The following is a 226,954-nucleotide window of genomic DNA, read 5'->3' as shown; positions in this document are numbered from 1 at the left end:
CTGTCGGATGAGGCTTCCATGCTCACCGGTTCCATCGGCATGCTGCCTTCAGCGTCCCTGGATTCGAATAACAAGGGTATGTACGAGCCTTGTCATGGTTCGGCTCCGGACATCGCCGGGCAGGGCATCGCCAACCCGCTGGCGACCATCCTCTCGGTCTCGATGATGCTGCGCTACACCTTCAACCAGGGCGCCGCCGCCGACGCCATCGAGAAGGCCGTGAGCCTGGTGCTCGACCAGGGCCTGCGGACCGGCGACATCTGGTCCGAAGGCTGCACCAAGGTCGGAACCCGCGAAATGGGCGATGCGGTAGTCGCCGCGCTGCGGAATCTGTAATCTCTCCGGTTCGCTCGCTCCCGGCCCCTTGCAGGAAAGCGGGAGCGACGGCCCTCTAAATATATGAAGGTGTAGTAGCGATGAAGCGTGTAGGTCTGATCGGTTGGCGTGGCATGGTCGGTTCGGTGCTCATGCAGCGGATGCTGGAAGAGCGGGACTTCGACCTGATCGAGCCGGTGTTCTTCACCACCTCCAACGTGGGTGGCGAAGGTCCGTCCATTGGCAAGGACATTGCCCCCCTGAAGGACGCCTACAGCATCGAGGAACTGAAAACCCTCGACGTCATCCTGACCTGCCAGGGCGGCGACTACACTAACGAAGTCTTCCCCAAGCTGCGCGAAGCCGGCTGGCAGGGCTACTGGATCGACGCCGCCTCCAGCCTGCGCATGCAGGATGACGCGGTGATCGTCCTCGACCCGGTGAACCGCAAGGTCATCGATCAGTCGCTGGATGCCGGCGCGAAGAACTACATCGGCGGCAACTGCACCGTCAGCCTGATGCTGATGGCTCTGGGCGGCCTGTTCGAAGCCGGCCTAGTCGAGTGGATGAGCGCCATGACCTACCAGGCGGCCTCCGGTGCCGGCGCGCAGAACATGCGCGAACTGATCAAGCAGATGGGCGCCATCAACGCCTCCGTGGCCGATGACCTGGCCAACCCGTCCAGCGCCATCCTCGACATCGACCGCAAGGTCGCCGAGGCCATTCGCAGCGACGCCATGCCCACCGAGAACTTCGGCGCGCCGCTGGCCGGCAGCCTGATCCCGTGGATCGACAAGGAACTGCCCAACGGCCAGAGCCGCGAAGAGTGGAAGGGCCAGGCCGAGACCAACAAGATCCTCGGCCGCTTCAAGAACCCGATCCCGGTGGACGGCATCTGCGTGCGCATCGGCGCCATGCGCTGCCACAGCCAGGCGCTGACCATCAAGCTGAACAAGGACGTGCCGCTGACCGACATCGAAGGTCTGATCAGCCAGCACAACCCCTGGGTCAAGCTGGTCCCCAACCAGCGCGAGATCAGCATGCGCGAACTGACCCCGGCAGCCGTCACCGGCACCCTGAGCGTTCCGGTCGGCCGTCTGCGCAAGCTCAACATGGGCTCGCAGTACATCGGCGCCTTCACCGTCGGCGATCAGTTGCTGTGGGGCGCCGCCGAGCCGCTGCGGCGCATGCTGCGCATTCTGCTCGAGCGTTGATCGCTCCTTCAGCGATACCCACGACGCCGGCCCTGTGCCGGCGTCGTGCTGTCTGCGTCACGTGATATCCCGCACAAAAACGCTCGAAGTACGCGCTGTCGGTGGAACTCTCCCTTGATTTCGCGGTGTTCTGTGACGGACCCGTAAAAGCAGCTCGGAACCAGTCGCTATCCTCGCAGTCCAGGTTTCGGTGTGCCCTTTCGCGCCGGCCAATCGGATACTTGCTGCGGGGGAGAGGATGTCTCGGTTTCACGGATTCTTGTTGGCGGCGGCCATTGCCTCGGCCTTCCTGCCAGGCACCGCCGATGCGCTGGAGCTGGGTGAGATCTCGTCGCGCGCGGTCCTTGGGCAGACCTTGTCGGCGAGCATCGACCTGCGCGGCGTGGGCGATCTGAGTACGGACGAGGTGGTGGTCGGCCTCGCTTCCCAGCAGGACTTCGACCGCCTGGGAGTCGACCGCAGCCAGTTGGTGACCGGCCTGCGCTTCAGCTCGGACATCGGCAAGAACGGCCGTGGGACCATCCGCGTCAGTTCGCTGCGCCCGATTCAGGAACCTTACGTCAACTTCGTGCTGCAGGTGGTGTGGCCGCAGGGGCGCCTGGTGCGCGAGTTCACGTTGCTGCTCGATCCGCCGAGCTATGTCGCCACGCCGGTGGCTCCGCCGGCGACCGTCGCAACCCGTCCGCTTGCCGCACCGGCCCGCCAGGCCGCACCGTCGCCAGCGGTATCGGCGCCGTCGGAGAGTTATCGAATCCAGCGCAACGATGCCCTGTGGAACATCGCATCGCACAATCGCCCGTCTTCCAGCGTGTCGGTGATGCAGACCATGCTGGCGATCCAGCAACTGAACCCCGATGCGTTCGTCGATGGCAACGCCAATCGGTTGAAGGTGGGGCAGGTGCTGCGTCTGCCGAATGAGCAGCAGGCGCGGGCTCAGAGTCATGCCCAGGCCGTTGCGCGCATCCAGGCGCAGAACGGTGAGTGGCAGGCGCGCCGACAGGTCGCGTTGCCGCAGGGGCGGCAGATGGATGCGCGGAAAAAGACCGAGGCGGGAGCGGCGCCGGTCAGCGCCGAGGCGCGCGATAGCCTGCGTCTGGTGTCGGGGCGCGCGGCGAATCAGAAGGACAAGGCCGACGCTGAGCAACTGGCGGTACTTCAGGAGGGGCTCGATAGCGCCCGTCGCGAAGGCGATGAAATGCGCAGCCGGATTGCCGACCTGCAGAGCCAGATGGAGAAGCTGAACAAGCTGGTCGAGCTGAAGGATGCGCAGATCGCCAGCCTGATCGCCCGGCTGGCGGAGCAGGACAAGGCCGGCAAGCCCACCGAGGCTTCCACCGGCACCGGCACCGGCACCGGCACCGCGCAGCCCGCAGCATCGGCTCCGGCCGGGGCGGTCATTGCCGCCCAGGCGTCGGAGGGCGTCACGCACCCATAGCCCGTCGTGCGGCGATAGGTGGCGAGGCGCTCGATTGCCTCGCCGTTGGGGGGGAAGTAAAGTGCTGCGCAGTTTTCTTTCCTGATATCGCGAGACACTGGATGCCTGAAACCATCGACATCGCCGTAGTAGGCGCCACCGGACTTGTAGGCGAGGCACTGGTCGAGCTGCTGGAAGAGCGGGATTTTCCCGTGGGCACCCTGTATCTGCTGGCCACGGGCGAATCCGCCGGCAAGTCGGTGGCGTTCCGTGGGCGCAACCTGCGCGTCGGCAAACTGTCCGATTTCGACTTCGCCAAGGTCCGCATGGCCTTCCTCTCCACCACGGCCGATGCCGCTGTCGAGTGCTCCGGCCTGGCGCTGGCGGCGGGCTGCAGTGTGATCGACCTGAGTGGCGCGGCGCTGGCCGAACAGGCCGTGGTGGCGCTTCCGGCAGCCAATGCTGACGTGCTGGAGTCGCTCAGCCTGCCGGCACGGATCGCCGCGCCCTGTGCGCCGGCGGCGGAAGTCGCCGAAGTGCTCGCGGCGCTGCGGGATGTGCTGGACGTTCGCCAACTGAGCGTCACCGCTTGCCTTTCCGCCTCGGCGCTGGGGCGCGAGGGCGTCCAGGAGCTGGCGCGGCAAACCGCTGAACTGCTCAACGCCCGTCCGCTGGAGCCGAAGCTCGTCGATCGGCAATACGCCTTCAACATGCTGGCCCAGGTCGGTGTGGTGGATGAGCAGGGCCATTCGGCCCTGGAGCGGCGCATGGCGGCGGAACTGTCTTCGCTGTTCCCCGCGCTGGAGGGGGCGCTGGACGTTACCTGTGCCCTGGCGCCGGTGTTCTTCGGCGATGCGCTGATGCTGTCGATCACCGCCGGCGCACCGCTTTCGCTGGACGCGCTGCAGGCCGCCCTGGATGCCGCGCCCGGCATCGAGCGGGTTGACGATGATTATCCGACTGTCATCGGTGATGCGCAGGGGCAGGATAGTGTCTATGTCGGACGCCTGCGTCTTGGTCTGACAAATTCGTGCAAACTGAATTTGTGGATTGCGTCAGATAATGTGCGAAAAGGCGCCGCCCTAAATGCTGTGAACTTGGGCGAATTGTTGATAAAACACTATCTGTAAAAGATACTTACCGAATATTTGAAGAAGTATTCTAGCTTGGCAATACTGGCCGGGATTGGCGCTGACAGGGGGAGGCCCAGCTGTGAAAACGGCGGGCATCATGGGCAGCGACAACCCGATAGACATCGTTCTAATCCAGAAAAAGCTATTAAAACAAGGGATTAAATTATGATCCGGCTTCGTAAACTGGTGCAGGCAATCGCGGCTGCTTCGGCATTGACCACGGGCATGGCGCATGCACTGGGGTTGGGAGACATCCACCTGCGTTCGGCACTGAACCAGCCGCTGGATGCCGAGATCGACCTGGTCGAAGTTCGTGATCTTTCCTCGAGCGAGGTGATCCCCAAGCTGGCTTCCCCGGAAGACTTCAACAAGGCGGGCGTCGACCGCCAGTACTTCCTGACCGGGCTGAAGTTCACTCCCATCGTCAAGCCGAACGGCAAGAGCGTCATTCGCGTGACCTCGGACCGCCCGGTGCAGGAGCCCTACCTGAACTTCCTGGTCGAGGTGCTCTGGCCCAATGGGCGCTTGCTGCGCGAGTACACCGTGCTGCTCGATCCGCCGCTGTATTCCCCGCAAACCGCCGCGGCCGCGGCGCCTCGCGCGCCCAGTGCCGCTCCGGCGCCGATCGCTCGCCAGCCGGTTGCGTCGCGTCCGGCCGCTGTGTCGGCCCCTCGCCCCGCTGCGGCGGAGGCCCCGGCGCCCCGTCGCCTGGAGGGTAACGAGTACCGTACCGGCCGCAATGACACCCTGTGGGAAATCGCCGCACGCGCCCGCCCGAACAACAGCGTATCGGTCCAGCAGACCATGCTGGCGATCCAGGACCTCAACCCCGACGCCTTCCTCGGCGGCAACATCAACCGCCTGAAGAGCGGCCAGGTGCTGCGCCTGCCGGATGCGGAGCAGATCAAGTCGCGCTCGCAGCCCGAGGCCGTCGTCGAGGTCAACCAGCAACACACGGCCTGGCGCGAGGGACGCAGCCTGCCGGTCGGCGGCGCCCGCCAGTTGGACGCCACCCCGCGAGCCAACGCCGGCGCCGCTCCGTCGCAAGCCGAGAGCAAGGACAGCCTGCGTCTGGTCTCTGGCGAGGACGGCAAGGCCAAGGGTGGCGACAAGGGCGACAAGGACGGCAAGGCCATTGCCGACAAGCTGGCCGTTACCCAGGAAAGCCTGGATAGCACTCGCCGCGAGAACGACGAACTGCAAAGCCGCATGAGTGATCTGCAGAGCCAGATGGACAAGCTGCAGAAGCTCATCGAGCTGAAGGATGCCCAGTTGGCGAAGCTGCAGGGCGAGCTTGGCAAGGCGCCGCAAGACGCTGGCCAGGCTCCGGCGGCGGATGCGCCCGCTGCGGCTCCTCAGCCAGCAACCCCCGATCAGGCGGCTGCTCCGGTTCAATCCGCCGAGCCTGCTCCGCCCGCCGAACCGGCCGAGCCAGCCGAGCCGGTAGCTCCTGCCGCACCGGTCGCACCCGAGGCGAGTGCGCCGGTTGCTCCGGCTGCTCAGCCCGCTCCGGCGCCCGAGGCGCCCAAGCCGGCGGAAGCGCAGAAGGCCCCGACTCCCGCGCCGGTCGAACAGCCCGCGCCGAGCTTCATCGATGAGCTCCTGGCCAACCCCGTCTGGCTGGGCGCTATCGCCGGCAGTGCCCTGTTGGCGCTGCTGGTGCTGCTGATGGTGATTTCCCGTCGCAGGGCCGCCCAGGAGCGCGAGCAACTGGACGCCGAGTCCGAAGCGGACGAGCAGGGCCTGGGCGGCGATCTCGCCCTTGGCGACTCCGACCTGGACTCCCTCGATATTCAGTCGGCCACCGAAGTGGCCGCTCCGGTGGCATCGACTCCCGAGCAAGTCGCGGCGCAGACCAGCGATGCCCTGGGCGAGGCGGATATCTACATCGCCTACGGCCGCTTCAATCAGGCCGCCGAGTTGCTGCAGGGCGCCATCTACGATGAGCCGCAACGCACCGACCTGCGCCTCAAGTTGATGGAGGTGTATGCCGAGATCGGTGACCGCGAAGGTTTCGCCCGCCAGGAAAACGAATTGCGCGAGATGGGGGGCGCCGACAGCCAGGTCGAGCAGTTGAAGTCCCGTTATCCGGGGATGGTCGCACTGGCTGCGGTGGGTGCCGCAGGCGCTGCCGCGGTGGCGGCTGCCGACGAGTTCGACAGCTTCAGCCTCGACGACCTGACCCTGGATTCGCCGGCCCAGCCGGAACCCGTTGCCGAGCCGGCCTCCCTGCCCGGCGATCTCGACGACGCTTTCGATCTGGCGCTGGATGATCTCGAGCTGGAAGACGGCAAGCCCGTTGCGCCGGCCGAGGACAAGAGCGATGAGCTGTCGCTGAGTGGCTTCGACCTGGACGACGACCTGGCGTTCGATGCGCCGGTCGCCGAGCCGGCCAAGTCGGACGACGACTTCGCCTTCGATCTCGATCTGGGCGAGGAACCGGCTGCCAAGCCTGCGGACGTATCGCTGTCCGACGACCTGGCTGACTTTGCGCTCGATCTGGACAAGGACGCCCCGGCCTCCGCGGAAGAAAACTTCCTGTTGGGCCTGGAAGATGACGCGGCCTCGCTGTCCAGCGTCGGCGCGGAGGCGTTTTCCTTCGACAAGGACGCGGGTGTGACGCAGTCGCTGGCCGATCTGCCGGATGATTTCGACCTCTCCCTGCCGGGTGATGAGCCCGAGCCGGTCAGGGATGGCGACAGTTTCTCCGCTCAACTCGACGAGGTCAGCGCCGAGCTGGATCGTCTGGCGGGCGACGTTGACGAGTCCAAGGTCTCGTCGCCGGCGCTGGAGTCGGAGCCGGATGCGTCGTTTGCGACGAGTGAGCTCGAGATTCCCGCTGAAGGTGCGGACGAGGAGGACGAGTTCGACTTCCTCTCCGGTGCCGACGAAGCGGCCACCAAGCTGGATCTGGCGCGTGCCTACATCGACATGGGCGACACCGAAGGCGCCCGCGACATCCTCGACGAAGTACTCGCCGAGGGTAACGACAATCAGCAGCAGGAAGCGCGTGAACTGCTCGGGCGTATCGCCTGAGCCGGAAGGCTCCAGATAGATGAGTGAAGCAGTAACCCAAGCGGCAGCCGAAGTGGCTGCCGCTGGCGTTTCCAGGATTGCCCTGGGCGTCGAATACAAAGGTGCGCGGTATCGCGGCTGGCAACGCCAGGAAGGCGGCGTGCCGTCGGTGCAGGCGGCACTGGAGAAGGCCCTGTCGAAAGTGGCCGATGAACCCGTGTCGGTCATCTGCGCCGGGCGCACCGATGCCGCCGTGCATGCCAGCGGGCAGGTCGTGCACTTCGATACCCGCGTCGAGCGGCCGCTGAAGGCCTGGGTGATGGGCGGCAACGCCAACCTGCCGGCGGACATCAGCGTGACCTGGGCGAAGGTGATGCCGGCGCAGTTCCATGCGCGCTTCACCGCGATGGCGCGGCGCTACCGCTATGTAATCTACAACGACCTGATCCGGCCGGCGCATATGGCTGAAGAGGTCACCTGGAACCACCGTCCGCTGGACGTTGCGCGCATGCGTGAGGCGGCCAGGGCGCTGATCGGCACCCATGACTTCACCTCGTTCCGCGCGGTGCAGTGCCAGGCCAAGTCGCCGGTGAAGACTGTGCATCACCTCGAGGTGATCGAGCATGGCCGCTTCATCGTGCTGGATATTCGCGCCAATGCCTTCCTGCATCACATGGTGCGCAACTTCGCCGGGGTGCTGATGACCATCGGCGCCGGCGAGCGTCCGCCGGAGTGGGCGGCGGAGGTACTGGCGGCGCGCGATCGTCGCGCGGGTGGCGTTACGGCGCACCCGTACGGGCTGTATCTGGTGCGGGTGGAGTACCCGGAAGCGTTCGAGCTGCCGGAGCGCTACCTGGGGCCACATTTCCTTTCAAGTTTGCCCGATATCCTTGGCTGACGATGCCGGGGGCATTTGCTACCATCGATCGATCACTTGCCTGAAGGTTGCTGCATCTTGTCCGCCGTTCGCATCAAAATCTGCGGTATTACCCGTGTCGAGGATGCCCTGGCCGCCGCCGAGGCCGGCGCCGATGCGATCGGCCTGGTGTTCTATGCCAAGAGCCCGCGCGCGGTCAGCATCCAGCAGGCGCGGGCGATCGTCGCCGCGCTGCCACCCTTCGTCAGCACCGTCGGCCTGTTCGTCGATGCCAGCCGTTGCGAGCTGGGGGAAATCCTCGATGCGGTGTCGCTGGACATCCTCCAGTTCCACGGCGACGAAACGCCCGAAGCCTGCTCCGGCTGGCACAAGCGTTACCTCAAGGCCTTGCGTGTGAAGCCGGGCGACGACGTGGCGGCGCAGATCGCGAACTATCCACAGGCCAGTGGTTTCCTCCTCGATACCTTCGTGGAAGGCGTGCCCGGCGGTACCGGCCAGGCGTTCGACTGGTCGTTGGTGCCCAGGGATGTGCAGCGCCCGTTGATCCTGGCCGGCGGCCTGACGGTCGCCAATGTGGCCGGCGCCATCGCCCGGGTGCGCCCCTACGCCGTGGATGTCAGCGGCGGGGTGGAGGCGAGCAAGGGCATCAAGGACGCGCAGAAGATCCGCGACTTCATAGCCCAGTGCCGGTCCGTGGCGTGACGCGGAATCTTCATGTGACGACGAGCGGCCTGCCGCCGTCCACTACCCAATCGCTGCCCGGCAGCGCTGGGAGTCGTCGGGGCTGGCAGTCGTCAGAGCTTGCCCGCCGGCGACCCGCATCGAGTGGTGTATTCGTGGCGACGCCCCAGGCGGCGCCTTTGTTTGCGAGGGGTTCGGGTCTTGAGGCCGGAACCGCGACGATGAATTTGCTCAGGGGTACGCGCATGGCGTCAGGCCGTGCCCCTGCACTGGAGACGAGAGCATGAGCAACTGGCTGGTAGACAAGCTGATCCCTTCCATCATGCGTTCCGAAGCGAAGAAGAGCTCGGTTCCGGAAGGCCTGTGGCACAAGTGCCCGTCCTGCGAGGCGGTGCTGTACCGTCCCGAGCTGGAAAAGACCCTGGACGTCTGCCCGAAGTGCGATCACCACATGCGCATCGGCGCCCGTGCCCGCCTGGACATCTTCCTCGATGAAGAGGGTCGCGAAGAGCTTGGCGCCGAGCTGGAGCCGGTGGATCGCCTGAAGTTCCGCGACAGCAAGAAGTACAAGGACCGCCTGAGCGCCGCGCAGAAGGACACCGGCGAGAAGGATGCGCTGATCTCCATGAGCGGCAAGCTGATGGGCATGCCGGTGGTGGCCAGCGCCTTCGAGTTCTCCTTCATGGGCGGCTCGATGGGCTCCATCGTCGGCGAGCGTTTCGTGCGCGCCGCCAACTACGCCTTGGAAAACCGTTGCCCGATGATCTGCTTCTCCGCTTCGGGCGGTGCGCGCATGCAGGAAGCGCTGATTTCCCTGATGCAGATGGCCAAGACCTCCGCCGCGCTGGCGCGCCTGCGCGAAGAAGGCATTCCGTTCATCTCCGTGCTGACCGACCCGGTCTACGGCGGCGTTTCCGCCAGCCTGGCGATGCTCGGCGACGTGATCGTCGGCGAGCCGCGCGCCCTGATCGGCTTCGCCGGCCCGCGGGTGATCGAGCAGACCGTGCGCGAGAAGCTGCCCGAAGGCTTCCAGCGTAGCGAGTTCCTGCTGGAGCACGGTGCCATCGACATGATCGTCCACCGTTCGGAAATGCGTCAGCGGCTCGCCAGCCTGCTGGCCAAGTTCACCAACACTCCAAGTACCGCGCTCGCAGGATGACCCCACGTACCCTTGCCGACTGGCTCAGCTACCTCGAACAACTCCACCCCACGGCAATCGACATGGGGCTGGATCGCTCCCGCGAGGTGGCCGGCCGGCTTGGGCTGGGGCGTCCCGCGCCCCGCGTGGTGACCGTCACCGGCACCAACGGCAAGGGTTCCACCTGTGCCTTCCTCGCCGCCCTGCTCGGCGAGCAGGGCCTGCGCGTCGGCGTGTACAGCTCGCCGCACCTGCTGCGCTACAACGAGCGGGTGCTCATCGAGGGCGTCGAAGCCAGCGATGAGGCGCTCTGCGAAGCCTTCGCCGCCGTCGAGGCGGCCCGTGGCGAAACTTCCCTGACCTACTTCGAGATGGGCACCCTCGCGGCCTTCTGGCTGTTCGAGCGCGCCGGCCTGGACGCCGTGGTGCTGGAAGTCGGCCTGGGCGGCCGGCTGGACGCGGTGAATCTGCTGGATGCCGACATCGCGGTGGTCACCAGCATTGCTGTCGACCATGCCGACTGGCTGGGCGACACCCGTGAAAGCGTCGCCTTCGAGAAGGCCGGTATCTTCCGCGCTGGCAGGCCCGCCGTGTGTGGCGACCTGGAGCCGCCTGCGCCGATCATGGAGCAGGCCCGCAGCCTGGGCGCGCCGCTGGTGCTGCGCGGCCGCGATTTCGACCTGGCGCTGGGGGAGGGCGACTGGCATTGGCGCGGCCGCAATGCCGCCGGGGAAGCCTTGAGCCTGCATCACCTGCCGCAGCTCGACCTGCCGATGGAGAACGCGGCGCTGGCCTTGCAGGTCTATGCACTCATGGACCTGCCGTGGCTGCCGGAACAACTGATCGCCGCCCTGCAGCGTACCCGCGTCACCGGGCGCCTGGATCGTCGCGTCGTGCAATGGCGCGGTGAAGCGCGCCATCTGCTGCTGGATGTCGGGCACAATCCGCATGCCGCGCAGTACCTGGCCGGCCGCCTGCGTGCGGCGCCGCCCAAGGGTGTGCGGCGCGCCGTGTTCGGCCTGCTGGCGGACAAGGATCTGGACGGCGTACTGGAACCCGTGCTCGGCTTGGTGCAGGATTGGGCCGTCGCGCCGCTGCCCACTGGTCGCAGTCGGCCGGCCCAGGAGCTGGAAGCTGCGCTGCGTGCCCGTGGCGCGAGCGTCAGTCGTCACGCGAACATTGCCGCGGCGCTCGAAGCGCAGTGCAATGAAGCGTCGGCGGACGACGAGATTCTGGTATTCGGTTCGTTCTACAGCGTGGCGGATGCCCTGGAGTGGCTCGTCAGGGCTGCTCGATAACGGAAAAGGGGAGTGATTCATGGCCTTGCTCGATAAGGGGCTCAAGCAGAGGGTTGTCGGTGCGCTGGTGCTGCTGGCGCTGGCCATCATCTTCCTGCCGATGCTGTTTACCCGCGAGGACGAGATGCGTCAGGTCGTGGTCGAGGCGCCGGTGATGCCCAAGCCGCCGGCGATGCCGAGCGTCGAGGTGCAGCCCACCGAGGTGCCGGAGCCGCAGGCCGAGGAAGCCGATGCTGCCCCACAGCCGGAAGTCGCCCCCGTGCCGGCTGCGCCCATCGCCAGCCTTCCCGCTCAATCGGCTCCGGCCCAGCCGGCCGCTCCGGCACCCAAGCCGGCCGCTCCCGCGCCGCAGCCGGCGCCGGCTCAGGCCAGCACAGCGCCGGCTCAGCGCCTGGATGCCAGCAACCTGCCGGTCAGTTGGTCGGTGCAATTGGCCAGCCTGTCCAACCGCGCCCGCGCGGACGAACTGCAGAAGTCGCTGCGCAGCCAGGGGTATAACGCCTATGTGCGCAGTTTCGACGGCATGAACCGCGTATTCGTCGGTCCGGTGGTCGAGCGCGCCGAGGCGGACCGCCTGCGTGACCAGCTCGGCAAGCAGCAGAAGCTCAATGGCTTCGTCGTACGCTTCCAGCCCGAGCGCGGCTGAGCCGGTTCGTTAGCTTCACTCAATCCGCCTCGGGTCAAACTGGGGCTCCGCTAAATCGAAGGCCTCTGCTAAAATGCGGGGCCTTTCCGTTTCTGGGCCGCAACGTGGCATTTACCTGGGTCGATTGGACGATGATCGGCATCATCGTCATTTCCAGCCTGATCAGCTTGAGCCGTGGTTTCGTCAAGGAAGCCCTGTCGCTGGTTACCTGGATCGTAGCCGGTGCGGTCGCCTGGATGTTCGGCGGCGCGCTGGCCGAGCACCTCGCACCCTACATCCAGTTGCCCTCGGGGCGCGTCATTGCCGCTTGCGCCATTCTGTTCGTCGTCACGCTGCTGCTGGGCGCGCTCGTCAATTTCCTCATCAGCGAGCTAGTACGGGTGACCGGCATGTCCGGCACCGACCGCGTGCTCGGCATGGTGTTCGGCGGCGCCCGTGGCGTGCTGCTGGTGGTGTTGCTGGTCGGCCTGCTGAGCCTGGCTCCGGTGCAACAGGACCCGTGGTGGCAGCAGTCGGTGCTGCTGCCGCACTTCCTGATCGTCGCCGACTGGTCGAAGAACACCATTCTGGCGTTCGCCGGGCACTGGATGTCCGGCGTTACCATCGCTCCGCCGTCCGGAGCGGGGTCTTTGCTGCCGGCCCAGTGACGGGCGGGTGGAGGCGACGGGTAGCCGTCGCCGTAACGGCAGGTCCGGTGGATACTGCCGAATAACGGATTGTTTTAGCCTGAAACCAACTAGGGGTTGCGTCGCATGTGTGGCATCGTCGGTATCGTGGGCAAGTCGAACGTCAATCAGGCGCTCTATGACGCGCTCACCGTTCTCCAGCATCGTGGCCAGGACGCTGCGGGGATTGTCACCTGTCAGGACGACCGTCTGTACCTGCGCAAGGACAACGGCCTGGTCCGTGACGTCTTCCAGCAGCGCCACATGCAGCGCCTGGTCGGCAAGATCGGCATCGGCCACGTGCGCTACCCCACCGCGGGCAGCTCCAGCTCCGCCGAGGCGCAGCCGTTCTACGTCAACTCGCCCTACGGCATCACCCTGGCGCACAACGGCAACCTGACCAACGTCGAGCAGTTGGCCAAGGAAATCTACGAATCCGACCTGCGCCACGTGAACACCAACTCCGACTCGGAAGTGCTGCTCAACGTGTTCGCCCATGAGCTGGCGGTGCGCAACAAGTTGCAGCCCACCGAGGAAGACGTGTTCGCCGCGGTTGCCGGCGTGCATGCCCGCTGCGTTGGCGGTTACGCCGTGGTGGCGATGATCACCGGCTACGGCATCGTCGGCTTCCGCGATCCCCATGCGATCCGCCCGATCGTCTTCGGCCAGCGTCACACCGAGAACGGCGTGGAATACATGATCGCCTCGGAAAGCGTGGCCCTGGACGTCCTCGGCTTCACCCTGATCCGCGACCTGGCGCCGGGCGAAGCGGTGTACATCACCGAAGACGGCAAGCTCTACACCCGCCAGTGCGCGGCCAATCCGCAGTACGCGCCGTGCATCTTCGAACACGTCTACCTGGCCCGTCCGGACTCCATCATCGACGGCATCTCGGTCTACAAGGCGCGCCTGCGCATGGGCGAGAAGCTGGCCGACAAGATCCTCCGCGAGCGTCCGGACCACGACATCGACGTGGTCATCCCGATCCCGGACACCAGTCGCACCGCCGCGCTGGAGCTGGCCAACCGCCTGGGCGTGAAGTTCCGCGAAGGCTTCGTGAAGAACCGCTACATCGGCCGTACCTTCATCATGCCCGGCCAGGCCGCGCGCAAGAAATCGGTACGCCAGAAGCTCAACGCCATCGAGCTGGAATTCCGCGGCAAGAACGTGATGCTGGTGGACGACTCCATCGTTCGCGGCACCACCTGCAAGCAGATCATCCAGATGGCCCGCGAGGCCGGCGCGAAGAACGTCTACTTCTGCTCCGCTGCCCCGGCGGTACGCTACCCCAACGTCTACGGCATCGACATGCCGAGTGCCCACGAGCTGATCGCGCACAACCGCAGCACCGAGGAAGTCGGCGAACTGATCGGTGCCGACTGGCTGGTGTATCAGGACCTGCAGGACCTGATCGAATCCACCGAGGGCGGCAAGATCAAGATCGAACACTTCGACTGCGCCGTGTTCAACGGTGAATACGTCACCGGCGACGTCGACGAAGCCTACCTGGACAAGATCGAGCAGGCGCGCAACGACGCGACCAAGACCAAGGGTACCGCCGTCAGCGCCATCATCGATCTGTACAACGACTGATTCAGACACGAATAGGGAGAGCAGGGCATGGCTCAGGATTGGGAAGCCGGCCGGCTGGACAGCGATCTGGAGGGTGTCGGTTTCGATACCCTCGCGGTACGCGCCGGGCAACGCCGCACCCCGGAGGCTGAACACGGCGAAGGCCTGTTCACCACCTCCAGCTATGTGTTCCGCAGTGCCGCCGATGCGGCCGCGCGTTTTGCCGGTGAAGTGCCGGGCAACGTCTACTCGCGCTACACCAACCCTACGGTGCGTACCTTCGAGGAGCGCATCGCTGCGCTGGAGGGCGCCGAGCAGGCGGTGGCCACCTCCACCGGTATGTCGGCGATCCTCTCCCTGGTGATGAGCCTGTGCAGCGCCGGCGACCATGTGCTGGTCTCGCGCAGCGTGTTCGGCTCGACCATCAGCCTGTTCGAGAAGTACTTCAAGCGCTTCGGTATCGAGGTGGACTACCCGCCGCTGAGCGACCTGAAAGCCTGGGAAGCGGCCTGCAAGCCGAACACCAGGCTGTTCTTCGTCGAATCGCCGTCCAACCCGCTGGCCGAGCTGGTGGATATCGCTGCGCTGGCCGAGATCGCCCATGCCAAGGGCGCGCTGCTGGCGGTGGACAACTGCTTCTGCACCCCGGCGCTGCAGCAGCCGCTGAAACTGGGCGCGGACGTGGTGATCCACTCGGCAACCAAGTACATCGACGGCCAGGGCCGCACGATGGGCGGCGTGGTCGCCGGTCGCCGCGCGCAGATGGAGCCCGTCGTCGGCTTCCTGCGCACCGCCGGCCCGACCCTGAGCCCGTTCAATGCCTGGATCTTCCTCAAGGGCCTGGAAACCCTGCGTGTGCGCATGCAGGCCCACAGCGCCTCGGCGCAACAGGTCGCCGAATGGCTGGAACGGCAGCCCGGTATCGACCGCGTGCACTACGCGGGCCTGGCCAGCCACCCGCAGCACGAACTGGCCAAGCGTCAGCAGAAGGGCTTCGGTGCGGTGGTGAGCTTCGAGGTGAAGGGCGACAAGGCTGCGGCCTGGCGCTTCATCGACGCCACCCGGATGATCTCCATCACCACCAACCTGGGTGACACCAAGACCACCATCGCCCACCCGGCCACCACTTCCCACGGTCGTCTGTCGCCGGCCGAGCGCGAGAACGCCGGCATCCGTGACAACCTGATCCGCGTCGCCGTGGGCCTGGAGGATGTCGCTGACATCACGGCTGACCTGGCGCGGGGTCTGGCCGCCCTGTGAGCGCAACGGAGCTCTTCGGTAACGGTCGCGTCGCCCTGGTGACGGGCGCGGCGCGCGGCATCGGCCTGGGTGTCAGCGCCTGGCTGATCGCCGAGGGCTGGCAAGTGGTGCTGGCCGACATCGACCGCGAGCGCGGGCCGAAGGTCGCCAGGGCACTGGGCGAGCGCGCCGCTTTCGTGGCGCTGGACGTGGCCAACGAGGCGCAGGTGGCGACGGCGATTGCCGATGTCATCGGCCAGTACGGCCGTCTCGATGCGCTGGTGAGCAACGCCGCCATCGCCCGGCCGCACAACACGCCGCTGGAAGGCCTGGGCCTGAACGAGTGGAACCGCGCCCTGGCGGTGAATCTCACCGGTCCGATGCTGCTGGCCAAGCACTGCGCGCCGTACCTGCGCGCGCACAACGGCAGCATCGTCAACATTGCCTCGACCCGCGCGCACCAGTCCGAGCCGAACTCCGAAGCCTATGCGGCGAGCAAGGGCGGCCTGTTGTCGCTGACCCATGCCCTGGCCAGCAGCCTGGGGCCGGAGATTCGCGTCAACGCCATCTCCCCAGGCTGGATCGATGCTCGCGACCTGCGTGCGCGTGAAGCCGAGCCGCTGACCGAGCTGGACCATGACCAGCACCTGGTCGGCCGTGTCGGGACGGTGGAGGACGTCGCGGCGGCGGTGTCCTGGCTGGTCGGCGACGGTGCTGGATTCGTCACCGGGCAGGAACTGGTGATCGATGGCGGCATGACCTGCAAGATGATCTACCTCGACTGAGTGTCGAGTGTGGAAGAGGAGGGCGGCCCGAGGGTCGCCCTTTTTCTTGGCGGGAGAGTTCGGCGTTGGGCTGTTCGCGAGCAAGCTCGTTCCTACACCCGAGCTGCACCACCCTACCTGTAGGAGCGAGCTTGCTCGCGAACCGTGCCCAGAATCGCGGCCCCAACCGCGCGCCGAACTTTTTTTGCGGAAAATGAAAAAAAGTTCAATCAGGGCATTGACTTAGGTTCTGCCGACTGTAGAATGCGCCCCACTTCGAGACGAAGGGTGATTAGCTCAGCTGGGAGAGCATCTGCCTTACAAGCAGAGGGTCGGCGGTTCGATCCCGTCATCACCCACCACTCTCGCAAGTTACGCGCAGCGGTAGTTCAGTCGGTTAGAATACCGGCCTGTCACGCCGGGGGTCGCGGGTTCGAGTCCCGTCCGCTGCGCCATTTTCCCCCTCCTTGGTTCCTACCCCGAACCGGTTTGTCGAGTGACTCACTCCAGGCGCAAGGAGGTTGCTGTACCGGACGCAAGTCCAACCGACACGCAGCGGTAGTTCAGTCGGTTAGAATACCGGCCTGTCACGCCGGGGGTCGCGGGTTCGAGTCCCGTCCGCTGCGCCATATTCGAAAGCCCTCAGGTAGCAATACCTGAGGGCTTTTTCGTTTCCGTCCGAAAAATCCTGCGGTCTTCTGTAAGACGCTGTCACAGGTCGTTCACCTTTGCTGTCTAGCTTTTTCCTCATGGTCTTTGCTAAACCTGATCGACCGCTCAGGAGAATAGCCAATGGACGACTATCAGGAAGAATTGCTGGAGCTGCACGCCGTGGAGCAGGATCTGCCGGAGCCGGCCGACGACGCCACGGAGATGTGATCAGCCGCTGTGGCGCTGGGCGCGGCGGAACTCCCCCGGCGTTTGCCCGCTCCAGCGCTTGAAGGCGCGCTGGAAGGCTTCCGCCGAGGCGAAGCCGAGCAGGTAGGCGATCTCGCCGAAGGCCAGGTCGGTGTCGCGGATGTAGATCATCGCCAGGTCGCGGCGGGTGTCATTGAGGATGCTGCGGAACTGCGTGCCTTCCTCGGCCAGCTTGCGGCGCAGGGTCCAGGTCGGCAGCTTGAGGCGCGTGGCGACTTCCTCCAGGTCCGGCTCGCGGCCGTTGAGCATCGGCCCCAACAGTTGCGCTACGCGCTCGTGCAGGCTGCGCGTGCGGGTCATCTGGTCCAGTTCCTTCTCGCAGATCTCCTGCAGTTGCCCCCAGGTGCTCGGGCAGTGCTCCGGGTTTGCCCGCGCGAGGCTCGCCTGGTCCAGGCGCAGTTGGTTGTGCTCGGCGCCAAACTCCACCGGGCAGCCGAGCATTGCCTCGAAACGCGGCGCCCAGGCTGGCGCCGGGTACTCGATCTCGACCTTCTCCGGGCGCAGCGGCTGCGCGCCGATGCTGCCGAGCATGCTCACCCAGCCAGCCAGCACCGAATCCACCACGAAGCGGTTGTAAGCGTTGTACGGGCTGATGGAGTAGAAGCGCAGCCAGGCGCCGCTGGCATCCTCGATGAAGCTGCTCTGGCCACGGTAGTTCTGTGCATACAGTGGTTCGAAGCGGATCAGCGCGCGGGCGGCAGCACGCACATTGGGTGCCTGCGCGGCGGTGACGCCGATCAGGCCGAGCTGGCTCGGGCGGCTGAGCTGGCCCATGCGCAAGCCGAGGGCGGGGTCGCCGCTCTGCTGGATGGCCGCGTGGCCCAGGCGCATGTAGCGGGGGATCGACAGTCGCGCGCCGGGTTCGCCCAGGCGCGCGGCATCCAGTCCGTATTGCTGCAGCAGTGGCTGCGGGGCGATGCCGCTCTCCGCCAGGGCGTCGGCGAGGCTGTGGACGAAGCCTACCGAAAGATCGCCGAGGCGCATGGTCGGGCGGGTCATGGCGTCAGAGCCAGAGGTTGATCAAGCGCGCGCCGGGGCCGTCGGGCGCCAGGGTATGGCTGCTACCGCTGACCACCAGGCTGCGTCCATCGCTGCCCAGGTCCCAGAGATGGCCTCGCAGGAATACGGTGATGCCGGCGCGGGCGCCGCTTGCGCCGATGCGGCCGGCCAGGGCCAGGCGTTCCCAGGCTTCGCCTTCGGAGAGTTCGCCGGGCTTGAGGGTCACGTCGCTGGGTGTCGGTGCGCCGTTGTAGCCCTTCCACGGCTTGCTCCAGTTGCCGTTGCCAGTGAGGAAGGCAGGCACTGCAATGATGTCGGGCTTGTTCGCAGCCAGCGCGCTGTAGCTCGCCGGATACCAGCTGTCGGCACAGACCAGCACGCCCAGGCGCCCAGCCGGCGTCTGCAGGACCTGCAGGTCATCCGGGTGACCACCACGGGTGAAGCCTTTCTCGTCGTCGATGGGGAACAGCTTGCGCTGCGGCTTGCCCAGCGGCAGGCCGTCGCTGCCGAAGACCTGGCTGACGTTGTAGAGGCGACCGTTGCCGGTGCGGATCTGGCCTTCGACGATCTTCGGATTGGGCAGCACGATGGAGCCGGCGACGATGGTCACGCCGAACTCCCTGGCCAGTCCGCCGAACAGGGTCTGGTAGTCGTGGGCCATGTCCACCGCCTTCATGCGGAACAGGGCGTCGGCCATGCGGTCCTCGCCTTTGGCGCCGAGCCAGCCGCGCGCTACTTTCAGCGGGTTGCTGGCGACCATCCATTCCATCGCCTCGGCCAGGTGCTCGGTCTGGTAGACCTCGGGCTTCTCGCCGGCGGCCACCAGCCAGGTGCCGACGTGCTCGGGGAACACCACCACCGTGCGCGGGTTGATCAGCCCTTCGTCGCGGGCCTTGGCCAGGTAGGCGTGGAATTTCAGGCGCAGGCGCTCGACGCTCTGGTAGTCCTGGGTGAAGAGTTCCGGTTGCACGCCCAGCAGGTTGCCGCGTTCGGACGGCTCGCCCTGGTTGAGCACGACCTGGCTGCGCAGGTCGGAGAGGTAGTGGCCCACCGGGCGACGTTCCGCCCAGCCGGCATAGCCGGCGAAGAGGATCACCAGGATGAGGAAGATCAGCTTGCGCATGAGGAACATGTACTCAGTCGGTGCGGCACAGGGTAGGGGCTGGGCCGGGTGTTGCCAAGTCGTGGTGTCATCTTCGATCAGTAAGTTGTTACTTTTGATCATTGAGCGGGGCAGGGTGGCTCCTTAGAGTCTGCCCCATACCGACCGCACCCCGTGCCTTGCGTTCCATGAGCGAACGAGCCGAGGGGGCGGCGCCACCGTGAATGCTGGAGGACGTATGACCGCCCCTTATCCGCACCTGCTCGCCCCCCTGGACCTGGGTTTCACCACGCTGCGCAACCGCACCCTGATGGGGTCCATGCACACCGGCCTGGAAGAAAAGCCGCAGGGCTTCGAGCGCATGGCGGCCTACTTCGCCGAGCGCGCCCGTGGTGGCGTGGGCCTGATGGTCACCGGCGGCATCGGTCCGAACGAGGAAGGCGGCGTGTATTCCGGCGCGGCCAAGCTGAGCACTGCCGAAGAAGCCGAGAAGCACAAGATCGTCACCCAGGCGGTGCACGAGGCGGGCGGCAAGATCTGCATGCAGATCCTCCACGCCGGCCGCTACGCCTACAGCCCCAAGTCCGTCGCGCCCAGCGCCATCCAGGCGCCGATCAACCCGTTCAAGCCGCGCGAGCTGGATGAAGAGGGCATCGAGAAACAGATCGCCGACTTCGTCAATTGCTCGAGCCTGGCCCAGGTCGCCGGCTACGACGGCGTCGAGATCATGGGGTCGGAAGGCTACTTCATCAACCAGTTCCTGGTTGCCCACACCAACCAGCGCACCGACCGCTGGGGCGGCAGCTACGAGAACCGCATGCGCCTGCCGGTGGAGATCGTCCGCCGCGTGCGCGAGGCCGTGGGTCCGAACTTCATCATCATCTATCGCCTGTCGATGCTCGACCTGGTGGAAGGCGGCAGCACCTGGGACGAGATCGTCCTGCTGGCCAAGGCCATCGAGCAGGCCGGCGCCACCCTCATCAACACCGGCATCGGCTGGCACGAAGCGCGCATCCCGACCATCGCCACCAAGGTGCCGCGTGCGGCCTTCACCAAGGTCACTGCCAAGCTGCGCGGCGAGATCGGCATCCCGCTGATCACCACCAACCGCATCAACACCCCGGAAATCGCCGAACAGGTGCTGGCCGAGGGCGACGCCGACATGGTGTCGATGGCTCGTCCGTTCCTCGCCGACCCGGACTTCGTCAACAAGGCCGCCGAAGGCCGTAGCGACGAGATCAACACCTGCATCGGCTGCAACCAGGCCTGCCTGGACCACACCTTCGGCGGCAAGCTGACCAGTTGCCTGGTGAATCCGCGCGCCTGCCACGAAACCGAACTGAACTACATCCCGACCACCCACGTGAAGAAGATCGCCGTGGTCGGCGCCGGCCCCGCCGGCCTGTCCGCCGCCACCGTGGCCGCCGAGCGTGGCCACGAGGTGACCCTGTTCGACGCCGCCGGCGAGATCGGCGGGCAGTTCAACGTCGCCAAGCGCGTGCCGGGCAAGGAGGAGTTCTACGAAACCCTGCGCTACTTCAAGCGCAAGGTGGAAACCAGCGGCGTGCAACTGCGCCTGAACACCCGCGTCAGCGTCGACGACCTGGCCAGGGGCGGTTTCGACGAGATCATCCTGGCCACCGGCATCGTGCCGCGCACCCCGGCCATCCCTGGCATCGACAACGCCAAGGTGATCAGCTACCTGGACGCGATCCTCGAGCGCAAGCCGGTGGGTAGCCGCGTGGCGGTGATCGGCGCCGGCGGCATCGGCTTCGACGTCTCCGAGTACGTCACCCACAGCGGCGAATCCACCAGCCTGGACCGCCACGCCTTCTGGCGGGAGTGGGGCATCGACGAGAACCTGGAGGCCCGTGGCGGCGTCGCCGGCATCCAGGCCCATCCGCACGCCGCAGCGCGCCAGGTGTTCCTGCTGCAGCGCAAGAAGTCCAAGGTCGGCGACGGCCTGGGCAAGACCACCGGCTGGATCCATCGCACGGGCCTGAAGAACAAGCAGGTGCAGATGCTCAACAGCGTCGAATACCTCAAGGTAGACAACGACGGCCTGCACATCAGCGTCGCCGGCGGCGAGCCGCAGGTGCTGCCGGTGGACACCGTGGTCGTCTGCGCCGGCCAGGACCCGCTGCGCGAGCTGCACGACGGTCTGGTCGCCGCTGGCCAGAGCGTGCACCTGATCGGTGGCGCCGACGTGGCCGCCGAACTGGACGCCAAGCGCGCCATCAATCAGGGTTCGCGCCTCGCCGCTGAGCTCTGAGTCGCAAGCCACACGCCGCAGGCCCCGGAAAGTTCCTCCGGGGCCTGCGTTTTTTGTTGAATGACAAACTGCGTCACAGATTCATCTTGCCGCCGACTCGCCCAACATGACCGGCAGGTCGGGTGCCAACCCAGTCACATTGCCTGCGACATTATTTCCCCTAGACTGGTCCGGATGTCGGGGGTTTCCTGCCATCAAGGTGCCACTTTCCTACGGTACCATGTCCCAGACTTCCTCCCGCACAGGCCCAGAGGTCAATCGATGAGCATGCAGAAGAAGCCTCAGATGGTGGAAGCCGTGGTCTTCTTCAATGACCGTGGCGTTTGCAAGGAAATGCTCTACCCCGAGTTCGAGGCGCTGCTCGACAACGTAGTGCAGATGCCGGACCTTGCCGAGCAACAGGTGCGGTTGGCCTACGTGCTGATCAACCCGCGGCTGATGATCAAGGCGGCGGTGTTCTTCTATCTGGACTTCGACGAGAAGGGTGAGGCCGACCGTGGCTGGAACCTGCCCCTGCGCAACCTTTCCGACCGTGCCGGCCGTGGCCCCGACCTGGGCGCCGGCCCCATTCGGCTGGCCTGCCGCAGCCAGTGCCCGGTGTCCTGGCACCAGATGCACCTGTGGGACCCGATCCTTGACGGCGACAACAATCACCTGACGCTGCTGCGCGCCGCGGCGAAACGCAACAACCTCGGGGTGCTGGTGGAAGAGGAGCCGGCGGCCGTCGAGCCCCAGCGCCTGCAGATGGCCGCCGAGCACCAGTGGTATGCGCCCTCCGAGGAGGAGTCTCGCCAGACTGCCGAAAAGCTGGCCCGGGAGATGCTCCAGGAGCACCAGCAGAAGACCGCTGAACTGCTCGGCCAGCACGAAACCCGCCTGTCGCAGATCAGCCAGCAGCATGAGCAGGAGCTCAGCCGCCTGAAGCTCGGCGCGCAGGAGCAGGTCATGGTGCTGCAAGCCGAGCTTACGGCGCTGCGCGAAGGGCTCAAGCGCGAAGAAGAGATCAACGATGGCCTGCGCCGCGAACTGGAAGGCCAGGTCAATGGATTCCAGCGTGGCCGTGAAGAGCTGACCGCCCAGTTGCGGCAGATCGAGCAGAGCGGCCGTGACGAGATGGATCAGTTGCGCCAGCAGATCGAAGGCGAGGCCAAGGCGCGCATCGCCGCCGTGGAGGCCCGCTACCGGGAGCAGGTTTCCGTCCGCGACGCGGAGCTGGGTTACCGCAACGAGCTGGACCAGCAACTGCAGCGGGAAAACCAGCAGTTGCAGCAGGAGGTTCAACAGCTTCGGCAGGAAAACCAGACGCTGCACCAGGAGGCTGGGCAATTGCGTCAGGAGCTCGAGCAGGTGCGCCGGGAAGGCGTGCAGTGGCGCGAGCAGGCCGGTCAGGCCGTGCAGTTGCAACAGAGTACCGAGAGCCTGCGCCAGGAGCTGGCCATGCTGTCGGCCCGGCCGGCGGAGGGTTCGATCCTGGAGCGCCTGGCGGAGCAGGGCGTGATCTTCGTGGTTTACCACCCCGGCGCCGGTCATCTGACCTTGTCGCTGCAGGATGTCGCTCGCTATCAGGACAACCCGTTGGCCTTCGTCGCAGCCAAGTGCTTCGTCTCGGAGGACCAATACAGCCAGTGGCTGGTGCATTACCAGCAGCCCGCCTGCGAGGGGCGGCTGTCCAATGGCGACCGTTGCGCCCTGCCGATCGACCGTGTGGAGACGCCCGGACGTTTCGTCGATGGCGACAGCAACTGCTGTTCCCGCCACAAGACCGCCGGCCGCCTGCGCAGCGTGACCACGGCTTGAGCGGGCACCTTGCGTTACCCTGACTGGCGCCCCGTTGCAGCGCTGCAATCCGTTCACCTGGGGTGGCTCGAACGCGCGGGCGTCGAGCTGGCGCTGTTGCGCCTGGACCAGGTCGACGCGCTCGTTTCCGGCAACAAGTGGTTCAAGCTCGCGCCCTACCTGAAGCGCGCCGCCGATCTCGGTCTCGACGGCGTGATGAGCCTGGGCGGTGCCCATTCCAATCACCTCCATGCCCTGGCGGCGGCCGGTGCCCGGTTCGGTTTCCGTACCGTCGGACTGCTGCGTGGCGAGGCGCAGGACAACCCTACGGTCGCCGATCTGCACCAGTTCGGCATGCAGCTCCACTGGCTGGGCTACGGCGGTTATCGCCAACGGCATGAGCCGGACTTCTGGACGCCCTGGCGCGAGCGCTACCCCGATCTGCTGCCGGTGGACGAGGGCGGTGGCGGATTGCCCGGCGCGCGGGGCTGCGCAGTGCTGGTGAGGCAGGTTCGCGAACAGCTGGCGGGTATTGGCTGGAGCGACTATCAGCAGCTCTGGGTCGCCTGCGGCAGCGGCACCACCCTGGCCGGCCTGGTGCTGGGCGAGGAGCGCGCGCACCCGGTGGTGGGGGTGTTGGCGGTGCCGCCGGGGCACGGCGTCGAGGCGCAGGTGCCCGAGCTATTGACGGAGGCCGGTGTCGAGGCGTCCGGCTACCGGCTGATCGACGCCAGCCGGGAGGGCTTCGCGCGGATCGACCCGGCGCTGGCGTGCTTCATCCTGGACACCGAAGCCGAGTGCGGCGTGCCGCTGGAGCCGCTGTACACCGGCAAGCTGCTGCTCGCGCTGCACGAGGAGATTGCCGCGGGGCGGATCGACCGCGGCAGCCGCATCGTCGCGGTCCACACGGGGGGACTGCAGGGGCGACGGGCAATGCAGGAACGCCTCCTGGCGCTGGCCGCTCAGCGCGAATAGCCGCTGTGCACACGCGGCCAGCGGTCGCCTACCAGGAACAACCGTTCCTGCTCGCGCCAGCGTCCGTCCCGGAAGCCCAGACGGACCAGTAGCTGCGGAAAACCGTCCTCCGGCAACTGCGTCAACCAGTCGGCGAATTGCGCGACAGTCCAGCGTTCATCGGCGTCGCATGCGGCCGGTGCCAGCCAGCGCTTGCGCGACAGCACCTGCCAGCCCTCGGGATGCACCTCCTGGTAACGCAGCCACTCGCGGCGGTGCAGCCAGCGGCCGTGCAGGTGGTGGTCGCTGGCGCCGGTGGGCGGCGGGCATCGCGTCGGCCAGGGGTAGAACAGGCAGCCGCCGAGCCAGAGCCCCGCCGAGGGTGTGGCCTCGCTGAATGCACGAATCACGCTCAGCCCTTCGAGCGTGGCCGAAAGCGGCAACTGGTGCTGGTAGAAGTGTTCGATCTTGCGCAGCAGGTGATCTTCCGCGCCGGGGCCGAGCCAGGCGTTCGGTCCGTCTTCGGCGGGGCCGAGATAGAGCTTGATGGCCAGTTCGAGGTGATGCAGGCCGTCGTCGTCCTCCAGCAGCAGGTCCAGTTCGCCGAGGGTGTGGCCGTTGTCGCGCACTGGCAGGTTGGCGGCCAGCAGACGGAGGTCGGGGGCCTGTTCCAGGGCGTACTGCCACAGGCGTTCGTAGTAGCGGCCCAGGCGCTGGTGCGGTGTGCTTTCCAGTTGTTCCAGCAGGGCGGCGGGGGAGCGCTCCTGCGCCCGCAACCAATCGGCCAGGCGCGCCGGCTCGGCCAGCCAGCGGCTGGCTGCCAGCGGATGGCGCAGGGCCGGGCTGCCCGGACTCAGCAAGGGCGGTGAGAGCAGCGTCCAGGCCAGGTCGCGGACCTGCGGCTGGCGCAGTTCGGTCAACAGTTCATCCAGCAGGAGGGTGAGAGCGCTCATTCCTCTAGCCTAGTCGCTCGGGTCGCACTGTGGTTTGCCGCTGCTTCGGCGTTTCGCCCATAATTCCTGCATAGCCGTATCCCTGTATTCCCATATCCCCGCAGCGCAACGCCGTCCGGAGTCTCATGGAACCCTTTCGCAATATCGGCATCATCGGCCGCCTGGGCAGTCCCCAGGTCCTGGAAACCATCCGTCGGTTGAAGCGTTTCCTCATCGAGCGCCACCTGCATGTGATCCTCGAGGACACCATTTCCGAGGTGCTGCCCGGCCACGGCCTGCAGACCTGCTCACGGAAGATCATGGGCGAGATCTGCGACCTGGTGATCGTAGTCGGCGGCGACGGCAGCATGCTCGGCGCGGCGCGCGCCCTGGCGCGGCACAAGGTGCCGGTGCTGGGGATCAACCGTGGCAGCCTGGGCTTTCTCACCGATATTCGCCCGGACGAGCTGGAAACCAAGGTTGCCGAGGTGCTGGGCGGCCAGTACATCGTCGAGAGCCGCTTCCTGCTCGACGCCCAGGTGCGTCGCCACGGCGAGTCCATCGGCCAGGGCGATGCGCTCAACGACGTGGTGCTGCACCCCGGCAAGTCCACGCGAATGATCGAGTTCGAGCTGCACATCGACGGCCAGTTCGTCTGCAGCCAGAAGGCCGACGGCCTGATCGTCGCCACCCCGACCGGCTCCACCGCCTACGCGCTGTCCGCCGGCGGGCCGATCATGCATCCCAAGCTCGACGCCATCGTCATCGTGCCGATGTATCCGCATACCCTGTCGGGCCGGCCCATCGTGGTCGACGGCAACAGCGAGCTGAAGATCGTCGTTTCGCCGAACATGCAGATCTACCCGCAGGTTTCCTGTGACGGGCAGAACCACTTCACCTGCGCGCCGGGCGACACCGTCACGGTGAGCAAGAAGCCGCAGAAGCTGCGCCTGATCCACCCGATCGACCACAACTACTACGAGGTCTGCCGGACCAAGCTGGGCTGGGGCAGTCGCCTCGGGAGCAGCGAGTGATGGAACTCGACCCCGCACGCGGGTACGACCTGATCGGCGACGTCCACGGCTGCGCACATACCCTCGACCACCTGTTGGAGCGCCTCGGCTATCGGTTGCAGGGCGGCGTCTGGCGGCACGCCCGGCGGCAGGCGCTGTTCCTGGGCGACATCATCGACCGCGGGCCGCGCATCCGCGAGGCGCTGCACCGGGTACACGACATGGTCGCCGCCGGCGAGGCGCTGTGCATCATGGGCAACCACGAGTTCAACGCCCTCGGCTGGTCCACCCCGGCGGCGCCCGGCAGCGGTCGGCAGTACGTGCGCGAGCACACGCCGCGCCACGCACGGCTGATCAAGGAAACCCTGGAGCAGTTCGAAGGCCATCCGGCGGACTGGCGCGACTTCCTCGGCTGGTTCCAGGGCATGCCGCTGTTCCTCGACGCCGGGCGCTTCCGCATGGTCCACGCCTGCTGGGACCACGATGTGATCGACGCGCTGTGCCAGCAGTTCCACGACGGCCGCATCGACGAGGCCTTCCTCAAGGCCAGCGCCGAGCCGGGCAGCTTCGCCCAGCAGGCCTGCGACCGCCTGCTGCGCGGCACCGACATGCGCCTGCCCAACGGGATGACCCTGACCGGCAGCGACGGCTTCACCCGCTCGTTCTTCCGTACCAAGTTCTGGGAAGAGGACCGTGCGCCGGAAACCTATGGCGACATCGTGTTCCAGCCCGACGGGCTGCCCGACGAAGTCGCCAGTGAACGCCTGAGCGCAGAGCAGAAGTCCAGCCTGCTGACCTATGGCGCCGACGAGCCGCTGCTGTTCGTCGGTCACTACTGGCGGCGCGGCACGCCGTCGCCGATCCGGCCCAACCTGGCCTGCCTGGACTACAGCGCGGTGATGTACGGCAAGCTGGCGGCCTATCGACTGGATGACGAGCAGCGCCTGGAGCGCAGCAAGTTCGTGTGGGTGGATGTGAAGCGCCCGGAGGGTAATGAGTGAGCGTGGTTGAAGCGATACGGCTGCCGGCGGCGGTTGACCTGGGTGAGTTCGTCAACCTGCTGCGACGGCTGAACGTGCCGTTCCGGGTCAGCGAGGAGTCGGGCGAGCAGGTGCTCTGGGTGCCCAATGCGCAGTTGGCGGAGCAGGTCCGCACGCTGTACGAGCGTTACCCACAGGGCGATCCGCAGTTCAGCGTGCAGGCCGAGCCGCTGCGCCGGGGGCCGGGGTTCCTGGAGCAGTTGAAGCTGAGCCGGATGACCGCCACGGTGCTGCTGGTGACCTGCGTCGTCGCCGCCGTGACCCTGCTCGGCACCTACCCGGAGACATTGCGCTGGCTGACCTTCCAGGATTTCCGCATGGTCGGCGAGGATCGCCTGATGTTCCTGCCGCTCTCCGAGACGCTGGCGTCCGGGCAGTGGTGGCGGCTGCTCACGCCGATGCTGATCCACTTCGGCTGGCTGCATCTGGCGATGAACGCCATGTGGTACTGGGAGCTGGGCCGGCGCATCGAATACCGCCAGGGGGCCGGGATGCTGCTGGGGTTGAGCCTGGGCTTCGGGCTGGTGTCCAACCTGGTGCAGTACGCGGCCAGCGGGCCGAGCCTGTTCGGCGGCCTGTCCGGCGTGCTCTACGGGCTGCTCGGCCACTGCTGGATCTTCCAGCGCATGGCGCCGACGCCGGCCTACCAGTTACCCAGGGGCGTGGTGGCGATGATGCTGATCTGGCTGCTGGTGTGCCTGTCCGGGGTGATCGACCTGCTTGGCTTCGGCTCCATCGCCAACGGCGCCCATGTCGGCGGGCTGGTGGCAGGTTGCCTGAGCGGCCTGGTCGGCGGTTTGCTGGCGCGGCGATCTGCCCACTGAATTGGCAGAACCTGTAGGAGAGAGCTTGCTCGCGAACCGCTTAGCTCCGCAGCATCCCGGCGGGCCCGTTCGCGAGCAAGCTCGCTCCTACACAAGGGCAATCACCTACCGCCTGACCTCTGATCGTGCGTCAAAGCCTTCGGACCGGTAGAATGCCGGCTTCGTTTTCTCCAGCAGGAGCCGGCCCATGTCGTCCTTCGCCGAAATGATCCAGAACATCACCCCCGAAATCTACGAGAGCCTCAAGCTGGCCGTGGAAATCGGCAAGTGGCCCGACGGCCGCAAGCTGTCCCAGGAACAGAAGGAGCTGTCGCTGCAGGCCATGATCGCCTGGGAGATGGACAACCTGCCCGAGGACCAGCACACCGGCTACATGGGCCCGCAGGCCTGCGAATCCCACGCCGAGCCGATCCCGAACATCCTCTTCTCCTCCAACTCGCTGCACTGATGCAGGAGCTTGGACGCGGCGCCCTGGACAAGATGTCGGCGCGCCTGGAAAGCCCCGTGCAGTACGCCTTCCGCCTGGGCGAGGCGCAGGTCCCGGTAAACCCGCTGATCGGCAAGACGGTGCGCCTGGAGTACCTGGGCGAGATCAACTGCTGTCACTGCGGGCGCAAGACCAAAAAGAGCTTCGCCCAGGGCTACTGCTACCCGTGCTTCACCAAGCTGGCGCAATGCGACAGCTGCATCATGAGCCCGGAGAAGTGCCACTACGAGGACGGCTCCTGCCGCGAGCCGGAGTGGGGCGAGCGCTTCTGCATGACCGACCACGTGGTCTACCTGGCCAACTCCTCGGGGGCCAAGGTGGGCATCACCCGCGCCACCCAGGTGCCGACCCGCTGGATCGACCAGGGTGCGCGCCAGGCGCTGCCGATCATGCGCGTGGCGACCCGCCAGCAGTCCGGTTTCGTCGAGGACCTGCTGCGCAGCCAGGTCACCGACCGCACCAACTGGCGCGCGTTGCTCAAGGGCGAGGCCGAGCCGCTGGACCTGGTGGCTATCCGCGAGCAGATCTTCGACGCCTGCGCCGAGGGCATCGTCGCCCTGCAGCAGCGCTTCGGCCTGCAGGCGATCCAGCCGGTGATCGACATGGAGCCCATCGAGATCAGCTACCCGGTGGAGGCCTACCTGGCCAAGATCACCAGCTTCGATCTGGACAAGACGCCGGTGGTCGAGGGTACCCTGCAGGGTATCAAGGGCCAGTACCTGATCTTCGATACCGGCGTGATCAACGTGCGCAAGTTCACTGCGTACCAGTTGGCCATCAGCGCCTGATCGAACCTGCATTGAATTTCAGGTCCGGGGCTCGCATCTAGAGAAAGACGCATCCAGGAATAGATGCGTCTTGCGACTCGCCCGCGCCGTTCCCAATCGCTAGAGTCAGTATTCCTCCGGCCGGCCCATCCCGCCTGCCGCCTTCCAAGGGGCCAAAAGCCATGCGTACCGAGCAACCGAAAGTCATCTACCTCAAGGATTATCAGGCGCCCGAGTACCTGATCGACGAGACCAACCTGACCTTCGAGCTGTACGAGGATCACACCCTGGTCCACGCCCAACTGGTGATGCGCCGCAACCCGGAGCGCGGCGACGGCCTGCCGCCGCTGGTGCTCGACGGCCAGCAACTGGAGCTGCTGTCGCTGGCGCTGGACGACCAGACACTGGAAGCCGGCCAGTACCAGCTCGACGAGAACCACCTGACCCTGCAGCCGACGGCCAAGACCTTCACCGTCGACAGCAGCGTGCGCATCCACCCGGAAAGCAACACCGCGCTGGAAGGCCTGTACAAGTCCGGCAAGATGTTCTGCACCCAGTGCGAGGCCGAAGGCTTCCGCAAGATCACCTACTACCTCGACCGCCCGGACGTGATGAGCAGCTTCACCACCACGCTGTCGGCCGAGCAGCACCAGTACCCGGTGCTACTGTCCAACGGCAACCCGGTGGCCAGCGGCGCGGAAGAGGGCGGTCGCCACTGGGCGACCTGGCAGGACCCGTTCAAGAAGCCGGCCTACCTGTTCGCCCTGGTCGCCGGCGACCTCTGGTGCGTGGAAGACCAGTTCACCACCCTGAGCGAGCGCGAAGTCACCCTGCGCATCTACGTCGAGCCGGAAAACATCGACAAGGTCCAGCACGCCATGGACAGCCTGAAGAACTCGATGCGCTGGGACGAGAAGGTCTACGGCCGCGAGTACGACCTGGACATCTTCATGATCGTCGCGGTCAACGACTTCAACATGGGCGCGATGGAGAACAAGGGCCTCAACATCTTCAACTCCAGCTGCGTGCTGGCCAAGGCCGAGACCGCCACCGACGCCGCGCACCAGCGTGTCGAAGGCGTGGTGGCCCACGAATACTTCCACAACTGGTCGGGCAACCGCGTGACCTGCCGCGACTGGTTCCAGCTGTCGCTCAAGGAAGGCTTCACCGTGTTCCGCGACAGCGAGTTCTCCGCCGACATGAACTCGCGCACGGTCAAGCGCGTCGAGGACGTGGCCTTCCTGCGCACCAACCAGTTCGCCGAGGACGCCGGCCCCATGGCGCACCCGGTGCGCCCGGATTCCTTCATCGAGATTTCCAACTTCTACACCCTGACCGTCTATGAGAAGGGCGCGGAAGTGGTGCGCATGATCCACACCCTGCTGGGCGCCGATGGCTTCCGCAAGGGCACCGACCTGTACTTCCAGCGCCATGACGGCCAGGCCGTGACCTGCGACGACTTCGTCAAGGCCATGGAAGACGCCAACGGCGTCGACCTCACCCAGTTCAAGCGCTGGTACAGCCAGTCCGGCACCCCGCGCCTGGCGGTGGAGGAGCGCTTCGACGCCGCCGCGCAGAGCTACACCCTGACCTTCCGCCAGAGCTGCCCGGCCACGCCGGGACAGAGCGAGAAACAGCCCTTCGTCATCCCGGTGCAGATGGGCCTGATCGACAAGCTGGGCAACGCCCTGCCGCTGCGCCTGCAAGGTGAAGAGCACGCCCACGGCAGCGATCGCGTGCTGCAGGTCACCGAGGCCGAGCAGTCCTTCACCTTCGTCGGTCTCGCGGAGAAGCCGCTGCCGTCGCTGCTGCGTGGCTTCTCCGCGCCGGTGAAGCTGAGCTTCCCCTATGACCGCGACCAACTGATGTTCCTCATGCAGCACGACGAGGACGGCTTCAATCGCTGGGAAGCCGGCCAGCAGCTGTCCGTGCAAGTGTTGCAGGAGCTGATCGGCCAGCACCAGCGTGGCGAGACGCTGGTGCTCGACGAGCGCCTGATCACCGCCTTGCGCACCCTGTTGCTGGATACCGGGCTGGACCAGGCGATGGTTGCCGAGATGCTCTCGCTGCCCAGCGAGGCGTACCTCACCGAGATCAGCGAGGTGGCTGACGTCGAGGCCATCCACGCTGCCCGCGAGTTCGCCCGCCAGCAGATCGGCTCTGCGCTGCACGAGCCGCTGTGGGAGCGCTACCAGGCCAACCGCAAGCAGTCCCGCGAGACCGCCTACGTCGCCGAGGCTTCGCACATTGCCCGCCGCAGCCTGCAGAACATTTCCCTGTCCTACCTGATGCAGAGCGGCAAGGCCGACGTGCTCGCCGCCTGCCAGGAGCAGTACAAGGATTGCGACAACATGACCGAGCGCCTCACCTCGCTGGCCGTGCTGGTCAACTCGTCGTTCGAGAGCGAGAAGGCCGAGGCGCTGGCGATGTTCGCCGACTACTTCAAGGATGACCCGCTGGTGATGGACCAGTGGTTCAGCGTGCAGGCCGGCTGCACCCTGCCGGGCGGGCTGGAGCGCGTGCAGGCGCTGATGAATCATTCGGCCTTCACCCTGAAGAACCCGAACAAGATCCGCGCGCTGATCGGCGCCTTCGCCAACCAGAACGCGGTGAACTTCCACCGCGCCGACGGCGCCGGCTACCGCTTTCTGGCGGACCAGATCATCACGCTCAATGCGCTCAACCCGCAGATCGCCTCGCGCCTGCTGACCCCCCTGACCCGCTGGCGCAAGTACGCGCCCGAGCGCCAGGCGCTGATGAAGGCCGAGCTGGAACGCATCCTGGCGTCCGGCGAACTGTCCAGCGATGTATACGAAGTGGTCAGCAAGAGCCTGGCCTGATCCCCTCCGGCGCCCCGTTCGGGGCGCCTTCTGTCTCTTTGAAGGTGTTACTGGCGCTGTCTGGTAACACCTTTTTGTTACTTATCGAAATTAAACGATGGTTTCCTTATCGCTCGGCTGCATTGGCGCCAGGGTGCCGCGCTGTCTGCGTCGGGCCTTCCAGGGGCGGATCGCGCCATTCGGATAGGCGGATGGCGCAATCAGTCAGTGGATTTGATCAGTGGACGACCAGTCACAAAAGGTAGCGGGACTGATCTTTAAATTTTGTAAGGATATTCAGGGTATTTACAGCAATTGGCATCGGGGTTGCACCGGCCGACCCGCTTAGCCTTTGCCTGGCCATTGGGTCGGGGGCACGTCGAGCACCTTGAGGGAGTTTCCTTCAGATCGACAACAACAAGGCCGTGGAATAACGGCTGACAAGGCGAACCGCCCGCAGTGGTGGCGCCCTTACAGAATGATCAGTCCATGGAGTGAGTCCTAATGGAAATCCCGGTTCGCAAGAGCGTCTTGCGTTTGGCACCTGCTCGCGCGGGTTTTGCTCTGGCAGGCGTCCTGCCGCTGCTGATGCCGGCGCAGGCCGGCGCCGTCGAGTTCAGCTTCCTCGACAACGAGGTCAGCGGCTCGCTGGATACCACTGTCTCCTACGGCGCCTTGTGGCGCGTTCAGGGGCAGGACAAGACCAACAACGACATCAACGGCAACGACGGCAATCGTAACTTCGACACCGGTCTGGTTTCCGAGGTGTACAAGATCACTTCCGACCTGGAAGCGACCTACAAGAACTACGGCATGTTCGTGCGCGGTTCGGCGTTCTATGACACCCAGATCATGGACAAGCGCAACGACTACCTGGACCACAACCAGCCGCCGCAGCCGAGCCAGACCTACCCCTACAACGACCGCTTCACCGATGAAACCCGCGATGCCGCCGGCAACCGCGCGGAAATCCTCGACGCCTATGTCTATGGCAACTGGGATGTGGCCGACCACCCGCTGACCGCGCGCCTGGGTCGCCAGGTGTTCAACTGGGGGGAAGGCGTCTTCTACCGCGGCGGCGTGAACACCACCAACCCGGTGGACGCCGCCAAGTTCCGCCTGCCGGGCTCCGAGCTGAAGGAAGTGCTGATGCCGGTGGAAGCGGCGAGCTTCAACATCGGCCTGACCGACAACCTGTCGATGGACGCCTTCTACCAGTGGAACTGGAAAGAGACCCGTCTCGACCCGGTGGGGACCTACTTCTCCGAGACCGACCTGTTCGCCGATGGCGGCAATACCGCCTACACCACCGTTGACGCGCTGGCCAACCCGCTGTTCCAGAGCCTCTATCCGCAGCTCTCGGCAGCGCATCTCGGTGGCCTGCAGGGTACCGACTATCTGGACTCCAACGGCGTATTCAAGGTCGCCAGCGTCGGCAAGGACATCAACGCCAAGAACGACGGCCAGTTCGGCGTGGCCTTCCACTACATTGCCGAAGAACTGAACTCCACCGAGTTCGGCTTCTACTTCGTCAACTACCACGCCAAGGAACCGACCATCTACGCCGACCTCAACCAGGATTATGCCGGCCTGGATATCGACCAGCTGGCGGGCCTGGGCGGCTTCTCGTCCTATGACCAGTTGATGGCCGCCGCCGGCAGCGGCAACGCGATGGCCGGCCAGGTGCTGGGGCTGGTCAACGGCGCGGCGGCGGTGGACGTGGCCAACCAGGTCAACGCCCGTCGCGAGTACGTCGAGAACATCCGCATGTACGGCTTCAGCTTCAACACCACCGTGGGCGACGCCTCGGTGTTCGGCGAGCTGGCCTACCGCCCGAACCTGCCGATCGGTATCGCTACCACCAACGACCTGCTCGGCGACCTGCTCGGCCAGGCGCCGCAGCTGGGCAGCGGGCAGAGCGTGAACATCGGCGGCCGTCCGGTGGCGATGACCGACCAGATCCACAACTACGAGCGCGTCGAGGCCTTCAACACCTCGCTGGGCACCATCTACAACTTCGGCCCGTCGCTGTCCTTCGACTCGCTGATGGGGGTGGCGGAGCTGGCCTCCGAGCACCTGCGCGGCAGCAGCCTGCAGTACACCGCCTACGATGGCTCGACCCGCTACTACTCCGGCCGCGGCAACGGCGCCTACATCTCCGGCTACGACCGCGACGACCAGGTGAACAAGAACTCCTACGGCTACACCCTGTTGCTCTCGGGTACCTGGAACGACGTATTCGCCGGGGTCAACGTCTCGCCGTACGCGGTCTACAAGGATGACTTCGAAGGCAACTCCTACCAGACCGGCAACTTCATCGAAGGCCGCAAGGCGTACACCCTGGGCGTCAAGGCCTCCTACCTGAACGCTCTGGAAGCCGAGCTGCAATACACCGAGTTCTACGGAGCAGGGCAGAACAACGCCGGGCGTGACCGCGACAACGTCGGTTTCAACGTCAAGTACTCCTTCTAACGAAAAAATCGCACGCCGGGTGCCGACGCACCTGGCGCGTGAACTCACGGAGAATCACCATGCGCAACATGCGTACCCTGGTCGGCGCGGCAGTGGCCCTGGCCCTGTCCGCCGGCAGCGCCCTGGCGGCGGTTTCCGCGCAGGACGCGGCCAAGCTGCAATCGACCCTGACCCCGCTGGGCGCGGAAAAGGCCGGCAACGCCGCTGGCACCATCCCGGCCTGGACCGGTGGCATCACCCAGGCGCCGGCCGGCTACAAGCCGGGCCAGCACCACATCGATCCGTTCGCCTCGGACACGCCGCTGTTCACCATCACCAAGGCCAACCTGGACCAGTACAAGGCCAACCTGACGCCGGGCACCCTGGCGCTGTTCGCCACCTACCCGGACACCTTCCAGATGCCGGTTTATCCGAGCCGCCGCAGCGGTTCGGCGCCACAGTGGGTGTACGACAACACCTTCAGGAACGCCACCAGCGCCAAGCTGGCCGAGGGCGGCAACGGCTTCGTCGATGCCTTCGGCGGCATTCCGTTCCCGATTCCGGCGAATGGCGTGGAAGCGGTGTGGAACCACATCGCCCGTTATCGCGGCACCTACGTCGTGCGCCGCGCCTCGGAAGTGGCCGTGCAGCGCAACGGCGACTATTCGCTGGTGACCTCGCAGCAGGAAGCGCTGTTCAAGTACTACATCCAGGGCAAGAGCTTCGCCGACCTGAACAACCTGCTGTTCTACTACCTGTCCTTCACCAAGAGCCCGGCCCGCCTGGCAGGCGGCGCCGCGCTGGTACACGAGACCCTGGACCAGGTGAAGGAGCCGCGCCAGGCCTGGGGCTACAATGCCGGCCAGCGCCGCGTGCGCCGTGCGCCGAACCTGGCCTACGACACCCCGATCGCCGCCGCCGACGGCCTGCGTACCGCCGACGACACCGACATGTTCAACGGCTCCCCGGATCGCTACGACTGGAAACTGGTGGGCAAGAGGGAAGTCTACATCCCGTACAACAACTACAAGGTTTCCAGCCCTGAGGTTAAGTACAAGGACCTGCTGACCCCGAGCCACCTCAATCCCAAATACACCCGCTACGAGCTGCACCGCGTGTGGGTCGTCGAAGGCACCCTGAAGCCGGGCGCGCGCCACATCTATTCCAAGCGCGTGCTGTTCCTCGACGAGGACAGCTGGGGCGCCGCCGAGGTCGACCAGTACGACGGCCGTGGCGAGCTGTGGCGCGTGTCGCTGGCCTACCTGAAGAACTACTACGAGCTGCCCACCACCTGGACCGCCCTGGATACCTTCCACGACCTGCAGGCCCGCCGTTACCACGTGCAGAACCTGGACAACGAAGAGCCGAGCACCATCGACTTCGGCCAGGCCGTGCCGGACGATTCTTACTTCAGTCCGTCCGCACTGCGTCGTCGCGGTACCCGCTGAGTCCGTCGCCAGAGTGCAGACAGAGCCCCGCCTTGGCGGGGCTTTTTCATGCTCTCGCGAAGGTACCTGTTCGCAAAAGTGTTACCGCTCCAACCGCGAAAAGCCCCTAACCTCGGGCCTTTCGGGTGAGATGGCAAAGCGCGATCATCCTTTTGGGTGACGCTGCCGGCGCTTAACAAAAGATAACGTGCCGTCAATTGTCAGTCCCGGAAAAGGCTGGCTATATAGCCACCACACTCGATACCGCCTGTAATAAGAACAAAGAGGTAAAGGCATATGCGTGAGCCCCAGTGGCGCACTATGAGCGAGCAGTCCGTGTCGGAGACTTCGCGCTCCTTCCCGATGTCGCGCAAATCGATTTCCCTGCTCGGCGCACTTTCCTTCCTGATGCTGTCCGTTGCCCCCTTGCCCGCCTTCGCGGCGACCGAGGCGGCCAGCGACTCCAGCTCCATCCCGTCGGCCAAGGCTGCCAGCAGCCTGCTGCTGAGCGTCGCCCATGCCGGCCAGCGCCTGGTGGCGGTGGGGGATCACGGACACATCCTTTACTCCGACGATGCCGGCAAGAACTGGGTCCAGGCCAAGGTGCCGACCCGCCAGTTGCTGACGTCGGTGTTCTTCATCAATGACAAGAAGGGCTGGGCCGTCGGCCACGACGCGCAGATCCTCGCCTCCACCGACGGCGGCAGCACCTGGACCCGTCAGTTCGAAGACCTCAAGCGCGAAGCGCCGCTGCTGGACATCTGGTTCCAGGACGACAACCACGGCATGGCCGTGGGTGCCTACGGCGCGCTGCTGGAAACCACCGATGGCGGCCAGCACTGGGAAGACGTCAGCGACCGCCTGGACAACGAAGACCAGTACCACCTCAATTCCATCGCGGCTGTGAAGGACTCCGGCCTGCTGGTGGTCGGCGAGTCCGGCAGCATCTTCCGTTCCAGGGACTGGGGTCAGACCTGGGAGAAACTCGAAGGTCCGTACGAAGGTTCGCTGTTCGGCGCGGTCGGTACCCGCCAGGCGGGCACCGCGCTGATCTACGGCCTGCGCGGCCACCTGTTCCGCACCACCGACTTCGGTGATAACTGGCAGCAGATCGAACTGCCCACCGCCAACGGCGGCGAGCTGGAGTTCGGCCTTTCCGAAGGTTCGCTGCTGGCGGACGGCACCATCGTGGTCGTCGGGCATGGCGGCAGCGTCCTGGAAAGCCGGGACGACGGCCAGAGCTTCAAGGTCTACAACCGTCCCGACCGCCTGTCCCTGGCGGGCGTGAGCGGCGCCGGCAACGGCAACCTGGTGCTGGTCGGCCAGGGCGGTATCCACCTGGCTACGGCGACCGGCGCCGAGCTGACAGAACAACAATAAGCCGGGAGCCTTCATGAACGCTTTGAATACCCATCACCAGGACAAGGCGACTTTCCTGGAACGCATCATCTTCACCCACCGGCCATTGGTGATCCTCGCCTGCCTGCTGGTGACCATCTTCCTCGGCTACCAGGCCACCCAGGTGCGTCCGTCCACCAGCTTCGAGAAGATGATTCCGCTGCAGCACCCGTTCATCCAGAACATGCTGGAGCACCGCAACGACCTGGCCAACCTCGGCAACACCGTGCGTATCTCGGTGGAAGCGGTGAACGGCGACATCTTCACCAAGGAGTACATGGAGACGCTGCAGAAGATCCATGACGAGGTCTTCTACATTCCCGGCGTCGATCGCTCCGGCATGAAGTCGCTGTGGAGCCCCAGCGTGCGCTGGACCGAGGTGACCGAGGAAGGCTTCGCCGGTGGCGAAGTGATCCCGCAGACCTACGACGGCTCGCCCAAGGCGCTCGACCTGCTGCGCAACAACGTGCTGAAGTCCGGCCAGATCGGCCGCCTGGTGGCCAACAACTTCAAGTCGAGCATCATCGACGTGCCGCTGCTGGAGGTCTATCCGGACCCGAAGGACCAGGGCAAGCTGTTGAACCTGGACTACCGCCAGTTCTCCCATGAGCTGGAAGAGAAGATCCGCGACAAGTACCAGTTGCAGAACCCGAACGTGAAGATCCACATCGTCGGCTTCGCCAAGAAGGTCGGCGACCTGATCGACGGCCTGCTGATGGTGGTCGGCTTCTTCGGCATCTGCTTCGTGATCACCCTGGTGCTGCTGCTGTGGTTCACCAAGTGCGTGCGCTCCACCATCGCCGTGCTCTCCACCACCCTGGTGGCGGTGATCTGGCAACTGGGCCTGCTGCACTCCATCGGTTTCGGGCTGGACCCGTACTCGATGCTGGTGCCGTTCCTGATCTTCGCCATCGGTATTTCCCACGGCGTACAGAAGATCAACGGTATCGCCCTGCAGTCCAGCGACGCGGAAACCCCGCTGCTGGCCGCCCGCCGTACCTTCCGCCAACTGTTCCTGCCGGGCATGATCGCGATCCTGGCGGACGCCGTCGGCTTCATCACCCTGCTGGTGATCGACATCGGCGTGATCCGTGAACTGGCCATCGGCGCTTCCGTCGGTGTGGCGGTGATCGTGTTCACCAACCTGATCCTGCTGCCGGTCGCCATTTCCTACATCGGCATCAGCAAGAAGGCGGTGCAGCGCAGCAAGGAAGACGCCGTGCGCGATCATCCCTTCTGGCGCCTGCTGTCCAACTTCGCCAGCCCGAGCGTGGCGCCCATCTCCGTGGTCATCGCCCTGGCGATGTTCGCCTTCGGCATGTGGGAAGGCCATCACCTGAAGATCGGCGACCTCGACCAGGGCGCGCCGGAACTGCGTCCGGACTCGCGCTACAACCTGGACAACGACTTCATTATCCGCAACTACTCGACCAGCTCCGACGTGCTGGTGGTGATGGTGGAATCCGGGGCCGAAGGCTGCTCCACCCACAAGACCATGTCCGCCATCGACGATCTCGCCTGGCGACTGGAAAACACCGAGGGCGTGCAATCGGCCATCTCCCTGGTCACCGTCTCCAAGCAGATGATCAAGGGCATGAACGAGGGCAACCTGAAGTGGGAGTCGCTGTCGCGCAACCAGGACGTGCTGAACAACTCCATCAGCCGCGCCGAAGGCCTGTTCAACAGCAACTGCTCGCTGGCGCCCCTGCTGGTGTTCCTCAACGACCACAAGGCCGAGACCCTCGACCGTGCGGTTGGCGTGGTCCAGGAGTTCGCCAAGAGCAACGAGAAGGATGACCTGAAGTTCAAGCTCGCCGCGGGTAACGCCGGCATCGAGGCGGCCACCAACGAGGTGATCAAGCAGTCCGAGCTGACCATCCTGATCCTGGTGTACATCTGCGTGGCGGTGATGTGCCTGATCACCTTCCGCTCCTTCGCCGCGACCCTGTGCATCGTGCTGCCGCTGATCCTCACCTCGGTGCTGGGCAACGCGCTGATGGCCATGCTCGGCATCGGCGTGAAGGTGGCGACCCTGCCGGTGATCGCACTGGGCGTGGGCATCGGCGTGGACTACGGCATCTACATCTACACCCGCCTGGAGTCCTTCCTGCGCCAGGGCCTGTCCCTGCAGGAGGCCTACTACGAGACGCTGAAGTCCACCGGTAAAGCCGTACTGTTCACCGGCCTGTGCCTGGCCATCGGCGTCGCCACCTGGATCTTCTCGGCGATCAAGTTCCAGGCCGACATGGGTCTGATGCTGACCTTCATGCTCCTCTGGAACATGTTCGGTGCCCTGTGGCTGCTGCCGGCGCTGGCGCGCTTCCTGATCAATCCGGAGAAGGTGCGTGCGCGGAAGGCTTCGATCCTGGTGCACTGATCGACGACTGGAGCGTTGAACGAAAACCGCAGCCCAAGGGCTGCGGTTTTTTATTGCTCTCATGCAGGAGCGGGGACACCTGGTGCTTGCTCTCGAACAGCTTCGCAGTGGGGCTTTGTTCGCGAGCAAGCTCGCTCCTGCAGGTGAGCCCAGGTGTTCTTCCTGCAGGAGCGAGCTTGCTCGCGAATCCACGCCGCCGCCGACCTCTCAAGGCGCCGGCGTCGACAACCGCAGGATCGACTTCACCGGCGTTCCATCGTTCCAGCGTCCCATCGACAACTGCGCCGGCGTGCCGCCCAGCGCGTAGTCGCGGTCCTGGCCGTAGAAGGCGGCATCGCATAGCGCGTCGAACAGCTTCCAGGTGCCGTACCAGTCCAATGCGTCGGTGGCCAGTGCGTTATGGGCCGACGACTGGCCCTGCTTGAGGCGCTGGCGCACCCGTTCCTGCACGCGGTTGAGCAGCCAACTGGACGAGTCGCTGGGCGGATAGCGCGGGTCGAAGCGCGGCGCGGTCGGTGCGGCATGGTTGGCCAGCAGGGGCGGGCTGCCGTGGCGGTCGCTGCGCAACAGCAGCAGGTCCTTGTCCCGCGTGGCGACCTGGGTGCTTTCCTGGTAGATGCGCCGGGCGTCATCGCAACCCACGCGCTCGTCCTCATCGCCACAGACGGCCAGCAGCAAGGTGCCGACGGGGATGTTCAGCAACGGCTCCAATGGCACCTGCCACCAGCGCGGGCCGCTGCTTTTGCCCGGTTCCACCGCCATCAGCGCGTACGGCTTCGGTACGCCCAGGCGCTGCCAGGAGGCGGCAAGCCCGCTGGCAATCAGGCCTCCTGCGGAGTGCCCGACGTAGGCGACGTGCTCCAGCTCCGGCTTGACCCCCAGTTTGCCCGCCTGCAGATCGGCAATGGCGTGCCGCACGGAGTCGGCGGCGTTGGACAGGAACTCCGCCGCGGGCGTCTTCAGCGTCGCCTGGTAACGCGGGTAGATGAGGATCGCGCCGCGTCGGACGATGTGCTCGATCCACGCCCGGTACAGGTCCGGCTGCATGGCGCTCCAGCCGTGGGCGAACACCACCAGCGGCGCGCTTTCCGGTTCTGGGCGGGAGGGGGTGAAGACCCAGTATTCGTTGCCGTCGACGTTGAAATGCCATTGGCGCACGTCGGCGTAGCTGTAGCCCGAACCGCCGGGTCCCTGCAGCGGCGGGGTCGGCGGCAGGGCCGGCTCGGCGTGCAGGGCGCGGATGAGCAGCAGGCCGCTGATCAGTGCCGGAAGGTATCTGCGATGGTGAGAGCGGGGCATCGCGGCGCCTCTTGGCGGGGCTTGCCAGCAAGCATAGCCCCGCCTGTGCGTCAGCGCGGGTAGAGCGGCGGCAGGCTGCCCGGGTCGACTGCGGGGGCGGCTTCCGGGTCGGCGCCGGGCAGGCTGCGGACGGCGCGCCAGAGGTCATCGCCCTGCCAGTTGCGGCCACCTTCGCTGTCGCTGTACAGCGCGCCGTTGAGGCTGTCCAGGGCATCGGACAGCGGCACGAAGCGCGCCGCCATGTCGGCCAGGGTTTCCGGCTGCTGGCGCGCCCAGGCGTCCAGTGCCTGGCGGGTGGCATGCGAGTCGTTGGCCTGGCAGGCGCGGCGCAGCTCGTCGAGCAGGGTACGGGCACTGGGGCCGGCGACCGCGGCGCGGATCACCGCCGGCAAACGTCGCGCGCGCCACCACAGGCCGAAACCCAGCAGCGTGGTGAAGGCGAGAATGGCGCAGGCCAACTGCCAGGGCCACAGGCGGGCCTGTGTCTGGAGCAGGGCGCCGGTGGACGGCGTGACGGGCGTTTCGGCCGGGGTTTCCAACTGCGGATTGGCGGCGACGTCCAGGGTGCGCGCCGGCAGGCTGGTGTGTTCCACGCGATTTTCCCGCGTGTTCCACCAGACCACTTCGATGGGCGGCAACTGCACCTGGCCGGCATGGTCGGCAATCAGCGCCTCGCGCTCTTCGCGGCTGCCTATCACGCCTTGTTCGGTGCTCTGGTTGGCCAGTTGCGGCTGGTCCGGGTAATGGCGCAGGCTGCCAGGCAGCGTTTGCGGCAACGGCGGCAGCTGGGCACTGGAAAGCCCTTCCACACGCAGCATCACGTTGCGGGTCAGCGCTTCGCCGGCGCGGGCCTGCTCCGGCTGCGGGCTCCAGGTTTCGCTCAGGCTCAGCGAGCGGGCCGGCAACCAGGGGGTGTCCTTGGGATAGTCGGCGGGCTTGGCTTTGATGTGCAGCGGGATGGTCGGCGAGATCACCCGGATCTGCTTGCCTGGCGGCGGGCCGAAGGGGTTGTAGTCGGGATTGCGCTGCTGGGCGACCTGGGTGGCGTTGAAGGTCTGGCCGGGGATTTCCAGGGTGCCGCTCTTCTGCGGGAAGATGGCGTAGCGCACTTCGATGACGCCGTGTCGCACGCCGTTGATTTCCTTCTCATAGGTGCGTGCCTCGCCCAGCGGTTCGACGCGCGCGTCGGCGATCTGCAATGGGCTGAGGCTGCTGTCGTCGTACAGCGACACCGAGTGGTAGATGCGCAGGGTCAGGATCACCTGGGCCTGCACGTAGCTTTCCTCGTGGTCGACGTTGGCGTCGATGAACACCGGGGCGAGTTTCTGCACGCCGTCGTTTTCCTCGGCCTCGAGCACGTGCAGGCTGATCGACTCGGTTGCACTGTCGCCCAGGTGGATCGGCGGAATCACCACGGTGCCCTCGTTGCGCGGCTGCAGGGTGACGATCCAGCGGGTGGTGGCCTGGGCCTTGCCGTTCAGGGTGGTGAGGCGGTTGACCTGGCGGGTGCCGAGCACCACGAACTGTTCGTCCAGGGGCTTCAGGTCCGGCTTGCCGAACAGGGTCGGATCGTCGGACTCCAGCGTCAGGTCGATGCTTTCGCCTTCGGCCAGGCGCGTGCGATCGACACTGGCGGTGAAGCTGGCCTGGGCCTGGGCGGCGGCGAGGCAGAGCAGGGTCAGGCAGATCAGCCTTTTCATTGCGTGGGTTCCTGGCGCTGCTGCTGTTGCTGGTACCAGAACTTGCGGCGCAGCAGTTCGGATGGGTCGTCGGGGATCTGGCGCAACCATTGTTCCAGGGCCTGGCGGCGCTCGTCCGTCAGTGGACCGGTCGTCGCCGGGTTGGTTTCGCTTTCTTCGCGCTGGGTCGACTGTGGCGTGCCGCTCTGGCTGGCCGCCGGTTTGCCGGTGTCGCGTTGTTCCGGCGTCTGGGCCGACGGGGTCGGCTGCGAGTCACGCTCCTCGGACCGCTCGTCCTCGGGCCTGGCATCTTTCGGCTGCAGCGACTGGGGCTCGCTGCTTTCACCGTGGGACGGATTCTGCTGCGGGGAGGCCTGGCTTTCGTCGTTGCCGGAGGATTTCTGTCGCTGGCGCAGCAGTTCCTCCAGCAGCGCCTTGTTGCGCTGCGCGGCGGCCAGGTCGGGGGCGCGCTCCAGGGCCTGGTCGTAGGCGTCGATCGCGGCTTCCAGCTCATTCTGCCGGGCCAGGGCATTGCCGCGATTGTAATGGTCGGCGGCGCTGTCGCCCTGGGCGAAGGCCTGCGCGGCATCGGCGTAGTCGCCGGCCTCGAAGAGTGCCAGGCCACGCCAGCGGAAGTCCTCGAAGCGTTCGGCGGCTTCGGCCGGGCGTCGGGCGTCGAGCAGGCGCTGGCCCTGTTGGTCGGGGGTCAGCCAGAGGTCGGCGAGCTCGAAGGCGTTGGCGGTTTGCGGCGGCGACCACAGCAGCGGGAGCAGCAGCGGCAGGCTGAACAACCAGCCCCGGCGGCCGGCGCAGGCGGCAAGCAGCAGCAGGGGCAGCAGCAGCCAGTAGCCCTGGTCGGCCCAGCGTTGCAGGCGCAACAGGGTGTCTTCCTCGCGGGTCTGCAGGCCTTGGCTGGTGTTCAGCAGACCCAGGGCGCGGAGGTCGCCGCTGCCCGGGCGCAGACGTTGGAAGCGGCCGTCGAGGTCGGCGGCGAACTGGCGCAGGGCGCTTTCGTCCAGCCGTGGGACCAGGATGTTGCCCTGTTCGTCCTTGAGGAAGGTGCCGTCCTCCTGGGCGATCGGCGCGCCACCGGCGGTGCCGGCAGCGAGCAGCAGCAGGTCCTTGGCCTTGCCCCTGAGCGCCTTGCGGATGCCCTGGCGCTCCTGGGCATCCAGGGCGCCGGTGATCAACAGGATATGCCCGCTGCCCTCGGCGCCTTGGTTGAGCAGTTGGCGCGCCTGTTCGATGGCGAGGTCGGCGCGGCGGCCGGGCTCGGGCATGATCGACGGCTTGAGCGCATCCAGCAGGTTGCGCGCGGTGCCCAGGTCATTGGAGAGGGGCACCAGGGTATGTGCACTGCCGGCGTAGACGACGATGGCGGTTTGTGCGTCGCTGCGTGCCTGCAGTAGGTCGAGCACCTTGCGCCGCGCTTGCTCCAGGCGGCTGGGCGGCAGATCGGTGGCGAGCATTTCCGGGGTCAGTTCGAGGACCACCACCAGTGGGTCGCTGCGTTCCATTGCCGGCTGTTCCAGTTGCTGCCAGCTCGGCCCGAGCAGCGCGAGCAGCGCCAGCAGCCAGGCCAGGCCGAGGAAGATCCAGGGGCGCCGCTCATGGCGACCGTTGCCGCCGGACAGCAACCAGGGGTGAAAGGCCGGCGGCAGCAGCAACTGCCAGCGGCCGGCGCGGCGTTGGCGGTGCCAGAGCCTCCACAGCAACCAACCGAGCAGCGGCAGCAGAAGCAGCGACCAGGGGCGCAGCAGGTGGGGCCAGAGCGCGCTCATGGCTGCCGCTCCCGACGCCGGCGTGCCAGCCAGGCCGGGCGCGCCGGCCAGCGCCAGTCCTCCGGCGGCCAGAGTTCGCGGACCACCAGGATCACGCTGATCAGCAGCGCCAGCAGCAGCGGCCAGCTGTAGAGGGCGAGGGCGGGGCGCGCCTGGGTGGGGTTCTGTTCCACCGGTTCCAAGGTGTCGAGGCTGTCGGAGATGCGTTGCAGTTCCTCGCCATTGCGGGCGCGGAAATACTCGCCACCGGTGGTTTCGGCGATTGCCTTGAGCGTCGGCTCGTCCAGGTCCAGCCCGGGATTCAGCCCGAACAGCCCGGCGACGCCGCCCTGCTGCGGATCGGCGCCGATGCCGATGGTGTAGACCTTCACCTGCTCCTCGGCGGCGAGGCGGGCGGCGGTCAGCGGCTCGATCTCGCCGGCGGTGTTGGCGCCGTCGGTGATCAGCACCAGCACGCGGCTCTGCGCCGGGCGCTGGCGCAGGCGCTTGACCGCCAGGCCAATGGCGTCGCCCAGCGCGGTGTCCTTGCCGGCGATGCCGATCATTGCCTCGTCGAGCCAGATGCGCACGGTGTCGCGGTCGAAGGTCAGCGGCGCCTGCAGGTAGGCGTGGGTGCCGAAGAGGATCAGGCCGACGCGGTCGCCTCGGCGTGTCTCGACGAAGCCGCCGAACAGCTTTTTCACCAGTTCCAGACGACTGATCTCGTCGTCCTCCCAGCGCATGTCGGCATAGTCCATCGAGCCGGAGACATCCACGGCGAGCAGCAGGTCGCGGCCGCTCGCGGGGATCGGCAACGGCTCGCCGACCCACTGCGGGCGCGTCGCCGCCACCAGCAGGCAGAGCCAGAGCAGGGCGAAGGGCGCCTGTTGGCGCCAGGCCGGCAGGCGGGCGCGGGCGCGGCGGCCGGCGAGGCCTTCGAGGTCCTGGAGGAAGCTGACCTTGAGCGCGGCTTCGCCGCTGTCCGCCGGCGGCAGGATGAGGCGCATCACCCAGGGCAGCGGGGCGAGCAGGAAGAGCCAGGGCCAGGCGAACTCAAACATGCTTGCGCACCCAGGTTTCCACGGCGGCGGCGAGGCCGTTGATGGCCTTGTCGTCGAGCCGGCACTCGGCACGGTAGCCGCCTTCCACCAGGATCATCCAGCGGGTCAGGCCGGCGGCGGGGCAACGGTTGTCGAGGAAGGCCAGCCAGGCGCGGCCGCTCAGCGTATGGCTGTGGCTGTCGGGCCAGCGCGCCCGCGACACGCGCTTGAGCACGCCGTTGAGCGCCTGCAGCCAGGGGCCGGCGGGGGCGCGGTCGTAGGGGCGTGGCAGGCGGGCGAGCTCGTCCAGCGCAGCCTGGCGCACAGGATCGAGCGGAGCCTCGGCGGACTGCTTGGGTTTGCGCCTTGGCTGCCAGTGCTGGCGTGTCAGCCAGAGCCCCCACAGCGCGATTGGAATCAGTGCGGCGACTACCCACCAGCCGGGGGCCGGCGGCCACCAGGCGACCGGGGCGGGCGGGATCAGCGGTTCCAGCTGGTCGAGCGGGCTCACGGCGCGTACCCCGGCTGGTGCTGTTCCAGCAGGTTGCGCAATTGCTCGACCAGGTCTTCCTGGGTGGACAGCGGCAGCAGTGGCACGCCCAGGCGCTGGGCCAGACGCGTCCAGCGTTCGCGGCGTGCTTCACCCAGGGCGCGATAGGCCAGGCGTTGTTCGTCGATGTGGGTGTCCAGTTCCAGCTGCGCCGATCCTTCGGCGAACCGCAGCAGGCCGGCTGCCGGCAAGGCGTGGTCGAGCGGGTCGGAAACGGGCAGCAGCACCAGGTCGGTGTGCCGCGCCAGCAGCGCGAGTTGCTGCTCGGCGACCTCGCCCAGGGCGCGTTCGTCGCACACCACCATGATCAGGCTGCCCGGACGCAGCACTTCGCGGGCGCGGCGCAGGGCCATGCCGAAACCGTCACCGCTATGGCTGAGAGTGGAGCCGGCGAGCAGCCCGCGATTGGCGCGCACGATCAGGTTGAACAGCTGCAGCAGGCTCTGCTTGCTGCGGCGCGGCTTGATTTCATGGCATTCGCTGTCGGTGAACACCAGCCCGCCGATGCGGTCGTTGTGCGCCAGCGCGGCCCAGCCGATGAAGGCGGCCGCGCGGGCGGCGAGCACCGACTTGAGGCATAGCCCGGAGCCGAAGAACAGCCGGGCGCTCTGTTCGACGAGGACGAACACCGGACGTTCGCGTTCTTCGTGGAACAGCTTGGTGTGCGGCTCCTGGGTGCGCGCGGTGACGCGCCAGTCGATGGTGCGCACGTCGTCGCCGGCCTGGTAGACACGCACCTGGTCGAAGTCCACCCCGCGCCCGCGCAGGCGCGAATGGTGCAGGCCGATCAGCGGGCTGCGCCGCGACGGCGTGGAGAACAGCTGGACTTCGCGCAGGCAGTGGCGGATCTCGATCAGTTCGCCGAGAGTCACCGCCACGCCGGGCTGCGGGTCGCTGTGCATCAGGCCACGGCGACCACGTCGAGGATGCGCTGGACCACGCGGTCCTGGTCGATCCCGGCGGCTTCGGCCTCGAAGGACAGGATCAGGCGGTGGCGCAGCACGTCGAACAGCATCGCCTGGATGTCTTCGGGGCTGACGAAGTCGCGGCCCGCCAGCCAGGCATGGGCGCGCGCACATCGGTCGAGGGCGATGGAGCCGCGCGGGCTCGCACCGTAGGACAGCCACTCGCCCAGCTCGGGGTCGAACTTCGCCGGGTTGCGGGTGGCCATGATCAGTTGCACCAGGTATTCCTCCACGGCGTCGGCCATGTACAGGCCGAGGATTTCCTGGCGCGCGGCGAAGATGGATTCCTGGGTGACCTGGCGCTCGGGCTTGGTCTCGCCGTGCAGCGCTTCTCCACGGGCCTGCTGGAGGATGCGGCGTTCCACGGAGGCCTCGGGGTAGCCGATCTTCACGTGCATGAGGAAGCGGTCGAGCTGGGCCTCGGGCAGCGGATAGGTGCCTTCCTGCTCGATGGGGTTCTGCGTCGCCATCACCAGGAACAGCGGCGGCAGGTCGTAGGTGCTGCGGCCCACGCTGACCTGGCGCTCGGCCATCGCTTCGAGCAACGCCGACTGCACCTTGGCCGGGGCGCGGTTGATTTCGTCGGCCAGCACCAGATGGTGGAAGATCGGCCCTTGCTGGAACACGAAGGTGCCGTTCTCGGGTCGGTAGATCTCGGTGCCGGTGATGTCCGCCGGGAGCAGGTCGGGGGTGAACTGGATGCGGTGGAACTCCGCTTCCAGGCCTTCGGCCAGGTCCTTGATCGCCTTGGTCTTGGCCAGGCCCGGCGCACCTTCCACCAGCAGGTGGCCGTCGGCGATCAGGGCGATGAGCAGGCGCTCGATGAGCTTTTCCTGGCCGAGGATCTGGCTGGAGAGATACTGACGCAGCGCAAGCAGCGACTCACGATGTTCCATCGCGTGGGGTTCCTGGACGAGGGTGGGGCTGTCGGGGCCCATACTTTACTGCATCGGCAGTTTCTCGGGGAGCGCCGGGGTTCTCACCTGTGGCGGCGTCGGGTCGCCGGGCAGCGGTGTCAGGCAGCGCAACGTGCCGTTCGGGTTGCGTGCCTGGCGCAGGTCGCGGGCGCCGCCCAGGACCACGGCGCGGTAATAGACCCAGGCCAGCGGGCGCGGCATGCCGGCTTCCAGCAGCATGCGGTGGAACAGCTCGTCCGCCTCGGCCTTGGTCACCGGGGCGACGTTGAGGAACTGGTACAGCGCGTCGTGCACCAGGCTCGCGTGGTGGGCCACCGGCCAGAACATCAGGCGTTGCTTCTGCTGGCCGTGGCGCAGGCACTGCACCGGCTCCAGGTGGTCCCACCAGTCGGGTGTGCCGAAGGTGGCGATCCAGTAGAAGGGCACCTTGGGCGAGCAGCCGTCCCAGGCGTAGGTCCGCTGGCAGGCGAGGTCGTAGCTCACGGTACCGGCGATCAGGTCCACGTTGGCCGGGCCGGGGTTGATGATGATCCGGCCGTCGTGCACCACCAGCCATTCGCTATAGAAGAAGCGGCCGCCGAAGACGGCGTCCTCGCGTACCAGCGGGAAGTCGATGTAGTTGATCCAGGGGCCGCAGCGGTCGCGGCTGCAGAAACCCCATTGCTCGATCGAACGCTGGCGCGCCTCGGCGACCCGGCGCAGGCGCTCGCGGCGACCGATGCAGCGTGGCAGCAGCACGCCCAGGTAGACCGGTATCGCGCCCAGCAGCAGCGGGCGGATCGCCAGCGGCAGGAATACCCAGGCCAGGGCCACCAGCACGCAACCGAGTAGCGTGACCAGCAGGTTGTCCAGGTGGCGCAGCAGCGGGCGGCGCAGGGGCGGGCGAGGTTGCATGGCATCCGTTCCGGAGAGTCGTGTGCGGCAAAATAGCAGTTGGCTATCATGCTCGCATCTGGAACGAGTGGATGGGCAGGACTAAAAAGGCCGCCCGGGAGCGGCCGAAGGCAGGCGGGGCAGGGGTGCCCCGCACTGTGGAGAAGAACCCGCGCAGCGGCTTACTTTGCCGCCCAGGCGTTGAAGCGCTGTTCCAACTGCTCGCCGTGGTCGGCCCAGAAGCCGGCGTTCATGGCAACCTGGTTTTCCAGGTTGGCGGCGTCGGTGGGCATGTTCTTGCGCCGTTGCGGGTCGACCAGTTGCACCGCCTGGGTGTTCACCGGGCCGTAGGCGATCTGCTCGGCATAGGCCTTCTGCTGCTCGGTCTGGAGGACGAAGGAAATGAACTTCAGTCCTTCGTCGCGATGCTTCGCGCCCCTGGGAATGGCGAAGGCGTCCATGTCGTAGATACCGCCGTTCCAGACGATGCGCAGGTTGCTCTCATCCTGTACCGCGGCGATACGGCCGTTGTACACCGAGCTCATCACCACGTCGCCGGAAGCCAGGTACTGCGGCGGCTGGGCGCCGGCTTCCCACCACTGGATGTTCGGCTTGATCTGGTCGAGCTTCCTGAAGGCGCGGTCCTGGCCTTCCTGGGTCGCCAGTACCTTGTAGACGTCCTTGGGCGCGACGCCATCGGCCATCAGGGCGAATTCCAGGGTGTACATCGCGCCCTTGCGCAGGCCGCGCTTGCCGGGGAATTTCTTTACGTCCCAGAAGTCGGCCCAGCCGCTGGGGGCGGTCTGCAGCTTGTCGGCGTTGTAGGCGAGCACCGTGGACCAGACGAAGAAACCGACGCCGCAGGGCTGCACGGCGCCTTCAAGCAACCCGGTGGTGGACTGGGCGATGGCCGGGAGGTCGCCGATCTCCTCCAGCAGGCCTTCATCGCAGGCGCGGGTGAGCTCGGGCATTTCCATCTCGACGACGTCCCAGGACACGCTGCCGGTGTCGACCATCACCTTGACCTTGGCCATCTCGCCGTTGAACTCGCCGGCGACGATCTTCGAGCCGTGCTGCTGCGAATAGGGTTCGTAGAAGGCCTTGACCTGTGCCGCCTTGTTGGCGCCGCCGTGGGAGACCACGGTGAGGTTGGCGAGGGCCTGGCCGGAAGCGGCACAGCCCAGGGCGAGGGCAAGGGAAAGACTCAGCGACTTGTGCATTGTTGTATTTCTCCGTCGAGCGGTATTACAGCGGCTGAAGGACTCGGCGCCGGTGGCCAGGCAGAAGATGGCGCGGCGATCCCTGAAAAGTCTCGGCGGCGCGGCGAGGGGCGGGCAATCAGACGGAACCAAGAATCGCCAGCCACGGCTCGTACCTACGTACAAAGGTACCGCTCGCCGCGACAGATCATGCTGCGCAATGCCATGCTTGGCTTCTTCGCCGAACGCCTTCCGACCAGCCGGGACCGACGCCCCATGCCTCTCTGCATCCAGGACATCATCGACAGCGAACCCCTGCGGACCCGCCTGCTCTGCGGTGCCGCGGGAACGACCCGGCGGCTGCGCTGGGCGCATGTCTGCGAACTGGCCGATCCGACCGAATGGCTCGGCGAGGGCGACCTGCTGATGACCACCGGTATCGGCATTCCCGCCGACCCGCAGGCGCAGCGAAACTATCTGGAGCGTCTGGCGCGGGCCAATGTCGCCGGGCTGATGATCGGCGAGAACATGCAGGCGCCGGACGATCTGGAGGCGCTGCGGGCTACCGCCGAACAGCTCGGCTTCGCGGTACTGATGACCCATTATTCGGTGCCGTTCTCCGCCGTGACCCGCAGCATTCTCGATGCAGGGCGCCAGGAGGAATTCGAGCGCCGCACCGCCATCAGCCGTATCTACGAAAGTGCGCGCATGGGCTTGCGCGGCTTGGGCCTGGCCGATCTGGTCCAGCGCCTCGGACGCGATGTCCAGGCGCGACTGTTCCTCTTCGATCCGCTCAGCCTGGAGCCCTGGCAGGCTGAGTTGCCGGCGTTGCCCAGCGCGTGGCGCGAGGTGCTGCTGGTCCGCCGGCAGGAACTCAAGGGCGGCTCGCCTGCGGTACTGCGCTGTGCCGGAGCGGAGGGCGAGGCGTTGGTGATGGTGCTGCCTTCGCAGGTGGATTGCGCCATCCTCGCCTGCGGCGGCGAGCTGCTCGACTACGGTCTTCTGCATCACCTGGTTGCGGTGCTCGGGATCGAACTGGAGCGTCTGCAGGTGGAGCGCGAGCGCTGCTTGCGCCTGGGCTCCGAACTGCTCGACGACCTGCTCCAGCAGCGTCTGTCCGAGCGTGCGGCGGCGGAGCGCCTGGCGCAGCTGCTGGGCTCGTCGGAGAGCGTGGTGCTGGCCGTTACGCATGCCGATGCGACGGCGCCTGCCGAATGGCAGCGGCGCCTGCGCCGGCGGAACGTGCAGTTCCTGGTGCGCAACCAGGGGCAGGAGCTGGTGATGCTGCTGGCTGAGCGCAGCTCGGCGCCGGAAGTGCAGGCCGGGCTGGCGGGCATGCTGGGGGTGAGCGCGCCGCTGGGACATGCGGGGCGGGCAGCGGAGGCGCTGCGCGAAGCGCGCCTCGCCCTGGCGCACGCTTGTGCGGCACGGCCGCTGGTGGACTACGCCGAAGCGCGGACCGAGCAGCCCTGGCTGCCCGGAAGCCTCGACGAGGCGCTGCGCGTTCATCGCAATGTGCTCGGCCTGCTGGCCGACTACGACCAGCAGCAGGGGGCGCAACTGCAGCGCACCCTGCGGGTCTTCCTCGCGCACAACCGCTCCTGGCAGAAGGCGGCGCAGGAGCTCAACGTGCACAAGCAGACGCTGGTCTACCGGATTCGCCGCATCGAGGAAATCTGCGGCCGTTCGCTAGATTCCACCGAAGACGTCGCGGTGCTCTGGATCGCCCTGCGCGCGGCCGAGATCGCCGGCCTCAGGGAATGATCACGAAGCTCTTGCGTACCGTCTCGCGGATATCCCAGGTCCCGGCACAGTTCGCCGGGAACAGTACGGCATCACCCGCGCACAGTTCGATCGGCTCGCCATCGTCGGGAATGAAGAAGCAGTGCCCGGCGATGAAATGGCTGAACTCGCTGGCCAGCACCTGACGCCGCCAGCGTCCCGGCGAGCATTCCCAGACGCCGGTGAGCAGGCCGTTGGCGGCTTCCCGGGCATGGGTCGCGGCGGCGGCGACGGGCTCGCCGAGAGGCTCCTTCACCGGTGTGGCGGAAGGCAGGGCGAGGCTGGCGGTGGCCGCCAGCAGGATGGGTTGCGGCATGGTTGTCTCCTGAGGATTCACAGGCTCTTGTCTTCGAGGCCGGAGGGGGCGAGGCCGGCCAGCGTCTTGTCCAGCCAGGCCGGCTGGCGGCCTTCGGCCTCCGCGGCTTCCTTGCGCTGTACGGCGTTGCGCACCGACAGTCCGCCGACATAGCGCAGCGGTTCGGGAGGGAAACGCTTGGGCTGGCGGCCGACCAGGCCGCAGCGGCTCCATTCGTCGTCGAGGCCCAGCGCCAGGCTGGCGAGGATGCGTCCGCCAAGGCGACTGGGGCCGACGCCGTTGCCGCTCCAGCCGACGCCGTAGACGATGTGCGGTGCGCCGTCCAGATGGCCGAACACCGGCAGGCTGTCATAGGTGCGGTCGATCGGGCCACTCCAGGCATGGGTGATGGGCACGTCCGCCAACTGCGGGTAGCTGCGGCGGAAGTCCCGCTCGGTGTCCTCGTTCAATTGCGGGTTGTCGTCATAGCTGCCGTCGATCCGGCTGGCATAGCTGATCATGCCGGTGCCCTTGCCGAAGGCGATGCGCCCGTCGTGGGTGGTCCGGTAGTAGTCGACCATCAGTTGCGAGTCAGTGATCGCTTCGCCGCCGGTCCAGCCGATCTGCTCCAGGCGTTGCGGGATCGGCGCCGTGGCGACGATGGTGCTGGTGACCGGCAGGATGGTCCGGCGCAGTTCGGGGATCGCCGCCGCCCAGGCGTTGTGCGCGAGCACCACACGCCGGGCCCTGACGCAGCCCTCGGGGGTGCGCAGTTGCGCGGGCTGGCCGCGCTGGAAGTCCAGCAGGGGGGTGTTCTCGTAGATCCGTACGCCCTTTTCCAGCGCCACGCGGCGCAGGCCCCTGGCCAGGCGCGCCGGCTGCACAGTAGCGTTGCTGGCTTCGATCACTCCTTCGAGATGGCGCGGGGAGCCGCTGCGGCGAGCGACTTCAGCGTCGGGCAGCGACTGGAAGACCGGCTCGCCCAGGCGCTCGCAGGTACGCTGGACATCCTTCCAGGCGCCGCGCTGGGCATCGCTGGTGGCGGTCCACAGCCAGCCGTTGCGGCGGAAGTGCGCATCGATCCGGTGCTCGGCGCAGAACTCGCCGATCTCGCCGATCGCCGCCGCCGAGGCCCGCGCCAGGCGCAGCGCTTCCTCCTTGCCGCACTGTGCGGCCAGCGAACTGATCTTCGGCCACCAGGACATCACGAAGCCGCCGTTGCGCCCCGAGGCGCCGCCGCCGCAGATGTCGCGCTCGATGATCGCCACCCGGCAGCCAGGCTCCAGCTCCAGCAGGCGCAGGGCGGTCCAGAGGCCGACGAAGCCACCGCCGACGATCGCCACATCCACCTCCAGCTCGCCGTTCAGGGCGGGCGTCGGGTCCAGTTCGGCGGCAATTTCCTGCAGCCACAGAGAGCGTTTCATCAGTCTGATCCCATGCATGTCTCGATGCGGCACTCTGGTCCGGGCGGCGCCTGGCGGACAATCGTGCATTGCATGGAATTCCCCGGCGCAGCTCATACAAACGTACGAGCGTCATCCGCTCCGGGCTGCCGCAGGCTGAACGAATATGTCGCAGCCCCGTAAGCGGACAGTGGCCGAGTCCCGATAAGCTCGGCGGACCGATGACCGCCCGGTCGGGAGGGTCAATCGAGGGTCACACTGCCCGGTTGTACCTGTGATCCGCACCAAGACGCGCAAGCGAACTACGCTCAATCCAATAATTCGAGCCAAGCGGAGTAACACCATGGCGTTCTTCACCGCAGCCAGCAAAGCCGACTTCCAGCAACAACTGCAGGCGGCCCTGGCGCAGCACGTCGACGACAAGGGTCTGCCACAAGTGGCCCTGTTCGCCGAACAGTTCTTCGGCTTCATCTCCCTCGACGAATTGACCCAGCGCAGGCTGTCCGACCTGGTCGGCTGCACCCTGTCGTCCTGGCGCATGCTGGAGCGGTTCGACCCCGCCCAGCCCGAGGTGCAGGTGTACAACCCCGATTACGAGAAGCACGGCTGGCAATCCACGCACACCGCCGTGCAGGTGCTGCATCCGGACCAGCCGTTCCTGGTCGACTCGGTGCGCATGGAACTGAACCGCCGCGGCTACAGCATCCACACCCTGCAGACCAACGTGCTGAGTGTGCGCCGCAACGCCAAGGGCGAACTGCTGGAAGTCCTGCCCAAGGGCACCCACGGCAAGGACGTGCATCAGGAATCGCTGATGTACCTGGAGATCGACCGCGCCTCGCATATCGGCGAGCTGCGCACGCTGGAGAAGAGCCTGCTCGACGTGCTGGGCGAGGTGCGCCTGGCGGTGGCCGACTTCCCGGACATGCGCGCCAAGGCCGAAGACCTGCTGGCCTGGCTGGGCAAGTCCAAGTCCAAGGCCCGCGCGGAAGAGACCACCGAGGTGCGTGCCTTCCTCGAATGGCTGCTGGACAACCATTTCACCTTCCTCGGCTACGAGGAGTTCACCGTCGTCGACGAAACCGACGGCGGACGCATGATCTACGACGAGAAGTCCTTCCTCGGTGTGGCCAAGCTGCGGCGTACCGGCCTCAGCCAACAGGAGCTGCACATCGAGGACTACGCGGTGGCCTACCTGCGCGAACCGCTGCTGCTGTCCTTCGCCAAGGCCTCGCACCCCAGCCGCGTGCATCGCCCGGCCTACCCGGATTACGTGTCGATCCGCGAGATCGACGCCAAGGGCAAGGTGCTGCGCGAGTTCCGCTTCATGGGCCTGTTCACCTCCTCGGTCTACAACGACAGCGTGACCCAGATCCCGTCGATCCGCGGCAAGGTGCTGGAAGTCGAGCGCCGCTCCGGTTTCGACGCCAATGCCCACCTGGGCAAGGAACTGGCCCAGGTGCTGGAAGTGCTGCCGCGCGACGACCTGTTCCAGACCTCGGTGGACGAACTGTTCGCCACCGCCATGTCCATCGTGCAGATCCAGGAACGCAACAAGATCCGCCTGTTCCTGCGCAAGGACCCGTACGGCCGCTTCGCCTACTGCCTGGCGTACGTGCCGCGCGACATCTATTCCACCGAGACGCGCATCAAGATCGAGCAGGTCCTGCGTGAGCGCCTGAAGGCCAGCGACTGCGAGTTCTGGACCTTCTTCTCCGAATCCACCCTGGCGCGCGTGCAGTTCATCCTGCGCGTCGACCCGAAGAACCGCATCGACGTCGACGCCGCGCAACTGGAGCAGGAAGCCATCCAGGCCTGCCGCTCCTGGCAGGACGACTACGCCGCGCTGGTGCTGGAAAACTTCGGCGAAGGCCAGGGCAACAACCTGCTCGAAGACTTCCCCAAAGGCTTCCCGGCCGGCTACCGCGAGCGCTTCGCAGCGCACTTCGCGGTGGTGGACCTGCAGCACCTCTCCAGCCTGTCGGACAAGCGTCCGCTGGTGATGAGCTTCTACCAGCCGCTGGCCCAGGGTGAGCAGCAACTGCACTGCAAGCTTTACCACGCCGACACGCCGCTGGCGCTGTCGGACGTCCTGCCGATCCTGGAGAACCTCGGCCTGCGCGTGCTCGGCGAGTTCCCCTATCGCCTGCGCCACAGCAACGGCCGCGAATACTGGATCCACGACTTCGCCTTCACCTACGCCGAAGGCCTGGACGTCAACATCCAGGAACTCAACGAGACCCTGCAGGACGCCTTCGTCCACATCGTCAACGGCGATGCCGAGAACGACGCCTTCAACCGCCTGGTGCTGACCGCCGGCCTGGCGTGGCGCGACGTGGCGCTGCTGCGTGCCTACGCCCGCTACCTCAAGCAGATCCGCCTGGGCTTCGACCTGGGTTACATCGCCAGCGCGCTGAACGCCCATGTGGACATCGCCCGCGAACTGGTGCGCCTGTTCAAGACCCGCTTCTACCTGGCCCGCAAGCTCACCGCCGAGGACCTGGGCGACAAGCAGCAGAAGCTGGAACAGGCCATCCTCGCCGCTCTGGACAACGTCCAGGTGCTCAATGAAGACCGCATCCTGCGGCGCTATCTCGACCTGATCAAGGCGACCCTGCGCACCAACTTCTACCAGCCGGATGCCGCCGGGCAGAACAAGAGCTACTTCAGCTTCAAGTTCAACCCCAAGGCCATCCCGGAAATCCCGCGGCCGACGCCGAAGTTCGAAATCTTCGTCTACTGCCCGCGCGTGGAAGGCGTGCACCTGCGTTTCGGCGACGTGGCCCGTGGCGGCCTGCGCTGGTCCGACCGCGAGGAAGACTTCCGCACCGAAGTGCTGGGCCTGGTGAAGGCGCAGCAGGTGAAGAACGCGGTGATCGTGCCCACCGGCGCCAAGGGCGGCTTCATTCCGCGCCGGCTGCCGGTCGGCGGCAGCCGTGACGAGATCCAGGCCGAAGCCATCGCCTGCTACCGCATCTTCATCTCCGGCCTGCTGGATATCACCGACAACCTCAAGGAAGGCCAGGTCGTGCCGCCGGCCAACGTGGTCCGCCACGACGCCGACGACCCCTACCTGGTGGTGGCGGCCGACAAGGGCACCGCAACCTTCTCCGACATCGCCAACGGCATTTCCGCCGAATACGACTTCTGGCTCGGCGACGCCTTCGCCTCCGGGGGCTCCGCCGGCTATGACCACAAGGGCATGGGCATCACCGCCCGTGGCGGCTGGGTCTCGGTACAGCGTCACTTCCGCGAGCGCGGCATCGACGTGCAGAAGGACAGCGTCAGCGTCATCGGCATCGGCGACATGGCGGGCGACGTGTTCGGTAACGGCCTGCTGATGTCCGACAAGCTGCAGATGGTCGCGGCCTTCAACCATATGCACATCTTCCTCGACCCCAATCCGGACCCGGCGGCGAGCTTCGCCGAGCGCCAGCGCCTGTTCAATCTGCCGCGCTCCAGCTGGGCCGACTACGACGCCTCGCTGATCTCGGCCGGCGGCGGCATCTTCCTGCGCAGCGCGAAGAGCATCACGCTGACCCCGGAAGTCCGCGCGCGCTTCGACATCGACGCCGAACGCCTGACCCCGACCGAGCTGATCCACACGCTGCTCAAGGCGCCGGTGGACCTGCTGTGGAACGGCGGCATCGGCACCTACGTGAAGTCCAGCAAGGAATCCCACGCCGACGTCGGCGACAAGGCCAACGACGGCCTGCGCGTGGACGGCCGCGACCTGCGGGTGAAGGTGGTGGGCGAGGGCGGCAACCTCGGCATGACGCAGCTGGCGCGGGTCGAGTTCGGCCTCAGCGGCGGCGCCTGCAACACCGACTTCATCGACAACGCCGGTGGCGTGGACTGCTCCGACCACGAAGTGAACATCAAGATCCTGCTCAACGAGGTGGTGGCCGCCGGCGACATGACCGGCAAGCAGCGCAACAAGCTGCTGGCGGAGATGACCGACCAGGTCTCCGGGCTGGTGCTGGGCAACAACTACAAGCAGACCCAGGCGCTGTCCCTGGCCGAACGCCGTGCCCGCGAGCGCATCGCCGAGTACAAGCGGCTGATGACCGACCTGGAAGGCCGCGGCAAGCTGGACCGCGCGCTGGAATTCCTGCCCAGCGACGACGCCCTGGCCGAGCGCATCGCCGCCAACCAGGGGCTGACCCGTGCCGAGCTGTCCGTGTTGATCTCCTGGAGCAAGATCGACCTGAAGGAACAGCTGTTGGGTTCCCTGGTGCCGGACGACGACTACCTGACCCGCGACATGGAAACCGCCTTCCCGCAGACCCTGGTCGAAACCTTCGGCCCGGCCATGCGCAAGCATCGCCTGAAGCGCGAGATCGTCAGCACGCAGATCGCCAACGATCTGGTCAACCACATGGGCATCACCTTCGTGCAGCGCCTGAAGGAGTCCACCGGCATGACGCCGGCGAATGTGGCCGGCGCCTACGTGATCGTGCGCGATGTCTTCCACTTGCCGCACTGGTTCCGCCAGATCGAGGCGCTGGACTACCAGGTGCCGGCGGAAGTGCAGCTGACCCTGATGGACGAACTGATGCGCCTGGGTCGCCGTGCTACCCGCTGGTTCCTGCGCAGCCGCCGCAACGAGCAGGATGCCGCTCGCGACGTGGCGCACTTCGGACCGCGCATCGCCGCCCTCGGCCTCAAGCTCAACGAACTGCTCGAAGGCCCGACCCGCGAGCTGTGGCAGGCGCGCTACCAGGCGTATGTGGATGCCGGCGTGCCGGAGCTGCTGGCGCGCATGGTCGCCGGCACCAGCCACCTCTACACCCTGCTGCCGATCGTCGAGGCGGCGGATGTCACCGGCCGCGACCCGGCCGACGTGGCGCGCGCCTACTTCGCCCTGGGCAGCGAGCTGGAACTGACCTGGTACCTGCAGCAGATCAGCTCCCTGCCGGTGGAGAACAACTGGCAGGCGTTGGCCCGCGAGGCCTTCCGCGACGACCTGGACTGGCAGCAGCGGGCGATCACCGTCTCGGTGCTGCAGATGCAGGACGGCCCGGCGGAAATCGATCAGCGCGTGGCCCTCTGGCTGGCGCAGCATGCGCCGATGGTCGAGCGCTGGCGCACCATGCTCACCGAGCTGCGTGCCTCCAACAGCACCGACTATGCGATGTACGCCGTGGCCAACCGGGAACTGCTCGACCTGGCGCAAAGCAACCAGCACGGCGTGTGCATCCCCTGATGCGCACCGCCAACTGATCTTTCGATGCTCCAGCCCCGCCTTGTGCGGGGCTTTTTTTCAGACACGAGCCACCCGGCTCAGGGCAGAGCGAGACGCTATACAGGTAGGAGCGAGCTTGCTCGCGAACCGCACCCTGCCGTGGCTTGGGCATGTCCCCGGCCACGAGCGCCCATGAAACGCTTCGTATGGCGCGGAAAAAATCGAGATGAGGAAAGTTGCTACCGCAGCCTCACCGGCATGCGCCAGAACATTCAGCTTCCGCTGCGTCCATCCTCTCGCGGCTCGGTCAGCGCGCGGCGGTACTTGGCGTAGAGCTCGTCGGACATATTGCTGGAGCCGAGGATCTTCAGCGCGAAGGACTTCACTTCGTCGTTGCTGTAAGGCTCCGGCCGAGGCGCAGACTGGCTGCTGCAACCTGCCAGCCACAGCGGCGTGATCAGGGTCAGTAAGGCAAGGGCACGGTTCATCGGGTTTACCCGTAGAGGGAGCGGAATGGATGCGAGGCTATCAACTGCACGGATCGCGCAGAAATCATCCCGTTTGATAGTGAGTATCGTTATGGCGACTTCCGACAGGTCGGTCTGTAAGAAGGTTCCCTACTTACGGCGTTTTTTCGTGATTGCGGATATCCTTCGCGGCTGTTCATCTCTTCTCAGGACCTCCCCATGAAAGCGCAACTCGTCGAACTCCTCACACTGATCAGCTCGGGCTGCCTGGGCGAGGCGGAGATCGAGCAGATCGCCGACGAGGCCACCCAGGCCTACGCCGATCCGAAGGCGTTCCACGCGGCCAACCCGGACATCAACTACGACGACAGCTTCCCGATTCCCCTGGGGGAGTGGGTGGTGGTGGGCAGCCTCCCGGAAATCGTGCTGTTCCAGGGTGACAGCTATGAAGAGTTGTTCGGGGAGATTCGTGCGTCCTTCGATCCGGGCGTCAACTTCGTCCTGCAGGCCAAGCAACTGCGCAAGGCCGAGCCGCTCGTGGCGCTGAACCGCATCCAGACCCAACTGGGCGCGCTCTACCCCGAGAAGGGTGGCTATGTCCTGGTGGACTTCAGCGAGCCGCTGGATGACGAGCTGCAGTGCGTGCTGGTCTACCGCAACGACCTGGAGCGCGCCATGAACCTTTGCGTGGAGATCGGCATTCCCGCGGCTCCCGCACTGGAAGCCGCGCAGTACGCCGCTCAGGAGTGATCGAAGTCCTTGGGCGATGGGCGAAAGCTGCCGATATGGGTCGGCAGCCAGCGGTAATAGAAGTGAAAGGCGAACAACCGGGGATGCCGACAGGTGCAGAGCGTCGCCTGGCGGTCGAGCGCTGGCGCCTGCATGTGCAGCAGGCCGATGTGCTGGAACTCTCGCAGCGCATGGCACTCTTCATGGACGAGCAGCACTTGCTTGCCGCGCGCCAGGTCTGCCGCGTGAAGGCAGATCCGTGGCAGCAGGGGCAGGCTCATTTCGCCGAGTCGGCCTGTTTGAGCAGGGCGCTCAGGTCCACCAGGAGCTGGCCGCCAATGATGCGCGAAGGCACCTCACCGAGGTCGATCCATCGCTGCACCACGATCAGCCGGTCGCCCATGCCGATCAATTGCGCAAAGCGCTCGGGCGTCAGGTAGTACTTGCCCTCGATGAGGTCCGGGGAGAACGGTTCTTCCACTTTCATGCTGCATCCTGCACCATCGGAAATTGCTCGAAACGGCAGGTTCGAGCCCCTGTGAAAGGATAATTTTATCCTAATTGTTAGGAATTTATAGCCGGACTATACAGTCTCGGACACGGATGACATATGGTGAAGAAACGTTTCCTGTTCACTGCAGGAGAAAGACTACGGGCGCTTCGTGCGCTGACTGGCCTGTCGCGCCGCGCATTTGCCGAAACAGTCGGTATGAAAGAGAAAGATGTGGAGAACATCGAGTACGGCAACCAGCGCATGCGCGACGAGGACTTCGAAAAAGTCTGCAGCGAGTATCAGGATTTCAGCCGCTGGATCACCTACGAAGGGCCGATCGACTCCGCCGAGGTGACCTGGAAGGTCGCCGATTCCGCCCAGCGCGCCGCGGTCTATCTGGTCAAGCGCCATCCGCAGTTGCTCGCCACCAGCAACCTGAGCCTGGAAGAGTGGCAGGCGCGCCACCGTGAGGTGCTGGAAAGCCTGAGCGAGGAAGAGCGCCGGATCAGCGAGGACGATGCTGCCGAGTAGCGCGGCGGATCTCAGCCGGTCGAGCTGGCGCGTCGCAGGTAGTCGATGACGTCCGCGGCACCGGCCTCCCGCAGGCCCTGGCCGAAGGCGTCGGATTGCGGATGATCCTTGGGCAGCAGCAGGCTTTCCGGGGTTTCCGTGTTGAACAGACCGAAGCGCGCGTAGGGCATGCCGGTGTCCAGCAGCAGGTCCATGAACGCCGGGTCGCTCCAGGCCCGCGCCGGCATTGCCAGCATGTGGAAGCCGCGATCCAGTTCATCCAGCACCGCTGCGTGCAGCTCGAAGCACTGAATGACCGCCGGCAGCGTGATCTCCAGCCCTCGCCGCCGGGCATAGACCACGGCGCAGGCCATCTCGCAGGCGTGATTGTCGTCATCCCAGAACAGCCGGTCGCCATGCCAGCTGGCGCGCCGCAACTGCAAGGCGGCCTTGCGCTGGAAACCCGGCAGCGCCTGGCCGAGAACCTTGGTGAAGTCGTTGTAGCTGATGATCCGCACCTTGCGGCAGTTGTCGCTTTGCGTCAGTTCGTCCAGTGTTGCCAGGGTGCTGTCCTGCAGTGAGCGGTGGCACAGGCCGTCCAGCGTGCGCAGGTCGAGGGCCGGATGCTCGTCGCGGTGGCTGCCGACCAGGCGCTTGAGCACCGCGTGGATGCGCGCCTTGTCTTCCTGGACCGGCCCGGACAGCGCTCCGCGCGGCAGGTCGATCAGGCGGTGGAGCGGTGCGCCGGACTGCCAGCCGATGCCGCTGGCGAAGGCGCCGGGGGCCTCGAACGGCAGGGAAAGGGTACGGCTGCGTTGCGCGACATTGTGGGCATCGGCGCCGCCAAGTCCCAGGCGCTGGGCGAGGGCGGACAAGCGGCTGGTCATGCTGCGGTGGCGAGGGGGCTGGCTCATGTTCGACGCAAGACTCCCGATGGCCGGACGGTCAGTGCAGGAAGCGCCGAAGCGGATGCGCGGCGAATTGCCCTAAGCATAGAAAACCCTGGCGCCATGTGGCGCATGCGTTGCGGCAAAAATCTTCCTATCACTCGGGGGAGACCTCCGTGGCTTGCATGGTGCTGAACATCTGCCTGCCGGCGCACCGGTTGCAGGCAGTCTATCGTGGCACGCCATCGCGTGCGGGGGCCGACCTCGATGGTCGCTGCCGGTCCATCCTCTGCGGCCTTTCAGCCCGCGCCCGAGCGTGCGGGTCGCTTCGAACGGGCAATTCGATGGCCCCGGGCGGTCGCTGGCGTCGCAGCGCCTCGCCTGAGCGGGGTGCCGCCAGCTATAATAGCGCCCCATTTTGCCGACCGATGCCCGACCATGTACAGCCTGGCCCGCGAGCTCCTGTTCAAGCTTTCCCCGGAAACGTCCCACGAACTGTCCATCGACCTGATCGGTGCCGGCGGCCGCCTTGGCCTCAATGGCCTGGTCACCCAGTTGCCGGTGAGCCTGCCGGTGAAGGTGATGGGGCTGGAGTTCGCCAACCCGGTGGGATTGGCCGCAGGCCTGGACAAGAACGGCGACGCCATCGATGGCTTTGCGCAACTGGGCTTCGGTTTCGTCGAGATCGGCACAGTCACCCCGCGCCCCCAGCCGGGCAACCCCAAGCCACGCCTGTTCCGCCTGCCGCAGGCCACTGCGATCATCAATCGCATGGGCTTCAACAACCACGGCGTCGATCACCTGATCGAGCGAGTCAAGGCGGCGAAATACCGTGGCGTGCTGGGCATCAACATCGGCAAGAACTTCGATACGCCCGTGGAACGCGCGGTGGACGACTACCTGATCTGCCTGGACAAGGTCTATGGCCACGCCAGCTATGTGACGGTCAACGTCAGCTCGCCCAATACCCCCGGCCTGCGCAGCCTGCAGTTCGGCGACTCGCTCAAGCAACTGCTCGAAGCCCTGCGCCAGCGCCAGGAAGACCTGGCCGTGCAGCACGGCCGCCGTGTGCCGCTGGCGATCAAGATCGCTCCGGACATGAGCGACGAGGAAACCGCGATGGTCGCCAGCGCGCTGGTGGAGGCGGGCATGGACGCGGTGATCGCCACCAACACCACGCTGAGCCGCGAAGGCGTCGAGCACCTGCCCTTCGGCGATGAGGTGGGCGGGCTGTCCGGCGCGCCGGTACGCGAGAAGAGCACCCACATCGTCAAGGTACTGGCGGGTGAGCTGGGTGGGCGCCTGCCGATCATCGCCGCGGGCGGTATCACCGAAGGCATCCATGCGGCGGAGAAGATCGCCGCCGGAGCGAGCCTGGTGCAGATCTATTCGGGCTTCATCTACAAGGGCCCGGCGCTGATCCGCGAGGCGGTGGATGCAATCGCCGCGGCCCAGCGGGGATAAGGACGGTAGAAATAAGTAGGGCTCCTTTCGGAGCCCTTGGGCTTGCGCCCTTTTCCGCCCGGATGGGGCGGCTTGGGGAAGTCGGTGTGGTCCGTCGATTCAGCCGTTCGCGTGCTGCATCTGATTCAGACGTTGAATACCGGCGGTGCCGGTCAAACCATCCCAGTTGTCGCCACGGCCCTCACGCCAGCCATTGAGCCAGGATTGCCGAGCGGTGGGATGGGTAAACGGACAGAGGTCGCGAGATTTTCCAGTGATGCCGTGCTGATAACCGCGCAAAAAGGCTCTTTCCAACGGATCACGCTTAAGTCTTCTCATAGGGTGTTGCCCTCACTTGTTGACTGTTATGTCCCGTTGGCCCCCCAGGGAGGCCGGGCGGAAATTTCCGCCAATGGGGCGCATTGCCGGCGTGACGCGCCCCGCCCGTTATCATTGCGATAACGGATTAAGCTGAGTTCTAACCAAAGCCCAAGGGGCTGTGAACAACCAATTTGTCATAAAGACTTAACTCTTATGGAATCAAGCCATAAGCGTTTGCCCGGTTGGAGAGTGCCACCATCGCGTAATCCACCAGGGACGTGGGGTTGTACCGGGTCAAGGGGAAAGTGTGTCTAATTGCGACTTTCTCTCATTCCGACGAGTGGGCCGGTGATATGCGACTCGAGGTCGCAGACAGGTTGAACGACTGTCCCGGAAAATGAACACCGATTGCTGTCCGCGGGAAATCCCCCGCGCGGATGGCCGACAGAGCTCCCTGGTGGAGCTTCATGAAAAAGAGAGGGCTGCGGCCCGGGAAGATTGACATGGCGGAACACTACGAACTTTTCCTGACCTGCCCCAAGGGGCTCGATGGCCTGTTGCTGGACGAGGCGCAGGCCTTGGGTCTTGAGGAGGCGCGCGCACAGGTATCGGCGGTGCGCGGGCAGGGCGACCTGGAGACGGCCTATCGCCTGTGCCTGTGGTCGCGCCTGGCGAATCGGGTGTTGCTGGTGCTGTCGCGTTTCCCGGTGAGCAATGCCGAAGACCTGTACATGGGCGTCAATGCCGTTCAATGGAGCGATCACCTGGACGCCGGCGGCAGCCTTGCCGTGGAGTTCAGCGGCAAGGGCTCGGGCATCGACAACACCCACTTCGGTGCGCTGAAGGTGAAGGACGCCATCGTCGACAACCTGCGCGCCGAGTTCGGCAAGCGCCCGACGGTGGACAAGGTCAATCCGGACATCCGCGTGCACCTGCACCTGGACCGCGGCCAGGCCGTCCTGTCGCTGGACCTTTCCGGCCACAGCCTGCATCAGCGCGGTTACCGTCTGCAGCAGGGCGCCGCGCCGCTGAAGGAAAACCTCGCCGCCGCCGTGCTGATCCGCGCCGGTTGGCCGAAGATCGCCGCCGAAGGCGGCGCGCTGTCCGACCCGATGTGCGGCGTCGGTACCTTCCTGATCGAGGCTGGCCTGATCGCCGCCGATGTGGCGCCGAACCTCAAGCGCGAGCGCTGGGGCTTCAGCAACTGGCTGGGCCATGTGCCGGCCATCTGGAAGAAGCTGCTCGAAGAAGCCCTGCATCGGGCTGACGTCGGCCTTTCGAAGACCCCGTTGTGGATTCGCGGCTACGAGGCCGACCCGCGCCTGATCCAGCCGGCGCGCAACAACATCGAACGTTCCGGTCTGGCCGAATGGGTGAAGATCTACCAGGGCGAACTGGCCACCTTCGAGCCGCGTCCGGACAAGGGCCAGAAGGGCCTGATCATCTGCAACCCGCCCTACGGCGAGCGCCTGGGCGATGAAGCCAGCCTGCTGTATCTCTACCAGCACCTGGGCGAGCGTCTGCGCCAGAGCTGCCTGGGCTGGAGCGCCGGGGTGTTCACCGGGGCGCCGGAGCTGGGCAAGCGCATGGGCATCCGCAGCCACAAGCAGTACGCCTTCTTCAACGGCGCGCTGCCTTGCAAGCTGATCATGCTCGACGTGGAGCCGCGCCAGTTCGTGACCGGCGATCGGGGTGAGCGCAGCGAGTCGGCGCCGACCCAGGGTCCGGCGGTGATCGAGCAGGCCCGCCTGAGCGAAGGCGGGCAGATGTTCGCCAATCGCCTGCAGAAGAACCTCAAGGCGCTGGGCAAGTGGGCGCGCAAGGAAAAGATCGAGTGCTACCGCCTGTATGACGCGGACATGCCCGAGTACGCCCTGGCCGTGGACCTGTACCGCGACTGGGCACATGTACAGGAGTACGCCGCGCCCAAGTCCATCGACCCGGCCAAGGCCCAGGCCCGCTTGCTCGACGCGCTGGCGGCGCTGCCGCAGGCGCTGGGTATTCCCACCGAGCGCATCGTGATCAAGCGTCGCGAGCGTCAGGCCGGCAAGAAGCAGTACGAGCGGCAGAGCGCCGAAGGTCGCTTCATGGAAGTGGAAGAGGGCGGCGTCAAGCTGCTGGTCAACCTGACCGATTACCTCGACACCGGCCTGTTCCTCGACCACCGCCCGATGCGCCTGCGCATCCAGCGCGAGGCCCAGGGCAAACGCTTCCTCAACCTGTTCTGCTACACCGCTACGGCGACCGTGCATGCGGCAAAGGGCGGGGCGCGCAGCACCACCAGCGTCGATCTGTCCAAGACCTATCTGGACTGGGCGCGGCGCAACCTGTCGCTGAACGGCTTCTCCGACAAGCAGCGTCTGGTGCAGAGCGACGTGATGGAGTGGCTGCGGGAAGATCGTGGCGAATATGAGCTGATCTTCATCGATCCGCCGACCTTCTCCAACTCCAAGCGCATGGAAGGCGTGTTCGACGTGCAGCGCGACCAGGTCGAACTGATCGACCTGGCGATGGCGCGCCTGGCCAAGGGGGGAGTGCTGTACTTCTCCAACAACTTCCGCAAGTTCGAACTGGATGAGGGCGTGGCGGCGCGTTATCAGGTCGAGGAGATCAGTGCGCAGACCCTGGACCAGGATTTCGCGCGCAATAGCAGGATCCACCGGGCCTGGCGCATCAGCATACGTTGATGCCGGCTGGCGCACGGCACGCCGTGGCCGTGCGTCGAGTGGCTTTCGGGCAATCTGCCATCATCTGCTATAAGAACTGGGTACCCTTTCCGCAGCCCTGAACGCGGGAGTCCCCATGACTCAGTTGCCGGCCTATGAGCAATTGCCTGCCGCTCAGGGAGTCGCCCGCCAAAAGAAGGCGCTGCGCGCGGCCGGCCTGGTGCTCGCCGCCGGGGTGCTGCTGACGGGCCTGCTGGGTTGGAATGTCTGGCGCAACGCGCGCACGGCGCTGGAGCAACAGTTCGCCCTGGCGGCCAACGAGCGGGTCGACCGGGTGCGTGAGCGGTTGCTGTTGCAGCGCAGCGAGCTCGAATCCATCCAGCGCTTCTTCGAGAACTCCAATGAGGTATCGCGCGAGGAGTTCGAGCATTTCGTCAGCCCCTTGCTGGGCGATGCCCTGGGGTATGCCTGGCTACCCAGGATCGAACACGGCGGGCGCGCGGTGTTCGAGGCGCAGGTCCAGGCGTCGGGGATGCTCGACTATCAGCTCCATGAGCTGGGCCCACAGGGCGATCCGGTTCCCGCGCAGGTTCGTGAGCGCTACTTCCCCGTGCTCTACGGAGCTTCCGAGTATCTGCAGGAGTTGCCGCTCGGACTCGACCTGGGTTCCACCTTGCCGGGGCGCGAACTGACGCAGCGGGTGCTCATCGGACGACAACTGACGGCTTCGATGCCCGTGGTCCTGCCCGGCGCTCCCGTGGCGGATGCGGCCGGCGTCCTGTTGGCCGCGCCGTTCTACCGAGGCGGCGTGACGACCGCCGCCGGAGAGGAAGGCCGTGGCGGCCTGCTGGGTATCCTGGTAGCGGCGATCAGCTACCGCCTGCTGATCGAGCAGGGCATGGATGCCGACAGCCTGGCGCAACTGGCCCTGACCCTGCGCGACAGTGCGGAGGAGCAGCCGGATCCGCCGATGTATCGCAGTGCGGTGATGGCCGCGCCGGATTCCGGCCTGGTGGCGGAGCGGCATCTGGATTTCGCCGGGCGGGACTACCTCGTCCGTATCGAGCCTTCCCGGGATTTTCTGCAGCGCAACGAGGGCCATCCACAGTTATGGGTGGTCTTGGGCGGACTGCTGACGTCGCTGCTGCTGGCGGGGTATGTACTGGCGCTGCTGGGGCAGCGTCAGCGGGCGTTGCAGCTGGTGGCGGAGCGCACTGCCGAGCTGCGTGCCAACCAGCTGGAGCTCCAGGAGAACCAGGCACGCCTGCACTTCGCGATGGACAGCGCCGGACACGGCGTGTGGGACTGGAACCTCGATCTGGGCAAGGTGTTCTACTCCCATGCCTGGAAAGCCATGCTGGGGTTCCGCGCGGCGGAGATCGGTGCGAGTCCGGACGAGTGCGCGCGCCGGGTTCATCCTGACGACCGGACCGCGCGCAGCGAGGCCCTGCAACGGCATCTGTGCGGCGAGACGTCGCTGTACCAGAGCGAGCACCGCTTGCGCTGCAAGAGCGGCCGCTGGCTGTGGGTGCTGGATCGCGGCCAGGTGGTGGAGCGGAGCGGCGAGGGTTCGCCGCGACGGATGATCGGTACGCAGACCGATATCAGTTCACGCAAGGCGGTGGAGCTGGAGCTGGGGGAGGTCAACAATCGCCTGCACGGGCTGCTCGATGCGGCGACCCAGGTCGCCATCGTGTCCACCGATCTGCGAGGCTTCGTACGCAGCTGCAACGTCGGCGCCGAACGCCTGTTCGGCTACAGCGCGCGGGAGGTGCTGGGCCGACCGGTGCCGGAGAATATCTTCGTCAAAGAGGAAATCCTCCGCCGGGCGCATGACCTGTCGATTGCGCTGGGACGCGAAATCCGCGGCTTCGAAGTCGTTGGCGCGCTGGTTGGCGAGGGGCATGAGGAGCATGAATGGACCTGTGTTCGCCGGGACGGCCGGCAGTTGAAGATCAATCTGATCATTACCGGCGTACGAGACTCCTCGGGCGTGCTGACCGGCTACCTGGGCATCGCCACTGACATCACCCGACGCAAGGAAGCGGAGTTGGAGTTGCGGCGGCTCTCGGTGACCGACGCGCTGACAGGGGTGCACAACCGGCGGTACTTCAAGGAGCAACTGGAACTGAGCATGGCGCGCTGCTCACGCAGCGGCGAGCCGCTGGCGCTGGTGATGTTCGACGTCGACCATTTCAAGGACATCAACGACCGTTTCGGCCATGAGGCGGGCGACACCGTGCTGATCACGCTGTGCCAGAGAGTCTCCCAGCGCCTGCGCAAGGTGGATGTGTTCTGCCGGCTGGGCGGGGAAGAGCTGGTGGTGCTCTGTCCGGGCAGTTCTGTGGAGCAGGCGGCGCAGTTGGCCGAAGCGCTGTGGCAGGCGCTGCGGAGTCAGCCCGTGGAGGGCGTCGGTGTGGTGACCGCCAGCTTCGGGGTGGTCGGTTGGCGTCTCGGCGAGACGGCCGACGATCTGCTGCGCAAGGTGGACCGCGCGGTTTACCGGGCGAAGCGCTCGGGGCGTGATCGGCTGGAACGCGACGACGGATGAGGACCCCGGCATGGACCGGGGGCCTTGCGTATCAGCCGCCGGTGCGCCTGGTGCTGCTGTAGAGGTCCAGCAATACCTGGTCGAGGATGGACGAGGCCCCCCAAGGCCGATTGCTGTTGAGGATCGCCACCACCACCCAGTTGCGTCCGTTGGCGTCGCGGCTGAAGCCGGCCAGGGCGCGGACCGTGTTCAGCGTACCGGTCTTGACGTGCGCCTCACCGGCCATCGGGGTGCCGCGCAGGCGTTTGCGCATGGTGCCGTCCTTCGCCACGATCGGCAGCGAGGAGATGTACTCGGCGGCATAGGGGCTGTGCCAGGCGGCTTGCAGCATCGCGGCCATCTCGCGAGCGCTGACGCGCTCGTCGCGGGACAGGCCGGAGCCGTTCTCCATCACCAGGTGCGTGGCGGTGATGCCCTTGCGGGCCAGCCATTGGCGAATCACCCGCTGCGCGGCCTGGGCGTCATCGGCATCGGCACTGTTGCGGAAGCGTTCGCCCAGGGAGAGGAACAGCTGGCGCGCCATCGTGTTGTTGCTGAATTTGTTGATGTCACGGATGACTTCCACCACGTCCGGTGAGTTGGCGCGAGCGACCAGCGTGGCGCTCTTGGGCACGTTGCCTTCGCGGTCCTTGCCCATGATGCTGCCGCCCAGCTCCCGCCAGATGCCGCGAACGGCACCGGCGGTGTAGCCCGGATGGTCGAGCAGCGACATGTAGGTCTGCGCGCTGCAGCCCGATGGGATCTGGCCGGTTGCCACCAGCGAGGTGCCGTCGAACTGGGTGACGGGGTTGAAACGCAGTTTCGGCCAGGCCGGGCAGGGCGCCGCCTTGCTGACCTTGACCTGGTTGTCGATACGCACGTTGGCCAGCGGCGGGTCCATCAGCACGCTGGCCTTTCCGCCGTCGGAGCGCACGACCAGGCGCACGCTCTTGAGGTTGACCAGCAGGGAGTCGGGGCCGACCAGGAAGGGTTTGTTGTCGTCGCCGCCGTCGTCGTTGAACACCGGCAACTGCGGAATGTTGAAGTAGCTGCGGTCCAGCACCAGGTCGCCGGTGACCTTGCTGACGCCATTGGCGCGCAGGTCACGCATGAGCAGCCAGAGCTTCTCCATGTTCAGCTTGGGGTCGCCGCCGCCCTTGAGGTACAGGTTGCCGTTGAGCACGCCGTCCCTGAGCTGGCCGTCGGTGTAGAACTCGGTCTGCCATTGGTACGTCGGGCCGAGCATTTCCAGGGCGGCGTAAGTGGTGAACAGCTTCATGGTTGACGCCGGGTTCACCGAGACATCGGCGTTGAAGTAGGTTGGATTGCCGGGGCCGTCGAGGGGAATCATCACCAGCGACAGCGCGTCATTGGTCAACTTGCTGGCCTTCAGGGCCTTTGCAACGCGGTCGGGCAGGGTGGTGTTGATCTGGGCCAGTGCCGGCAGGGTGAAGGGTAATAATGTGGCGAAGGCGAGAACACGCAGCGATTTGAACATAGGAAAGGTGACATCCCAGTGGTCGGGCATTGACTTGAAAAAATGAAAAGATGAAACGCAACAATACGAATGAGCAGCTCCTTGTTTCCCCGGAGCTGCGGACATTATGCCGCAAGCTGCCGCGTGTTGCGCTGGGCAACACATGCCAGTTGTCATGGGAGCGGCGGTGGAGCTGTTAGAGTTGTGGATGGCCTGCCCGGGGAGCGTCGGGCAGTAGTTGGAATAATCATGATAAGGCCGACCTGTCGCCTTATCCGCAGGAGGTTGTCAGATGGCCACCAATCGTTCTCGTCGTTTGCGCAAGAAGTTGTGTGTCGATGAGTTCCAGGAGTTGGGATTCGAATTGAGCTTCCAGTACCAGTCCGGTCTGGATGCAACGGCGATTGCGGCCTTCATGCAGCGCTTCGCGTCGGATGCGGTGGAGCCCAACGAGCTGGTGTACGGCGGGTGTGACGAATACGGCTTCATCTGCCTGGCGCACCGTGGCTCGGTCAGCGAAGAACAGCGCGCCACTGTGGATGGCTGGCTCAGGCAACAGCCGGAGCTGGCCGCTTTCACGGCGGGACCGTTGATGGATGCCTGGTATCCGGATCAGCCCATCAACGCCAAGACGGAATGAGGGCGTGCGCCGGATGCGCTCGCTGCGCAACGCGGCGGTGCATCCAGGCGCTCCGGGCCGTTACCCGGCCTTCTCCCCCAGGGCTTGCAATAGCGTCCGCTGGCCCAGGGGCTTGGACAGGCAGGCTAGAACGGGGAGGCCGCTGCTTTTGAGCTGCTTTTCCAGCCTCTGCAGCTCGTCTTCCTCCCTGTAACTGAACAGTATCGCCTGCTGTATGCCGCCACTGCTGGCCAGCTCGGTGAGCAGCTCTATGCCGTTGGTATCCGGAAGGTTGATGTCGCACAGCAGCAGGTCGAAGGGTTTTTCACGCCGTTGACAGGCTTCCCTGGCCTCCTCGGCGTCCAGCGCGGGAGTCAGGTAGAAGAACCCCATTCGGTTGAGGTGCATCTGCATGGCGATCAACTGAAAGGGGTGATCCTCGACGACCAGGATGGCGAGCGTGCTGTCCTGCATGGCGGTTTCTCCTGGGGTTCTGGGGTGTCTGAGCATCGGGTGGGGGCTGATGGCGCGGGTTGGCGTCTGGTAGTGCCCGGTCCTGTTTCGATATGGCTGCTCCGTTCAGGATGTTGCAGGTCGGCTATTTCCAGATTGATGGAGCGATTATTGAGTTGGTGGGTGGAGCTGTCCTTTTCAATGAAGGTTAGTGACTTATCGATGGTAAACCAGGTTGGTTGAAGTTTCAGGTCGTGAACTTTCATAAATCCAGAAGAGTGTGTGAAGTGACTTGCTCTGGGTTTTTGCTTATTCATCGAGTAGATCTTTCTGCGCCGCACTCTGAAGTGGTTGGGGAATTTATCGTCGGTTGTAAGGGGTGAAATCTTGATTCGCGAGCACTTGGTGAATTGCATTGACGGCAATGTCGGGATAAATGAGTTTGGTTTTTCCTATCCAGGATCTCTATAAACACTGTTCTGCTCTTGTAGTCTCGATAGATAGATGGATTTTTCAACTCCACCCAGAACTTGGAGTTTGTACCGATAGGCCAGATGCAATATCGCTTGGCACAGCTCGGGCGATAACTCGCTGACCCGTATCGCTGGCCTTGACCAGATACGTCTGGGTGGCCAGTCGGAGGGTGCTCAAACCGTCCATGCCCGGCCCGTGGGCATCGCAGGTCACGATGCCTACGCCTCCGCTCTGGCGGAGCTGCAGCAAGGCGTCCTGTTCGTTGGTTGCAGCTTGTATCCCCCGATAGTCGAGAGTCTGCAGGGGGCATGTAGTGGACTGCCTGGGGAGCGGGTGATCCTCCAGAACCATCAGCAGAGGAGAGGTCATGTGGGAAATCCGTTGGTGCCGGAGCTTTCTGTCGATGGTGCTGATCTGACCGAGGAATCGATGTCGGTGTTTCGCTTGTTTGGTGTCGGAAGATTCTTATTGAGAATTAGATGCGGGAGCGGGATTTGTATATTCAGGCGGGTGAATGATCAGGATTTAGGAGTTTTGTAGGATATCTACGCTTGTTGTGTAGGAATTCCCCTTGATGCTGAATATCGAGGGGGGGACGTCTCGACAGAACAGGCCTAGAAGATATCTTACCGACAGATATTCGATTCCATGAAACTGTCGGAGGGATTCCGTGAGCAAGGTACTTATTGTCGATGATCACCCGGTTATCCGCATGGCAATGCGCGTGTTGCTGGAGAAAGAATGCCATGTCGTCGTGGGTGAGGCCGACAACGGCGTGGATGCGCTCTCTATGGTCAAGGACCTGGTTCCGGATCTGGTGGTTCTGGATATTGGCATCCCCCGGCTGGATGGCCTGGAGGTCATCAGCCGAATCTCTGCCTTCGACCTGCCGCTGAAAATCCTGGTCCTGACCGGGCAGAGCGCCTCCCTGTTCGCCATGCGCTGCATGCAGGCCGGTGCCTCGGGCTTCGTCTGCAAGCAAGGCGGACTGGCCGAGCTGATCAGTGCGGTCAGCGCCGTGGTGGCGGGATACAACTACTTCCCCAGCACGGCTATCCGGCAGACGCGCAGGAACAATGGACAGCTGGATGACCAGGAACTCATCCAGCGCCTCTCCGATCGCGAGATGGCCGTACTCCAGTACCTGGCGAATGGTTACTCGAACAAGGAGATTTCCGAGCAGATGTTCATCAGCAACAAGACCGTCAGCACCTACAAGACGCGACTGCTGCTGAAGCTGAATGCTCATTCCCTGGTCGACCTGATTGAGTTTGCCAAGCGTAACGCGCTGGTTTGAGGTGTGTGATGTTCAACTGGCGTGGACACCTTCGCTTGGCTCTGGGCGCGATTCTGCTGCTGGGCTGCCTGGGAGCCGTGGGTGCGGAGTCCTCTTCCTGGTCCCACATGAATTTGCTGGCGCGGTCATCGGATGTGCTGGTCAAGGTCCAGTTGAACGAAGCGGACTGGCAATGGCTGCGAGGCAAGCGCACTCTCGTGCTGGGGGTGACCGCCCCCGACTACGCACCGTTCGACATCATGGCCAGCGGTACGGATCTGGAAGGCGTGACCGCCGACTACATGGGCGTACTCGCCGAGGCGCTTAACGTACGGGTCGAAGTGCGCCGATACGCTGATAGACAATCTGCCATCAGCGCACTCCAGAAGGGGGAGATCGATCTGTTGAGCCGTGCGACCCACTATGAGTCGAGCTTCCCCGGAGTCAGCCTTTCCCTACCCTACTTCACCAATCAGCCGGTCATTGTCGGTCCTCAGGGGATGCGCCTGGACAGTGGCGATCAACTGCGTGGCAAGCGACTATCGGTGGTGAGCGACTACTTCTCCAATGAAGAACTCGCCAGGGACTTCCCCGGGGCCACGATCATGCCGTTCCTGTCCCTGCACCAGGCACTCGAGGCGGTGGCATTCGGGCAGGCGGACCTGTTCGTGGGAGATACGTTCAGCGCGCAGTACCTGATGAGCCAGGGCTATCTCGCCAACCTGAAGCCGCTCAATTTCGCCAGTTTCAACGGCGCGGGTTTCAGCTTCGCCGTCAGGAGCTCTGACGAGCCCCTGCTGAAAATCCTCGATCGAGCGCTGGCGGCGACTCCGCAGCAGCTCGACAATGCCATTCAGCGGCGCTGGAGCCCTGGGGGCGCTTATTCCATCGCCAGCCAACGACTGATCCTCACACCTCAGGAACAGCGCTGGATGGAGCGCAACCCGCATCCGGTGCTGGTGGTCGATCGAGCGCAGGCGCCGATTTCCTTCTTCGATTCGCAGCGGAACTTCCAGGGAATCGCCGCGGACCTGCTGGACCTCATTCACGCGCGGACAGGACTCAGCTTCGATGTACGGCCTGAGCCGAGCGTTTCCACCATGCTGGACGAAGTCAAGGATGGCAAGGCGAAGGCGATCGGCGCACTGACGCCAACCGCGGATCGGGAGGAGTGGCTGGCCTTCACTCGCCCCTACATGAGCGCCTCCTTTGCGGTGGTGGTGGCGAAGGATGCGGGCTGGTTCCATTCGTTGGCCGATCTCCGTGGTCGGCGTGTCGCGGTGCCCAGAGGTTCGGTCCTGGAGAGTTTCATGCGCGAGCGGCACCCGGAGGTGCGGCTCGTGCCGGTGGAAAATAACGTCGACGACCTGCCGATGATCAGCGAGGGCAAGGTGGATGCGAGCATCCATCTGTCAACGTCGGCGAATTACCTGATTTCGCGGTATTACCACGAGCTGCGTGTGGCCGCGTCCCTGGACCGGGAGCCCGGGCAGTTTTCGATTGCCGTGTCGCAGAGGGATCCGGAACTCCTGAGCATCCTGAACAAGGCGATTCTGGCGATCTCCCCGGATGACATGGCCAACGTCATCGGGCGCTGGTCGGCGAGCGTCGAAGGTCCTGATAGCACCTGGGAAGGCTATCGGACCCGGATCGTACAACTGGTCTGGGGCGGTATCGCGTTGCTCTGCGCAGTACTGCTATGGAACTGGCGCCTGCAGGTGAAGGTTCGTCGCAGACGGTTGTCGGAGAAGGAGCTCAACTATCGGCTCGGATTCAAGCGCGCGATGATCAATGGCATTCCCCACCCCGTCGCGGTGCGGGACAGGGAGGGGCGGTTGCTCACCTGCAATCGCAGTTTCCTCGAGGTCACGGGCATGACCCGTAATGCCGCCCAGGGCAGCCGCCTCATCGATTGCGACTGGTTGCCTGCCGAGGAGGCCCAGGCACTGCATGAGGAGTATCTGCAGACTATGACGCACGGACGGGCGCTGGCCTCGGATCGGGTGTTCCTGCTGTGCCAGCGCATGGTGGAGGTCTACCACTGGGCGACCCCGTACAAGGGACCGAAGGGCGAGGTGCTGGGACTGGTGAGCGGCTGGCTCGACGTCACCGAGCGTGAACGTTTGCACCATCAACTGCAGGCAGCCAAGGATCAGGCCGAAGAAGCCAGCCGTGCCAAGAGCACCTTCCTGGCCACCATGAGTCATGAAATCCGCACGCCAATGAATGCAGTGATCGGCATGCTCGAACTGGCCCTGACCCGCGCCGACCAGGGACATTGGGAGCGTGAGTCGGTCGAGGTGGCCTATGACTCGGCCAAATCTCTGTTGACGTTGATCGGCGATATCCTCGATGTCGCCAAGATCGAGTCAGGGCGTTTGACCCTGATGCCGGAGCGTGCCCGGCTGCGTGAACTGGTCGAGTCCATTGCTCGGGTATTCGATGGACTGGCGCGGCAGAAAGGGCTGGAGCTCAAGGTGGAGATCGATGCCGAGGCCGCCTGCGACGTTCTCATCGACCCGCTGCGTTTCAAGCAGATCCTGTCGAACCTGGTCAGCAACGCCATCAAGTTCACCGACAAGGGCCGGGTACGGATTCACGTGTGCGGGGAGCGCTTCGCAGGGGCGCACATGGCTCTGGAGGTCGCGGTTGAAGACAGCGGCATCGGGATCACCGCCAGCGATCAGGCGCAGCTCTTCGAGCCATTTAGCCAGGCTTCGCAGACCAGTCAGGCATCTCGTGGCGGTACTGGCCTGGGGCTCACCATCTGTCGCAAGCTGGCGGAGATGATGGGGGGCAGTGTGCAATTGGAGAGTCAGCCCGGAGAAGGCACGCGGGTCTGCGTGAGCCTGTCGCTGCAGGTTCTGGAGCCGCTCGCCGAGGAGAAGGCGGCTCCCAGGCTGGCGCATCAGCCCTGCGGCCGATCACTCCGGGTGCTGGTGGTCGATGACCACGCCGCCAACCGCCTGTTGCTGACGCAACAGCTCGAGCATCTCGGGCATCAGGTGGATGTGGCATGTGACGGCGCAAAGGCACTTCAGGCTTGGCATCCCGGCGATTTCGATCTGGTGATTACGGACTGCAACATGCCGGTGCTCACTGGCTATGACCTGGCACACCGTATTCGCGAGCTGGAGGTGGAAATGGATGTGGAGCCCTGCGTGATTTTCGGCTTTACCGCCAACGCCCAGCCCGATGAGGTGGAGAACTGCCGCCGTGCCGGTATGAACGATTGCCTGTTCAAACCCATCGGGCTGGAAAACCTGCGTAAACGCCTGGAGTCCGTGCCCTGCTGTGCGTCCGATATCCCGTGCCCTGAAATGCAAGGCCTGGATCTCCAGTTGCTGGAGGGAATGACTGGAGGGAACCCCACGTTGATCCACCGGTTGCTGGAAGAGTTGTACAACAGCAATGACACGGATATCGAGCAGGTGGGGCCTTTGCTGGAAGCGCAGGACTGGAAAGAGCTGGGCGAGCTGGCGCATCGCATGAAAGGCGCTGCCCGCCTGGTCAATGCAAGTGCCCTGCAGGAGGGGTGCGCCGAGCTGGAGGCCGCCTGCCGTGATCACCTTGAAGTCTCGAAGATCCGCGCGAAGGCGTCGAGTGTCATCTCGGTGATGTTTGAGTTGCAGCGGGGACTCAGCGAGCAGTTGGCCAGGTCCGGGCGGGTGGCGTAAGGCTCAGCTCGGGCTGGAACGCCCCGTCATTTCCCGGGCCAGTTCCGTGGCGTAGCTGTCCGTCATGCCGGCGATGAAGTCGATGACGCGCAGGAAGGAGCGGTACAGTGGCCAGCTCGGGTCCGGCGCGTTCTGGCCGAGCAGGTCGAGGATTCGCCGGTGCTTGAACGATGGGGTGCGGCCACCATGCTGCTCCAGCGCCGCACCGCAGAAGGAGTTGAGCAGGATTTCCAGCGTGGTGTAGGCACCGATTTCATGCAGTGTCTTGCGCTTGTCCTGGAAGATCTTCTCCCGTGCCATTGCCTTGGCCCTTTGCACGCAACGCTTGGCGGGGCCGTGCATGTGCTCCACCAGGTCGCCGGACAACCGCCCTGCCAATAGCGCCGGCTCCTGTTCGACGAAGGCCCGCGCCGCGGCATTGGTCAGGTGCTCGATGGCCTTGCCGCGGAGGATTGCCAGCTTGCGCCGGCGGGAGTCGTTGGGGCCCAGCTGACGGTAGGTCTCCGGTAGATCGTCGCCCACCAGGTCGAGCAGCAGCGCCTCGACTTCGGCGTAGTCCAGAAGCTCCATTTCCAGCCCATCTTCGAGATCGATCAGGCCGTAGCAGATGTCATCCGCCGCCTCCATCAGGTAGACCAGCGGATGGCGGGCCCAACGCTCGGACTCCAACGGCGGCATGCCCAGTTTCTGGGTGATCTGCTCCAGCAGCGGCAGCTCGCTGCGGTAGCAGCCGAACTTGTGCTTCTTGTAGCCGAGCGAGTCGGCATGGCGGGCAGTCCAGGGGTACTTCAGATAGGTGCCGAGGGTCGCGTAGGTCAGGCGCGTGCCGCCGTCGAACTGGTGGTATTCGAGTTGGGTGAGTACGCGGAAGCCCTGGGCGTTGCCTTCGAAATGCAGGAAGTCGGAGCGTTCCTCGTCGTTCATGTCGTCCAGCCAGCCACGTCCGGCGGCCTGTTGGAACCAGTGGCGGATGGCGTCTTCGCCGGAGTGGCCGAAGGGCGGGTTGCCGATGTCATGGGCGAGGCAGGCGGACTGCACGATTACCCCCATGTCCGCCGGGTCGCACCATTCCGGCAGGCGGTCGCGGATGATCTCGCCGACGCGCATGCCCAGCGAACGGCCGACGCAGCCGACCTCCAGCGAGTGGGTCAGGCGCGTATGGATGTGGTCGTTGCTCGACACCGGGTGCACCTGGGTCTTGCGTCCCAGGCGGCGGAATGCCCCGGAAAAGATGATGCGATCATGGTCCTTGTGGAAGGCGCTGCGGCCGAGCTCGGCGCTGCTGTGTACCGGTTTGCCGAGGCGTTCTCGGGGGAGCAGGGTGTGCCAGTCCATTCGTCTTTCCGCAATCTGGAGAGTTACCGGCAACGCTAGCCGTTCGCGCCGGCAATCTCAATCGCAGGACTACAGGCCGTCGGCATCGATGTCGATGAGGAAAAGACGCCGGCCCTGGTCGATGAACTGCCCGGCGGTCATGCAGTACTGGTTGGTGGTGGCATCGCGGTAGGTGTTGGACAGCATCAGGCGGCGCTCTTCCCAGCCTTCGGCCAGCAACTGGTAGAAGTACGGGCGCCAGGACCAGTTGTGACCCAGGTAACGCCGGTCTTCCTTCCAGAACAGACCGTTCCACTCCAGGTTCGGTGAGGTCTGGGTGCCGTGGCGGTCGCACTGGTAGATGCGTAGCAGCCGGGTGAAAGACTCCGGCGCCGGCGGCAGGCTGCTGAGGATGGCGCCGCTTTCGGCCCAGGGGCGCAGCATGTCCATCAGCTCGGCGAGTTGCTGGCGCAGTTGGATGAGGTTGGCGCGCTCCCGCAGCTTGCGTCGTACATAGTGCTCGCGGCGCTGGGCGAAGGCGTCGCGGAAGGCGTCGCTGGCCGGGAACTCCAGTGCGGGTCTGGCGAACAGGTAGCCCTGCACGTAGCGCACGCCGCACTCCAGGGCGAAGTCCATTTCCTCCTCGGTTTCCACGCCTTCTGCGATGATCCAGCAGCCGGTTTTCTCGGCCATCTGTGCCAGGGCCTTCACCACGTCGCCGCTGGGACCGCCGCGAGCGGCCGCCTGGAACAGGCGCATGTCGAGCTTGAGGATATCCGGCTGCAGTGCCAGTACGCGATCGAGCTGCGAGTAGCCGGCGCCGAAGTCGTCGATGGCGATACGCGCCCCCGCCTCTCGGTAGCGCGCCACCACTTCCGGCAAGCGCTGATGGCCGCCGCCCAGTTCGGTGATCTCGAACACCACGCGCTTGGGCGGAACCCCTTGCTGCTCCAGCTGCTTGAGGCTGGGCAGCGGCTGGTTCGGCCGCAGGCGGCTGATCCAGCGTGGCGAGATGTTCAGGCTGAGGAACCAGTCCGCCGGGGCTTCGTGGATCCGTGCCAGGGCTGCATCGCGGATCTGGCGATCGAGTCGGCGCAGTTCGCCGAGGCTGATTCGCGGATTGAAGAACAACGGGCCGACCGAGAGCAGCTCCCCGGTCTCCTGACGCAGGCGTCCCAGTGCCTCGACCCCCGCGACCAGACCGGTCGCGGTGTCGATGAAGGGTTGGAAACAGGCGATCGGTTGTCCTTCGGTCACGGGGCACATCCTTAGTGGTGCGACAGTGGGCGCCGGCGGCGCGGGCAGCTGTCACGTTGCAAGAATGTGGCCACTCAAGGCGGCGGTGGCGCCTCGCTGCGCGGTTTGCGCAGTTGCAGCAACAGCGGGGCAAGGGCAATGCCGATGCGCAGCAGGCGGATCCAGCGGCGCTTGCCGAGCAGCAGCGCCAATGCCGCCGCACCGCCGGCGCCGGCCCACAGCGGCGTGCTGCCGCGCAGGCTCTGGCCCAGGTTGCGGGCTTGTTTCAGGGGCTGCAGCAGCAGATCGCTCTCGCGTTTGAGGTGCTGGCGCTGCATTTCCAGACGCAGCCGCACGATGGCCTTGCGCAATTCGCTCCGTGACAGGTGACTTGCGGATTCCGGCAGTTCGCTCATGGCAGCAGGCGCTCCCGGTCACGGGCCAGCTCGTCGAGTGTCGCACTGAATGGCGAGCGCTCGTCGCTGAGCAGTTGATAAAGGCGCCAGGCGGACAGGGCGCTGCCGGCGATATAGAAGAGGCAGAGGCCAATGGCCGCCTGCAGTCGGTAGCTGTCCCAGAACACCAGCAGGACCAGCGTCGACAGGCCGATCAGCAGGAGCAGCGCGAACACCAGCGCAAGGCCTGCCAACAGCAGGATCTGCAGGGTGCGTGCCTTCTGTTCCTGCAGTTCGATGCCCAGCAGTTCGACGTGCCCGTGCAACAGTCCGAGGAAGGCGGCGCCCAGGCGCCGCAGGGAAGGGGAACTGGGCTTTTCGGCGTCCATTCCGTCACTCATGGATCAGCGCCGGCTCACCAGCAGGCCGAGCAGGAAGCCAACGCCCGCGGCGATGCCCACGGCCTGCCAGGGGTGTTCGTTGACGTATTCCTCGGTGGCATCTGCGGCGGCTTTGCTCTGGTCGCGCAGGGTGTCCTTGGTGGAATAGATGGCTTCGCGGGCGCGCTTGAGGCTGGAGTGGATCTGTTCGCGCATCTGGTCGGCTTCGGCGCCAGCCAGGTCGGCGGAGCTCTGCAGGAGTTTCTCGGTGTCGCTGACGAGAGCCTGAAATTCAGCCAGGAGTTCTTCCTTGGCGGCGTTCACTGCGGTCTTGCGAGGCATGTGATGCTCCTTGATCGGGTTGAGGTTCCTAATTTTCGAGCGCCCTGGGCCGGGGAAGTTTCTCATAAGTTGCGCGCCCGGCAATGCCGACGACACGGGGTAAAGCCTAGCCGCTGATTTTCCGGGTGGGTGGTATGCGGCTTGCATTTCGCTGGTGCGCAAGGAGAGCGGAATGCCCCGTGGCGGGGCGTTTCCGGAGCGATGAAAGGCCGGAGGGATCTGCTCAACACACTGAAAAACAAAAGGAAGTACAGAAAACAGCCGTGCTCTCCGAATCGCCCGCGGGCGAATCCGGGGCAGCAGTTGGCCCCCGCTTGGTGCGCCGCCGCTTCAAGGTGGTGCGAGGGGCGGTGGTCGCGGGCCGTTTTGGTGCTTTCCCCTTGACCTTCGGGGCTGCCTGTAGCGATGGAAAATCTCAATAGCGCCGTGGAAACCCTCGTCCACGGTTCCAATACGTTGTTCATCCTGATGGGCGCGGTCATGGTCCTGGCCATGCATGCCGGTTTCGCCTTCCTCGAAGTCGGTACGGTGCGCCTGAAGAACCAGGTCAATGCGTTGTCGAAGATCCTCTCGGACTTCGCCATCTCGACCCTGGCCTATTTCTTCATCGGCTACTGGATCGCCTATGGCGTGAACTTCCTGCAGCCGGCGGCAAGCCTGGCGGCGGAGAACGGTTATGCCCTGGTGAAGTTCTTCTTTCTGCTGACCTTCGCCGCGGCGATTCCGGCGATCATCTCCGGCGGCATCGCCGAGCGCGCACGGTTCGGTCCCCAACTGTGCGCCACGGCGTTGATCGTGGCCTTCCTCTATCCGTTCTTCGAAGGGCTGGTATGGAATGCCAACTTCGGTTTCCAGGATTGGCTGAAGGCCGAGTTCGGCGCTACCTTCCACGATTTCGCCGGCTCCGTCGTGGTGCACGCCTTCGGCGGCTGGCTGGCGTTGGCGGCGGTGCTGCTCCTGGGGCGGCGTAATGGCCGTTACCGTGACGGCCGGCTGGTGGCCTTTGCGCCATCGAGCATTCCGTTCCTGGCGGCGGGCTCCTGGGTGCTGATCGTCGGCTGGTTCGGCTTCAACGTGATGAGCGCGCAGGCCCTGGCCGGCGCCAGCGGTCTGGTGGCGGTCAACTCGCTGCTGGCGATGGTCGGCGGTACCGTGGCGGCGCTGCTGGTGGGGCGCAACGACCCGGGGTTCCTGCATAACGGTCCGCTGGCGGGCTTGGTGGCGGTCTGCGCGGGCTCCGACCTGATGCACCCGATCGGTGCGCTGGTTACCGGCATGATCGCGGGGGTGCTGTTCGTCTGGGCCTTCACCGCGACCCAGGTGCGCTGGAAGATCGACGATGTGCTCGGTGTCTGGCCGCTGCACGGTCTGTGCGGTGCCTGGGGCGGTATCGCCTGCGGCATTTTCGGCCAGTCGGTGCTGGGCGGCATCGGCGGCGTGAGCCTGGTCAGCCAGGTCGTCGGGACACTGCTCGGGGTGACGCTGGCGTTCGCCGGCGGTTTGCTGGTCTATGGCCTGATCAAGCAACTGACGGGTATTCGCCTGACCCAGGAACAGGAGTACTACGGCGCGGACCTGTCGATCCACAAGATTGGTGCGATCAACCAGGAGTAGGTGGCGCTGCAAGGAAAAGGCCCGGCATGTGCCGGGCCTTTTCGTTTCGCCTCCGGGGTTACCAGAGCGGCATGGTGTAGCTGACGATCAGACGGTTCTCGTCGTAATCGTTGGTGTAGTTGGTGCGCATGGTCGCATTACGCCACTTCAGGCCGAGGTTCTTCAGCGGGCCGTCCTGGAAGACATAGGCGATGTCGGTGTCGCGTTCCCATTCCTTGCCTTCGCCGTCGCTGGTGATCAGGTCGATGTTGTCGCCGTTCACGTAGCGGGTCATGAAGGTCAGGCCGGGAATGCCCAGGCCGGCGAAGTTGTAGTCGTAGCGCGCCTGCCAGGATTTCTCGTCCTTCATGGCGAAATCGCCGATCTGAACATAGTTCACCAGGTAGGGGTCGGTACCGTTGATGTAGGCGAAACCGGTGTCGCCGCTCATCTTCTGGTAGCCGAGGCCAAAGGCGTGATAGCCCAGGGCGTAGGTGAACATGGCGTTGAGCGCCTTGTTGTCGATGTTGCTGCCGCCGTCGTCATCGGACTTGGCCCAGCGGATGTCGGATTTCAGCGACTGCTTGTCGGCGATCGGCAGCACATGGACCAGGCCCAGGTAGTGCTGCTTGTAGATGTTGTCGAGGCCGCCGTAGTGGTAGCTGGTGCTCAGGTTGTCGGTCCACTTGTAGCTGAGGCCGCCGAACAGGAACTCGTTGGTCTTGGTGGTATCGCCCAGGACGATGTTGCGCTTGCCACCACCGGTGATGGTCATGTCCTCGTAGTCGGAGGAGTCGCGCTGGTTCACCTGGTACAGGCGGCCGGCGTCGACGGTCAGGCCGTCGATTTCCATCGAGTTCAGCGCTGCGCCGCTGAAGGTCTGCGGCAGCAGGCGGGTGTCGTTGTACTGCACCACCGGTATCTTCGGCAGCAGGGTGCCGGCCTTCAGGGTGGTCTTGGAGGCGCGCAGCTTGGCGGTGACGCCAAGGTCGCCATAACTGTCTTCGGCGCGGCCATCGCTGCGCGAGCGCTGCAGCAGGCCGGTGCCGCTGCGGTCAGGCGACGAATCGAGTTTCAGGCCGAGGGTGCCCAGGGCATCGACGCCAACGCCAATGGTGCCGTCGGTGAAGCCGGATTCGTATTTGAGGATGAAGCCTTGCGCCCATTCTTCGGCCTTGTTCTGCGCCGGAGTCGGGCTGTCCTGACGGAAGTCGCGGTTGAAGTAGAAGTTGCGTAGTTCGACGCTGGCTTTACTGTCCTTGATGAAGTCAGCGTGGGCAATGGTCGGAACGGTAACGCTGGAACCCAGCGCGGCCAAGGCCACGGCACGGGCGATCGGGGTCTTGCTCATTGTTATTGTCTCCTCGAGCGCTTGGGGCAGGTCGGTGACGCCGGATGGGGGCGGCATGTCGATCTGTTACAGCCTATCTACTAAATCATTACCGAATGTTGACGACTCTTAGACCTTAGTCGTTGATTAGTAAGCTGGCTATTGACGCGCCGGACGGCGTGCGCAGCGGTTCGGCCTGGATCCAATGGGGGTAGTAGCCGAGACGGTCCTGCACTTGGGCGTCATGGGCGGGGATGACGGTCAGCTCCGGGTGCGAGCGCATCAGCAGATGCACGCGGGCCACTTCGTCGAGGGTGCGTTCGCGGTCGTTGTCCACCAGCCGGCGGCTGAGCCAGAACTTCTCGCGCGGGCTGCTGAAGCCGGACAGGCGCCAGGTGGTGTCGCCGCTGAAGAAGAAGCGCCGGCCGTCGTCCAGTGTGATGAGCAGCCCCACCGAGCCGGGCGTGTGGCCGCGCATCGGCACCAGCACCAGACTGCCGTCGCCGAACAGGTCGAGGCTCTCGTCATAGCCCAGAATGGGCGTCGGCTCGAACTGGAAGGGCACCCACTTCACCGGATGGCGGAACTGGCTGGGGAACACCGCCGGTGGCTGCGCGATATGCGCGTAGTTGATCTCCTCATAGGGTGCCCAGACCGGTACCTCGGGGAAGTCCGACAGTCCGGAGGCATGGTCCCAATGCGCGTGGGAGAGCAGGATGCGGTCGATGCGGATGCCGCTGTTCTGCAACTGCTCGCGTACCGGTTTCAATCCCTCGTAGCGGAACAGCGGCTTGTCCCACCAGGGCATGTCCTGCTTGAACTGCGCGTCCGCCTGGCTGCCCAGGCCGGTATCGAACAGCAGGGTGGCGGCGTGGTGCTGGATCAGCACGGCGGTGTGGTTGAGCGGCACCTGGCGGGTCCGGTCGCCGCCGGCGACGGTGAAGGCGTCCAGGGTGGTGACGCCGGAGGTGCGGACCAGCGCGAAGCGCAGGTCGGCGGCAGCATTCAGGCAGGCGAGGGCGAACGCCCCGGCAAGCAGCAGGGAAGACAGGCGCATGGAACATTCCTTTTTAGTCGACGGCCGGCAGGAACGGCGAGTACTGCAGTTCGGAGAACCCCAGTGGCAGGCGTGCGCGCCGCAGTCGCCAGGCGCCGGGGCGCAGGCTGAGCATGCGTTGCGCGCCGGGCGTCCAGTCAGGTGCGCCATCCCGTGGCCAGTGGATACGCGCGGTTGCTTGCAGGTGCAGCAGGTCGCCGCTGTCGAAGTCGATCAGCAGCAGGGCGCAACGCGGCTCCAGCGCCAGGTTGCCGAGGGTGTTGAAGAGGTTGTTGCCGGCGTAGTCCGGCAGCCAGAGCTGGCCGTCTTCGCCGAGGCGGAGAAAGCCCGGCGGGCCTCCCCGGTGAGAGATATCGACGCCGCCATTCTCGCCGGCATACCGGCTGGCGATGAACAGGGTATCGCTGCGTGTCGCCAGTCCCACCCAGCGTGAGTCGAGGCCGACGCCACTCACGCTGGGGCCCGGCGTGCGCGGCAGGGCGTGCCAGTGGCGTGACTGGATGTACTTCGGGCAATTGCCGAAGGATTGCAGCGCGCGCAGGCTGAAGCCCTCGTCGTCCAGGGACTCCACGCGGCCGTTGAGGCGGTTGCGCCGCCGCGTCGGCAGTTCGAGTCCAAGCAGGCCCAGCAGGGCGCCGTCGTACAGATTGGCGCGCAGCGGGTCGTCCGCCTCGGCCAGGGCCTCGACGCGCAAACGCTCCGCTTCCGGCGAGTGGGCGAATCCGGGCGAACCCCAGAGCACAGAGGCCTGGGGCTGCCCATCGGGATCGACACTGCCGACCAGCAGCCACGGCAGCAAGGCGAAGAACTCACGGTGCTGGTCCGGCATGAAGCAGCGGATCGCGCGGCTGCCGAACCCCGCAACCTGCTCGCGTACGCCGGCCCGCTCCTGAATCGCCAGTTCACCGGGGTGGAAGGGCGTGTCCATCGAACACCTCCGGGGGCTTACAGCCGAGGTTGCGGTACGTAGCCGGGCAGGGCGCGGATGCGAGCGAGCCAGTCCTGTACATAGGGATAGCCGGAAAGCTCCAGATCGCCTTCCTCCGCGAGCGCCACGTAGGGATAGACGGCAATGTCGGCGATGCTCGGCTCCTGGGTTTGAGCCAGCCAGCGGTGCTCGGCGAGGGTGGCGTCGAGCAGCTCCAGGGCATGGCGGCCCTTGGCCTGCGCGGCCGGCAGGTCGCCGGGGCGCTTGAACAGCAGGATCACCCGCGCCGTCGCCAGGCCATGCTGGACCTCGTTGGCGGAAAAGCTCAGCCAGTGGGCGATGCGCCCCTGGGTCACGGCGTCCTGGGGATTCCAGCGCGGCTCGGCGTACTGCCGGGCGAGGTAGACGAGGATGGCGTGGGAGTCGCCCAGGCGCAGTTCGCCATCTTCCAGCGCCGGTACCTGGCCGCGCGGATTGATCGCCAGGAAGATCGGCCGCTTGTGCGCACCGCCGAGCAGATCGACCGGAGCCAGTTCGGCCGACTGGCCGATCAGTCCGAGGAACAGGCGCACCTTGTAGCAGTTACCGGAGAGCGGGACGTCGTGCAGTTTCATGGCGGAATCCTTTGCGTGAGTCGTTGTGGGGACTGCGAAATGGATATTAGACAGACAGGTCTGTATAGTTCAAGTGGAAAGATTGCCCGTCGGTCACGCCAGGGGCTCGCGGCTCGCGCATAATGTCGGGTCAGGAGGTAATTTCATGGCATCCAGCAAACGCGAACTGCTGCTCAGCACCGCCCAGGACCTGTTCTACCGCGAGGGCTACCACGCCACCGGCATCGACCGCATCCTCGCCGAGTCGGGCGTGGCGAAGATGACCCTGTACAAGCACTTCAAGTCGAAGGACGAGCTGATCATGGCGGCGCTGGAAGAGCGCCACGCCCGGATGGTCGAGCGCATGAACGCCGCCGAGCGGCTCATGGAGCCTCGCGCGGCGATCCTGGTGACCTTCGAGGCTTTGCAGGACTTCCTCGGCGCCGAGGATTTCTGCGGCTGCGCCTTCATCCATGCCGCCGGCGAGTTCCATGATCGCGATCACCCGATCCACCGCCAGGCCGCCGAACACAAAGCCTTCATCGAGCGCTACTACATCGCCCAGTTGGGGCGGCTGGGCGTCGCACAACCGGAGACGCTGGCGCGGCAGTTGCAATACCTGTTGGAAGGCGTGCTGGTGATGGCGCACATGCAGGGGCCGGCGAACCAGGCCCTGGAAGCTCGCGCGGCGGCCGATGTGCTGCTGCAACACGCTGGAGTCTGAGCGATGGAGTCGAACATGCCCCCCGAATGCCAGCTCTTCGGCACCCTGGGTTGTCATCTATGCGAAGTGGCGGAAGCGGTGCTGATGCCCTTCGTCGAACACGGCCTGCTGGTCGAATTGGTGGACATCGCCGACCGCGAAGAGTGGGTCGAGCGCTACGGTCTGAACATTCCCGTGCTGCGTCGTTGCGACAGCGGCGCGGAGCTCAACTGGCCCTTCGATACCGAGCAGGTCGCCAGCTTCCTTCGCTGCTAGCGCCGGGGCGGCCTTCTGCCGATTCAACCGCGGTGAGGCGTTTCATGAGATTTCCCGGGCTCGGCGGCATGGGGAGCGCTGCCGTTCACCAGTCCGGGCAGTACTGATACGCCCATGAAAATCGCAGGCAATAAAAAACCCGCCGTTAGGCGGGTTTTTCGGGAATTGGTCGGAGCGACTGGATTCGAACCAGCGACCTTCTCGTCCCGAACGAGACGCGCTACCAAGCTGCGCTACGCTCCGTTTGATGGCGCGCATTCTACCGAAAAACTTTTGATGCACAAGGGGTTAGCGAAAAAAATTTCAGAAATTTTTTCTCCCCCCACTCAAAAGCAAACGCCCCGCAGACCGGCTGGGGCCTGCGGGGCGTTTTCATGGGCGGGAAGCTCAGAGCTCCTTGACGGTCCGCACCTGATCCTTGTTCACACGGGCGGTTTTGCCATCCAACTGCTCGAACTCATAGAAGCCGGATTGTTCGTCGTACTGGGGCTTGTCGACGGACTGAATCTCACGGCCATCGTTCAGCGTGATGACGGAAGGCGTGGAACAACCTGCAAGCACGCCAATGCCCAGGGCGAGCAGGAAGGCGGGAAGCATCCGGTTGGTCATGGGTGAATCTCCTGATGAGCGAACAGAAATGTACGACGATTCGGACAGAGATTTTCCCAGCAAAGTTCCCAGAATCTTTTCGAGAACGTCGCTATCGACCGTCGTAGAGCAATTCAGGCGTATTGAGGTTGGCCAGGCGCGGATCGCCTGCGAGGCAGTCCACGGCATGCAGGCCCAGGTGCGAGAAGACATGACGCGGACTACGGTCGCCGCGCTGCCAGGCGTCTTCTATCTGCGCCCGCAAGGCGACGGGGATCACGCTGAACAGCGGTTCCCACTGATCGCCACAGCGCAGCATCTGTACGTCGTTCGGCGAGGCGGCCGAGGCCCGCAGCAGGCGCTCCAGCAGTTCGCGGTCGAGCAACGGGGCATCGCAGGGCAGCACCAGCAGGTGGGGGTGCCGCGCCACGGCGAGGCCGGCACGGATACCGGCCAGAGGGCCGGGGTAGTCGGGGCTGTCATCATGCACCAGGCGGTCCGCGTAGGGCGCGTACTCCTCCGGGTGGCGGTTGCAGGAAATGATCAGGTCATCGCTCAGCGGGCGGATGAGGGCGGCGGCATAGCTCACCAGCGGCAGCCCTCTCCAGGGCAGCAGCCCCTTGTCGCGCCCGCCCATCCGTTGCCCACGGCCTCCAGCGAGGATCAACACGGAACAGGGCGGCAGCGGGGCTTGTGGCATGTCAGGGTCTCCAGGGCGGGCCTGTGATATAACACCGCGCATTCCAACCTCACAAGCAAGGGCCCTCATCATGAGCCACAAGGCCGAGCAACCATTCGTCCCGCTGAACATCGCTGTCCTCACTGTCAGCGATACCCGCACCCTGGAAACCGATACCTCCGGCCAGTTGTTCGTCGACCGCCTGAAGGGCGCCGGACACAACCTCGCCGCCCGCGTCCTGCTCAAGGATGATCTCTATCGCATCCGCGCCCAGGTGGCGACCTGGATCGCCGAGGATGACGTGCAGGTCGTGCTGATCACCGGCGGCACCGGCTTCACCGGCCGCGACAGCACCCCGGAAGCCGTGACCTGCCTGCTGGACAAGGTCGTGGACGGCTTCGGCGAGCTGTTCCGGCAGATTTCCGTGGCCGATATCGGCACCTCCACCGTGCAGTCCCGCGCGCTGGCCGGCCTCTCCAATGGCACCCTGGTCTTCTGTCTGCCGGGCTCCACCAATGCCTGCCGCACCGCCTGGGACGGCATTCTCGGCGAACAGTTGGACGCCAGCCATCGCCCCTGCAACTTCGTGCCGCACCTGAAGAAGGCGGCGCCCTGCGAGAGCCGCGGATGAGCTGCTGCGACAAGCCCGGTCTGCTGCCGGTCGAGGACGCCCTGGCGCGCCTTTTGACCCTGGCCGAGCAGTCCCCGATCGCGGAAACCGATGCCGTGACCTTGGCCGAGGCGGACGGCCGCGTGCTGGCCGAGCCGCTGCTGGCCGGGCTGGACCTGCCGCCGTGGCCGAACAGCGCTATGGACGGCTACGCGCTGCGCCTGGCCGACTGGCAGGGCGAGGCGCTGCCGGTGAGCCAGAAGATCTTCGCCGGTCAGGCGGGCGAGCCGCTGTTGCCGGGCACCTGCGCGCGCATCTTCACCGGCGCGCCGGTACCCGAGGGCGCCGATTGCGTGGAGATGCAGGAAAACGTCGAAGTGCTCGCCGATGGCCGTGTGCGTTTCCTCGAAGCGCTCAGGGCCGGCCAGCACGTGCGCCCGCAAGGCCAGGAAACCCGCAGGGGCGACTGCGTGCTGCCCGCGGGCGCGCGCCTGGGACCCATCGAAATCGGCCTGGCGGCCTCCCTTGGCCAGGCCGAACTGAAGGTGCGTCGCCGCCCGCGCGTGGCGCTGCTGTCCACCGGCGACGAACTGGTCGAACCCGGCAAGTCGCTGGCGCTGGGGCAGATCTACAACAGCAATCGCCACCTGCTGCGCACCTGGCTGCAACGCTTCGGTTGCGAAGTGGTGGACGCCGGCATCCTGCCGGACGATCTCGAGCGCACGCGCGCCGCGCTGGCGGGCTTGTCGAGCGTGGACCTGATCCTTTCCACCGGCGGGGTGTCCGTCGGCGAGGCGGACTTCCTCGGCGCGGCCCTGCGCGAAGCGGGCGAGCTGGCACTGTGGAAGCTGGCGATCAAGCCGGGCAAGCCGTTGACCGTCGGGCATTACCAGCAGGTGCCGGTGATCGGCCTGCCGGGCAATCCCGCGTCCACCCTGGTGACCTTCGCGCTGCTGGCGCGGCCTTACCTGATGCGTCGCCTCGGCATGCAGAGGGTCGAGCCGCTGCGCGTGCAGGTGCCGGCGGGTTTCAGCTGGACCAAGCCGGGCAACCGCCGCGAGTACCTGCGCGCGCGCCTGGAGGATGGTCGCGCGGTGCCCTACGCCAACCAGAGTTCCGGCGTTCTGCGTAGCGCGGCCTGGGCGGAAGGGCTGGCGGAGGTGCGCGAGGGGACGACGCTGGCCGAGGGCGATTGGCTGAACTTCATTCCGTTCAGCGAGCTTCTCGACTGAGACATCCCCGAACTGATCGGCTTTTCGTAGGAGCGAGCTGGCTCGCGAACATCCGTCTACCGGTGCTTCGCTGTGAAGCCGTTCACCAGCAAGCTCGCTCCTGCAAAGACGCCACGCCGGGCATGCAACTCGATGAAAAACGCCGGTTTCAGACCGGCGTTTTCTTTTGCTGCTGGCGGTACTCGCCCGGCGTCTGCCCGGTCCAGCCCTTGAAGCTGCGGTGGAACGAGCGCGACTCGGTGAAGCCCAGGTACTGGGCGATGTCCTGGATCGGCAGGTCGCTGTGCATCAGGTAGTGCTCGGCCAGCTCCTGGCGCAGCTCGTCGAGAATCTGCTGGTAGCTGGTGCCGGCCTGCTGCAGGTGACGCTGCAGGGTGCGCACGGTTATCTCGAAACGCTCGGCGACGCGTTCCTTGCGCGGCAGGCCGTCTTTCAGCAACAGGCGCAGGGCGTTTTTCACGCGCAGCGGCAGCGGCTCGTCGTCGTCCAGTTCGGCCATCAGCGCCAGGGCGTGTTCTTCCAGGGTGCGCAGCAGGTTGGCGTCGGCCTGGCGCAGCGGGTAGGCCAGCAGCGGCAGGGGCACCAGCAGTGCGCTGCAGGGCTGATCGAAGCGCACCGGGCAGCCGAACAGTTGCTCGTACTCCTCGATCTGCGTGCCCTCGGGCTGCGCGTGCTGGAACCAGACTGCCTGCGGCGAGCCCTGGGTGTCGGCGATCCAGCGCGCATAGAGCAGCCAGGACGCCAGCACGTTCTCCACCATGTGCCGGCGGATCGGCGCCGCGTCGTGGCGGCAGTTCCAGATTAGCTTCACATGGTCGCCGGCCGGTTCCAGCTGGCTGGTGCCCATGTCGCCCACCAGTTTCTCGTAGGGAATGATCCGGCCCATCGCTTCGCCCAGGTTGGCGCAGTTCATGGTGATGTAGCCGAGCACGCTCCAGGAGCCGGGCTGGACGAAGCGCGCCGAGTGCAGCCCGAACAGCGGGTCGCCGGAGTGCGCGCAAAGGTACTGCAACAGACGCTCGTGGGTCTCGCTGGGCAGGCGCTGGCTGTTGTCGTTCAGTTGCGAACGTTCAAGGCCCGCGGCTTGCAGGGCGGCGTCCAGGTCCATGCCGAGGGACTCGGCGTGGCGCAGGTATTTCAGCAGGGCGGGGACGGAGGTGTAGCCGAGGGAATGCATGGCGTTCGTTCTTGTTCTGGTGTCTCGATCGGCAACTGTGCCTGTCTTGATCCGACAGTGACAGCGCAGGGCGGCTGGCTAGTATAGGCAGCCATTACATTGCATCGAAATAGCCAGGTTCTGTGCGAAAAGTGTCTGCGCATCGGTGATGCTTCGTTGGAAATCGCTTCGGACGGTTCATTAACTGCCGTTAACTCCGCGTCCCTCCGACTCCTGCTTCGCCTGACCTTCGCTCGACGACTTCTCGTACAGACCCAAATTAAAAGGAGCGGGCATGCGACGCTGGAACGGCTGGGGTGAGGAAACGACGGTGGTGGAACTGCCCGAGAACGGGCGCGGTTTTCTCGCCGAGCTGGTTGGCAGCGGTCAGCCGTTGCCGGACGCCACGCTGGAGGGGGTGCTGGCGAAAGTCCCGGCTTCGCGCCTGCCGGAGCACCCACTGGTAGTGCGCGATGCCCGCGACCGCCTGCTGCACGCCCGTGGCCAGAGCCTGCCGGACTGGCTGGCGATGCGCGAAGGCGACTTCGGCGTGTTCCCCGATGGCGTGGCCTACCCGCAGACCGCCGAGCAGATCCGCGAGCTGCTGAAGTTCGCCGAGCTCTGGGATTGCCTGGTGATCCCCTACGGCGGTGGCACCTCGGTAGCCGGCCACATCAATCCGCCTGCGTCGGACAAGGCGGTGCTCACCGTTTCCCTGGAGCACATGAACCGCCTGCTGGAACTGGACGAACAGAGCCTGATCGCCACCTTCGGCCCCGGCGCCAACGGTCCGCAGGTGGAAAGCCAGCTGCGCGCCCGTGGCTACACCCTGGGGCACTTCCCGCAGTCCTGGGAACTGTCCACCCTCGGCGGTTGGGTTGCCAGCCGCTCCAGCGGCCAGCAGTCGCTGCGCTATGGGCGCATCGAGCAACTGTTCGCCGGCGGCTCGCTGGAAACCTTCGCCGGCACTCTGGAAATACCCACCTTCCCGGCGTCCTCGGCGGGGCCCGATCTGCGCGAGATGGTGATGGGCTCCGAAGGCCGCTTCGGCATCCTCTCCTCGGTGAAGGTGCGCGTCACGCGCATCGCCGAGGACGAACGCTTCTACGCGGTGTTCCTGCCGTCCTGGGAGCAGGCGCTGGCAGGCATCCGCACGTTGGCGCAGGCGCGGGTGCCGCTGTCGATGCTGCGCCTGTCCAATGCCATCGAGACCCGGACCCAGCTCGCACTCGCGGGCCATCCGGGCCAGATCGCCTGGCTGGAGCGTTACCTGAAGCTGCGCGGCGCGGGAGAGGGCAAGTGCATGCTGACCTTCGGCGTCACCGGCGACCGCGCGCAGAATGCCACCTCGCTGCGCGCCGCGCGCCGCCTGCTCAAGGGCTTCGGCGGCGTGTTCACCGGTACCCTGCTGGGCAAGAAGTGGGCGCAGAACCGCTTCCGCTTCCCCTACCTGCGCGAGGCGCTGTGGGAGAACGGCTACGTGGTCGACACCCTGGAAACCGCAACCGACTGGTCCAACGTCGACAACCTGTTGAATCGCATCGAAGCCAGCCTGCGCGACGGGCTGGCCGCCGAGGGCGAGCGGGTGCACGTGTTCACCCATCTGTCCCACGTCTACGGCGAAGGCTCGAGCATCTACACCACCTACGTGTTCCGCCCGGCCGCCAGCTATGCCGAGACACACGAGCGCTGGCGCAAGCTCAAGCACGCCGCCAGCCAGACGATCGCCAACAACCACGGCACCATCAGCCACCAGCACGGCGTGGGCAAGGATCACGCGCCCTACCTGGCGGTGGAGAAGGGCCCGCTGGGCATGGCGGCGCTCAAGGCGCTGGCCGGGCATTTCGACCCGTCCGGCCGCCTGAGCCCCGGCACCTTGTTGCAGGACTGACGGCATGTCCGCCTGGAATGCGGCCTGGCGCGCCACGGCGTTGCCGGAGCTGGCGGCGCGCGACTGGGATCTGATCGTGGTCGGCGGCGGCATCAGCGGCGCCGGCATCCTGCGCGAGGCCGCGCGACGTGGTTGGCGCTGCCTGCTGGTCGAGCAGCGCGACTTCGCCTGGGGCACCTCCAGCCGCTCGTCGAAGATGGTCCACGGCGGCCTGCGCTACATCGCCAAGGGCCAGTTCGGCCTGACTCGCGACTCGGTGCGCGAGCGCCAGCGCCTGCTCGGCGAGGCGCCGGGGCTGGTCGATCCGCTGAGCTTCATCATGCCGCACTACCAGGGCGGCTTCCCCGGCCCGCGTGTGTTCGGCACGCTGCTGTCGCTGTACGACGCACTGGCCGGGCGGCGCAATCACCTGTTCTATCGCCTGGAGGAGCTGCGTTACCTGGCGCCGGGCCTGAAGGAGGAGCACCTGCTGGGCGGCACCCGCTTCCAGGATGCGGTGACCGACGACGCGCGACTGGTGATGCGCGTGCTCGGCGAGGCGCGGGCCGAGGGCGGCGAAGCGCTGAATGGCTTGAAGGTGATCGCGCTGGATCGCCGCGACGGCCGTGTTCAGGGGCTGGTCGCCGAGGACAGCGAGAGCGGCGAGCGCTTCACCTTCCGCAGCCGCGCCGTGGCGCTGGCCACCGGCGCCTGGGCCGATGTGCTGCGGCACAGGCAGGGCGGCGAGCACATTCGCCCGCTGCGTGGCAGCCACCTGCTGCTGCCGGCCTGGCGCCTGCCGGTCGCCCACGCCTTCAGCTTCATGCACGGGCAGGACAAGCGTCCGGTATTCGTCTTCCCCTGGGAAGGCGCGACTGTGGTCGGCACCACCGATCTGGATCACCGCGACACCCTGGATGACGACGCGGCCATCAGCCGCGAGGAACTGGACTACCTGTTGGCCGCCTGCGCCCAGCAGTTTCCCTCGGCGCGGATCACCGCCGCCGACGTGCGTGCCACCTGGGCCGGCGTACGCCCGGTGGTCAGCGATGGCGCCCCGATGCTCAAGCCCTCCGACGAGAAGCGCGAGCACGCTCTGTGGGTCGAGCCCGGCTGCGTGACCCTGGCCGGCGGCAAGCTCACCACCTTCCGCCTGCTGGCGCTGGAGGTGCTGGCGGCGTGCGCGCCGATGCTGGACAGGTCGCTGGAGGCGGCGGGCGACAACCTCTTCGCCCCCTGCGAAAGCCCTCTCCCAACGGGGTTGACTCCGACCCAGCAGCGTCGCCTGAGCGGCCGTCACGGGCGTGCGTTACCGGAGCTCGTACGTCTGCTGAAGGACGTGGGCGTCGGGCGCATCGGCGACACCGACTGCCTCTGGGCCGAACTGGCCTGGGCGGCGGAGGGCGAACTGGTGCTGCACCTGGACGACCTGCTGCTGCGCCGTACCCGCATCGGCCTGCTGCTGGCCGACGGCGCCGCCGCCGAACTGCCGAAGATCCGCGCGTTGTGCCAGCCCCGCCTGGGCTGGAGCGATGCCCGCTGGAAGCGTGAAGAACAGGATTACCGGGCGCTCTGGCGGCGCAGCTATAGCCTGCCGGATGCGCACTGAGCGAACGCGCCCACACCCAGAACAAGAAGGACCGCACCTTGAGCGAACAGAACTACCTGCTGGCCATCGACAACGGTACCCAGAGCGTACGCGCGCTGCTTTTCGACCTGGACGGCAATCTGGTCGGCAAGGGCAAGGTGGAGCTGGAAGCCTATTTCTCCGACAGCCCCGGCTGGGCCGAGCAGCATCCGGAGTATTACTGGGAGCAATTGGGCGAAGCCTGCCGGCGCCTGTGGGCCAGCGTCGACGTCGATCGCAGCCGCATCCGCGGCGTGTCGCTGACCACCCAGCGCGGCACGGTGATCCATGTCGATGAGGCGGGGCAGGCGCTGCGACCGGCGATCATCTGGCTGGACCAGCGCCGCGCCGAACTGGGCGAGTCGATCAAGGGGCCCTGGGGCTGGCTGTTCAAGCTGGTGGGCGCGCAGGGGGCGGTGGACTACTTCCGCACCCAGGCCGAGGTGAACTGGGTGGCCCAGCAGCAGCCGGACATCCACCAGCGTACCCACAAGGTGCTGCTGCTTTCGGGCTTCCTCACCCACCGCCTGTGCGGTCGCTACGTGGACTCGGTGGCCTCCAGCGTGGCCTACCTGCCGTTCGACTACAAACGCCTGCACTGGGCCGCGCCGCGCGACTGGAAGTGGCAGGCGCTGGAGGTGCGTCGCGAGCAACTGCCGGATCTGCTCAAGCCCGGCGAGCGCCTGGGTGAGATCACTGCTCAGGCCAGCCGCCACACCGGCATTCCCGAAGGCCTGCCGCTGATCGCGGCGGGCGCGGACAAGGCCTGCGAAGTGCTCGGCGCCGGTGCCATCGATCCGCGGATTGCCTGCCTGTCCTACGGCACCACGGCGACCATCAACACCACGCGGTCGCGCTACCTGGAAACCATCCCGCTGATTCCGCCGTACCCGGCGGCGATCCCCGACCACTTCAACACCGAAGTGATGATCTACCGTGGCTTCTGGATGGTCAGCTGGTTCAAGCGCGAGTTCGGCCTGCGCGAGATGCAGCGCGCCACCGAGCTGGGCGTCGAGCCGGAGAAATTGTTCGACGAACTGGTCAACAGCGTCCCCGCCGGCTCAATGGGGCTGATGCTGCAGCCTTACTGGACACCCGGCATCCGCGAGCCGGGGCTGGAAGCCAAGGGAGCGATCATCGGCTTCGGCGACGTCCACACCCGCGCGCACATCTATCGCGCCATCCTCGAGGGCCTGGCCTACGCGTTGCGCCAGGGCAAGGAGCGCATCGAGAAACGCTCCGGCACCCGCATCGAACGGCTGCGCGTGGCGGGCGGCGGCTCGCAGAGCGACGCGGCGATGCAGCTCACCGCCGACATCTTCGGCCTGCCGGCGGAGCGCCCGCACGTCTACGAGGCGTCCGGACTGGGTGCGGCCATCGACTGCGCGGTGGGCCTGAAACTGTACCCGGACTTCGCCAGCGCCATCGCCGCGATGACCCGCGTCGGCGATGTCTTCCAGCCGCGCCCGGAGGCACAGCGCACCTACGAGCGGCTGTACAGCGAGGTCTACCAGCGCATGTACAGGCAACTGAAGCCGCTGTACCAGAGTATCCGCGAGATCACCGGCTATCCGGCCTGAACCGGCGGATTAAGGTTGGCGCAATGACCGTCCGTTAACCTGGGTCCATAGTCATTGGATCATTCGGGAGGAAACCGGCCATGACGCAACCCAGGACGATGCTGATCCTGCACGGCAAGCAGGCGGCCAACGACGCGGTGCGCGAGGCGGTGAAGAGCGTGCGGCGGATGGGGCGCGTACTCGATGTGCGGGTGACCTGGGAGGGCGGGGATGCCCGGCGCCTGGTCGAGGAGGCGCTGGCCGCCGGGTACACGACCCTGATTGCGGGCGGCGGCGACGGCACCGTGCGCGAGGTGGCCGAAGCGCTGGCCCAGTGCGGCGGCGAGGCCAGTCTGGCGGTCCTGCCGCTGGGTACCGCGAATGACTTCGCCCGTGCTGCCTGCGTGCCGCTGGAGCCCGAATCTGCCCTGGCGCTGCTGGAGGTGCCGCCGCGTCCTGTGGATATCGGCGAGATGGACGGCCATCTGTTCCTCAACATGGCCACCGGCGGCTTCGGTTCGAAGGTCACCGCCAACACCCCCGAGGACCTGAAGAAGCTGCTGGGCGGCGCGGCCTACCTGCTCACCGGGCTGACGCGCTTCTCCGAAGTGCATACCGCCTGTGGGCGCTTCCGTGGGCCGGACTTCCACTGGGAAGGCGAGTTTCTCGCCCTGGGCATCGGCAACGGCCGGCAGGCGGGCGGTGGGCATGTGCTGTGCCCGGAGGCTCGGGCGGATGACGGGCTGCTGGACGTCAGCATCCTGCCCGCCCCGCAGGACATGGTCGACGCCCTGGGCGCCCTGCTGGGCAGCGGGCTGGGCGGCCAGGAGCTGTTCGTCCGTGCGCGCGTGCCCTGGCTGGAGGTGGAGGCGGCCGAAGGTCTGGACGTGAACCTCGATGGCGAGCCGCTGGAAGGCCGGCACTTGCGCTTCGCGGTGAGGCCGGCGGCGTTGTCCATGCACCTGCCGACGGATTCTCCACTGCTGGCGAAGGTGCTGCCGGCCCGCTGATGCGACTGGTGGCGTGCGAGAGAGTCAGGCATGATGGCTCTGCGCCATTATCCTGGGCTGGGGTAATCGGCCGATAGCTTCCCGCATGATCCCTTTCGAACCAGGAGCAGGCATGGCCGGTATTCTCGACAGCGTCGACTCACGCACCCAACTGGTGGGACAGAACCGACTGGAGATCCTCGTCTTCCGCCTGGCGGGACGGCAGCCGTTCGCGATCAACGTGTTCAAGGTGCAGGAAGTCCTGCAGTTGCCCCGCCTGACCCTGATCCCGCAGCGCCACCCGATGATCTGCGGGGTGATCAACCTGCGTGGCCAGACCCTGCCGGTGATCGACCTGTCGCGAGCCATCGGCATGCGCGCGCTGGTGCCGGATGCCAGCAGCACCATCATCGTTACCGAGTACAACCGTTCGGTGCAGGCCTTCCTGGTCGGCGGGGTGGAACGCATCCTCAACCTCAACTGGGAAGCCGTGCAGCCTCCGCCCGGCGGCGCCGGCCGGCAGCACTACCTGACCGCGATCACCCGGGTGGAAGACCGCCTGGTGGAGATCATCGACGTGGAGAAGGTACTGGCCGAGATCGTGCCGATGAATACCCGGGTGTCCGCCGACCGCCTGGATGACGCGCTGCTGGAACAGACCCGTGGCCGCGAGGTGCTAGTGGTGGATGACTCCAGCGTGGCCATCGCCCAGTTGCGCGATACGCTGACCCAACTCGGCCTGCGCCTGCACGTGGCCACCGACGGCCTGCGCGCGCTGCAGCAGCTCAAGCGCTGGGCGGACGAGGGGCACGACATGGACGAGAAGCTGCTGATGGTCTTCACCGACGCCGAAATGCCGGAAATGGACGGCTACCGGCTGACCACCGAAATCCGCAACGACCCGCGCCTGCGCAGTCTCCATGTGGTGCTGCACACCTCGCTGTCGGGCAGCTTCAACGATGCGATGATGAAGAAAGTCGGCTGCGATGACTTCCTCTCCAAGTTCCAGCCCGACCAACTGGTGGAAGTGGTGCGCCGCCGCCTGCAGAAAGTCCTCGCCTGACACCGAGTCTTCCTTTGCAGGAGCGAGCTTGCTCGCGAACCGCCTGATGCCAATGCATCAGGCGAAAAGCCTTCGCGAGCAAGCTCGCTCCTACCGTTCGTTGCCATTGCTAGGCGCCCGCTCCACGCCGTATAAGGTCGCTTTCGCCCACGTGAAAGGACGTCCCGATGTACACCCTCAGCGAGCTCTACCGCTACCCGGTCAAATCCACCGCCAACGAGCCCCTGCAGTCGATTCGGCTGGACGCGCTGGGGTTGGAGGGGGACCGTCGCTGGATGGTGGTCGAGGCTGCCAATGGACGCTTCCTGACCCAGCGCCTGCTGCCGCAGATGGGCCGTATCGAGGCGCGCTGGCAGAATGGTTTCCAGGCCCTGCGCCTGCGCGCGCCAGGCATGGACGACCTGCTGGTGAACGTGCCGGGCCGCGATGACAACCTGCGTGGCGTGGTCATCTGGCGCGACATGCTGCAGGTGCCGGATGCCGGCGATGCCGCTGCCCAGTGGCTGAGCCGCTTCCTGGGCCGCGCTGTGCGTCTGGTGCAGATGCCCGAGCAGCGCGCGCGGCAGGTGGATACCGCCTATGCCGAGCCGGGCGAACAGGTGCACTTTGCCGATGGATTCCCGCTGCTGCTGATTGGCCAGGGTTCGCTGGACGATCTTTCCGCGAAGGTCGGCCGTCCGCTGGAAATGCTTCGCTTTCGTCCGAACCTGGTGGTGGCGGGCGCCGAGCCGTTCGCCGAGGACGGCTGGAAGCGCATCCGCGTCGGCGACGTCGTCTTCAAGGTGGCCAAGCCCTGCTCGCGCTGCATCCTCACCACCATCGACCCGCAGACCGGTGAGCGTGACCCGGAGCGCCAGCCGCTGGCGACGCTGCTGCAGTACCGCAACGTCAACGGCGAGGCGCTGTTCGGCCAGAACCTGATCGCCCTGAACAGCGGCGAGCTGCGCATGGGTATGGATGTGGAAGTCCTGGAGTAGCCCCGACATTGGGGCACTTGTAGGAGCGAGCTTGCTCGCGAACAGCTTGATGCGGGTACATCCGAGGAAGCGTTCGCGAGCAAGCTCGCTCCTACAGGTAGCATCAGGGGCACAACCGTTGGTACTCCGCCAGCGCTTTACAGCTTGGCTTCGACGCAACCGGTGCTCTGGCACTCGCGCTCCCGCTCGCGCAGCACGCCCAGGCGCTCCTGGGTCTTGTCCACCGCGCACTGCAGGTTGACGAAGTAGCCGCCGTCGCGCTCGTAGCTGCACTGGACGTCGCGGTCCTTGATCCAGGCAAGCTGGCTTTTCTTCAGCGTGGCCTTCTGGCCGTCGTTGAGCAGTTTGCGCAGGGTGCCGAATTCCTGGTTCAGCTCGCGGTCGACCTGGGCGTATTCGGTGCTCAGGCAGTACACGCTGTCGAAGGCGTTGCGCGGCTTCTCGCAGGCGGCCAGGGCCAGGTCGGCGCCGAGCAGGCCCGCCGCCAGGGCAGTAAGGGACAGTACGGTCTTGCGCATGGGAATTTCCTTTTCCGTGAGGGGATGGAAACCGCCCGGCGGGTGCCGGGCGGGGGAGTGGATCAGAGTTCGTCGAAGAAGCGTTCGTGCCAATCGACGATGGGCTGCGGCGCGTTGAGCTTCTGCCCGTAGATCACCGCGTACGACAGCACGTTCTGCACGTAGGAGCGGGTTTCGTCGAACGGGATGGTTTCCACCCAGACGTCGAAGGCCAGGTGACGCGCATCCTTCAGCCACTGGCGCACGCGGCCGGGGCCGGCGTTATAGGCGGCGGTGGCCAGTACGCGGTTGCCGTTGAACTGGGCATGCACCTGGCTGAGGTAGGCGGCGCCGAGCTGGATGTTCAGGTCCGGCACGATCAACTGCTGTGGCGAGGCCAGCGGGATGCCGAATTTCTTCGAGGTTTCCTTGGCGGTGGCCGGCATCAGTTGCATCAGGCCGGTGGCGCCGACGCCCGAGCGGGCATCGGACATGAAGGCGCTTTCCTGGCGGGTGATGGCGAACACCCAGCTCGAATGCAGGCCGCGATTGCGCGCCTCGCGTACCAGGGTGTTGCGGTGCGCCATAGGGAAGCGGATGTCCAGGTCGTCCCAGTACTTGGCCTGGCTGATCGCGCGGATCGCCGGGAAGTACCACTGCATGTCGTAGGCGATCTTCGCCTGGGCCAGCAGCTCGTCATGACTGAGCAGGCGGGCGGCGTGGTACCACTCGCGACGGGCGTTGATGATCTCGCCGCGGGCGTAGAACTCCAGGGCGCGGCGGGTGCTGGCGGCATTGCGCACGCGCTGCAGGGTGCGCGGATCCGGCGATACCGGGCGGTTGTTCAACTGGTAGGGGGCGTTGATCCGGTCGGCGGCGAGGAAACCGTAGAAGTCACGCTCGCGGGCGACTGGCTGGTACAGGCTGATCGCCTGCTTGCTTTGCGGTTCGGCCAGTTGCAGGGCACGGGCCTGCCAGTACTTCCAGCGGTTGGTTTCCGCCAGTTCCGGCGGCAGGGCGCGGGTCAGCTGGTAGGCGTCCTGCCAGCGGCCCAGGCGCAGCAGCAGGCGCAGGCGCCATTCGGTGACGGTGTTGTCGCGCAGTTGCGGGTCGTACTTCTCCATCAGCGGCAGGGCGCGCGGGTCGTAGCGGCGCGCCAGGCTCAGGCCGATTTCGCGGGCGATGGAGACTTTCTCGTCGCTGGAGAAGGGCAGCACCGATTCGTAGTAGTCGAGCAGGCCGATGGCTTTTTCCGGGTCCTGCCTGGCCAGGCGGCGCAGGCCCAGGCCGACTACGTCGGCGGTGGCGTGGTCGCGGGCGGTGAAACGGGTGGTCTGGCTGAGCTGCGCGGGGTTCTGCGCCACCTTGACCAGCAGCGCGCCCTGGCTGCCGAGGGTCGGCAGGCGCCTGGACAGGGTGGTGGCCAGGCCATAGTTGCGGGCCTCGGCGGCGAGCTTCAGGCGCTTCCAGACCTTTTCCTCGGTGAGCTGGCCGTCGGCCTGCCAGATCGAGAACAGGGTGTCGCAGGCGTCCGGCTGTGATTTACCCACCAGCCAGAGTTTTTCGGTGGTGGCGTAGCCCTCGGCCTTCTTGCCGTGGCCGAGCTGGTACTGGCCGTAGAGGCAGTCCAGCTCGGTGAAATTCATCTTCGGGTCGTAATAGTTGACGAAGGTGTTCCAGTCGCCGCGGTCGGCCAGTTGGCGCAGCCAGCGCAGTTTCAGCCAGTTGATCTGCGGCAGGTCGCCATGCTCGGTGATGAAACGCTCGATCTCGTCGTTGCTGGCGCTTTTCAGGCGGTTGGTCAGCTCGTCGTAGGCCAGGTAGGGTTCCAGCGGATAATCGGCGAGCGCCGACTGATAGCGGAAATAAGGGCCGCTGTCGTTGCGGGCGAGGGCTTTCTGTGCCTCGTCGTACATCTGGCGCTGTTGGGGCAGGGACGCTGCGTTGGCCGTCTGGACGGACAGGCTGAGGAGCAGGCATGAAAACAGTGTGAAAAGACGACCGCGCATGGCACTTCCGGAATGATGATCGGAGGGCGGGCGATGGCTCGCGCCGCTGCCGGTAGCTTAGCCGTTGCGGCAGGGCGGTGAAAGCGCCGCCCATAGCTGCTGCGGGGGAGTCGACGATTGAGCGCAACCCTCTGACTTTTCCGCGCTTTCCCGTAAACTGCGCGCCCTGCTTGTGGAGATGCCCCATGACCCTGCTGAAGTTCACCGATGTGTCCCTTGCCTTTGGCACCACGCCGCTGCTGGACAAGGTGTCCTGGCAGATCGCCCGAGGCGAGCGGGTCTGCGTCATCGGCCGCAACGGCACCGGCAAGTCGAGCATGCTCAAGCTGGTCAAGGGCGAGCAGAAGCCCGACGACGGCGATATCTGGCGCGCGCCGGCGCTGAAAATCGGCGAATTGCCCCAGGAGCTGCCGCGCGCCGACGACCGCACGGTCTATGACGTGGTCGCCGAAGGCCTGGCCGAAGTCGGCGAGCTGCTGGCGCGCTACCACCACCTGAGCCTGCATATCGAGAACGAGGACGACCTGACCAAGCTGGCCCGCGTCCAGCAGGAACTGGAAGCCCGCGACGGCTGGCGCCTCGGGCAACTGGTAGACACCACCCTGAGCCGCCTGCAACTGCCGGCCGACAAGACCCTCGCCGAACTCTCCGGTGGCTGGCGTCGCCGCGTGCTGCTGGCCCAGGCGCTGGTCGCCGAGCCGGACCTGCTGCTGCTGGACGAACCGACCAACCACCTGGACATCGGTGCCATCGCCTGGCTGGAAAACGCCCTGGCGGACTTCCCCGGCGCCGTGCTGTTCATCACCCACGACCGCGCCTTCCTGCAAGCCGTGGCGACCCGCATCCTGGAACTGGATCGCGGCCATCTGATTGACTGGAACGGCGACTACGCCAGCTTCCTGGTGCATAAAGAGCAGGAACTGGCGGCGGAAGAGGCGGCCAATGCGCTGTTCGACAAGCGTCTGGCCCAGGAAGAGGTCTGGATTCGCCAGGGCATCAAGGCTCGCCGTACCCGTAACGAAGGCCGGGTGCGCGCGCTGAAGGCGATGCGCAACGAGCGTGCCGAGCGCCGCGAGCGCCAGGGCAAGGCCAGCTTCCAGCTGGAGACGGCGGAGAAGTCCGGCAAGCAGGTGATCGTCGTCGAGAAGGCCGGCTTCGCCCATCCGGGCGGCCCGGCGCTGATCCGTGATTTCTCCCTGGTGCTGCAGCGCGGCGACCGTATCGGCCTGCTGGGTGCCAACGGCACCGGCAAGACCACCCTGCTCAAGCTGCTGCTGGGCGACCTGCAGCCGACCTCCGGCTCCATCAAGGAAGGCACCCGACTGGAAGTGGCCTATTTCGACCAGTTGCGTCACCAGCTGGAGCCGGAAAAGACCGTGATCGACAACATTTCCGAAGGTCGTGAGTTCATCACCATCAATGGCCAGAATCGGCATGTCCTCAGCTACCTGGGCGACTTCCTGTTCTCCCCGCAGCGCGCCCGCACGCCGGTGAAAGCGCTCTCCGGTGGCGAACGGGCACGCCTGTTGCTGGCGAAGCTGTTCAGCAAACCGGCCAACCTGCTGGTGCTGGACGAACCGACCAACGACCTGGACGTGGAAACCCTGGAACTGCTGGAAGAGGTGCTGCTGAGCTTCGATGGCACCGTGCTGATGGTCAGCCACGACCGGGCCTTCCTCGACAACGTGGTCACCAGCACCCTGGTGTTCGAAGGCGAAGGGCGTGTGCGCGAGTTCGTCGGCGGCTACCAGGATTGGCTGCGCCAGGGTGGTTCGCCCAAGTTGCTCGGCGTGGGCGAGGAGAAGGGCGACAAGCCTGCCGCCGAACCGGCTCCCGCTCCGGCGGTTGCCGTAAGTGCGCCGGTGGACGCGGCGCCGAAGAAGAAGCTCAGTTACAAGCTGCAGCGTGAGCTGGAGGCCATCCCCGGGCAGATCGACGCCCTGGAGGCGGAACTGGCCGCGTTGCAGGAAGAAACCGCGTCGTCGGACTTCTACCAGCGTCCGCAGAGCGAAACCCAGGTTGCCCTGGAGCGCCTGACTTCCCTGCAGGAGGAGCTGGACCGGTTGATCGAGCGCTGGGCCGAACTGGAGGAGTGATCCGTTCGGTCCGGTGACGTACCCGTGCGTGTCGCTGATCAAAGACTGTTAGGGATGGCCGAATGGCAATCGAATACCGCATCACCCTGGATGATGAGCACGCGTTCAGCTACCGCATCGAACTGGACCGGGGTTACGACCCGGAAGCCGCCGCCCGGGCGCCACGCTGGACACGCCTGGACTACAACCAGTGCAGCAATTGTCCGCTGAGTGCGCAGCAGTGCAGCCACTGCCCGGCCGCGGTGGACCTGCATCGGGTGATCGAGGATTTTCGCGGTCTGCCGGCCTTCAAGAAGGCCTCGGTGCAGGTGAGTACGCCGGAGCGCGAGTACATCAAGCTCACCGGCCTGGAAGAAGGCTTGCGTGCGCTGCTCGGGGTGATCATGGCCACCAGCGCCTGCCCGTTGCTGGGCAAGCTCAAGCCGATGGCGCAGCAGCACCTGCCGTTCGCCAGCAACCAGGAATTCATCCTGCGCGCGGTGTCGTTGTACCTGATGCGGCAATACTTCAACTTCCGCGAGGGGCGGCATGCGGACTGGGAACTGAAGGGGCTGGTGAAGCAGTTCCAGCAACTGCAACTGGTGAATCAGGCGTTCTGGCAGCGCATCCATGAAACCTGCGAGAGCGATTCGAACCTGAAGGCGTTCCTCAGCTTCTTCTCTATGGCGTCGAGCATGAGCTATTCGCTGGAAGCGCAACTGCAGAAGGTACGCCCGCTGCTGATGAGCGGCGATATGCTCTGAGGCGGAAGGCGGCGGGCCCAGCGGGCCCGCCGTATCGATCAGCTGGTTTTCTGCAGGCGGACGGCGAGGACGTCGCAGGGGGCGCCGTGCAGCACATCATTGGCGGTAGAGCCCAGCAGCAGGGCGAGGCCGTGGCGACCGTGGCTGCCGACGATGATCAGGTCGCAACCCTGTTCGTCGGCGAGCCGGTGGATTTCCTGGCGAGGCTGGCCGTAGACCAGATGGCACTGGGAACTGGTGATTTCCGAGTAGGTGAGGGTGAACTGGTGCAGGCGCTCCTTGGCCTGGTCGAACTGCTGCTGTTGCAGCATCGACAGGTCCATCGGCACGTCACCGCCGAAGGCCATCGCCATGGGTTCGACGACATGCACCGCCGAGAGCCGGGCGTCGTTGGCCTTGGCCAGCGCGACGGCTCGCTTCATCACCGGATCGCATTCTTCGGTAAGGTCGACGGCGACCAGAATGTGTTGGTAGAGCATGAGCGTCTCCTCCGGGGGACTTGTTAGTATCAGTATGGCCCGACTGGCCATGTTTGACCGGTATACCCGATATGACCGTTTGGATGGTGATCCTGCTCATTGCGTTGGTGCTCAGCCCGCTGACCTGGCTGATTCCTTCGCGAGGCCAGCGTGGGCAGATGGACCAACGCCTGCAGGCGCGGCGCCTGGGCCTGGCCATGCAGATCGCGCGCCAGGAATGGCCGCACTGGATGGAGCGGCAGCCGCCGCGCCAGTGCGCGCAGTACCACCGTGCCCGTGGGAAAAGTCGCGATGTCTGGTGCTACTGGCAGAGCGCGCCGGGTGTCTGGCTGGATCGCTGGCGCGAGGCGAGCGCCGAGGGCGAGCTGGCCGAGGCCCTGGCCAGCCTGCCGAAGGATGTCTACATGGTCGAGGCGACGCCCCAGTTCCTGGCGTTGTACTGGGGCGAGCGGGGCGGCAGCCGCGATCTGCAACGGGTCGCCGATTTCCTCAAGCAGCATGCCTGAAACGATCAGCTCTGCTGCGCGGCGTAGAGGCTGGAGGCGGTTTCCAGGTCTTCGATGATGCGGTCGGAGTACTTGTTGATCAGGAAGGGCACGCTGTTCTGGTTGTAGTTCTGCAGCGATTTCTCGATGTAGTGCCACTTGATCGCCACCGAACGCAGTGTCTTGCCGATCTCCGGCGTGGTCTGCGGTGCCTGCTGCAGCTTCACCAGGTTGATCGCGAAGCGATTGGCCAGGTCATCCAGCGGGCGCTCCTCGCCGCCACCGAAGAAGCTCGCGCCGACCGAGGCGTTGCGCGAGGCGTAGTCCACGGCGATGTCCTGCATCAGCAGGCTCTGCTCACGGGTCTGCTGGGTCAGCGGCGGGACCTTGCTGCCGCTTTCATCCTGGATACTGGCGTAGAGCTGGTCGGCGGTCTCCAGCAGCTTGCGGTTCTGCGTGGCGAGGTCGGCCACCGGCTGCAGGTCGGTATAGCCGCTCTTGTCCAGTGCGCCGGTCAGTGTCTGCAACTGGGCCGTATAGCCTTTCCACTGATCCTGCAGTTGCGCTCTCAGCTTCGTGGATTGGTTGCCGGGCATGGTGCCCAGCTTGCCCAGTGCCTCGCCGGCATTCTGTGACGAAGCCTCGACCAGCCTGGCGTACTTCTGGTCGCCTTCCATCGCGTTGAACATGAAGAAGTCACCGAGGCTGCGCTGGGCGGCCAGGCGCATCTGGTGGAGACTGAGCAGGTCGCTGGCGGCATCGGCCGCGGCGAAGAGGGGGAGGGTGGTGAGCGCGAGCGCAGACAACAGACGCACAAGCGAACGGCTTGTCATCGTTCCATCTCCTTGGAGCCAGGGGCTTCTTGTTGTTGTGTTCCACAGGTTCCAGGCGGTCCGGCCGGCGGCAGTGTCCTTCCATCCGGCGGTTGCGGGCGGATCGCCATTAGCGTCGGACTCTAACGTGCGGTCTGGCGTTTGAACAGTTGTCTACCGGTTTCCGGCACACAGGTGCCAGCTGGAAATTGTCACGATAGGCGTGGTGAATAGGGGCGGGTTAGCCTGCTGAATGCTCCGGCCCAGACGTTCCGGCCGCTTTGCGACTGTTGCGTCTCGCCGATTGACAAGCAACGGCTTTTCCTAGAAGGTGGGCGCACCCAAATCAAACGGGCGTATGAATCGAGCGTTTGCCCTGTGCGAATGCTCGGACAAAGCGCCCCGGCTATCGCGTCGGCGGGTGTGCCGCCAGCTTTGGGACTATCCTCGGCGACTGCCGGGCCGTCCCGATACGTGGCGTCCGACGTGTGATTTCAAGCTTCCCTAGCGTGGAGATCAGTTGATGATTTACCAAGGTAAAGCCATCACGGTTAAGGCTCTTGAGAGCGGCATCGTCGAACTGAATTTCGACCTCAAGGGCGAGTCCGTCAACAAGTTCAACCGACTCACCCTGAATGAACTGCGCCAAGCAGTCGATACCATCAAGGCCGATGCGTCCGTCAAGGGCGTGATCGTGACCAGCGGCAAGGGCGTGTTCATCGTCGGCGCCGATATCACCGAGTTCGTCGACAACTTCAAGCTGTCCGACGAAGAGCTGCTGGCCGGCAACCTCGAAGCCAACAAGATCTTCAGCGACTTCGAAGACCTGAACGTTCCCACCGTGGCCGCGATCAACGGCATCGCCCTGGGCGGCGGTCTGGAAATGTGCCTGGCTGCCGACTTCCGTGTCATGAGCGCCACCGCCAAGATCGGCCTGCCGGAAGTGAAGCTGGGCATCTACCCGGGCTTCGGCGGCACCGTGCGCCTGCCGCGCGTCATCGGTTGCGACAACGCCGTCGAGTGGATCGCCTCGGGCAAGGAAAACCGCGCTGAAGACGCGCTGAAAGTCGGCGCCGTCGATGCCGTCGTGGCGCCGGAGCAACTGCAAGCCGCCGCCCTGGACCTGGTCAAGCGCGCCATCGCCGGCGAGCTGGATCACAAGGCCCGCCGTCAGCCGAAGCTGGAAAAGCTCAAGCTGAATGCCATCGAGCAGATGATGGCCTTCGAAACCGCCAAGGGCTTCGTCGCAGGCCAGGCCGGCCCGAACTACCCGGCTCCGGTCGAAGCGATCAAGTCGATCCAGAAAGCCGCCAACTTCGGTCGTGACAAGGCGCTGGAAATCGAAGCCCAGGGCTTCGTCAAGCTGGCCAAGACCTCGGTTGCGCAGAGCCTGATCGGCCTGTTCCTGAACGACCAGGACCTGAAGAAGAAGGCCAAGCAGTACGACGAGATCGCCAAGGACGTGAAACTGGCCGCCGTACTGGGCGCCGGCATCATGGGTGGCGGCATCGCCTACCAGTCCGCTTCCAAGGGCACTCCGATCCTGATGAAGGATATCCGCGAAGAGGGTATCCAGATGGGTCTGAACGAAGCCTCGAAGCTGCTGGGCAAGCGCGTCGAAAAAGGCCGCATGACCCCGGCCAAGATGGCCGAGGCCCTGAACGCCATTCGCCCGACCATGTCCTACGGCGACTTCGGCAACGTCGACATCGTCGTCGAAGCCGTGGTCGAGAATCCGAAGGTCAAGCAGATCGTACTGGCCGAAGTTGAAGGCGTGGTGAAGGAAGATGCGGTCCTCGCGTCGAACACCTCCACCATCTCCATCAACCTGCTGGCCAAGGCGCTCAAGCGTCCGCAGAACTTCGTCGGCATGCACTTCTTCAACCCGGTGCACATGATGCCGCTGGTCGAAGTGATCCGTGGCGAGAAGTCCAGCGACGTCGCCGTCGCCACCACCGTGGCCTACGCCAAGAAGATGGGCAAGAACCCCATCGTGGTGAATGACTGCCCCGGCTTCCTGGTCAACCGCGTGCTGTTCCCGTACTTCGGCGGCTTCTCCAAGCTGCTGGGCTTCGGCGTGGACTTCGTGCGCATCGACAAGATCATGGAGAAGTTCGGCTGGCCCATGGGCCCGGCCTACCTGTCCGACGTGGTCGGCATCGACACCGGCCACCACGGCCGCGACGTGATGGCTGAAGGCTTCCCGGACCGCATGGCCGTAGAAGGCAAGACCGCCGTCGACGTGATGTACGACGCCAACCGCCTGGGCCAGAAGAACGGCAAGGGCTTCTACGCCTACGAGACCGACAAGCGCGGCAAGCCGAAGAAAGTCACCGATCCGCAGGCTTATGAGCTGCTGAAGTCCATCGTCACCGAGCAGCGCGAGCTGACCGACGAGGACATCATCAACTACATGATGATCCCGCTGTGCCTGGAAACCGTGCGCTGCCTGGAAGACGGCATCGTCGAGACCGCTGCCGAGGCCGACATGGGCCTGATCTACGGCATCGGCTTCCCTCCCTTCCGTGGCGGTGCCCTGCGTTACATCGACTCCATCGGTGTGGCCGAATTCGTCGCCCTGGCCGACCAGTACGCCGACCTGGGTGCGCTGTACCACCCGACCGCGAAGCTGCGTGAAATGGCCAAGAACGGCCAGAAGTTCTTCGGTTGAGTGCGCAACGAATAGAGCGAGAGTGAATTTATGAGCCTGAATCCGAGAGACGCCGTCATTGTCGACTTCGGCCGCACCCCGATGGGCCGTTCGAAGGGTGGCATGCACCGCAACACCCGCGCGGAGACCATGTCCGCGCACCTGATCAGCAGCGTGCTTGCGCGCAACCCGAAGATCGACCCGGCGGAAGTCGAGGACGTGATCTGGGGCTGTGTGAACCAGACCCTGGAGCAGGGCTGGAACATCGCGCGCATGGCGTCGCTGATGACCCAGATCCCGCACACCAGCGCCGGCCAGACCGTCAGCCGCCTGTGCGGCTCGTCCATGAGCGCCCTGCACACTGCCGTGCAGGCGATCCAGACCGGCAACGGTGACGTCTTCGTCATCGGCGGTGTGGAGCACATGGGGCACGTCGGCATGATGCACGGCGTCGATCCGAACCCGCACCTGTCGCTGTACGCCGCCAAGGCATCGGGCATGATGGGCCTGACCGCCGAAATGCTGGGCAAGATGCACGGCATCACCCGCGAGGCGCAGGACAAGTTCGGCGTGCGTTCGCACCAGCTGGCCTGGAAAGCGACCCAGGAAGGCAAGTTCAAAGACGAAATCATCCCGATGGAAGGCTACGACGAGAACGGCTTCCTGAAGGTCTTCGACTTCGACGAAACCATCCGTCCGGAAACCACCCTGGAAAGCCTGGCGGCCCTGAAACCGGCCTTCAACCCGAAGGGTGGCACCGTGACTGCCGGTACTTCCTCGCAGATCACCGACGGTGCCTCCTGCATGATCGTCATGAGCGCCCAGCGCGCCCAGGACCTGGGCGTGCAGCCGATGGCCGTGGTTCGCGCCATGGCCGTGGCGGGCGTTGATCCGGCGATCATGGGCTACGGTCCGGTTCCGTCGACCAACAAGGCGCTCAAGCGCGCCGGCCTGACCATCAACGACATCGACTTCTTCGAGCTCAACGAAGCCTTCGCCGCACAGGCCCTGCCGGTGCTGAAGGACCTCAAGGTGCTCGACAAGATGGAAGAGAAGGTCAACCTGCACGGCGGTGCCATCGCCCTGGGTCATCCGTTCGGCTGCTCCGGTGCGCGTATCTCCGGCACCCTGCTGAACGTGATGAAGCAGAACGGCGGTACCCTGGGCGTGTCCACCATGTGCGTGGGCCTCGGCCAGGGCATCACCACCGTCTTCGAACGCGTCTAAGCTGTCGGAGATGGACGAGCCGGGGCCTTGTGCCCCGGCTTTCGTTTTTCGGTAGGGATTGCCCGGAGCGAGGGCAACATGGACAATCGCGGCCTTTTTTCTGTCAGCCGCAAGAGGACGACCCATGCAACTGCAGACCGGACTGTATCGACACTACAAGGGGCAGCAGTACCGTGTGCTCGGCGTGGCACGACATTCCGAAACCGAAGAGACGCTGGTGATCTACCAGGCGCTGTACGGTGAGTTCGGCCTCTGGGTGCGTCCGCTGAGCATGTTCACCGAGGCCGTGGAAGTGAACGGCGAGCGGGTTCCGCGCTTCGCGCTGGTCACTGTGGAAAACGATCCGCTGGGGCTTCAGAGTGACCCGTCCGGCGAAAGCCACGCTTGACCTTGGCGCGACCGCCACTATATATAGCGGTGCCGCTCCTAGCTCCTCCCTCCTTATAAATTCATCTTTTCGACGCAGGAATCTTCCGATCCATGGGTAAATCGCTGGTCATCGTGGAATCACCGGCCAAGGCCAAGACCATCAACAAGTACCTGGGCAACCAGTACGTGGTGAAGTCGAGCATCGGCCACATCCGCGACCTGCCCACCAGTGGCTCGTCCGCGTCGAAGGAGCCTGCGGCGAAAGCGCGCAAGGCTGCTTCCGAAGCGCCGGCCCTGTCGCCCAAGGAAAAGGCCAAGCGCCAGCTCGTCACCCGTATGGGCGTCGACCCGGAGCACGGCTGGAAGGCCAAGTACGAGATCCTGCCCGGCAAGGAAAAGGTGATCGAGGAACTGCGCCGTCTGGCCAAGGATGCCGACACCATCTATCTCGCAACCGACTTGGACCGCGAAGGGGAGGCCATCGCCTGGCACCTGCGCGAGGCCATCGGCGGCGACGACTCGCGCTACAAGCGCGTGGTCTTCAACGAAATCACCAAGAAGGCCATCCAGGAGGCCTTCTCCCAGCCCGGCGAGCTGGACATCAATCGCGTGAATGCCCAGCAGGCGCGCCGCTTCCTCGACCGCGTGGTGGGCTACATGGTCTCGCCGCTGCTGTGGGCGAAGATCGCCCGCGGCCTTTCAGCTGGCCGCGTGCAGTCGGTGGCGGTGAAGCTGGTGGTCGAGCGTGAGCGCGAGATCCGCGCCTTCGTTCCGGAAGAATACTGGGAAGTGCATGCCGATCTGGGCACGCCGAAGAGCGACAAGGTTCGCTTCGAAGTGGTGCGCGAGAAGGGCGAAGCCTTCAAGCCGCTGAATGAGGCCCAGGCAATGGCCGCCCTGGAGAAGCTCAAGGCGTCCAGCTACAGCGTCTCCAAGCGCGAGGACAAGCCCACTTCCAGCAAGCCCTCGGCGCCGTTCATCACCTCCACCCTGCAGCAGGCCGCGAGCAACCGCCTGGGCTTCGGGGTGAAGAAGACCATGATGATGGCCCAGCGTCTCTACGAGGCGGGCTACATCACCTATATGCGTACCGACTCGACCAACCTGTCGGCCGATGCCATCGACATGGTGCGCGGCTTCATCGACAGCGAGTTCGGCAAGAAATACCTGCCGGCCAAGCCGAACTTCTACTCCAGCAAGGAAGGCGCCCAGGAAGCGCACGAAGCGATTCGTCCGTCCGACGTCAACCTGCGTCCGACCCAACTGTCGGGCATGGAGCGCGACGCCGAGCGCCTGTATGACCTGATCTGGCGCCAGTTCGTGGCCTGCCAGATGCCGCCGGCCGAATACCTGTCGACCACCGTCAGCGTTGCCGCCGGTGACTTCGAGCTGCGCGCCAAGGGCCGCATCCTCAAGTTCGACGGCTACACCAAGGTGCTGCCGCAGCAGGGTAAGCCGGGCGATGACGACGTCCTGCCGGAGATGAACCAGGGCGAAGCCATGAAGCTGCTCAAGCTCGACCCGAGCCAGCACTTCACCAAGCCACCGGCGCGCTTCTCCGAAGCCAGCCTGGTCAAGGAGCTGGAAAAGCGTGGCATCGGTCGTCCGTCCACCTACGCGGCGATCATCTCCACCATTCAGGAACGCGGCTACGTCACCACCCACAACCGCCGCTTCTACGCGGAAAAAATGGGCGACATCGTCACCGACCGCCTCAACGAGAGCTTCTCCAACCTGATGGACTACGGCTTCACCGCCGGCATGGAAGAGCACCTCGATGACGTGGCCCAGGGCGAGCGCGACTGGAAACACCTGCTGGACGAGTTCTACGGCGATTTCCGCAAGAAGCTCGACCTGGCCGAAGCCGCCAACGACGGCATGCGCGCCAACCAGCCGACCCTGACTGACATCCCCTGCCGCGAGTGCGGTCGGCCGATGATGATCCGTACCGCCTCCACCGGTGTGTTCCTTGGCTGCTCGGGCTACAGTCTGCCGCCGAAAGAGCGTTGCAAGGCGACGGTCAACCTGATTCCGGGCGATGAAATCGCCGCGGATGACGAAGGCGAATCCGAGTCCCGCGTACTGCGCGGCAAGCACCGCTGCCCGATCTGCAGCACCGCGATGGATGCCTACCTGGTCGACGAGAAGCACAAGCTGCACATCTGTGGCAACAACCCGGACTGCGCCGGCTACGAGATCGAGGAAGGCCAGTACCGCATCAAGGGCTACGAAGGTCCGAGCCTGGAGTGCGACAAGTGCGGCAGCGAGATGCAGCTCAAGACCGGCCGCTTCGGCAAGTTCTTCGGTTGCACCAACCCGACCTGCAAGAACACCCGCAAGCTGCTGAAAAATGGCGAGCCCGCCCCGCCGAAGATGGACGCCATCCGCATGCCGGAACTCAAGTGCGACAAGGTGGACGACATCTACGTACTGCGTGACGGCGCTTCCGGCCTGTTCCTGGCCGCCAGCCAGTTCCCGAAAAACCGCGAGACCCGCGCTCCGCTGGTTGCCGAGCTGGTACCGCACAAGGACGAGCTGGATCCGAAATACCACTTCCTGCTCGCAGCTCCGGCGAAAGACCCGGATGGCCGCCCGGCGGTAATCCGCTTCAGCCGCAAGACCAAGGAGCAGTACGTGCAGTCCGAGGTCGAAGGCAAGCCTACCGGCTGGCGCGCGTTCTACGACGGCGGCAAGTGGAAGGTCGAAGACAAGCGCTGATGGAAGGCGCGCCCCGCTGAGGCGGGGCGTGCTTATACTGCCGAAGTCGACTGCAGAGGGCCCGGTCATGGCGCACGAACTCTATACCCGTACCAACCAGAAGCTGTTCTTTGCCGGCCTTGCCCTGGAAGCCTGGCGCAGCGCCGAAGCGGCGCGTGCGATGAATGCCCAGGCGCGCATCCAGGCCGAGCGCGAAGCGGCGCTGTTCCATCTCTACGGAGCGGTGCTGGGCGTGGCCCATGAGATCGCTGGGTACTACCGCCTGCCCCAGGCGGGTGCGCCGCGCGTCGATATGCTGCTGAATGCCGAGGTGCTGACCGCGGCTCCAAGTCCGGAGCTGGCGGAAATGGTCGAGCTGGCGCAGGCCCCGGAAGCCTGGCTGAGCCGCCTGCTGGCCGCCTACGCTGCACTGTTCCAACCACCGAGTGAGCCGAAGAAGGCCAAGGTCGATCCGACCCAGCCGTTGATCCAGGCGGTGAACATCGATGAAGAAGCGCCGGTCGAGCTGGGCCACGAAGAGCTCGAGGCCTGGCGCAAGTCCCTGAAAGAGCTGGTGCTGCGCTTTCGCGCGTCGCTGACCGAACTCTGATACATGCTCTGATACGCACGGGTACGACCAGTCGGTCGGTCGGCGGAACGTTGGGCTAGGGTGTAGCGAATGTGACTGTTACACTACGCGTTCTGCTGTGGAGAACCCTTGCTATGCCAACCTCGTTTCTGGAAATCGTAGAGCTGCCTGACGGGCGTATCGTGCTGCGTCGCGCAGATGATGAGGAGGCATTGGTGACCCTGGAATTTTCCGCCGATGCCAAGGGCTTCCTGCAGGGGCAGCACATCGAGATCGCCAAGGCGATGTTCAATGTCGGCGTGCAGATGGCGGGGCGCCTTGCCGAAGGCAGTGACGCCGGCATGGACGAAGGTCCGCGCGTCCTGCACTAAGGTTCGTTCTGGCTTCGCGGCGGTCGCGGCGAAGCCTTCCCCTCATCCCAGGCGAATGTTCAGGCTCTGTGCCTGGCCGGCGATAGCGGCGCGGGATAACTGCGCGCGCGCCTTGGCATTGAGATTCAGCCAGCTCACCACGGTATGACTGTTGCCCAGGCGCAGTGCCTCGCAGGCCAGGGCTTGTGCGGCCGCCTGGTCGCGCGCCGGCAGCAGCAGGATGCGTTCGCGGTTCAGGCCGGCCTTGCGCAGCCAGTCCGGGGTCAGGCTGGAGGGTGGGGCGATCAGGGTCAGCCAGCGCGAATCGCTTTCCTCGCTCAGCTCGCGGAGCATCGGCGCCAGCAGCGTCAGGCATTGGCCGGGGAGGCCGCGCAGGGCGATCTCGCTGAAAGCGCTTTCGTCATCGGCGGGTTGTTCTTCCATCAGCTCCGGAAGCAGGGGAGCAGTACCGCTCGCCCAGAGTGCTTCCTGGAACAGCGGGAGTTGCGGCAGGTTCAGCGGCTGCGGGTACTGCATGGGTATCTCCTGTTCAGCGGCGGATTACGCCGACGCTCAAGCCTTCGATGATCAGTTCCTGTTCCTTGAGATCGACCTCGATGGGGGCGAACTCAGGGTTCTCGGCGATCAGCCAGACCTTGCTGCCTTCGCGCTTGAAGCGCTTCACCGTTACCTCTTCACCCAGGCGGGCGACCACGATTTGGCCGTTGCGCGCCTCGCGGGTAACGTGCACGGCGAGCAGGTCGCCGTCGAGGATGCCGACATCCTTCATGCTCTGCCCGCGCACGCGCAGCAGGTAGTCGGCCGGCGGGTTGAAGAAGGTGGGGTTGATGCGGCAGGTGTCGTCGACGTTCTGCTCGGCGAGTATCGGCGCGCCGGCGGCAACGCGACCGATGATCGGCAATTCGTCGTCATTGGCGGCGGCTTTGGGTTCGAAACCGGGAATGCGGATGCCGCGGGAGGCGCCCGGGGTCATTTCGATGGCGCCCTTGCGGGCGAGGGCCTTCAGGTGTTCCTCGGCGGCGTTGGGGGATTTGAAGCCGAGTTCCTGGGCGATTTCCGCGCGGGTGGGCGGGTAGCCGTTGTCTTCCAGGCAGCGTTTGATGAAGGCGAGGATCTCGGCTTGGCGCGGCGTCAGCTTCAGCATGTCCATACTCTGGCTTTTTATACAGTGCCTGGAATTATATACAGTGATGACGGGCTGGCAATGCCTATTTTCGCGCGGCTGTCGGCTCCACCCCCGTGGATGTAACCTGTGCCTGTTGGCAAGCGTCTTGCTGAGATTCAGTCATCTCGTCGTATTGCCTATAATTTTGTTAACAATCGATCGCACTTCGCTTGACAATACAAGAGGCTGAAACGTATGTTTCAAACAAGTGTTTGTCAGGCGGAATAGTCATGGCCCAGTCGGAAACCGTCGAACGCATCCTGGATGCTGCGGAACAGTTGTTCGCGGAGAAAGGCTTCGCTGAGACTTCTTTGCGTCTTATCACCAGCAAGGCGGGGGTTAACCTTGCGGCGGTGAACTATCACTTCGGCTCGAAGAAGGCGCTGATCCAGGCGGTCTTCTCGCGCTTCCTCGGGCCGTTCTGTTCCAGCCTCGAGAAGGAGCTGGATCGTCGCCAGGCCAAGCCCGATGCGCCACGAGCCACTCTGGAAGAGCTGCTCGAGCTGTTGGTCGTCCAGGCGATGGCGGTGAAGCCGCGCAGCGGCAACGATCTGTCCATCTTCATGCGTCTGCTGGGCCTTGCTTTCAGCCAGAGCCAGGGGCACCTGCGCAAGTACCTTGAAGAAGTCTACGGCAGGGTGTTCCGCCGCTACATGCTGTTGGTGAACGAAGCCGCGCCGCGCCTGCCGCCGTTGGAACTGTTCTGGCGCGTGCACTTCATGCTCGGCGCCGCGGCGTTCAGCATGTCCGGCATCAAGGCGTTGCGGGCGATGGCCGAGAACGACTTCGGCGTGAGTACGTCCATCGAGCAGGTGATGCGCCTGATGGTTCCGTTCCTTGCCGCCGGCATGCGTGCCGACAGCGGCATCAGCGATCCGTCGCTGGCCGGTGCCCAGCTCAAGCCGCGTGCCAAGGCCCCCGCCAAGGCCTGAGCCGAGCTGGGCGGTACAGTCGTGATCGGCTAAAGTAGCCGGCCATGACTGACCTCGATTTCCTCCATATTTCCCTGTCCGACCAGATGCTCTACGGCTTTGCCGGCGAGCACCTGTGCTTGCGCCTGGCGATTTCCAGCGCGGCCAACGGCGCTGGCGAGTCGAGTGGTTCCGGCTGCACGCCGCGTGGCCTGCATCAGGTTCGTGCGCGCATCGGCGAAGGTCTGCCCAAGGGGGCGGTGCTCAAGGGGCGGCGCTGGACGGGCGAGGTCTGGACCCGGGCGCTGCACGATGAGTGCCCCGGCCGCGACTGGATTCTCACACGCATCCTCTGGCTCAGCGGCTGCGAGCCGGGGCGCAATCGAATGGGGGAGGTGGATACCTTCCGCCGCTACATATACCTGCACGGCACGCCGGACTGCGAACCCATGAGTGTGCCGCTGTCCCACGGCTGTATCCGCCTGCGCAATGACGACCTGCTGGAACTCTTTCCCCGAGTGCCCCTCCATTGCCGGGTCCGTATCGAAGAGGCCGCCTGCCCCGACTGGCAGGCGCCACAACTGAACTGAAAGGAATGCACATGCAAGGCTCCCTGATGCTCGACATCGGCGGCACCTGGCTGACCGCCGAGGACCGCCAGATCCTGCGCCACCCGGAAGTGGGCGGCCTGATCATCTTCGCCCGCAACATCGAGTCGCCGCGCCAGGTGCGCGAGCTCTGCGCAGCCATCCGCGCGGTGCGCCCGGATCTGCTGCTGGCAGTGGATCAGGAAGGCGGTCGGGTGCAGCGTCTGCGCCAGGGCTTCCTGCGCCTGCCGGCGATGCGCGCCATTGCCGACAACGCCAATGCCGAGCGCCTGGCCGAACAGTGCGGCTGGCTGATGGCGACCGAAGTGCTGGCGGTGGGGCTGGACCTCAGTTTCGCTCCGGTGCTGGACCTGGATCACCAGCGCAGCGCGGTGGTCGGCAGCCGCGCCTTCGAGGGCAGCCCCGAGCGCGCGGTCGCGCTGGCCGGCGCCTTCATCCGAGGCATGCACGCTGCCGGTATGGCGGCCACCGGCAAGCACTTCCCCGGCCACGGCTGGGCGGAGGTCGACTCCCATGTGGGAATCCCGGAGGACGAGCGCAGCCTGGAAGAGATCCGCGCCTGTGACCTGGTCCCGTTCCAGCGCCTGTCGGGCGAGCTGGATGCGCTGATGCCGGCCCATGTGATCTACCCGCGGGTCGACCCGAATCCCGCCGGCTTCTCCCGGCGCTGGCTGCAGGACATCCTGCGCGGCGAGCTGGGCTTCGACGGAGTGATCTTCAGCGACGACCTGTCTATGGCCGGCGCCCATGTGGTGGGCGATGCCGCCAATCGCATCGAGGCCGCGCTGAACGCCGGTTGCGACATGGGCCTGGTGTGTAATGATCGCGCCTCCGCCGAGTTGGCCCTGAGCGCGTTGCAGCGCCTGAAGGTCACTGCGCCGGCGCGCCTGCAACGCATGCGCGCCAGGGCCTGGCCGGGTGCCGAGTACAAGCAGCTGCCGCGCTGGCAGCAGGCCGTGGGCGAACTGCGCGCCGCACAACTGATCGACTAAAGGATTTGCCATGACTGTCTACGCCATCATCGGCGGCACCGGCCTGACTCAACTGGAAGGCCTGACCCTGAAGGACTCCGTCGCGCTGGACACGCCCTACGGCGCGCCTTCGGCTGCCATCCAGCGTGGCGAGTTCGCCGGCCGCGAGGTGTTGTTCCTCGCCCGTCACGGCCATCCGCATCGCTTCCCGCCGCACCAGGTGAACTACCGCGCCAACCTTTGGGCGTTGCAGCAGGCAGGGGCGGAGGCGGTTCTGGCGGTGAACGCGGTGGGCGGTATCCATGCGGCGATGGGTAGCGGTCATCTTTGCGTGCCGCACCAGATCGTCGATTACACCTGGGGCCGCGAGCACACTTATTTTGCCGGTGACATCGATCACGTTACCCACATCGATTTCAGCCATCCGTATGACGAAGGGCTGCGCCAGAAGCTGATCGGGGCTCTGCGGGCGCTGGGCTATTCGCATAGCAGTTATGGTGTCTATGCCGCGACCCAGGGGCCGCGCCTGGAAACCGTGGCGGAGATCGCCAAGCTGGAGCGCGACGGCTGCGACATCGTTGGCATGACCGGTATGCCCGAGGCGGCACTGGCCCGTGAGCTGGAGCTGCCGTACGCCTGCCTGTCGCTGGTGGTGAACCCGGCGGCCGGCAAGTCCAGCGGCATCATCACCATGACCGAGATCGAGCAGGCGCTGCACGAGGGCATCGGCAAGGTGCGTGAGGTGTTGGGGTGTGTGTTGGTGGGCTGAGGAGGCTCGCCGCAACCTTTGGGCCATCGCGGACGAAGTCCGCCCCTACGGATTGGGTAGGGGCGCGAAGAGTGCGTCGATATCGCTTTCCTGCAAACGCAAGCCGCTGTCCTTGCCTTCCTCCAGCACGCCAGCGGCCAGGGCGGTCTTGCGAGCCTGCAACTGCTGGATCTTTTCTTCCAGGGTGCCGCGGGCGATCAGTTTGTAGACGAACACCGGTTTGTCCTGGCCGATGCGGTAGGCGCGATCGGTGGCCTGGTTCTCGGCGGCCGGGTTCCACCAGGGGTCGTAGTGGATCACGGTGTCGGCGGCGGTGAGGTTCAGGCCGGTGCCACCAGCTTTCAGGCTGATGAGGAACAGCGGTACGCGCCCCTGCTGGAAGTCTTCCACCGGCTGGCGGCGGTCGCGGGTTTCGCCGGTGAGGAGCGCATAGGGAATGCTCCGTGCCTGCAGCTGCGCCTGGATCAGTTCGAGCATCGAGGTGAACTGCGAGAAGAGCAGGACGCGCCGTCCTTCGGCCAGCAACTCGTCGAGCATCTCCAGCAAGGCGCTCAGCTTGCCTGAGTGGGTTGCCGGCAAGTCCGCCTGCAGCAGGCGCGGGTCGCAGCAGACCTGGCGCAGCTTGAGCAGCGCGTCGAGCACGACGATCTGACTGCTCGCCAGCCCCTTCCGGCGGATTTCTTCGCGGACCTTGCGGTCCACCGCCAGACGCACGGTTTCGTAGAGGTCGCGCTGGCGCTCGTCGAGTTCCACCTTGTGGGTGATTTCGCTCTTGGGCGGCAGTTCGGTGGCGACCTGGTCCTTGCGGCGGCGCAGCAGGAAGGGCTTGATGCGCGCGTTCAGGTGCGCCAGGCGCTGGCTGTCGCCGGCCTTTTCGATAGGTTGGCGGTACAGGCGTGCGAAATGGCGCGCATCGCCCAGCCAGCCCGGCAGCACCAGGTTGAACAGTGACCAGAGTTCGCCCAGGTGGTTTTCCAGCGGCGTGCCGGTCAGGCACAGGCGCTGCCGGGCGTCGAGACGGGCCGCGGCCTGGGCTGATTTGCTGCTGGCATTCTTCAGATATTGCGCTTCGTCGAAGACCACCAGGTGCAGCGCTTGCCTGGACAGCGCGTCGATGTCCCGGGGCAGCAGGGCATAGGTGCTGAGCAGCAGGTCGTACTGCGCAAGGTCGTCGAAGTGCCGTTGGCGCTCGCTGCCGTGCAGGGTGAGCGCGCGCAGCTCCGGGGCGAAGCGCGCGATCTCGTCCTGCCAGTTGGCCACCAGGCTGGTGGGCATCAGGATCAGGACGGGGCGGTCCAGGCGCCCGGCGCGTTTTTCCGTGAGGATATGGGCGAGCACCTGCAGGGTCTTGCCCAGCCCCATATCGTCGCCTAGGATGCCGCCGAGCTCCAGGTCGCGCAGCGCCTGCATCCAGGCGAGACCTTGCAGTTGGTAGGGGCGCAACTCCGCCTGCAGGCCGTCCGGTGCCACACAGGGCTGTTGCTGGAAGTCGCGCAGGCGCCGGACGAGGTGCAGCAACTGCTCGCCGCCTTGCCAGCGCAGCGGGTATTGGTCGAGCTGGCTCAGCAGGCTGGCATCGGTGCTTGGGATTCGCAGGCGGGCTGCGTCGCGTTGCAGGCTGCTGAGCAGCAGCCCTTCCAGCAGTTGCAGCATGGCCCGTATGCGTGCCAGCGGCAGGCTTACGGTCAACGCTTTGCCATCCGTCTGGCGTCGGGCGTCGAGGCGAATGGGTAGTTCAGCGTCATCCGTGCCTTTGCGCAGCGCTGACGGAGCTTTCCGGATCAGCTCCAGCAGCGGGTGCAGCAGGCTGATCTGCTGGCCATCGACCACGATCCCCAGTTCCAGGTCGAACCAGGCCTGACCGGGTTCTTCCTCGATATGAACGTACCAGTCTTCGACTTCGCTGAAGTCGAAGGGAAAGTCTTCGTCGAACTCCACCACCCAGCCCTGGGCGCGAAGCGTGGGCAACTGGCGGGCGATCTGGGGCCAGTGTGCCTTGTTGATCGGCCGGTAGCATTCGTAGTGGTTGAGCAGGTCGTAGGGTGTGGCGTACTTGTCGAGCTTCTTCAGACCCAGTTTCTGCAGTGTTTTGCGCAGGGCCTGCTCGGCCTTGGGCTGCCGTTCGATGACGACGAACACTCCATCCTCCAGATAGTGGATCGGCTGGCCGGTGCGCACCGGACCGTGGGCGTATTCCTTGCCGTAGCCGAAGACCAGGCAGGCCTGGTGCTCATCCTCTTCGCCGTAAATCTCGTCTCGATAGGTGCTCAACAGCAGGTGCGGCACGGGTTGGACTTCCAGTCGCCGCTCCTGGCTGGACATCGGCAGTGGCGCCTGCGGGGCCAGGGCCTTGAGTTGCAGAGCGAAGAGCCTGGCCTCTTGCGGCGGTACCGCTGGAGCGCTCGACAGATAGCTGGCCAGTACATCCGGGAGGTCGTGATGCAGGGGGCCGGCACGCATGTCCTGGCGGTTGACGTACCACGGTGGTGTCAGTTGGGTCAGCAATTGCGGTCTGGGATTCGTGTCAGTCTCCCAGCCGACGATGTAGTGCCCATCGTCACGGGTGTGCCAGGCGAGCCGGGCAGGCAGTTCCGTCCCCAATTGCAGCTGGCTGGACGGGTCTTCCAGCTCCAGGAACAGTTGCCCGCTGCGCAGGATCAGTTCCAGCAGTTCGGCGCCGTCGCGGCCCAGCAGCATCACTTCGTTGTGCTGCGGTTGGACGTCTGCCACGCCAAGTGCGCGAAGCAGAATGCGCTGATCCTGTTCGGTGACGCCCCGGCCCAGGGCGCGAGCGATGGAGATGATGCGTGGGTAGCCCTGGGGTTGGCCGCTTTCGCTGTAAACGGCGGTGTGGATGAAGACCCGGCCACTCCGGGTCAGCCGGTAACGCAGCGGGCCGCTGTAGGGCTTCCTGGTTTCCGGCTGCGTCTTGAGCGCAGCCGACGCGTGCCTCAGCCAGGTCTGCAGTGTGGGCGACAGACTGTTGACGGGAGTCGGGATGGACTTCGCAGTGGGCTTGGACGCGCTGCCGGGGCTGGCGACCTGTCCGTCCAGCAGATGCAGCAGCACGGCCACGCAATGCTTGCAGTCGAGGCCGACCGGACAATCGCACTGGCAGTCGAGGGTGTCACCGCTTCTGGAGAGGCTGATCCGCTGGTGATAGCGGTTTTTGCCCGAGCCCCGGCACAGGCCTTCCAGTGAGCGCTCGGTGAGGCGCAGGACGCTGGCCCGGCCTTCCCGCGCATAGGCCTCGCCACGCACCAGGGTGATGGCCGGGAACAGGCGACGCCAGGGGATGCGTTGCAAATGCTCGGCGAACTGAGGCATGGCGAGGCCTTCGTCGGGATCCTGTTACTGGGCGGGCTGCGCCGGCGGCGGAGCATCGAAGCCACCATCGGCCGGAGCGGCCGGCGCTGGCTGTTGCGGTGCTTCCGGGCCGGTGGGTGTCTCGTCTTCCAGGCCGGGTGGCGGCGGGGTGGCGGGGCGGGCGTTGAGCGGGCTGACCTTGATCAGCATGCCCAGGCTCGGGTGGTCGAGGTAGGTCAGCACGCTGTTCTTCAGGCTGGCGTCCTGGACCATGTGCTGGCTGGCGGCGAGCAGGCCGTTGGCGTCGAACTGGTTGATCCAGAAGTCGGTCTGGGTGTTCACGAAGCGCTGCTGGCTGAGGGTGACGGTACCTTCCACCGGGAAGTGGCCGTCATGCTTTTCGCCTTCGCTCAGGGCGATCGTCACCGGGCTGGCATCGATCTCCTGGCGCCAGGCCCTGTGCATCAGCACCTGGAAGCCGTCGTTCTGCTTGAGCTTGGCGACCTGGGCGTCGAGCGCGGTGGGGCGCTGGCTGTCGGCACCCGGCGCTTGCGCGCCCTTGGCCCAGTCGTCGGGGGCTGGCTGGCTGGCGAATACGGCGTCGCCGGACTGCTGGAAGAGGATCAGCTCCACCTGGTAGGGCTCGGCGAAGGCGGCCGGCGACAGCAGAGCCAGGGACAGCAGCAAGGGTTGGAACAGGCGCATTGGACAGGGTCCTTAGTGAGTCTGTGGCGTGAGGCGCTCGAGTAGCGCTTCCAGCGTGTTGAACCGTTCTTCCGGGCGCTCCATCGGCACCTGGAACTTGAAGAGGGTGGCCCCTTCGAATTTGTAGCGATTGGGCTGGCCCTGGATCATCTTGATCAGCACCAGCGGGTCGACGCAGGTATCGGCGGCAAATTCTACCCGGCCTCCCTGCGGCCCGGCATCTACCTTCAAGATGCCGAGTTTTTCCGCCTGCAGTTTGAGAAGCGTCAGGCGCATCAGGTTTTTCGCCGGCTCCGGCAGCAGGCCGAAGCGGTCGATCATTTCCACCTGCAGCTCGCGCAGGCCGTCCTCGTCGGCAGCGTTGGCGATGCGCTTGTAGAGGATCAGGCGGCCGTGGACGTCCGGCAGGTAGTCCTCGGGGATCAGCGCCGGCACCCGCAGGTTGATGTCCGGGCCGCCACCCAGCGGCTGTTCCAGGTTCGGTTGCTCGCCCTTGCGGATGGCCTTCACCGCGCGTTCGAGCATCTCCATGTAGAGGGTGAAGCCCACCGCCTGGATCTGCCCGCTTTGGCCGTCGCCGAGCAGTTCGCCGGCGCCGCGGATCTCCAGGTCGTGGGTGGCCAGCACGAAGCCGGCGCCGAGGTCCTGGGCGTTGGCGATGGCTTCCAGGCGCTTCTCGGCGTCCGGGGTCATCTGCTTGCGCGGCGGGGTGAGCAGGTAGGCATAGGCCTGGTGGTGGCTGCGGCCGACGCGGCCGCGCAGCTGGTGCAGCTGGGCCAGGCCGAACTTGTCGGCGCGCTCGATGAGGATGGTGTTGGCGCTGGGCACGTCGATGCCGGTCTCGATGATGGTCGAGGCCACCAGCACGTTGAAGCGCTTGTGGTAGAAGTCGCTCATCACCCGCTCCAGGTCGCGCTCGTTCATCTGCCCGTGGCCGATGCCGATGCGCGCTTCCGGGACCAGCTCGGCCAGGTCGCGGGCGCACTTCTCGATGGTCTTCACCTCGTTGTGCAGGAAGTACACCTGGCCGCCGCGCAGCAGTTCGCGCAGCAGGGCTTCCTTGATCACCGACTTCTGTTCTTCCATGACGAAGGTGCGCACGGAGAGACGTCGCGCCGGCGGCGTGGCGATGATCGACAGGTCGCGCATGCCGGCCACCGCCATGTTGAGCGTGCGCGGGATCGGCGTGGCGGTGAGGGTGAGGATGTCCACCTCGCTGCGCAGGGCCTTGAGCTGCTCCTTCTGGCGTACGCCGAAACGGTGTTCTTCGTCGATGATGACCAGGCCGAGGTTCTTGAACTTCACATCGTCCTGCAGCAGCTTGTGGGTGCCGATGACGATGTCGACCTTGCCTTCGGCCAGTTGCGCCACGGCGCCTTCGACTTCCTTGGCGGACTTGAAGCGGCTCATCACCTCGACGCTCACCGGCCAGTCGGCGAAGCGGTCGCGGAAGCTGTTGTAGTGCTGCTGGGCGAGGAGGGTGGTGGGCACCAGCACGGCGACCTGCTTGCCGCTGTGCACCGCGACGAAGGCCGCGCGCATGGCCACTTCGGTCTTGCCGAAGCCCACGTCGCCGCAGACCAGGCGGTCCATCGGCTTGTCGGCGAGCATGTCGGCCACCACGGCTTCGATGGCGGTCTGCTGGTCCGGGGTTTCCTCGAAGGGGAAGCCGGCGGAGAAGGTGGCGTAGTCGACCTGCGGGTCCTTGAACGCGTAGCCCTTGCGCGCGGCGCGACGGGCGTAGATGTCCAGTAGCTCGGCGGCGACGTCGCGGACCTGTTCGGCGGCCTTGCGCTTGGCCTTCTGCCAGGTTTCCGAGCCCAGCTTGTGCAGCGGCGCCAGGGCGTCGTCGCTGCCGGTGTAGCGAGCGATCAGGTGCAGATTGGCCACGGGCACGTAGAGCTTGGCCTCGTCGGCGTATTCCAGGGCGAGGAATTCGGCGTTCTGGCCGTCGATCTCCAGGGTGATCAGGCCCATGTAGCGGCCGACGCCGTGGTCGATGTGCACCACCGGCGCCCCTTCGCGCAGCTCGGTGAGGTTCTTGATGACGTTCTCGCCACCGTCGCGGGTCTTCTCGCGGCGCCGGCGCTGCATGACGCGCTGGCCGAACAGCGGGCTTTCGGCCACCAGGGCGATGCCCGGCTGGCCCTTGTCGGCGTCCAGCAGCAGGCCTTCGTCCATCGGCGCGATGGTGATTGCCAGGCGGTCCTGGTGCGCCAGGAAGCCCGGCCAGCCCTCGACTTCCACCGGGCGCAGCTTCAGCCGCGCCAGCAGTTCCAGCAGCACTTCGCGGCGGCCGGCGGATTCGGCGGTGAACAGGATGCGCCCGTCGAACCGCTCGATGAACTGGCGCAGGCGTGCCAGCGGTTCCGTGGCTTTCGCTTCAATCGCCAGTTCCGGTAGCGCTTCGGCGGGGAAACGCTCGCGGCCGACGCCGGTCTCGATCGGTTCCGGGCTGACCACCACGCGCGGCCAGTTCTTCAGGCGGGCGAAGCAGTCTTCCACCGGCAGGAAGACGTCAGCGGGCGGTAGCAGCGGGCGTTCCGGGTCGTAGCGGCGGTCTTCGTAGCGGCTGCGCACGTCGGTCCAGAACTGCTCGGCGGCGCTCTCGATGCCTGGCAGGGAGAACACCTGAGTGTCCTGCGGCAGGTAGTCGAACAGCGTCGACGTCTCGCCCTCTTCGAAGAACAGCGGGATGTAGTACTCGATGCCCGCCGGTGTCAGGCCGCTGGCCAGATCCTGGTAGATCGGGCAGCGGCGGTAGTCGACGTCGAAGCGCTCGCGGAAGCGGCCACGGAAGCCGGTCACCGCTTCCTTGCGCAGCGGGAACTCGCGCGCCGGCAGCAGGCGGATGCTCTCCACCTTGTCGATGGAGCGCTGGGTTTCCGGGTCGAAGGTGCGCAGCGTCTCGATCTCGTCATCGAACAGATCGATGCGGTAGGGCAGCTCGCTGCCCATCGGGAACAGGTCGATCAGCGCACCGCGCACGGCGAACTCGCCGTGCTCGTAGACGGTGTCCACGCAGCGGTAGCCGGCGGCCTCGAAGCGGCTGCGCATCTGTTCGACGTCGAGTTTCTGGCCGACGTCCAGCACCAGGCTGCTGCCGAGCAGGAACTTGGCCGGCGCCAGGCGGTGCAGGGCGGTGGTGATCGGCACCACCAGCACGCCGCGGCGCAGTCCGGGCAACTGGTAAAGGGTGGCGACGCGCTGGGAAATGATGTCCTGGTGCGGCGAGAACACGTCGTAGGGCAGGGTTTCCCAGTCCGGCAGCTGCAGCACCGGCAGGTCCGGCGCGAAGAAGCTCAGCTCCTGCTCCAGGCGCTCGGCGCTCTGGCTGTCGGCGGTCAGCAACAGGGTGAAACGGTTGGCGGACGCCGAGGCTTCGGCAATGGCAAGGCTCAGGGCGGCGCCCGGCAGGTTGCCCCAGGATTGCTTGCCGGCAGCAGTCGGCAGCGAAGGAATGCGCAGTACGGACACGGGCGTTCGTGGCTCCGGTCGGAGAAATTGACCGGCCAGATTGTAACTATCCCGATTGACGGATGTCAGTCATACGACCGCTGCGGATTGCCGGCGATTGTTCGCGCCGTCATAATGTAGCCCCTTTTTTCTTCTCCTACATGTGGAAGGTATTGCCCGTGACCCAGAAGCCCGACCAGTGTCTCGGTGAGTGGATCGATCGTGAAGCCCTCGCGGAAGCCATGATTCCGCTGATCGGTCAGCTGTACCGTAACAACAACGTGGTGACCTCGATCTACGGCCGTGGCCTGATCAACCGTTCGGTGATCGCGATCCTCAAAGCGCACCGTTTCGCCCGTCACCGCCTGGCCGAAGGCGGCCTGTCGGTACACGACACCTTCCCGATCCTCAAGGCGATGAGCGAGCTCAAGCTGGGCGCCGCATCCGTCGACCTGGGCAAGATGGTTGCCAAGTTCAAGACCGAAGGTAACGGTCGCAGCATCGAGCAGTTCACCAAGGACGAACTGACCGACGTGGTCGGCAAGCAGAACGGCGGCGCCCGCGAAGGCACCGACGTCGTCCTGTACGGCTTCGGCCGCATCGGCCGCCTGCTGGCGCGCATCCTCATCGAGAAGACCGGTGGCGGCGACGGCCTGCGCCTGCGCGCCATCGTCGTCCGCAAGGGCGCCGAGAACGACCTGGTCAAGCGCGCCAGCCTGCTGCGCCGCGATTCCGTGCATGGCCCGTTCGACGGCACCATCACCATCGATGAAGAAAGCAGCACCATCACTGCCAACGGCAACCTGATCCAGGTTATCTACTCCAACGACCCGGCGTCGATCGACTACACCCAGTACGGCATCAAGGATGCACTGCTGGTCGACAACACCGGCAAGTGGCGCGACGCCGACGGCCTGGGCCAGCACCTGAAGTGCCCGGGCATCGACCGTGTGATCCTGACCGCTCCGGGCAAGGGTGCGCTGAAGAACATCGTCCACGGCATCAACCACGGTGACATCACCGCCGACGACAAGATCGTTTCCGCCGCTTCCTGCACCACCAACGCCATCGTGCCGGTGCTCAAGGCCGTGAACGACCAGTACGGCATCGTCAACGGCCACGTCGAAACCGTTCACTCGTACACCAACGACCAGAACCTGATCGACAACTTCCACAAGGGCAGCCGTCGCGGCCGCAGCGCTCCGCTGAACATGGTGATCACCGAGACCGGTGCCGCCACCGCCGCCGCCAAGGCCCTGCCGGTACTGAAGGGCAAGCTGACCGGCAACGCGATCCGCGTTCCGACGCCGAACGTCTCGATGGCGATCCTCAACCTGAATCTGGAGAAATCCACCTCCCGCGAAGAGATCAACGAGTACCTGCGCCAGATGGCCATGCACTCCGACCTGCAGAAGCAGATCGACTTCGTCTCCTCCCAGGAAGTGGTTTCCTCCGACTTCGTCGGCTCCCGCCACGCGGGCGTCGTCGATGCCGAAGCCACTATCTGCAACGACAACCGTGTCGTGTTGTACGTGTGGTACGACAACGAGTTCGGCTACAGCTGCCAGGTCGTCCGCGTGATGGAAGACATGGCTGGGGTCAACCCGCCGGCTTTCCCGCGCTGATCCAGGCGGGACAGGGAAACGGGAGCTCTCGGGCTCCCGTTTTTCGTTAGTGGCTCCACCCTACAACGATAAAATCTGCCAATTCCTGATTCTGGAAAGACTTCAAATGGATGGACAACATCTGCATGAAGGCGAGCTGAAGCGCGGTCTGAAGAACCGCCACATCCAGCTGATCGCCCTCGGCGGCGCCATCGGTACCGGCCTGTTCCTGGGCTCGGCCGGCGTGCTGCAATCCGCTGGCCCGTCGATGATCCTCGGCTACGCCATCGGCGGTTTCATCGCCTTCCTGATCATGCGCCAGCTCGGCGAGATGATCGTCGAGGAACCGGTCGCCGGGTCCTTCAGCCACTTCGCGCACAAGTACTGGGGCGGTTTCGCCGGCTTCATGTCGGGCTGGAACTACTGGGTACTGTATATCCTGGTGGGCATGTCGGAGCTGACCGCGGTCGGCAAGTACATCCAGTTCTGGTGGCCGGACTTCCCGACCTGGGCGACGGCGGCGGTGTTCTTCGTACTGATCAACGCCATCAACCTGTTCAACGTGAAGGCCTTCGGCGAGACCGAGTTCTGGTTCGCGATCATCAAGGTCGCTGCCATCATCGGCATGATCCTGCTTGGCGTCTGGCTGCTGGCCACCGGTACCGGCGGTCCGCAAGCTTCGGTGAGCAACCTGTGGGCGCACGGCGGCTTCTTCCCCAATGGCTGGAAGGGACTGATCATGGTCCTGGCGATCATCATGTTCTCCTTCGGTGGCCTGGAGCTGGTGGGCATTACCGCCGCCGAAGCCTCCGAGCCGAAGAAGGTGATCCCCAAGGCGATCAACCAGGTCATCTACCGGATCCTGATCTTCTACATCGGCGCCCTGGCCGTACTGCTCTCGCTGTACCCCTGGGATGCGCTGCTGCAGAGCATCAACAGCGCCGGCGACCCCTACAGCGGCAGCCCGTTCGTCAAGGTCTTCTCGCTGCTGGGTAGCGAGTACGCGGCGCACATCCTGAACTTCGTGGTACTCACCGCCGCGCTGTCGGTCTACAACAGCTGCGTGTACTGCAACAGCCGCATGCTCTTCGGCCTGGCCGAGCAGGGCGATGCCCCGCGCGCCTTCGCCAAGGTCGATGATCGCGGCGTACCGCTGCTGGCCATCGGTGTCTCGGCCTTCATCACCCTGGCCTGCGTGGTGGTCAACTACGTGATCCCGCACCAGGCGCTGGAGTTGCTGATGTCCCTGGTGGTGGCCGCGCTGGTGATCAACTGGGCGATGATCAGCCTGGCCCACATGAAGTTCCGCAAGGCCATGCAGGCCAAGGGCGTGCAGCCGTTCTTCCGCGCGCTGTGGTACCCGGTCGGCAACTGGCTGTGCCTGGCTTTCGTGGTGTTCATTCTCGGTATCATGCTGCAGATCCCAGGCATCGACGTGTCGGTGTACGCGATCCCGGTGTGGATCGTGCTGATGGGTGTGTGCTACCTGTTCAAGCGCAAGTCCCCGGTCAAGGCCAACGCCTGAACCGGTTGAGAAACGGGAGCTTCGGCTCCCGTTTTCTTTTGGTAATGCACCTTTGCCAGAGCGGAAACAGTGGCCCGGGGTGCTTGCGGTAGAATGCCCGGCGCCGGGCGGATGATGGACGGCAGGAGGTGCCGAGTGGTGCGTGGAGTCTGGCTGTTGGTGGTGCTGGCTGTTCTGGTTGCTGCCCTGGCGGGTTGCGGGCAGTCGGTCGAACGCTTTGGCGGCCCGACCATGGGCAGCAGCTACACGGTGCAGTACGTGACCACGGGCAAGGCGCCGGATACCGCGAAGCTCAAGGCCGAGGTCGATGCGATCCTGGCGAGCCTCGACGAGCAGTTCTCCACCTACCGCGACGACTCGCTGATCTCGCGCTTCAATGCCCAGCCGGCCGGCACCTGCATGGCGCTGCCGGAGGACATGCTGACGCTCTGGCGCTATGGCGAGGCGCTCTCGCAGCAGAGCGGCGGTGCCTTCGACCTCACCGTCGAGCCGCTGCTGAACCTCTGGGGCTTCGGCCCGCAGTCGCGCGCCGAGCAAGTGCCGGCGGCCGCCGATCTGGAGCGCGAGCGTGCCCGCGTCGGCCATCAGCATCTGCATCTGCAGGGCGAGCAGTTGTGCAAGGACGTCAATGCGCAGCTGGACTTCGACAGCATCGTCGCCGGCTACGCGGTGGACAAGGTCAGTGCGCGCCTGGCCGAGCTGGGGCTCACGAATTACCTGGTGGAAATCACCGGCGAGCTCAAGGCCGTGGGCCACAAGCCCGATGGCACGCCCTGGCGCATCGCCCTGGAAGTGCCCAGCGGCGAGCGCGAACGGCAGGTGGAGCGTTCGGTGGCGCTGGATGGCTTCGGGCTGTCCACCTCCGGCGACTACCGCAACTATTTCGAGGAAGGTGGGCAGCGTTACTCGCACACCTTCGATCCACGCAGCGGCACGCCGGTCCGGCATGCGCTGGCGGCGGTCACGGTGGCCGATGCGCAGGCGCTGCGCGCCGATGGCCTGTCGACCCTGCTGATGGTGCTGGGGCCGGAGGAGGGCTATACCTTTGCCGAGCGCAATGGGCTGGCGGCGTTCTTCATCGTGCGCCAGGGCGAGGGCTTCGTGACCCGCGCGACGACACGCTTCGAAGCGCTGTTTCCGACGCCTGAATGAAAGGTTCGCCGGGCATGATGATTCGGCGGGAAGGTATGTAGTGACGGCAAAATTCGCCTACCTGCCGACCAACCGCTAATGTGCAGCCTTTTGCCGCAGGGCTAAGCTGCGCAATGATTTCGATCCGCCTCGGCGCATGTGGTGCCGGGGCTTCGCCGGGAGCGCCAAGCGAGCGTCCCGGCCTGTTCTGAAGGAGTACGCATGGCTGTCTACAACTACGACGTGGTGATTCTCGGCACGGGTCCGGCGGGCGAGGGGGCGGCGATGAATGCCTCCAAGTACGGACGCAAGCTGGCGGTGGTGGACAGCCGTCGCGTGGTCGGCGGCAACTGCACGCACCTGGGCACCATCCCGTCCAAGGCGCTGCGTCACTCGGTGAAGCAGATCATCGAGTTCAACACCAACCCCATGTTCCGCCAGATCGGCGAACCGCGCTGGTTCTCCTTCCCCGACGTGCTGAAAAGCGCCGAGAAGGTCATCTCCAAGCAGGTCGCCTCGCGCACCGGCTACTACGCGCGCAACCGCATCGATATGTTCAACGGCACCGCCAGCTTCGTCGACGAGCGCACCGTTGAAGTCGTGACCCCCAGCGGCGCCGTGGAGCGCCTGGTGGCCGACCAGTTCGTCATCGCCACCGGCTCGCGCCCGTATCGCCCGTCGGACATCAACTTCAACCACCCGCGCGTCTACGACAGCGACACCATCCTCTCGCTGAGCCACACCCCGCGCCGCCTGATCATCTACGGAGCCGGCGTGATCGGCTGCGAGTACGCCTCGATCTTCAGTGGCCTGGGCGTGCTGGTGGACCTGATCGACACCCGCGACCAGTTGCTGAGCTTCCTCGACGACGAAATCTCCGATGCGCTGAGCTACCACCTGCGCAACAACAACGTGCTGATCCGTCACAACGAGGAATACGAGCGCGTGGAAGGCCTGGACAACGGGGTGATCCTGCACCTGAAGTCGGGCAAGAAGATCAAGGCCGACGCCTTGCTGTGGTGTAACGGCCGCACCGGCAACACCGACCGCCTGGGCCTGGAGAACATCGGCATCAAGGTCAACAGCCGTGGCCAGATCGAGACGGACGAGAACTACCGCACCTCGGTATCGAACATCTATGCCGCCGGCGACGTGATCGGCTGGCCGAGCCTGGCCAGCGCCGCCTACGACCAGGGCCGCTCGGCTGCCGGCAACATCGTCGAGCACGACGGCTGGCGCTTCGTGAATGACGTGCCGACCGGCATCTACACCATTCCGGAGATCAGCTCGATCGGCAAGAACGAGCACGAGCTGACCGCGGCGAAGATTCCTTATGAGGTGGGCAAGGCCTTCTTCAAGGGCATGGCCCGCGCGCAGATCTCCAATGAGCCGGTGGGCATGCTGAAGATCCTGTTCCACCGCGAGACCCTGGAGATCCTCGGCGTGCACTGCTTCGGCGACCAAGCCTCGGAGATCGTCCACATCGGCCAGGCGATCATGAACCAGCCGGGGGAACTGAACACCCTGAAGTACTTCGTCAACACCACCTTCAACTATCCGACGATGGCCGAAGCCTACCGCGTAGCGGCGTTCGACGGCCTGAACCGGATTTTTTGAAGTACCCCGACCGGCGGCCTGAGCCGGTCGGGGGGAACCTGCTCAGCGATTCCCGATCGTGGCAGTGGCCAAACCGGGAAAGTCTGTGATCAGGCTATCCACGCCAAAATCGGCGAGCCGGCGCATCAGGGCTGGCTCGTTGACCGTCCAGACCGACACATGCAGCCCCTGCTTCTGCGCTTTCAGCAAGCGCTCCGGGGTGCACAGCATCCAGTTCAGCGCCAGCAGATCGCAGCCGTAGTGTGCGGCGACCTTCAATGGATCGAGCCAGGCGTATTCGGCCACCAGCCCGCGGGATAGCTCCGGCGCCAGCTCTTCCAGGGCGCGCAGCACCGTGCGTGAACTCGATGTCACCGTGATGCGGTCGCGCAGGCCGTAGCGTCCGACCAGGTGGTGGATCGCCTGTACCGTGCGCCCCGCTCGGTCTTTCGAGCCACTCTTGACCTCCAGTTGCCAGTGCTCGAAATCGCAGCGTTCGAACAGTTCCGCCAGGCGCGGAATGGGGCAGGGGCGCACCCACCCCGGACCGCCCTCGCGGGCGTCCATCGTGATCAGGTCTTCCGCCAGTTGCTCGGAAACCTTGCCGCGCCGGCCGGTGGTTCGCTTGAGCGTCGGATCGTGGATCACCATCAGCTCGCCATCGCGGGACAGGTGAAGATCCAGCTCGCAGCGTGTCACGTTGTGTTCCAGGCAGCGCTGGAAGCTGGTCAGGGTGTTTTCCGGTGCTTCGCCTTTGGCGCCGCGATGGCCATAGATCAGAGTCACTGGGGCTCCTTGGGGGACGGATTCTGGGGGGAGAGATCCTTGAGGTATTGGGAGTGGTGCTGGCGCACCGCGTCGACGACGCGGCCGCTTTCGAAATAGACGCTGAACTCGCGGTAATCCCAGCGATTGATCGGCGGTTTGCCCACCGCGGGATGTTCCTCGTCCGGCAGGCCGAAGCGCTCCAGCACGGCCTTCTGGCTCTCGCCGCGGACCGGCAGCACGATGTGTGGGTCGCCCTGTGCGCCGACGGGTATCTCGATGGTATCCGCCAGCAGTGGCAGCGGGGTGACAAGGCTCAACAGGAGTAACAGATAGCGCATGGATTTCCCTGGGTTCATTCGTCGCGGGCCTTGGCCTGCCGGCGTTCCAATGCCTGACGCTGGAGGATGTGGCGGGCCAGCAACTGGCGCGGGGCATCGCCGAGACCCTCGAATTCGGTGCCGATTTCGTAGTCGCCTTCGCTCTGTTGCCGGCAATGGGTGACCTTGGCACGCAGCAGCAGGCCCAGGCCCTGGGGTAGCAGGACGATCTTCAGCGCAAGCCCCTGGCCGAGCGGAAGAGGCTGCGTATCACGGAAGTCGATGCCGCCCTCGGACAGCGTGACCTGGCGGGGCGGGCCGATCTCGCGCAGCAGGCTCTGGGTCAGGGCCTGGGCGATCAGGTCGATGCGCTTGTTGATCACTTTCAGATAGCTGGCCAGCGGGCGGTCGCGCTCGTGGATATGGCGCAACAGGTGCTGCGACTCGAAGTCGGTCAGGTGCAGGTCGCTGAGCAGATTGAACAGCGCGGAATCATCCTGAAGCACTTCTTGCGACTGGATTTCGTCCTCGCGCAGCGGGCGAAATTCCAATGCGAGCGTGTCTTCAATACGATAGTATTCGCGGCGGTCATCCGCGTCTGGAGTGGACATGGCGAACCCACGGCGGCAGTGATGGTCTGAGTGTAAAGCCGCCTGCCGAGCCTCGCCACACGGAAGTCGTACGCCAGAAGGAACTGACGCCCGACGCACTCTTCATCTTCTTAATCGGCCCCACATGTTCAGACCCCTTTCCGTCTATATCGGAACGCGCTACACACGCGCCAAACGCCGCAGCCACTTCGTATCCTTCATTTCGCTCACCTCCATGATCGGCCTCGCGCTGGGCGTGGTGGTGATGATCGTGGTGCTCTCGGTCATGAACGGCTTCGACCACGAGATGCGCACCCGCGTACTGGGCATGGTGCCCCACGCCACCGTCGAGTCCTACCAGCCCATCGAGGACTGGCGCGGCATCGCCGGGCAGATCAAGAGCCAGCACCCCAACGTGCTGGAAGTCGCGCCCTTCATCCAGATGCAGGGCCTGCTCAGCGCCGGCGGCACGGTACAGAAGGTGCTGATCAACGCCGTTGACCCGAACGAGGAGAGCAAGGTCTCGATCATCGACCAGTTCTTCCAGGAGGGTTCGCTCAAGAGCCTCAAACCCGGCGAGTTCGGCATCATCATCGGCGACAAGGCGGCGAAGAACCTCGGCGTGAAGCTGGGCGACAAGGTCACCTTCATCGCCCCGGAAGTCTCGGTCACCCCGGCCGGCATGTTCCCGCGCATGAAGCGCTTCACCGTGGTCGGCACCTTCCATGTCGGCGCCGGCGAGCTGGACGGCTACGTCGGCATGGTCCACATCGACGACGCCGCGCGCCTGCGCCGCCTCAAGCAAGGCCAGGTCGAAGGCCTGCGCCTGAAGCTCGACGACCTGTTCCAGGCGCCGCGCACCGCCTGGGAAATCGCCCGCACCCTGAAGGGCAACGACTACTTCGCCCGCGACTGGACCCGCAGCCACGGCAACCTGTACCAGGCGATCCGCATGGAGAAATCCATGATCGGCCTGTTGCTGCTGCTGATCGTCGCGGTCGCCGCGTTCAACATCATTTCCACCCTGGTCATGGTCGTCACCGACAAGAAGGCCGACATCGCCATCCTGCGCACCCTGGGCGCCACGCCGGGGCAGATCATGGCGACCTTCATGGTCCAGGGCACGGTGATCGGCGTGATCGGCACCTTCATCGGCGGCGTGCTGGGCATCCTCGCGGCGCTCAACGTCAGCTCCGCCATCGCCCTGCTGGAGCGCCTGCTGGGCCACAAGTTCCTCAACGCGGACGTCTACTTCATCGATTACCTGCCCTCGCAACTGATGAGCGAGGACGTGATCCTGGTGTGCAGCGCCGCGCTGATCCTGAGTTTCTTCGCCACCCTGTATCCGGCCTGGCGTGCGGCCCGCACCCAGCCCGCGGAGGCCCTGCGTTATGAGTAAGTCGACCCCCAACGACCAGGCCGTCCTGAGCTGCCGTGACCTTGGCAAGCGCTACGAGGAAGGCCCGCAGTCGGTCGAGGTGCTCTCCGGCGTGCAGCTGGAACTGCTGCCCGGCGAGCGCGTGGCCATCGTCGGCAGCTCCGGCTCGGGCAAGAGCACCCTGCTGAACATGCTCGGCGGCCTCGATACGCCCAGCACCGGCAGCGTCTGGCTCGCTGGCGAACAGCTGTCGGCGCTGAACGAGAAGCAGCGCGGCCTGCTGCGCAACCGCGCGCTGGGCTTCGTCTACCAGTTCCACCACCTGCTGCCGGAATTCACCGCGCTGGAGAACGTCTGCATGCCGCTGCTGATCGGCAAGACGCCGATCCCGGAAGCGCGCCAGCGCGCCACCGCGCTGCTGGAGCGTGTGGGTCTGGGCCATCGCCTGAGCCACAAGCCGTCGGAGCTGTCCGGTGGTGAGCGCCAGCGCGTGGCCATCGCCCGCGCCCTGGTGAACACGCCGAAACTGGTGCTGCTCGACGAGCCCACCGGCAACCTCGACCAGCACACCGCCCACGGTATCCAGGAACTGATGCTGGAACTGTCGCAATCCCTGCGCACTGCCTTCCTGGTGGTGACCCACGACACCCACCTCGCCCAGCAGATGGATCGTGTGCTGCGCCTGGAGGAGGGCCGGCTGGTCGCCGCCTGAGGGATAACGGAATGTTCAGACCCCTGTCCGTCTTCATCGGCACCCGCTACACCCGTGCCAAGCGACGCAACCACTACATCTCGTTCATCTCCCTGACCTCGATGATCGGCCTCGCCCTGGGCGTGCTGGCCATGATCGTGGTGCTCTCGGTGATGAACGGCTTCCAGAAGGAAATGCGCTCGCGCATCCTCGGTATGGTCCCGCACGCGGTGCTGCAGAAGACCAGCGGTCCGCTGGACGACTGGCAACGCGTGGCCGAGGTAGCGAAGCGGAACCCGAAGATCGTCGGCGCGGTGCCCTATACCGAGGTCGACGGCATGCTCTCCTATAAAGGCATGATGCAGCCCATCGAGGTGGACGGCGTCGATCCGGCGCTGGAAACCCAGGTGTCGATCATCGGCCAGCACATGGTCCAGGGCCGCCTCGCCGACCTCAAGGTCGGCGAGTTCGGTGTGGTCATCGGCGAGATCACCGCGCGGCGCTTCCACGTCAACGTCGGTGACAGCCTGTTGCTGATCGTCCCCGAGCCCAGTTCCGCGCCCGGTGGCATCACCCCGCGCATGCAGCGCCTGAACGTGGTCGGCATCTTCAAGGTCGGCGCCGAGCTGGATAGCTCGTTGGCGCTGATCCACGTGGACGACGCGGCGAGCCTGATGCGCTGGCAGCCCGGCCAGGTACAGAGCGTGCGCATCGCCCTGAAGGACTTGTTCCAGGCGCCCGAAGTCGGCGCGGCCATCGCCAAACAGCTGGGCGACGGCTACCGCTCGGTGGACTGGACCCACACCCAGGGCAGCCTGTTCAGCGCGATGAAGATGGAAAAGACCATGATCGGCCTGCTGCTGCTGCTGATCGTTGCGGTCGCCGCCTTCAACATCATCGCCACCCTGATCATGGTCGTGGCCGACAAGCGCGCGGACATCGCCATTCTGCGCACTCTGGGTGCCACGCCGAAGCAGATCATGGCGATCTTCATGGTGCAGGGCACGGTGATCGGCCTGATCGGCACCGTCATCGGCTGCGTGCTGGGCGTGCTGGCGGCTTACAACGTCACCGCCATCGTCTCGACCCTGGAGCGCGTCGCCGGCACCCACGTGTTCAACTCGGACATCTATTTCATCAACTACCTGCCGTCCGACCCGCAGGTGCTGGATATTGTCCTGATCTGCGTCGCGGCGCTGTCGATGAGCTTCCTGGCCACGCTGTACCCGGCCTGGCGTGCGGCATCGACCCAACCGGCGGAATCGCTGCGGTACGAGTGATCCATCGGACCATGAAAAAGCCGCCCCTCGGGGCGGCTTTCTCGTTTCAGGGAGCACCCTGTAGGAGCGAGCTTGCTCGCGAACAAGTTCGCCGGCAGCTCTGTGCCTCGGGCGATTCGCGAGCAAGCTCGCTCCTACAAAAAGCTAGAGCTCGCGCTGCACATTGCGCAGCGCCCGGCGCCGCCGCCAACTGCGGCCGATCCACCAGCGCCAGTAGCCCTCGGTGGCCAGGTAGCCGAGGATGCCCACCAGAATCCCGCAGATCACCGAACCCAGCAGGAAGGGCTGCCAGAGCATCGTCAGCTCGCCGCTGATCCACTCCCAGGTCAGGTGGTCGGGCAGGACGCGCGCCGGGATGCCCATGACCCAGGCGCCCATCTTGTAGGTGCAATAGAACACCGGCGGCATGGTGATCGGGTTGGTCAGCCAGACCAGCCCGACCGAAATCGGCAGATTGGCCCGCACCCACACCGCCAGCGAGGCGGCCAGCAGCATCTGCAGCGGGATCGGAATGAAGGCGGCGAACAGCCCCATGCCCATTGCGCGGGATACGGAGCGGCGATTCAGGTGCCAGAGGTTGGGGGACTGGATCAGCGGCCCGAGAAAGCGCAGGCCCTTGTGGCTCCTGATGCTTTCCGGATCCGGCATGTAGCGCTTGAAAATTCGGCGCGGCATGAGGGAAATCTCTGGCAGACGGACGACGCCACATTATGCCTAGCTAGGTGACAGTCATTCGTTGCCAAGTATGTCCGTGTGTAACCGCTGTGCCCCGATCGCCGTCCGATCGGACCGACGGTTGCCCGGCGACTCCAGGGAGGAGTCCGTTGCCTCGTTCAGGGATGTTCGCGCTGGCCGCCGGCCTGCTGGCGCTGCGCTGGCTATCGACGCTGCCAGCCGGTTGGGTGCTGCTGTCGCTGGTGGCGCTGGCGTTGCCCTTGCTGTTCACTCGCGGCTATTTCATCGGCCTGTTCCTGCTGGGTTTTGCCTGGGCCTGCCAGTCGGCCCAGTGGGCGTTGGATGACCGGCTGGACAAGGCGCTCGACGGTCGCACGCTGTGGCTGGAGGGCAGGGTGGAGGGGCTGCCTGACCTTACCGGGCCTTCGGTACGTTTCGTTCTTTCCGATGTATCCAGTCCTCGGGCGCGTCTGCCTGGCACCTTGCGCCTGTCCTGGTTCGGCGGGCCCGCGGTACAGGGTGGTGAACGCTGGCGCCTGGCGGTGAAGCTCAAGCGCCCCTACGGCATGGCCAACGGCGCAGGCTTCGACTACGAGGCCTGGCTTACCGCGCAACGGATCGGCGCCATCGGCAGCGTGAAGGATGGGCAGCGCCTGGAAGCGAGCAGCGGCCCGCCGGCCTGGCGAGAAGCCTGGCGGCAACGTTTGCTGGCGGTCGATGCCCAGGGGCGCTCCGGTGCGCTGGCGGCGCTGGTGCTGGGCGATGCCTCGGGACTGACCACGGCGGACTGGCAGGTGCTGCAGGACACCGGAACCCTGCACCTGATGGTGATTTCCGGTTCGCACATCTCCCTGCTGGCCGGGCTGCTCTACGCCGTGGTCGCCGGGCTTGCACGCTTCGGCGTCTGGCCCTCGCGCGTGCCCTGGCTGCCCTGCGCCTGTCTGCTGGCCGCGCTCGGCGCCTGGGCGTACAGCCTGATGGCGGGATTCGAGGTACCGCTGCAGCGTGCCTGCATCATGGTTTCGATTGTCCTCCTGTGGCGCCTTCGCCATCGCCGTAGCGGTCTGTGGACACCGCTGCTCGGCGCCTTGCTGGCGGTACTGCTGGCGGAACCGTTGGTCATACTGTTGCCCGGCTTCTGGCTGTCCTATGCGGCGGTGGCGTTGTTGATCTTCGGTTTTTCCGGCCGACTGGGGCGCTGGACGGCCTGGCGCACCTGGCTGCGTGCGCAGTGGCTGATGGCGATCGGCTTGCTGCCCGCGTCCGTGGCGCTTGGCCTGCCGCTGAGCATTTCCGGGGTGGTCGCCAACCTGCTTGCGGTGCCCTGGGTGGAAATGGCGGTGGTGCCGCTGGCCTTGCTGGGCAGCCTGGCGCTGGGCATTCCCTGGCTGGGCGAAGGGTTGCTCTGGATCTCCGGCGGGCTGCTCGAGTTGCTGTTCCGCCTGCTGGGCTGGATGGCGGCCCTGGCGCCTGCCTGGCAGCCCGTCAACGCGCCGGCCTGGGCGCTGCTGCTGGCCATGCTGGGTGCGTTGTTGCTGCTGGCGCCGGCTGGCGTACCGGTGCGAGCGTTCGGACTGGCGATGTTCCTGCCGGTGTTCTGGCCGTCGATCGTGCTGCCGCCGCCGGGGATGGCCGAGGTCCGGGTGCTGGATGTGGGGCAGGGCCTTTCGGTGTTGATCCGCACGCGCAGTCAGGCTTGGCTCTACGACACCGGCGCGCGCAATGGCGATTTCGATATCGGCGAGCGGGTCGTCGTACCGACGCTGCGGAGTCTGGGGATCAACCGTCTGGACCGATTGATGCTCAGTCACGCGGACAACGACCATGCAGGTGGCGCCCTGGCGGTGAAGGCGTCGCTGCATCCCGTGCAGGTGGTCAGCGGCGAGGCGGATCGGCTGCCCCGCGAGTTGCGGGCACAGCCCTGTCGGAAGGCGAGCTGGGAGGTCGACGGCGTCCACTTCGCGGCCTGGGCATGGGAGGGTGCACGGGAAAGCAACGACCGCTCCTGCGTTCTGGCGCTCGAAGCCAATGGCGAGCGCCTGCTGCTGACCGGCGACCTGCCGCAGGCCGGCGAACTGGCCTGGCTGGCCGAACACCCGGATATCCACATCGACTGGTTGCTGGCGGGGCACCACGGCAGCCGCAGCGCTTCCGGACCGGTCTTCGTGCGCAGCGTGACGCCCACTGCCGCGATCATTTCCCGCGGCGCCAATAATCCTTATGGCCACCCCCATCCGTTGGTCGTCGAGCGCTTCCGGGCACTGGGCATCCGGATTCACGATACGGCACAGGAGGGTGCGCTGACGCTGATGCTCGGCGCCCACGGGGAGGTCCGGGGAGTGCGGGAAGGCGCACATTTCTGGCAAGAAAAATGAGACCGGGGCGGTCGGCTGGCACGGGCCCCTATGCTAGAGTGGCGCCACTTTTTTTCAGGGGATTCACCACTGTGTGGGAACTGGTCAAAGCTGGCGGCTGGATGATGCTGCCGATCTTGCTGAGCTCCATCGCCGCGATGGCGATCGTCGCAGAACGTCTCTGGACCCTGCGCAAGAGTCGCGTGGCTCCGCCACAGTTGCTCGGCCAGGTGTGGAAGCAGATCAAGGGCAAGAAGATGAACAGCCAGGCCCTGAAGGACCTGCGCGCGTCGTCCCCGCTGGGTGAGATCCTTGCCGCTGGCCTGGCCAACTCCAAGCACGGTCGCGAGATCATGAAGGAGTGCATCGAGGAGGCCGCTTCCCGCGTCATCCATGAGCTGGAGCGCTACCTCAATGCCCTGGGCACCATCGCCGCGATGGCGCCGCTGCTCGGCCTGCTGGGCACCGTGTTCGGCATGATCCAGATCTTCAGCGCCTTCATGGGCGACGGCATGGCCAACGCGCCGATGCTCGCCGGCGGTATTTCCAAGGCCCTGATCACCACCGCGTCCGGCCTGATCGTGGCGATCCCGGCGGTGTTCTTCCACCGCTACCTGCTGCGCCGTGTCGATGAGCTGGTGATCGCGATGGAACAGGAAGCCATCAAGCTGGTGGAAGTCACCCAGGGCGATCGCGAAGTCGATTTCGCCGAGGAAGGCAAAGCGTGAAGTTCCGCCGCAGAGCGGGCGGAGCGGCCCGCGAGGACGTCTTCATCAACCTGGCGTCGCTGATCGACGTGATCTTCGTGCTGCTGCTGTTCTTCGTGGTCAGCACCTCGTTCACCAAGCCGGCGCAGCTCAAGGTCGAACTGCCCGAGGCGGTCAGCGGCACGCCGCCGGAAGCCACCGAGATCAAGCAGCTGGAAATCTCCATCAGCGTCGAGGGCCACTACGCCCTGAACGGCCAGAGTCTGGCCCGCGACGACCTGGAGAACCTGATGAACGCCATGCAGCGCGAGTCCGCTGGCGACAACAGCCTGCCGGTGGTGATCACCGCCGATGGCAAGGTCGACTACCAGTCCGTGGTTACCGCGATGGATGCCGCAGGCAAGCTGGGCTTCACCCACCTGCGCATCACCACCATCGAGGCCCATTCGGACAAGAAGCCCTGATGGCGTTCTCCGACCGCCTGCTCGACGCCTGGTACAAGGGCCATCCGGCCCTTGTCCTGCTCAAGCCGCTCGAACTGCTCTACCAGCGTGTCGCCCGTCGCCGTCGCGCAGATTTCCTTTCCGGCGCCAAGCCGGCCTACCGCGCTCCGGTGCCGATCATCGTGGTCGGCAACATCACCGTGGGCGGCACCGGCAAGACGCCGATGATCCTCTGGCTGATCGAGTACTGCCGCGCCCGTGGCCTGAAGGTCGGCGTGGTCAGCCGTGGGTATGGCGCCAAGCCCCCGCAGACGCCCTGGCGCGTGCGCGCCGAGCAGTCGGCGGCGGAGGCGGGCGACGAGCCGCTGATGATCGTGCGCCGCAGCGGCGTGCCGCTGATGATCGACCCGGACCGCTCCAGCGCCGTGCGCGCGCTGCTGGCCGAGGAGCCGCTGGACCTGATCCTCTGCGACGACGGCCTGCAACACTACCGCCTGGCGCGCGACCTGGAACTGGTGCTGATCGACGCCGCCCGTGGTCTGGGCAACGGCCGCTGCCTGCCCGCCGGGCCGCTGCGCGAACCCGCCGAGCGCCTGGCCGAAGTCGACGCCGTCCTGCACAACGGCGCACTTTCCGACCCGCCGGGCGCCTTCTCCTTCGTCCTGCGACCTTCCGCCCTGGTCAGCCTGGCCAGCGGCGAACGCCGTGGCGTCGAGCATTTCCCCGCCGGTCAGGCGCTCCATGCCCTGGCTGGAATCGGCAACCCGCAGCGTTTCTTCAAGACGCTCGAGGCGCTAAACTGGCGGCCGATTCCGCATCCCTTCCCCGACCATGCGGCCTATACCGCCGAGCAACTGCGCTTCACGCCGGAGCTGCCGTTGGTCATGACCGAGAAGGATGCGGTGAAATGCCGGTCCTTCGCCGCGCCCGACTGGTGGTACCTCGCCGTCGAAGCGCAGCCCTCGCCGGCCTTCGTCGCCTGGTTCGACGCCCAGCTCGAGCGCCTGCTCGCCCGCTGATCCGGCGTCGCCCCTGCGGCGTCCGAATTCAATCCGTTCACGTTCAAGGAACGCATCATGGACCCGAAACTCCTCGATATCCTCGCCTGTCCGCTGTGCAAGGGCCCGCTCAAGCTCACCGACGACAAGTCCGAGCTGATCTGCAAGGCCGACGGCCTGGCCTACCCGGTACGCGACGGCATCCCGGTGATGCTCGAAGGCGAAGCGCGTACCCTGAACGTCGACGAGCGTCTGGACAAGTAACTCCCATGAGCCAGGCCTACACCGTCGTCATTCCCGCCCGTTATGCCTCCACCCGCCTGCCCGGCAAGCCGCTGCAGGACATCGCCGGCAAGCCGATGATCCAGCATGTCTGGGCGCAGGCCGGCAAGAGTTCGGCTGCCCAGGTGGTGGTCGCCACGGACGATCGGCGCATTTACGATGCTTGCCAGGGCTTTGGCGCCCAGGTGGTGCTGACCCGCGCCGACCACAACTCCGGCACCGACCGCCTGGCGGAAGTGGCCGACGCGCTGGGCCTGGCCGACGACGCCATCGTGGTCAACGTGCAGGGCGACGAACCGCTGGTGCCGCCGTCGATCATCGATCAGGTGGCCGCCAACCTCGCGGCCCATCCGGAGGCGGGCATCGCCACCCTGTGCGAGGCGATCCATGACCCGGCAGCGCTGTTCAACCCGAACATCGTCAAGGTGGTCAGCGACAAGGACGGCCTGGCCCTGACCTTCAGCCGCGCTACGCTGCCCTGGGCGCGCGACGCCTTCGCGGTGGACCGTGAAAGCCTGCCGGCCAACGTGCCGTACCGCCGCCATATCGGTATCTACGCCTATCGTGCGCGTTTCCTGCGCGACTTCGTGGCCTGGGGCCCGTGCTGGCTGGAGGACACCGAGTGCCTGGAGCAACTGCGTGCACTCTGGCACGGCGTGCGTATCCACGTGGCCGATGCCCTGGAAGCGCCGCAGGCCGGCGTCGATACCTCGGAAGACCTGGAACGCGTGCGGCGCATCCTGGGGGCTTGATGAAGGTTCTGTTCGTTTGCCTGGGCAACATTTGCCGCTCGCCCACCGCCGAGGGCATCTTCCGCCACAAGGTCCGCGAAGCGGGCCTTGAGGAGGGCATCGAGATCGACTCCGCCGGTACCGGCGACTGGCACGTCGGCAAGGCGCCGGATGCGCGCACCCGCGCCGCCGCGTTGCGCCGTGGTTACGATCTGTCGGCCTTGCGGGCACGGCAGGTGAGCGTGGCGGACTTTTCCCGCTATGACCTGATCCTCGCTATGGATCACGCCAACCTGCGTGACCTGAAACACCTGCGCGCCGGCGGCGGCAAGGCCGAGTTGGATCTGTTCCTGCGTCGCTTCGATCTGGAAATCGACGAAGTTCCCGACCCGTACTACGGCGGCGATGACGGTTTCGAGCAGGTGCTGGACCTGGTGGAGCGGGCCTGTGACGGCCTGCTGATGGAAGTGAAGAGGCGCCTGTGACGCTGCAACTGCAAGAACGCGTTTCCCTCAAGCCCTACAACACCTTCGGCGTCGAAGTCGCGGCGCGCTGGTTCGCCCAGGCCCATGACGACGTCGAGGTGCGTGCCGGCATCGCCGCCGCTACCGAGAAGAGCCTGCCGCTGATGGTGATCGGCGGTGGCAGCAACCTGCTGCTGACCCGTGACGTCGAGGCGTTGGTCCTGCGCATGGCGTCCCGTGGCATCCGCGTCCTCCGTGACGACGGCGAGCGCATGATGGTTGAGGCGGAAGCCGGTGAGGTCTGGGATGACTTCGTGCGCTGGACACTGGCGCAGGGGCTGGGCGGGCTGGAAAACCTCAGCCTGATTCCTGGCACCGTGGGTGCCGCGCCCATGCAGAACATCGGCGCCTATGGTGTCGAGATCAAGGACGTGTTCGCCGGCCTGACTGCGCTGGACCGTGAAAGCGGCGAGTTGCGCGAGTTCGGTTTAGAGGACTGTGCCTTCGCCTACCGCGACAGCCGCTTCAAGCGCGAACCGGGTCGCTGGTTGATCCTGCGGGTGCGCTTCGCCTTGACTCGTGCGGCGCAACTGCATCTGGACTATGGTCCGGTGCGCCAGCGCCTGGTGGAGGAGGGCGTGACTGCGCCGACACCGGCAGATGTTTCCCGAGTGATCTGCGCCATCCGCCGCGAAAAGCTGCCCGACCCGGCGGTGCTCGGCAACGCTGGCAGTTTCTTCAAGAATCCCGTGGTGTCTGCCGGGCAGGCGGATGAGCTGCGTGTGCGCTTCAGCGATCTGGTGGCCTACCCGCAGGGGGACGGCCTGGTGAAGCTGGCGGCCGGCTGGCTGATCGACAAGGCGGGCTGGAAAGGCTTCCGTGATGGCGCTGCGGGCGTGCATGCGCAGCAGGCGCTGGTGCTGATCAACTACGGCGGAGCGACCGGTGCGCAGCTGTATGCGCTGGCGGGGCGAATTCGTGACGACATCCAGCAGCGTTTTGGCGTTGAGTTGGAGATGGAGCCGAATCTCTACTGAGGCCACTCCGGACGCGAGAAAAGGGGATGCCTTGGCATCCCCTTTTTTGTGTCTGCTTCCTGGGATGAGCCGGGATGGGTTAGCGCTTATGTAGGAGCGAGCTTGCTCGCGAATTGCCTGCGGTTGTTCGCGAGCAAGCTCGCCCCTACAGGTTGGGTGGGTCGCCTTGCTGGTCGGGCAATAAAAAAGGGGATGCAGTTGCATCCCCTTTTTCGTGCCGGAAGCTATCAGCTGTGGTGTTTTTCCGCCACGTTGCTTTCTTCTTCCTCGGGCTTCTCGGCGTTTTCGCCTTCAGTCTGCTCGGCAGCCGATTGCTCGGTCTGCTCGATGGCAGGCGCTTCGTTCACCGCTTCTGCCGCAACGGCATCGGCTGGAACCTCTACGGCCGGCTCAGTCACGACTTCAGCTTCCACGGCTGCGGTCTCTTCGACCACCGCTTCGACAGCCGGAGCTGCTTCGACCTGCGGAGCAGCGGCCGCGGCTGCGGCGGCTTCACGGGCCATACGCTCCAGGCGACGACGCTCGCGCGGGTCGTTGGAGGCGCGGCCGGTGGCGTTGGCCGGAACTGCTGCGTCGGCGGCCGGAGCTTCGACCGGCGCTTCGGCGGCAGGCTCAGGCTGGGCTTCGACAGCGGCCTGGACGACCTCTTCCACGCGAGCTTCAACGACCGGGGCGGCTTCCACCGCTACGCTTTCGCTGGCTTCAACCTGCTCGACGGTTTCGCTGGGCTTGGCCAGGAACTCGATGGTCTGCTCCAGGGCGCTTTCGGTGCGCACGGCCTCGACTACGTTGGACTCTACCGGCAGAGCGGCTTCGGTCGGTGCCTCGCTGTCCGACTGCTGCTCGGTGGCAACTTCGGCAACGACAGCGGCAGTGGCGCCAACGATGGCGGCAGCAGTCGATGCTTCGCCAGCAGCCTGTTCGGTCTGCTCGCTCACTTCTTCGCCACCTTCCACGCCATCGACACCGGCTTCACGCTGACGCTCGCGGCGGTTGCTGCGGCGGCGCTGACCACGGGAGCGGCGACGAGGACGCTCGCCATCGGCGCCTTCCTGGTCATCCTGCTGGTCCAGCAGTTCCTCGTTCAGCAGCTCTTCGGATTCCACGGCAGCGGCTTCGCTGGCCTGACGCTCCTCGCGCGGCTGACGCTCCTCACGGGGTTGACGCTCGGCGCGTTCGCCACGCGGCTGACGCTCTTCGCGGGCCGGACGCTCGCCACGCTCTTCGCGGGGCTGGCGCTCTTCGCGCGGTTGACGTTCGGCACGCTCTTCACGGGGCTGACGCTCGGCACGCTCTTCGCGCGGCTGGCGTTCCTCGCGAGGCTGACGCTCGGCGCGCTCTTCACGCGGCTGGCGTTCCTCGCGGGGTTGACGCTCGGTGCGCTCTTCACGCGGCTGACGCTCCTCGCGGGGCTGACGTTCGGCGCGCTCTTCACGCGGCTGACGCTCTTCGCGAGCCGGACGCTCGGCGCGTTCGCCACGCTCACCACGCTCGTCACGGCGACGCTCGCCACGCTCCTTGCGCTCGTCATCACGACGGCCACCTTCGCGGCCATCGCGGCGACGGTTCTGCTGGCGGCCGTTGCGGCGCTCGCCCTGGCCTTCGCTACGCTCGGCAGCCGGCTTCTCGGCGGCGGCGGGTTGCGGCTGCTCCGGCTTGCTGCCGGCGAACAGGCTGACCAGCGACTTCACCAGGCCCTGGAACAGGCTCGGCTCCGGCATCGGCTTGGACGCTTCGACAACCGGTGCGGGTGCGGCAGCGGTCTGCTGCGGGGCAGGGGTCTGCGGGGAAACAGTCTTCACCGCGGCTTCCTGGCGGACCAGGGTACGGGTAGAACTGATCGGCTGGACTTCCTCGTGCTCGATGTGGGCCATCTCGTAGCTGGACTGGCCGGCCAGCAGTTCGGGGCTGTCATCGCGCAGGCGCTGTACTTCGAAGTGCGGCGTTTCCAGGTGGTCGTCCGGCAGGATGAAGATGCGCGCGCGGGTGCGCAGCTCGATCTTGGTGATGGCGTTGCGCTTCTCGTTGAGCAGGAAGGCGGCAACCTGGAACGGCACGCGCGCGCGAACTTCGGCGGTGCGGTCCTTCAGGGCTTCTTCCTCGATCAGGCGCAGGATCGCCAGCGACAGGGATTCGACGTCGCGGATGATGCCCTGGCCGTTGCAGCGCGGGCAGACGATGCCGCTGGTCTCGCCCAGGGACGGACGCAGGCGCTGACGGGACATTTCCAGCAGGCCGAAGCGCGAGATGCGACCGACCTGGACGCGGGCGCGGTCGGCCTCCAGGGCTTCACGCACACGCTCTTCCACGGCGCGCTGGTTCTTCGCCGGGGTCATGTCGATGAAGTCGATGACGATCAGGCCGCCAATGTCGCGCAGGCGCAGCTGGCGGGCGATCTCTTCGGCCGCTTCCAGGTTGGTCTGCAGCGCGGTTTCCTCGATGTCGCCACCCTTGGTGGCGCGCGCCGAGTTGATGTCGATGGACACCAGGGCTTCGGTCGGGTCGATGACGATAGAGCCGCCCGACGGCAGCTTCACTTCGCGCTGGAAGGCGGTCTCGATCTGGCTTTCGATCTGGAAGCGATTGAACAGCGGAACGCTGTCCTGGTACAGCTTCACCTTGCTCGCGTACTGCGGCATGACCTGGCGGATGAAGTTCAGGGCTTCTTCCTGGGCATCGAGGCTGTCGATCAGCACTTCGCCGATGTCCTGGCGCAGGTAGTCGCGGATGGCGCGGATGATGACGTTGCTTTCCTGGTAGATCAGGAACGGACCGCTGCGCTCGCCCGAGGCTTCCTTGATGGCGCCCCACAGTTGCAGCAGGTAGTCGAGGTCCCACTGCAGCTCTTCGGAGCTGCGGCCCAGGCCGGCGGTGCGGACGATCAGACCCATGTCGCCGGGAACGTTCAGGCCGTTCAGGGCTTCGCGCAGTTCATTGCGCTCTTCGCCTTCGATGCGGCGGGAGATGCCGCCGGCACGCGGATTGTTCGGCATCAGCACCAGGTAACGCCCGGCGAGGCTGATGAAGGTGGTCAGGGCCGCGCCCTTGTTGCCACGCTCCTCTTTCTCGACCTGGACGATGACTTCCTGGCCCTCGCTGAGCACATCCTTGATGTTGATGCGGCCTTCGGGGTTCTTCTTGAAGTATTCGCGGGAGATTTCTTTGAGGGGGAGGAAGCCGTGGCGCTCGGCGCCGAAGTCTACGAAGGCGGCTTCGAGGCTGGGTTCGATGCGGGTGATGCGCCCTTTATAGATGTTGGCTTTCTTCTGTTCGCGCGCACCGGACTCGATGTCCAGGTCGAACAGGCGTTGGCCGTCTACCAGCGCTACACGCAACTCTTCGGGTTGAGTTGCGTTGATCAGCATTCTTTTCATGTAGTACCAATGGTTTCCGGGGCCACCGGAAACGGCGATCGGCACACACGACTCTCACGGTCGGTGCTAAGGCACGTACTCAGGAATGGCGGACCATTCCCGTGTCCAGCGGCAGCAGGAGAAATCTGCTGTGCCGCGACTACGTTTCCTGCTTGTCGAGTAAGAACAAGCACTCATCAGGAGGAGGAATCGACTGTCGGATGCGGACGATGAAGGCGTCTACGTTCAAGGCATGAAAGCAACGCAATCCGACAGTTGTGCATCTCCGCCCTGCACATTTCCCTAAGAGCCGGGTGCCGCTCGCAGAATCCGGGAGCGGGGTTGGCTTTTATCACGACTACCTTGGTGGCCGTGGTCATGTCTGAAGGCCTGGGTTTCGAGGCGCTGTCGGCGCGAGAATCGCTCGGGCCGTTGCAACGCTTCCGGGGACTGCCTCGTGTCCGTTCAATGTGTTTGCAGGCGGTTGGGGACGGCGATTACGCGATCATCCGTGGGCCTGGCCACTTTTGGCGGCCTCCCGAATATAGCAGCAATGATTAAGTGCTTCAATTGAATGAAAAATTGTTATTATATCCGGATGACGAATCCCGCCCCTCCGACTTCCGGCGTTCAGCTGCTTGAAGTCGCGCCGGAGTATGCCGGCCAACGCATCGACAATTTCCTTCGCACCCAGCTCAAGGGCGTCCCCAAGACCCTGATCTACCGCATCCTTCGCAAGGGTGAGGTGCGGGTCAACAAAGGCCGCATCAAGCCGGAGTACAAGCTGCAAGCAGGCGACGTGGTGCGCGTGCCGCCGCTGCGCCTGGCTGAGCGCGACGAGCCGGTGCCGCTGGCGCAGGGGCTGCTGGAGCGCCTGGAAGCCGCCATCGTCTTCGAAGACAAGGCGCTGATCGTGGTGAACAAGCCCACCGGCATCGCCGTGCATGGCGGTAGTGGGCTGAGTTACGGGGTTATCGAGGCTTTCCGCCAACTGCGTCCGGAGTGCAAGGACCTGGAGCTGGTGCATCGCCTGGATCGTGATACCTCCGGCCTGCTGATGATCGCCAAGAAGCGCAGCATGCTGCGCCACCTGCATGATGCGCTGCGCGGCGAACGTGTGGTGGATAAGCGTTACCATGCCCTGGTGCGTGGCAGCTGGCCGGCGGCGAAGAAGCAGATCGCCGTGCCGCTGCTGAAGAACAACCTGCGCTCCGGCGAGCGCGTGGTGGAAGTGAATCCAGAAGGCAAGGAAGCGCTGACCGAGTTCAAGGTGCTGCGCCGCTTCGGCGACTTCGCCACCCTGGTGGAGGCGCGCCCGATCACCGGTCGTACCCACCAGATTCGTGTGCATGCCAAGCATGCCGGTCATTCCATTGCCGGCGACCCCAAGTACGGCGACGAAGACTTCTCCCGCGAGATCCGCGAGCTGGGCGGCAAACGCCTGTTCCTGCACTCCGCGTTCCTGCGCGTGCCGATGCCCGATGGCTCGGTGCTGGAGCTGGAGGCGCCGGTCGATGAAGTCTGGCAGCGTACCGTGGAGCGCCTGGATGCGTGAGTATTCCCTGCTGATCTTCGACTGGGATGGCACGCTGGTGGATTCCATCGGTCGTATCGTCGAGTCGATGCGGGTCGCGGCGGTCAGCTCCGGCCTGCCGTCGCGCAACGATGAGGCGATCAAGGGCATCATCGGTCTCGGTCTGCCCGAGGCGATCCAGACGCTCTATCCCGAAGTGGAAGAAGGCGAGCCGCTGGAGCGTTTCCGTCGCGACTATGGTGAGCACTACCTGAGTCTCGAAGTGCAGCCTTCGCCGCTGTTCCCGGGTGTTGCCGAGGCGATGGTCGAGTTTCGCCGCGCGGGTTACCAGTTGGCGGTCGCCACCGGCAAGAATCGCCGGGGGCTGGATCGCGTGCTGGCGGGGCAGGGGTGGACCGATTTCTTCGATATCACCCGCGCCGCCGACGAGTCGGCGAGCAAGCCCGATCCGCGCATGCTGCATGAAATCCTCCGGCATTGCCGGGTGGCGGCGCGCGATGCGCTGATGGTGGGGGATTCCCCCTTCGATCTGGACATGGCGCGCCGTGCCGGCATGGATTCGGTGGCGGTGGGTTATGGTGCGCAGTCGCTGGAGACTCTGCGAGAGTATGCTCCGGCGCTGGAAGTGGAACATTTCAATGAATTGCGCGCCTGGCTGGCCGGGCGTTCGGTGAGGCCGGTGCTCGAGGTAGGCAACGATGTCGGATGAATGGAAGGCTGGGGATACCAAGGCGGGTGACGACAAGAGCTGGAAGCTGCTGGAGAAGGCGGTGCTGGCCGGGGTTCAGGAGCAGCGTCGTTCGCGCCGCTGGGGCATCTTCTTCAAGCTGCTGACTTTCCTTTACCTGTTCATCGCCCTGGCGCTGCTCAGTCCGTTCGGTGGTCTGTCGAAGTCTGCCTCGCGCAGCGCCAGCCATACGGCGCTCATCGAGGTGAAGGGCATGATCGCCGACAACGAGCCGGCCAGTGCCGACAATGTCGTCGGCGCGCTGCGCTCGGCGTTCGAGGATTCCGGTACCAAGGGGATCGTACTGCGCATCAACAGCCCGGGCGGCAGTCCGGTGCAGTCCGGCTATATCTACGATGAAATCAAGCGTCTGCGCGGTGAGCATCCGGATATCAAGGTCTACGCCGTGATCAGCGATCTCGGTGCTTCCGGCGCTTATTACATTGCCAGTGCTGCCGACGCAATCTATGCGGACAAGGCCAGTCTGGTGGGCTCCATCGGCGTGACGGCGGCGACGTTCGGCTTCGTCGGTACGATGGAGAAGCTGGGTGTGGATCGCCGTGTCTACACCTCGGGTGAGCACAAGGCCTTCCTCGATCCGTTCCAGCCGCAGAAGCCGGATGAAACAGCGTTCTGGCAGCAGGTGCTGGACACCACGCACAAGCAGTTCATCGACAGTGTGAAGAAGGGGCGCGGCGATCGCCTGAAGGACAAGGATCATCCCGAGCTGTTCTCCGGTCTGATCTGGTCCGGCGAGCAGGCGCTGCAATTGGGTCTGATCGACGGCCTGGGTAGTACCAGTTACGTGGCTCGCGAGATCATCAAGGAGAAGGAAGTGGTGGACTACACCGTCCAGGAAACTCCCTTCGACCGCTTCGCCAAGAAGTTGGGCGCCAGTGTCGCGGAGCGCATGGCGTTGTGGATGGGGTGGCAGGGGCCGGTTCTGCGCTGATTCCTTTCCATATATAGAGAAGGGCCCGGCGCGCGCCGGGCCTTGCTGTTTTTAGGGGATCTGTACGTGTTCCGCCAGTAGCATGTCCACCAGGCGGATCAGCGGCAGGCCGATCAGGCTGGTGGCGTCTTCGCCTTCCGTGGAGCGGAACAGGCTGACGCCAAGGCCTTCGGCCTTGAAGCTGCCGGCGCAATCGAAGGGTTGCTCGGCTTCCAGGTAGCGGCGGATGCGCGGCTCGTCGAGGTTGCGGAAGTGCACGGTGAATGGCACGCAATCGACCTGGCTCCGGCCGCTGTGGCTGTTCAGCAGACAGAGGCCGGTGAGGAAGCTGATGCTCTTGCCGCTGGCGTCCTTCAGTTGCTCGGTGGCGCGCTCGATGTCGTGGGGTTTGCCGAGGATGCGGTGGTCGTTTACGGCGGCCTGGTCCGATCCAATGATCAGATGGCCGGGATAGCGTTGACTCAGGGCGCGCGCTTTGCTTTCCGCCAGGCGTTGAACCAGTTGTTCGGCGCTTTCGTCGGGGAGAGGGCTTTCGTCGATGTCGGGGCTCGCGCATTCGAACGGCAGGCGCAGGCGCTGCAACAGTTCGCGGCGGTAGGGTGAGCTGGAGGCAAGGATCAGGGGTAACATGGAAGATTCCTTCGGAGCGTCGCCGCGATTCTAGCGAAAAGAGCTGTCCATACAGCGGTTTATGGCTAATTTCCTTTGACAGCTTCAAGTGCATCCCTATAATGGCGCGCTTATGTTGAATGGACCGATACCACCTCACGTTGATCCGCGCAAACTGGTCGAGCGCGCTGCCACCCTCGAAGGTGAGCTGCCGATCGCCAAGATGCCACGTCTCAACGAGCAACTGACCCGCAGTGATGGCAATGTTCACGCGAAGTTTTCCTTCTTCCGTGACGAGCAGAAACTGGCGGTCATGCACGTCGAACTCGACGCCGAGGTGAGCATGGTATGCCAGCGCTGTCTCGAGTCGGCCAACTTCCATGTGGGTGGTGAGTACGATTACGTCATCATTCCGGAAGGCAAGTCGATCGATGATCTGCCCAGTGGCTACGATGCGTTGGAAGTGGGGGAAGATCCCCTCGACCTGACCTCGCTGGTCGAGGACGAGTTGCTGCTCGCCTTGCCCATCGTGCCGGTCCATGACCCTGAGGATTGCCAGCAGCCGGTGGGATACGCAACAGCGCCCGAGCCGAGCGAGAACGTGGAAGAACGGCCCAATCCGTTCAGCGTACTGGCGCAGTTGAAGCGTGACCCAAACGTTTAGGAGTTAATCAATCATGGCTGTTCAGCAGAACAAAAAATCCCGTTCCGCTCGTGACATGCGTCGTTCCCACGATGCCCTGGACGCGAACGCTCTGTCCGTAGAGAAGAGCACCGGTGAAGTTCACCTGCGTCACCACGTCTCCCCGGACGGTTTCTATCGCGGCCGTAAGGTCGTAGACAAGGGCTCTGACGAGTAATCCTTGTCCGCACCAATCATCGCGATTGATGCAATGGGTGGGGACTACGGTCCCCACTGCATTGTTCCGGCCTGCATTTCCTTTCTGGCCGAATATGCCTCTCTTCAGCTGGTCCTCGTTGGCCAAGCCTCTCTGATCGAAGAACACCTGCGCGGCCTTTCCCCGGTCGAGCGTCAGCGCCTCCATGTCCACCCTGCCAGTGAAGTCATTGCGATGGACGAACGTCCGTCCCAGGCGTTGCGCGGCAAGCCCGATTCCTCCATGCGTGCTGCCCTCGAGCTGGTTCGGGATGGCAAGGCCCATGCCTGCGTCAGTGCCGGCAATACCGGTGCGCTGATGGCGCTTTCCCGTTATCTGCTGAAGACGCTGCCCGGCATCGATCGCCCGGCGATGGTCACCGCGGTGCCGACGCAGGCTGGCCGCTGTCATCTGCTCGACCTGGGGGCCAATGTCGACTGCAGTGCCGAGCATCTCTACCAGTTCGCCGTGATGGGTGCTGTGGCGGCGGAGGCGCTGGGCAAGAGCAATCCCAGGGTTGCTCTGCTGAATGTCGGTACCGAGGACATCAAGGGCAACCAGCAGGTGAAGCTGGCGGCCAGTCTGCTGCAGCAGGCGCGCGGGGTGAATTACATCGGCTACATCGAGGGCGACGGCCTGTATCGCGGGCTGGCCGATGTGGTGGTGTGCGACGGCTTCGTCGGCAACATCCTGCTCAAGTCCAGCGAGGGCTTGGCGGCGATGGTCGCGGCCCGTCTGGAAGAGTTGTTCAACTCCAGTTTGCCGGCCAAGGCGGTGGGCTTGATGGCGATGCCGTTCCTGCGTCGGCTGCGCGGCGATCTCACGCCGTCCCAGCACAATGGCGCGAGTTTCCTGGGTTTGCAGGGCATCGTGGTAAAGAGTCATGGCAGTGCGAGAGAGGAGGGCATCCAGAGCGCGTTGCGTCGGGCGCTGCTGGAAGTTCGCGAGAATCTGCCCCAGCGGCTGCATGGTCGCCTGGAACATCTGCTCTAATGTGTGACCGCGGTCGTCAGACCGTCATCCAACTGTCAGTTCAATACGCCAGGCTTTCGCCGGCGATATCCATTTGACGAATCAGATAAAAGGGACCTGTTGCAATGTCCGCATCCCTCGCCTTCGTATTCCCCGGTCAAGGTTCGCAGTCCCTCGGCATGCTCGCCGAACTGGGCGCCCAGCACGCCATCGTGCGCGATACCTTTGCCGAAGCCTCTGCAGCCCTGGGTTATGACCTCTGGGCCCTGGTGCAGGAAGGGCCGGAAGAGCGCCTGAACCAGACCGACAAGACCCAGCCCGCCATCCTCACCGCTTCTATCGCCCTGTGGCGTCTGTGGCAGGCCGAAGGTGGCGTGCAGCCGGCCTACGTCGCCGGTCACAGCCTGGGTGAGTACTCTGCGCTGGTCGCCGCCGGCAGCCTGGCTTTCGCCGATGCGGTGAAGCTGGTCGAGCGCCGTGGCCAATTGATGCAGGAAGCCGTGCCGGCCGGTACCGGTGGCATGGCTGCCATCCTCGGCCTGGAAGACGCCGACGTGCTCGCTGCCTGCGCCGAGGCGGCTCAGGGCGAAGTGGTCAGTGCCGTGAACTTCAACGCCCCTGGCCAGGTGGTGATCGCCGGTGCGGCCAAGGCCGTCGAGCGCGCCATCGAGGCTTGCAAGGCCCGTGGGGCCAAGCGCGCCGTGGCGCTGCCGGTCAGCGTGCCGTCGCACTGCGAACTGATGCGCCCGGCTGCCGAGCGTTTCGCCGAGGCCGTCGAGGCCGTTCAATGGCAGATGCCGCAGATTGCCCTGGTGCAGAACGTTACCGCTCAGGTTCCGGCTGATCTGGCCGCGCTCAAGCGCGACCTGTTGGCGCAGCTGTACAGCCCGGTCCGCTGGGTCGAGAGTGTGCAGTTGCTGGCCGAGAAAGGTGTCACCAACCTGGTCGAGTGCGGCCCGGGCAAGGTGCTGGCCGGTTTGAACAAGCGTTGCGCCAAGGGCGTGACCACCCACAACCTGGACTCCGCGGACGCCTTCGGGGCGGCACGCGCGGCGCTGGTTTAAAGGAGATAAAGCATGAGTCTGCAAGGCAAGGTTGCACTGGTTACCGGCGCGAGCCGGGGGATAGGCCAGGCCATCGCCCTGGAATTGGGTCGCATGGGCGCCACCGTGATCGGCACCGCTACCAGCGAGTCCGGCGCGCAGAAAATTTCCGAATACCTCAAGGCCAGCGGCATCCAGGGTTCGGGCATGGTGCTGGACGTCTCCAATGACGAGTCCGTGACCAGCACCCTCGAGACCATCCAGAAAGAGGTCGGTGCTCCGGCTATCGTCGTCAATAATGCCGGCATCACCCGCGATAACCTGCTGATGCGCATGAAAGACGACGAGTGGTTCGACGTGGTCAACACCAACCTGAACAGCCTCTACCGTCTGTCGAAAGCCGTCCTGCGTGGCATGACCAAAGCGCGCTGGGGCCGCATCATCAATATCGGCTCGGTGGTCGGTGCCATGGGTAATGCCGGGCAGACCAACTACGCTGCCGCCAAGGCCGGTCTGGAGGGCTTCACCCGTGCCCTGGCGCGCGAAGTCGGTTCCCGTGCTATCACTGTCAACGCGGTCGCTCCGGGCTTCATCGACACCGATATGACCCGCGAACTGCCCGAGGCCCAGCGTGAAGCGCTGCTCGGTCAGATTCCGCTGGGTCGACTGGGACAAGCCGAAGAGATCGCCAAAGTGGTAGCATTCCTCGCTTCCGAGGGCGCAGCTTATGTAACGGGTGCCACGGTACCGGTGAATGGCGGAATGTACATGAGTTGATGTGACGTGTTCCTTCGCGGCGATGTCAAATGCGCTGTCTAAAATTCTCATAGCACTGCAACTGGGATTAGACAGACCATTCGGGTATCCGCGAAGGGGCGTCAGCGTTCAGCTTGAAATGCAGAAAACCCTTTCTATACACTTACCCGCAGCCCAGCTGTACGGATTGTCCATAGGAGTGAAAACAAGGTATGAGCACCATCGAAGAACGCGTCAAGAAGATCGTTGCTGAGCAACTCGGCGTTAAGGAAGAAGAAGTCACCAACAGCGCTTCCTTCGTTGAAGACCTGGGCGCCGACTCCCTTGACACCGTTGAGCTGGTGATGGCTCTGGAAGAGGAATTCGAGACCGAAATCCCCGACGAGCAAGCCGAAAAGATCACCACCGTTCAGGAAGCCATCGACTACATCGTTGCCCACCAGGCATAAGACGTAGTCGTCGGTTCCCCGACGAAAGAAGCCGCACGGCCTGCAAAGGCGTGCGGCTTTTCTTTAACGCCGGCATCAGCCGGCGTTATTGCCGTGAAACCGCTAGAGAGGAAGTCACAGTGTCGCGTAGACGCGTAGTCATCACCGGCATGGGCATGCTGTCGCCCCTGGGTGTGGATGTGCCGAGCAGTTGGGAAGGCATTCTCGCTGGGCGCAGTGGTATCGCCCCGATCGAACACATGGACCTGTCCGCCTTCTCCACCCGCTTCGGCGGTTCGGTGAAGGGGTTCGACGTCGAGCAGTACATGTCCGCCAAGGAAGCTCGCAAACTCGACCTGTTCATCCAGTACGGCCTTGCCGCCAGTTACCAGGCGGTGCGCGACTCCGGCCTGGAAGTCACCGACGCCAACCGGGAGCGCATCGGCGTTGCCATCGGTTCGGGCATCGGCGGTCTGACCAACATTGAAAATACTTGCCGTTCGCTGTTCGAGCAGGGCCCGCGGCGCATTTCGCCGTTCTTCGTGCCCGGCTCGGTCATCAACATGGTTTCCGGGTTCCTGTCGATCAACCTCGGTCTGCAGGGCCCCAACTACGCCATCACCACAGCCTGCACCACCGGCACCCACAACATCGGCATGGCCGCGCGCAACATCGCCTATGGCGACGCTGACGTAATGGTTGCCGGCGGTGCCGAGATGGCGGCCTGTGGCCTGGGGCTGGGCGGTTTCGGCGCGGCCCGCGCGCTGTCCACCCGCAACGACGAGCCGGCCAAGGCCAGTCGTCCGTGGGACAAGGACCGTGATGGCTTCGTGCTCTCCGACGGCGCTGGCGCGCTGGTGCTGGAAGAGCTGGAGCACGCCCAGGCCCGTGGCGCGCGTATCTACGCCGAAGTCGTAGGCTTCGGCATGAGCGGCGACGCGTACCACATGACCGCCCCGCCGGAAAGCGGCGCGGGCGCCGCGCGCTGCATGAAGGCGGCGCTGCGTGACGCCGGCCTGAATCCGGAACAGGTCGACTACATCAACGCCCACGGCACTTCGACGCCAGCTGGCGACATCGCGGAAATCGCCGCGGTGAAGTCGATCTTCGGCGAGCATGCCTACCAGCTGTCGATGAGTTCCACCAAGTCCATGACCGGCCACCTGCTGGGTGCCGCCGGCGCGGTCGAGGCGATCTTCTGCGTGCTCTCCCTGCGCGACCAGGTGGCGCCGCCGACCATCAACCTGGACAGCCCCGACGAAGGCTGCGACCTGGACCTGGTGGCGCACCAGCCCAAGGAGCGTCCGATCGAGGTCGCGTTGTCGAACTCCTTCGGCTTCGGCGGCACCAACGGTTCCCTGGTGTTCCGCCGGTTCCACGGCTGATGCTGAGCTGGGTCGACGGCCGCAGCGCGGAGGCCCTGTCCGTGAGGGATCGCGGACTGGCCTACGGCGACGGCCTGTTCGAAACAATTAGCGTGTCGGCGGGCCGTCCGCGCCTGCTGGCCCGCCACATGGCCCGGCTGGAGGAGGGCGTAGAGCGCCTATCCCTGCCGGTTTCGCTGGATCGGGTGGAAAACGAACTGCTGCGCTTCTGCACGGCGCTGGGCGATGGTGTCGCCAAGCTGATGCTGACCCGCGGCGAAGGCGCGCGCGGCTATGCGCCGCAAGTGGATGCCCAGGTGCGCCGCCTGCTGCTCGGTTCGCCGGCGCCGGCTTATCCGGCCAGACACCGGGAGGAGGGCGTGCAGCTCTTTCCCTGTGTTACCCGCCTGGCCGAGCAGCCGCTGCTGGCCGGTCTCAAGCACCTCAATCGCCTGGAGCAGGTACTGGCCCGGGCGGAGTGGAATGATCCGGCATTTGCCGAAGGCCTGATGCGCGATGTGTCCGGGCGGATCATCGAAGGTGTGTTCAGCAACCTGTTCCTGGTTCGCGACGGTCAACTGATCACCGCCGACCTCTGCCGTTGCGGCGTTGCCGGCGTGATGCGGGCCGAAGTGATCGAGCGCGCCGGCGACCTTGGACTACCGGTCATCGTGCGGGACATCGACTTCGCCGAACTGGCGCGGGCCGACGAGGTCTTTCTCTGCAACAGCCTCTACGGCATCTGGCCGGTACGTGGCATGGACGGTCATGCTTGGCCGGTCGGGTCGCTGACCCGTAAACTGCAAGGCCAACTTCGCGAACTTCTGGATTCCTGACACGTGATGCGCAAATTGCTGGTGCTGCTGGAAGGCGGCCTGCTGCTGGCCGGGCTCGTGCTGGGCCTGGCGGCCTGGGAGCAGCATCGCGCGCTGCAACAGCCGCTCCAGCTCACCGAGGAACGACTGCTCGATGCGCCGACCGGGGCAACACCCGGCGGGCTGCTGGCCCGGCTGCAAGATGAGGACGTGCTGCACGGTGCGTTCTGGCTGCGCCTGTACTGGCGCTTCAACCTGGCCGGCGAAGCGCTGCACAGCGGTGAATATCGCCTCAAGCCTGGCATGACTGCCGCTGAGCTGCTCGATTCGTGGCGCGATGGCGACGTGGTGCAGTACGGCCTGACCCTGGTCGAGGGCTGGACCTTCCGCCAGGTGCGCGAGCTGCTCGCCCGTCAGCCCAAGCTCGGCCAGACCCTGGTCGGCCTGAGCGATTCCGAAGTGATGGCCAGGCTGGGCAAGCCCGGCGTGTTCCCCGAGGGACGCTTCTTCCCGGATACCTATCGCTTCGTCCGTGGCAGCAAGGATGTCGACCTGCTGAAGCAGGCCTACCAGCGCATGGACAATATCCTCGCCGAGGAATGGGACAAGCGTGAACCGGACCTGCCGTACAAGGACTCCTATCAGGCGCTGATCATGGCCTCGCTGGTGGAGAAGGAAACCGGTGTGCCGCAGGAGCGTGGGCAGATCGCCGGCGTCTTTGTGCGCCGCCTGCAGAAGAACATGCTGCTGCAGACCGACCCGACCGTCATCTACGGCATGGGCAGTCGCTACAGTGGCAGGATCACCCGTACCGATCTGCGCGAGGCGACCCCCTACAACACCTATGTGATCGCCGGCCTGCCGCCGACGCCCATCGCCCTGCCGGGGCGCGAGGCCATCCACGCGGCGCTCAACCCGGTGCCCGGACAGAGCCTGTATTTCGTTGCGCGGGGCGATGGCAGCCATGCCTTCTCCGACAACCTCGACGATCACAACAGGGCGGTTCAGGCGTTCCAGCTCAAGCGCCGCGCCGACTACCGTTCCAGTCCGGCGCCCATTCCGCTGCCGGCGCCGGTGTCCGCGCCGAACGCGCCCGCCGGTGACGTCCCGGCGGCGCAGTAGCCCGACACATTTAAGGAGAGCCGAGTGACCGGCCTGTTCATCACCCTGGAAGGCCCCGAAGGTGCGGGCAAGAGCACCAACCGCGAGTACCTGGCCGAACGCCTGCGCGAGCGCGGCATCGAAGTCCAGCTGACCCGCGAGCCCGGCGGTACTCCGCTGGCCGAACGCATCCGTGAGCTGCTGCTGGCCCCCAGCGATGAAAAGATGGCGGTGGACACCGAGCTGCTGCTGGTCTTCGCCGCCCGCGCCCAGCACATCGCCGAAGTGATTCGTCCGGCCCTGGCGCGCGGTGCGGTGGTGCTGTGCGACCGCTTCACCGATGCCACCTACGCCTACCAGGGTGGCGGGCGCGGTCTGCCGGTGGAGCGCATCGCGCAGCTGGAACTCTTCGTCCAGGGCGATCTGCGCCCGGACCTGACCCTGGTCTTCGATCTGCCGGTGGAAGTCGGCCTGTCCCGCGCCGCGGCCCGTGGTCGGCTGGACCGCTTCGAGCAGGAAGGCCGCGCCTTCTTCGAAGCGGTGCGCAATACCTACCTGGAGCGCGCCCGCTCCGAGCCGGCGCGCTATCACATTGTCGATGCCGCGCAGCCGCTGGCCGAGGTGCAGCGCGATCTGGACGGCCTGCTGCCGACCCTGCTGGAGCGCCTGCATGGCTGATATCTATCCCTGGCAACAGGGCCTCTGGCAGCAACTGAGTGGTCGCCCGCGGCATGCCCACGCCTACCTGCTGCACGGCCCGGCGGGTATCGGCAAGCGCGTGCTGGCGGAAAATCTGGTGCACTTCCTGCTCTGTCAGAAGCCGATGGGCGGCAACGCCTGTGGCCAATGCAAAGCCTGCCAGTTGCTGGCCGCCGGTACCCACCCGGATTACTTCCTGCTGGAGCCGGAAGAGCCGGAGAAACCCATTCGCGTCGACCAGGTGCGCGAGCTGGTGGACTTCGTGGTGCAGACCGCCCAGTTGGGCGGGCGCAAGGTACTGCTGCTGGAGCCCGCCGAGGCGATGAACCTGAACGCCGCCAACGCGCTGCTGAAAAGCCTGGAAGAACCCTCCGGTGATACGGTGCTGCTGCTGATCAGTCACCAGCCCAGCCGCCTGCTGCCGACCATCAAGAGCCGCTGCGTGCAGCAGGCCTGCCCGCAACCGAGCAGGGAGCAGAGCCGCGCCTGGCTGGCCGGCGCCCTGCCGGACGAGTCGGCGGAAGGATTGGACGAGTTGCTGGTGCTGGCCGGCGGGTCGCCGCTCACCGCACTGCGCCTGCACGGGCAGGGCGTGCGCGAGCAGCGCGCGCTGGTGGTGGAGGGAGTGAAGAAGCTGCTCAAGCAGCAGATCGCCCCCAGCCAGTTGGCGGACAGTTGGAATGCGCTGCCCTTGCCGCTGCTGTTCGACTGGTTCTGCGACTGGACCTTGCTGACCCTGCGCTACCAGTTGGCGCGCGACGAAGCCGGCCTCGGCCTGACCGATATGCGCAAGGTGGTGCAGTACCTCGCCGAGAAGTCGGCACAGCGCAAGGTGCTGGCAATCCAGGACTGGTTGCTGGTGCAGCGGCAGAAAGTCCTGAATAAAGCCAATCTCAATCGTGCCTTGCTTCTCGAAGCCTTGCTCGTACAGTGGGCAAGTCTGCCCGGGCCGGGCTAGAATCCGGCCATCGGGAAAATCTGCCAGGATAGCTGAATGAGCTTGCCACCGAATCTGGGTCCGCGTAACGGAATCCTGTCCCTGACCATCAAGGACAAGTCCGTGCTGTATGCCGCCTACATGCCGTTCATCCGCAACGGCGGGCTGTTCATTCCGACCAACAAGACCTACAAGCTGGGCGATGAAGTCTTCATGCTGCTCAACCTGATGGATGAGCCGGAGAAGATCCCGGTCGCCGGCAAGGTGGTCTGGATCACCCCCAGGGGGGCGCAGGGCAACCGGGCGGCGGGTATCGGCGTGCAGTTCAACGATGGCGACAACTCCGCGCGCAACAAGATCGAGACTTACCTGGCCGGCGCGCTGAAATCGGACCGTCCGACCCATACCATGTAGCTCATACCATTTAGAACTGGCAGGCTTTACAGGCTGCAGACACGAAGCGCCCGAAGGGGCGCTTCGTCATTTTCCGGAGAGTGTTTTCATGCTGGTCGATTCCCACTGCCACCTCGATCGCCTCGATCTCGCCGCCTACGGTGGTTCGCTGGATGCCGCCCTGGACGCCGCCCGCACGCGCGGCGTGAGCCAGTTCCTGTGCATCGGCGTCAGTGCGGACAACGCCAAGGCGGTGAAGGACCTGGCCGAGCGCTATGCCGACGTGCATTGCTCGGTGGGCGTGCATCCGCTGGACCTGGAGCCGGGCGCCGCGCCGGCGCTGGACTGGCTGCTGGGCGAGCTGAACCATCCGCGCGTGGTGGCCATCGGCGAGACGGGCCTGGACTATCACTACGAGCCCGAGGCCGCCGAGCTGCAGCAGGAAGCCTTCCGCCTCCATCTGGAAGCTGCCAAGGTCACTGGCAAGCCGGTCATCGTGCATACCCGCGAAGCCCGTGCCGATACCCTGGCGCTGCTGCGCGAGGTGGCGCTGCCGCAAGCCGGCGTGCTGCACTGCTTCACCGAAGACTGGGAGATGGCCAAGGCGGCGCTGGACATCGGTTTCTACATCTCGCTGTCGGGCATCGTCACCTTCCGCAATGCCGAGCAATTGCGCGAGGTGGCCCGCCAGGTGCCGGCCGACCGCCTGCTGGTGGAAACCGATTCGCCCTATCTCGCACCGGTGCCTCACCGCGGCAAGCCGAACCTGCCCGAGTATGTGCGCGAGGTCGCCGAGTACCTGGCCGTACTGCGGGGGGTGAGCTTCGAGACCCTGGCCGAGCAGACCACCGCCAACTTCCGCCGGTTGTTCCCGCTCGCTACCTGATCGTCTTGACGTCGAATTGTCTTGGCGCGGATACATTTCCTGCGCGCAAAAAAAACCCGGGTTCTGGGGGATGAATCCGGGTCAAGACCATTAGGAGTGTAACAATAAGGTACGCGATCCTCGGTACCTTCACCGGCGGGGCACTTGGGGGGAGATGCCGCGCACCGGTATCTACAAGTATTGGCCAAGATGCCGTGGCTGCCACAGGGGGCCGGGTGTTTTTTAAACGGATTTGGAATACATCACAGCGGGCTGAGCACCTGGGCTCATTCCTGCGCCAGATTCGCGATTAGCGCCAGGGTTTCCTCGATCACTTGCTCTGACGTATAGAAGTGCGGCGAGAAGCGGATACCGGCGCCGCGCTGGATGCATACCACCTGTTCTGCGCGCAGACGCTCCAGCAGCCGGGTATTGTCCCAGCCGGCCAGGCTGAAGGTCAGGATACCCGCGCGGCGCGTCGGATCCAGCGGGCTGTGCAAGGCGGCGTCGGGAATCCGGGCGAGTCCGTCCTGCAACTGCTGCACGTGCTCCTCGACCAGGGTGCCCACCTTCGCCATGCCGACTTCTTCCAGCAGGCTCAGGCTCGCGCCCAGCGCCACGGCACCGAGCATGTTCGGGCTGCCGCACTCGAAGCGCCGCGCGCTGCGCGCCGGCTGCCAGTCGGCCTGATCGTAGTTGCCGGCGTTTTCCAGCATGTGCCAGCCGTATTCCTGCAACGCCAGTTGTTCCCGTTCGGCGGTGCGGCAATAGAACACACCCAGGCCTTCCGGGCCGAGCATCCACTTGTGGCCGTCGGCCATCGCGAAGGCGCAGTCATAGGCCTGGACGTCGAAGGGCAGGGCGCCGAGTTGCTGGATTGCGTCGATGCAGAACAGCACGCCGCGCTGGCGGCAGCCCGCGCCGAGGCGCTCCAGGTCCATGCGCAATCCACTGGCGTACTGCACGGCGCTGATCGACAGCAGGCGCGTACGCGGACCACAGGCGGCGAGCAGGTCGCCTTCGGGATCTGCGCCGTCCAGGCTGACCTGGATGACCTCGACACCCCTGGGCCTGAGCGCTTCCCAGACGACCCGGTTGGAGGGGAACTCCTGATCGCTGATCACCACCTGGTCGCCGGAGCGCCAGTCCAGGCCGAAGGCGACGAACGACAGCGCCTCGGAGGTATTCTTCACCAGGGCGATGTCGCCGGTGGTCTGGGCGTTGAGCAGGCGCGCCAGACGCTCGCGCAGGCGTTTTTCGATGGTCAGCCACTGCGGGTAGTCGCGGGCGCCGAGCAGGATGTTTTCCTGGGCGAAGGCGGCCACGGCGTCAGCCGCACGTTTGGGCCAGGGCGCCACGGCGGCATGGTTCAGGTAACGAAGGCCGGACTGATGGGGAAATTCGTGGGAAAAGCTACTCATGTCGGATGATCCGTGCAATTTGGCGCTGAATAGGCATAATACGCGGCTTCGAATTTTGACTATTTTTGACCGAACAGTCTTTTTATGCAGAAAGAGCCGCGCAAGGTTCGCGAATTCCGTCGTCGCGAACAGGAAATCCTCGACACCGCCCTGAAGCTGTTCCTGGAACAGGGCGAAGACAGTGTCACGGTCGAAATGATCGCCGATGCCGTGGGTATCGGCAAAGGCACCATCTACAAGCACTTCAAGTCCAAGGCCGAGATCTACCTGCGCCTGATGCTGGACTACGAGCGCGATCTCGCGGCGCTGTTCCACTCCGAGGACGTCGCCCGCGACAAGGAGCGCCTGTCGCGCGCCTACTTCGAGTTCCGCATGCGCGACCCGCAGCGCTACCGCCTGTTCGACCGCCTGGAAGAGAAGGTAGTGAAGACCAGCCAGGTTCCGGAGATGGTCGAGGAGCTGCACAAGATCCGCGAATCCAACTTCGAGCGCCTCAGCCAGTTGATCAAGGAGCGCATCGCCGCGGGCAAGCTGGAAGACGTGCCGGCCTACTTCCACTACTGCGCCGCCTGGGCGCTGGTGCATGGCGCCGTGGCGCTGTACCACTCGCCGTTCTGGCGCGAAGTGCTGGAGGACCAGGAGGGCTTCTTCCAGTTCCTCATGGACATCGGCGTGCGCATGGGCAACAAGCGCAAGCGCGACGGCGATACGTCGACCTCCTGAGCCGACATTCGCGCCACCCATCGTCGCTCGTGCGACAGGGCGGCGGGCGAGGGTGGAGATATACTGACTGGGTGATCTCCACCGGAGCCAAGCATGATCGTCGATCGCCAGGGCAGGCGCTTCCGCAACCTTCGGGTCAGCCTGACCGCCGCGTGCAACTACGCCTGCACCTACTGCGTGCCGGACGGCAAGCGTCTGGTCGCCGCCCAGGACGAGCTCTCCGCAGAAGCGCTGGTGCGCGGGGTCGCCTACCTGATCGAGTCCGCCGGTATCGAGCGCCTGCGGGTGACCGGCGGCGAGCCGCTGGTCAGTCCGAAGCTGGACGCTTTCCTGCATGGCGTCAGCCGCCTTGGGTTGCGGGACATCGCCATCACCACCAACGGCCAACTGCTGTCGAGGAAGCTGCCGCTGCTGCTGGAGTGCAGTATCCGCCGCCTCAACGTTTCCCTCGATACGCTCGATGCCGACGCCTTCCGCCGCATCGCCCGTGGCGGCGACCTGGCGACCGTGCTCAAGGGGCTCGATGAGGCGCGCGCGGCGGGGCTGAAGATCAAGCTCAACATGGTGCCGTTGCGCGGCCAGAACCTTGACCAGGTGGTGCCGCTGCTGGACTACTGCCTGGCGCATGGTTTCGAGCTGCGCTTCATCGAGCTGATGCGCATGGGGCATCTGGCCCGCGACCCGAATGCGTTCAACCGGCAGTTCGTCAGCATGCCGGAGCTGTTGGAGCTGATTGGTTCTCGCCATGACTACACCCAGGCCGATGCGCCCGTGGACGCCACCGCGCTGCGCTATGAAGTGCCGGGACAGGGCTTCTTCGGCGTGATCGCCAACGAAAGCGTGCCGTTCTGCCGCACCTGCTCGCGCCTGCGCCTGTCCTCTACCGGCTGGCTGCATGGCTGCCTGTCGTCGAGCAATCGCCATTACATCGGCGATCTGCTCGACAAGCCGCGCCATCAGGCCCTGCCGGCCCTGCAGCGTCTGCTGGTGCATGCGCTGGCGGACAAACAGGAAGTCGCCTTCTCCGGCGGCGTCACCATCATGAAGATCATCGGCGGCTGAATCCGCCCCCCCAGACCTGATTAGCCCATGCCCAACGAATTCCCTATTTCCTACATCGAGCCGGTGTTCCGGCCGCCGAGCGAGGCGCACTCGCTCATTCTTCCCGTCACCAACGGATGCTCCTGGAACCAGTGTGGTTTCTGCGAGATGTATACCCAGCCGCAGAAGAAATTCCGTGCCCGCGACGAAGACGAGGTGCTGGAGGAGATTCGCCGCTGCGGCGAGCGCCTGATCGTCCAGCGGGTGTTCCTCGCCGACGGCGATGCGCTGGTGCTGCCGACGCGGCGCCTGCTCAACATCCTGCGCGCGATCCGTCAGCACATGCCCGAGGTGGACCGCGTTTCCAGCTACTGCCTGCCGCGCAACCTGCGCAAGAAGTCGGTGGAGGAACTGAAGGAGCTCGCTGATGCAGGCCTGCGCATGGCCTACGTGGGCGCCGAGTCCGGCGACGACGAGGTGCTGGCGCGGGTGAACAAGGGTGAAACCCATGCCTCCACGCTGGATGCCTTGCAGAAGCTGGGCGAGGCAGGGATCAAGCGTTCGGTGATGATCCTCAACGGCCTGGGCGGCAGCACGCTGAGCGCCCAGCACGCCGACAACTCGGCGCGCCTGATGAACGAAGCGCAGCCGGAGTTTCTCTCCACCCTGGTGGTGAGCTTCCCCACGGGCGAGGAGCGCTATCGCCAAGGCTTCCCGGACTTCCAGCCGCTGTCCCAGGCCGAGCTGTTCGTCGAGGTCGAGCGGTTGCTGGGCGCGCTGGAACTGCGCAACACGGTGTTCCGCAGCGATCACGCATCCAACTACCTGGTCCTCAAGGGGATTCTGGGTGCCGACAAGGCACGCCTGCTGACCCAGGTGCGCCAGGCCATCGAGCAGCCGCAGCGCGCGCACCTGCGTCAGGAATGGCAGCGCGGTCTGTGATGGCGCGGAAGCTGCATTGCCTGTCCGAATGCCGGTTTTTCGTCGCCGGCCCTGGAGACTTCGGATGCGTTACCTGCTGTTGACCCTCGCCCTTGCCGCCTTGGGCGGCTGCATGACGCCCAGTAACATGCTCGAGCGCACCGGCTATTACGCGGGCGATGCCGGCTTCCTCGACCACAGCCAGACCCGCCGTACGGGGAACTGGCGCCTGCAGCCGGACTCTTTCATCTACATCGCCCAGGGTCCCTTCGTGCCACCCGGTCATCCCTATGCGCGGCCGAACGTGGTGGCGGAGGAGGCGTTCAAGGGCTTCGTCGAGTACTTCCCGATGGTACGGCGCGCCCAGGGGCCGCTGGGGCTCGAGGGGGCGATGAAGGAGGCGCGCGCGGTCGGCGCCAATTATCTGCTCTATACCCGCTTCGCGCGTGGTGAGGATAATGTCGGCAGCTACGAAGAGTATGAAGACACGGACAATGCCGTCGGCCGCGACCGCAGCGTGATTCAGTTGATGCTGATCGAGACCGCCAACCGCGCCCTGGTGGACAGTGCCACCATCCACAGTCGCGGCGGTTTTCTGACATTCTATGATGCCAAGCCCGACGATCTGATCGGGCCACCGCTGGTAGATTATGCCCGCAGCCTGCTGGGGGTGAGGACGCAAGAGGAGTACCAATGAGCGATCCGCTGACTGCTTCGGAGCGTGCCGGCAACCTGCTGGCGCAGATTCCCGCTACCAAGGACAAGGGGCTGCCGCCGGTGCACCTGTGGAATCCGGATTGCTGCGGCGATATCGACATGCGCATCGCCCGCGACGGCACCTGGTATTACCTGGGCACCCCCATCGGACGCAAGCCGATGGTGCGGTTGTTCTCCACCATCATTCGCCGCGATGGCGACGACTATTTCCTGGTCACTCCGGTGGAGAAGTGCGGGATTACCGTCGATGACGCGCCGTTCGTCGCGATCAGCCTGGCCGTGGAAGGCGAGGGGGAACAGCAGGTGCTGCGCTTCACCAGCAATGTCGACGATGAGGTGGTGGCCGATGCCGAGCATCCGATTCGTGTGGAGATCGATCCCCGGACCCAGGAGCCGTCGCCCTATGTGCTGGTGCGAGTGAACCTGGAGGCGCTGATCCATCGCAACGTGTTCTACCAGCTGGTGGACCTGGCGGTTTCCCGCGAGATCGACGGCGTTGACTGGCTGGGCGTCTGGAGTTCGGGGGAGTTCTTCCCCATCGCTCCGCAGCCGTGACCCTTTGGTCTGAACGCGTCCGGTAGTTCCCATCCAGCTTCGCTACACATTTTTCGAACCTGCAAAAAAGGCTCCCGAGGGAGCCTTTTTCGTTACCGCCAACGCCTTACATGTTGGGGTAGTTCGGACCGCCGGTACCTTCCGGTGCCACCCAGGTGATGTTCTGGGCCGGGTCCTTGATGTCGCAGGTCTTGCAGTGCACGCAGTTCTGCGCGTTGATCTGGAAGCGCTTGCTGCCGTCGTCGTTGCTCACCACTTCGTACACGCCGGCCGGGCAGTAGCGCTGCGCGGGCTCGTCGTAGAGCGGCAGGTTCTTCTGCACCGGCACGCTCGGGTCGGTCAGCCGCAGGTGGATCGGCTGGTCTTCCTCGTGGTTGGTGTTGGAGAGGAACACCGAGGACAGCTTGTCGAAGCTGATCTTGCCGTCCGGCTTCGGATAATCGATCTTCGGTGCTTCGCTGGCCTTCTTCAGGGTTGCGTAGTCCGGCGTCGTGTCGTGCAGGGTGAACGGGATCTTGCCGCCGAAGATGTTCTGGTCGATGAAGTTGAACGCACCGCCACCGATGGCGCCGAACTTGTGCATCGCCGCACCGAAGTTACGGCTGCGGAACAGTTCGTCGTACAGCCAGCTGCCCTTGAAGGCATCGACGTAGTTGTTCAGCACGTCGCCGCCTTCGCGGCCGGCGAACAGGGCTTCGGCCACGGAGTCGGCGGCCAGCATGCCGGACTTCATGGCGGTGTGGCTGCCCTTGATCTTGGCGAAGTTCAGGGTGCCCAGGTCGCAACCGATCAGCGCGCCGCCGGGGAAGACCATCTTCGGCAGCGAGTTCAGGCCGCCCTTGCAGATGGCGCGGGCGCCGTAGGCCACGCGCTTGCCGCCTTCCAGGTACTGCTTGATCACCGGGTGGTGCTTGTAGCGCTGGAATTCGTCGAACGGCGACAGGTGCGGGTTGCTGTAGGACAGATCGATGATCAGGCCGACCACCACCTGGTTGTTTTCCAGGTGATAGAGGAAGGAACCGCCCGGGTTCTCGTCGTTCAGCGGCCAGCCGGCGGTGTGCACCACCAGGCCCTGCTCGTGCTTGGATGGATCGACGTCCCAGATTTCCTTGATGCCGATGCCGTAGTGCTGGGCGTCGGCGTCGCTGTCGAGCTTGTATTTCTTGATCAGTTGCTTGCCGATGTGGCCACGGCAGCCTTCGGCGAACAGGGTGTACTTGGCGCGCAGTTCCATGCCGGGGGTGTAGTAACCCTCTTTCGGATTGCCTTCGCGGTCGACGCCCAGGTCACCGGTGACAATGCCGCGCACCACGCCATTCTCGTCGATCAGCGCTTCCTGGGCGGCGAAGCCCGGGTAGATCTCGACGCCCAGGCCTTCGGCCTGCTGGGCCAGCCAGCGGCACAGGTTGCCCAGGGAGATGATGTAGTTGCCTTCATTGTGCATGGTCTTGGGCACGAAGAGGTTCGGCACCTTGGCCGCCGCTTCCGGGCTCTTCAGCACATAGATGTCGTCGCGCTTGACGGGGGTGTTGAGCGGCGCTTCGAGCTCCTTCCAGTTGGGGAACAGCTCGTTCAGCGCGCGGGGCTCGAACACGGCGCCGGAGAGGATGTGGGCGCCCACTTCGGAACCCTTCTCGACCACACAGACGCTGATTTCCTGACCGGCGTCGGCGGCCTTCTGTTTCAGTCGGCATGCGGCGGACAGACCGGCAGGGCCGGCGCCGACGATGACGACGTCGAATTCCATAAATTCGCGTTCCACTATCGATCTCTCCTGAATCAAGGCTCTGGGCATTTTGTAGGTATTGGGTTGGGCGCGGGCCCCCCCGGTAAGAGCGGGGCGCATTATAGCTAGACCTGTTGCTATATCTAAACCCTTTATCCGTCACAATACAAACGTTCGTTTGAATCGCGTGTAACCCTGATAGAATCGGGGTCCGCGGCTTATAAAGGGGTATTTTCGCGTATTGACCCGCCAGGGCGATGCGGTCAAGATACCTGCGGTTTTGCGGTCGCGTTGCGCTGGATGTAGTCGCAGATGGCATGCACTACCGGCCAGGCCTGTCTGGCGACATTCCTATTCACCGGAGAATAACGAGGAATCCATGAAGGTTCTTGTAGCTGTCAAACGAGTGGTTGACTATAACGTCAAGGTCCGCGTCAAGGCGGATAACTCCGGCGTCGATCTCGCCAACGTCAAGATGTCCATGAACCCCTTCTGCGAAATCGCCGTGGAAGAGGCCGTGCGCCTGAAAGAGAAGGGCGTCGCCACCGAGATCGTTGCGGTCTCCGTCGGTCCGAACGCCGCCCAGGAGCAACTGCGCACCGCGCTGGCGCTGGGCGCCGATCGCGCCATCCTCGTCGAGTCCAACGACGAACTGAGCTCCCTGGCCATCGCCAAGGCCCTGAAGGCCATCGTCGACAAAGAGCAGCCGCAGCTGGTCATCCTCGGCAAGCAGGCCATCGACAGCGACAACAACCAGACCGGCCAGATGCTGGCTGCGCTGACCGGCTACGCCCAGGGCACCTTCGCCTCCAAGGTCGAGGTTGCCGGCGACAAGGTCAACGTCACCCGTGAAATCGACGGCGGCCTGCAGACCGTTGCGCTGAACCTGCCGGCGATCGTCACCACCGACCTGCGCCTGAACGAGCCGCGCTACGCGTCGCTGCCGAACATCATGAAGGCGAAGAAGAAGCCGCTGGACGTGGTGACCCCGGACGCCCTGGGCGTTTCCACCGCTTCCACCGTGAAGACCGTGAAAGTCGAAGCGCCGGCTGCCCGCAGCGCTGGCGTCAAGGTCAAGTCCGTTGCCGAACTGGTCGAGAAACTGAAGAACGAGGCGAAAGTAATCTGATGGCTATCCTGGTAATCGCTGAGCACAACAACGGCGCACTGGGCGCTGCCACTCTGAACACTGTCGCTGCCGCACAGAAGATCGGTGGCGACATCGCTGTCCTGGTCGCTGGCCAGAACGTCGGTGGCGTGGCTGAAGCCGCTGCCAAGATCGCCGGTGTTTCCAAGGTGCTGGTCGCCGACAACGCCGCCTACGCTCATCAGCTGCCGGAGAACGTTGCTCCGCTGATCGCTGAGCTTGGCAAGGGTTACAGCCACGTGCTGGCGCCGGCCACCACCAACGGCAAGAACTTCCTGCCGCGCGTCGCCGCGCTGCTGGACGTCGACCAGATCTCCGAGATCATCGACGTGGTCAGCGCCGACACCTTCAAGCGCCCGATCTATGCCGGCAACGCCATCGCGACCGTGCAGTCCTCGGCCGCCGTCAAGGTCATCACCGTTCGCGGCACCGGCTTCGACGCCGCGGCTGCCGAAGGTGGCTCCGCCGCCGTTGAAGCGGTTTCCGGCCCGGCCGATGCCGGCAAGTCCGCCTTCGTCGGCGAAGAGCTGGCCAAGTCCGACCGTCCGGAACTGACCGCTGCCAAGATCGTCGTTTCCGGCGGCCGTGGCATGGGCAACGGCGACAACTTCAGCATCCTTTATGCCCTGGCCGACAAGCTGGGTGCCGCCGTCGGCGCTTCCCGTGCCGCGGTCGATGCCGGCTTCGTGCCGAACGACATGCAGGTTGGCCAGACCGGCAAGATCGTCGCGCCGCAGCTGTACATCGCGGTGGGCATCTCCGGCGCCATCCAGCACCTGGCGGGCATGAAGGACTCCAAGGTCATCGTGGCGATCAACAAGGACGAAGAGGCACCGATCTTCCAGGTCGCCGACTACGGCCTGGTCGCCGACCTGTTCGAAGCCGTACCGGAGCTGGAAAAGGCTGTCTGAGCCCGATCCGCTTGCTGAAGGAACCCGCTCCCGTAGCGGGTTCTTTCATTTCAGGTTCCTGATTTTCCTCGGGAAATGGTCGTTTCGCCGCGCTGATGACCCGCTGGTCACGAATCTTCGCCGATAAGTCCTCGGACGAAGGTGTCTCATCTACAATGCGCGACGTCTCCAGTTCCTGAATGTGTTCAATCGACACCTGGCTACCGAGGTTTTCATGATCATCAAACCGCGCGTGCGTGGCTTCATCTGCGTCACTACCCACCCGACCGGCTGTGAAGCCAACGTCAAGGAACAGATCGAGTACGTCGAGGCGCATGGCCCCATCGCCAACGGTCCGAAGAAGGTCCTGGTCATCGGTTCCTCCACCGGCTACGGCCTGGCCGCGCGCATCAGCGCCGCCTTCGGTGCCGGCGCCGGCACCCTGGGCGTGTTCTTCGAGCGCCCCGGCAGCGAGACCAAGGCGGGCACAGCCGGCTGGTACAACTCCGCTGCCTTCGAGAAGTTCGCCAAGGCCAAGGGCCTGTATGCGCGCAGCATCAACGGCGACGCCTTCTCCGACGAAGTGAAGAAGGTCACCATCGAGACCATCAAGCAGGACCTGGGCAAGGTCGACCTGGTGGTCTACAGCCTGGCCGCTCCGCGCCGTACCCATCCGAAGACCGGCGAGGTCTTCAACTCCGTGCTCAAGCCGGTCGGCAAGGCCGTCAACTTCCGTGGCCTGGACACCGACAAGGAAGTGATCAAGGAAAGCGTGATGGAACCGGCTACGCCTGAGGAAATCGCCAACACCGTAGCGGTGATGGGCGGTGAAGACTGGCAGATGTGGATCGACGCCCTGCAGGAAGCCGGTGTGCTGGCCGACGGCGCCAAGACCACCGCCTTCACCTACCTGGGCGAAGAGATCACCCACGACCTGTACTGGAACGGTTCCATCGGCGCCGCCAAGAAGGACCTGGACCAGAAGGTCCTGGGGATTCGCGAGAAACTGGCCGCCACCGGTGGCGATGCTCGTGTTTCCGTGCTCAAGGCCGTGGTCACCCAGGCCAGCTCGGCCATCCCGATGATGCCGCTGTACCTGTCGCTGCTGTTCAAGGTGATGAAGGAGAAGGGCACCCACGAAGGCTGCATCGAGCAGGTCGACGGCCTGTTCCGCGAGAGCCTGTACGGTGCCGAGCCGCACCTGGACGCCGATGGCCGCCTGCGCGCCGACTACAAGGAACTGCAGCCGGACGTGCAGGACACCGTGAAGGACCTGTGGGACAAGGTGACCAACGAGAACCTGTACCAGCTGACCGACTTCGCCGGCTACAAGTCCGAGTTCCTGCGCCTGTTCGGCTTCGAGATCGCCGGCGTGGATTACGAGCAGGACGTCAATCCGGACGTGCAGATCCCCAATCTGATCCAGCTCTGAGGTTGAAGCCCGGCCATTGGTCGGATCTTCGGCTCAAACAGAAACGGCGCCCTGGGCGCCGTTTCTGTTTCTGGGAGCGTTCAGTTGGCCGCGGTGGCCGGTGCCTGGCTCTGTTGAAGGAAGTCCAGATACAGCCGGGCGGTTTCCTCGGGGCGCTCGATCATCGGCACATGGCCGCAATCGCGCAGGATGGCGACGCTGGGCCTCTTCAGCAGCGGCTTCATCACGTCGATGCTGGACACATCCAGCACCCGGTCGCGGTCGCCCCACAACAGCAGGGTCGGTGCGGTGATTTTCGGCAGCTCCGGCTCCAGCGGGATGTAGCGCTCGCGCAGTTGCTGGAAGACCATGTCGTTGAAGGCCTGGCGTTCCAGCGAGCGCTCCGCCAGGTAGTGTTCCAGTCGCGAGGGCATGGGCGGCCGTTGCACGAACACGAAGTCGAGCAGGGCGGGGAAGTCTTCCACCGAGCGCGGCACCAGCGGGTTGTCCTCGCCCTTGAGCAGGCGCAGGAACAGCTCGCTCTGACGGGGCGCCATGACCCCGGCGTTGTCGAACAGGCCGGCCGACAGCACTTCGTTCGGATGGCGCGCGGCAAGCAGGGCGGCGATGTGCCCGCCCATCGAGTTGCCGACCACGTGGAAACGGCCGATGCCCAGTTCACGCATGAAGTCCGCCAGGCGCTCGGCCTGGGTGCCGACGTCGTAGCTGATGTTCGCCGGCCGGCTGCTGTCGCCGAAGCCCGGCAGGTCGACGGCGATGACGTGGTAGCGATCGGTCAGGAAGCGGGCGAAGCGCGGCCAGTTGCTCTTGTCCGCGCCGAATCCGTGGATCAGCAGCACCGTCTGGGCCTTGTCCGGGCCGCCCTCGTAATAGCGGATGTCCAGGTTGTCCACCGACAGGCTGCGTTCGCTCAGGCCCGCGCGGCGGCTCTCGACGAACTGTGCGGTGGCCAGCAGCGTGGAGGGAAAGGTGTAGAGCACTCCCGCCGTGGCGGCGAGCAGCAGGACGAGGAACAGAAGGGCTTTCTTCATGAGAAGTCCTTATTACCAAATCGGGATGGTGTGCATTACGCTAGCATTTTGCAGGTCTAAGCATGACCGTTCTTTCTTCTGGCGAGCGAGACTACCAATGCCCCACTGCTCCACGATGCTGCGTGCAGCGCTTTTGCTGGTGACCCTCTCGGCGTCCCTGAGCGGTTTCGCCGCGGGCAAGTGCGAGCGCCTGGTCGCCACCGGCAATCCGGAGTACCCGCCGTATCTGTGGCGCGACCCGATGAAGCCCGAGCGCCTGATCGGCGCCAATGCCGACCTGCTGGAGCAGATCGGCAAGGCCATCGGCGTGGACATCCGGGTACTCTATACCGGCTCCTGGGCGCGGGCGCAGGAGGAAGCGCGGCTGGGGCGCGTCGATCTGCTCGCCGGCGCTTTCCTCACCCCGGCGCGGCTGGACGTCATGGACTACGTCCATCCCGCCTTCCTGGCCATCGACAGCGTGGTCTGGATGCGCAAGGACGCCGCCATCGCCTATACGGGCCGGGAAGACCTGCGCGGCCTGAAGGGCGGCACCCTGGTCAACAACAGCTTCGGTGCGGACTTCGATACCTTCGCCAGGCAGCAACTGACCCTGGAGGAGGTGCCCAGCCTGACCCAGGCCTTCCAGAAGCTGCTGCTCAAGCGCTCCGATTATGTGATCTACGAGCACTATCCCGGCCTGGCGCTGGCCGATACCCTCGGCATGGCGGATGACCTGCAGCCGCTGGAACCGCCGATCTCCAGCGAGGGTCTGTACCTGACCCTGGCACACAACTCGGCCTGCAACGACCCGTGGCTGCGCGGACAACTGGCAAAAAAAATGACAGAATTGACGGCCGCCGGAGTCCCGCAGCGCCTGCTGCAGGACAACCTGGCTCGCTGGAAGGGGCAGCAGTTGCAGCCCACCGGCACTCCCACCCAGTAGGACAACAGATTTCGTGATCAATCGACGGATGATGGCCGCCGGTCTGGCTCTTTTTGCCCTGGCCGGTTGTGCAACGAACGCCCCGGCACCCACCGAGCAGATGCGTCTCACCGAGCAGGCGCTGGAACAGGCCAAGGCCGTGGGCGCGACGGATGACGTGGCCGAGTTCAAGCTCGCCGAGGACAAGTACCAGGCTGCCAAGGGCGCCCTGGCAGTGTCCTCGAACAAGAAGGCGCGGCAGCTCGCCGAGCAGGCCGAGCTCGACGCCCGCCTCGCCGAGGCCAAGGAACTGACGCGCAAGAGCGCGGATCAGTTGGCCGAGCAGGGCAAGAGCATCAATCGCCTGCGCAAACAGTTGGGGGAAGCACAATGACTTCGCTGCAACTGTTGCGTCTCGTATCGCTGGGTTCCGTCGTGGCCCTGGCCGGCTGTGCCAATAGCCAACTGAGCGAGAAGTCCCTGGAGCAGGCGCGCGTGCAGTTCCAGGCCGTGAAGGAAGACTCCGCGGTGCTGCGCAGCGCGCCCAAGGACGTGATCCGCGCCGGCGAGTCGCTGGCGCGCGCCGAGCGCCTGTCCAACTACTGGGGCAGCAGCGACGATGTGCTGCAGTACTCCTATCTCAGCCAGCGCTACAGCGAAATCGCCCGCGAGCACAGCAACTACGCGCTGAACCAGGAGCGCCTGGCCAAGCAGCAGCTCGAGCGCGAGCGCCTGCAACTGGCCATGCGCGAAGCGCGCCTGCTCAACGTGCGGGAGCAGAACAAGTGGCTGGAACAGCAGATGGTCAGCCTGGCCACCAACGAAACCGAGCGCGGGCTGGTGCTGACCCTCGGCGACGTGCTGTTCGACAGCGGCGAGGCGGACCTCAAGCCGGCCGCCAACCGCACGGTGCTCAAGGTGGTGCAGTTCCTCCAGCTCAACCCGCGCCGGGTGATCCGCATCGAAGGCTATACCGACAGCGACGGCGATCGGCAGCAGAACCTGCAACTGTCCAAGGACCGCGCGCAGGCGGTGGCCGATGCCCTGTCCGACCTGGGTGTCGACGCCAAGCGCATCCAGGTACAGGGCTACGGCGAGGCCTATCCGGTTTCGGACAATGCCTCGTCGCTGGGCCGGGCGCAGAATCGCCGGGTCGAGATTGTCTTCTCGGACGAAAAGGGCCAGTTGGGCGCCGAGCGCTGATCGCGCGCGGCGACATCGGCTGCCAGGCAAGCCCCGGAGCTTCCTGACCTGGGGCATGTCGCATGGGGATCTCGAAATTGTTCGAGGGCGGCGTTGGCGAAAATGAACCCATGCGATCAATCCCCATGTTGGGGAGCCACCAGCGAGAGACGTAAATGCTGTCAGAGAAGAAAACCTTGAACGTGATCGTGGCCGACGCCCAGCCGATGATTGGTTGGGGGCTGGAACATTATCTGGCCGACCACTGCAATGCTCAGGTGAAAGCCTATGTCAGCGACACGGAGAGTTTGCTGACCGCCCTGAACGAATGGACCGATACCGACTTGCTGATCATGGAAATGGCCTTGCCGGGCGAGCGGGGGCGCGATGGCGTACACCTGATCGAATGGCTGCGCCGCCACCATCCCGATGTGCAGATCCTGATCTACTCGCTGCTGGGCGCCCCACTCATGGCGACGTCGGTGGTGAAGTGCGGTGCGCTGGGCTATGTCTGCAAGCGCAGCCCGCTGGGCGTGCTCTCCGAAGCCATGCAGCGCGTGCGCCGTGGCGACACCTTCATCGACCCTACCTTGCGCCAGCCGCGCCACACCGGACGCCCGCTGAGCCCCACCGAGATGGACATCATCCGTCGTCTGGCCCACGGCGCTACCGTTGGCGAGATCGCCGAGCGCACCAACCGCAGCGTCTCGACCATCAGCACCCACAAGCGCAATGCCATGCAGAAGCTCGGCCTGACCAGCGATGCCCAACTGGTCGCCTTCGGTGTGCTGGACTGGCTCGGCGAGATCTGACGCAACAGCCAGTGCTGGTCAGCGGCAACTGTAACGCGCACAATCCCTGTTACTGTTCTGGAACAGTTTTGGCTTTTTAGCTACTGTTTCGGTCCAATGACCGAGGGATGGCCGTCATGACCAATCTGCTTCTGTACCAGCGTATCGCCCAGCAACTGGCGGAAGACATCCGCCGTGGCGTCTACCAGCCGGGTGAGCGCGTGCCGTCCGTGCGCAAGTTGAGCACCCAGCTCAACGTCAGTCACGCCACGGTGCTGCAGGCCTACGCCACCCTCGAGGACCAGGGACTGATCCGCGCGCGGCCGCAGTCCGGCTTCTATGTGCACCGCACGCCGGCGCTGACCGCCTCGACCCCGGACATCGCCCGGGTCGAGCGGCCCGGCCTGGTCACCCGCAGCAGCATCATCAACCAGGTGCTCGCCGAGGCGCGCCGCGAAGGCGTGTTTCCGCTGGGCGCCGCGGTGCCGCACGTGGATTACCTCCCGGTCCGCGCGCTGCACCAGCAGTTGGCCAAGGTCACCCGTTTCTCCAGCCCGCGCGCCTTCAGCTACATGTTCAGCCCCGGCTACGAGCCGCTGCGCCGCCAGGTGGCGATCCGCATGCGCGATGCCGGCGTGGTGGTCGACCCAACCCAGGTGACCATCACCCACGGCTGCGTGGACGCGATCCACATGGCGCTGCGCGTGATGACCCGTCCCGGCGACCTGATCGCCACCGAGTCGCCCAGCTACTACGGTCTGTTGCAGTTGGCCGACATCCTCGGCCTGAAGGTCATCGAGATTCCCAGCGACCCGCTCACCGGCATCAGCCTGGAGGCCCTGCAACTGGCCGCCAACCAGTGGCCGATCAAGGCGCTGGTGCTGACCCCGCGCCTGAGCAACCCCCTGGGCGGCACGATTCCCGAGGAGCGCCAGAAGCAACTGCTCAAGCTCACCGCCGAGCACAACATCGGGGTGATCGAGGACGATATCTACGGCGAGCTGATGTTCGACCAGGGCCAGACCAAGGCACTCAAGGCCCACGACCGCGACGGCCGCGTGGTGTACTGCTCGAGCTTCTCCAAGACCATTTCCCCCGGCGTGCGTATCGGCTGGATCATCACCGAGCGCTATCAGGAGGAAATCCGCCGTCTGCAGACCTTCACCACCCATTCGGCGTGCACGGTCACTCAGATGGGCGTGGCGGCCTACCTGGAGAACGGCGGCTACGACCGACACCTGCGCTACATCCGTCAGGAATACCGGAAGAACATGACCGCCTACCAGCTGGCGGTACAGCAGTACTTCCCCGAAGGCACGCAGATGACCCGGCCCAAGGGCGGCTTCATCCTCTGGGTCAGCCTGCCGGCCAAGGTCAACACCAAGGAGCTGCACGTGCGTGCGCTGGAGCAGGGCATCAGCATCGCGCCTGGGCTGATCTTCAGTAACACCGAGCAGTTCAACAACTGCCTGCGCCTGACCTGCGGCATCCCTTGGGACCGCGAAGCGGAGCGGGCGATCATGACCCTCGGCATGCTGGCCTGCCAGCTGTGCCAGGAGGGGCTGATCGCGGCCTGATCGGCAGTTCGCACCCATGCTGCAGCGTACCTGTAGGAGCGAGCTTGCTCGCGAACAGAGCCGCCCGGCCATATCGATGTTGGGTTGTTCGCGAGCAAGCTCGCTCCTACGAAAAGCTCCAGCTCCAGACCCCGTTAACCCGTTTCTCCGCGCTGCCTCGTCTGAGGAGTTGAATCCCTCCACGAGGCCGCTGCCATGTCGCTTCCCGTTCACTTCCTTCGCCCTGCCGCCCAGGGTTTTGCCATCGGTCTGCTGATCGCCGTCGCCGGCTGCGGTGTTTCCCGCGAGGGCGAGCCGAAGCAGAAAGCCGCTGCAAACACCGATGCCATCCGGGTCGAACCGTTGGCCAGGACGGCCAGCCCTCCGCCCGCGCCCCGTCTGGAGGAGAGCGCAAAGGTGCAGCGTGCCGCCGGCTACGTCGCCCAGGCTCCGGTCGCGAGCATCATGCCCGCGCCCATGACGGACATGCAGCAGCCCGCCTATGTGGACGTGCCCCGCGAGCAGTACCAGAACCTGCCGGACAACCCGGTGCACGCCGTGGCCCGGGACCCGGTCTCCACTTTCAGCATCGACGTGGATACCGGCAGCTACGCCAACGTCCGCCGCATCCTCAACGAAGGCCGGCTGCCGCCCAAGGACGCGGTGCGGCTGGAGGAGATGGTCAACTACTTCCCCTACGACTACGCACTGCCGAGCGAAGGCGCAGCGCCGTTCGGCATCACCACGGAGCTGGCGCCCACGCCGTGGAACCCGAACACCCGCCTGCTGCGCGTCGGCATCAAGGCCTCGGAGCGCCGCGTCGCCGCGCTGCCGCCGGCCAACCTGGTGTTCCTGGTGGACGTCTCCGGCTCCATGGATCGCCGCGAGGGCCTGCCGCTGGTGAAGAGCACCCTGCGGCTGCTGGTGGATCAGTTGCGCGACCAGGACAGGGTGTCCCTGGTGGTCTACGCCGGCGAGTCGCGGGTGGTGCTGGAGCCGACGTCCGGACGTGACAAGGCGACTATCCGCAACGCCATCGAACAGCTTCAGGCCGGCGGCTCCACGGCCGGCGCCTCGGGCATCGAACTGGCCTACCGGATGGCGCAGAAGGGCTACCTGGACAAGGGCATCAACCGCATCCTGCTGGCCACCGACGGCGACTTCAACGTCGGTGTCAGCGACTTCGAAACGCTCAAGCAGATGGCCGCCGAGAAGCGCCGCAGTGGCGTTTCTCTGACCACCCTCGGCTACGGCGTGGACAACTACAACGAGCAGCTCATGGAGCAACTGGCCGATGCCGGCGACGGCAACTACGCCTACATCGACAACCTACGCGAGGCGCGCAAGGTGCTGGTGGAACAACTCAGCTCGACCCTCGCGGTAGTGGCCAAGGACGTGAAGATCCAGCTGGAATTCAACCCCGCCCAGGTCAGCGAATACCGTCTGCTCGGCTACGAGAATCGCGCGCTCAAGCGTGAAGATTTCAGCAACGACAAGGTGGACGCCGGCGAGATCGGTGCCGGGCACACGGTCACCGCGCTCTACGAGATAGTCCCGGCGGGCGGCAAGGGCTGGCTGGAACCGCTGCGCTACCAGAACGACACGTCGAAGGGCGCTGCCAAGGGTGACGAGCTGGCCCTGCTGCGGGTGCGCTACAAGGGCCCGCAGGGTGGCGCCAGCCAGTTGATCGAGCGGCCGATCCGCGCCGCCGGGCAACGCGCGAACATTGCCCAGGCCAGCGACGACCTGCGCTTCGCCGCAGCGGTGGCAGCCTTCGCCCAGCAGCTGGAGGGGGGCCGCTACACCGGCGCCTTCGACATCGGCGATACTGTGCAACTGGCTCGCGCCGCGCGGGGCGAGGATCGTTTCGGCCTGCGCGCCGAGTTCGTCCAGCTCGCCGAGCTGGCGCAGAGCCTGCAGACCCCGGTACCCGAACAGGCACGGATCGAGTGATGTGAACATACCCCTCAGGGACGACAGTGACGCCGCGCTGCTGCGGCGCTACCGACACGGTGACGCCGAGGCCTTCGCCGAGCTCTACGCTCGCCATCGCCTCGGCCTGTACCGCTTCCTCTGCGGTTTGTGCGGCGATAGCGCACAGGCCGAGGAAGTCTTCCAGGAAACCTGGCTGAGCCTGGTCCGCAGCGACAGCCAACCGGGCGCGGCCAGCTTCAAGACCTGGCTGTACCAGATCGGCCGCAACCGGCTGATCGACCACTGGCGCAAGCAGGGCCGGCACCAGGGGCGCCAGGAGAGCTTCGACGAGCAGCTGCACGGCGATGCGCTGCCCGGCGAGGGCGAAGACCCAGAGCGCGAACTGCTGCTGAGCCGCGACCGGCAGCGCCTGCAGGGTGCCCTGGAAGCGCTGCCGGAGGAGCAGCGCGAAGTCTTCCTGTTGCGTGCCCACGGCGACCTGGAGCTGAACGAGATTGCCGAGCTGACGCGCGCCCCGGCCGAGACGGTGAAGAGCCGGCTGCGCTACGCGTTGCAGAAACTGCGCCGGTTGCTGTCCGACCCGGCGGCGACCGAGGAGGTGAGCCCATGAACCGCGATCCGCACGAGCAGGAACTGCTCGAGCACTACCGCCGGCACAGCGACGAGCAGCCGTCGGCGCAGTTGGACGCGCGCATCCTGGCCGCCGCTCGCGCTGGCGTGCGGGAGCGCAGGCCCAGCTTCGCCGAGCGCCTGCGTCACTGGCTGCTGGGAACCGGCAGCCGCCAGCGCTGGGGCGTCGCCGTGGCGGGTCTGGCGACCCTGGGGATCGGCTTGAGCCTGACCTTGCGTACCTTCGAGGAGGCGCCCGAACGATTCGATACCCCCGTCGCTCCGGCCCTGCTGAGTGCGGCGCCGCCGGCGGCACCGGCGCCCGCCGCGCCGGCGGAAGCCAAGCGCAAGGCCGAGTCCGTCGCTCGCGGTATCGCCAACTCGCAGTACGCGGCACCGCCTGCGGCGAAGGCCTCCGGCACGTTGGCGGAAGAGGCTACGCCTGCCGCCCTGATGGCCGATGCCGTGGCGCCGGAAGAGCCCCGGGCCAGCCTGCTGCGCCTGCGCGTGCTGCAGGAACAGGGACGGGAGAGTGATGCTCGCGAGCTGCGCCAGTCCCTGCAGCGACAGTTCCCGAAGCTGGACATCGACGCCGCGTTGCGGACTCTGCCGGCCAAGCCTTGACCGATGACAGGCCGCCGCAGGGCGGCCTCTGACAGACTCTCTGGTAACGGTAAAGGCTTGTGATAACTGGCCTCTTGCCATAGCGCTCGACTCGCGCCAGCATGGCGCGTTTTTTCCTGCCGGCCCGATCATGACGCCCAGCCGAATCCTTCTTGCCGCCTGCCTGACGCTTCTGCTCGCCGCCTGTGGCGATGAGCACCAGGACAAGGCGCCGAGCCCGCCGCACGGGCAGTCCGCAGGGACGCCAGCCACCGCGTCCGCAGCGAAACCGACGGCCGAACGACCACGCGAATCGGAAGCCGCGCCAGCGGCGGCCGAGGCGGTCGCATCTAGCAAGGCGCCGGCCGTCGAAGCGGCGACCCGGCACGAAGCGAAAGCGTTTGCCAAGCACGAAACCAAGGCAGACTCCAAGGCGAGAACTGCGAAGAAGCCGGCGGTCGACCCCGCCGTCAGGCGGCCGCTACCGCCGGTACAGTTGGACCTGCACCTGCCCAGGGATCTGGTGCATCAGTTGCAACCCGACAAACCGGTGCCGGAACTAGAAGAGAAGCCGATCCTGCCGCCGATGTTCGCCGAGAAGACTGGCCAGAGCCCGTTCGAAGTGGGTGCCCGGCTGATCCAGCGTGAACGCAACGAGCGCGAGACCGACGACGACAGCTGGCACTCGGATATCCGTGGCGCGGAGTTGCAGTTCCAGTTCCGTAACTGATCTTTTTGTAGGAGCGAGCTTGCTCGCGAACCGCACTCCGCCAGTACTCAGTGCGGGCGGCGAAGCTGATCGCGGATAAATCCGCTCCTACGAAAAGCTATTCCGCACGCCAGGAGCGTAGGACGTATAACGTCGACGTTATACGCCGTTTGACCTTGGTCTCCGGGCGCTCCGGACTCAGCCTTGGCATCCGTGACAGGTCATGGCGCAACGGCGTACAACCGCGAACGGATGTACGCCCTACGCTCAGAAACGGTGTTCGCCGCGCCGGATCGCCTCGAACAGGCCGCCGTCCAGCGCCCGGTAGCCGCTCTCGCCAGGCAGCCGGACGAACAGGGCTTCGCTCACCTGCTCCGGGTCGTAGGCGCTGCGCTTGAGGTCGGTCTTCTTGTACTTGAAGGTCCCGGTAGTCTCCACCTGGGCGAGCAGGCGCAGGAACAGCGGCACGGCGTAGGCCGGCAGCTCGCGGTCCAGGTGTTCGGCCAGTTGTGCGCCATCCAGGCTGGCGCCGTCGCGCAGGCGCAGCGCGGCCATCCCGCAGCGGCCATTCGTACCGGGAATCTCCACGCCGTAGACCACTGCGTCTTCCACGACCGGGAAGGCGCCCAGGGCGTTTTCCACCTCGGTGGTCGAGACGTTCTCGCCCTTCCAGCGGAAGGTGTCGCCCAGGCGGTCGACGAACTGGGTGTGCTTGAAGCCGATGTCGCGCATCAGGTCGCCGGTGTTGAACCAGGCGTCGCCCTTCTTGAACACGTCACGGAAGATCGCCGCCTCGCTCTTGGACGGATCGGTGTAGCCGTCGAACGGCCACTTGTCGCTGATCTCGCTGATCAACAGGCCGGCCTCGCCCTTGTCGACCTTCTCCATGAAGCCCTTGGCGCCGCGCACCGGTTGGTCGTTCTCCAGGTCGTAGCGGACGATGGCGTAGGTGGCGGGGGAGAAGCCCACGGTATTGTCGAAGTTGAACACGTTGGTGAAGCCGATGTTGCCCTCGCTGGAGGCGTAGAACTCGGTGATCCGCTCGATGCCGAAGCGCGCCTTGAACTCGTTCCAGATCGACGGGCGCAGGCCATTGCCGATCATGCAGGTCAGGCTGTTGCCGCGTTCCTCGGCGCATTCGGGCTGGTTGAGCAGGTAGCGGCAGAGCTCGCCGATGTAGCCGAAGCAGGTCGCCTGGTAGGTCTGCACGTCCTTCCAGAAGGCGCTGGCGGAGAACCGGCGGCGCAGGGCGATGGCCGCACCGCCGGCCAGCGCCGCGCTCCAGCACACGGTGACGGCATTGTTGTGGTAGCAGGGCAGGGTCAGGTAGAGCACGTCATTGCTGCTCAGCCCCAGGCCCGAATGGCCGAAGCCGCCGTAGGCCTTGATCCACTTGCCGTGGCTCATGATCGAGGCTTTCGGCAGGCCGGTGGTGCCGGAGGTGTAGATGTAGAAGCAGGCGTCCTTCAGGCGTACCTGGGCGGTTTCCGCCAGGTTGGTCGAGTTCTGCTCCTGGGCCATGCGCATCAGGTTGTGCCAGCCCAGCGGAGGCTGGCTGGGTTCGCTCAGGGTGTCGCCATCGGCCACCCAGTAGCAGCGTCCGCCGCTGTTTTCGAGCACCGGGCGGACGTCTTCGAAGGCTTCGCGCAATTCCTCGCCGACCACGAAGTGGCTGGGCTTGACCAGGTTGAGGCTGTGGCTGAGCACCTGGCCGCGCTGGGTGGTGTTGACCAGCGCGCCGATGGCGCCGAGCTTGGCCAGCGCGGCCAGCACCACCATCAGTTCGGCGCGGTTCTCCAGCATCACCGCCACCACGCTGCCGTGGCCCACGCCTTCGGCCAGGAAGGCTCGCGCCAGGCGGTTGGCCCAGCCGTTGAAGAGCGCGTAGGACAGGCGTCGGCGTTCGTCGATCAGCGCCGGGCTGTCCGGATACAGGCGCGCGGCGCGCTCCAGGGCCCAGCCCAGGGAAAGGTTCTTCTCGCGATTGCGGATGCCGGTGTAGTACAGCCCGCGCAGCATGCGCGGCACGCGGCCGAGGGTGGCCGGCAGGTGGGCGAGGAAACGGGTCGGAGTGATCAGGTCGGCGTGGGTCATGGCTCTCGCGCTTTGTCATTGTTCTGCGGGAACTGGCGTCCCACCACTCTAGGAGGTCTTCGCGCACCGGGGCTATGACCCTGACGCGCGGCGTATCGGGCAGTTCGGCAAATGGCGTCGTGGACGGAGGCGAACGCCGACGCCCGGTCCGCAGGATGAGGGCGCGGAGCGATACCCAGGCCTCGATCGATGGGTATCGCAGGCTCCACCCATCCTGCGGGCGGCGAGGTTGTACTTTGAGCGCCGAGCGGCGGGGCGTCAGTCGAGGAACAGGTCCGGCACCAGCGAGCCGCCGTTCGGGTCGTAGCGGTACTGCTCGAAGTCGGTCTGGCCCTGCTCGCGCAGGATCTCCTCGTCGATCAGCAGGCGCCCGCTGATGCTGCGGCCTTGGCTTGCGAGGATGGCGTAGGCCGCGTCGGCCATGATGGCTGGCGTACGTGCCCGCTTGAAGGCGTCGCGGCTGCCCAGTTCGAACTCGATGGCGGCGGTGGCGATCATGGTCTTCGGCCACAGGGCGTTGACGCTGATGCCGTACTTCTTGAACTCCTCGTGCATGCCCAGGGTGAGCATGCTCATGCCGTACTTGGTGACGGTATAGGGGCCGTGCTGGGCGAACCACTTGCCGGCCAGGTTGATCGGCGGCGACAGGCTGAGGATGTGGCCCTGGCTCTGCTTCAGGTAGGGCAGCGCCGCCTGGCCGCAGACCATCACGGCGCGGGTGTTGATCTGGTACATCAGGTCGAAGCGCTTGGGCTCCAGGCGCTCCACGCCCACCAGCTTGATGGCGCCGGCGTTGTTCACCAGCGCATCGATGCCGCCGAAATGTTCGGCGGCGCGGCTCATGGCCTCGCGCACGGCATTTTCGTCGCGCACGTCCAGTTGCAGCGCCAGGGCCTTGCCGCCGGCCGCCTCGACTTCCGCGGCGACGCTGAAGATGGTGCCTTCAAGCTTCGGGTGGGGCTCGGCGCTCTTGGCGGCGATGACGATGTTGGCGCCGTCGCGCGCCGCGCGCAGGGCGATCTCGCGGCCGATGCCACGGCTGGCGCCGGTAATGAAGAGGGTTTTGCCGGAAAGGGACATGGTTGGGGCTCCGTGTTCTTGTGGTCTTGTTCTGACGGAATCGCTGGTTGGGGGCTCTTGTAGGAGCGAGCTTGCTCGCGAACCCGAGCCCCGCAGCGGGGGCTGTTCGCGAGCGAGCTCGCTCCTACGGAAAGCGAAAAATCGAACGCGTTTCAGGCTTCCGCGGCCTCCACTTCCACCAGCAACTGCCGGGATTTCACCTGCTCGCCCTTGCTCACCTGCACGCGGCGGATCACGCCGTCGACGCCGGCCTTGAGCGGGTGCTCCATCTTCATCGCTTCCAGCACCAGCAGCAATTGGCCCTTGCTGACCCGCGTGCCCTCGGCCACCAGCACGTCGACGATGGCGCCATCCATCGGCGCCTTCACCGTGCCGGAGCCCGCGCCCGCAGTGGCGCCGGCCGGCTCGTGGGTGACGTCCAGCAGCTCCAGGTTGCCGTCTGCGCCGTACAGCCACAGGCGCGCGCCGTCCCGGTGGAAGGGCAGGCGACGGCGGATACCGTCGATTTCGATGAGCGCGTCGCCGCCGTCCTCGCCGAGCAGGCGCAAAGCGACCTCGTGCTCGCCGATGCGTGTCAGCAGCGCCGGCTGGGTGCCGTGCTGGCGGACTTCCAGTTCGACGACGAATTTCTCCTCACCGTGCTTGAGGACGAACTGCCACGGCGCGCTGCCCGCGCTTCGCCAGCCGGAGAGACCGGGCTGGTGCGCGCGGCCGCTCGCCGAAGCCTGGTAGAGCAGGGCGGCGGCGCAGGCCAGTTCCAGCGCCTGCGGCTGGCGCGGGGCCAGGCTGGGGTCGCCGGCGAACTGCTCGCCGATGAACGCGGTAGTGGCTTTGCCGGCGGCGAATTCCGGGTGCTTGAGCAGGTTGGCGAGGAAGCGCTGGTTGCCGGTCACGCCCAGCAGCACGCAGTCCTCGACGGCGCGCACCAACTTGCGCCGGGCCTCGTCGCGGGTGGCTCCGTAGGCGATGACCTTGGCCAGCATCGGGTCGTAGAAGGGCGTCACCGGCTGGCCTTCGCGCAGGCCGTGGTCGATACGGATGCCGTCCAGTTGCGGTGGCGTCCAGCGCAGCACCTGACCGGTCTGCGGGAGGAAGCCGCCACCTGCGTCCTCGGCGTACAGGCGAACCTCGATGGCATGGCCCTTGAGCTGGATCTGTTCCTGCGTCAGCGGCAGCGGATGGCCTTCGGCGACACGGATCTGCCAGGCCACCAGGTCCTGGCCGGTGACCAGTTCGGTGACCGGGTGCTCCACCTGCAGGCGGGTGTTCATCTCCAGGAAGTAGAAGTCGCCGCCGGCGTCCAGCAGGAACTCCACGGTGCCGGCGCCGAGGTAATTCACCGACGCGGCAGCCTTCACGGCGGCGTTGCCCATCGCCACACGCAGTTCCTCGGTGAGCACGGGGCAGGGCGCTTCCTCTATGACCTTCTGGTGGCGGCGTTGCACCGAGCAGTCGCGCTCGCCGAGGTAGACGATGTTGCCGTGGCTGTCACCGAACACCTGGATTTCCACATGGCGCGGCTGCACCACGGCTTTCTCCAGGATCAGCTCGCCGCTGCCGAAGGCGTTCTGCGCTTCCGAGCGCGCGGTGCGCAACTGTTCGGCGAGGTCTTCGCTGCGGGTGACCAGGCGCATGCCGCGCCCGCCGCCGCCGGCGCTGGCCTTGATCATCAGCGGGTAGCCTATGCGCTGCGCTTCGCGGGTGAGCGTGGCATCGTCCTGCTCCGCGCCTTCGTAGCCGGGGATGCAGGGCACGCCGGCTTCGAGCATGGCGATCTTCGACAGGCGCTTGCTGCCCATCAGGTGGATGGCTTCGACGCCGGGGCCGATGAAGACAATGCCGGCGGCCTGGCAGGCGCGGGCGAAGTCGGCGTTTTCCGAGAGGAAGCCGTAGCCGGGGTGGACCGCGCCGGCGCCGGTGCGTTTCGCCGCGTCGAGAATCGCTTCCGGCTTCAGGTAGGACTGGCCCACGGGCGCCGGGCCGATGCACACGGACTCGTCGGCCAGTTGCACGTGACGGGCGTTGGCGTCGGCCTCGCTGTACACGGCCACGGTGCGGTAGCCCAGGTCGTGGGCGGTGCGGATCACCCGGCAGGCGATCTCGCCGCGGTTGGCGATGAGGATCTTGTCGAAACTGGGCATGACGGTTTCCTCGGGGCTACTGCGCCCAGTTCGGTTTGCGTTTCTGCACGAAGGCGAGGGTGCCTTCGGCGCCTTCCGCGCCGGTCACCGCAGCGGCGAACTGGTGCGCGGCGGCGTCCAGCAACGGGCCGAGGGCTTCGCTTTCGGTGGCCAGCAGCAGCGCCTTGGTGGCGGCGTTGGCGCCGGGGGCGCAGCGGCGGACCTGTTCCAGGCTTTCCGCCAGTTGCCGGCCGAGGCTGTCGGCAGTGTCGGCGCACAGGTGCACCAGGCCCAGGCGCAGCGCCTCGCGGCCATCGAAGCGGGCGGCGGTGAGGGCCAGGCGGCGGGCCTGGGTCAGGCCGATGCGTTTCACCACGAAGGGCGCGATCTGCGCCGGCAGGATGCCGAGGCTGGTTTCCGGCAGGCCGAACTGCGCGTCCACCGCCGCGATGGCGATGTCGGAGACGCAGGCCAGGCCGAAGCCGCCGCCGAGCACCGCGCCTTCCAGCACGGTGACCAGCACCTGGGGCTGTGCCTGGGCTTCCTCCAGCAGGCCGCCGAACGCGCGGTTCAGCGCGGCGTGGGCGTCGGGGCCGGCGGCGCGGGCGCTGGCCATGTCCTTGATGTCACCGCCGGCGCAGAAGTGCCCGCCGGCGCCGCGCAGGACAATGGCGCGCACGGCACGGTCGTCGCGCACGGCGGCGAGCACCGCACGCAGTTCGCCGACCATCGCCAGGCTCATGGCGTTGCGGCTGTCCGGACGGTTCAGGGTGACGTGCAGCACGCCGCCGTCACGTTCCAGCAGCAGGGTTTCGCAGTTCGGCAATTGGCTCATGCCGGGTTCCTCGTCAATTCTGTGTCGGCCTGCTTTCTGTAGGAGCGAGCTTGCTCGCGAACAGAGTTTCACTTAGCGCCGAGGTGCCATGTGGTTCGCGAGCAAGGACTAGGCGTCCCCCTCGATCCTACGAAGAGCCAAAAGGCTCTCAGCCTTTTTTCTTGCCCGGCAGGGTGCCCATCAGCTTGCAGATGATGCCCAGCATGATTTCGTCCGCGCCGCCGCCGATGGAAACCAGGCGGGTGTCGCGGTAGGCCCGTGCGATCGGGTTTTCCCACATGAAGCCCTGGCCGCCCCAGTACTGCAGGCAGGCGTCGGTGACCTCGCGGGCCAGGCGGCCGACCTTGAGCTTGGCCATTGAGGCCAGGCGGGTGACGTCCTTGCCGCGGATGTACTGCTCGGTGGCCTGGTAGGTGAGGGCGCGCAGGCACTCGATCTCGGTCATCAGCTCGGCCATGCGGAAGTGGATGACCTGGTTGTCGATCAGCGCCTGGCCGAAGGTCTTGCGCTCCTTGCAGTAGTCGATGGTGGCGTTGACGCAATACTCCATGCCCTTGATTCCGCTGGCCGCGCCGAACAGGCGTTCCTCCTGGAACTGCAGCATCTGCATCATGAAGCCCGCGCCCTCGGCGCCGATGCGGTTGCGCTGCGGGACGCGCACGTCGTCGAAGAACACCTGGGCGGTCTCCGAGCTGCGCATGCCGAGCTTGTCCAGGTGCGGGCTGACGCTGATGCCCTTGGACTTCATCGGCACCATGATCAGCGACTTGTTGACGTGGGGCTTGTCGTCGGAGGTGTTGGCCAGCAGGCAGATGAAGTCGGCGGACGGCGAGTTGGTGATCCACATCTTGCTGCCGTTGATGACGTAGTCGTCGCCATCCTTGCGCGCGGTGGTCTTCAGGCCCGCCACGTCGGAGCCGGCGCCGACTTCGGAGACGCCGATGCAGCCGACCATCTCGCCGGCGATCGCCGGGCGCAGGAACTCCTCGCGCAGCTCGTCGGAGCCGAAACGCGCCAGGGCTGGGGTGCACATGTCGGTCTGCACGCCCAGGGCCATCGGCACGCCGCCGCAATGGATGGTGCCGAACTCCTCTGCGGCGACCACCGAGTAGCTGTAGTCCAGGCCCATGCCGCCGAATTTCTCCGGCTTGGAGATACCCAGCAGGCCCAGGTCGCCGGCTTTCTTGAAGACTTCATGGATCGGGAAGCGTCCGGCCTTTTCCCACTCGTCGACGTAGGGGTTGATCTCGCGCTCGACGAAGTTGCGGACGGTGCGGCGGAGTTCTTCGTGTTCCTGGGTGAAGATCATTTCTTGTTCTCCGTGGGGTCTTTCAATTCAGGTAGGGCGAATAAAGCGGAACGCTTTATCCGCCGGCCTGGCGGATGACGCCCGAGGCGTCATGCGCCCTACGTTCAGAATCGTGAAACGCCGAAACTGTTGTTCTTCAGCGGCCGCACGGCCGCCTCCGCGCAGATGTCCAGCAGGTAGCCGAGCAGCGCACGGGTGTCGCGCGGGTCGATCAGCCCGTCGTCCCACAGGCTCGCCGTGCCGTAGAGCGCGGTGGACTGGGCGTCGAGCTTCTGCGCGGTCATCTGTTCGAGCATGTCGAGCATCTTCGGGTCGGGCTCCTTGCCCTCCTTGGCGTGCTTCTCCTCGGTGACGATGCGCAGCACCTTGCCGGCCTGGGCGCCGCCCATCACGGCGGTGCGGCTGTTGGGCCAGGCGAAGATGAAGCGCGGGTCCAGCCCGCGGCCGCACATGGCGTAGTTGCCGGCGCCGTAGGAGCCGCCGACGACCAGGGTGAGCTTGGGCACGGTGGCGTTGGCCACCGCCTGGATCATCTTCGAGCCGTGCTTGATCACGCCCAGGCGCTCGGACTCGGTGCCGACCATGAAACCGGTGGTGTTGTGCAGGAACAGGATCGGCGTGTTGCTCTGCTCGCACAACTGGATGAACTGCGCCGCCTTGGCCGCGCCCTGCGGGGTGATCGGGCCGTTGTTGCCGATCAGGCCGCAGGCGTGGCCTTCGATGTGCAGGTGACCGCAGACGGTCTGGCTGTCGAACTCGTTCTTGAAGTCGAGGAAGCGCGAGCCGTCGGCGATGCGCGCAATGATTTCGCGCACGTCATAGGGCTTCTTCGGGTCCGCCGGGACTACGCCGAGCAGCTCCTCGGCCGGGTGCAGCGGGGCATCCCATGCCTGCTTCGGACGCGCCGGCAGCTGCGCATTCCACGGCAGCGCGGCGAGGATTTCGCGGGCCAGGCGCACGCCGTCGGCGTCGTTCTCCGCCAGGTACTCGGCAGTGCCGGCGACCTGGGCGTGCAGTTCGGCGCCACCGAGGTCTTCATCGGTGGCGATTTCGCCAGTGGCGGCCTTGAGCAGCGGCGGACCGGCGAGGAACATCTTGGCCTTGCCGCGCACCACCACCACGTAGTCCGACAGCCCCGGCTGGTAGGCGCCGCCGGCGGTGGACGAGCCGTGCACCACGGTGACCTGCGGAATACCCGCAGCCGACATGCGTGCCTGGTTGGCGAAGCCGCGCGCACCTTCGACGAAGATGTCCGCCGCGTAGTTCAGGTTGGCGCCGCCGCTTTCGGTCAGCGCCACCACCGGCAGCTTGTTCTCGAAGGCGATCTGCTGCAGGCGCAGGGTCTTCTTCAGCCCGGTGGGGGAGATGGTGCCACCCTTGATCGCGCTGTTGCTGGCGGTGACCAGGCAGCGCACCCCGGCGATGTAGCCGATGCCGGATATGATGCCGCCGCCGGCCTGGGTGCCGTCCTTGTCGTCGTGCAACTTGTAGCCGGCCAGCGAGGAAAGTTCGAGGAACGGCGCGCCGGCGTCCAGCAGCAGGTTCAGGCGTTCGCGCGGCAGCAACTGGCCGCGCTTGTCGAACTTCGGCTTGGCCTCGGCGGCCTTGTCCAGCACCTTCTGTTCGACCTCGCGGAAGCCTGCCACGGCGGCCAGCATGGCCTCGCGGTTGCGGGCGAAGTCTTCGCCCTGGACATCGATTTCCGACTGGATCACCGGCATGGCTTACTCCTGGTCCTTGAGGACGTCCGGCAGGAAGGCACGGTGGAAGCCATTGTAGGAACGGCTCTGCCCCGGCTTGCCCTTCACCAGCGGGAAGGCGCGGCTGCCCTGGCTGGCGGCGCCGTCGATGCGGATGGTGTTGCCGCTGATGAAGGCGGCCCCGGGGGAGAGCAGGAAGACGATGGCGGCGGAGACTTCCGACTCGGTGCCGATGCGCTTGAGCGGCACGTGCTCGCGCAGGGTCGGGATCACTGCCTTGAACGCGCCTTCGTAGGTGTCCATGCCGCTGGAAGCGATCCAGCCCGGCGCCACGGCGTTGACCCGCACGCCGGCGTGGCCCCACTCGATGGCGGCGGTCTTGGTGAAGTTCTCCATGCCGGCGCGGGCGGCGCCGGAGTGGCCCATGCCGGGCATGCCGCCCCACATGTCGGCGAGCATGTTGACGATGCTGCCGCCGGTCTTGCTCAGGCTCTGGTTGAACACTTCGCGGGCCATCAGGAAGCCGCCCACCAGGTTGGTGCGCACCACGGCTTCGAAACCCTTGAGGTTGATCGAGGCCAGCGGCGCGGGGTACTGGCCGCCGGCGTTGTTGACCAGGTGATGGATCGGCCCGCGCTCGGCGATGACCTGCGCCACCAGAGCCTTCACCGCTTCCTCGTCGCGGATGTCGCAGCTGTGCCAGCTGGCGCTGCCGCCGTCTTCGATGATTTCGCCGGCGGTCTTCTCCAGCTTCTCCGCCTTGCGCCCGACCAGCACCACGTGGGCGCCGAGGGCCGCCAGTTCATGGGCGGTGCAGCGGCCGATGCCGCTGCCGCCGCCGGTGACGATGATGGTCTGGCCGTCGAACAGGCCGGGTTTGAAGGTCGAGTCGTAGCTCATTGTCGTTTTCGTCCTGCTCAATCGTTCTTTGTACGGGCTCTTCGTAGGAGCGAGCTTGCTCGCGAACAGGCTTCGCTGAGGGGCTGGGTTCGCGAGCAAGCTCGCTCCTACAGGTTCAGTTCATCGGCGATGTGCTGCGGCACCGCCACCGGGAATTCCAGCAGTTGCTGGGCGAAGGCCTTGCCCTGCGGATCGATGCGCAGGCTGGCGACGCCGCCGCCGCCCAGGGCGTTCTCCAGCAGGAAGTTCAGGCTGTGGCTGCCCGGCAGGTGCCAGCGGCTGACGCGGCCAACCTGCGGGTCGAGCACGTGCTGCATCCATTCGGCCACCGCGCCTTCGCTCAGCGCCTCGGCGATCCACGGCAGGTACTCGGGCTTGCGCGCCATCACGCCGATGTTGCTGTGATTGCCCTTGTCGCCGGAGCGCGCCACGGCCAGCTTCACCAGCGCCACGCTGGCCTGGGCCGGGCCTTTCATCGTGGCGACCGGGAGGTCATCGCCCAGCGCTGCCGGGTCGAAGCCATCGATCTTCGGCAGGACAACCGGCTGGCGCTGGCCATCGATCTCCACGGCCAGCTCGCAGGCGTCCTTGTCGATCAGGAAGGAGAACAGGCGGATCACCGGGTACACGGTGGGGCGGCCGCCGACGATGCCGGTCAGGCCCGGTGCCATGCCGGTGGCGGCCTGGGCGATCTCGCGGGAGAACAGCGCCAGGGCTTCCTTGCGGCTGTGGCGCACGGCGAGCTTCACCACGATCTCGCGGTTGTCCGAGCGGCGCCCGTGCGGGCCGTAGGTGGCCTCGCTGCCGAGCAGTTCGATGCTCACTTCGCGGTACGGGCCCCAGCCGCGTTCCATGAGGATTTCCTCGGTCTTGGCGATGATCGCCTGGCTGACCCGCTCGGCCTTCTTCACCGCGTCGATACCGGCGATCAGGCAACTGGCGGTGCAGCGGAAACCGTCCGGGTAGGTGGCGCTGACCTTGTATTGGCCGGTCGGCGGCAGGCCGCGCGCGCCGCTGATGGCCACGCGGTGGTCGCCCACCTGGGCGAGCTTGACCTGGGTGAAGTCGCAGACCACGTCGGGCAGCAGGTAGGCGCGCGGGTCGCCGATCTCGTAGAGCATCTGCTCGCCCACCGACAGCGGCGTCACCAGCCCGCCGGTGCCTTGCGGCTTGGTCACCACGAACTCGCCGCTGGCCTGCACTTCGACAAGCGGGAAGCCGATGTGCTCATAGTCCGGCACGCTTTCCCAGTCGGTGAAGTTGCCGCCGGTGCACTGCGCGCCGCATTCGATGATGTGCCCGGCCAGCGCGGCCTGGGCCAGCTTGTCGTAGTCGTTCCAGGCCCAGCCGAATTCGTGCACCAGGGCGGCGCTGACCACCGCGCTGTCCACCACGCGGCCGGTGATGACGATATCGGCACCGGCCTTAAGCGCTTCGACTATGCCGGGGGCGCCGAGGTAGGCGTTGACCGAGACGCACATCGGCGGCATCGGCGCGCCTGAGAACATCTCGCGGGTGCCGGCTTTGGCCAGTTCGCCCAGGCGCGGTTGCAGGTTGTCGCCGTGTACCACGGCGATCTTCAGCGCCACGCCGGCTTTCTCGCAGGCGACGGCCAGGGCGCTGGCGCAGGCCTGCGGGTTCACCCCGCCGGCATTGCTGATCACGCGGATCTTTTTCGCCGCGATGTCGCCCAGCAGGGGTGTCATCACTTCGACGAAATCGGTGGCGTAGCCTGCCTCGGGGTTCTTCAGACGCGCACCGGCCATGATCGACATGGTGATCTCGGCCAGGTAATCGAAGACCAGGTAGTCCATCTGGGCGCCGCGCACCAGTTGGGCGGCGGCGGTGGAGGTGTCGCCCCAGAAGGCGGAGGCGCAACCGATACGTACGGTTCTAGTCATTGTTCTGCCCGTGACGCTGAGTGATGGGTCGACATTACCAAGCAAGCGCTTGGTTGAAAAGCCCCGATCGAGCGACAACCCCAACCATTGGATGGCCAAGCGCTTGCTTGGTTGGTGCTCCCGGGCTTACATTTCGTCAGACAACACAAGCACTTGCAGGGCGTTCCCGTGAATCGCCGTGAACAGACGAGCCGGATGGGCCGAGAGAGGGGAGAGAAGGCGTGGATGACCGTAAAGCCCGCGAAGTGATGCTGGAGCTGGTCGGGACCGGGCAGATCACCGACCCGGAGAGCGCCCGCGGCAAGTTGTTGCACACGGCCGCGCACCTGTTCCGCAGCAAGGGCTACGAACGCACCACGGTGCGCGACCTGGCCAGCGCGGTGGGGATTCAGTCCGGCAGCATCTTTCATCACTTCAAGAGCAAGGACGAGATCCTGCGCTCGGTGATGGAGGAAACCATCCTCTACAACACCGCCCTGATGCGTGCCGCCCTGGCCGAGGCCACGACCCTGCGCGAACGCCTGCTGGCGCTGATCCGCTGCGAGTTGCAGTCGATCACCGGCGGCACCGGCGAGGCGATGGCGGTGCTGGTCTATGAATGGCGCTCGCTGTCGGAGGAAGGCCAGGCCTACATCCTCAGCCTGCGCGACATCTACGAGCAGATGTGGCTGGAAGTGCTGGAAGAGGCCCGCGCGGCCGGTTGCAGCCAGGGCGACCCCTTCATCCTGCGGCGTTTCCTCACCGGGGCGCTGTCCTGGTCGATCACCTGGTTCCGTCCCGAGGGCAGCCTGACTCTCGACGAACTGGCGGAGCAGGCGTTGCTGCTGGTGATGCGCGAGTAGGTTCCTGGTGTGGGAGCGAGCTTGCTCGCGAACCAACTCCGCTGCGGGGCTGGTGTGCGAGCAAGCTCGCTCCTACGAACAGCGGTCCGGTGCGGGATCAGAGAATCCGCAACGGATAACTGAACAGCAACAGGTGCAGGCAGTTCACTGCCGCATGCAGCAGCACCGCCACCAGCAGGCGGCCGCTGAAGTGGAAGGCCAGGCCATACCCCAGCCCCGCGATGCCCGCGACCACCGCGAACAGCGGGTTGATCGGCCAGTGCAGCATGCCGAACAGCAGGCTCGACGCGGCCACGCCGAAGACGGCGCCGAAGCGTCGCACCAGTTCGCTTTGCAGCAGGCCGCGGAAGAAGGCTTCCTCGGTCAGCGCGATCACGCAGACGTTGACCAGCATCCACAGCCAGAAGCCCGGCGGCCATTTCGGGTTCCATACCACCAGCCCGCAGGCCACGGCCACCAGCGGTACGGCGAACAGGGTGGTGACGATGGCGATGGCGGCGAAGTCCGGCGAATGCTTTTCCTCCGGCATCGGTGCGCGGCGCAGCCACCAGGCGAGCAGCGTCACGCCGACCAGGGCCTTGTCCCAGGACAGGCGCAGGGCATAGACGGGGGCATCCGGGCTGAGCTGGCGCACCGGCCAGAGTGTCCATGAGGTGGTGCCGGGCAGCAGGTGCGCGGCCAGGGCGACGCTGGCCATCAGGCACGCCAGCCACCAGAGCAGGCGCGGCATGTAATGTTCGCCGTAGAGCGTCCAGGTGACGTAGACGGCGCCGATCAGCAACCCCACCGGCTGGACATAGCCCAGCGCGAATCCGCAGAGCAACAACACGATTGGCAGCAGCGGCAGGAGTTTCCTGAGCATTCTTTCCTCCATCCAGGAGGCGCAGTCTAGGCAATTTCCACTACGGCCTGCCATCGTTGACGTCAGTTTTTGGCTGATCAGTCAGTGACTTGCAAAGGTTCAGCGTTTCTCTTCGGCGTCCTTGGCGTCCATTTCGGCATTGCGCTCATGGATGCGCCTGAGTTGCTCCTCGGTGAGCGGGAGCTTCTTCGCCGTATCGCGCAGCAGCATCAGCGCCCCGACAATCGAGCCCAGGGCGAGGGCCATGATCAACCAGGCATACCAGGGCATGATCCCGTCTCCGACAGTGGCAGTGGCCTTTAACGATACGCCGCGAGGGCGGAGTTGTCAGGCGCGCACAGCCCGAGCCGAAGGTCGCGCGCCGCGCCTAGGGGGCGTGTGAGCAGCGCGAGCGGGAGAGGGGCGGCGGCCTGCTGGGATGCTCGCTCGCCTGTGCGAGCGCCTGAGCCGGCAGGGCATTCCTGCCGGGCGGGCTACGGAAGTCGGCGCGTTTCTGCGACAATACGCGCCGATTTTTTCGCAACCTCCGAGAGAGCCCATGTCCGCCTGCCAGTCCCCGATCATCGTCGCCCTGGATTTCCCCACCCGCGAAGCCGCGCTGGCGCTGGCTGACCAGCTCGATCCGAAGCTGTGCCGGGTGAAGGTGGGCAAGGAGCTGTTCACCAGTTGCGCCGCCGGTATCGTCGAGACCCTGAACAGCCGCGGCTTCGAAGTCTTCCTCGACCTGAAGTTCCACGATATCCCCAACACCACCGCGATGGCCGTGCGCGCTGCCGCCGAGATGGGCGTATGGATGGTCAACGTGCACTGTTCCGGCGGCCTGCGCATGATGAGTGCCTGCCGTGAGACCCTGGACGCTTTCAGTGGCCCGTCGCCGCTGCTGATCGGCGTGACCGTGCTGACCAGCATGGAGCGCGAGGACCTGGCCGGCATCGGCCTGGACGTCGAGCCCCAGGAGCAGGTGCTGCGCCTGGCTGCCCTGGCGCAGAAGGCCGGCATGGACGGCCTGGTGTGCTCCGCCCAGGAGGCGCCGGCACTCAAAGCCGCGCACCCGGCGCTGCAACTGGTCACCCCCGGCATCCGCCCGGCCGGCAGCGCCCAGGACGACCAGCGGCGCATCCTCACCCCGCGCCAGGCGCTGGACAACGGCTCCGACTACCTGGTGATCGGCCGCCCGATCAGCCAGGCCGCCGACCCGGCCAAGGCGCTGCGGGATATCGTCGCCAGCTTGGCCTGAATCTTTCTCCAGGCATGAAAAAGCCCGCGCATCAGCGCGGGCTTTTTCGTTTCTGGCGGCCCGCTTTTCGTAGGAGCGAGCTTGCTCGCGAACCGCCCCCGTAGCGAAGCCCGTTCGCGAGCAAGCTCGCTCCTACAACAACGGCAGTCAGCCGTTGGCCTGTGCCATCTGCGCCCGACCAACCCAGCGCTCGCGCACCACGTCGTACACCCAGTTGAAGACGATGGCGTAGGGCAGGAAGAACAGGATCAGGCCGATATCCAGGATGAAGGCTTCCAGCAGGCTCACCGACAGCCACCAGGCGGCCAGCGGCACCAGCAGGAAGATCAGCCCCAGTTCGAACAGCGAGGCGTGCAGCACGCGCACTGGCAGGGTGCGGGTGAAGCCCATGCGCTGCTGGGCACGGTCGAAGCCGACGTTGAACAGCATGTTCCACAGGGTGGCGATGGCCGAGAACATCAGGGTCATGGCGCCCATGTGGCCCAAGGGACGGTCCATCAGCCAGGCCAGGGTCGGCGCACAGATGGCGACCGCCAGCAGTTCGAAAAGGACGGCATGGAACATCCGCTCTTTCAGGGTTTTGTTCGGGCTCATGGGATTCTCCAGTAAACAATTCTCTAGACAGCGATTCTCTAGATAGCGACAGGGCCGACTCCGCCCGCATTATCATCGGTCGACCGGCTGGATATAAGTTGGATACCATCGGTTAAACCGATGGAAGAGGGCGCCACCGATGCAATACTCCCCCGAATCCCTGCAGGCCTTCGCCGAGGCGGCCTGCCTCGGCTCCTTCAGCGCCGCCGCGCGCAAACTGGGCAAGAGCCAGTCCACCGTCAGCGAAGCCATCGCCCGCCTGGAGATCGACCTGGGCCTGCCCCTGTTCGACCGTGGCACCCGCCAACCACAACTGACCGAGGCCGGCTACGCGCTGCTCGGGCGGGTGGAGGAGGTGCTGATGGCCAACGACCGTCTCGGCCAGCTCGCCCAGCAGCTCGCCGGCGGGCTGGAGTCGCGGGTGACGCTGGCGATGTCCGATACCTACCCCTCGGCGCAGTTCGAGGCGCGGCTGGCGGAGATCGATGCGCGCTACCCGGACCTGGAGTTCGAATGGCTGATCGCCGAGCACGGCGATGTGCTCGACCTGGTCGTCCAGGGGCGCGCCAGCCTGGGCCTGCTAGCGGCGCAGCGGGAGTATCCGCCGGACATCGGCTCGGCCACCCTGAGCGAACAGGCCGAGTTCGGCCTGTTCGTCAGCCGCGACCATCCGCTAGCCAGCCGTGAGCGAGTGGAGCAGGAGGACCTGCTGGCCTTCCGCGCCCTGCGCCTGAATACCTACCTGGACGATGCCGCGCCCTCGCTCGGCGGACGCTGCTGGAGCGCGCCGAACTACCTGCTGTTGCTGGACATGGCCGTGCTGGGTTTCGGCTGGATCGAATTGCCCCGTTGGATGGTGGGACGTTTCGCCAGCGGCCGTATGCATGAGCTGAAGGTCGCCGGTTGGCCGCGGCGGGTGGCGGTGGACGTGATCTGGTCGCGGCAGCGTCCGACCGGGCCGGCGGCCAGTTGGCTGGTGGAGCGGCTGCTGGGGCGCTAGCGTCAGTGGAAGCAAGCGCTGGGTCACAGGAATCGGGACGAAATGTGTCCGGACCTATGACGGCTGGCGCGGGGCCAGTAGGATCGGAGTTTTCCTATAGCGAGAGGTCAGGATGCGCGCCAAGTTGGAGAGCTGTCTGAAGGCGGTGGATCAGGTTCTGCTGGGCAAGGAGGTGCAGGTGCGCCTGGCCCTGACCTGTCTGTTGGCGCGCGGCCATCTGCTGATCGAAGACCTTCCCGGCATGGGCAAGACCACCTTGAGCCATGCCCTGGCGCGGGTGCTGGGGCTGAGCTTCCAGCGCATCCAGTTCACCTCCGATCTGCTGCCCGGCGATGTGCTGGGGACCTCGGTGTTCGACCGGGACACCGGGCAGTTCGTCTTCCATCCGGGGCCGATCTTCGCCGAACTGGTGCTGGCCGACGAGATCAACCGCGCCACCCCCAAGAGCCAGAGCGCGCTGCTGGAAGCGATGGAGGAGGGCCAGGTGACCATCGAGGGCGCGACCCGTCCGCTGCCCGAGCCGTTCTTCGTCATCGCCACGCAGAACCCGGTGACCCAGGGCGGCACCTTTGCCTTGCCGGAGTCCCAGTTGGATCGCTTCCTCATGCGCCTGTCGCTGGGCTACCCCGGCCGCGCGGCGGAGAAGGCGCTGTTGCTGGGCGAGGCGCGCCGTGACCTGCTGCCGCGCCTGGAGCCGATGCTCGACCCGAAGGAGCTGCTGGCGCTGCAGGGCGAGGTGCTGGAGGTGCGCGCCAGCGACGCGCTGGTGGATTACGTGCTGCGCCTGGTCGAGGCCACCCGCAGCCAGCCGGCGTTCGCTCTCGGCCTGTCGCCGCGCGGCAGCCTGGGACTGCTCGCCGCCGCGCGCGCCTGGGCGCTGCTGGCCGGTCGCGATTATGCGATCCCCGAGGATGTGCAGGCGGTGTTGCCGTCGGTGGCGGGGCACCGTCTGCGCGACCAGGCCGACCCCACCGGGCACGGCGGCGGCGCGCTGGTGCAGTGGTTGCTGCGCGAAGTACCGGCGCTCTGAGGGCTCGCCATGCTGGTCAAGGTCAGGCCGTTGTGGCAGAGCTGGATCGCCCGGCGGATTCCGCCGTCGCCGACGCTGCAACTCAACCAGCGGCGCATTTTCATCGTCCCCACCCGCCAGGGCGCGGCCTTCGGCGTTGCGCTGACACTGATGCTGCTGACGGCGATCAACTACCAGAACAGCCTGGCCTACGGGCTGACCTTCCTGCTGCTGTCGCTGTTCATCGTCGCCATCCTGCACACCTACCGGAACCTGGGCGGCCTGCGCCTGACCGCACTGGGCGCGACGCCGGTATTCGTTGGCGAGCAGGTGGGCTTTGGTGTGCGGCTGGACGCGGAAGGGCGTGCACGCCAGGCCATCGGAATCGGCTGGACGGCGGAGCAGTTGCACTTCGCCGACGTGCCGGCCGAGGGCGCCGAGGCGCTGCGGCTGGACGTACCGGCGCAGCGGCGCGGCTGGCTGCGCCCGGGGCGCCTGCGGGTGGAGAGCCGTTTTCCGCTCGGTCTGCTGGTGGCCTGGAGCTGGCTGGATCTGGATCAGGCCGGCCTGGTCTACCCGAACCCGCTCGCCAGCGACCTGCCGCTGGACAGCGGTGCGGCGGCCGCTGACGAGGACGGCGTGCGACCCAGCGGCCGGGGCGTCGATGACTTCCAGGGATTGCGTGCCTACCAGCCCGGCGATTCGCGTCGGCGCCTGCACTGGAAGGCCTATTCCCGCGGCCAGGGGCTGCTGGTGAAGGATTTCTCCGCGTTGGCCGGACGCAATCTCTGGCTGGACTTCACGTTGCTCGGCGGCGATCTCGAGGGCCGCCTGTCGCGCCTGTGCTACTGGGTGCTGCAACTGTCGCTGCGCCAGCAGCCGTTCGGCTTGCGCCTGCCGGGCGTGCAACTGCCGGTCGCCACCGGCGACGCGCATCGCGAGGCCTGCCTGCGGGCGCTGGCGCTGTTCGGGGAGCGTCCATGAGCACGGCGCAGTCCATTCCCCGGGTGGCGCTGACCTGGTTGCTGGTGGCCCAGGCGGTGGTGATCCTCCCGCACCTGGGGCACCTGCCGCTGTGGATCGTCGGCCTCTGGCTGGGCTGCGCGTTCTGGCGCATCCAGGTGTTCCGCATGCGCGCCAACTATCCCAGTGGCCTGGCCAAGCTGGCGCTGGTGGGGGCCGCCGGGCTGGGCGTGTGGTTGTCGCGTGGCTCGCTGATCGGCCTGGACGCCGGCGTGGTGCTGCTGATCGCCGCCTTCGTCATCAAGCTGGTGGAGCTCAAGACCCGACGCGACGCCTGGGTGCTGATCCTGCTGGGGTTCTTCGCGGTGGTGACCAGCTACCTGTTCCAGGATGACATCCTCGCCGCCGCCTTCAGCGTGTTGCCAGTGGCGGCGCTGCTGGCGGCACTGATCGGCCTGCAGCAGAGCAACTTCGCCGCCCGTCCCGGCTCGACCCTGCGCCTGGCCGGCGGCCTGCTGCTGCAGGCGTTGCCGCTGATGCTCCTGTTGTTCGTGCTGTTCCCGCGCCTGGGGCCGCTGTGGTCGCTGCCGATGCCGGGCAGCAAGGCCAGCACGGGCCTGAGCGACTCGATGATGCCGGGCGACATGGTGGAACTCAGCCAGTCGCCCGAGCTGGCGTTCCGCGTCCGTTTCGAGGGGACGCCGCCGCCGCGCTCGCAGCTGTACTGGCGGGCGCTGACCCTGGAGAACTTCGACGGCGAGCGTTGGACCCAGGCCGGCCAGAACCCCGGGGCGCCGCCCCCGCAGTGGCAGCGACAGGGCGCGGCGCTGGAGTACCAGGTGGTCATGGAGCCGAGCGGGCACCGCTGGCTGTTCGTGCTCGACGTGGCACAGAACGAGCTGAACGATGCCCGGCTGATGCGCGATTTTCGCCTCCAGCGCCGTTCTCCGGTGCGCCAGAGCCTGCTCTACAACGCGACATCGTGGCCGGGCGCGCTGCTCGAACCCACGGACAACCGCCGCGCCCTCCGCCTCAACCTGAACCTGCCGGCCGCCGGCAACCCGCGTGCGCGGGCCTGGGCGCGGGCGTTGCACGAGCAGTACCGGCAACCTCGGGAACTGGTGCAGGCCATGCTGCGGCACTTCCGCGAACAGCCCTTCGCCTACACGCTCAAGCCGCCGGCGACCGGACCGCAGCGGATCGACGGCTTCCTCTTCGACACCCGCGCCGGTTTCTGCGAGCACTACGCCGGCGCCATGACCTTCGTCCTGCGCGCGGCGGGAATCCCCGCGCGGGTGGTGACGGGCTACCAGGGCGGCGAACTGAACCCGGCCGGCAACTACCTGCTGGTGCACCAGTTCGACGCCCATGCCTGGGTGGAGTACTGGCAGGCGGGCAGAGGCTGGACGCGGGTCGATCCAACCGGGGCGGTGTCGCCCGAGCGTATCGAGCAGGGCCTGGAGCAGGCGATGAGCGACGAGGGCAGTTTCCTCGCCGGCGATCCGTTCTCGCCGCTGCGTTACCGGGGCTTCAGCCTGCTCAACGGCCTGCGCCTGACCTGGGACCAGGTCAACTACGGTTGGCAGCGCTGGGTACTGGGCTATCAGGGCGAGCAGCAGGGCGACCTGATCCGCCGCTGGTTCGGCTCGCCCGACAGCCCCTGGCTGGCGCTGTTGACGGTGGGCGGCGGAGCCTCGCTGCTTGCCGCGCTGGCATTGTGGCTGTTCAAGCCCTGGCGGCGTCGGCGAGATGTCCAGCTGCGCAGTTTCGAGCGCTTCGAGCAGTTGCTGACGCCGCACGGCCTGCGCCGTGACGCGGGGGAGGGGCATCGCGAGTTCAGTGGCCGGGCGATGCGCGCGCTGCCCGCGCAGGCGGAGGCGATCCGCGCCTACAGCGAGGCGTTCGAGGCGCAGCGCTATGGCGGCGGCGCAGCCGATCCTTCGGTGCTGCGCGCGCACCTGGCGCGGTTGCGGCGCGAATTGCCGTGGCGCTGGCGCCGGCGTTGAGGCATGACGCCGGTCACTTGCCGGCGGCCGCACGCCAACTAACCTGATAGCTCATCCCACTGTGCGGAGCCTGCCGTGTCCTCCTTCAGCGACTATCTGGTGACTCATCTGATCGAGCAGGAGGTCGCGCTGTTTTCCGCCTCCGCCCGTCTGAGCGCCGGCTCCGACCCCGAAGCCCTGCATGACCTGCGCATCGCCGTGCGGCGCTTGCGCAGCCTGCTGCACCCGGTGCGCGGGATGCCGGGCATCGATGAGCTGGAAGAGTCGCTGGGCGACGTGGGCCGGCTGAGCGGGCCGCTGCGCGACCTGGAGGTGCTGTTGCCGGTCCTGCAGGCCGAAGGCTACGAGCAGGCTGCGGCGCTACGCCGTCCGGCCTTGCTGTCGGGCTACATCGCGCTGCTCGCCAGTCCGCAGTGGGATCGCCTGCTGATGCGCCTGGATGGCTGGCCGCAATTGTGGCGCACGGCGCAACGCCATGCCGTGCTGGGCGGCCTGCACGGCAAGGTGCGCAAGCGCCTGGCCAAGGAGTGGCAGAAGCTGCGGCTGGCGCTGAAGGACCCCGCGCACGACCGTCACCGCCTGCGCCTGCTGATCAAGCGGGTGCGCTATTCGCTGGAGGCCTATCCCGAGGAGTCGGCGGTGCCGCAGCGCCTGCTCGTACCGCTGAAGAATGCCCAGACGGCCCTGGGCGATTGGCACGACTACGAGCAGTGGCTGATCCGCAGCGAGCGCGAGCTGGACCTGATGCCGCTGCAGCCACACTGGAGTGCCCTCCACGACCTCGCCGAGCGCGATGCCGACGACAGCCTCGAGGTCCTGCAGAAAGCCCTGGGCTGACACCATAGAAGGCGTTGATGACGCGTCATTTTTTCTGGAGCGAACAGCGCTTTGGAGAGTGTGCGCATGCCGGCCTTCGGCCTAAGATCGCTGCCCGAACCCACACTGGAAGCGATCCATGACTTTCACCGAAATGCTTCAGGCGGTGCGTGCCGCACCGCGTTCCGTGGTGATCCCGACGACCTGGGCGCAGGGCCGGGCGAGCTTCGGCGGGCTGGTGGCCGCGGCGGCCTACGAGGCGATGCGCGCGGTGACCCAGGCGGGGCGGCCGGTCCGCTCGCTGGCGATCACTTTCGTCGGCCCGGTCGAGGTGGAAACACCGGTGAGCTTCGAGGCCGAGGCGTTGCGCGAGGGCAAGTCGGTGAGCCAGGTGTTCTGCCGCGCGGTGCAGAACGGCCAGGTGGTGGCGCTGGTACAGGGCAGTTTCGGCGAGTCGCGCAGCTCCAGCGTCGAGGTGGAGAACCTGCCGGCGCCCGGCTTCCAGGAGCCCGAGCATTGCCAGGAACTGCCGTTCATCCGCAAGCTGATGCCGGCCTTCACCCAGCACATCGCCATGCGCTGGGCGCGTGGGCACATGCCGTTCTCCTCCAGCCGCGAGGTCGAAATGGGCGGCTGGATGCGTTTTCGCGGTGACGGCGTGGGCGCTGCGTCGATGGAGGTGTCGCACCTGCTGGCGCTGATCGACGCCTGGCCGCCGGCGACGCTGCCGCACCTCAAGAGCCCGGCGCCGTCCAGTTCGCTGACCTGGACCATCGAGTTCATCCAGCCACAGCCGGACATGCCCGTCGACGGCTGGTGCCAGTACCGGGCGACCATCGAACACGCACGCGATGGCTATGGCCACATCGCCGCGCATTGCTGGGCGTCCGACGGCCGTCTGCTGGCGATCAGCCGGCAGACGGCGACCATCTTCGGCTAGCCCGGCGCCCGCTCGGTGCGGTTACGGCCGCTGGCCTTGGCGCGATAGAGGGCGCGGTCGGCGCGGGCCAGCAGGTCCTCCAGGCGCACCTCGCCGGGGAGGCGCTCGGCCACGCCGATGCTCAGGGTCAGGCGCAGCTCGCTGCCGTCCTGGTCATTGAAGGACAGTGCCTGCACGGCGCGGCGCAGCCGTTCGGCGACCTGCAGTGCCTGTTGCGGATCGGTTTCCGGGAGGATCGCAGCGAACTCCTCGCCGCCCAGCCGGCCGAGCAGATCGATCTCGCGCAGGCCGTGGTTCAACTCCCTGGCCACGGCCTTGAGCACCGTGTCGCCGAAGGCATGGCCGTGGTTGTCGTTGATCCGCTTGAAGTGGTCGATGTCGAACATCAGCGCCGAGCATTGGCGCTGATAGCGCTGGGCGGCTTTGAGCAGGCTGACGCCGCGTTTGACGAAGGCGTGGCGATTCTGCAGGCCGGTCAGCGGATCGGTGCTGGCGAGCAGGCGCAGTTCCTGTTCCAGCGCCTTGCGCTGCTGGATGTCGAAGCTCCACACCAGGGACGCGGGTTGCCCTTCGACGTTCAACTGGCGTGCCCAGACCACCGCCCAGTACGGCGGATCGCCGGCCAGCCGGGTTTCCCAGCCATCCAGCCGACCGAGCTCGCCGAGCGCCTGGCGGAAGCGGCTTTCTTCATCGGGGTCGTCGAACAGGCGGGCGAGGTTGAAGCTGTCGTCGTCCGCGCCGGTGCGTTGCAGCAGGCTCGGGCTGACGTAATGGGCGTGGCTGTCGTGGTCGTTGAGCAGCGCCACGTCGCTGGGGCTGGTGTCGAGGATGTAGCGCAGCAGCGCCTTGCGTTCGCTCAGTTCCTGGGTGCGCTGCTCCACGCGCTTTTCCAGGGACTGGTTGAGGTCGTTCAGGCGTTGGGTGAGCCGCCGCTTGCGCCGCGAGTTGGCGATGACCCGCCGGATCAGCAACACGCAGCACAGGCCCAGGCCGACGAGTACCCAGGCGAGCAGGATGAAGGCGTGCTGCAGGTCCTGGCGCTCCTCGTCGAGCTGGTTGGTCAGGGCGATGTGGGTGGCGACGATGAGGTCGTGGGTGGGTTTGAGCAGCGCTGGCAGCCGGCCGAGCATCTCCTGGGCGATCGTCCGTGCCGCTGCGGGCTGGCCCCAGGGCGCGCGTCCGGCCCAGTCCGCGCTGAGCCGGTCGAGCTGCTCCAGCGTTTCGCGGGTTTCCGGCCGTGGTTCGGCAAGATGGCTGAAGACCGTTGAGGTCCGCAGTGGCGCCAGCAGGCTGACCAGGACTTCGATGCGGGTGGCCAGGGCGTCGCTGTCGCTGCGGCCATCCAGCACGGCCTGGGCAGTGTCCAGCGAGCGCTCCAGTTCGGCGCGCACCTGATACGCCTGCCACAGCTCGCCGTGCGCGTTGGGATGCGCCAATTGGCGGGCATGCTGGTTGACCAGCAGCAGGGCGGCGCAGGCGCCCAGGGCGAGCCCCGCGATCAGCACGCAGAGCACGATGAAGGTCAAGCGGCGCCAGCGACGCCCGGAAGGCTGAGGGGGCAAGGCGATCACTCCAGGGTAATGCGGTTGACCTGCCAGACGGTCCGGTTGAAATAAAGCTGGGTGCGCAACTCGGGGTGGCGTACCAGCGGATAGATGATGAACAGCGGGCCGCGCTCGCTGATGCCGATGTAACGGTCATCGCGGCGATAGGCGAGGATCGGCTCGTAGGCGTTCAGGTCGCTCAGGGGGATCAGCGCGGAGTAGTCGTTCAGGGCGTCGATGCGCAGGCGTTGGGATGTCTCAAGATGGGCCTCATCGAACAGCAGGCTCAGGGGAACGCCCTGCCAGTGGGAGATGTGGCTTTCCTCCGGGAGCATGGCGGCATAGGTGCGGTGGGACAGACGCTCCAGCGCCGGCAGGGACAGGTGCCTGGTCGCCTCGGGGTGGCTGGCGATTTCCAGTGTGAGCACCTTACGTTCGGCGGGGCGGGGAGTGTGCTGGCTCGCCGATACCTGGCTGCCAATAATCAGGCAGACTGAAAAGCCAAAAAAATGACGAAAAACCGACATCTCGACAGCTCGTGACGTAATTTCGACGATTATATCGGCGAATGCCCGGCTGTCTTGAATGGCCGAAATGCCGCGCCCCCGTCAGCGCCTGCGATTTCGCCAGGCGCGCCACCAGGCGCCGCTGAGCACGAAGCGGGGGAAGGTGATGAATTGCTCGGCGAGCAGCCGGCCGATGGCGTCCTGGCGATTCGCGAAAGGCTCCGGCGGCTGTTCCTCGAGCTTATGCCCGCGCCCCTGGATCGCCAGCGAAGCGACGATACCGATCACGCCCAGGGCGACGCCGCTCAGGTGCAGGCGCAGCAGTCCGCTGACCAGGATCACGCTGGCGAGGATGAACAGCGGCACGGCGAGGATGTGCAGCGCCAGGTTGGTGGGGTTGCGGTGGTTGGCGGCATAGCCCCGCCATTGCCAGGCGAGCAGGTTGGGATGACGTTTGGCCATGAGCACGCTCCTGTACGAAGACGGACCCGCCGCGGGCGGCGGGTACCTGTTCGAAGTCTAGGTCCAGGCTGGGAAGCGGCGCCAATCGGCGCTGGCTATGCGGTCGATAGGGATTACAGGCGCAGTTGGCGGATCGCGCGGCTGAGTTCGCCGGCGAGGTCCGCCAGTTGATGGCTGGTGCCGGCCGAATCCACGGTCTGCTGCACGGTGAGCTCGGTGACGTCGCGGATGCCGACCACCGAGCGGGTCATCTCCTCGGCGACCTGGCTCTGCTGTTCGGCGGCCACGGCGATCTGCGTGTTGCTCTCGCGCATCAGCGCCACGGCCGAAGCGATGGCTGCCAGGGCCTCGCCGGCCTCGCGGGCTTCCTCGACGCAACCGTCGGCCTTGATCGAGCTTTCCTGCATGAACTCCACGGCGTCGCGGGTGCCGGATTGCAGGGCGTTGATCATCTGGGTGATCTCGTCGGTGGAGTCCTGCACGCGCTTGGCGAGGTTGCGCACCTCGTCGGCGACCACGGCGAAGCCGCGGCCCATCTCGCCGGCGCGGGCGGCCTCGATGGCGGCATTGAGGGCAAGCAGGTTGGTCTGTTCGGCGATGCCGTGGATCACGCTGACCACGCTGCTGATCTTGTGGCTGTCCTGGGCCAGTTGCTGGATCATCTCGGCGGTCTGCTGCACGCCCTGGGACAGCCCGGCGATGGACTGGCCGACGCGACCGACCACTTGCTGGCCGTTGCCGGCGAGGCGGTCGGCTTCCTGCGACTGGTCACGGGTGTCGGCGGCGTGCTGGGCGATGTGGTGCACGGTGGTGGACATCTCGTTGATGGCGGTGGCGGCCTGGTCGGTCTCGCTCTGCTGGCCGAGCATGCCCTGGCGCACCTGGCCCATGCTGGCAGCGAGGCTGCGAGCGCCTTCGTCGAGGCGGCCGGCGGCCTGGGCGACGGTACTGACGACCCTCTGGTAGCCCGCCTGCATGGCATTGAAGGCGGTGGCCATCTGACCGACTTCGTCGCGGCTTTCCAGCGGCACGCGGGCGGAGAGGTCGCCGCTCTTTTCCACGTGCAGCATCACGTCGCGCAGGGTCAGCAGGTGGGTCAGGATGAAGCGGATCAGCAACTGCGAGGCGGCGAGCAGTGCGAGCATCAGCACCAGCACGGCGACCGCGTAGGCCGGCGCGCGGTCCTCGAATACGCTCCAGAGGCTGGCGCCGGGTGCCAGCACGGCGACGCGCTGGCCGTCGTTCAGGTTCTGGACGTAGGCGCCGGCCAGCGGGCCGAGGCGGCTTTCGGCGCCTTGCAGGTCGACCCAGCCGTTGGCGCGGGCGAGGGCGGAGGCGTCCAGGCCGGGAACCTGCGGTGCGCTACCGGCGGCGAAGCCCACCAGCGTTGCGCTGCCGGGCAGCGGCGTGGCGGCAGGCCAGTCCTGCAGCAGACGAGCCTGGGCTTCGGCGCCCTGGCGCGCCTGCTGGTTACGGGCATCGAGCTCCTGGTGCATGGCGAACAGCACCAGCAGCAGGGTGGTGAAAAAGGTGACCGCGTTTACGGCCCAGAATTTGTATTTGAGGGAAATGTCGCGGATCCAGGCGGCCATGATGGTCTTCTTGTCGGTCGAATGGTGGCAATGCGCCGCCATTGTCGTGAAAAGGATGAAGGCTGGCTACTGATGGGGATCAAGCCACCTTCCACACCGGGGTTAACGGCCGCTGGGCGGTAATCTTGAGAGCGGCATCACACCTTTGGAAGATCGAAGAAGCGTCGTGCGCAATCGGTGGTGTGGGCGGCCACCTGCTCGGGGCTTTCGCCGCGATGCTGGGCCACGCAGGCCAGCACTTCCGGCAGGTAGGCCGGTTCGTTGCGGCCGTGCTTGGGCTTGGGCCGCAGCGTGCGCGGCATGAGATAGGGCGCATCGCTTTCCAGCATCAGCCGGCCAGCGGGGATTTCCCTGACCAGCTCCTGCAGGTGGGTGCCGCGGCGTTCGTCGCAGATCCAGCCGGTGATGCCGATGTGCAGGTCCAGGTCGAGGTAGCGGTAGAGCGCGCGGCGCTCGCCGGTGAAGCAATGCACCACGGCGGCGGGCAACGTGTCGCGGAAATCCTTGAGGATCGCCAGCAGGCGTTCGGCGGCGTCGCGTTCATGGATGAACACGGGCTTCTGCAACTCGACGGCCAGCGCCAGTTGTTCCTCGAAGGTTTTCTCTTGTTGCGGACGTGGCGAAAAGTCGCGATTGAAGTCCAGTCCGCACTCGCCGACGGCGCGCACCCGGTCTTCCTTCAACAGGCCGCGCAGGGTGCGGGCGCTGTCGTCGTTCCAGTGGCTGGCCTCGTGCGGGTGGACGCCCGCGGTGCAGTAAAGGCGCTGGTTTTCGTCCAGTCGCCGGCACAGCTCCAGGGCTTGCTCGCTGTCGTCCAGGCTGGTGCCGGTGATCACCAGTTGGGCGACTCCGGCGTCGAACGCGCGGGCGAGGAGAGCTTCACGTTCCGGCGCAAAGCTCGGGTGCGTGAGGTTGACGCCGATGTCGATCAGTTGCATGGTGCTTCCCTTGGTTCGGGCGAGCAGCATAGCAGAACCTCTGTTTTTCCATAAAAACCTTTGAAAACAGATAGTTGAAGCCACTTCTGAAAGTGCTTCCGGAATTTCGGGTTGGCATACGGCCCTTGCTATGAGACCCTCGCGCGCCCTCGGCGGCCGGGAACTTGTGGCCAACGCCGCGCTCTGATTGGGCCGGTGCCGTGTGCAACCCCCCCTGGAGAGCTGGATGACGCGACTGTTGCTGCTGATGCTGTGCCTGGTGGCCCTGATGCCACTGCCGGCGACTGCACGCCTGACGACCCAGCCAGAAAACTGGGAGCAGGATAGTGGTAGCAGCCATGATCTTGCCTCCATCCGTTCCGGTGGCGTTCTCCGCGTCCTGGTCAACCAGAGTCGCAACAGCTCCGGGGAGATCAAGGGCGAGCCCATCGGCATTGAATATCGCCGCCTGCGCGCCTTCGAGCAGTACCTGAACGACTCGGCCGCGGGCCGCAAACCGCTCACCATCAAATTCATTCCCAAGGCCAAGGATCAACTGCTCGGCGCGCTGCAGCGTGGCGAGGGCGATCTGGTCGCCCCCGGCGAGATCCTGCTGGCCCGCGATGGGCAGAATGTCAGCGCCAGCCTGCCGTGGAAGCAGGACGTACCGCTGGTGCTGGTGACCAAGCAGGGCAACCGCCGCTTCGTACGGCTGGAGCAGCTCGCCGGCCGCACCATCACCCTGCCGGCCGGCAGCGCGGCCGGGGAGGCCATACAGCGGGTCAACGAGCGTCTGGCCCAGCGCCGGATGGCGCCGCTGGTGCTGGAATGGACCGACTCCTCGCTGGCTGTGGAAGACGTGCTGGAGATGGTCCAGGCCGGTATCTTCAACTACACCGTGGTCGAGCAGCCCATCGCCGAGCGCTGGGCCAAGGTCTTCACCAAGCTGCGCGTCGACCGGCACCTGGTGCTGGACAACACCGAAAGCATGACCTGGTACGTGCGCCGCGATGCGCCGATGCTGCGCGCCAGCGTCAACGGCTTCCTCAAGGAATACCGTCCGCCGGCGGACCAGGACAGCGCCTTCCGGCGTCTCTATCGGCGCGCCTACCAGGTGCGCAACCCGCTGGTGGCCACCGATCGCAAGCGTCTGGAAGCGGTGCGCCCGACCCTGCAACGCTACGCCGAGCAGAACAAGGTCGACTGGCTGGCCCTGGCCGCGGTGGCGTTCAAGGAATCCAACCTCAATGCCAGCGCGCGCGGGGCCGGTGGCGCGACCGGCCTGATGCAGATCACCCCGGCGGCGGCGCGTGCCGTGGGAGTGGGCTCCGTGCACCAGAAGGAAAGCAATGTGCAGGCCGCCAGCCGCTATGTGGCGATGCTGCGCAAGCGCTTCTTCTCCAGTCCGCGGATCAACGAGCGCGATCGCATGGCCTTCGTGCTGGCGGCGTACAACGCCGGTCCCGAGCGGATCCAGAGCCTGCGCGCGGAGGCGCGGCGGCAAGGGCTCGACCCGAACCGCTGGTTCTTCCAGGTCGAGCGGGTGGCGGCCGAGCAGCTGGGCATGGGCGTGGTGAACTATGTCAGCAGCGTCAACAAGTACTATCTTGCATATCAGCGTGAACGTGATGGCCTGGAGCCACGGGAGAGCGTGGCAACGATCAAAAAATGATTGATTATTTCGATTGATTAAAGGGAATTTTTGCGCTTTTTGTATCGAGATAATTGTCTATATTGATCCCCAAGCAACCACGGTTGCGGCCCACTCCCTTCTGCACAAGGACTCACCATGAACCCGCTGATCAAATCCATCCTGTCCACCAACGCCGGCGCAGGCATCGCTGTCCTGCGCATCACCACTGGCCTGACCTTCATGGCACACGGCTCGCAGAAGCTCTTCGGCGCCTTCGGCGGCCCGGGGCTGCAGGGCATGGCGGGATGGCTGGAGTCCCTGGGTGTGACCCCGGGCTACCTGATGGCTGTCCTGGCCGGCAGTGCGGAGTTCTTCGGTGGCCTTGCGCTGGTGCTGGGGCTGCTGGTGCGCCTGGCGAGCATTCCGCTGATCGTCGCCATGCTGGTGGCCGTGTTCAGCGTGCACCTGGTCAATGGCTTCTTCATCACCGCCAACGGTTTCGAATATGCCTTCACTCTGATCATGATCAGCGTCGCGTTGCTGATCAGCGGCGCCGGTCCGTTCTCCCTGGATCGCAAGCTGTCCAGCTGATCGCCGCTGGGAAATGCAAAAAAAGGGCGGACACCGATGGTGTCCGCCCTTTTTCCTTGCTCGCCGGATCAGTGGAAGAGGTACTGCACGCCGCCATTGATCAGGCCGCCGCCGACCAGCAGGAAGACGAACAGTCCAGCACCCAGCAACAGCGGCTTGGGTCCTTCCTTGCGCAGGTCGCCCAGGCGGGTCGCCAGTCCCAGGGCGGCCATCGCCATGCCCAGCATCACGTCGTCCATCTGTTGCAGCGGCGCCAGCCAGCTGTGCGGAACCCAGCCCAGCGAACGTAGCCCGGTGACCAGCAGGAAGGCCACGGCGAAACCGGGAACGTGCAGCTTGCGGCGTTGGCCCGGCTCGGCGACTTCGCTGCTGCCGATGCGGCCAAGGATCAGCAGCGCCGGGGCCAGCAGCAGGACGCGCAGCATCTTGCTGATCAGCGCCGCGTCGGCGGCGGCCGGGTCCATAGCCCGTCCGGCGGCGACCACCTGGGCGACTTCATGGATGGTCGAGCCGCTGAACACGCCGAAGGCCTGATCGCTGCCGAACAGGTTGGGCAGCGCGGCATAGATCATCGGGTGCAACAGCATCGCCAGGGTGCCGAACAGCACCACGGTGGCCACGGCGACGGCGGTGTGCTCGGCGCGCGCCTTGAGCACCGGGCTGCTCGCCATCACCGCCGCGGCACCGCAGATGGCGCTGCCGGCGCCGATCAGCAGGGCGCTTTCGCGCGGCAGCTTGAGCCAGCGCTCGCCGATCCACCAGGCGACGGTCAGGGTGCTGGCGACCATCAGCACGTCGATGATCAGGACGGCCGGGCCGAGGGCGGCGATGTCCTGGAAGGTCAGGCGCAGGCCATAGAGCACGACGCCCAGACGCAGCAGTTGTTGGCGGGACAGGTCCACGCCGGGACGAATGCCGCCGAAGCGGGCGAGCCCGAGATTGCCCGCCAGCAGGCCGATCAGGATGGCCAGGGTCAGGCTGCCGAGGCCCAGGTGTTGCAGTGCGGGAATTTCCATCAGTTGGCGCGAGCCGAAAGCGATGGCGAGGCAGAGCAGGGCGCCGGGCAGGTAGTAGGGCAGGCGGCGTAGGGCGGCGTTCATGAAGGGCTCCTTGTGTAAGGTGTCGTCATGGTGCCGTGGCGCCACTTAGTGTAAAAACGGATTGTTCTTATTGAGTTGAACGGTTTTATCGATATGGCTCCTCGCATCACCCTTCGCCAGTTGGCGACCTTCACCGCGATTGCCGAACTGGGCAATGTCACCCAGGCGGCCACGCGCATCGCGCTCTCGCAGTCGGCGGCAAGCCAGGCGTTGCAGGAACTGGAACGGGCGCTGGGGACACGTCTGTTCGATCGCAGTGGCAAGCGCCTGGCGCTGAACGACAACGGTCGCGCCTTCTATCCGAAGGCCAGCGCGTTGCTGGCCCAGGGCGAGGAGCTGGAGAACCTGTTCGGGGTCGCGCCGGTGCAGCTCAGCCTGGGGGCGAGCCGCAGCATCGGCGGCTACCTGTTGCCACAAGTGATGGCGGGCTTTCTCGCTGAGTTGCCGGACAGCCGGCTGCAATTGCAGGTGGCCAACAGCCGCGATGTGATCGAGGCGCTGGCCGAGTTTCGTCTGGACGTGGCCTTCATCGAGGCGCCGATCCAGCATCCGCAGATCCAGCTCACGCCCTGGACCGACGATGAGCTGCTGCTGGTGGCCGCGCCGGACCATCCGCTGGCGCTGGCGCGGCAGGTCAGCCTGGAGGACCTGGCGGCGGCACGCTGGGTCTTGCGCGAGTCCGGATCGGGCACCCGCGTCACGTTCGAGCAGCAGGTGCTGCCGCGCCTGGGTAGCCTGAACGCGCCGCTGGAAATCAGCAACGCCGAGGCGATCAAGCATCTGGTGGGCCGTGGGGCGGGGATCACCTGCCTGTCGCAGCGCGTGGTCCACGCGGAGCTGGCGCGGGGAGAGCTGGTGCGCCTGGACAATCCACTGGGGCCGCTGCGGCGCACCTTCTTCCGCGCGTTGCACATCGATAAATTCCCCACGGCGGCGTTGCGTCGCTTCCTCGACTACGCGCAGTCAGGGGTGGTCTAGCGGCCATTCGCCGAGAGGGCGATAGCGCACGCCCGTCGGGCTGTTTTCCGAGCTGTACAGGGTGATCGCGCGGGCCGGCCATTCGAAGGACGGTTGCGCGGGCGGCAGGGTGTGGACGTGGCGCGCCAGGGTCAGGTGTGGATGGAACGGCCGCTGCTCGACCTCGAAGGCATTGGCCTGCAGCGCTTCGCGCAGGGCCTGCGCCAGCTCGTGGAGTTCGTCGGGCACCGTGCTTGGCGCCAGGTGCAGGATGCCGTTCCGCCAGCGGGCCAGGCGGTCCAGTTGCAGGGTGAACGCGCGGCGCGGCAGGCTCGCGCCGATGGCCAGCAGGTCCGCCTTGCGGCCGCGGGGGATGGCGCCGAGGAAGGCCAGGGTCAGGTGCAGATTGGCCTGCGCGACGCCCTGGCCATCCAGGTGCAGGCCGGTGCGCCAGGTGCAGATCGCTTCCGCCAGCTCCGGTGGACAGGGCAGGGCGAAGAACAGCCGCAGCGGGGGTGTGCTCATTGTGTTTCCCTCGACAGAAGTCGCCTTGACAGTATCGCCGGGGCTTATCTAGGATGCCGAACAGCGCCGATTTAAGTAGCAACTTGCGGGGCGCGGATGCGGCGAAGCCGACATCGAAATACCGCTAAAGCGCTGGTTTCGGTGTGCCTCTCGCCGCGTCCAGCAGGACTCAAGAGGCGGAAGACTAGAGACCATGACCTGCCCCAACCCGCATGTGCGCCTGGCCCCCATCACCACCAGCCTGGTGCGTCGCAACCCGAAGATCCTCCTGGGCGGCAATCACCAGCCCACTCTCGTTCGTTATCTCGATGGCTGGCCCAAGCGCTGGAACGGTTCGCGTACGTTCCTGGTCCAGTTCGCCGAAACCGTCGCCGACATCGCCCGTTTCCCATCCGACCGCTTCGACTTCGCCGTGGTCCAGGCGCCCAGTGCCGGGCAGTTGGAGTCCACGGTTCGCGAACTCACCCGTGTCGCCCGGCAGGGGCTGATCACCCGGCGGCCGCAGCCGTTCTGATCCCGGTTTATTCCTGTAGAAGCGAGCTTGCTCGCGAACGGGCTCACCGGTAGCGCCGGAGCCGAGGCGGGTTCGCGAGCAAGCTCGCTCCTGCAAGGGCATATCCCTTCATCGTGCCGATGATGGTTCAGGGATACTCGATTTCGATCACGAACCACATCTTTTCACCGGCCGGGCTGCGCACCATCACCTCGGCGTCCAGCTCCTTGCCCACCAGGGCGCGGGCGAGTGGCGAGTCGATGCTGATGTGATTGTTGCGCAGGTCGAGTTCGTCCGGGCCGACGATGCGATAGCGTGCCTGCTCCCCGTCCTCGTCCTCCAGTGTGACCCAGGCACCGAAGTAGACCTTGTTCGGGTCGGCCGGACGCTCGCTCACCACCTTGCAGTTCTCCAGGCGCTTGCGCAGGAAGCGCACGCGGCTGTCGATCTCCCGCAGCATCTTCTTGCCATAGGTGTACTCGGCGTTCTCCGAACGATCACCCTGGGCCGCCGCCTCGCTGACCGACTGGGTCACTTGCGGACGGCGCACGTTCCACAGCTCGTGCAGCTCGGCGCGCAGGCGCGCTTCGCCTTCGGGGGTGATCAGCGGGGTACCGGCGGGGCGGGGAGGGCGATAACGGCTCATGGCTTCCGAGGTGACAGGAATGATGACCGGAGTCTACCCGATCAGCCTTCGCGCAGCAGGCGCAACGGGCTCACGCTCAACGCCCGCCGCGTGCCGAGCAGCCCGGCGCCGCCCACCAGCAGTGCGCCCAGCACGGGCAGTGCGAGCAGCCAGGGATGCGGGCTCCACGGCAGCTCGAAGACCATCCGGTAGAGCAGGTAGCTGATCAGTTCGCAGCCCAGCGCCGCGAGCAGTCCGCTGACCGCCCCGAGCAGGGCGAACTCGCTGCGCCGGGTGCGCATCAGCAGTTGGCGTTCCGCGCCCAGGGCGCGGAGCAGGGCACCCTGGCGCAGGCGTTCGTCGAGGGTGGCCTGCAGGCCGGCGAAGAGCACCACGAAGCCGGCGGCGAGGACGAACACCAGCACGTACTCCACCGCCAGCGTCACCTGGTCGAGGATGCTGCGCAACTGTGCGAGCAACGCATCCACCGGCAGCAGCGTGACGGTGGGGAAGGCGCGCGCCAGTTCGATCAGGTCGCGCTCCTGGCTGATCGGCAGGTAGAAGCTGGTCAGGTAGGTTACCGGCAGGTCGGTGAGGGTGCCGGGTTCGAAGACCATGAAGAAGTTCGGCTGGAAGTTGTCCCATTTCACCGAGCGCAGGCTGCGCACCTGTGCCTCGCGGGTCTGGCCGGCAACGCTGAAGCTCAGGCGGTCGCCGACGTTCAGGCCGAGGTTGCCGGCGAGTTTTTCCTCCACCGATACACCGGGGAGCCCGTTGTTCTCGCCCGCCTGCCACCACTGCCCGGCGACGATCTGATTGCCCGCCGGCAGGCGCGCCGACCAGGTCAGCCCGAGATCGCGCTGCAGGGCGCGTTCGCTGCGGACGTCCTCGTTCAGCGCATGGACCGGCTGGCCATTCACCGCCACCAGGCGGCCGGGCACCATCGGGTAGAGGTCTTCGGCATTGGGCGAGAGTTTCTTCACCCGCTGCTCGAAGCTGTCCTTCTCGGCGGGCAGGATGTTCAGCGCGAAGTGATTGGGTGCGTTCGCCGGCAGTTGTGCGTGCCAGGTGTCCAGCAGCTCGCCGCGCAGCAGCGCGATGAGCGCCATCGCCAGCAGGATCAGGCCGAAGGCCAGGCTCTGTCCGGCGGCCGCCAGCGGGTGGCGCAGCAGTTGGCCGAGGCCGAGGCGCCAGGACAGGCTGGCGCCCTGCAGCGCGCTGCGAAGTCCGCGCAGGGCGAGCAGCATGATGAAGCCGAGGATCACCGCGGCGATGGCGCCGCCGCCGAGCAGGGCGAGGGTGAGCTTCAGGTCCAGGCTCAGGCGCCACATGATCAGGCCCAGGGCGAGCAGCGCGCAGGCATAGGCCATCCAGGTACGCATGGGCACGGGCAGCAGGTCGCTGCGCAGTACCCGCAGCGGCGGCACGCGGCCGAGGGCGGCCAGCGGCGGCAGGGCGAAGCCGACGAGGGCGACGAAGCCGGTGGCCATGCCGGCCAGTGCGGGGAAGATTCCGGCTTCGGGGATCTGCGGCGGCAGCAGGTTGCCCAGCAGGTGCATCAGGCCAAGCTGGGCGAGCCAGCCGAGGAAGGCGCCGCAGAGGCTGGCGAGCAGTCCCAGCGTGAACAGTTGCGTGCCGTACAGCAGCAGGGCTTCCCGGTGCGACAGACCGAGGCAGCGCAGCAGCGCGCTGGCGTCGAAGCGGCGGGTGGCGAAGCGGTTGGCCGACAGCGCCACGGCGACGCCTGCGAGCAGCACGGCGGCGAGGCTGGCGAGGTTCAGGTAGCGTTCGGCGCGACCCAGGGCGTCGCCGATCTGCCGGTTGCCGTGGTGGGCGTCCTGCAGTTGCTGGTTGGCGGCGAGGCTGTTCTTCGCCGCCTGGCGATAAGCCTGCAGCGCCTCGGGCGGGCCGCCCCAGAGGTCGCGGTAGCGCACGCGGCTGCCGGGCTGCACCACGCCGGTGGCATCCAGGTCCCGCAGGTTCATCAGCACCCGTGGCGTCAGGCTGTAGAAGTCGCCGGCGCGATCCGGCTCGTAGGTCAGCACGCGAGCGATGCGCAGGGGCGTGCGGCCGATGTCGACACTGTCGCCGACCTTCAGCTCGAGGCTTGCCAGCAGTCGCGATTCGACCCAGATTTCCCCCGGCTGCGGGCGGCCGCCTTCGATCTCGGGCTGCAGGGGTTCCGGCGCGCTCTTGAGTTCGCCGCGCAAGGGGTAGCTGTCGCCCACCGCCTTGACGCTGCTGAGCTGGATGCCCTGGTCGGTGGCCACCACGCTGGAAAACTCGACGCTGCGTGCGTGCTGCAGGCCGAGCCTGAGGCCGCTGTCGACCTGCTCGCCGGTGGCGGGCCGGGTGCCGCTGAGCACCAGGTCGGCGCCGAGAAATTCGGCGGCGCGCACCAGCATCGCGGCGTTCAGCCTGGCGCTGAAGTAGCCGATGGCGGAGCTGGCCGCCACGGCGACCAGCAGGGCGAAGAACAACACCCGCAACTCGCCGCTGCGCCCTTCGCGCCACAGTTGGCGCAGGGCGAGGCGGAACAGGTTGGGCAGCGACAGTGACTTCATCGGCTCTCGTCCGTCAGGGTTCGGCGTGGTCGATCAGGTGGCCGCTTTCCAGGCGGATCAGGCGTTGGCAGCGATGGGCCAGGCGTTCGTCGTGGGTCACCAGCACCAGGGTGGTGCCACGCTCGCGGTTGAGCTCGAACAGCAGGTCGCTGATGCGCTCGCCGGTGGTGGTGTCGAGGTTGCCGGTGGGTTCGTCGGCGAACAGCACGTCCGGCTCGGCGGCAAAGGCGCGGGCGATGGCGACTCGTTGCTGCTCGCCGCCGGAGAGCTGGCGGGGGTAGTGGGTCAGGCGCTGGCCGAGGCCGACGCGCTCCAGTAGCTCGCGAGCGCGTTGCCGGGCGTCCGCCCGGCCGTCGAGCTCCAGCGGCAGCATGACGTTTTCCAGAGCGTTGAGGCTGTCGAGCAGTTGGAACGACTGGAATACGAAGCCGACATGGGCGGCACGGACGCGCGCGCGCTGGTCTTCATCCAGGCTGCCCAGCGAATGGCCGAGCAGGAGGATGTCGCCGCCCGACGGCAAGTCCAGCCCGGCGAGCAGGCCCAGGAGGGTGGACTTGCCCGAGCCCGAGCTGCCGACGATGGCCAGGCTGTCGCCGCGGGAAAGATCGAGGGAGAGGTCGTGGAGGATGGTCAGCTTGCCTTCCGCGCTGGAAACAACCTTGCTAAGGTTCCGCGCGGTGAGAATGCGTTCGCTCATGGAGAATCCGATGCGTGCATGGCTAATGGGCGGCTGCCTGGCGTTGCTTCTGATTGCGCAGCAGGCCGCGGCGCAGACGCTGTTGATCGTCGGCGATAGTATCAGCGCCGGTTTGGGGCTGGATACCAGCCAGGGGTGGGTGAGCCTGCTGGACAAGCGCCTGAAGGCGCAGGGTTTCGACTACCGGGTGGTCAATGCCTCGATCAGCGGTGACACCAGCGCGGGTGGCCTCGCGCGCCTGCCGGCGCTGCTTTCGGAGCAAAAGCCCGCGCTGGTGGTGATCGAGCTGGGTGGCAATGACGGGCTGCGCGGAATGGCCCCGGCGCAATTGCAACAGAATCTTAGCGACATGGTTCAGCAGTCGCGGAAGGCGGGGGCCAAGGTGCTGTTGCTGGGCATGAAGCTGCCGCCGAACTACGGCCCGCGCTACACCGATGCCTTCGCCCGGGTGTTCGAGAGCGTGGCCCGGGAGCAGCAGATCGCGCTGGTGCCGTTCTTCCTCGACGGGGTCGGCGGCGTGCCGTCGATGATGCAGGCGGACGGAATCCATCCGGCCACCGTCGCGCAACCTAAACTGCTCGACAACGTCTGGCCGACGCTCAAGCCATTGCTCTGAGAAACCGCAGTATCAAGGCTTCCCCGCGAACGGCCTTTCGGCTATGTTTGCGCACCCTTCTGGAACCCCCTATGCCGCGCCCCGCCTGGACCCACTTCGCCTACCAGTTGATCGAACCCGACGAGCAACTGGATCTGTTCGCCTGCCGCGAGGTCCGGGTGCACCTCGTTGCGCGTCAACTGGAGCTGGGGACGCCGGCCGACCGCACGCTCTGCGGCAGCCTGCTGCCGGCCCAGCCGCTCTGGCGCGGACTTGAGAAGCCGCTGCTGCGCGACCGGCGCATCTGCAGCGCCTGCCTGAAACAACTGGAACAGGAAAAGCGCGGCGCGCGGACCTCCTGGCTCGTCTGATATCTCCCAGTGACGTGGTTCGCAATGGTAAACTGTTACCCCTTTGCCCATTGCCCTTGTCAAGGATTCCCGGATGTTGTCGCGCGTTATTGCCGCCTGCTCGCTGTCCTTAGCCGCGCTGCTCTCGGCCGGCCCCGTTTCCGCCATTGAATTGCCATTGCCGGCTCAGGGCGACGATATCGTCGGCCAGGTCCAGGTGATCAAGGCCAAGTACGAAGACACTTTTGCCGACCTCGGCGAGAAGTACGGCCTCGGCTACTCCGAAATGCTGGCTGCCAACCCGGGCGTCGATGCCTGGCTGCCGGGCGTGGGCACCGAAGTCATCATTCCGACCCGCTTCATCCTCCCGGCGGGGCCGCGCGAAGGCGTGGTGATCAACCTGGCCGAGTACCGCCTGTACTATTTCCCCAAGGACAAGAACGTCGTCTACACCTACGCCCTGGGTATCGGTCGCGAGGGTTGGGGTTCGCCGGTCGGCAGTACCAGCGTGATCGCCAAGACCAAGGACCCGGCCTGGTATCCGCCGGCTTCGATTCGTGCCGAGCACGCTGCCGATGGCGATCCGCTGCCGTCCGTGGTGCCGCCGGGGCCGGACAATCCGCTGGGTCCGTACAAGATGAGCCTGGGCTTCCACGGTTACCTGATCCACGGCTCGAACAAGAAGTTCGGTATCGGTACCCGTACCAGTCACGGCTGCTTCCGTATGTACAACTGGGACGTGACCCAGTTGTTCTCGATGATTCCGGTGGGCACCAAGGTGCGCATCATCAACGAGCCCTACAAGTTCGGCCGCAGCGAAGGCAAGATCTATCTCGAGGCCCATGCGCCGATCGACGACAACGGCAATCCGTCGGTGGTCGACAAGCACACTGCGGTGATCAATGCGCTGCTCAAGCGTGAAGACATCGCCAGTCAGATGCAGATGGACTGGAACGTGGTCCGTGAAGTGGTGGCTGCCGAAGATGGCCTGCCGGTCGCCATTGCCCAGCCGCAAGCGGAGGGCGCTCCGGTGGCGGCCACTGTCGATCAGGACGCCATGTCGCTGCAGTAACTCGTACTGCTATGAAAGAGCCCGCTTCGAGCGGGCTTTTTCTTGCCCGTCATTTCCCGTGGGCATGCTTTCTGTCGGCGCAAGAGAAATCGCAGGCATAAAAAAACCGACCCCGAGGGGTCGGTTTTTCGAACAGATCCGAAGATCTATTACTTGCGGCTGGCTTTGTCCAGCATACGCAGGGCGCGCTCGTTAGCCTCGTCAGCGGTCTGCTGGGCTTTCTGAGCGGCGGCCAGAGCTTCGTCAGCCTTGCGATAGGCTTCGTCAGCACGGGCTTGAGCGCGAGCAGCAGCGTCTTCAGTAGCAGTCAGACGAGCTTCGGTTTCTTTGGAGTTGCTGCTGCAACCGGTGGCCAGAACAGCGGCCAGAGCCAGAGCAGAGAATTTCAGAACGTTGTTCATCGTGTTCCCCTTAAGGTGGACATTTCCATTAAAAGCAATCTCCCAGGACTGGGAAATTAGCCGGACTACATAGTACCCATTACTTGTAGTAAGTAAACTGACCGGACGCAAGTACGGCACTTTTTTTTCATGTTAGGACGGTCTTTGCAGTTGCCCGAGGCGGATTTGGGCAAAAACTGTCCAATCTGGCAAAGGAGTGTTTCCAATGGGTGTCAGCAGGGAGGATAGCCTGTTTCCGGTGGTGGGGAACCAAGCTGTCAGATGATTGTCACTAATCATCGAGCAACTGTTTAATCGCCGTAATGAGTTGTCCGAGTGACAACTTGCAGGGCGTGAAGAAAGTGTGATGGCATAACGAAAAAGCCCGGCTAATTGCTTAGCCGGGCTTTTTCATGATCTGGCGGTGAGGGAGGGATTCGAACCCTCGATACGATTTCTCGTATACACACTTTCCAGGCGTGCTCCTTCAACCGCTCGGACACCTCACCAGATTTCTCGACAGCGCTGTGTCTGTCGAGGCGCGCACTTTACTCAAAGGTTTGTCCGAACGCAAATGTTTTTTGCATGCTTTTTTCAACGGATTCATCGGCTTAAGGAGAATAGGCCGGATCGCGGGTACACTGGCGCCTTCTGATACCAGGGAAAGCGCATGGCGAGCTGGGACATCTTCTGCAGTGTGGTCGACAACTATGGCGACATCGGTGTCACCTGGCGCTTGGCGCGCCAATTGGCGGTCGAGCACGGGCAGGCGGTACGCCTGTGGGTGGATGACCTGGCGGCTTTCGTGCGCATCTGCCCCCAGGCCGATGTGCAGGTGCAATCACAGCGGCTGTCCGGCGTGGAGATTCGGCATTGGCCGCAGGCCTGGCGCGATACCGATGCGGCGGATGTGGTGATCGAAGCCTTCGCCTGTGCCATGCCGCCTGCCTATATAGAGGCGATGACCCGGCGGCCGAAGCCTTCGCTGTGGCTGAACCTCGAATACCTCAGCGCCGAGCCCTGGGTGGAGTCCTGCCACGGCCTCCCATCCATGCAGCCCAACGGCCTGCAGAAATACTTCTATTTCCCCGGCTTCACACCGCTCACCGGCGGGTTGCTGCGTGAAGGCGATCTGATCCGGCGCCGGGATGCTTTCCAGTCCGATCCCGACAGCGGCGCTCGTTTCCTCGAAAGCCTCGGCGTGCAGGTACGCTACGGGGAGCGGCGCATTTCCCTGTTCGCCTATGAAAACCCCGGGCTCGCCGGCTGGCTGGACGCCTTGGCCGAGGGGGCGACGCCAACCCTGCTGCTGGTGCCCGAAGGGCGGGTGCTGGGTGATGTCCGGCGCTGGGCGCAGCGGCCGCTGGGGGTAGGGCAGGGCTGCGAGCGTGGCGCCCTTCGCGTGCAGGTGCTGCCGTTCGTCCGCCAGGAAGACTACGACCCGTTGCTGTGGAGCTGCGACATCAACGCGGTGCGTGGCGAGGACTCCTTCGTCCGCGCGCAGTGGGCCGGGCGCCCCTTCGTCTGGCACATCTACCAGCAGGAGGACGACCTCCATCTGGAAAAGCTGGAGGCCTTCCTGGCGCTGTTCGCCGAGGGCATGGATGCGTCGCTGCGGGAGGCGCTGAGCGATTTCTGGCTGGCCTGGAACGGGCGGGGGGAGGCCGGTGAAGCCTGGCGAAGACTGGACGGGCGGCTGCCGGAATGGTCCGCGTGGGTTGGCAATTGGCAGCGGCGTTTGACCGAACAAACCGATCTTGCCGCGGGGCTGGTGCGTTTTTATACAAATTGGCTATGATATGGCCCCTGTTTTTTGTCTCCAATCCAATCGGATAATCGTATGAAAACCGCACAAGAGTTTCGCGCTGGCCAGGTTGCCAACATCAATGGCGCCCCCTGGGTCATCCAGAAGGCCGAGTTCAACAAATCCGGCCGTAACTCCGCGGTCGTCAAGATGAAGCTGAAGAACCTGCTGACCGGTGCCGGCACCGAGACCGTGTTCAAGGCCGACGACAAGCTGGAGCCGATCATCCTCGATCGCAAGGAAGTCACCTATTCCTACTTCGCGGACCCGCTGTATGTCTTCATGGACACCGAGTTCAACCAGTACGAAATCGAGAAAGACGATCTGGAAGGCGTGCTGACCTTCATCGAAGACGGCATGGCCGACGTCTGCGAAGCGGTCTTCTACAACGAGAAAGTCATCTCCGTTGAACTGCCGACCACCATCGTTCGCGAAATCGTCTACACCGAGCCGGCTGTCCGTGGCGACACCTCCGGTAAAGTGATGAAGACCGCTCGCCTGAAGAACGGTGCCGAGCTGCAGGTTTCCGCGTTCTGCGAAATCGGCGACTCGATCGAAATCGATACCCGCACCGGCGAGTACAAGTCCCGCGTCAAGGCCTGAGCCTGAACCGAGACAAGAAAAAGCCCGGCTGATGCCGGGCTTTTTCGTTTCTGCCGTCTGGCTTTTCTCAGACGCTCACGTTCAGGCGTACGTCGATGTTGCCGCGGGTGGCGTTGGAGTAGGGGCAGACCTGGTGGGCCTTGGCGACCAGGTCCTGGGCATCGGCCAGATCCAGTCCCGGCAGGTTGATGTTCAGTTCCACTTCCAGGCCGAACCCGCCGGGGATCTGGCCGATGCCGACCTTGCCGGTGATCGAAGCGTCCGCCGGGATCTGTTTCTTGCTCTGGCTGGCGACGAACTTGATGGCGCCGATGAAGCAGGCCGAGTAGCCGGCGGCGAACAGTTGTTCCGGGTTGGTGGCTTCGCCGCCCGCACCGCCCAGTTCGCGCGGCGTGCTCAGTTTCACGTCGAGGATGCCGTCCGAGGAAACGGCGCGGCCGTCGCGGCCTCCGGTGGCGGTAGCGGTGGCGGTGTAGAGGGCTTTGATGGTTTGCATGGTGGTGTCTCCGATTGTCTTGCTGGTTAATATCTTGTGCGCTAAGCAGTGCGTGGGGATAAAGTTAGTTCGATTTAATTTAGTGCGCAAGATAAATGCTGGAAGATTTCGGACTAAAGAACGGTGCGCTCAGGCATAAGCCCCGGATCATGGGGCTTGCAGCTGTTCGCGCAGCTCCACCAATTCCTGTTGAAGTCGCTGGAGCTTTTCCAACGTTAGACGGCTGCTGGCGAGGATGCAGCCTGGAATGCTCTCCGCCTGTCGGCGCAGTTCGCGGCCCTTGTCGGTCAGGCGCAGTTGCACCACGCGCTCGTCGGCCTGGCTGCGGGTGCGGGTGATCAGGCCTTCGGCTTCCAGGCGCTTGAGCAGAGGGGTGAGGGAGCCGGGGTCGGTGAGCATCCGCGCGCTGATTTCGCCGACGGTGATGCCGTCGCCTTCCCACAGCACCAGCATGGCGATGTATTGCGGGTAGGTGAGCCCCAGTGCCTGCAGCAGCGGCTTGTAGACTTTGGTCATCTGCAGGGAGGTGGAGTAGAGGGCGAAGCACAACTGGTTGTCGAGTTTGAGTGCTTCGCAGGTCGGGTCTGGCCGGGCCATCGCACGTCTCCTGGATAGAGAGCCTGGGGAGACGCCCTGGGGGAGCGTCCGGAGTGAGCAGATAATTGCGCATTAATTTAGCGCGATGGCTATTTGTTGAACAGCTGTCTCATCGATTCCCGCCGCGGACGCGCCCCGGTCTCCCGTCAGGCGCGGAAGCCTTCGACGATGTACTCCGCCAGCTTGTCGGTGACCGGCGTCATCTTTGCCCCGCGCAGCAGCACGATGCTGGCGTTGGGCAGCAGCGGCAGCCCCTCCTCCTCGCCGAGGATGCGCAGGTTGCCGGTCAGCAGGCTGCGCAGTTGCGCGGTCACCGCCAGGCCGGCGCTGGCCACCGCGAACAGCGCCGACAGGCTTGGGCTGCTGTAGGCGATGCGGTAGTCGATTTCCAGTGCTTCCAGGGCGTTGCAGGCCCAGGCGCGGCAGAAGCAGGTGGTATTGAACATCGCCAGCGGCAGAGGGCGCTGGTCCTGCGGGCAGAAGCCTTCGGCGGCCATCCAGACGAAGGGTTCCTGGCGCAGCAACTGGCCGATCTCGGTGCCGGGTTCGCGGGTCACGATGGACAGGTCGAGGTCGTTGCGCATCAGCAATTGGGCTGACGAGTCGCAGTGCACTTCCACCTGCACGAGCGGATAGGCCTGGGCGAAGCGCGAAAGAATCTCCGGCAGGAAGCGCATCACGTAGTCGTCCGGCGTGCCGATCTTCACCGCGCCGACCATGTGGGGCTGGCGCAGGGTGTTGAACACCTCGCCCTGCAGGCGCAGGATGCGCCGCGCAAAGCCCAGCAGTACCTGGCCCTCCGGCGTCAGGCGCACCTGCCGTCCGTCACGCTCGAACAGCGCGCGTTCCAGCACGTCCTCTTCCAGGCGCTTCATCTGCATGCTCACCGCCGACTGGGTGCGGTTGACCACCTCGGCGGCGCGGGTGAAGCCGCCGTGATCGGCAATGGCGACGAAGGTGCGCAGCAGTTCGCTGTCGATGCTGGGGAAGCTGCTCATTCATCAATCTCCGAGATGGGATGCATAAGAATGATTCGTTGGATTGATCTTAGCGCCGAGGCGAGACTGCATCCAGGCCCACATGGAGGGATGCACGATGAAAGGTCAACCGGGTTTCGTATCGATGTTCCATCATGCTCACGAGGCGCCGGCCGCGCCGCTGTGGAAACGTGCCCTGAAGCGGTTGCTGCAATGGCACGAACTGGCTCGTCAGCGCCGCCTGCTGGCTGGCTTGAGCGATGAGGCGCTCAAGGATATCGGCCTGAGCCGTGCCGATATCCAGGAGGAAATCGAGCGTCCATTCTGGATCGATGCCCTGAAACGCTGAGCTGTACGGGCGGCACGCGAGATCGTCGTGCCGCCCGCTGTCGTGCTGGATCAAACACTTTGCCAGGGAATGCTCATGTCTTCGAACTACCACCTCGCCCAAGTCAATATCGCCAAGGCCCGCGCACCGCTGGACCAGCCCCTGATGAAAGGCTTCGTCGATCAACTGGACGCCATCAACCGGCTGGCCGAGGCGAGCCCCGGGTTCATCTGGCGCCTGCAGACCGATGAGGGCGATGCCACCTCGATCCGTGCCTTCGACGACCCGCTGATCATCGTCAACCTGTCGCTCTGGACGTCCGTCGAGGCGCTGCGTGAGTACGTCTACGGCGGTGAGCATCTCGCCGTGCTGCGCAACAAGCGCGACTGGATGGAGAAGCTGCCGACGCCGAGCCTGGCGCTGTGGTGGCTGCCGGCCGGAGAGTTGCCCGATGTATGGATGGCGCGGCGCAAGCTGGAGCTGTTGCAGGCGCAGGGGGCTTGCGATGAGGTGTTCACCTTCGCCAGGCCCTACTCGATGCCGGGACGTGTCGCGGTACCGTCCTGAGCGATCGGCGCGCCGGGACGTAGGGTTTGGCGCTAGGCTCTAGGGCCTGTCCGGTCGTGGAGTGTGTCGATGCCGATTGCCGAGTCGCTGTCCGTCAAACAGGCCCGCCGCCTGGCGCTGGCCGCCCAAGGGTTCACGCAGCGGCGGCCGGCCGAGGTCCAGCGCCGCCACGTCCGGGCGATGCTGGAGCGCCTGGGCGTGTTGCAGATCGACTCGGTGAACGCGCTGGTGCGATCCCATTATCTTCCGCTGTTTTCGCGGCTGGGCACCTATCCCCTGGCGATGCTGGAGGAGGCCGCCTGGAGTTCGGGGCGCCAGCGGCGTCTGTTCGAATACTGGGGGCACGAGGCCTCGCTGCTGCCGCTGGAGCTCTATCCGCTGATGCGTTGGCGCATGCGCCGGGCGTCGGAGGGGCGCGGCATCTACCAACAGCTCGCCCGCTTCGGCCGCGAGCAGCAACCGGTGATCCGTCGGGTGCTGGACGCCGTGCGTGACCAGGGTGCCCTGGGCGCCGGCAGCCTGAGCACCCGTGAGGAGCGCGCCGGCCCCTGGTGGGATTGGAGCGCGGAAAAACATGCGCTGGAGTGGCTGTTCGCCGCCGGCGAGGTGACGGTCGCCGGCCGACGCGGATTCGAACGTCTCTACGACCTGCCCGAACGGGTGTTGCCGCCGTCGATGCTGGCCGGAGCCGAGCCGGACGAGCCCGAGGCCCAGCGCCGGTTGCTGCTGCATTCGGCGCGCGCCCTTGGCGTGGCGACGGAAAAGGACTTGCGCGATTACTTCCGTTTCGAGCCCGGCGACAGCAAGGCGCGCCTTGCCGAACTGGTGGAGGAGGGTGCGCTGTTGCCGGTGCGGGTACAGGGCTGGCAGGCGCAGGCCTATTGCCCCGCGGATGCGGTGATCCCACGCAAGGTCGCGGCCAGTGCGTTGTTGTCGCCGTTCGACTCGCTGGTGTGGGAGCGCGCCCGTACCG

The 226,954-nt window shown here is 65.6% G+C and carries 205 protein-coding genes and 5 tRNA genes (2 of these 210 cut by a window edge); 132 read left to right on the top strand and 78 right to left on the bottom strand.

Features of this window, described 5'->3' with window-relative positions:
- From leuB to H681_RS16650, 17 genes are all read left to right on the top strand, one after another.
- Positions 1-336: the 3' end of a 3-isopropylmalate dehydrogenase gene (leuB, locus tag H681_RS16730; RefSeq protein WP_015478062.1), read on the top strand. It extends 747 nt beyond the left edge of the window; only the last 336 of its 1,083 coding nucleotides appear in the window; the start codon falls outside the window, past its left edge; the stop codon is at positions 334-336.
- A gap of 80 nt (positions 337-416) precedes the next feature.
- A complete protein-coding gene (gene asd, locus H681_RS16725; protein WP_015478061.1) occupies positions 417-1,529 on the top strand; it encodes an aspartate-semialdehyde dehydrogenase in 1,113 nt (370 codons plus the stop codon).
- 262 nt (positions 1,530-1,791) lie between these two features.
- Positions 1,792-2,964: a type IV pilus assembly protein FimV gene (locus H681_RS16720; RefSeq protein WP_015478060.1), complete on the top strand. Its 1,173-nt coding sequence runs from the start codon at positions 1,792-1,794 to the stop codon at positions 2,962-2,964.
- Positions 2,965-3,065: 101 nt separating this feature from the next.
- Positions 3,066-4,073, top strand: a complete 1,008-nt coding sequence (locus tag H681_RS16715; protein WP_015478059.1) for an aspartate-semialdehyde dehydrogenase — start codon at positions 3,066-3,068, stop codon at positions 4,071-4,073.
- 168 nt (positions 4,074-4,241) lie between these two features.
- Positions 4,242-7,112, top strand: a complete 2,871-nt coding sequence (locus tag H681_RS16710; RefSeq protein WP_041712091.1) for a FimV/HubP family polar landmark protein — start codon at positions 4,242-4,244, stop codon at positions 7,110-7,112.
- A gap of 19 nt (positions 7,113-7,131) precedes the next feature.
- Complete coding sequence (gene truA, locus H681_RS16705; RefSeq protein WP_015478057.1) at positions 7,132-7,989, top strand: tRNA pseudouridine(38-40) synthase TruA; 858 nt, start codon at positions 7,132-7,134, stop codon at positions 7,987-7,989.
- Positions 7,990-8,046: 57 nt separating this feature from the next.
- A complete protein-coding gene (locus H681_RS16700; protein ID WP_015478056.1) occupies positions 8,047-8,670 on the top strand; it encodes a phosphoribosylanthranilate isomerase in 624 nt (207 codons plus the stop codon).
- Between the two features lie 262 nt (positions 8,671-8,932).
- A complete protein-coding gene (gene accD, locus H681_RS16695; RefSeq protein ID WP_015478055.1) occupies positions 8,933-9,808 on the top strand; it encodes an acetyl-CoA carboxylase, carboxyltransferase subunit beta in 876 nt (291 codons plus the stop codon).
- The gene (gene folC / locus H681_RS16690) at positions 9,805-11,085 is read left to right on the top strand and encodes a bifunctional tetrahydrofolate synthase/dihydrofolate synthase (protein ID WP_015478054.1); all 1,281 of its coding nucleotides are present in this window, start codon (positions 9,805-9,807) and stop codon (positions 11,083-11,085) included. Before accD ends, folC begins: the two co-directional genes overlap by 4 nt.
- 19 nt (positions 11,086-11,104) lie before the next feature.
- Entirely contained in the window at positions 11,105-11,731 is a 627-nt protein-coding gene (locus H681_RS16685) for an SPOR domain-containing protein (protein ID WP_015478053.1), read from the top strand.
- A gap of 104 nt (positions 11,732-11,835) precedes the next feature.
- Entirely contained in the window at positions 11,836-12,378 is a 543-nt protein-coding gene (locus H681_RS16680) for a CvpA family protein (RefSeq protein WP_086009567.1), read from the top strand.
- A 105-nt stretch (positions 12,379-12,483) separates the two neighbouring features.
- On the top strand, positions 12,484-13,989 hold the full coding sequence (purF, locus tag H681_RS16675) for an amidophosphoribosyltransferase (protein ID WP_015478051.1): 1,506 nt from the start codon (positions 12,484-12,486) through the stop codon (positions 13,987-13,989).
- A 27-nt stretch (positions 13,990-14,016) separates the two neighbouring features.
- Positions 14,017-15,228, top strand: a complete 1,212-nt coding sequence (locus H681_RS16670) for an O-succinylhomoserine sulfhydrylase (protein ID WP_015478050.1) — start codon at positions 14,017-14,019, stop codon at positions 15,226-15,228.
- A complete protein-coding gene (locus H681_RS16665) occupies positions 15,225-15,992 on the top strand; it encodes an SDR family oxidoreductase (protein ID WP_015478049.1) in 768 nt (255 codons plus the stop codon). The genes H681_RS16670 and H681_RS16665 overlap by 4 nt, the downstream gene beginning before the upstream one ends.
- Before the next feature lie 265 nt (positions 15,993-16,257).
- Positions 16,258-16,333 (top strand) — tRNA-Val (locus H681_RS16660).
- 16 nt (positions 16,334-16,349) lie between these two features.
- Positions 16,350-16,426: transfer RNA gene (locus H681_RS16655), tRNA-Asp, on the top strand.
- A 97-nt stretch (positions 16,427-16,523) separates the two neighbouring features.
- A tRNA-Asp gene (locus H681_RS16650) sits at positions 16,524-16,600 on the top strand.
- Positions 16,601-16,850: 250 nt separating this feature from the next.
- Here H681_RS16650 and H681_RS16645 read toward each other — a convergent pair.
- Entirely contained in the window at positions 16,851-17,888 is a 1,038-nt protein-coding gene (locus tag H681_RS16645) for an AraC family transcriptional regulator (RefSeq protein WP_015478048.1), read from the bottom strand.
- A 4-nt stretch (positions 17,889-17,892) separates the two neighbouring features.
- A complete protein-coding gene (locus H681_RS16640; RefSeq protein WP_041712653.1) occupies positions 17,893-19,011 on the bottom strand; it encodes a carbon-nitrogen hydrolase family protein in 1,119 nt (372 codons plus the stop codon).
- A gap of 217 nt (positions 19,012-19,228) precedes the next feature.
- Here H681_RS16640 and H681_RS16635 point away from each other — a divergent pair, with 217 nt between their 5' ends.
- The 3 genes from H681_RS16635 (at position 19,229) to H681_RS16625 (ending at position 24,013) form a co-directional block, all read left to right on the top strand.
- Positions 19,229-21,262, top strand: coding sequence for an NADPH-dependent 2,4-dienoyl-CoA reductase (locus H681_RS16635; RefSeq protein WP_015478046.1), 2,034 nt, complete (start codon positions 19,229-19,231; stop codon positions 21,260-21,262).
- Between the two features lie 261 nt (positions 21,263-21,523).
- On the top strand, positions 21,524-23,059 hold the full coding sequence (locus H681_RS16630; RefSeq protein WP_015478045.1) for a hypothetical protein: 1,536 nt from the start codon (positions 21,524-21,526) through the stop codon (positions 23,057-23,059).
- 9 nt (positions 23,060-23,068) lie between these two features.
- Positions 23,069-24,013, top strand: coding sequence for a 1-aminocyclopropane-1-carboxylate deaminase/D-cysteine desulfhydrase (locus tag H681_RS16625; RefSeq protein WP_015478044.1), 945 nt, complete (start codon positions 23,069-23,071; stop codon positions 24,011-24,013).
- Here the strand turns inward: H681_RS16625 and H681_RS16620 are convergent.
- Entirely contained in the window at positions 24,001-24,945 is a 945-nt protein-coding gene (locus H681_RS16620) for a DUF1853 family protein (RefSeq protein WP_015478043.1), read from the bottom strand. The genes H681_RS16625 and H681_RS16620 overlap by 13 nt on opposite strands.
- Before the next feature lie 125 nt (positions 24,946-25,070).
- On the opposite strand from H681_RS16620, the gene H681_RS16615 reads away from it, so the two are divergent.
- The 10 genes from H681_RS16615 (at position 25,071) to H681_RS16570 (ending at position 39,527) form a co-directional block, all read left to right on the top strand.
- Positions 25,071-25,958, top strand: a complete 888-nt coding sequence (locus H681_RS16615; protein ID WP_015478042.1) for an NAD(+) kinase — start codon at positions 25,071-25,073, stop codon at positions 25,956-25,958.
- Entirely contained in the window at positions 25,958-26,938 is a 981-nt protein-coding gene (locus tag H681_RS16610) for a metallophosphoesterase (RefSeq protein ID WP_015478041.1), read from the top strand. Before H681_RS16615 ends, H681_RS16610 begins: the two co-directional genes overlap by 1 nt.
- A complete protein-coding gene (locus H681_RS16605; protein ID WP_015478040.1) occupies positions 26,935-27,801 on the top strand; it encodes a rhomboid family intramembrane serine protease in 867 nt (288 codons plus the stop codon). Before H681_RS16610 ends, H681_RS16605 begins: the two co-directional genes overlap by 4 nt.
- 187 nt (positions 27,802-27,988) lie before the next feature.
- The gene (locus H681_RS16600; RefSeq protein WP_015478039.1) at positions 27,989-28,249 is read left to right on the top strand and encodes a YeaC family protein; all 261 of its coding nucleotides are present in this window, start codon (positions 27,989-27,991) and stop codon (positions 28,247-28,249) included.
- Positions 28,249-29,076, top strand: coding sequence for a DUF2797 domain-containing protein (locus H681_RS16595; protein WP_015478038.1), 828 nt, complete (start codon positions 28,249-28,251; stop codon positions 29,074-29,076). Before H681_RS16600 ends, H681_RS16595 begins: the two co-directional genes overlap by 1 nt.
- A 161-nt stretch (positions 29,077-29,237) precedes the next feature.
- Positions 29,238-31,895 (top strand): aminopeptidase N, encoded by a 2,658-nt coding sequence (gene pepN / locus H681_RS16590; RefSeq protein ID WP_015478037.1) that lies wholly within the window; start codon positions 29,238-29,240, stop codon positions 31,893-31,895.
- A 483-nt stretch (positions 31,896-32,378) separates the two neighbouring features.
- Positions 32,379-34,346 (top strand): DUF1302 domain-containing protein, encoded by a 1,968-nt coding sequence (locus tag H681_RS16585; RefSeq protein WP_015478036.1) that lies wholly within the window; start codon positions 32,379-32,381, stop codon positions 34,344-34,346.
- Between the two features lie 59 nt (positions 34,347-34,405).
- Positions 34,406-35,773: a DUF1329 domain-containing protein gene (locus H681_RS16580; protein WP_015478035.1), complete on the top strand. Its 1,368-nt coding sequence runs from the start codon at positions 34,406-34,408 to the stop codon at positions 35,771-35,773.
- A 276-nt stretch (positions 35,774-36,049) separates the two neighbouring features.
- Positions 36,050-37,132: a YCF48-related protein gene (locus tag H681_RS16575; protein ID WP_015478034.1), complete on the top strand. Its 1,083-nt coding sequence runs from the start codon at positions 36,050-36,052 to the stop codon at positions 37,130-37,132.
- A 13-nt stretch (positions 37,133-37,145) separates the two neighbouring features.
- A complete protein-coding gene (locus H681_RS16570) occupies positions 37,146-39,527 on the top strand; it encodes an efflux RND transporter permease subunit (protein WP_015478033.1) in 2,382 nt (793 codons plus the stop codon).
- Positions 39,528-39,734: 207 nt separating this feature from the next.
- Here H681_RS16570 and H681_RS16565 read toward each other — a convergent pair whose 3' ends face one another.
- From H681_RS16565 to H681_RS16525, 9 genes are all read right to left on the bottom strand, one after another.
- Positions 39,735-40,826, bottom strand: a complete 1,092-nt coding sequence (locus tag H681_RS16565; RefSeq protein ID WP_015478032.1) for an alpha/beta hydrolase fold domain-containing protein — start codon at positions 40,824-40,826, stop codon at positions 39,735-39,737.
- Between the two features lie 50 nt (positions 40,827-40,876).
- A complete protein-coding gene (locus H681_RS16560; RefSeq protein WP_015478031.1) occupies positions 40,877-42,526 on the bottom strand; it encodes a BatD family protein in 1,650 nt (549 codons plus the stop codon).
- A complete protein-coding gene (locus H681_RS16555; protein ID WP_015478030.1) occupies positions 42,523-44,286 on the bottom strand; it encodes a VWA domain-containing protein in 1,764 nt (587 codons plus the stop codon). The genes H681_RS16560 and H681_RS16555 overlap by 4 nt, the downstream gene beginning before the upstream one ends.
- Positions 44,283-45,326 carry a vWA domain-containing protein gene (locus H681_RS16550; RefSeq protein WP_015478029.1) on the bottom strand — a complete coding sequence of 348 codons (1,044 nt, stop codon included), beginning with the start codon at positions 45,324-45,326 and terminating at the stop codon, positions 44,283-44,285. The genes H681_RS16555 and H681_RS16550 overlap by 4 nt, the downstream gene beginning before the upstream one ends.
- The gene (locus H681_RS16545; RefSeq protein ID WP_015478028.1) at positions 45,319-45,816 is read right to left on the bottom strand and encodes a DUF4381 domain-containing protein; all 498 of its coding nucleotides are present in this window, start codon (positions 45,814-45,816) and stop codon (positions 45,319-45,321) included. The genes H681_RS16550 and H681_RS16545 overlap by 8 nt, the downstream gene beginning before the upstream one ends.
- Positions 45,813-46,757, bottom strand: coding sequence for a DUF58 domain-containing protein (locus H681_RS16540; RefSeq protein ID WP_015478027.1), 945 nt, complete (start codon positions 46,755-46,757; stop codon positions 45,813-45,815). Before H681_RS16540 ends, H681_RS16545 begins: the two co-directional genes overlap by 4 nt.
- Entirely contained in the window at positions 46,757-47,716 is a 960-nt protein-coding gene (locus H681_RS16535; RefSeq protein WP_015478026.1) for an AAA family ATPase, read from the bottom strand. The genes H681_RS16540 and H681_RS16535 overlap by 1 nt, the downstream gene beginning before the upstream one ends.
- A gap of 45 nt (positions 47,717-47,761) precedes the next feature.
- Complete coding sequence (locus H681_RS16530) at positions 47,762-48,631, bottom strand: DUF1353 domain-containing protein (protein WP_015478025.1); 870 nt, start codon at positions 48,629-48,631, stop codon at positions 47,762-47,764.
- A 161-nt stretch (positions 48,632-48,792) separates the two neighbouring features.
- Positions 48,793-49,830, bottom strand: a complete 1,038-nt coding sequence (locus H681_RS16525) for an ABC transporter substrate-binding protein (protein ID WP_015478024.1) — start codon at positions 49,828-49,830, stop codon at positions 48,793-48,795.
- A 255-nt stretch (positions 49,831-50,085) separates the two neighbouring features.
- On the opposite strand from H681_RS16525, the gene H681_RS16520 reads away from it, so the two are divergent.
- A complete protein-coding gene (locus tag H681_RS16520; protein WP_041712651.1) occupies positions 50,086-51,573 on the top strand; it encodes a PucR family transcriptional regulator in 1,488 nt (495 codons plus the stop codon).
- On the opposite strand, the gene H681_RS16515 is transcribed toward H681_RS16520, so the two are convergent.
- Together H681_RS16515 and H681_RS16510 are read right to left on the bottom strand one after the other, a co-directional pair.
- Complete coding sequence (locus tag H681_RS16515) at positions 51,563-51,907, bottom strand: cupin domain-containing protein (RefSeq protein WP_015478022.1); 345 nt, start codon at positions 51,905-51,907, stop codon at positions 51,563-51,565. The two genes, H681_RS16520 and H681_RS16515, sit on opposite strands and share 11 nt — an antisense overlap.
- A 17-nt stretch (positions 51,908-51,924) precedes the next feature.
- Entirely contained in the window at positions 51,925-53,310 is a 1,386-nt protein-coding gene (locus tag H681_RS16510; protein WP_015478021.1) for an NAD(P)/FAD-dependent oxidoreductase, read from the bottom strand.
- Between the two features lie 322 nt (positions 53,311-53,632).
- On the opposite strand from H681_RS16510, the gene H681_RS16505 reads away from it, so the two are divergent.
- Positions 53,633-58,495, top strand: a complete 4,863-nt coding sequence (locus H681_RS16505) for an NAD-glutamate dehydrogenase (RefSeq protein ID WP_015478020.1) — start codon at positions 53,633-53,635, stop codon at positions 58,493-58,495.
- Positions 58,496-58,746: 251 nt separating this feature from the next.
- Here the strand turns inward: H681_RS16505 and H681_RS16500 are convergent, their stop codons facing one another.
- The gene (locus H681_RS16500; RefSeq protein WP_015478019.1) at positions 58,747-58,962 is read right to left on the bottom strand and encodes a hypothetical protein; all 216 of its coding nucleotides are present in this window, start codon (positions 58,960-58,962) and stop codon (positions 58,747-58,749) included.
- Between the two features lie 198 nt (positions 58,963-59,160).
- Between H681_RS16500 and H681_RS16495 the strand changes: the two genes are divergently transcribed.
- Positions 59,161-59,691: a hypothetical protein gene (locus H681_RS16495; protein ID WP_015478018.1), complete on the top strand. Its 531-nt coding sequence runs from the start codon at positions 59,161-59,163 to the stop codon at positions 59,689-59,691.
- Here H681_RS16495 and H681_RS16490 read toward each other — a convergent pair.
- Both H681_RS16490 and H681_RS16485 read right to left on the bottom strand, forming a co-directional pair.
- Positions 59,682-59,951 (bottom strand): hypothetical protein, encoded by a 270-nt coding sequence (locus H681_RS16490; RefSeq protein ID WP_015478017.1) that lies wholly within the window; start codon positions 59,949-59,951, stop codon positions 59,682-59,684. The genes H681_RS16495 and H681_RS16490 overlap by 10 nt on opposite strands.
- Entirely contained in the window at positions 59,948-60,157 is a 210-nt protein-coding gene (locus H681_RS16485; protein WP_015478016.1) for a hypothetical protein, read from the bottom strand. Before H681_RS16485 ends, H681_RS16490 begins: the two co-directional genes overlap by 4 nt.
- Before the next feature lie 123 nt (positions 60,158-60,280).
- Between H681_RS16485 and H681_RS16480 the strand changes: the two genes are divergently transcribed.
- Positions 60,281-60,694, top strand: a complete 414-nt coding sequence (locus tag H681_RS16480; protein ID WP_051070440.1) for a helix-turn-helix domain-containing protein — start codon at positions 60,281-60,283, stop codon at positions 60,692-60,694.
- Positions 60,695-60,705: 11 nt separating this feature from the next.
- Here H681_RS16480 and H681_RS16475 read toward each other — a convergent pair whose 3' ends face one another.
- Positions 60,706-61,587, bottom strand: coding sequence for a DUF6685 family protein (locus tag H681_RS16475; RefSeq protein WP_015478014.1), 882 nt, complete (start codon positions 61,585-61,587; stop codon positions 60,706-60,708).
- A 411-nt stretch (positions 61,588-61,998) separates the two neighbouring features.
- On the opposite strand from H681_RS16475, the gene H681_RS16470 reads away from it, so the two are divergent.
- Entirely contained in the window at positions 61,999-63,024 is a 1,026-nt protein-coding gene (locus H681_RS16470; RefSeq protein WP_015478013.1) for a quinone-dependent dihydroorotate dehydrogenase, read from the top strand.
- A gap of 99 nt (positions 63,025-63,123) precedes the next feature.
- On the opposite strand, the gene rmf is transcribed toward H681_RS16470, so the two are convergent.
- Positions 63,124-63,342 (bottom strand): ribosome modulation factor, encoded by a 219-nt coding sequence (gene rmf, locus H681_RS25990; protein ID WP_015478012.1) that lies wholly within the window; start codon positions 63,340-63,342, stop codon positions 63,124-63,126.
- Between the two features lie 485 nt (positions 63,343-63,827).
- Here rmf and rlmKL point away from each other — a divergent pair, with 485 nt between their 5' ends.
- Both rlmKL and H681_RS16460 read left to right on the top strand, forming a co-directional pair.
- On the top strand, positions 63,828-66,011 hold the full coding sequence (gene rlmKL / locus H681_RS16465) for a bifunctional 23S rRNA (guanine(2069)-N(7))-methyltransferase RlmK/23S rRNA (guanine(2445)-N(2))-methyltransferase RlmL (RefSeq protein ID WP_015478011.1): 2,184 nt from the start codon (positions 63,828-63,830) through the stop codon (positions 66,009-66,011).
- Between the two features lie 115 nt (positions 66,012-66,126).
- Positions 66,127-68,541, top strand: coding sequence for a sensor domain-containing diguanylate cyclase (locus tag H681_RS16460; RefSeq protein ID WP_015478010.1), 2,415 nt, complete (start codon positions 66,127-66,129; stop codon positions 68,539-68,541).
- 31 nt (positions 68,542-68,572) lie between these two features.
- Here H681_RS16460 and dacB read toward each other — a convergent pair whose 3' ends face one another.
- A complete protein-coding gene (gene dacB / locus H681_RS16455) occupies positions 68,573-70,018 on the bottom strand; it encodes a D-alanyl-D-alanine carboxypeptidase/D-alanyl-D-alanine endopeptidase (RefSeq protein WP_015478009.1) in 1,446 nt (481 codons plus the stop codon).
- A 271-nt stretch (positions 70,019-70,289) separates the two neighbouring features.
- Between dacB and H681_RS16450 the strand changes: the two genes are divergently transcribed.
- Positions 70,290-70,637, top strand: coding sequence for a YggL family protein (locus H681_RS16450; RefSeq protein ID WP_015478008.1), 348 nt, complete (start codon positions 70,290-70,292; stop codon positions 70,635-70,637).
- A 60-nt stretch (positions 70,638-70,697) separates the two neighbouring features.
- On the opposite strand, the gene H681_RS16445 is transcribed toward H681_RS16450, so the two are convergent.
- Positions 70,698-71,090, bottom strand: a complete 393-nt coding sequence (locus H681_RS16445; RefSeq protein ID WP_015478007.1) for a response regulator — start codon at positions 71,088-71,090, stop codon at positions 70,698-70,700.
- A 1,123-nt stretch (positions 71,091-72,213) separates the two neighbouring features.
- Here H681_RS16445 and H681_RS16435 point away from each other — a divergent pair.
- The gene (locus tag H681_RS16435) at positions 72,214-72,840 is read left to right on the top strand and encodes a response regulator transcription factor (protein WP_015478005.1); all 627 of its coding nucleotides are present in this window, start codon (positions 72,214-72,216) and stop codon (positions 72,838-72,840) included.
- A gap of 8 nt (positions 72,841-72,848) precedes the next feature.
- A complete protein-coding gene (locus H681_RS16430) occupies positions 72,849-76,496 on the top strand; it encodes a transporter substrate-binding domain-containing protein (protein WP_015478004.1) in 3,648 nt (1,215 codons plus the stop codon).
- Positions 76,497-76,499: 3 nt separating this feature from the next.
- Here H681_RS16430 and H681_RS16425 read toward each other — a convergent pair whose 3' ends face one another.
- The 5 genes from H681_RS16425 to H681_RS16405 all read right to left on the bottom strand — a co-directional run bounded on the left by H681_RS16425 (position 76,500) and on the right by H681_RS16405 (position 80,163).
- Positions 76,500-77,831: a deoxyguanosinetriphosphate triphosphohydrolase gene (locus tag H681_RS16425; protein ID WP_015478003.1), complete on the bottom strand. Its 1,332-nt coding sequence runs from the start codon at positions 77,829-77,831 to the stop codon at positions 76,500-76,502.
- 69 nt (positions 77,832-77,900) lie between these two features.
- Positions 77,901-79,067 (bottom strand): EAL domain-containing protein, encoded by a 1,167-nt coding sequence (locus H681_RS16420; RefSeq protein ID WP_015478002.1) that lies wholly within the window; start codon positions 79,065-79,067, stop codon positions 77,901-77,903.
- A gap of 74 nt (positions 79,068-79,141) precedes the next feature.
- A complete protein-coding gene (locus H681_RS16415) occupies positions 79,142-79,462 on the bottom strand; it encodes a hypothetical protein (RefSeq protein ID WP_015478001.1) in 321 nt (106 codons plus the stop codon).
- Complete coding sequence (locus tag H681_RS16410) at positions 79,459-79,842, bottom strand: phage holin family protein (protein ID WP_041712088.1); 384 nt, start codon at positions 79,840-79,842, stop codon at positions 79,459-79,461. The genes H681_RS16415 and H681_RS16410 overlap by 4 nt, the downstream gene beginning before the upstream one ends.
- Positions 79,843-79,845: 3 nt before the next feature.
- Positions 79,846-80,163, bottom strand: coding sequence for a DUF883 family protein (locus tag H681_RS16405; RefSeq protein WP_015477999.1), 318 nt, complete (start codon positions 80,161-80,163; stop codon positions 79,846-79,848).
- Between the two features lie 405 nt (positions 80,164-80,568).
- Here H681_RS16405 and H681_RS16400 point away from each other — a divergent pair, with 405 nt between their 5' ends.
- The gene (locus H681_RS16400; protein ID WP_041712086.1) at positions 80,569-81,777 is read left to right on the top strand and encodes an ammonium transporter; all 1,209 of its coding nucleotides are present in this window, start codon (positions 80,569-80,571) and stop codon (positions 81,775-81,777) included.
- 58 nt (positions 81,778-81,835) lie between these two features.
- Here H681_RS16400 and H681_RS16395 read toward each other — a convergent pair whose 3' ends face one another.
- The 4 genes from H681_RS16395 to H681_RS16380 all read right to left on the bottom strand — a co-directional run bounded on the left by H681_RS16395 (position 81,836) and on the right by H681_RS16380 (position 85,685).
- Positions 81,836-83,107 carry an OprD family porin gene (locus H681_RS16395; RefSeq protein ID WP_015477997.1) on the bottom strand — a complete coding sequence of 424 codons (1,272 nt, stop codon included), beginning with the start codon at positions 83,105-83,107 and terminating at the stop codon, positions 81,836-81,838.
- Between the two features lie 115 nt (positions 83,108-83,222).
- Positions 83,223-84,143: an MBL fold metallo-hydrolase gene (locus tag H681_RS16390; protein WP_015477996.1), complete on the bottom strand. Its 921-nt coding sequence runs from the start codon at positions 84,141-84,143 to the stop codon at positions 83,223-83,225.
- Between the two features lie 13 nt (positions 84,144-84,156).
- Positions 84,157-85,071 carry a pyridoxamine 5'-phosphate oxidase family protein gene (locus H681_RS16385; RefSeq protein WP_015477995.1) on the bottom strand — a complete coding sequence of 305 codons (915 nt, stop codon included), beginning with the start codon at positions 85,069-85,071 and terminating at the stop codon, positions 84,157-84,159.
- Positions 85,072-85,088: 17 nt separating this feature from the next.
- Entirely contained in the window at positions 85,089-85,685 is a 597-nt protein-coding gene (locus H681_RS16380; RefSeq protein ID WP_015477994.1) for a glutathione S-transferase family protein, read from the bottom strand.
- A gap of 145 nt (positions 85,686-85,830) precedes the next feature.
- Here H681_RS16380 and H681_RS16375 point away from each other — a divergent pair, with 145 nt between their 5' ends.
- Positions 85,831-86,388 (top strand): TetR/AcrR family transcriptional regulator, encoded by a 558-nt coding sequence (locus tag H681_RS16375; protein ID WP_015477993.1) that lies wholly within the window; start codon positions 85,831-85,833, stop codon positions 86,386-86,388.
- A gap of 15 nt (positions 86,389-86,403) precedes the next feature.
- Positions 86,404-86,643: a glutaredoxin family protein gene (locus H681_RS16370; protein WP_015477992.1), complete on the top strand. Its 240-nt coding sequence runs from the start codon at positions 86,404-86,406 to the stop codon at positions 86,641-86,643.
- A 166-nt stretch (positions 86,644-86,809) separates the two neighbouring features.
- Here the strand turns inward: H681_RS16370 and H681_RS16365 are convergent.
- The 3 genes from H681_RS16365 to mobA all read right to left on the bottom strand — a co-directional run bounded on the left by H681_RS16365 (position 86,810) and on the right by mobA (position 87,931).
- Positions 86,810-86,886, bottom strand: a tRNA-Pro gene (locus tag H681_RS16365).
- 144 nt (positions 86,887-87,030) lie between these two features.
- Positions 87,031-87,252 carry a YgdI/YgdR family lipoprotein gene (locus tag H681_RS16360; RefSeq protein ID WP_015477991.1) on the bottom strand — a complete coding sequence of 74 codons (222 nt, stop codon included), beginning with the start codon at positions 87,250-87,252 and terminating at the stop codon, positions 87,031-87,033.
- A 91-nt stretch (positions 87,253-87,343) separates the two neighbouring features.
- On the bottom strand, positions 87,344-87,931 hold the full coding sequence (gene mobA / locus H681_RS16355; RefSeq protein ID WP_041712084.1) for a molybdenum cofactor guanylyltransferase MobA: 588 nt from the start codon (positions 87,929-87,931) through the stop codon (positions 87,344-87,346).
- 70 nt (positions 87,932-88,001) lie between these two features.
- Between mobA and moaB the strand changes: the two genes are divergently transcribed.
- Positions 88,002-88,541 carry a molybdenum cofactor biosynthesis protein B gene (moaB, locus tag H681_RS16350; protein WP_015477989.1) on the top strand — a complete coding sequence of 180 codons (540 nt, stop codon included), beginning with the start codon at positions 88,002-88,004 and terminating at the stop codon, positions 88,539-88,541.
- Positions 88,538-89,752 (top strand): molybdopterin molybdotransferase MoeA, encoded by a 1,215-nt coding sequence (locus H681_RS16345; RefSeq protein ID WP_015477988.1) that lies wholly within the window; start codon positions 88,538-88,540, stop codon positions 89,750-89,752. The genes moaB and H681_RS16345 overlap by 4 nt, the downstream gene beginning before the upstream one ends.
- 148 nt (positions 89,753-89,900) lie before the next feature.
- On the opposite strand, the gene gliR is transcribed toward H681_RS16345, so the two are convergent.
- On the bottom strand, positions 89,901-90,929 hold the full coding sequence (gene gliR / locus H681_RS16340; protein ID WP_015477987.1) for an AraC family transcriptional regulator GliR: 1,029 nt from the start codon (positions 90,927-90,929) through the stop codon (positions 89,901-89,903).
- Positions 90,930-91,203: 274 nt separating this feature from the next.
- On the opposite strand from gliR, the gene H681_RS16335 reads away from it, so the two are divergent.
- The 6 genes from H681_RS16335 (at position 91,204) to H681_RS16310 (ending at position 98,993) form a co-directional block, all read left to right on the top strand.
- The gene (locus tag H681_RS16335; protein ID WP_015477986.1) at positions 91,204-92,799 is read left to right on the top strand and encodes an FAD-binding oxidoreductase; all 1,596 of its coding nucleotides are present in this window, start codon (positions 91,204-91,206) and stop codon (positions 92,797-92,799) included.
- A gap of 4 nt (positions 92,800-92,803) precedes the next feature.
- Positions 92,804-94,387: a glycerol-3-phosphate dehydrogenase/oxidase gene (locus H681_RS16330; RefSeq protein ID WP_015477985.1), complete on the top strand. Its 1,584-nt coding sequence runs from the start codon at positions 92,804-92,806 to the stop codon at positions 94,385-94,387.
- Between the two features lie 38 nt (positions 94,388-94,425).
- Complete coding sequence (locus H681_RS16325; protein ID WP_015477984.1) at positions 94,426-95,985, top strand: FGGY-family carbohydrate kinase; 1,560 nt, start codon at positions 94,426-94,428, stop codon at positions 95,983-95,985.
- 80 nt (positions 95,986-96,065) lie between these two features.
- Complete coding sequence (gene yegS / locus H681_RS16320) at positions 96,066-96,974, top strand: lipid kinase YegS (RefSeq protein WP_015477983.1); 909 nt, start codon at positions 96,066-96,068, stop codon at positions 96,972-96,974.
- A 112-nt stretch (positions 96,975-97,086) separates the two neighbouring features.
- On the top strand, positions 97,087-98,016 hold the full coding sequence (locus tag H681_RS16315; RefSeq protein ID WP_015477982.1) for a chemotaxis protein CheV: 930 nt from the start codon (positions 97,087-97,089) through the stop codon (positions 98,014-98,016).
- Positions 98,017-98,183: 167 nt separating this feature from the next.
- A complete protein-coding gene (locus tag H681_RS16310) occupies positions 98,184-98,993 on the top strand; it encodes an MOSC domain-containing protein (RefSeq protein WP_015477981.1) in 810 nt (269 codons plus the stop codon).
- A 137-nt stretch (positions 98,994-99,130) separates the two neighbouring features.
- On the opposite strand, the gene H681_RS16305 is transcribed toward H681_RS16310, so the two are convergent.
- Together H681_RS16305 and H681_RS16300 are read right to left on the bottom strand one after the other, a co-directional pair.
- On the bottom strand, positions 99,131-99,511 hold the full coding sequence (locus tag H681_RS16305) for a lysozyme inhibitor LprI family protein (protein ID WP_015477980.1): 381 nt from the start codon (positions 99,509-99,511) through the stop codon (positions 99,131-99,133).
- Between the two features lie 62 nt (positions 99,512-99,573).
- Positions 99,574-101,499, bottom strand: a complete 1,926-nt coding sequence (locus H681_RS16300; RefSeq protein WP_015477979.1) for a transglycosylase SLT domain-containing protein — start codon at positions 101,497-101,499, stop codon at positions 99,574-99,576.
- 185 nt (positions 101,500-101,684) lie between these two features.
- Between H681_RS16300 and H681_RS16295 the strand changes: the two genes are divergently transcribed.
- Both H681_RS16295 and H681_RS16290 read left to right on the top strand, forming a co-directional pair.
- On the top strand, positions 101,685-103,595 hold the full coding sequence (locus H681_RS16295; protein WP_015477978.1) for an ATP-binding cassette domain-containing protein: 1,911 nt from the start codon (positions 101,685-101,687) through the stop codon (positions 103,593-103,595).
- A 62-nt stretch (positions 103,596-103,657) separates the two neighbouring features.
- Positions 103,658-104,338 (top strand): DUF6901 family protein, encoded by a 681-nt coding sequence (locus tag H681_RS16290; protein ID WP_015477977.1) that lies wholly within the window; start codon positions 103,658-103,660, stop codon positions 104,336-104,338.
- A gap of 38 nt (positions 104,339-104,376) precedes the next feature.
- Here the strand turns inward: H681_RS16290 and H681_RS16285 are convergent, their stop codons facing one another.
- The gene (locus H681_RS16285) at positions 104,377-104,817 is read right to left on the bottom strand and encodes a universal stress protein (RefSeq protein WP_015477976.1); all 441 of its coding nucleotides are present in this window, start codon (positions 104,815-104,817) and stop codon (positions 104,377-104,379) included.
- Between the two features lie 71 nt (positions 104,818-104,888).
- Between H681_RS16285 and H681_RS16280 the strand changes: the two genes are divergently transcribed.
- Entirely contained in the window at positions 104,889-105,323 is a 435-nt protein-coding gene (locus tag H681_RS16280) for a hypothetical protein (protein WP_015477975.1), read from the top strand.
- A 5-nt stretch (positions 105,324-105,328) separates the two neighbouring features.
- Here H681_RS16280 and H681_RS16275 read toward each other — a convergent pair whose 3' ends face one another.
- Positions 105,329-106,135 (bottom strand): hypothetical protein, encoded by an 807-nt coding sequence (locus H681_RS16275; protein WP_015477974.1) that lies wholly within the window; start codon positions 106,133-106,135, stop codon positions 105,329-105,331.
- Positions 106,136-106,637: 502 nt separating this feature from the next.
- On the opposite strand from H681_RS16275, the gene fadB reads away from it, so the two are divergent.
- The 6 genes from fadB to H681_RS16245 all read left to right on the top strand — a co-directional run bounded on the left by fadB (position 106,638) and on the right by H681_RS16245 (position 114,017).
- Positions 106,638-108,785 carry a fatty acid oxidation complex subunit alpha FadB gene (gene fadB / locus H681_RS16270; protein ID WP_015477973.1) on the top strand — a complete coding sequence of 716 codons (2,148 nt, stop codon included), beginning with the start codon at positions 106,638-106,640 and terminating at the stop codon, positions 108,783-108,785.
- Between the two features lie 30 nt (positions 108,786-108,815).
- On the top strand, positions 108,816-109,991 hold the full coding sequence (gene fadA, locus H681_RS16265) for an acetyl-CoA C-acyltransferase FadA (RefSeq protein WP_015477972.1): 1,176 nt from the start codon (positions 108,816-108,818) through the stop codon (positions 109,989-109,991).
- 124 nt (positions 109,992-110,115) lie between these two features.
- The gene (locus H681_RS16260; RefSeq protein WP_015477971.1) at positions 110,116-110,379 is read left to right on the top strand and encodes a DUF1653 domain-containing protein; all 264 of its coding nucleotides are present in this window, start codon (positions 110,116-110,118) and stop codon (positions 110,377-110,379) included.
- 92 nt (positions 110,380-110,471) lie between these two features.
- Complete coding sequence (topA, locus tag H681_RS16255; protein ID WP_015477970.1) at positions 110,472-113,078, top strand: type I DNA topoisomerase; 2,607 nt, start codon at positions 110,472-110,474, stop codon at positions 113,076-113,078.
- A gap of 67 nt (positions 113,079-113,145) precedes the next feature.
- Positions 113,146-113,667, top strand: a complete 522-nt coding sequence (locus tag H681_RS16250; RefSeq protein ID WP_015477969.1) for a DUF6586 family protein — start codon at positions 113,146-113,148, stop codon at positions 113,665-113,667.
- Between the two features lie 113 nt (positions 113,668-113,780).
- Positions 113,781-114,017: a hypothetical protein gene (locus tag H681_RS16245; RefSeq protein ID WP_015477968.1), complete on the top strand. Its 237-nt coding sequence runs from the start codon at positions 113,781-113,783 to the stop codon at positions 114,015-114,017.
- Positions 114,018-114,059: 42 nt separating this feature from the next.
- On the opposite strand, the gene sulA is transcribed toward H681_RS16245, so the two are convergent.
- The gene (gene sulA / locus H681_RS16240) at positions 114,060-114,533 is read right to left on the bottom strand and encodes an SOS-induced cell division inhibitor SulA (protein ID WP_015477967.1); all 474 of its coding nucleotides are present in this window, start codon (positions 114,531-114,533) and stop codon (positions 114,060-114,062) included.
- Positions 114,534-114,546: 13 nt separating this feature from the next.
- Positions 114,547-115,161 (bottom strand): transcriptional repressor LexA, encoded by a 615-nt coding sequence (lexA, locus tag H681_RS16235; RefSeq protein ID WP_015477966.1) that lies wholly within the window; start codon positions 115,159-115,161, stop codon positions 114,547-114,549.
- Positions 115,162-115,412: 251 nt separating this feature from the next.
- Here lexA and H681_RS16230 point away from each other — a divergent pair, with 251 nt between their 5' ends.
- From H681_RS16230 to H681_RS16215, 4 genes are read left to right on the top strand one after another with little or no spacing between them, the layout of a single operon-like run.
- On the top strand, positions 115,413-116,114 hold the full coding sequence (locus tag H681_RS16230; RefSeq protein WP_015477965.1) for a TetR/AcrR family transcriptional regulator: 702 nt from the start codon (positions 115,413-115,415) through the stop codon (positions 116,112-116,114).
- Between the two features lie 44 nt (positions 116,115-116,158).
- Positions 116,159-116,683, top strand: a complete 525-nt coding sequence (locus H681_RS16225; protein ID WP_015477964.1) for a L,D-transpeptidase — start codon at positions 116,159-116,161, stop codon at positions 116,681-116,683.
- An 11-nt stretch (positions 116,684-116,694) separates the two neighbouring features.
- Positions 116,695-117,693: a beta-N-acetylhexosaminidase gene (gene nagZ / locus H681_RS16220; protein ID WP_015477963.1), complete on the top strand. Its 999-nt coding sequence runs from the start codon at positions 116,695-116,697 to the stop codon at positions 117,691-117,693.
- Between the two features lie 10 nt (positions 117,694-117,703).
- The gene (locus H681_RS16215) at positions 117,704-118,441 is read left to right on the top strand and encodes an S-methyl-5'-thioinosine phosphorylase (RefSeq protein ID WP_015477962.1); all 738 of its coding nucleotides are present in this window, start codon (positions 117,704-117,706) and stop codon (positions 118,439-118,441) included.
- 45 nt (positions 118,442-118,486) lie between these two features.
- Here H681_RS16215 and H681_RS16210 read toward each other — a convergent pair whose 3' ends face one another.
- The 3 genes from H681_RS16210 to mfd are packed head-to-tail and all read right to left on the bottom strand — an operon-like array spanning position 118,487 to position 125,929.
- Positions 118,487-121,768, bottom strand: a complete 3,282-nt coding sequence (locus H681_RS16210; protein ID WP_015477961.1) for a DEAD/DEAH box helicase — start codon at positions 121,766-121,768, stop codon at positions 118,487-118,489.
- A 24-nt stretch (positions 121,769-121,792) separates the two neighbouring features.
- A complete protein-coding gene (locus H681_RS16205) occupies positions 121,793-122,452 on the bottom strand; it encodes a CsiV family protein (protein ID WP_015477960.1) in 660 nt (219 codons plus the stop codon).
- Positions 122,453-122,464: 12 nt separating this feature from the next.
- Positions 122,465-125,929 (bottom strand): transcription-repair coupling factor, encoded by a 3,465-nt coding sequence (gene mfd, locus H681_RS16200; protein ID WP_015477959.1) that lies wholly within the window; start codon positions 125,927-125,929, stop codon positions 122,465-122,467.
- A gap of 140 nt (positions 125,930-126,069) precedes the next feature.
- Between mfd and H681_RS16195 the strand changes: the two genes are divergently transcribed.
- The 4 genes from H681_RS16195 (at position 126,070) to sthA (ending at position 131,785) form a co-directional block, all read left to right on the top strand.
- Positions 126,070-127,533 (top strand): glyceraldehyde-3-phosphate dehydrogenase, encoded by a 1,464-nt coding sequence (locus H681_RS16195; RefSeq protein ID WP_051070439.1) that lies wholly within the window; start codon positions 126,070-126,072, stop codon positions 127,531-127,533.
- Between the two features lie 106 nt (positions 127,534-127,639).
- Positions 127,640-129,037, top strand: coding sequence for an amino acid permease (locus tag H681_RS16190; protein WP_015477957.1), 1,398 nt, complete (start codon positions 127,640-127,642; stop codon positions 129,035-129,037).
- Between the two features lie 114 nt (positions 129,038-129,151).
- Positions 129,152-130,189: an FAD:protein FMN transferase gene (locus H681_RS16185; protein WP_051070480.1), complete on the top strand. Its 1,038-nt coding sequence runs from the start codon at positions 129,152-129,154 to the stop codon at positions 130,187-130,189.
- Between the two features lie 201 nt (positions 130,190-130,390).
- Positions 130,391-131,785: a Si-specific NAD(P)(+) transhydrogenase gene (gene sthA, locus H681_RS16180; RefSeq protein ID WP_015477955.1), complete on the top strand. Its 1,395-nt coding sequence runs from the start codon at positions 130,391-130,393 to the stop codon at positions 131,783-131,785.
- A gap of 42 nt (positions 131,786-131,827) precedes the next feature.
- Here sthA and H681_RS16175 read toward each other — a convergent pair whose 3' ends face one another.
- From H681_RS16175 to H681_RS16165, 3 genes are read right to left on the bottom strand one after another with little or no spacing between them, the layout of a single operon-like run.
- Positions 131,828-132,550: a glycerophosphodiester phosphodiesterase gene (locus H681_RS16175; protein WP_015477954.1), complete on the bottom strand. Its 723-nt coding sequence runs from the start codon at positions 132,548-132,550 to the stop codon at positions 131,828-131,830.
- A complete protein-coding gene (locus tag H681_RS16170; RefSeq protein ID WP_015477953.1) occupies positions 132,547-132,870 on the bottom strand; it encodes a hypothetical protein in 324 nt (107 codons plus the stop codon). The genes H681_RS16175 and H681_RS16170 overlap by 4 nt, the downstream gene beginning before the upstream one ends.
- A 14-nt stretch (positions 132,871-132,884) precedes the next feature.
- The gene (locus tag H681_RS16165) at positions 132,885-133,460 is read right to left on the bottom strand and encodes a PilZ domain-containing protein (RefSeq protein WP_041712080.1); all 576 of its coding nucleotides are present in this window, start codon (positions 133,458-133,460) and stop codon (positions 132,885-132,887) included.
- A 124-nt stretch (positions 133,461-133,584) separates the two neighbouring features.
- On the opposite strand from H681_RS16165, the gene H681_RS16160 reads away from it, so the two are divergent.
- Genes H681_RS16160 through H681_RS16150 form a run of 3 tightly spaced genes read left to right on the top strand, consistent with a single transcriptional unit; the run spans position 133,585 to position 136,788 of the window.
- Entirely contained in the window at positions 133,585-134,838 is a 1,254-nt protein-coding gene (locus tag H681_RS16160) for a lipoprotein-releasing ABC transporter permease subunit (RefSeq protein ID WP_015477951.1), read from the top strand.
- Positions 134,831-135,529 carry a lipoprotein-releasing ABC transporter ATP-binding protein LolD gene (gene lolD, locus H681_RS16155; protein ID WP_015477950.1) on the top strand — a complete coding sequence of 233 codons (699 nt, stop codon included), beginning with the start codon at positions 134,831-134,833 and terminating at the stop codon, positions 135,527-135,529. The genes H681_RS16160 and lolD overlap by 8 nt, the downstream gene beginning before the upstream one ends.
- Positions 135,530-135,540: 11 nt before the next feature.
- Positions 135,541-136,788, top strand: a complete 1,248-nt coding sequence (locus H681_RS16150; RefSeq protein WP_015477949.1) for a lipoprotein-releasing ABC transporter permease subunit — start codon at positions 135,541-135,543, stop codon at positions 136,786-136,788.
- 144 nt (positions 136,789-136,932) lie between these two features.
- Here H681_RS16150 and H681_RS16145 read toward each other — a convergent pair whose 3' ends face one another.
- Positions 136,933-137,463: a DUF2062 domain-containing protein gene (locus tag H681_RS16145; protein WP_015477948.1), complete on the bottom strand. Its 531-nt coding sequence runs from the start codon at positions 137,461-137,463 to the stop codon at positions 136,933-136,935.
- A gap of 164 nt (positions 137,464-137,627) precedes the next feature.
- On the opposite strand from H681_RS16145, the gene H681_RS16140 reads away from it, so the two are divergent.
- From H681_RS16140 to murB, 8 genes are all read left to right on the top strand, one after another.
- Positions 137,628-139,838 (top strand): DNA internalization-related competence protein ComEC/Rec2, encoded by a 2,211-nt coding sequence (locus tag H681_RS16140; protein ID WP_015477947.1) that lies wholly within the window; start codon positions 137,628-137,630, stop codon positions 139,836-139,838.
- A 71-nt stretch (positions 139,839-139,909) separates the two neighbouring features.
- Positions 139,910-140,545 (top strand): MotA/TolQ/ExbB proton channel family protein, encoded by a 636-nt coding sequence (locus tag H681_RS16135; RefSeq protein ID WP_015477946.1) that lies wholly within the window; start codon positions 139,910-139,912, stop codon positions 140,543-140,545.
- On the top strand, positions 140,542-140,988 hold the full coding sequence (locus H681_RS16130; protein ID WP_015477945.1) for an ExbD/TolR family protein: 447 nt from the start codon (positions 140,542-140,544) through the stop codon (positions 140,986-140,988). The genes H681_RS16135 and H681_RS16130 overlap by 4 nt, the downstream gene beginning before the upstream one ends.
- A complete protein-coding gene (gene lpxK, locus H681_RS16125; RefSeq protein WP_015477944.1) occupies positions 140,988-141,986 on the top strand; it encodes a tetraacyldisaccharide 4'-kinase in 999 nt (332 codons plus the stop codon). Before H681_RS16130 ends, lpxK begins: the two co-directional genes overlap by 1 nt.
- 57 nt (positions 141,987-142,043) lie before the next feature.
- Positions 142,044-142,229 carry a Trm112 family protein gene (locus H681_RS16120; RefSeq protein ID WP_009621404.1) on the top strand — a complete coding sequence of 62 codons (186 nt, stop codon included), beginning with the start codon at positions 142,044-142,046 and terminating at the stop codon, positions 142,227-142,229.
- A 5-nt stretch (positions 142,230-142,234) separates the two neighbouring features.
- Positions 142,235-142,999 (top strand): 3-deoxy-manno-octulosonate cytidylyltransferase, encoded by a 765-nt coding sequence (gene kdsB, locus H681_RS16115; RefSeq protein ID WP_015477943.1) that lies wholly within the window; start codon positions 142,235-142,237, stop codon positions 142,997-142,999.
- On the top strand, positions 142,999-143,463 hold the full coding sequence (locus H681_RS16110; protein ID WP_015477942.1) for a low molecular weight protein-tyrosine-phosphatase: 465 nt from the start codon (positions 142,999-143,001) through the stop codon (positions 143,461-143,463). Before kdsB ends, H681_RS16110 begins: the two co-directional genes overlap by 1 nt.
- Positions 143,460-144,479, top strand: coding sequence for a UDP-N-acetylmuramate dehydrogenase (murB, locus tag H681_RS16105; protein WP_015477941.1), 1,020 nt, complete (start codon positions 143,460-143,462; stop codon positions 144,477-144,479). Before H681_RS16110 ends, murB begins: the two co-directional genes overlap by 4 nt.
- A gap of 227 nt (positions 144,480-144,706) precedes the next feature.
- Here murB and rne read toward each other — a convergent pair whose 3' ends face one another.
- On the bottom strand, positions 144,707-147,853 hold the full coding sequence (gene rne / locus H681_RS16100) for a ribonuclease E (RefSeq protein ID WP_051070438.1): 3,147 nt from the start codon (positions 147,851-147,853) through the stop codon (positions 144,707-144,709).
- Between the two features lie 577 nt (positions 147,854-148,430).
- Between rne and rluC the strand changes: the two genes are divergently transcribed.
- Genes rluC through sppA form a run of 3 tightly spaced genes read left to right on the top strand, consistent with a single transcriptional unit; the run spans position 148,431 to position 151,045 of the window.
- A complete protein-coding gene (gene rluC / locus H681_RS16095) occupies positions 148,431-149,387 on the top strand; it encodes a 23S rRNA pseudouridine(955/2504/2580) synthase RluC (RefSeq protein ID WP_015477939.1) in 957 nt (318 codons plus the stop codon).
- Positions 149,380-150,075: an HAD-IA family hydrolase gene (locus tag H681_RS16090; protein WP_015477938.1), complete on the top strand. Its 696-nt coding sequence runs from the start codon at positions 149,380-149,382 to the stop codon at positions 150,073-150,075. The genes rluC and H681_RS16090 overlap by 8 nt, the downstream gene beginning before the upstream one ends.
- Positions 150,065-151,045, top strand: a complete 981-nt coding sequence (sppA, locus tag H681_RS16085; protein ID WP_015477937.1) for a signal peptide peptidase SppA — start codon at positions 150,065-150,067, stop codon at positions 151,043-151,045. The genes H681_RS16090 and sppA overlap by 11 nt, the downstream gene beginning before the upstream one ends.
- 51 nt (positions 151,046-151,096) lie before the next feature.
- Here the strand turns inward: sppA and H681_RS16080 are convergent, their stop codons facing one another.
- Positions 151,097-151,675 (bottom strand): Maf family protein, encoded by a 579-nt coding sequence (locus tag H681_RS16080; protein WP_015477936.1) that lies wholly within the window; start codon positions 151,673-151,675, stop codon positions 151,097-151,099.
- 112 nt (positions 151,676-151,787) lie between these two features.
- Here H681_RS16080 and H681_RS16075 point away from each other — a divergent pair, with 112 nt between their 5' ends.
- From H681_RS16075 to H681_RS16020, 13 genes are all read left to right on the top strand, one after another.
- Positions 151,788-152,318, top strand: coding sequence for a YceD family protein (locus H681_RS16075; protein ID WP_015477935.1), 531 nt, complete (start codon positions 151,788-151,790; stop codon positions 152,316-152,318).
- A gap of 13 nt (positions 152,319-152,331) precedes the next feature.
- On the top strand, positions 152,332-152,514 hold the full coding sequence (rpmF, locus tag H681_RS25540) for a 50S ribosomal protein L32 (protein WP_009621425.1): 183 nt from the start codon (positions 152,332-152,334) through the stop codon (positions 152,512-152,514).
- Between the two features lie 3 nt (positions 152,515-152,517).
- On the top strand, positions 152,518-153,525 hold the full coding sequence (plsX, locus tag H681_RS16070; protein WP_080636233.1) for a phosphate acyltransferase PlsX: 1,008 nt from the start codon (positions 152,518-152,520) through the stop codon (positions 153,523-153,525).
- 104 nt (positions 153,526-153,629) lie between these two features.
- The gene (gene fabD / locus H681_RS16065; RefSeq protein ID WP_015477933.1) at positions 153,630-154,568 is read left to right on the top strand and encodes an ACP S-malonyltransferase; all 939 of its coding nucleotides are present in this window, start codon (positions 153,630-153,632) and stop codon (positions 154,566-154,568) included.
- A gap of 12 nt (positions 154,569-154,580) precedes the next feature.
- Positions 154,581-155,324 carry a 3-oxoacyl-ACP reductase FabG gene (gene fabG, locus H681_RS16060; protein WP_015477932.1) on the top strand — a complete coding sequence of 248 codons (744 nt, stop codon included), beginning with the start codon at positions 154,581-154,583 and terminating at the stop codon, positions 155,322-155,324.
- A 191-nt stretch (positions 155,325-155,515) separates the two neighbouring features.
- Positions 155,516-155,752 (top strand): acyl carrier protein, encoded by a 237-nt coding sequence (gene acpP / locus H681_RS16055; protein ID WP_015477931.1) that lies wholly within the window; start codon positions 155,516-155,518, stop codon positions 155,750-155,752.
- Positions 155,753-155,871: 119 nt separating this feature from the next.
- Entirely contained in the window at positions 155,872-157,116 is a 1,245-nt protein-coding gene (gene fabF, locus H681_RS16050; RefSeq protein WP_015477930.1) for a beta-ketoacyl-ACP synthase II, read from the top strand.
- Entirely contained in the window at positions 157,116-157,931 is an 816-nt protein-coding gene (gene pabC, locus H681_RS16045; RefSeq protein ID WP_015477929.1) for an aminodeoxychorismate lyase, read from the top strand. Before fabF ends, pabC begins: the two co-directional genes overlap by 1 nt.
- Positions 157,932-157,937: 6 nt before the next feature.
- Positions 157,938-159,032, top strand: coding sequence for an endolytic transglycosylase MltG (gene mltG / locus H681_RS16040; protein WP_015477928.1), 1,095 nt, complete (start codon positions 157,938-157,940; stop codon positions 159,030-159,032).
- Between the two features lie 24 nt (positions 159,033-159,056).
- Positions 159,057-159,689, top strand: a complete 633-nt coding sequence (tmk, locus tag H681_RS16035; RefSeq protein ID WP_015477927.1) for a dTMP kinase — start codon at positions 159,057-159,059, stop codon at positions 159,687-159,689.
- Positions 159,682-160,668 carry a DNA polymerase III subunit delta' gene (locus tag H681_RS16030; protein ID WP_015477926.1) on the top strand — a complete coding sequence of 329 codons (987 nt, stop codon included), beginning with the start codon at positions 159,682-159,684 and terminating at the stop codon, positions 160,666-160,668. The genes tmk and H681_RS16030 overlap by 8 nt, the downstream gene beginning before the upstream one ends.
- Before the next feature lie 36 nt (positions 160,669-160,704).
- On the top strand, positions 160,705-161,061 hold the full coding sequence (locus tag H681_RS16025; RefSeq protein ID WP_015477925.1) for a PilZ domain-containing protein: 357 nt from the start codon (positions 160,705-160,707) through the stop codon (positions 161,059-161,061).
- Between the two features lie 88 nt (positions 161,062-161,149).
- Complete coding sequence (locus H681_RS16020) at positions 161,150-161,926, top strand: TatD family hydrolase (RefSeq protein ID WP_015477924.1); 777 nt, start codon at positions 161,150-161,152, stop codon at positions 161,924-161,926.
- Positions 161,927-162,192: 266 nt separating this feature from the next.
- Here the strand turns inward: H681_RS16020 and H681_RS16015 are convergent, their stop codons facing one another.
- Positions 162,193-163,326, bottom strand: a complete 1,134-nt coding sequence (locus tag H681_RS16015) for an aminotransferase class V-fold PLP-dependent enzyme (protein ID WP_015477923.1) — start codon at positions 163,324-163,326, stop codon at positions 162,193-162,195.
- 84 nt (positions 163,327-163,410) lie between these two features.
- Here H681_RS16015 and H681_RS16010 point away from each other — a divergent pair, with 84 nt between their 5' ends.
- The 5 genes from H681_RS16010 to H681_RS15990 all read left to right on the top strand — a co-directional run bounded on the left by H681_RS16010 (position 163,411) and on the right by H681_RS15990 (position 167,283).
- Positions 163,411-164,049 carry a TetR/AcrR family transcriptional regulator gene (locus H681_RS16010; protein WP_015477922.1) on the top strand — a complete coding sequence of 213 codons (639 nt, stop codon included), beginning with the start codon at positions 163,411-163,413 and terminating at the stop codon, positions 164,047-164,049.
- A gap of 93 nt (positions 164,050-164,142) precedes the next feature.
- Positions 164,143-165,111 (top strand): GTP 3',8-cyclase MoaA, encoded by a 969-nt coding sequence (locus H681_RS16005; protein WP_015477921.1) that lies wholly within the window; start codon positions 164,143-164,145, stop codon positions 165,109-165,111.
- 27 nt (positions 165,112-165,138) lie between these two features.
- Entirely contained in the window at positions 165,139-166,032 is an 894-nt protein-coding gene (locus tag H681_RS16000) for a radical SAM protein (protein ID WP_015477920.1), read from the top strand.
- 64 nt (positions 166,033-166,096) lie between these two features.
- Positions 166,097-166,708 (top strand): DUF4823 domain-containing protein, encoded by a 612-nt coding sequence (locus H681_RS15995; protein WP_015477919.1) that lies wholly within the window; start codon positions 166,097-166,099, stop codon positions 166,706-166,708.
- Entirely contained in the window at positions 166,705-167,283 is a 579-nt protein-coding gene (locus tag H681_RS15990; protein WP_015477918.1) for a DUF1285 domain-containing protein, read from the top strand. Before H681_RS15995 ends, H681_RS15990 begins: the two co-directional genes overlap by 4 nt.
- A 106-nt stretch (positions 167,284-167,389) precedes the next feature.
- Here the strand turns inward: H681_RS15990 and H681_RS15985 are convergent, their stop codons facing one another.
- On the bottom strand, positions 167,390-169,045 hold the full coding sequence (locus H681_RS15985) for an electron transfer flavoprotein-ubiquinone oxidoreductase (protein ID WP_015477917.1): 1,656 nt from the start codon (positions 169,043-169,045) through the stop codon (positions 167,390-167,392).
- A gap of 343 nt (positions 169,046-169,388) precedes the next feature.
- Between H681_RS15985 and H681_RS15980 the strand changes: the two genes are divergently transcribed.
- The 3 genes from H681_RS15980 (at position 169,389) to fabV (ending at position 172,478) form a co-directional block, all read left to right on the top strand.
- Complete coding sequence (locus H681_RS15980) at positions 169,389-170,138, top strand: electron transfer flavoprotein subunit beta/FixA family protein (RefSeq protein WP_015477916.1); 750 nt, start codon at positions 169,389-169,391, stop codon at positions 170,136-170,138.
- Positions 170,138-171,067 (top strand): electron transfer flavoprotein subunit alpha/FixB family protein, encoded by a 930-nt coding sequence (locus H681_RS15975; protein WP_015477915.1) that lies wholly within the window; start codon positions 170,138-170,140, stop codon positions 171,065-171,067. The genes H681_RS15980 and H681_RS15975 overlap by 1 nt, the downstream gene beginning before the upstream one ends.
- Positions 171,068-171,281: 214 nt before the next feature.
- A complete protein-coding gene (fabV, locus tag H681_RS15970) occupies positions 171,282-172,478 on the top strand; it encodes an enoyl-ACP reductase FabV (protein WP_015477914.1) in 1,197 nt (398 codons plus the stop codon).
- 80 nt (positions 172,479-172,558) lie between these two features.
- Here the strand turns inward: fabV and H681_RS15965 are convergent, their stop codons facing one another.
- A complete protein-coding gene (locus H681_RS15965) occupies positions 172,559-173,509 on the bottom strand; it encodes an alpha/beta fold hydrolase (RefSeq protein WP_015477913.1) in 951 nt (316 codons plus the stop codon).
- A 97-nt stretch (positions 173,510-173,606) separates the two neighbouring features.
- Between H681_RS15965 and H681_RS15960 the strand changes: the two genes are divergently transcribed.
- The 9 genes from H681_RS15960 (at position 173,607) to H681_RS25535 (ending at position 181,819) form a co-directional block, all read left to right on the top strand.
- Positions 173,607-174,434: a substrate-binding periplasmic protein gene (locus tag H681_RS15960; protein ID WP_015477912.1), complete on the top strand. Its 828-nt coding sequence runs from the start codon at positions 173,607-173,609 to the stop codon at positions 174,432-174,434.
- A 28-nt stretch (positions 174,435-174,462) separates the two neighbouring features.
- The gene (locus tag H681_RS15955) at positions 174,463-174,807 is read left to right on the top strand and encodes a DUF4398 domain-containing protein (RefSeq protein ID WP_080636232.1); all 345 of its coding nucleotides are present in this window, start codon (positions 174,463-174,465) and stop codon (positions 174,805-174,807) included.
- Complete coding sequence (locus H681_RS15950) at positions 174,804-175,616, top strand: OmpA family protein (RefSeq protein WP_015477910.1); 813 nt, start codon at positions 174,804-174,806, stop codon at positions 175,614-175,616. Before H681_RS15955 ends, H681_RS15950 begins: the two co-directional genes overlap by 4 nt.
- A gap of 155 nt (positions 175,617-175,771) precedes the next feature.
- Positions 175,772-176,407 carry a response regulator transcription factor gene (locus tag H681_RS15945; RefSeq protein WP_015477909.1) on the top strand — a complete coding sequence of 212 codons (636 nt, stop codon included), beginning with the start codon at positions 175,772-175,774 and terminating at the stop codon, positions 176,405-176,407.
- 116 nt (positions 176,408-176,523) lie between these two features.
- Positions 176,524-177,963 (top strand): aminotransferase-like domain-containing protein, encoded by a 1,440-nt coding sequence (locus H681_RS15940; RefSeq protein WP_015477908.1) that lies wholly within the window; start codon positions 176,524-176,526, stop codon positions 177,961-177,963.
- Between the two features lie 195 nt (positions 177,964-178,158).
- Positions 178,159-179,895: a vWA domain-containing protein gene (locus tag H681_RS15935; protein ID WP_015477907.1), complete on the top strand. Its 1,737-nt coding sequence runs from the start codon at positions 178,159-178,161 to the stop codon at positions 179,893-179,895.
- A 1-nt stretch (position 179,896) separates the two neighbouring features.
- A complete protein-coding gene (locus H681_RS15930; protein WP_015477906.1) occupies positions 179,897-180,487 on the top strand; it encodes an RNA polymerase sigma factor in 591 nt (196 codons plus the stop codon).
- Complete coding sequence (locus H681_RS15925) at positions 180,484-181,110, top strand: hypothetical protein (RefSeq protein ID WP_015477905.1); 627 nt, start codon at positions 180,484-180,486, stop codon at positions 181,108-181,110. Before H681_RS15930 ends, H681_RS15925 begins: the two co-directional genes overlap by 4 nt.
- A gap of 130 nt (positions 181,111-181,240) precedes the next feature.
- Positions 181,241-181,819, top strand: a complete 579-nt coding sequence (locus H681_RS25535) for a hypothetical protein (protein WP_051070437.1) — start codon at positions 181,241-181,243, stop codon at positions 181,817-181,819.
- Between the two features lie 246 nt (positions 181,820-182,065).
- Here H681_RS25535 and H681_RS15915 read toward each other — a convergent pair whose 3' ends face one another.
- The 8 genes from H681_RS15915 to H681_RS15880 form a co-directional block, all read right to left on the bottom strand.
- On the bottom strand, positions 182,066-183,892 hold the full coding sequence (locus H681_RS15915) for a long-chain-acyl-CoA synthetase (protein ID WP_015477903.1): 1,827 nt from the start codon (positions 183,890-183,892) through the stop codon (positions 182,066-182,068).
- A gap of 258 nt (positions 183,893-184,150) precedes the next feature.
- Entirely contained in the window at positions 184,151-184,972 is an 822-nt protein-coding gene (locus tag H681_RS15910) for an SDR family oxidoreductase (protein ID WP_015477902.1), read from the bottom strand.
- Between the two features lie 152 nt (positions 184,973-185,124).
- The gene (gene atuF, locus H681_RS15905; RefSeq protein ID WP_015477901.1) at positions 185,125-187,113 is read right to left on the bottom strand and encodes a geranyl-CoA carboxylase subunit apha; all 1,989 of its coding nucleotides are present in this window, start codon (positions 187,111-187,113) and stop codon (positions 185,125-185,127) included.
- A gap of 16 nt (positions 187,114-187,129) precedes the next feature.
- Entirely contained in the window at positions 187,130-187,927 is a 798-nt protein-coding gene (gene atuE / locus H681_RS15900; protein ID WP_015477900.1) for an isohexenylglutaconyl-CoA hydratase, read from the bottom strand.
- 148 nt (positions 187,928-188,075) lie between these two features.
- On the bottom strand, positions 188,076-189,236 hold the full coding sequence (gene atuD / locus H681_RS15895) for a citronellyl-CoA dehydrogenase (RefSeq protein ID WP_015477899.1): 1,161 nt from the start codon (positions 189,234-189,236) through the stop codon (positions 188,076-188,078).
- 104 nt (positions 189,237-189,340) lie between these two features.
- The gene (atuC, locus tag H681_RS15890; RefSeq protein WP_015477898.1) at positions 189,341-190,957 is read right to left on the bottom strand and encodes a geranyl-CoA carboxylase subunit beta; all 1,617 of its coding nucleotides are present in this window, start codon (positions 190,955-190,957) and stop codon (positions 189,341-189,343) included.
- Positions 190,958-190,960: 3 nt separating this feature from the next.
- A complete protein-coding gene (locus H681_RS15885) occupies positions 190,961-191,836 on the bottom strand; it encodes an SDR family oxidoreductase (RefSeq protein WP_015477897.1) in 876 nt (291 codons plus the stop codon).
- Between the two features lie 107 nt (positions 191,837-191,943).
- The gene (locus H681_RS15880) at positions 191,944-193,737 is read right to left on the bottom strand and encodes an acyclic terpene utilization AtuA family protein (protein ID WP_015477896.1); all 1,794 of its coding nucleotides are present in this window, start codon (positions 193,735-193,737) and stop codon (positions 191,944-191,946) included.
- Between the two features lie 221 nt (positions 193,738-193,958).
- On the opposite strand from H681_RS15880, the gene H681_RS15875 reads away from it, so the two are divergent.
- Positions 193,959-194,579 (top strand): TetR/AcrR family transcriptional regulator, encoded by a 621-nt coding sequence (locus tag H681_RS15875; protein WP_015477895.1) that lies wholly within the window; start codon positions 193,959-193,961, stop codon positions 194,577-194,579.
- Between the two features lie 97 nt (positions 194,580-194,676).
- Here H681_RS15875 and H681_RS15870 read toward each other — a convergent pair whose 3' ends face one another.
- The gene (locus tag H681_RS15870) at positions 194,677-195,441 is read right to left on the bottom strand and encodes a CPBP family intramembrane glutamic endopeptidase (RefSeq protein WP_015477894.1); all 765 of its coding nucleotides are present in this window, start codon (positions 195,439-195,441) and stop codon (positions 194,677-194,679) included.
- 99 nt (positions 195,442-195,540) lie between these two features.
- Entirely contained in the window at positions 195,541-195,711 is a 171-nt protein-coding gene (locus H681_RS25975; protein WP_015477893.1) for a DUF2897 family protein, read from the bottom strand.
- A 268-nt stretch (positions 195,712-195,979) separates the two neighbouring features.
- Between H681_RS25975 and pyrF the strand changes: the two genes are divergently transcribed.
- Positions 195,980-196,678 (top strand): orotidine-5'-phosphate decarboxylase, encoded by a 699-nt coding sequence (gene pyrF / locus H681_RS15865; protein ID WP_015477892.1) that lies wholly within the window; start codon positions 195,980-195,982, stop codon positions 196,676-196,678.
- Positions 196,679-196,825: 147 nt separating this feature from the next.
- Here the strand turns inward: pyrF and H681_RS15860 are convergent, their stop codons facing one another.
- Positions 196,826-197,272: a multidrug/biocide efflux PACE transporter gene (locus tag H681_RS15860; RefSeq protein ID WP_015477891.1), complete on the bottom strand. Its 447-nt coding sequence runs from the start codon at positions 197,270-197,272 to the stop codon at positions 196,826-196,828.
- 139 nt (positions 197,273-197,411) lie between these two features.
- Between H681_RS15860 and H681_RS15855 the strand changes: the two genes are divergently transcribed.
- The 6 genes from H681_RS15855 (at position 197,412) to H681_RS15830 (ending at position 204,006) form a co-directional block, all read left to right on the top strand.
- Positions 197,412-198,272 carry a LysR family transcriptional regulator gene (locus H681_RS15855; protein WP_015477890.1) on the top strand — a complete coding sequence of 287 codons (861 nt, stop codon included), beginning with the start codon at positions 197,412-197,414 and terminating at the stop codon, positions 198,270-198,272.
- 112 nt (positions 198,273-198,384) lie between these two features.
- On the top strand, positions 198,385-199,302 hold the full coding sequence (locus H681_RS15850) for an AAA family ATPase (RefSeq protein ID WP_015477889.1): 918 nt from the start codon (positions 198,385-198,387) through the stop codon (positions 199,300-199,302).
- Between the two features lie 9 nt (positions 199,303-199,311).
- Positions 199,312-200,265: a DUF58 domain-containing protein gene (locus tag H681_RS15845; protein ID WP_015477888.1), complete on the top strand. Its 954-nt coding sequence runs from the start codon at positions 199,312-199,314 to the stop codon at positions 200,263-200,265.
- The gene (locus H681_RS15840) at positions 200,262-202,250 is read left to right on the top strand and encodes a transglutaminase TgpA family protein (RefSeq protein ID WP_015477887.1); all 1,989 of its coding nucleotides are present in this window, start codon (positions 200,262-200,264) and stop codon (positions 202,248-202,250) included. Before H681_RS15845 ends, H681_RS15840 begins: the two co-directional genes overlap by 4 nt.
- A 75-nt stretch (positions 202,251-202,325) precedes the next feature.
- The gene (locus tag H681_RS15835) at positions 202,326-203,087 is read left to right on the top strand and encodes a CHAD domain-containing protein (protein WP_015477886.1); all 762 of its coding nucleotides are present in this window, start codon (positions 202,326-202,328) and stop codon (positions 203,085-203,087) included.
- 118 nt (positions 203,088-203,205) lie between these two features.
- Complete coding sequence (locus H681_RS15830; RefSeq protein ID WP_015477885.1) at positions 203,206-204,006, top strand: acyl-CoA thioesterase; 801 nt, start codon at positions 203,206-203,208, stop codon at positions 204,004-204,006.
- On the opposite strand, the gene H681_RS15825 is transcribed toward H681_RS15830, so the two are convergent.
- The 5 genes from H681_RS15825 to H681_RS15805 all read right to left on the bottom strand — a co-directional run bounded on the left by H681_RS15825 (position 204,003) and on the right by H681_RS15805 (position 209,048).
- Entirely contained in the window at positions 204,003-205,568 is a 1,566-nt protein-coding gene (locus tag H681_RS15825; protein WP_157883334.1) for a GGDEF domain-containing protein, read from the bottom strand. The two genes, H681_RS15830 and H681_RS15825, sit on opposite strands and share 4 nt — an antisense overlap.
- A 5-nt stretch (positions 205,569-205,573) precedes the next feature.
- A complete protein-coding gene (locus tag H681_RS15820; protein WP_015477883.1) occupies positions 205,574-205,978 on the bottom strand; it encodes a hypothetical protein in 405 nt (134 codons plus the stop codon).
- 180 nt (positions 205,979-206,158) lie between these two features.
- Positions 206,159-206,518, bottom strand: a complete 360-nt coding sequence (locus tag H681_RS15815; RefSeq protein ID WP_015477882.1) for an Mpo1-like protein — start codon at positions 206,516-206,518, stop codon at positions 206,159-206,161.
- A 113-nt stretch (positions 206,519-206,631) separates the two neighbouring features.
- Entirely contained in the window at positions 206,632-208,110 is a 1,479-nt protein-coding gene (locus H681_RS15810; protein ID WP_015477881.1) for a methyl-accepting chemotaxis protein, read from the bottom strand.
- A gap of 137 nt (positions 208,111-208,247) precedes the next feature.
- Complete coding sequence (locus H681_RS15805; RefSeq protein ID WP_015477880.1) at positions 208,248-209,048, bottom strand: TatD family hydrolase; 801 nt, start codon at positions 209,046-209,048, stop codon at positions 208,248-208,250.
- A gap of 226 nt (positions 209,049-209,274) precedes the next feature.
- Here H681_RS15805 and H681_RS15800 point away from each other — a divergent pair, with 226 nt between their 5' ends.
- Both H681_RS15800 and H681_RS15795 read left to right on the top strand, forming a co-directional pair.
- Positions 209,275-210,699 (top strand): transglycosylase SLT domain-containing protein, encoded by a 1,425-nt coding sequence (locus H681_RS15800; RefSeq protein WP_015477879.1) that lies wholly within the window; start codon positions 209,275-209,277, stop codon positions 210,697-210,699.
- A gap of 117 nt (positions 210,700-210,816) precedes the next feature.
- The gene (locus H681_RS15795) at positions 210,817-211,251 is read left to right on the top strand and encodes a DoxX family protein (RefSeq protein WP_015477878.1); all 435 of its coding nucleotides are present in this window, start codon (positions 210,817-210,819) and stop codon (positions 211,249-211,251) included.
- A 68-nt stretch (positions 211,252-211,319) separates the two neighbouring features.
- On the opposite strand, the gene H681_RS15790 is transcribed toward H681_RS15795, so the two are convergent.
- On the bottom strand, positions 211,320-212,351 hold the full coding sequence (locus H681_RS15790) for a YeiH family protein (RefSeq protein WP_015477877.1): 1,032 nt from the start codon (positions 212,349-212,351) through the stop codon (positions 211,320-211,322).
- A gap of 93 nt (positions 212,352-212,444) precedes the next feature.
- Here H681_RS15790 and H681_RS15785 point away from each other — a divergent pair, with 93 nt between their 5' ends.
- Positions 212,445-213,329 carry a LysR family transcriptional regulator gene (locus H681_RS15785; protein ID WP_015477876.1) on the top strand — a complete coding sequence of 295 codons (885 nt, stop codon included), beginning with the start codon at positions 212,445-212,447 and terminating at the stop codon, positions 213,327-213,329.
- Here H681_RS15785 and thpR read toward each other — a convergent pair.
- Entirely contained in the window at positions 213,315-213,833 is a 519-nt protein-coding gene (gene thpR / locus H681_RS15780) for an RNA 2',3'-cyclic phosphodiesterase (RefSeq protein WP_015477875.1), read from the bottom strand. The two genes, H681_RS15785 and thpR, sit on opposite strands and share 15 nt — an antisense overlap.
- A 193-nt stretch (positions 213,834-214,026) precedes the next feature.
- On the opposite strand from thpR, the gene H681_RS15775 reads away from it, so the two are divergent.
- Positions 214,027-214,347: a hypothetical protein gene (locus H681_RS15775; protein ID WP_015477874.1), complete on the top strand. Its 321-nt coding sequence runs from the start codon at positions 214,027-214,029 to the stop codon at positions 214,345-214,347.
- Between the two features lie 127 nt (positions 214,348-214,474).
- On the opposite strand, the gene greB is transcribed toward H681_RS15775, so the two are convergent.
- From greB to H681_RS15760, 3 genes are read right to left on the bottom strand one after another with little or no spacing between them, the layout of a single operon-like run.
- On the bottom strand, positions 214,475-214,972 hold the full coding sequence (gene greB, locus H681_RS15770; protein ID WP_015477873.1) for a transcription elongation factor GreB: 498 nt from the start codon (positions 214,970-214,972) through the stop codon (positions 214,475-214,477).
- Positions 214,973-215,013: 41 nt separating this feature from the next.
- Positions 215,014-217,515, bottom strand: coding sequence for an ABC transporter permease (locus H681_RS15765; RefSeq protein WP_015477872.1), 2,502 nt, complete (start codon positions 217,513-217,515; stop codon positions 215,014-215,016).
- A 13-nt stretch (positions 217,516-217,528) separates the two neighbouring features.
- Complete coding sequence (locus H681_RS15760; protein WP_015477871.1) at positions 217,529-218,212, bottom strand: ABC transporter ATP-binding protein; 684 nt, start codon at positions 218,210-218,212, stop codon at positions 217,529-217,531.
- Between the two features lie 10 nt (positions 218,213-218,222).
- Here H681_RS15760 and H681_RS15755 point away from each other — a divergent pair, with 10 nt between their 5' ends.
- From H681_RS15755 to H681_RS15745, 3 genes are all read left to right on the top strand, one after another.
- On the top strand, positions 218,223-218,828 hold the full coding sequence (locus tag H681_RS15755; protein ID WP_015477870.1) for an arylesterase: 606 nt from the start codon (positions 218,223-218,225) through the stop codon (positions 218,826-218,828).
- A gap of 71 nt (positions 218,829-218,899) precedes the next feature.
- Positions 218,900-219,178 carry a hypothetical protein gene (locus H681_RS15750; protein WP_015477869.1) on the top strand — a complete coding sequence of 93 codons (279 nt, stop codon included), beginning with the start codon at positions 218,900-218,902 and terminating at the stop codon, positions 219,176-219,178.
- A gap of 73 nt (positions 219,179-219,251) precedes the next feature.
- A complete protein-coding gene (locus tag H681_RS15745; protein ID WP_015477868.1) occupies positions 219,252-220,229 on the top strand; it encodes a L,D-transpeptidase family protein in 978 nt (325 codons plus the stop codon).
- 149 nt (positions 220,230-220,378) lie between these two features.
- Here H681_RS15745 and oprI read toward each other — a convergent pair whose 3' ends face one another.
- A complete protein-coding gene (oprI, locus tag H681_RS15740) occupies positions 220,379-220,630 on the bottom strand; it encodes an outer membrane lipoprotei OprI (RefSeq protein WP_015477867.1) in 252 nt (83 codons plus the stop codon).
- A 398-nt stretch (positions 220,631-221,028) separates the two neighbouring features.
- Positions 221,029-221,118: transfer RNA gene (locus H681_RS15735), tRNA-Ser, on the bottom strand.
- A 161-nt stretch (positions 221,119-221,279) separates the two neighbouring features.
- Between H681_RS15735 and earP the strand changes: the two genes are divergently transcribed.
- Both earP and efp read left to right on the top strand, forming a co-directional pair.
- Positions 221,280-222,407: an elongation factor P maturation arginine rhamnosyltransferase EarP gene (gene earP, locus H681_RS15730; RefSeq protein ID WP_015477866.1), complete on the top strand. Its 1,128-nt coding sequence runs from the start codon at positions 221,280-221,282 to the stop codon at positions 222,405-222,407.
- 42 nt (positions 222,408-222,449) lie between these two features.
- The gene (gene efp / locus H681_RS15725) at positions 222,450-223,016 is read left to right on the top strand and encodes an elongation factor P (RefSeq protein WP_015477865.1); all 567 of its coding nucleotides are present in this window, start codon (positions 222,450-222,452) and stop codon (positions 223,014-223,016) included.
- Between the two features lie 67 nt (positions 223,017-223,083).
- Here the strand turns inward: efp and H681_RS15720 are convergent, their stop codons facing one another.
- The 3 genes from H681_RS15720 to H681_RS15710 all read right to left on the bottom strand — a co-directional run bounded on the left by H681_RS15720 (position 223,084) and on the right by H681_RS15710 (position 225,107).
- Complete coding sequence (locus H681_RS15720; protein WP_015477864.1) at positions 223,084-223,512, bottom strand: organic hydroperoxide resistance protein; 429 nt, start codon at positions 223,510-223,512, stop codon at positions 223,084-223,086.
- Between the two features lie 147 nt (positions 223,513-223,659).
- Positions 223,660-224,109, bottom strand: a complete 450-nt coding sequence (locus tag H681_RS15715; RefSeq protein WP_015477863.1) for a MarR family winged helix-turn-helix transcriptional regulator — start codon at positions 224,107-224,109, stop codon at positions 223,660-223,662.
- A 146-nt stretch (positions 224,110-224,255) separates the two neighbouring features.
- Positions 224,256-225,107, bottom strand: a complete 852-nt coding sequence (locus H681_RS15710) for a LysR substrate-binding domain-containing protein (protein WP_015477862.1) — start codon at positions 225,105-225,107, stop codon at positions 224,256-224,258.
- A 97-nt stretch (positions 225,108-225,204) separates the two neighbouring features.
- Between H681_RS15710 and H681_RS15705 the strand changes: the two genes are divergently transcribed.
- The 3 genes from H681_RS15705 to H681_RS15695 all read left to right on the top strand — a co-directional run.
- Complete coding sequence (locus H681_RS15705) at positions 225,205-225,435, top strand: DUF1127 domain-containing protein (RefSeq protein WP_015477861.1); 231 nt, start codon at positions 225,205-225,207, stop codon at positions 225,433-225,435.
- Between the two features lie 75 nt (positions 225,436-225,510).
- Positions 225,511-225,981 (top strand): DUF3291 domain-containing protein, encoded by a 471-nt coding sequence (locus tag H681_RS15700; protein WP_015477860.1) that lies wholly within the window; start codon positions 225,511-225,513, stop codon positions 225,979-225,981.
- A gap of 69 nt (positions 225,982-226,050) precedes the next feature.
- On the top strand, positions 226,051-226,954 hold the 5' portion of the coding sequence (locus H681_RS15695) for a winged helix-turn-helix domain-containing protein (protein ID WP_015477859.1). 314 nt of this gene lie beyond the right edge of the window; 904 of the gene's 1,218 nt are visible here — the first part of the coding sequence; its start codon is at positions 226,051-226,053; its stop codon lies off the right edge, out of view.

It is taken from the genome of Pseudomonas sp. ATCC 13867, from assembly GCF_000349845.1.
Lineage (GTDB): Bacteria > Pseudomonadota > Gammaproteobacteria > Pseudomonadales > Pseudomonadaceae > Pseudomonas.
Note: the sequence above shows the minus strand (reverse complement) of the source record. Positions and strands in the feature narration are given on the sequence as shown.

Excerpts from the sequence above, each read along its gene's own strand:
- asd (WP_015478061.1), top strand. The coding sequence starts at position 417 with ATGAAGCGTGTAGGTCTGATCGGTTGGCGTGGCATGGTCGGTTCGGTG.
- H681_RS16715 (WP_015478059.1), top strand. The coding sequence starts at position 3,066 with ATGCCTGAAACCATCGACATCGCCGTAGTAGGCGCCACCGGACTTGTA.
- H681_RS16710 (WP_041712091.1), top strand. The coding sequence starts at position 4,242 with ATGATCCGGCTTCGTAAACTGGTGCAGGCAATCGCGGCTGCTTCGGCA.
- truA (WP_015478057.1), top strand. The coding sequence starts at position 7,132 with ATGAGTGAAGCAGTAACCCAAGCGGCAGCCGAAGTGGCTGCCGCTGGC.
- accD (WP_015478055.1), top strand. The coding sequence starts at position 8,933 with ATGAGCAACTGGCTGGTAGACAAGCTGATCCCTTCCATCATGCGTTCC.
- folC (WP_015478054.1), top strand. The coding sequence starts at position 9,805 with ATGACCCCACGTACCCTTGCCGACTGGCTCAGCTACCTCGAACAACTC.
- H681_RS16685 (WP_015478053.1), top strand. The coding sequence starts at position 11,105 with ATGGCCTTGCTCGATAAGGGGCTCAAGCAGAGGGTTGTCGGTGCGCTG.
- purF (WP_015478051.1), top strand. The coding sequence starts at position 12,484 with ATGTGTGGCATCGTCGGTATCGTGGGCAAGTCGAACGTCAATCAGGCG.
- H681_RS16670 (WP_015478050.1), top strand. The coding sequence starts at position 14,017 with ATGGCTCAGGATTGGGAAGCCGGCCGGCTGGACAGCGATCTGGAGGGT.
- H681_RS16645 (WP_015478048.1), bottom strand. The coding sequence starts at position 17,888 with ATGACCCGCCCGACCATGCGCCTCGGCGATCTTTCGGTAGGCTTCGTC.
- H681_RS16640 (WP_041712653.1), bottom strand. The coding sequence starts at position 19,011 with ATGCGCAAGCTGATCTTCCTCATCCTGGTGATCCTCTTCGCCGGCTAT.
- H681_RS16635 (WP_015478046.1), top strand. The coding sequence starts at position 19,229 with ATGACCGCCCCTTATCCGCACCTGCTCGCCCCCCTGGACCTGGGTTTC.
- H681_RS16630 (WP_015478045.1), top strand. The coding sequence starts at position 21,524 with ATGAGCATGCAGAAGAAGCCTCAGATGGTGGAAGCCGTGGTCTTCTTC.
- H681_RS16620 (WP_015478043.1), bottom strand. The coding sequence starts at position 24,945 with ATGAGCGCTCTCACCCTCCTGCTGGATGAACTGTTGACCGAACTGCGC.
- H681_RS16615 (WP_015478042.1), top strand. The coding sequence starts at position 25,071 with ATGGAACCCTTTCGCAATATCGGCATCATCGGCCGCCTGGGCAGTCCC.
- H681_RS16610 (WP_015478041.1), top strand. The coding sequence starts at position 25,958 with ATGGAACTCGACCCCGCACGCGGGTACGACCTGATCGGCGACGTCCAC.
- H681_RS16600 (WP_015478039.1), top strand. The coding sequence starts at position 27,989 with ATGTCGTCCTTCGCCGAAATGATCCAGAACATCACCCCCGAAATCTAC.
- H681_RS16595 (WP_015478038.1), top strand. The coding sequence starts at position 28,249 with ATGCAGGAGCTTGGACGCGGCGCCCTGGACAAGATGTCGGCGCGCCTG.
- pepN (WP_015478037.1), top strand. The coding sequence starts at position 29,238 with ATGCGTACCGAGCAACCGAAAGTCATCTACCTCAAGGATTATCAGGCG.
- H681_RS16585 (WP_015478036.1), top strand. The coding sequence starts at position 32,379 with ATGGAAATCCCGGTTCGCAAGAGCGTCTTGCGTTTGGCACCTGCTCGC.
- H681_RS16580 (WP_015478035.1), top strand. The coding sequence starts at position 34,406 with ATGCGCAACATGCGTACCCTGGTCGGCGCGGCAGTGGCCCTGGCCCTG.
- H681_RS16575 (WP_015478034.1), top strand. The coding sequence starts at position 36,050 with ATGCGTGAGCCCCAGTGGCGCACTATGAGCGAGCAGTCCGTGTCGGAG.
- H681_RS16570 (WP_015478033.1), top strand. The coding sequence starts at position 37,146 with ATGAACGCTTTGAATACCCATCACCAGGACAAGGCGACTTTCCTGGAA.
- H681_RS16565 (WP_015478032.1), bottom strand. The coding sequence starts at position 40,826 with ATGCCCCGCTCTCACCATCGCAGATACCTTCCGGCACTGATCAGCGGC.
- H681_RS16560 (WP_015478031.1), bottom strand. The coding sequence starts at position 42,526 with ATGAAAAGGCTGATCTGCCTGACCCTGCTCTGCCTCGCCGCCGCCCAG.
- H681_RS16555 (WP_015478030.1), bottom strand. The coding sequence starts at position 44,286 with ATGAGCGCGCTCTGGCCCCACCTGCTGCGCCCCTGGTCGCTGCTTCTG.
- H681_RS16550 (WP_015478029.1), bottom strand. The coding sequence starts at position 45,326 with ATGTTTGAGTTCGCCTGGCCCTGGCTCTTCCTGCTCGCCCCGCTGCCC.
- H681_RS16540 (WP_015478027.1), bottom strand. The coding sequence starts at position 46,757 with ATGCACAGCGACCCGCAGCCCGGCGTGGCGGTGACTCTCGGCGAACTG.
- H681_RS16535 (WP_015478026.1), bottom strand. The coding sequence starts at position 47,716 with ATGGAACATCGTGAGTCGCTGCTTGCGCTGCGTCAGTATCTCTCCAGC.
- H681_RS16530 (WP_015478025.1), bottom strand. The coding sequence starts at position 48,631 with ATGCAACCTCGCCCGCCCCTGCGCCGCCCGCTGCTGCGCCACCTGGAC.
- H681_RS16525 (WP_015478024.1), bottom strand. The coding sequence starts at position 49,830 with ATGCACAAGTCGCTGAGTCTTTCCCTTGCCCTCGCCCTGGGCTGTGCC.
- H681_RS16520 (WP_041712651.1), top strand. The coding sequence starts at position 50,086 with ATGCCTCTCTGCATCCAGGACATCATCGACAGCGAACCCCTGCGGACC.
- H681_RS16515 (WP_015478022.1), bottom strand. The coding sequence starts at position 51,907 with ATGCCGCAACCCATCCTGCTGGCGGCCACCGCCAGCCTCGCCCTGCCT.
- H681_RS16510 (WP_015478021.1), bottom strand. The coding sequence starts at position 53,310 with ATGAAACGCTCTCTGTGGCTGCAGGAAATTGCCGCCGAACTGGACCCG.
- H681_RS16505 (WP_015478020.1), top strand. The coding sequence starts at position 53,633 with ATGGCGTTCTTCACCGCAGCCAGCAAAGCCGACTTCCAGCAACAACTG.
- H681_RS16500 (WP_015478019.1), bottom strand. The coding sequence starts at position 58,962 with ATGAACCGTGCCCTTGCCTTACTGACCCTGATCACGCCGCTGTGGCTG.
- H681_RS16495 (WP_015478018.1), top strand. The coding sequence starts at position 59,161 with ATGAAAGCGCAACTCGTCGAACTCCTCACACTGATCAGCTCGGGCTGC.
- H681_RS16490 (WP_015478017.1), bottom strand. The coding sequence starts at position 59,951 with ATGAGCCTGCCCCTGCTGCCACGGATCTGCCTTCACGCGGCAGACCTG.
- H681_RS16485 (WP_015478016.1), bottom strand. The coding sequence starts at position 60,157 with ATGAAAGTGGAAGAACCGTTCTCCCCGGACCTCATCGAGGGCAAGTAC.
- H681_RS16480 (WP_051070440.1), top strand. The coding sequence starts at position 60,281 with ATGGTGAAGAAACGTTTCCTGTTCACTGCAGGAGAAAGACTACGGGCG.
- H681_RS16475 (WP_015478014.1), bottom strand. The coding sequence starts at position 61,587 with ATGAGCCAGCCCCCTCGCCACCGCAGCATGACCAGCCGCTTGTCCGCC.
- H681_RS16470 (WP_015478013.1), top strand. The coding sequence starts at position 61,999 with ATGTACAGCCTGGCCCGCGAGCTCCTGTTCAAGCTTTCCCCGGAAACG.
- rmf (WP_015478012.1), bottom strand. The coding sequence starts at position 63,342 with ATGAGAAGACTTAAGCGTGATCCGTTGGAAAGAGCCTTTTTGCGCGGT.
- rlmKL (WP_015478011.1), top strand. The coding sequence starts at position 63,828 with ATGGCGGAACACTACGAACTTTTCCTGACCTGCCCCAAGGGGCTCGAT.
- H681_RS16460 (WP_015478010.1), top strand. The coding sequence starts at position 66,127 with ATGACTCAGTTGCCGGCCTATGAGCAATTGCCTGCCGCTCAGGGAGTC.
- dacB (WP_015478009.1), bottom strand. The coding sequence starts at position 70,018 with ATGTTCAAATCGCTGCGTGTTCTCGCCTTCGCCACATTATTACCCTTC.
- H681_RS16450 (WP_015478008.1), top strand. The coding sequence starts at position 70,290 with ATGGCCACCAATCGTTCTCGTCGTTTGCGCAAGAAGTTGTGTGTCGAT.
- H681_RS16445 (WP_015478007.1), bottom strand. The coding sequence starts at position 71,090 with ATGCAGGACAGCACGCTCGCCATCCTGGTCGTCGAGGATCACCCCTTT.
- H681_RS16430 (WP_015478004.1), top strand. The coding sequence starts at position 72,849 with ATGTTCAACTGGCGTGGACACCTTCGCTTGGCTCTGGGCGCGATTCTG.
- H681_RS16425 (WP_015478003.1), bottom strand. The coding sequence starts at position 77,831 with ATGGACTGGCACACCCTGCTCCCCCGAGAACGCCTCGGCAAACCGGTA.
- H681_RS16415 (WP_015478001.1), bottom strand. The coding sequence starts at position 79,462 with ATGAGCGAACTGCCGGAATCCGCAAGTCACCTGTCACGGAGCGAATTG.
- H681_RS16410 (WP_041712088.1), bottom strand. The coding sequence starts at position 79,842 with ATGAGTGACGGAATGGACGCCGAAAAGCCCAGTTCCCCTTCCCTGCGG.
- H681_RS16405 (WP_015477999.1), bottom strand. The coding sequence starts at position 80,163 with ATGCCTCGCAAGACCGCAGTGAACGCCGCCAAGGAAGAACTCCTGGCT.
- H681_RS16400 (WP_041712086.1), top strand. The coding sequence starts at position 80,569 with ATGGAAAATCTCAATAGCGCCGTGGAAACCCTCGTCCACGGTTCCAAT.
- H681_RS16395 (WP_015477997.1), bottom strand. The coding sequence starts at position 83,107 with ATGAGCAAGACCCCGATCGCCCGTGCCGTGGCCTTGGCCGCGCTGGGT.
- H681_RS16390 (WP_015477996.1), bottom strand. The coding sequence starts at position 84,143 with ATGCGCCTGTCTTCCCTGCTGCTTGCCGGGGCGTTCGCCCTCGCCTGC.
- H681_RS16385 (WP_015477995.1), bottom strand. The coding sequence starts at position 85,071 with ATGGACACGCCCTTCCACCCCGGTGAACTGGCGATTCAGGAGCGGGCC.
- H681_RS16380 (WP_015477994.1), bottom strand. The coding sequence starts at position 85,685 with ATGAAACTGCACGACGTCCCGCTCTCCGGTAACTGCTACAAGGTGCGC.
- H681_RS16375 (WP_015477993.1), top strand. The coding sequence starts at position 85,831 with ATGGCATCCAGCAAACGCGAACTGCTGCTCAGCACCGCCCAGGACCTG.
- H681_RS16370 (WP_015477992.1), top strand. The coding sequence starts at position 86,404 with ATGCCCCCCGAATGCCAGCTCTTCGGCACCCTGGGTTGTCATCTATGC.
- H681_RS16360 (WP_015477991.1), bottom strand. The coding sequence starts at position 87,252 with ATGACCAACCGGATGCTTCCCGCCTTCCTGCTCGCCCTGGGCATTGGC.
- mobA (WP_041712084.1), bottom strand. The coding sequence starts at position 87,931 with ATGCCACAAGCCCCGCTGCCGCCCTGTTCCGTGTTGATCCTCGCTGGA.
- moaB (WP_015477989.1), top strand. The coding sequence starts at position 88,002 with ATGAGCCACAAGGCCGAGCAACCATTCGTCCCGCTGAACATCGCTGTC.
- H681_RS16345 (WP_015477988.1), top strand. The coding sequence starts at position 88,538 with ATGAGCTGCTGCGACAAGCCCGGTCTGCTGCCGGTCGAGGACGCCCTG.
- gliR (WP_015477987.1), bottom strand. The coding sequence starts at position 90,929 with ATGCATTCCCTCGGCTACACCTCCGTCCCCGCCCTGCTGAAATACCTG.
- H681_RS16335 (WP_015477986.1), top strand. The coding sequence starts at position 91,204 with ATGCGACGCTGGAACGGCTGGGGTGAGGAAACGACGGTGGTGGAACTG.
- H681_RS16330 (WP_015477985.1), top strand. The coding sequence starts at position 92,804 with ATGTCCGCCTGGAATGCGGCCTGGCGCGCCACGGCGTTGCCGGAGCTG.
- yegS (WP_015477983.1), top strand. The coding sequence starts at position 96,066 with ATGACGCAACCCAGGACGATGCTGATCCTGCACGGCAAGCAGGCGGCC.
- H681_RS16315 (WP_015477982.1), top strand. The coding sequence starts at position 97,087 with ATGGCCGGTATTCTCGACAGCGTCGACTCACGCACCCAACTGGTGGGA.
- H681_RS16310 (WP_015477981.1), top strand. The coding sequence starts at position 98,184 with ATGTACACCCTCAGCGAGCTCTACCGCTACCCGGTCAAATCCACCGCC.
- H681_RS16305 (WP_015477980.1), bottom strand. The coding sequence starts at position 99,511 with ATGCGCAAGACCGTACTGTCCCTTACTGCCCTGGCGGCGGGCCTGCTC.
- H681_RS16300 (WP_015477979.1), bottom strand. The coding sequence starts at position 101,499 with ATGCGCGGTCGTCTTTTCACACTGTTTTCATGCCTGCTCCTCAGCCTG.
- H681_RS16295 (WP_015477978.1), top strand. The coding sequence starts at position 101,685 with ATGACCCTGCTGAAGTTCACCGATGTGTCCCTTGCCTTTGGCACCACG.
- H681_RS16290 (WP_015477977.1), top strand. The coding sequence starts at position 103,658 with ATGGCAATCGAATACCGCATCACCCTGGATGATGAGCACGCGTTCAGC.
- H681_RS16285 (WP_015477976.1), bottom strand. The coding sequence starts at position 104,817 with ATGCTCTACCAACACATTCTGGTCGCCGTCGACCTTACCGAAGAATGC.
- H681_RS16280 (WP_015477975.1), top strand. The coding sequence starts at position 104,889 with ATGACCGTTTGGATGGTGATCCTGCTCATTGCGTTGGTGCTCAGCCCG.
- H681_RS16275 (WP_015477974.1), bottom strand. The coding sequence starts at position 106,135 with ATGACAAGCCGTTCGCTTGTGCGTCTGTTGTCTGCGCTCGCGCTCACC.
- fadB (WP_015477973.1), top strand. The coding sequence starts at position 106,638 with ATGATTTACCAAGGTAAAGCCATCACGGTTAAGGCTCTTGAGAGCGGC.
- fadA (WP_015477972.1), top strand. The coding sequence starts at position 108,816 with ATGAGCCTGAATCCGAGAGACGCCGTCATTGTCGACTTCGGCCGCACC.
- H681_RS16260 (WP_015477971.1), top strand. The coding sequence starts at position 110,116 with ATGCAACTGCAGACCGGACTGTATCGACACTACAAGGGGCAGCAGTAC.
- topA (WP_015477970.1), top strand. The coding sequence starts at position 110,472 with ATGGGTAAATCGCTGGTCATCGTGGAATCACCGGCCAAGGCCAAGACC.
- H681_RS16250 (WP_015477969.1), top strand. The coding sequence starts at position 113,146 with ATGGCGCACGAACTCTATACCCGTACCAACCAGAAGCTGTTCTTTGCC.
- H681_RS16245 (WP_015477968.1), top strand. The coding sequence starts at position 113,781 with ATGCCAACCTCGTTTCTGGAAATCGTAGAGCTGCCTGACGGGCGTATC.
- sulA (WP_015477967.1), bottom strand. The coding sequence starts at position 114,533 with ATGCAGTACCCGCAGCCGCTGAACCTGCCGCAACTCCCGCTGTTCCAG.
- lexA (WP_015477966.1), bottom strand. The coding sequence starts at position 115,161 with ATGCTGAAGCTGACGCCGCGCCAAGCCGAGATCCTCGCCTTCATCAAA.
- H681_RS16230 (WP_015477965.1), top strand. The coding sequence starts at position 115,413 with ATGGCCCAGTCGGAAACCGTCGAACGCATCCTGGATGCTGCGGAACAG.
- H681_RS16225 (WP_015477964.1), top strand. The coding sequence starts at position 116,159 with ATGACTGACCTCGATTTCCTCCATATTTCCCTGTCCGACCAGATGCTC.
- nagZ (WP_015477963.1), top strand. The coding sequence starts at position 116,695 with ATGCAAGGCTCCCTGATGCTCGACATCGGCGGCACCTGGCTGACCGCC.
- H681_RS16215 (WP_015477962.1), top strand. The coding sequence starts at position 117,704 with ATGACTGTCTACGCCATCATCGGCGGCACCGGCCTGACTCAACTGGAA.
- H681_RS16210 (WP_015477961.1), bottom strand. The coding sequence starts at position 121,768 with ATGCCTCAGTTCGCCGAGCATTTGCAACGCATCCCCTGGCGTCGCCTG.
- H681_RS16205 (WP_015477960.1), bottom strand. The coding sequence starts at position 122,452 with ATGCGCCTGTTCCAACCCTTGCTGCTGTCCCTGGCTCTGCTGTCGCCG.
- H681_RS16195 (WP_051070439.1), top strand. The coding sequence starts at position 126,070 with ATGTGGAAGGTATTGCCCGTGACCCAGAAGCCCGACCAGTGTCTCGGT.
- H681_RS16190 (WP_015477957.1), top strand. The coding sequence starts at position 127,640 with ATGGATGGACAACATCTGCATGAAGGCGAGCTGAAGCGCGGTCTGAAG.
- H681_RS16185 (WP_051070480.1), top strand. The coding sequence starts at position 129,152 with ATGGACGGCAGGAGGTGCCGAGTGGTGCGTGGAGTCTGGCTGTTGGTG.
- sthA (WP_015477955.1), top strand. The coding sequence starts at position 130,391 with ATGGCTGTCTACAACTACGACGTGGTGATTCTCGGCACGGGTCCGGCG.
- H681_RS16170 (WP_015477953.1), bottom strand. The coding sequence starts at position 132,870 with ATGCGCTATCTGTTACTCCTGTTGAGCCTTGTCACCCCGCTGCCACTG.
- H681_RS16165 (WP_041712080.1), bottom strand. The coding sequence starts at position 133,460 with ATGTCCACTCCAGACGCGGATGACCGCCGCGAATACTATCGTATTGAA.
- H681_RS16160 (WP_015477951.1), top strand. The coding sequence starts at position 133,585 with ATGTTCAGACCCCTTTCCGTCTATATCGGAACGCGCTACACACGCGCC.
- lolD (WP_015477950.1), top strand. The coding sequence starts at position 134,831 with ATGAGTAAGTCGACCCCCAACGACCAGGCCGTCCTGAGCTGCCGTGAC.
- H681_RS16150 (WP_015477949.1), top strand. The coding sequence starts at position 135,541 with ATGTTCAGACCCCTGTCCGTCTTCATCGGCACCCGCTACACCCGTGCC.
- H681_RS16145 (WP_015477948.1), bottom strand. The coding sequence starts at position 137,463 with ATGCCGCGCCGAATTTTCAAGCGCTACATGCCGGATCCGGAAAGCATC.
- H681_RS16140 (WP_015477947.1), top strand. The coding sequence starts at position 137,628 with ATGTTCGCGCTGGCCGCCGGCCTGCTGGCGCTGCGCTGGCTATCGACG.
- lpxK (WP_015477944.1), top strand. The coding sequence starts at position 140,988 with ATGGCGTTCTCCGACCGCCTGCTCGACGCCTGGTACAAGGGCCATCCG.
- H681_RS16120 (WP_009621404.1), top strand. The coding sequence starts at position 142,044 with ATGGACCCGAAACTCCTCGATATCCTCGCCTGTCCGCTGTGCAAGGGC.
- kdsB (WP_015477943.1), top strand. The coding sequence starts at position 142,235 with ATGAGCCAGGCCTACACCGTCGTCATTCCCGCCCGTTATGCCTCCACC.
- H681_RS16110 (WP_015477942.1), top strand. The coding sequence starts at position 142,999 with ATGAAGGTTCTGTTCGTTTGCCTGGGCAACATTTGCCGCTCGCCCACC.
- rne (WP_051070438.1), bottom strand. The coding sequence starts at position 147,853 with ATGAAAAGAATGCTGATCAACGCAACTCAACCCGAAGAGTTGCGTGTA.
- rluC (WP_015477939.1), top strand. The coding sequence starts at position 148,431 with ATGACGAATCCCGCCCCTCCGACTTCCGGCGTTCAGCTGCTTGAAGTC.
- H681_RS16090 (WP_015477938.1), top strand. The coding sequence starts at position 149,380 with ATGCGTGAGTATTCCCTGCTGATCTTCGACTGGGATGGCACGCTGGTG.
- sppA (WP_015477937.1), top strand. The coding sequence starts at position 150,065 with ATGTCGGATGAATGGAAGGCTGGGGATACCAAGGCGGGTGACGACAAG.
- H681_RS16080 (WP_015477936.1), bottom strand. The coding sequence starts at position 151,675 with ATGTTACCCCTGATCCTTGCCTCCAGCTCACCCTACCGCCGCGAACTG.
- H681_RS16075 (WP_015477935.1), top strand. The coding sequence starts at position 151,788 with ATGTTGAATGGACCGATACCACCTCACGTTGATCCGCGCAAACTGGTC.
- rpmF (WP_009621425.1), top strand. The coding sequence starts at position 152,332 with ATGGCTGTTCAGCAGAACAAAAAATCCCGTTCCGCTCGTGACATGCGT.
- fabD (WP_015477933.1), top strand. The coding sequence starts at position 153,630 with ATGTCCGCATCCCTCGCCTTCGTATTCCCCGGTCAAGGTTCGCAGTCC.
- fabG (WP_015477932.1), top strand. The coding sequence starts at position 154,581 with ATGAGTCTGCAAGGCAAGGTTGCACTGGTTACCGGCGCGAGCCGGGGG.
- acpP (WP_015477931.1), top strand. The coding sequence starts at position 155,516 with ATGAGCACCATCGAAGAACGCGTCAAGAAGATCGTTGCTGAGCAACTC.
- pabC (WP_015477929.1), top strand. The coding sequence starts at position 157,116 with ATGCTGAGCTGGGTCGACGGCCGCAGCGCGGAGGCCCTGTCCGTGAGG.
- mltG (WP_015477928.1), top strand. The coding sequence starts at position 157,938 with ATGCGCAAATTGCTGGTGCTGCTGGAAGGCGGCCTGCTGCTGGCCGGG.
- H681_RS16030 (WP_015477926.1), top strand. The coding sequence starts at position 159,682 with ATGGCTGATATCTATCCCTGGCAACAGGGCCTCTGGCAGCAACTGAGT.
- H681_RS16025 (WP_015477925.1), top strand. The coding sequence starts at position 160,705 with ATGAGCTTGCCACCGAATCTGGGTCCGCGTAACGGAATCCTGTCCCTG.
- H681_RS16020 (WP_015477924.1), top strand. The coding sequence starts at position 161,150 with ATGCTGGTCGATTCCCACTGCCACCTCGATCGCCTCGATCTCGCCGCC.
- H681_RS16015 (WP_015477923.1), bottom strand. The coding sequence starts at position 163,326 with ATGAGTAGCTTTTCCCACGAATTTCCCCATCAGTCCGGCCTTCGTTAC.
- H681_RS16010 (WP_015477922.1), top strand. The coding sequence starts at position 163,411 with ATGCAGAAAGAGCCGCGCAAGGTTCGCGAATTCCGTCGTCGCGAACAG.
- H681_RS16005 (WP_015477921.1), top strand. The coding sequence starts at position 164,143 with ATGATCGTCGATCGCCAGGGCAGGCGCTTCCGCAACCTTCGGGTCAGC.
- H681_RS16000 (WP_015477920.1), top strand. The coding sequence starts at position 165,139 with ATGCCCAACGAATTCCCTATTTCCTACATCGAGCCGGTGTTCCGGCCG.
- H681_RS15995 (WP_015477919.1), top strand. The coding sequence starts at position 166,097 with ATGCGTTACCTGCTGTTGACCCTCGCCCTTGCCGCCTTGGGCGGCTGC.
- H681_RS15990 (WP_015477918.1), top strand. The coding sequence starts at position 166,705 with ATGAGCGATCCGCTGACTGCTTCGGAGCGTGCCGGCAACCTGCTGGCG.
- H681_RS15980 (WP_015477916.1), top strand. The coding sequence starts at position 169,389 with ATGAAGGTTCTTGTAGCTGTCAAACGAGTGGTTGACTATAACGTCAAG.
- H681_RS15975 (WP_015477915.1), top strand. The coding sequence starts at position 170,138 with ATGGCTATCCTGGTAATCGCTGAGCACAACAACGGCGCACTGGGCGCT.
- fabV (WP_015477914.1), top strand. The coding sequence starts at position 171,282 with ATGATCATCAAACCGCGCGTGCGTGGCTTCATCTGCGTCACTACCCAC.
- H681_RS15965 (WP_015477913.1), bottom strand. The coding sequence starts at position 173,509 with ATGAAGAAAGCCCTTCTGTTCCTCGTCCTGCTGCTCGCCGCCACGGCG.
- H681_RS15960 (WP_015477912.1), top strand. The coding sequence starts at position 173,607 with ATGCCCCACTGCTCCACGATGCTGCGTGCAGCGCTTTTGCTGGTGACC.
- H681_RS15955 (WP_080636232.1), top strand. The coding sequence starts at position 174,463 with ATGATGGCCGCCGGTCTGGCTCTTTTTGCCCTGGCCGGTTGTGCAACG.
- H681_RS15950 (WP_015477910.1), top strand. The coding sequence starts at position 174,804 with ATGACTTCGCTGCAACTGTTGCGTCTCGTATCGCTGGGTTCCGTCGTG.
- H681_RS15945 (WP_015477909.1), top strand. The coding sequence starts at position 175,772 with ATGCTGTCAGAGAAGAAAACCTTGAACGTGATCGTGGCCGACGCCCAG.
- H681_RS15940 (WP_015477908.1), top strand. The coding sequence starts at position 176,524 with ATGACCAATCTGCTTCTGTACCAGCGTATCGCCCAGCAACTGGCGGAA.
- H681_RS15935 (WP_015477907.1), top strand. The coding sequence starts at position 178,159 with ATGTCGCTTCCCGTTCACTTCCTTCGCCCTGCCGCCCAGGGTTTTGCC.
- H681_RS15925 (WP_015477905.1), top strand. The coding sequence starts at position 180,484 with ATGAACCGCGATCCGCACGAGCAGGAACTGCTCGAGCACTACCGCCGG.
- H681_RS25535 (WP_051070437.1), top strand. The coding sequence starts at position 181,241 with ATGACGCCCAGCCGAATCCTTCTTGCCGCCTGCCTGACGCTTCTGCTC.
- H681_RS15915 (WP_015477903.1), bottom strand. The coding sequence starts at position 183,892 with ATGACCCACGCCGACCTGATCACTCCGACCCGTTTCCTCGCCCACCTG.
- H681_RS15910 (WP_015477902.1), bottom strand. The coding sequence starts at position 184,972 with ATGTCCCTTTCCGGCAAAACCCTCTTCATTACCGGCGCCAGCCGTGGC.
- atuF (WP_015477901.1), bottom strand. The coding sequence starts at position 187,113 with ATGCCCAGTTTCGACAAGATCCTCATCGCCAACCGCGGCGAGATCGCC.
- atuE (WP_015477900.1), bottom strand. The coding sequence starts at position 187,927 with ATGAGCCAATTGCCGAACTGCGAAACCCTGCTGCTGGAACGTGACGGC.
- atuD (WP_015477899.1), bottom strand. The coding sequence starts at position 189,236 with ATGATCTTCACCCAGGAACACGAAGAACTCCGCCGCACCGTCCGCAAC.
- atuC (WP_015477898.1), bottom strand. The coding sequence starts at position 190,957 with ATGCCGGTGATCCAGTCGGAAATCGATGTCCAGGGCGAAGACTTCGCC.
- H681_RS15885 (WP_015477897.1), bottom strand. The coding sequence starts at position 191,836 with ATGAGCTACGACTCGACCTTCAAACCCGGCCTGTTCGACGGCCAGACC.
- H681_RS15880 (WP_015477896.1), bottom strand. The coding sequence starts at position 193,737 with ATGACTAGAACCGTACGTATCGGTTGCGCCTCCGCCTTCTGGGGCGAC.
- H681_RS15870 (WP_015477894.1), bottom strand. The coding sequence starts at position 195,441 with ATGCTCAGGAAACTCCTGCCGCTGCTGCCAATCGTGTTGTTGCTCTGC.
- H681_RS25975 (WP_015477893.1), bottom strand. The coding sequence starts at position 195,711 with ATGCCCTGGTATGCCTGGTTGATCATGGCCCTCGCCCTGGGCTCGATT.
- pyrF (WP_015477892.1), top strand. The coding sequence starts at position 195,980 with ATGTCCGCCTGCCAGTCCCCGATCATCGTCGCCCTGGATTTCCCCACC.
- H681_RS15860 (WP_015477891.1), bottom strand. The coding sequence starts at position 197,272 with ATGAGCCCGAACAAAACCCTGAAAGAGCGGATGTTCCATGCCGTCCTT.
- H681_RS15855 (WP_015477890.1), top strand. The coding sequence starts at position 197,412 with ATGCAATACTCCCCCGAATCCCTGCAGGCCTTCGCCGAGGCGGCCTGC.
- H681_RS15850 (WP_015477889.1), top strand. The coding sequence starts at position 198,385 with ATGCGCGCCAAGTTGGAGAGCTGTCTGAAGGCGGTGGATCAGGTTCTG.
- H681_RS15845 (WP_015477888.1), top strand. The coding sequence starts at position 199,312 with ATGCTGGTCAAGGTCAGGCCGTTGTGGCAGAGCTGGATCGCCCGGCGG.
- H681_RS15840 (WP_015477887.1), top strand. The coding sequence starts at position 200,262 with ATGAGCACGGCGCAGTCCATTCCCCGGGTGGCGCTGACCTGGTTGCTG.
- H681_RS15830 (WP_015477885.1), top strand. The coding sequence starts at position 203,206 with ATGACTTTCACCGAAATGCTTCAGGCGGTGCGTGCCGCACCGCGTTCC.
- H681_RS15815 (WP_015477882.1), bottom strand. The coding sequence starts at position 206,518 with ATGGCCAAACGTCATCCCAACCTGCTCGCCTGGCAATGGCGGGGCTAT.
- H681_RS15810 (WP_015477881.1), bottom strand. The coding sequence starts at position 208,110 with ATGGCCGCCTGGATCCGCGACATTTCCCTCAAATACAAATTCTGGGCC.
- H681_RS15805 (WP_015477880.1), bottom strand. The coding sequence starts at position 209,048 with ATGCAACTGATCGACATCGGCGTCAACCTCACGCACCCGAGCTTTGCG.
- H681_RS15800 (WP_015477879.1), top strand. The coding sequence starts at position 209,275 with ATGACGCGACTGTTGCTGCTGATGCTGTGCCTGGTGGCCCTGATGCCA.
- H681_RS15795 (WP_015477878.1), top strand. The coding sequence starts at position 210,817 with ATGAACCCGCTGATCAAATCCATCCTGTCCACCAACGCCGGCGCAGGC.
- H681_RS15790 (WP_015477877.1), bottom strand. The coding sequence starts at position 212,351 with ATGAACGCCGCCCTACGCCGCCTGCCCTACTACCTGCCCGGCGCCCTG.
- H681_RS15785 (WP_015477876.1), top strand. The coding sequence starts at position 212,445 with ATGGCTCCTCGCATCACCCTTCGCCAGTTGGCGACCTTCACCGCGATT.
- thpR (WP_015477875.1), bottom strand. The coding sequence starts at position 213,833 with ATGAGCACACCCCCGCTGCGGCTGTTCTTCGCCCTGCCCTGTCCACCG.
- H681_RS15775 (WP_015477874.1), top strand. The coding sequence starts at position 214,027 with ATGACCTGCCCCAACCCGCATGTGCGCCTGGCCCCCATCACCACCAGC.
- greB (WP_015477873.1), bottom strand. The coding sequence starts at position 214,972 with ATGAGCCGTTATCGCCCTCCCCGCCCCGCCGGTACCCCGCTGATCACC.
- H681_RS15765 (WP_015477872.1), bottom strand. The coding sequence starts at position 217,515 with ATGAAGTCACTGTCGCTGCCCAACCTGTTCCGCCTCGCCCTGCGCCAA.
- H681_RS15760 (WP_015477871.1), bottom strand. The coding sequence starts at position 218,212 with ATGAGCGAACGCATTCTCACCGCGCGGAACCTTAGCAAGGTTGTTTCC.
- H681_RS15755 (WP_015477870.1), top strand. The coding sequence starts at position 218,223 with ATGCGTGCATGGCTAATGGGCGGCTGCCTGGCGTTGCTTCTGATTGCG.
- H681_RS15750 (WP_015477869.1), top strand. The coding sequence starts at position 218,900 with ATGCCGCGCCCCGCCTGGACCCACTTCGCCTACCAGTTGATCGAACCC.
- H681_RS15745 (WP_015477868.1), top strand. The coding sequence starts at position 219,252 with ATGTTGTCGCGCGTTATTGCCGCCTGCTCGCTGTCCTTAGCCGCGCTG.
- oprI (WP_015477867.1), bottom strand. The coding sequence starts at position 220,630 with ATGAACAACGTTCTGAAATTCTCTGCTCTGGCTCTGGCCGCTGTTCTG.
- earP (WP_015477866.1), top strand. The coding sequence starts at position 221,280 with ATGGCGAGCTGGGACATCTTCTGCAGTGTGGTCGACAACTATGGCGAC.
- efp (WP_015477865.1), top strand. The coding sequence starts at position 222,450 with ATGAAAACCGCACAAGAGTTTCGCGCTGGCCAGGTTGCCAACATCAAT.
- H681_RS15720 (WP_015477864.1), bottom strand. The coding sequence starts at position 223,512 with ATGCAAACCATCAAAGCCCTCTACACCGCCACCGCTACCGCCACCGGA.
- H681_RS15715 (WP_015477863.1), bottom strand. The coding sequence starts at position 224,109 with ATGGCCCGGCCAGACCCGACCTGCGAAGCACTCAAACTCGACAACCAG.
- H681_RS15710 (WP_015477862.1), bottom strand. The coding sequence starts at position 225,107 with ATGAGCAGCTTCCCCAGCATCGACAGCGAACTGCTGCGCACCTTCGTC.
- H681_RS15705 (WP_015477861.1), top strand. The coding sequence starts at position 225,205 with ATGAAAGGTCAACCGGGTTTCGTATCGATGTTCCATCATGCTCACGAG.
- H681_RS15700 (WP_015477860.1), top strand. The coding sequence starts at position 225,511 with ATGTCTTCGAACTACCACCTCGCCCAAGTCAATATCGCCAAGGCCCGC.